The following is a 230686-nucleotide window of genomic DNA, read 5'->3' as shown; positions in this document are numbered from 1 at the left end:
CACCTGGTCTATTCCTGCGTTCATTGCTCCCTGGATATCAGCTTCCAGGTTGTCGCCGATCATCAGGCTCTCTTCGATAGTGGCACCGGCTTTTTTTAATGCATATTCAAAAATCTCTTTGTTAGGCTTTATGCTGTTACTGCCTTCGGAAGTGATGACGTTTTCAAAAAAATCCGTAAGGCCAGAATATTTCAATTTGCTGTGCTGCACTGTTTCAAAACCGTTGGTGATAAGGTGCATCCGGTAGCCTTTATTTTTCAGGTATTGCAAAATTTCAATCGCATAAGGGAAAAGCGCTGTTCTGTTGGGCAGCATATCCAGGAAATGCGCACTCATTTCTTTGGCAAGTTTTTCATCTCCTATTTTAAAATCGAGCAATGTATGCCAAACCCTTTTCCAGCGCAATTCATCAGATTTAATAAATCCCTTATGATAGCGTTGCCATAATCTTTGGTTGTGGATGCTATATTGTTTGTAAAACTCATCAAAATCAGTGATGCCAATATCTTTTAATGAAAAATGTCCATACAAATGTTGCATGGTATTTTTAGCGTTCGTTTCAAAATCCCATAGAGTATGATCGAGGTCGAAAAATAAATGCTTATAGTTCATTCTTTCTTTAAAAATTTTAAAGTTGCGCTATTGCGAATTAATAATTAATAATTAAAAATTAATGGGCTTTCTGTGCGGCAGCGCTGACTGTTAACAGTGTTTGTGTTTATCCGAAAAATCCGTGTAAATCCGTCTAATCCGTGTCATCTGTGTGCTAACTCTCCAAAAAAATCAGAGTAAATCAGTCTAATCAGTGTCATCTGTGTGCCAACTCCCCGTAAATTGCAGCACAAAGATACCGCAAGTAAATGAACATCATTATCACAGGCGCATCCAAGGGTTTTGGAAAATCGCTCGCAAGGAAATTTGCCTCGAACGGACATAATGTTTACATCTGCTCACGTAGCGCAGCACAGTTGTACAAAACACTGGAAGAGTTGGTAACAGAATTTTCCGAAGTAACAATAAAAGCAATGCCTTGTGATATCAGCGATAAAGAAAGTGTGAAAGAATTTGCTGATTGGATCGCGGCGCAAAAAATAGACGTGGATGTACTCATCAATAATGCCGGCTATTTTATTCCCGGCAGCGTGTACAATGAACCGGAAGGTGTTCTGGAAGAAATGTTAGCTGTGAACTTATTAGGCGCTTATAATCTTACAAGAAAACTTTTGCCGGCAATGATGGCGCGAAAAAGCGGCCACATTTTCAATATGTGCTCCATCGCTTCTTTGCAGGCATATGCAAATGGCGGAGCTTACAGCATCAGCAAGTTTGCGATGCTGGGCTTCTCAAAAAATCTACGCGAAGAAATGAAGCCACATAATATAAAAGTAACAGCTGTAATGCCCGGCGCTGCATATACCGATTCCTGGAGCGGCAGCGATGTAGATCCTAAACGCATCATGGAGTCCGAGGATGTTGCAAACATGATATTTGCCGCCTCGCAGCTTTCACCTACTGCAGTGGTGGAGGATATTATTCTGAGGCCGCAACTAGGCGACCTGTAGGGCAGCCTTTATTTTTTACCACGGAGGAAAGGAGTTTTTTTCACAGAGAAACCGGAGGGATTGCTGCAAAAAATATTAAAGCTCCAGAGAGCTGAGAAAAGAAGGAACGATTCACAAACCCCCTTTTCTCTGCGAAAAAAACCTCTGTTAGCTCTGTGGTTAAAAAACTCTTAGTGGATGTTAGGTCTCATCAAGAGCTTTTGGTAGTGTTAAAATTTAAAATATCCTTTTTCAACAGCACATTTATATTAATTTTCATTTTCAAGAAGGCTTAGCTAAAAATGAAGACGACTTTTCACCGAATCACCGGCAGCAAATGGTTTTTATTGTCACTCGCAATGTTGTTTACTTGTGCAAATGTTGTAGCGCAGGGAAAATTCTATTGCCGTGTAAGCGACAAGAACATTGCAAAAAATGAAACCCTGCAAATCGATTATGTTATTGAAAACGCGGGTTCCATCAACGATGTGCAATTGCCGGAATTCAGAGACTTCAGTGTTATCAGCGGCCCGAATCAATCGAGTGAAACAAGTACCATAAACGGTACAACTACATCTTCTTACACGCTGTCATTTCTTGTGCAGCCAAAAGGCCCGGGAAAGTTTGTGATACCTGCAGCCGTGGCAAGGATCAACAACAAAACGATGCAGACAAACACGGTGAACGTGACCGTTGGAAACAGAGTGGGTAAGAACAATCAGCAACCTTCCATGCCTTCTATGAATATGGGTTTCCCTCCGATGGACATGCAGGACCTTCCTGATGAAGATGTGATGCTGCGTGCGAATGAGGACTACAACGAAAAGGTGAAGAAAAATCTATTGGTGGTTTTGCAAGTCAATAAAACAAACTGCTTCGTAGGCGAGCCAATTGTTGCAACTTATAAATTATGTTCAAGATTAAAATCAGAATCAAGAGTTACAAAAAGACCATCGCTTGATGGTTTTAGCGTGTATGATATGGTGGACATGCAAACCGCTTCGCCATCTGTAGAAAATATCGGAGGCAAGCCCTTCACCGTACATCTTATCCGCAAAGTGCAGCTGTACCCGTTACAGGCCGGCACATTTACACTTGATCCTGTAGAGCTGGATAATAAAGTACGCTTTATAAGAACCACCACATCCGCGAAGCAATCCCGCGATCCTATCCAACAAATGATGGATGGTTTTGGTAACCAGAACTGGGAAGAACATAGTGTTACGCTCGCCAGCAAACCTGTAACCATCACTGTAAAGCCATTGCCTGACGCTAAGCCATCTTCGTTCAATGGCGCCGTTGGAAATTTCACATTGGATGCCACGCTTTCGACTCAGGAAGTTCACGCAGAAGATGATGCTACCTTAAGTGTAACCATTAACGGTGCGGGAAATATACCTCTGGTGAATGCACCTTCTGTTAGCTTTCCGCAAGGCTTTGAATCATTTGATGCTACTATAAAAGAAGATATAGATAAATCCGTTTCTCCAATTGCAGGCAGCAAGAAATTCGATTTTTTGTTTGTGCCTTCTGACACGGGCAACTTTACCATCAACCCTGTCACGCTTAGTTATTTTGATCCTGCTGCAAACACTTACAAAACACTTAGTTCACAACCTCTGTCGATTCATGTTTTGAAAGCTTTGCACAAACGCAAGAAAAGTGACAAAGCGAAGGCAGCCATTCAACCATTAGACACTAATACGGGCTTAGCTGCGTGGTGGTACTGGATTGCAGGAGGCATTGCGGCGATTTTATTGTTGCTGTTATTTTTCCGTAGAAAAAGAACACCTTCTACTGTTGCGAAAAAAGAAGCAGAAAAACCTGCGCCACGAAAACCAGCTGCCATTGTTCCTGAGAAACCGAAAGAACCGGTTGTTGAAACATTCGTATTCGAAGCCGATCCTTTGGAAAAATCCAGAAAAGCTTTGGGCGATAACGATAGCCGTCAATTTTTCTCCTCCATACAAAACACTCTTTGGGAAGCGGTAAGCAAAAAAACAGGTTTGCCGCCGAGCAAGATGGACAAAAGAACTGCGCTACAATTATTGCAGGAAAACAATGTTAGCCTGACCGTAAGAACAGAATTGGAAAGTCTTTTGAATACTTGCGAAATGGCGCTGTATATGCCACAATCAGCATCGGATATGCAGAATGTTTTATATAAGACAACCTTTGTGGTGAATGCTTTGAAAGGATAATGAGGATCGCACAACGCATAATGCCGGCAGCCTCAGTTGATGTCCCCACGAACCGAAATATTACGACATCGTGATTTAATGGTTCATGAGGACACGAACAATGACAACAGGGTTTTAATATTTTAATATGTTAAGATGATATTTATGGTTTAATCAATCCTATTTTACTACTGTCTGTAATCGTTACCTGCGGAAAAAGATCATCTTTAGTATTGGGAATACCATCAACTCCTGAAGAAAACAAAACATATTTGTCTCCTCTTTTCTCATAGTTGTAAAGCCGGTTTGCACTTGGAAATTTTCCAGGTATTGCATCGTAGATGAAAACGAACTTATTGTTTTTTTGAATCTGTTAAAGTTTATCTGGATAGCTCCCATGTTGCGTTTTGTAAAACTCAATTTCACTTACGAGACCATTCAGGTTTTGCTGAGAAAGTCCCGCAAAACCCTGCTTACCAATCGAGGAAAAAAATGCAACATAAAAAAGAATGACGTAAAGCGCAATTGTCCAAAGGATCCCAAATACGCCCATTAATGAGAACCATTTGTCTTTATAATAGACAATGCCGAGGATGAAAAAAACAATGCCGGCAATAAAGCCAAGTATTGGAACTAAACAAAGAATGCCTAACACATATAGGGCTCCTGGCTTTGGGCGGGTAGTTTCATTTAACATAGTTGATTGCAGTACGAAAAGGGTTAAGAACATTCGTCGAAATTAAGAGAAAGACAAAGCAAAAACGGGTGAACTGAATTGTTTGTACAAAGCAGGATATCTCCGCTCCCGATACTTAACATATATAACGACGCTGCGGCCGGCAGCTGCCTTGCCCCTCTTAGCTCAATCCTCAAACCTTTTACCTACATTTGAACATATTTTTTAAAAGCACGCAACAAAAATGGTTCTTGTAACAGGAGGCACCGGGTTTCTCGGAGCCTATATTATAAAACATCTGGTTGAAAATGGCTACCCTGTAAGGGCCATTAAACGTGCTTCTTCAAAAATTCCCTTCTTTTTACCTTCATACATTACAAATAAAGTTGAGTGGGTTGAAGCAGACATTCTGGATGTCATTGACCTTGATGCTGCCATGAAAGGCATTGATACCGTTGTTCACTCTGCGGCTATGGTTTCGTTTGATAAAAACGAAAGAACTGCTCTTTATCAAACCAATGTTGAAGGCACGGCCAATGTGGTAAATGTGGCACTTGAAAATAACATCCGCCGCGTTATACACATCAGTTCAGTTGCAGCGCTTGGCAGAACAAAAAATGGCGAGCAGGTTAATGAAGAGAAAGAATGGAAAGACTCTTCCACCAACACGCACTATGCCATCAGCAAGTATAAAGGTGAGATGGAAGTTTGGCGTGCCATCGCAGAAGGAATGAACGGCGTGATCCTTAACCCAAGCACCATTTTAGGTGTCGGCGATTGGAACAGTTCGAGCATTGCTATTTTTAAAAGTATCTACAACGAGTTTCCATACTATACCGACGGGGTAAATGGCTTTGTGGATGTGGAAGATGTTGCGAGAGCGGTAGTGCAATTAATGCAATCTGAAATTTCCGGGCAGCGATTTATAATCAGTAGTGAAAATTACAGTTTCAAAAAACTGTTTGATTTGATTGCAGAAGGCTTTCAAAAGAAAAAACCGTCGCGATTGGCATCCCGGTTTATGGGACAAATTGCATGGCGTGTTGAAGCGCTAAAATCTTTTTTCAGCCACAAAAAACCTTTGCTTACAAAAGAAACCGCCAAGATCGCTCAGTCTAAAACCTATTTCGACAATAGCAAGATCCTCAAAGCATTGCCCGGTTTCCAGTTTGCCACAATAGAAGAAACCGTTAAAAAAAGCTGCGCAAAATACCTTGAGCAGGTCCGCAAATAATATTTGGCACCATTTTCAATCATCTTTTCAATACAATGAAATTCTTTCGAATTCGTTTTTAAACAAATCTCCAATATGCATATGCAAAAAATCTTGCTTTCCGTACTGACGATTTTTTTTGTACAATTTGCGCTTGCGCAAAACGATTTCTACGTAAAGGGCCGCGTAACAGATACTACCGGAGCGCCGTTGGCAAAAGCTTCTGTTTTCTGTCAAAACACAACCCTGGGAACCGTTACAGACAACGACGGTAATTTCCAGTTGAAGCTTCCTCATGGTGGTTATGACCTGATCATAACTTTTACCGGTTATGAAACCTACCAAACACAAGTAAACAATAACAACGCTTTAAACGCACTGACCATAACATTGCAGCCAAAAGGCAAACAACTGGAAGATGTAGTTTTCACGAGCAGTTCTGAACTGGCGGATGGCCTGGAGAAATACGGCAGCTTCTTCAACGCAAACTTTATCGGCAGCACAGAAGATGCAGGCAAATGCCAGATTGAAAATCCACAGGCACTGAAATTCTTTTTCAGCAAAAAAAAGAATCGCCTGAAAGTAACGGAACGTGAAGACCTCGTGATCATAAACAAAGCGCTTGGCTATAAAATTCATTACAAGCTAGACTCGCTGACCTATGAATATGGGAACAATACTTGCACGTACACAGGCTTTCCATTCTTTGAACCTTTGGAAGGAACTCCGGAAGAACAAAAAGTCTGGAAAGCAAATCGCGTGAAAGCATATAATGGTTCGCGCATGCATTTTATGCGTGCATGGTACAACCACAACCTGGAGAAAGAAGGATTTGAAATAGAAAAAGTAACCAGCCTTAGTCCTTTTGCGGTTGAAACCATTTCCAATCCTTACGACTCTTCCATTTACAGTATTGACAGCAGTGAAGTGGCTATTAATTACGATGGAAGATTGAGAATAAAGTATCACAATGAAATGCCAGAGAAGGCTTATATCGATTTTTACAAATTGCCTCCGCAATTACGTGCACAACTTACGGTGATTGAGATTAACGAAGGTTTCAATATTATGTCAAACGGATATTTTTATGATCAGAATGATGTAACCAACAATGGCTACTGGAGTTGGGAGAAGCTGGCCGAGCTGTTGCCGTATGATTATGTTCCGGAGGAATAAAGTTGTCGGTTGATAGTTGTTAGTTGTTGGTCTTTATGTTCGGCTTATCGCTTATCCGAGGGCTACAAAACTGGCTAAAAATGGCACAGAATGTCCAACAGCTAACAACTAACAACCATCAACCAACAACTTCCTAAAACGCACTGATCAAACTATTCATCATTACTTCGAACTCCTTTGCCGTCTTCTCGTCGGTTATAACTCCCTCGCTGTCAAATTTCTTCAAAACGATCGGCACAGTAACAGAACCACTCTCTACTACCTTAGCTCCCATTACTTTAATCGTGACGAGCAACGAAGCGTGTGCTTTATCTCCTCCTGTAGCAAGTGGCGAAGCGCTTATGGTAGCTGTAGGTTTATCTGTAAACTCTCCAGAAGACACGATCCAGTCCAGCCCATTCTTCAAAACGCCCGGCACGCCGAAAGCATATTCCGGTGTGCAAATGATTACGCCATTTGCTTCTTTAAGTTTCGATCTGAATCTTGTGACCACTTCGGGAGATTTTTCGTTGTCGATGTCTGGATTGAAGTGAGGCAACGCCCCGAGCTCATCGTAGATTTCGATCTCAACATCTGATGGTGCTATTTTCTGTAAATATTTTAAGATGGTTGTATTGGAAGATGTATTGCGTAAACTTCCTGAGATGGCTAGTATTTTGTTCATGGCGTTGTTTTTTACAATTCACCACTAAGGCACTAACGGCACTAAGTCTCACTAAGCAGAGCTTGATAGACTATAAGAAATTTGAAAAGCAAGGCCGTAATATATTTTGATGTATTGGCATACGGGTTTTCTTAGTGAGGCTTAGTATCCTTAGTGGTGAATGAGCGATTTAATAATTGAATAACTGTCTTCATCAAAGCAAACAAAAATTACTTTGCCTGGCTTCTTATGTTCATTTAAAAATTCAGTAACGGTTTTCACAGCAATCTCCGCCGCCTGATCTTTAGGATAACCGTAAATACCTGTGCTGATATTCGGAAAGGCTACAGTATCGCATTTGTTTTCAACTGCAAGCTCTAAAGAGTGCTTATAACAGTTCGCCAGCTTTTCTGCTTCGTTTTTAGTACCACCGTTCCAAACCGGGCCAACGGTATGAATGACAAATTTTGCGGGCAGATTACCTGCCGTAGTAATAACTGCATCGCCGGTTTTGCATTCACCCTGCCTTGCTCTTATTTTTCTGCAATCTTCTAAAATAGCAGGGCCACCCGCACGATGAATGGCTCCATCCACGCCGCCACCGCCTAACAAAGAAGAGTTCGCTGCGTTTACAATAGCATCTGCATGCACTTTGGTTATATCGCCTTTAATTACTTCTATCATGGGAGAAGTTTAGAGTAGTGAGTAATGAGTTTTGATTTTGCTATTCGAGGCTTATAGCCTCGAAGTTTTATTCTGTTGCCTCCGGCAACAATATTATCGCCGGAGGCGATAGAATAATCCTTCGAAGCTACAAGCTTCGGAAAGCTCAACATCCTAGGCAATTTCGAACACCACGCATCGTACTTCGTATTTCCATCCATTTTCAAATTGCTATTTCCCCATCACTTTCGCCCACAACTCAGGAATACGTTTTACCCAAACCAATTCGCGGATCTTTAGTGAAGCATCTTCTACCGGTGATCCAAAATAAGTTTTGCCGCCTTCCAGTGATGCCGGCACTCCACTCTGTGCATATACCACTGCATTTTTCCCTATGGTCAATGTTTTACTTACGCCAACCTGCCCCCAAAGTATTACACCATCTTCAATAGTGGTTGCACCGGCGATACCAACTTGCGCGGCAAACAAACAGTTTTTACCAACCACAGTATCGTGACCAATGTGTATGAGGTTATCCATTTTTGTTCCTTTCCCAATAATTGTGTCATGGGTAACACCTCTGTCGATCGTACAGTTCGCACCTATCTCTACATCATCTTCAATTAGTACTCTTCCACAACTGGTCATTCGTTTGTACCAACCCTCCCTGTCTTTTTTTGTATTGTAGTAAAAAGCATCCGAGCCGATAACGGTTCCTGATTGTATCACTACATTATCACCGATCACACAATGATCGAGTATCTGTGCCCCGGAATGGAGGATGCAGTTCTTACCGATGGTAACATGATGCCCAACAAACACATTCGGATAGATAACCGTACTCGCATCGATCACTGCTGAGTCACTGATCATTTTTGTAGCCGGTTCAAACGGGCGGAAATGTTTTACAATGATTGTGTATGCTTCAAAAGGATTGTCAACCACCAACAAAGCCTTTCCTTCAGGTACTGTTACGTTCTTTGTATTTATTATGATAAACGATGCTGCAGACAGAATGCATTTATCATAATATTTAGGATGATCAACAAACGCAAGATCGCCTTGTTCCACTTTATGTAATTCGTTAATGCCTGTAGCTTGTCCGTTTACATTGCCTATAAGTTCTGCTTTTATTAGATCTGCTATCCATTGAATAGAAACAGGAGAAGGAAATTGCATGTTTTGATTTTTTGCAAAGTTATAGCTGTCTTCAAAATGGCGAAAAATGATTTCAAAGGATAAAAACGGAGCTTAAGCCACCCGCTGAGCAAACTTTTTTTTAAAAGCCCGGACTCATTAACAAACAATTTATTTGAGGCATTTTTTATGCTTCAACAATGAACGATGATGTTGTTACTTTTATAAAAACGCAATTGCATTAAAAAACAAAATCGCCGAAATGCCTTGCTGCAAATAGTTTCAGAGGATGATAAAAAATGTAGTCGTAAAATAATGAGAATAAAAAAAGTTTGAAAGCAATCATGAGATGCTGTTTTTGATGCTTCAAACGAACGGCCTTATCCACAGGACTAAAAAAAATGTGAATAAAATTTATGTCAAAAATTTTCTAGTTCGCGAAAATTATTTTTAATATTGTGTAGGGAATTTGTTTTCCCATTACTTACTAACCCATTCATATATAAAAGTCCCACACAAAATGTGGGACTTTTTATTTGTACATGCATCACTACTTTATCATTTACAAACCATACGAAGTACTTTGCCAGTTCAGCAAAGAAGGCGATAAGAAAACATTGAAAGACTTCTTCGATGTGCCTTCCGATGTTTATCCTGTTGGCCGACTCGACTATGACAGCGAAGGTTTATTGTTACTGACCAACGATAAGAAACTCAATCATCGCTTACTTAATCCATCCTTTGAACATGAAAGAACTTATTGGGTACAGGTTGATGGCAACATTACGGATGAAGCGGTCGATGTATTGAAGAAAGGAGTTACAATAACGGTGGATGGCAAAGCCCATCGAACAAGACCTGCAAAGGCAAAGAGAATTGATGTTGACCAAAAAGTACCACCACGCAACCCGCCTATAAGGTTCAGAAAAAATATTCCCACTTCATGGATCGAGTTGACACTTACCGAAGGAAAGAACAGACAGGTAAGAAAAATGACAGCGGCTGTCGGCTTCCCTACATTGCGATTAATCAGATACAGTATGGAGGGTATAACAATTGATGGACTACTTCCTGGCGATATGATGGAGATGAAGGAAAGAGAGTTGTATAAGAAGTTGAAAATGGAAAGTTGAAAGTTGAAAATGGCAGGGTGGATTGCATCTGCCCTATTGCATAGTCAATCTTCCAGGAAATAGTTTAGGTTCCTGCAACTCGCAATACATCTGCTAACATCAAGAAATGAACACCAATCAGGATGCTCAAATGCTGTTGTTAATATAGAAGTGTTGGTGGACTAATCTGCAGAAGCAGCTCTTCTCACCAACATGGCCGACCTAATTTTCAACTTTCAACTTTCAACTTTCAATTCCCAACTCTCCACTCTTTTCATTACTTTGCTTAAAATTTAGACTACGATGCTCAAATCAATGACTGGCTTCGGAAGGGCCGAAAAAAATGTGGGTGATAAAACTTTCCTGATTGATATAAAATCCCTTAATGGAAAACAGTTTGAAGTAAACCTGAAAATGCCTGCATTTTTAAAACCGTTTGAGTTCGACATTCGTGGCATCCTTTCCAAGAAGCTTGGTCGTGGCAGCATCGATTGTACGATCAGTTTAAAACAAACCGGCTCCGCAAAACCGGTAACGATAAATGTAGATCTTGCCAAAGCATATTACGAACCGGTGGCTGCATTGTCCAAAGAATTGAATCTCGATCCCGCGCATATTCTCAGTTCATTATTGAAACTCCCTGAAGTGATCACGCCAACCGGCGATACCTTAACGGAAAACGAGTGGAATGAATTTGAAAAGGCTATTCTCGCAGCTATCGACGACCTGAACCTTCACCGTGCCGAGGAAGGCAGAATCCTGGAAGAAGATCTTCTGCTCCGCATATCCAATATTGAGAGTCAACAAAACAAAGTGATCGAGTTGGAACCTTTGCGCAAAACAAAAATTAGAGAAAACCTGGTGAAACTGCTGGAAGAAAATGTAGGTGCAGACAACTACGACACCAATAAATTGGAGCAAGAGCTCGTTTATTATATTGAGAAAATCGACATCAGCGAAGAACAAGTGCGTTTGAAAAACCATTGCGATTATTTCAGGTCGCTGATAAAAGAGAACGGCGAAGAAAAAGGTAAAAAACTTTCCTTCATATTGCAGGAAGTTGGTCGTGAGATAAACACTACCGGCGCCAAAGCATACGATTCATCTATCCAGAAATGTGTTGTGGTGATGAAAGATGAACTGGAAAAAGCAAAAGAACAAGTATTGAACGTGCTATAAAGAAAGTTGATAGTTGTTAGTAGTTGCACACTATCGGCGGCTCGCTAACAACTATCAACCAACAACTAACAACTATTATAATCCCTTCATGAAAAAATATTTGCCGATAGCCTTTGTTGCTTTTTGTTTGATTGGTACTCTAACGGGCTGTGCGACGAACGATGTTTTTGAAAAGAACGTTTCCATTAAAAATCAACAGTGGGATGCCTCTGACCGACAAAGTGTTCAGTTTGACATTCAAGATACCACGGCGCTCTACAATGTATTCATCACATTAAGACATACGGATGCATATAAATACAATAACATCTGGATGAATGTATACACAAAGGCGCCAGGCGATTCAAAAGCAACAAGGCAACAACTTGACCTTACTCTTGGCAACAATGATAAGGGCTGGCTCGGCAGCGGGATGGACGATATTTTTTACCACCGCATACGTATTACCCGTGATCCGGTACGTTTCAATAAAAAAGGAACATACGATTTTGCACTCGAGCAAATTATGCGTGATGATCCTTTGGAACATGTTGTGAATGTAGGTTTGCGGGTTGAGAAAGCGAATTAAGGGGTGAATCAGGCTTAAAGCTGAATGCCCAACGCTTAGCGCTGCATTAGGCGTTGGGCATTTAGCTTTAAGCGTATTCCCTCTCAAACCTTCAAAACGATGTTAAGAAAACTGATTCCGGCGAGGAAACTTGGCTTTGCCTCCGCGTTATTTTATCTTCTTTTGCTTTATATAATAGCCGCTTTGGTCTGGTGGTTCGTTTCGCTCATGCGCCAAAGCCACCAGATGACCAACTACAAACTGGAAGAACTAAAGGCCGACGATCCTGCCTATCTTACAAAAGTTCAGCAAATTACCGACGAGCAGCATCGTGCCACGGCAAAATATGTAGGGGAAGGCACAGTATTTTTTTCTCTCATTATTGTGGGTGCGTTTTTTGTATATCGCGCCGTAAGAAGAGAGTTTAAACTGTCAGAACAGCAACATAATTTTATGATGGCGATCACTCATGAACTGAAAACGCCAATCGCCGTCGCGAAGCTGAACCTGGAAACATTGCAAAAGCATAGACTGGATGAAGAGAAACAGCAAAAGATCATCGCGATGACCTTGCAGGAAACGAACAGGTTGAATACTTTGGCAAATAATATACTGGTGTCGGCACAGATGGATGAAAAAGCTTTTCATTCTACAAAAGAAGATTTGAACTTGTCAGACCTTGCCCGAAGAAGCGTAGAAGAGTACAGAACCCGATTCCCAAATAAGAATTGGAGCATCTCTGTAGAAGAAGATCTGTCGTTGGAGGGCGATCCTTTGTTATTGCAAATACTGATCAACAATCTTATCGACAACGCGGTAAAATATGGCAGCAAAGAAGGTGAGATTGGATTTACCATGCATCGCAAAAAGAATATGATCCTGGTAAGTGTGACTGACAATGGCGTGGGCATTCCAGACAATGAGAAGCAAAAAATATTTGACAGGTTTTACCGGATCGGCGATGAAAAGGTGCGCAAAACAAAAGGAACCGGCCTTGGATTATATCTTTGTAAAAGGATTGCATTTGAACACAACGCACGTATTGTAGTAACCGATAATTTGCCAACCGGCGCTAACTTTACCATTCAGTTTCACGTATGAGTACAAAGAAATCAATTTTACTGGTAGAAGATGAAGAGAACCTTCACGATTCGCTGAAATTAAATCTTGAGCTGGAAGGATATGAAGTGACGTCTGCATTTGAAGGGAACGCAGCTTTAAAAGCTCTTCAGGGCGAGTATTTCGATTTGGTGATACTTGACATTATGTTACCCGAACTCGATGGTATTACCGTGCTGGAGACCATGCGGGTGAAAAGCAATGAAACACCAGTGCTGATATTAAGTGCAAAGAACAGCAGCACTGACAGAGTACTGGGCTTGAAAAAAGGCGCAGACGATTATCTTACCAAACCATTTAACCTGGAAGAACTCCTGCTGCGTGTTCATAAACTGATTGAGAAGAATGCCAAACTGCAGGATAAAGACACCATTGGTGATTCCTATAGCTTTGGCAATAACACTATCGACTTCAAAGCTCAGGAAGCAACTACCAAAAGCGGCGAAACTGTGCAACTGAGCAAAAAAGAAACAATGCTCCTAAAGCTCCTTATCGAAAATAAGAACGAGGTGGTGCCAAGGGAAAAGATCCTTCAAACCGTTTGGGGCTACAACGTATATCCAACGACCCGCACGATCGACAATTTCATTTTAAACTTCCGCAAATACTTTGAAGAGGACAGCCGTAATCCGAAATACTTTCATTCGGTAAGAGGCGTGGGGTATAAGTACAGCGAATAATTGAATAACCGGAAGGGTCGAAAGTTCCGCTCTGCAAGGCTTGTAGCCTTGCAGTTTTATTTTGTTGCCTTTGGCAACATTATATTTTAAGGTAAAATCGCCAGAGGCGACAGAATGATCCTGCAAGGCTACAAGCCTTGCAGAGCGGAAAATAAAACTCCGAAGCCAAAAGCTTCGGAGAGTATAAGTTTCAATTTCGCACCACAACATTCAACCCTTCAGTTATTCAGTTACTCAGTTATTCAACCATTCCTACCAGTCCTTATCAGGCTGCGTAGGGCTCGCATCTTTTTGCTGCATTTTCTTCTGCACCTCTTTTTCTTTTTGCTGAAGCGCCTGAAGCAGCTGCTCCACCTGCTGTTTGTTTAATTTGCTTTGTTGTTCTTTTGGCTGCTGTTGCTGATCTTGTTTTTGATCCTGTTTTTTATCCTGATCTTTCTTGTTATCTTTTTTATTATCCTGCTTGTTTTGCTGTTGCTGCTGCTGTTGTTGTTTTTGTTCCATCAGCGCTTTTTGCAAATTCTCTCTCGCTTCTTTGTCGCTCCCGTTCAGCTTTAACGCGTCCTTATAGGCTTCAATGCTTTCCGGCAGTTTCTTCTGCTTGCTAAATGAAACGCCTTTGTTGTAGTAAGCGTTTTGCTTGAGTGTGTTATCACTCGTATTGGAAACGGTATTGTCGTAATCGCTTACCGCATTCTCAAATTTATTATTGCGAAAGTTCGCGTTGCCGGTATTGTAATTAATGGTAGAGTTATTCGGCGCAGCTTGCAATGCCTTGTTGTAAGCTTTCAGCGATTGATCAAACTTTTTCTCCTTGTACAACTTGTTTGCTTCGCGCAAATCCTTACCACCCGATTGTGCGTGTAGCATCGCCGGCGCAACTATCGATGAGCCCAGGAAAAAATGTATCAAATGTTTTGTCCTCATAGTCTTCTAATCAAATGATGTTATACTGCTACCGCTCCTTTTTTCTGAAACAAACATTTCCAATAAAAGCAAAACGATCGCAAGCGCTATGAACCAATAAAAATAACTGATGTAGTTGATATAACTATTATCGCTCACTGCCTTTTGCTCTATCGTGCCCAGTTGCTTTGTAATCTCATCGGCGGTTTCTGTCGGATCTTCCAGTCTTTCATATATGCCGTTTCCCGCTTGTGCCAATTGCTGTAGCTCTGCTTCGTTGAGTTTGGTGATAACGTTATTCCCTTGTGCGTCTTTTTTAAAATCATTGGTATTGGGATCAATGATTGGTGCACCTTCAGGAGAACCGATACCCACTGTGTTTATCATTACGCCGTTCTGCTGTAAGGTCTTCGCCACAGGCAACGCTTCCGGGTCGTGATCCTCACCATCAGAGATCAGTACAATAGACTTGTATTTTCTTTCCTTACTGTTGAATGCGCTGTTGGCCATTTTTAACGCCTCGGCTATCACTGTACCTTGTGTTGGAACTACATCCGGACCAGCATTTTGCACATACATTTTAGAAGCAGAATGGTCCGTGGTCAATGGCATTTGCATATATGCCCTTCCGGCAAACAGTACCAGGCCAATGCGATCATTTTCCATTCTTTCAATGATCTTGTTCACCAATTGCTTGGCACGCTCAAGCCTGTTGGGTTTAATGTCTTGTGCCAGCATACTTTTGCTCACGTCCATTACGATCATCACATCAACACCCTTGCGGTTCACGTTCTCCATCTTTCCTTTGCGCTGCAAATTCGCCATAGCAATGATTACTGCCGTCAAGGCAATAACAGACAACAAAAATTTCAGGTTAAATTTCTTGGGAGAGTAGTTTTTGAGCAACTCCTTTACCAGCGAAGGATCACCGATAACAGCCATGGTTTTCTTTTTCCAGTTCAGCAGTCGCCAAAACAGGAAAATCACTAATGGAACAACCGCCAAGCCGGCAAGAAAAATGATATGTTCGAATCGGAAATTCAAAATAAACTAATTAATGCTCAAGTATAAGTAAAAAATCAAAAGTAAAAAGTAAAAACCATGCCTGTTAGTTGTATAAACAAAAAAATTTAGCACCTTGATGAAATTCCTTAGAAAAAACGTGCACCACGAAAATAAAAATTTACTTTCCTTGAAAATTCGTTCCATTTTTTACCCAGAAACTTAATCACGGTCAACAATAAACGCGTTTATTTTATATTATCTGCCAACCTTTTAGCAAAAAGACTACATTGTCTTATAAAAAGCGGAGTATCAGCCCTATAAACATATATTATTGCAGGCTGTACGGCTATTCTTACTGGATATTCTCTTTTTTGTAATAATGGAATTGTGATATCTGCAACATAGCATGGTCGCCTAGTTATGGCATAAATTGTCAATAAAAATTAAAAAACTAAACCGCTTATATGATAGATAAATATTGGAAACCTGTCCTCGGTGTATGCATCAGTATTTTTTTTCCTGTTGTGCCTTTTATATTGCACAAAAGCTTGTCTAACAAACTTGAATGCTTGGTAGCTCCACTTATATTCGTTTCAATTTTTTATGGTGAAAAAATGGGCAAGTGGAAATATCTGTTATCATCTATAGGATTGGTGTTGATTTTTATGTCAGCATATTATGCTAAATAGGCATTAAACATTGCCACTAGTGCTTAAAAAAGAGCTGTCCAAAAGGCAGCTCTTTTTTTACAAACAAAAATGAAAAAAAGCAATATTGCCTGCTGCAATAATCTTTAATCAAACAAATCAATCTGCGCAGACACTATATTAAAACTTTTCCTATGATGCTCACAAAGGCCGTGTTGCCCGATCGCGGTTCTGTGTTCTTCGGTGCCGTAGCCCTTATTGTTCTTCCAGTTGTAGTGCGGAAAAGAGTTGTGAAGCTTTTTCATATAAGCGTCACGATAAGTTTTTGCCAGAATACTAGCTGCAGCAATGGATGCGTATATTCCGTCACCTTTGATAATACAGTGATGCGGAATTTTTTTGTAGGCTTTAAAACGATTGCCGTCAATGAGCAATTGCTCAGGAACTATCTGCAACTTTTTAATGGCAAGGTGCATTGCCTTGAAAGACGCGTTGAGAATATTTATTTCATCAATTTCATCTACATTCACCTGTGCCACGGCGTAGCAAATGGCTTTTTCTTCGATATAGGCTCTCAGTTCGTCTCTTACGGCTTCCTTTATTTGCTTGGAATCGTTTAACTCGGGATGAAAAAAATCCTTTGGTAAAATAACTGCGGCGGCAAATACAGGTCCTGCGAAGCAACCGCGACCGGCTTCATCGCATCCGGCTTCCACTAAAATTTCATGATGATACGCCTGCAGCAAAGGGTAAAATTTTCCCAAAAATAACTGAAGTGTTAATATTTGGTCAAGGTTTCCCAATAAAATTATTCACTTCTTTTGAGCGTAACGCTAAATGCCTAGCGCCTAAGGCAAAGGGCGTCCTTGCGTTGGACGCTTCGCGTTAAGCCTTAATCGGTTTTAGCTTTCCCATTCATCTTTTTATGCGATATTTGGCCGGCAAAACAGCGATATGAGTAAACCCGGTCACATTTTTAGCACATTCTCAAAATTGGCAATTGGAAGTTTTCTTTTGGTAGCCTGCGAAAACGATATCAACGAAGTTCGTGCACTTACCAAAACAGTAACGGCCATGGAACAGGGACGGGAAATTGTTACCTACTACAGCCAGTCGGGAAAAATGAGGGCAAAACTCACTTCGCCTATTATGAACCGCTATGATAAGGACAGCACTGCCGATGCTCCTTTTATAGAATTTCCAAAAACACTACACGTCGACTTCTTCAACGATTCCCTGAAGGTTGAAACCAAACTTGATGCGAAGTATGGCAAGTACAGGGAAAACGAAAACAAAGTTTTTTTGAAAGACAGCGTGATCATTATCAACATGAGTGGCGACACCGTTTTCTGCAAGGAGCTTTGGTGGGACCAACGCAAAGAAAAATTCTACACGGATAAATATGTGGAGCTTCGAACGAAACGCGATACGCTAAGAGGTTTCAATGGAATGGAAGCAACGCAGGACCTTAGCTCCAGAACCTTCTTTAACTTTAAAGGAACAACTGTGGTTGCAAGTGATACGATGCCGTAATGAAAGTTTGGCATCAAACTGGCTCAATTGTCTTGCCGGCTTTTTACGTTTCCCACTACTTAAAATCCGTAATCAACAAATCGTAAGCTATTTTTATATACGGATCTTTTTGCAGCGATTTTCTCCACTCACTGTTCAGCCTTTTAAGATCTTCGTCGACTGCAAGGCGTTCTTCATCAAAGGAATGATTGCTGATGATGTAGTAGGAATTGCTGGCAATTTCTTTAGGTACCGCGTCGTCCTTTTCTTTCACTTTTTTCCTCGCGGCCAATGCATCATTCAGGTAAAGTGAAATGTCCTGGTTGGCCATCACTTTTTTATATTCGACAGTATACTTTTTCAGTTCATTAAAATATTCCGATTGATCAATTTCAGGATTGGCCTTTGCCTGTAAAGCCGCAACGGGCAAGGGAGATAAAGGCTTGTAATATTTATTGGCCGCAATTACAGACGGCTTTAGCGCAAAAGGTTCATCGGCTTCCCTGTGCGAATCTATTTCCAGGATGTCTGGCAATTTCACATCAGGAATCACGCCGTTAAACTGTGCCGTTTGTCCCGTTACACGAAAGAGTCTGTTTACGGTAAGTTTTAAATAACTATCGGCTTTTGCGTTGTTGCCGGTGTTGTTTGCCAGTGCGGTTGTATCCATTGGCATAATCAGCTGTGCAGTTGCCTTACCATAAGTTGGGGAGCCCACGATGAGCGCCCTGTTGTAATCCTGCATGGCGGCCGCAAGAATCTCCGACGCAGATGCGCTATACCCGTTTACAAGAAGCACCAGCGGGCCATCGTACATCGTGCCCCGGTTCACATCCATCATTGTGTACACTTTCGCATCGCGGGATTTTATTTGTCCCACCGGACCGGCATCTATAAATATTCCCGCAAGATCAATTGCTTCCTGCATAGAGCCGCCGCCGTTAAATCGAAGGTCAATGATCAGTCCGGTTATCTTTTCCTTTTTTAATTTCAGTATTTCCTTCGCTACGTCGTTTGCACAGCCGTGATCTTCTGTATTACTTGTTTCCCAATCAGTATAGAAAGCGGGTAATGAAATAAACCCAATATTCTTCGATCCTTTCAATACAAAGCTTTTCACTTTGTTATCGCCCTCTTCACTTTCATTCGTTGCCTTTTGCAGTATTACTTGTCGTATCGTGCCATCAACTTTCTTAATAGTAAAAGTCACCTCCTCATGATTGCTGGCATCCAATACTTCCGAAATTTCTTCGCGATTCGCATCGGATACATCAATCTCCTCTTTGCCTGCCCATTGCAGCGCTATTATTTTATCACCCTTATTCAACTGGCCGCTTTTAAATGCGGGACTGCCAGGCAAAAGCTTGCCAATGGTCACATTTCCATTGTCGTCTTCAAGCAGTTGAAAACCGAAACGAAGTGGCCTGGCGCCGAGCTGACTTTCGAAGTTTTCTTTTTCTGTTAAAGGGAAATAAGCAGTGTGCGGATCAAAATATGAAGCGAGTGTGTTGCAGTACACATCACCAACCGCCTGGGGAATACCACCGGGACTTTGCAACATTTTCTTTATTTCCAACTTAAGCTTTGCCTGTACATGTCTCCTCGTTACAAGCTCAACACTGTCGATAATTTTCTTTTGTTTATCTGCCGGAAGTGAAATGCTGTTTTCCGCAGCAAGGGAAATTTTATTGAGCATCATTTTTTTAATACTCTTTGTAATCTTGACTCTCTGAAGACTTGTATTGGGGGCAAATGAAGTGTCCTCGGTTTCAGTGAACGTTTCTTTAACGGAGAAATTGAAAGGCTTTTTACAAATATTGTCGATCATGGTATCAACCTGGGCAACCCTCGCCTGGTATGTGGCGGAAAGCAGTTCGAGAAATGCTGTTTTCCGGCCCATCAGGTCTTCATCCAAATGCATACGGAAAGGCTGAAGTTTGTCGATATCTTCTTTTATAAAAAATATCCTCGCATCATCCAATGCATCAATAGTGTGATCAAACAAATTATAGGAAAGCGTTTTGTCAACGGGTTTGGGCTCCACATGGTACTTGTCCACCATCCGCGTAATAATAAAGGCATTGGCGGCCACTTTATTCAGAACTGGGGTCTGTGCATTTAACTGAATAGTAAGAATGGCTGCAACAAAAACACAGGAAAACTGTTTCATGTTGGCGGATAGATTTAACGTGCTCCAATGAAGCGGAGTATTTCAAATTTAGTATTTAAATCTATAACCGGAAATCATATTAATTCAACCGTCTATTGCCGCAACGGCATTGCTTTTTTGGGTGTAAATTAGCATTGCCTTTCATCCGTTAATCTTTATTTTATTTTGCCAGATGGAACTCGTTTCTTACAACCTCATTCACAGATTGCTAAATATAAATTTTACGATATGGAATACCGTTATTTAGGTAAAACCGGCTTGCAACTAAGCGTTTTGAGCTTTGGAAGCTGGGTTACTTTTCACAAGCAGATAGACGATAATCACGCGGACGAACTGATGAGTTTTGCTTACGACAATGGCGTCAATTTTTTTGACAATGCAGAAGTGTATGCTTTAGGTGAAAGTGAGAAAATGATGGGCCGCATATTGAAAAGAAAATCGTGGGACCGTACCTCTGTTGTGCTTTCTTCGAAAGTATACTTTGGATCAAGGGGAAAAGAAAACAAACCCAACCAAACAGGTCTCAGCCGCAAGCACATTATGGAAGCTTGCAGGGAATCTTTACAAAGATTGCAGGTGGATTACCTCGACCTGTTTTTTTGCCATCGCCCCGATCCTAATACGCCTATTGGCGAAATCGTGTGGACAATGCACAATCTCATACAGCATGGAAAAATTTTATACTGGGGCACCAGCATGTGGAGCGCAGAGGAAATTATGAGTGCCCACAAATTTGCTAAAGAACACAATCTCATAGGGCCAGTGGTCGAGCAGCCCGAATACAATGTATTTGAGAGAACAAAAGTAGAACAGGAATATGCGCCTTTGTACAACGATCCGGGCCTTGGAACAACCGTTTGGAGCCCGCTGGCAGCAGGTCTGTTGACCGGTAAATATCTGAATGGCATTCCTGAAGGTTCCAGACTTGCTATGCCTGGTTTTGAATGGCTAAAAGAACGCTGGGTGCAGGAAGAAAAAGTAAGAAAAGTAGGTGCGTTAAATGATTTGGCAAAACAATTAAACGTGTCTTTACCGACAATGGCGCTTGCGTGGTGCATTAAAAACCCCAACGTAACAACGGCTATTCTCGGCGCAACCAAACGCGAACAACTGGAGGAAAACTTCAAAGCACTGGAAGTGGTGAAAGTGCTGAATGATGAGGAGATGGGAAAGATTGAGGAGATTTTGAAATAACTGAATAACTGAATGTTCATATTCGAAAAGTCTTTTCGATCTTAAACAACTCAGTTATTCAGTCATTCAGTTATTCAGCTATTGCTCCAATGTTGCTTCGGAAGTAATGTTCGTATTTAACACCTTCGAAATCGGGCAATTTTTTTCTGCGTTTTCTACACTTGCATCGAATTGCTCTTTGGTGATGCCCGGAACTTTTCCTTTTACGATCAAATGAGATTGAGTGATCGCTCCGTTTTCAAAAGTGATCTCACATTTTGTTTCCAGAGAATCTGCTGTAAAGCCTGCTTCGTTTAATACGAAACTCAATTTCATTGTAAAGCAACCCGCATGAGCAGCTGCTACAAGTTCTTCAGGATTTGTTCCAACTCCTTCTGCAAAACGGGAATTGAAGCTGTATTGCGTTTTGTTAAGTACTGTACTTTGTGTGGTAAGATTGCCATTGCCTTCTTTACCGGAACCGTTCCATACGGCTGTTGCTTTACGAATCATGGTATTTAATTTTAAGATTATAAAAACTTGTTGTTAGAAAAAACAGAAGTTCATAAAGGTAAAAGATAAATCAAGACGCGACAATATTTTACAATAAAATAACCGTGCCAATTGCCGAGGCAGGGCGAATGTTTTGGGGCGAATGCAATTCGCCCCTACCGCATTGCCTTATACAACGCTTCCTGTATTCTTCCACGTATACTCATAGACGATAGCTTATTGTAGTTTTGCACTGTTGCATTTACTCTATTTGAAAGAAAAATATAAGTAAGGTTGTATTTAGGGTCCACCCACCAACCAATACCTGTAAAACCTGTGTGGCCAAAGGTTTGCGGGGAAGCAGACAAACAAGGGTACGGCTCTTTCAAGGTAGCATTATCTTTTTCAGGTTTATCAAAACCCAAACCTCTTCTGCTGATATTGCTTTGATAAGATGTAAAATAATCAATGGTCTCTTTTTTGAAAATCTGCTTGCCATAGATCGTTCCGCCGTTTAACAATAATTGTGCGATAACAGCCATATCATGCACATCGCTAAACAGGCCCGCATGCCCCGCTACGCCACCCATGATTGCGGAGCCTGGATCATGCACATCACCACGCAATAATTGTTTGCGAAAAGTTGATTCGTTTTCTGTTTGTGCAATGCTATCAAGCGGTAAAAATGTTCTCGGCAAAAATCCTGTGTGACTCAATCCTAATGGTTCGTAGAATGTTTTTTTCACATAATTATTTAAGCTTTCTCCTGTGATGGCTTCAACAATTTTTCCAAGGAAAATAAAATCGTTGTCACTATACAAGTAACGACCCGTTGGACCAACCTCACTTTGCAACATGCGTTTGTAAACCGTGTCCTGAAAATCTTTTCTTACGTAAAGGCTTTCCGCCACGCGTGTTGGAAATTCATCTGTTCGTACCTGAGAATAATATGTGGTAGTTGGCAATTCTTTTTTATCTAATGTTTCTTTGTAAAAAGGAATAAACGCTTTTAATCCCGCCTGATGCAACAACAAATTTCTTATGAGAATATTTTCTTTATTCGTTCCTCTTGCAGAAGGTAAATAATCGACCAAACGTTTGTCGATATTGAGCTTGCCTTCTTCATACAATTTCATTACTGATAAAGTAGTGGCGCAAATTTTAGTAACAGAAGCCAGGTCATATACGGTATTAACATCTACAGGAGTAGAATCCTGGAAAGCATATTTTCCAAACGCTTTCTCGTAGATGATCTTATCATTTTTTGCAACCAGCACTACCGCGCCGGGAAATGCCTGCGCATTCAATCCTTCCTGAACGATAGAGTCAATTTGTGTTCTTATGGAATCACTCATGCCTACTTGCGAAGGCGCAACGGACATGAGGTTCAGGTTCTGCGTAATGCCTGCGCCATATTTAAACTCTTCGCTTACGGTTACCGGCAATTTTCCTTTAGGATCAATTTTTCCTTCCAATAGATCCAGAGCTGCCGTTTGTATGTAGTCATTATCATCATAACAGGCAACGATCACTTTTCCATCGCTGAAATTTTTGATAGCGTATGGATTACCAAAAGCAAAAGTTATACTCCTGTTTTCCTGTTGCAATTGTTTGATCAGTTTTAGCGAAGCATCGCTGATACCGAAATTATTTCTTGGAAAACGGCTGTAGCTATGTACCCCGATGATCACTACATCGTATCTGTTTTTAACCAGTTGAGCAAGCGCATCTGCCTTTTCAACTGATTGTGGGTTTTCAAAAAAGTACACATGCGCCTTGAAATCATTGCGAATCCTGTTTGCCATGTAATTGTCTTCTGTGGCGCCGATTGCTATGTACGCTACTTTTCTTTTCACAACTGCCAAAGGAAAAATTGCAGAATCTTCGTTGCGCAATAATGTCAACGCATTTTCTGCTACAAGTTTCCAGGTCGCACTTGCATCTTTGTTTAAGTCATTTGCAATATTTTCAATAACAACAAGCCTTAATTTTGCAAGCCCATAGTTGTATTTCGCGTACAGCACTTTTTTCACGTGCATGTCAATGTCTGCCCACTTTAATCTTTTCTTTTTGATTGCCTGCTTTACTTTATCTAAAGTGTTTTTCACATCACCGGGTAGACAAAGCATATCATTACCGGCAATCAATGACTCTACCGATGCCAAACCATCAGGATAATATTTTGCAACGCCTTTCATTTCAAGCGCATCGGTAAATGTCAACCCCTGAAAGTTCATTTCGTTGCGCAGCAAACTGGTGACCGCATTCGCAGAAATTGAAGTTGGTTTGTTTGGAGTGCTGTCAATCGCCGGTACAGATAAGTGTGCGACCATCACACTTCCCACTCCTGCATTGAATATTTGTCGGAAAGGATATAACTCCAGCGAATCGAGCTGTTCACGGCTCTTCATGATAATGGGAAGATCCAGATGCGAATCCACTGCAACATCGCCGTGGCCGGGAAAATGTTTGGCGCAGGCCATAATGCCATTGTCCTGCAGCGCCTTCATGTATTGAATGCCATAGTTCGCAACTCTGTATTTGTCTTCGCCAAATGATCTGTCGTTGATCACCGGATTCTCGGGATTATTATTCACGTCCACCACGGGTGCATAGTTTACCTGTATGCCGGCCCTCTTACACTGGTCAGCCACAACGGTTCCAAATTTATAAACGATAGAGGGATCCTGCACAGCGCCGAGCATCATTTGCCTTGGCAGGTTAACAACGCTGTCAAGCATGCGCATGCCAAGTCCTGTTTCGCCGTCAATACAAATCATCACAGGTGTTTTTGCTATTGATTGAAAGTGATTGATGAGCATCGCCTGTTTTGCAGGACCGCCCTGAAACAAACAGATACCACCGACATTGTATTTGTTGATAGCTTCCTCAACTTCTTTATCGTAAAAAACGACACTGCCATTGGTAAGTCCGGAAAGGCGAACCACCATCAGCTGTGCTATTTTCTGATCGTTATTTAATGTGTGGAAAACGCTGTCAACCCATTTGTCCGCATCAGTTTTTTGTGCTATTGCCCGTGTTGTATAAAATAAAATAAAAATCCAGATCGATAGTTTCCTCATGATGTGCGGTTTACTTACTTGCAAATTATGAAAAATGGTGGATCGTGAATGGTCAATCGTGAATCGTGAATTGTTTTAGAGTGCAATATTCAAAACTCACCGTTCACCATTCACGCCCTCTCATACGTCCTTTAAAAATTCAAATTCGTCACTTACAGCCCTTCAATAGTGTAATTGATCCGTGCTGGCGCTGCATTGCTGGTATCTTAACGCGCAAACCGTAGAAAGGACAGGGTTGAAAATGCACGACAATTCATTGTCGACCCCGCCCTGAATGAAATTAATTACTGATTATTTGGAGAAGCCCGTGTTTAATGATGATTTGACGTTTAGTGAAAAGGAGCTTTATGCACGAATTGCAGAAGGTGATGAGCAAGCCTTTTTGCTGCTTTTCAATACGTTTTCCCCAATGATCCGCCCTTTTGCCCGCAACATTACCCAATCTGAAGCCGATGCCGAAGACATTATACAGGAGGTGTTTGTTCGCATCTGGCTCTATCGCGACCGGTTCCCGGAAATAGAAAATTTAAAAAGCTGGATATTCACCGTATCGGCGAACGAGTGCATGCGGTATATGCGCCAAAAACTTACCTACGAACGAAAAACAGGTGAATTGGCCAATCGTCAACCATCTCCAGAAAATACCTCTCCGCTTGAGTATGCACAACTGAACCAAATCAATCGAATCGTTAAAGAAGCGGTTGAAGGAATGCCTTCCCAGCGCAAAAAAATCTACAGCCTCAGCCGCGATCACGGCATGAAACCCGCTGCCATATCAGTAGCGCTTTCCTTGTCCGTCGGTACTGTGAAAAATGTTTTGTCCCGCGCTTTAAATGACATCCGCGACCATCTCGCTGCCAGTGGAATATCCCTGAGCATCATGCTTTTCCTGCTGCGTTAATTTTTTTTCAAATTTTTTTTGGTTTTGAATGTTACGTTCTGTTTTGACGTGGTTCTTATTTAGGATCATGTGCTTTACTGACCCTTGTCATGACAAGCAATGACCCTTGTTCACAAAGACTAACTGTTTCAACTACACTCCTATCCTACGAATACCGCCGGCAATTGACCGGCTCACCAACAATGTGCAACTACCATTAACAACGAACCTTATAAAACATGGAACCGGAAAGAATAAACTATCTGATAGACAAATATATCGCGGGCAAATTAGCAGGAAATGAGCATAGCGAACTGTACGATCTTTTGAAGCAACCGGAAAACAAAATGATGGTACATATGCTGACAGAGCGATTGAGTAAAACAGCTGAAAAGCCTGTAGTTATTGACAAAGAAGCCACTGCGGCTGCTTTTGAAAAGATTGTTGGCATAGATAAACCGGGATATACAAGTGGTATTGTAAAACCAATGAACAGGTCCAGGTCAATCGTTCGATGGGCCGTGGCGGCCTCTGTAATTTTTGCTTTAGCTACAGGAAGCTATTTGTTTTTTCAGCGCACTCAGCCTTCGGTTAAGAAACAGGCGAAGACGCAGCAGGATATTCCGGCTGGCAAAACGGGTGCAATACTTACACTCGCTGATGGCAGCAAGGTAGTGCTGGACAGTTTGGGTAACGGAGTGGTTGCCCAACAAAACGGATCACAGGTGATGTTGAAAAGCGGACAACTGGCATACAATGCTTCCAAGTCATCAACAAGTGAACTGAGCTACAACGTGCTCAACACGCCAAGAGGAAGACAGTTTCAGCTTGTGTTGCCGGACGGTACAAAAGTGTGGTTGAATTCATCGAGCTCGTTGAAATATCCAACCACATTCTCAAGCAAGGATAGAAGAGTGCAATTGAGTGGGGAAGCCTATTTCGAAGTATCAAAAGCTGTTGACAAACCCTTTATCCTGATCCTGGCCAATAACGCAGAGGTAAAGGTTCTTGGTACAAGCTTTAACGTGAACGCTTATGATAACGAAAATAAAATCAAAGCAACCTTGCTCGAGGGAAGCGTGAAAATTACAGGTTCTACCTCTTCTGGAGCAGCAAATGGGGAGGCGGTTATTTTAAAGCCAAGCCAGCAGGCTCAGATAACGCAGGCAGGCAACGACATCGCTGTGGTAAGCAATGTTGATGTAGATAAGGTGGTAGCATGGAAGAACGGTGTGTTCAATTTTGAAGGAGCTAGTCTTACTGAGGTGATGAGGCAACTGGAGCGCTGGTATGATATAGAAGTGGTGTATGAAGGCGAAGTGCCAAACATTGAGTTCTATGGAGAGTTAAGCCGAAACAACAGCCTGGGAGATGTGATCGAAGCTTTGAAAGATTCAGATGTTCATTTCCGCAGAGAGGGAAGAAAACTGATCGTTTTTAAATAAAGATTTTTTTGACATAACAGAAACAGCAATGAGAAAAAGCCGGCAGGAAAGAACCGGTAGAAAGATTTGGCTGCTCTGAGGATTCTATTTTTTTAACAAGTAAACCAAGACACATTATGCAAAAAACCGGAAGACGGCACAAGGCTGCCGCCTGGAGGCGCAGAAATTTGCCCAAAACTTTTCTCTACACAAAACTGACGCTTCTGTTCTTCGCCGTGACTTTTTTAACCGCTTATGCAACTGCACAATCGGTAACGCTTTCTGCGAAAAATATGCCACTTAAGGAAGTATTCTCTTCCATTAAAAAGCAAACGGGCTACACTGTCTTCGGACGAAATGAGTTGTTCAAAAATGCAAAGCCGGTAACTGTATCGGTGCGTGAAATGCCTTTACAGCAGGCGCTAAATACGGTTCTTGCTGATCAGCCAATTCAATACCGCATTAACGGAACAGACATCATCCTGTCGCACAAAGAGTCAGCAACAGCACAGGAACCTGCTCAACTAAGAGGAGATACTTCCGTGCATCCGGCTCCTGTTTCCGGTATGATCTACAATACGGAAGGTCTTCCTCTGCAAGGTGCAACGGTAACGGTAAAAGGAACTAAAGTTTCCACCAGTTCCAATACAAAAGGTCAGTTTAAGATCAATGCTTCTGCAAGTGACGTTTTGGTGATCAGCTATGTAGGTTATTCGCCTGCAGAAATTGCTGTTTCTCAAAACAGCCCCATGAGCATTAAGATGAGCCTGGACGACCGCCGCATGAATGATGTGGTTATCACGGGTATGTTTAACCGTAAAGCGGAAAGTTTTACGGGTTCTTCTACCAAGATCACACGCCAGGAATTGTTAAACGCAGGTACTACCAACGTTTTCCAAAGCCTTAGAGCTATTGAGCCAACATTAAAAATAGCGGACGATTATGTAAACGGTTCGGATCCCAATAAAATGCCCAATATGCAAATCAGGGGTACTTCTACCTTCCCTGATGTAACAAAGCAATATACTACTGATCCAAACATGCCGCTCTTTATCGTTGACGGCTTTGAAAGCACAGTTCAAAAAGTGTACGACCTTGATATTAACCGTATAGAAACCGTTACCATTTTGAAAGATGCTGCTGCGAAAGCTATTTATGGTTCTAAAGCTGCAAATGGTGTAGTGGTTATCGAAACTATAAAAGTAAAACCAGGCGAGCTTCGTATTGATTACACGGGAACAATAAACGTTGAAATGCCGGACCTGAGCAGTTATAACCTGACAAATTCAAAGGAAAAACTTGACCTTGAAAAAATAGTTGGTGCTTATGATGCTACATCTGGCGTTCCGATTTTTGGATTGAGCAAAGACAGCTTGTATTATAACAACTGGAACCAGGTTCAAAACGGTGTAAATACTGACTGGCTGGCACAACCGGTGAAAACCGCGATTGGCTACAAGCACACGCTTAACATGGAAGTAGGTAATGATGCGCTGCGTGCCGGCTTAACGTTGTTCACAGGTAACAATCCGGGTGTAATGAAAGGCTCGGGTCGTGAAAACTTCGGTGGCGCAATGACGCTGATCTATCGCTACAAAAAAATATCATTCAGAAATGTTCTTCAATATTCTTATGTAAAGGCGACCAACTCTCCTTATGGCGACTTTTCTGAGTACGCAAAATTAAATCCATACTGGAAACCTTACAATGCAGATGGAAGCGTAAGCATGTTGCTCGGCCAGGGGCCCAATGTTTCTACACCTGTTTACAATCCATTGTACAATGTGCCTTACATGAGAAGCACTAATAACTACACCGACCTTACCAACAACACTTATCTTGATTACACTTTCAATAACAACCTGAAGCTTACTGCCAGACTTGGTTTCACTAACACAGTAAACGGTTCGGACCTATTCTACTCCAGTAAGCACACTAGCTTTATCAACTACGTAGACTCTGCCTTCTTCACAAAGGGAAGTTATACAAAAGGTAACGGTAAATTTTCTGCACTTAGCGGTGACCTGAACCTTAACTATAACAAGTCTTTTGGCAGACACAGCCTTTTTGCGAACGCAGGGATGATCATCCGCCAGGACAAATCAGAAAATTTTCAATATACCGCGGTGGGTTTTCCTAATGACAAAATGGATAACATCATCTTCGCCAATCAATATCTTGTCGGCACCAAGCCTACAGGTAGCGAATCTGTCAACAGAGAAATAGGTTTCCTTGCCGCAGGTAACTATTCTTTCTCAGATAAATATTTTGCCGACTTCTCTATCAGAAGAAGTGCATCATCTCAATTTGGAGCAAACAACCCATGGGGCACTTTCTGGTCTGCAGGTATTGGTTGGAACGTTCACAAAGAGAGATTCTTCCAGGGAATGACGAACGTTATCAAACAATTGAAACTACGTTCTTCTATAGGTTATACCGGGTCGCAAAACTTCAACTCTTACCAGGCGATGTTGTTGTATAACTATTTTACCGACAAATCTTACCTGGGACAGGTTGGTACTTATCTGAATGGCCTTGCAAACGAGAATTTGAAATGGCAGCAACGCTACGATTTCAACGTAGGCTTCGACATGAACATCCTTGATAAAGTGACTGTTCGTTTTGATCATTACCGCTCTACAACCAACAATCTGTTGACGGATATCACAACGCCTCCTTCTAATGGATTCAATTCATACAAAGAAAACCTTGGCCAATTGTTGAATGTTGGGTACGAGTTTAAGGTTAATTACAGGGTGTTTTCTAATCCTGCAAACCGTAGCTCATTGAACCTGTACGTGTCTGGTGCTTCTAACAAAAACACCATCCAGAAGATTTCAAACTCACTCCAGAGCCTGAATAAAGTAATGGATGACAGTTCTGCTAAAAGAAATTCAAACAAACCGTTGGTTCGTTTCCAGGAAGGACAATCGCTGGATGCTATTTGGGCAGTTAAATCCAATGGCATAGATCCTGCAACCGGCAAAGAAATTTTTGTAAAAGCTGATGGCACCGTTACAGACACATGGAACGTAAATGACAAAGTTGTTGTAGGAAACGGACAGCCAACACTATTTGGTGTATTTGGAGCAAACTATGAATACAAAGGCTTTAGTATTGGTTTCTCATGCAGGTACACTACGGGTGGACAGATGTACAACCAGACACTTGTAGATAAAGTTGAGAATGCTGATATAAACTCCAACGTTGACAAACGTGCATACTATGACAGCTGGAAAAAACCGGGTGACATAGCACTGTACAAAGGACTTGGAGCAACCAGAACTTTCACACAGGCAACTTCGAGGTTTGTACAGGAGCAGAATGAGATAGACATCGCTTCCGTTTATGCAGGTTACGATTTCTACAAATTCAGATTCGTTCAAAAAATGAAAATGCAAAGACTGAGAGTATTGTTCAATATGAACGATCCTTATCAATTCTCTTCTATAAGAATTGAAAGAGGAACTTCTTATCCATTTGCACGCAGCTGTTCATTTACACTGTATGCCAATTTTTAATTAACAAACCAGCTTTTTTTAAAAATGAAACGATTCAAATTCATCATCATATTTTCTGCCGTTGTTTTAGTTACGGCAACATCCTGCAAAAAATGGTTGGATGTACAGCCCAAAACCAAAGTAAAATCCGATGTTCTGTTAAAAACTGAGCAGGGATATAAAGATGCATTGATAGGCGCATACACAATGATGACGCCAGAGGCATTGTACGGCCGTGAACTGTCATTTGGTTTCTTCGATGCGTTGGCGAAAATGTATGAACCAACATCAACCCAATATGCGGATCTGGGTAATGCAGGATACAATGCAACCATTTATAATCAAACAAATATCAAACCGAGAGTTGATCAGTTCTGGGGCGGTTTATATAACATCGAAGCCAACGTAAACAATATCCTGGATAACATCGATAAGGATAAAACAATTTTTACGGGCGACAACTATTCTATCATTAAAGGAGAGGCGCTTGCCTTGAGAGCATTTCTTCACTTTGAAGTGTTTAAAATGTTTGCATTAAATGACTCATTGAGCCTTACGCAACCTTCTATACCTTATGTAAAAACACTTTCCACGCAAGTGACGAAAGCTTCTACAGGTAACGAAGTATTAGGTTTTGTGATCAGCGATTTGAAAGATGCCGCGACTTATTTGCAAGCTGACCCTATTGTTAAAGGGCAGAAGAAGTCTGCTGATGTTTTCCTGAACAACCGCAACATGCGTCTTAACTACTATGCAGTAAAAGGTTTGATGGCACGTGTTTACATGTGGCAAAGAGATTACACAAACGCACTGGCTACAGCAAAAGAAGTAATGTCTGTAGGTGATCAGATTTTTCCATGGGTAGATCCATCTAGTCTTCTGACCAACGATAACAAAAACAAAGACTTCACATTCTCTACTGAACACCTGTTTGCATTGAACGTATTCAATTTGCAAACCATTGCAAATAACTGGTTCATTTCAGCAGCCACCAATAATCAGTTGGTGAAGAAAGGGAAAACAACTTCGGGTAGCTCTACAACATATTATTTCGAAGGACTGTATGAAAACACAAACACTGTTAGCACTGGCGTAACAGACTACAGGTTTTTACAGGTTGCTGATCCAAACATTGTACCGGCAGACATAAACTCTAACTACTACGTATCAAAGAAGTATTATCAGCCCGCAGGTTATAACCCCGAGTTCGCGGCTCGCATCCCGTTAATCCGTCGTTCAGAAATGAACTACATCGCTGCAGAAGCGCTATTAATGTCAAACGGTGATTTGCCAACGGCTGTTGGTTATTTGAATGAAGTGCGCTCACACAGAGGCATTACTAACAACCTTGTCAGCAATTTATCCGCGTCCAATATTCGCCTTGAATTGACAAAAGAATATTGGAAAGAGTTTCAGTGCGAGGGCCAGTTCTGGTTCTATGCAAAAAGAAACAGAAGCGTTCCGGTTACTTTCCCTACGTCGGCTAACGGTTCGGGTGTATGGGCCAACTACAGCTCCTACGGTGTTGCTGCAACATGGCAGTTACCAAAACCAAACAATGAAATCGAATACAACCCTAACTAGTAACAACATCATTTCACTTTAATAAAATTTTAAAATGAAAGCATTAATATACATCGCAGGAGCATTTATAGCAGGCATGTCTCTATTAACTGCCTGCAAAAAAAGCAGCATCGACAGCTACCAGCAGGATGCCCGCGTATACTTTCGTATTCCTGGTGAATTCGACTCAAAGCAATCACGCGATTCCTTAATATACTCTTTTCCTTTTCACCCTAATGTAACCACGCAGGATACTCTATGGTTCGAAGCAAACATTATGGGCAATGCTACATCAACAGACAGGGAAATTGGCATCAATGTAATCACTGACAGTTCAAACGCGGTAGAGAATGTAGACTTTAAGATTGGAAGTAAAATAATGCCTGCAGGAGCATTTAAAATAAATATCCCTATTGTTATTTACAAAAAAGCAGTTGTGAAAGACTCTGTTTTGCGATTGCAACTTGCGGTAACAGAGAACAGCGACTTCAAACTTGGCTATACCGGTAAAACAAAAGCCATCTTCCTTTGGGGATATAAATTCCTGAGACCCGACAACTGGGAGCCATCTACCACTGACGCTTCCAAGCCAAATTATGCTGCAGCGTTTGGCAGCCCGTTTTCACAAGTGCGTACCAAGTTTATTCTTGATTCATGCCACATTACCAATTTACCGGATCCATCCAATCGCATTATAATGGAAAACTATAATTCAACAATCAGAAGTGCCTTAAACAACTACAACAGAGGAAAGACATTCACACTACAATTAAAGGACGAAAATGGTGTGAACATATTCTTCCCAACATTTGGAGGCCCGGGACTTGGCTAGTTTAAACGGAAACTGAATTGCTGTATTAATTACAAATGAAAAAGTCACTAATGAAAAAATTTAAATCAATTATAGTATTGGGTGCAGCAGCGCTTGCGTTTGCAGGCTGCTACAAGGATAACGGGAACTATACCTATAAAAACCTGAGCAACGCTTTTGTAGACACGTCAAAATTTAGTGGTCAAATGGTTATCAGGCAAAATGACCCATACACCGTTACCCCGGTTTTCGTGAACGGAGTTGATCCTTCTAAACTGACATACGAGTGGCGTCTCACGAAAGTGGAATCAACGCCTGATCCATTTACAGGAAAATTCACTGATACCGTTTTGAGCACCAAACAAAACCTGTCAGGCAACATGTATTTCAGTCCGGGAAATTATATGCTGAGGCTGCACGTGTTTGACCCTGCAAACGGAAATGTAGCGCAAGTGATCAACAGACCACTTGCAGTAAGCTCATTCGCTATGCAAGGTCTAATGCTGCTGCACGGAGATGCCACATCTTGTGATGTAAGCATCATTGTAAACACCAAGGTGAATACGCTTGTACCAACCGGCACAGATTCAATTCAAAGAAATGTTTTCTCAATAACCAACGGTAAAAAAATTGAAGGCGAGGCCCGCTCTGTAAACTTTAACAATCATGGGTCAAGCGGAGCAGATAGCAAAGTTTACGTGTTCACTTATCCAAATGGAGGCTATCGCACAGATTTTGGCACGTTAAAAACACTATCTGACTATAATGGCTTATTCAGTCCGGCCCCTTCTTCTAATAACTTCACGGCATATGGAGTAAGCGGGGCAAACGAGGTGCTGATTAATAACGGCGGCTTGTATTACCAGGGACAGATCCAGCCTGCAGGCTTTATTCCTTTTGGCGTGCAAAGCTTTTTGGCCAACTCTGTGAGCCCGGGCAACTATGTAGCAACGCCGTATTATGCGATGGATATTGACAACGTAACTGCAAGCAACGCTCCGAACGCTGCCATATTCTATGATCAAAATGCAAGACGTTTTTTAGCTGCAAAAAATGATAAGACTGTAGGCACATTCACTGGCACGGCTCCTACAGGCGGCTTTAGCTTAAGCGCTCCGGGTAAGTGGATGGTGTATGCAGAGCAAGGGTTCAGCCCAGGCAGACTTAGTCCATATTTTTCAAAATACTGGTATTGTGTAATGCAAGATGTAAACTTTACAAACCCTGTTTCTCCAAAAGCAGGAACACGTAGAGTACACATTGTTGATCTGGGAAGGCTTCCTGATCCTGCTTATCCTGGCGACAACACAAAAAACCTCATACTTACCAGCAACCAGCGTGGTATTATCATCGACACTATCAGTAATGCTACAGACATTGATGCTGCCAAATATTTTTCATTCGGCAACAGAGGCCCTATAATGTTCTATGCTACCGATACAAAAATCTATGTGAGCAATAACTACATAACATCTAATCTGTATTATGATATCAGCACAACCTACGCCGGCAATGTTATCACCTGCATGCAGATATTTAAATCAAATGGTCATCCAAGTGATGGGCAGATTTTATATGTAGCGCTTTACGATGGCACTAAGAGCACCTTGTTGCAGATACCTATTAATGGTATTACCGGCGCAATGACGGGCGAACCAATGAAAGCATACACAAACATTTCAGGAAAAATTTCAGCAATGAACTATAAACCATTCTAGGAAAAAGTCAAAAGGAAAAAGTCAAAATCCAAAACCTGGATTTGCAGCTTTTGGATTTTTTGACTTTTTCCTTCTCTTCTTACTTACTCCAATGTCCGTGAAAAATATTTCTGACAAACAAAAAGGTTTTTTATGAAACTCAAACAAACATTATCAATACTGACTTTTGCAATGGTGCTGGTTATATCAGCATGTTCAAAATCGGGCAATTCCACTCCTGACAATAACCAGCAGAATCCGCCCCCAACCAACAACTTCCCAAAGCCGAAGAGCCAACAGGAAATAACCGACCTTTTAACGACGGCAATAAAAGCATTGACACCAACTATCTACATGGATATGTCGGTCATGAATCTGTCGGAATCGCAGATAAGCATCACAACGGCTAATGCTTTTTCAAGCGCAACATCTAATGACAATTCTTTGAAGTATGCATATACGATTGTTCAGACTTACAATTCGACTGCAAAGATTCTTGCGGTTGACATAAAATATATGCCCTTCAAGTTGGGCATCGATCCAAACAATGTACCAGCCGGCACTAAAAAGGTCAACAGCTACAATGATCTGATCACTGCCGTAGCAAGCTCTCCTTTGGGGCAAGAAATTCAAATTGCCATTACCAATAAAAATCTTGACGTTAATACAATGCAGACGATTTTGGGAGCTCAAACCGGATATGGCTTTATTGTTTACCTTTTTAACGCAGATGCCACTTCTATTACAGCCTCTGCTGGTCCTAAGGGATTGCCAAGCGCTCCAACGGATATGAACGACTGCATAACAAGGATCAACAGGTGCAAAGATTCTGTTACTCAAATTTTGGCCCGTATTATAACACCCGGTATGACGAGTGATCAAAAGTTTACTGCCATTTATAATTTTGTAACGCCTACCGCCTACGATTACAATTATAGCACGCCTAATTTGGATTATAACTCTCAGTCTGCCTTTGGTGTTTTTGTAAACAAGAAGGCGGTTTGTAGTGGCTATTCATGGGCTATAAATATGTTGGCAAACGCCGCAGGCATCCAATGCTACAATGTTTCAGGATATGGCGGCGGTGTGGCGCATGCCTGGAACAGGGTAAGCTATAATGGAGGGTACTATTATTTTGATGCAACATGGGACAACCCCTTCACTGCTCCACGTACCTATCAATATTTTTCTTTGACTGAAGCTGCTTTGCTTCAAAAAAATCATACATGGAACAACACCATGATCAACGCATTAGTTGCCGAAAAATAATCCGTAAAAAGGAGCGAATTGTATTCGCCCCTTTTACCCTAACTCCTATTGCTGATTTTTTAAAAAACAAACAATTAAACGTGAAAAAGAGTCGATTAAAGTGTGTATTAGCGCTTGCCTTACCACTTGCCATTCCCTTTAAAAATTTTGCAAACGACAATAAATGCACTGTTAGCGGAAATATTGCCGGCCTGCAACAAGAGGCTAAAGTTTTTGTGATAAGAAGATCAGGAGAACATGGGTTAGATACAGTTGCCCGCTCAATGAGCAAGCCGAATGGAGATTTTTCATTCGACCTTCCATCCACTTTGTTCAGTGATGTGTATGAACTAAGATTTGCTGGCCTTCACTACAGCATCGATTTCATTGCAGAAAAAGGTACTGTAGCGATAAAAGGCAACAAAGATAAATTGTACACTGCCACTGTAACCGGCACCCCGGAAAATGACCGTTTGAATCAATACCATCAATTCTATTTGCAGCAAACTTTTAAGCGCAACGACATGATGATGAGCAAGACGGCTTCGAGAGAAGAAAAAATGGCTCTTTTCAAACAACAGGATGACGATAAAAAACATTATACTGATTCTATTATTAGAAACTATCCAAGCTCGCTGGTCGCATTGTACATGGCAAAGGAGCCTTTGCCTATGATGAAGTTCAACGAGATTGATTCTATGTTAACCATTTTCAAACCTTACTTCCCAAAGCATAAATATTACCTGGAAATGAAAGAGCGTGCCGATGTTCTTCGAAAAGTAGGAAGCGGTGTTGCTGCTCCGGATTTTACCGCAATTCAACCGGACGGTTCAAAAATTTCTCTTTCTTCTTTCAAAGGGAAATATGTGTTACTGGATTTCTGGGCGTCATGGTGCGTGCCTTGCCGTGCGGAAAACAAACACACTAAATCCATTTATGAAAAATTCCATCCCTATGGCTTAGAGCTCATTTCCTTTTCATTGGACTCCGACTTAGGTGCATGGAAAAAAGCTATTGAAAAAGACGGTCTCGTGTGGCACAATGCATCTGATCTTAAAGCTGGTAAACTATCTCCTGTTGCACAAAAATATGGCATCGACGGACTCCCTGCTGTATGGATCATCGATCCAAACGGAAAGATAATAGCAGAAGGATTGAAAGGTGAAGCAATAGACAAAATGCTGGAAACCATTTTCAGTACAAAATAGCAGACCGCTCCGCGGTGTTTTAACCGCAAAGAAACCAAAGGTACGCAAAGGAAGCAAAAGATGCTGCTCCCTTTAATACTCAGTGTAGGAAAAGAGTAGTAAAATGAGTTTAAACAACCCTTCGTTTTCTCTGCGCAACCTTTGAGTCCTTTGCGGTTAAACAAGTGGTAAAAAACCACCACAAAGCACTCTTTTCTTTAACGATTGAACTAAATCATAATGATCAATACGAAGCCTCTTTTAAAATGGCTGATGCTCGTTGTTTATATATTTTCCATTTCGCTTCAACTACGGGCAGATGATGGCATGTGGCTGCTGGCACTACTGAAGCGCTACAATGCACAGGAACTAAAGAGCATGGGACTAAAAATCCCCATAGAACAATTAACCGGAGAAAATGAAGGTGCGCTAAGCGAAGCCGTTATAGCGTTCGACAAAGGATGCACCGGGTCTATAATTTCCAACAACGGCTTAATACTTACCAACTATCACTGTTCCTACAGCGCCATTCAGCAATATGTGGGACCTACCAATGATATTTTTCAAAATGGTTTTTGGGCAAAATCCACACAAGAAGAACTACCTGCCAGTGGCCTTACAATTACCATCAATAAAAAAATTCTGGACATCACCGATGAAGTAAAAGCTCGGTTGCACAATACGACTTCAACCAACAAAGATCAGGATGCGATGGCTGCAGTTTCAGAAAAATATAAAAAACAATATCCGCAATATAAAAACCTGATCAAATCTTACAAGAACAACAGCATTTTTATTCTATATCTGCAATTACAATACAGTGATGTTCGATTGGTAGGCGTAGCGCCAAAAAACGTAGCAAAGTTTGGCGGAGAAACAGATAACTGGATGTGGCCAAGACAAAGCTGCGACTTTGCTTTCTTCAGGGTGTATGCAAACAAGAATGGAGCTCCTGCTTCTTATTCGCCAACAAATATTCCTTTGACAGTAAAAACATATTTGCATGTTTCTACTGACGGATATAAGAAAGGAGATTTCGCAATGTCTATGGGCTATCCTTCACAGTCAGATCGCAATGCTACTTCGTTTCAGATCGATGATAAAATAAAAACACTGAATGATCCGCTCATTGCGGTGCGCAAAATCCGCCAATCCGTACTGGAAGATGAAATGAATAAAAGCCCACAGATCAAACAACTCTATGCAGAAAAGTATGCAACTTCTGCTAACTATTACAAAAATGCTGTGGGTATGAACTATTGGATTGACAAACTTAACATCATTTCAAAAAAACAGGCTCTTCAAAATCAATGGACGAACTGGGTGATGCAAAGCGATAGTCAAAGGACCACCTACACTGCCACATTGCAAAACCTGAAAGCGGCATTAGATGCAAACACCAGTTACCAAAGGGCACTGACCTACTATTCAGAAAGTTTTTCCACAGCATGTGAAGTCATACAGTTTTTGGGCGCATTTGGCGAGTCATTTAAAACCTATAACACCCAGGTTCAAAAAAAATCGCCTTCAGCAAGCAACGTTTCAAACAATGCCGCGCATTATTATAAGAGTTTTGATCTGAACGTTGACAGGCGTATAACGAAGGCAACCCTAAAGCTGCTGAAAGATAGTTTGCCTGCGAATTTTCTACCAGATATATATGTCCAAAATAATCTTCAATCTCATGAGGCCATTGATCAATATGTAGACAACGTGTTCAACAACTCAATGTTCTGCGATTGGAGCAAATTGCAAAACTGGCTAAAAAATCCATCAGGCGCATTGGAAAATGATCTGGCCATGCAATTATCGAAATCAATTCGTAAGAAGCAAAACGAAATATTCAGGGTTTCGCAATCCAATGCAGATAAAGCTCGTCGGATTACTTATTCCTACTACAGTAGTCTTTCTGATTTTAAAGGCAGCGACTACTACCCGGATGCGGACAGAACAGAAAGACTGTCGTTTGGCACTATCTCTGACCTGCAGGTAGACGGAAAAACAATTCCATACCAAACCACACTTAACAGCCTGGTTGCAAAATCTGATAGCGCAAATATTAAAGACTACCAGCTAAACAGCAAACTCAAAGAGATCTGGCAAAGCAAGGACTACGGCGCATTTGGCAGCAACAACGACATGCCCGTTTGCTTTATCACAAATGGCGATGTAACAGGTGGCAACTCCGGAAGCCCAATGATGAATGGCGAAGGAAAACTCATCGGCCTTGTCTTCGACTGCAACTGGGAGTCGATGACCAGAGAGTTTAACTACGAAAAAGACCTTCACAAGGTCATTTGCGTAGATGTTCGCTACTTGCTACTGATCACACAAAAGTTTTCCGGATCAGACAGAATTATTAAAGAAATCGAAAAAGCAAACCAAGCAAGTTGATAGTTGATGGTTGTTAGTTGTTAGGCTGGGGATCAGGCATCTCCTTCTAACAACTAACAACTTTAAACTAACAACTTTTCGTCACCATCAAAATATTTAAAATGAAAAAACTAGCTCTCCTATTAGTAATGCTACCCGGCATCTGTGCATGGGGTTTTGGGCAGGAATTCAAACTGAATGGCAAGTTGAACGCCTTTAAGCCGATTGATAAAATTTTATTTTCTTACAACGACGGTCAAACTAGGGTTTCTGACAGTGCCAGCGTAACAAATGGCGGCTTTGAAATTAAGGGAAACATTGCCGAGCCTGTTGTAGCATTTATGTCCATCGTATACACGCGTAAACCGGGACAGCAGGTTATCGACGATGTGTTACAGTTTTGGCTGGAACCTGCAAATATCAACATGACCGCAACTTCCTCTTTGAAAAGCGCAAAATTTACCGGATCTAAAGGTCAACCCGACTATGCAAAAATTACAGCGCTTGAAAAACAATTCTCTCCACGTTTGGAAAAATTGCTGAATAGCTACGCTGCCGCACGCAGAGCAAACAACAAAAGCCAAATAGAAAAGCTGGGAAATCAGTTGGACTCAATTAAAGAAGCTCATGCGGAAGATCTTTATGCGAATTTTCTTGATAAAAATCCAAATACTCCTATTGGATTGTATGTGGTAAATATGTACAAGAGTTTTCAGCCGGATGCAGATAAAGCGCTGGCCCTGTTCAATAAACTGCCTGAAAGTCTTCAACAACTCCCTTCGGGCATTGAAATGAAGAAGAAAATTGAGACTTCACAAAAAACTGCAGTAGGTAAATATGCCCTTGATTTTACGCAAAACGATACGCTGGGCAAACCCGTTTCGCTTTCTTCTTTCAAAGGGAAATATGTATTGCTTGATTTTTGGGCAAGCTGGTGCCACCCTTGTCGTGCAGAAAACCCAAATGTGGTGAAAGCATTTAATAAATACAAGGATAAAAACTTTACTGTTGTTAGCGTTTCTTTGGACAACAGTAAAGACAAATGGTTGAAAGCCATTCACGACGATGGCATGCCATGGACACACGTGAGTGACCTAAAGTATTGGAAGAACGACGTAGCTAAACTATACGGTATAAGCTCCGTACCTCAAAACCTGTTGATTGACCCGCAGGGAAAAATTGTAGCTAAAAATTTAAGAGGCGAGGCGTTGGAGGAGAAATTAGCAGAACTGATCAAGCTTTAATAGTAAGTAAAAAACCAAAATTCAAAAGCCTGTTTCTCCGGAAACGGGCTTTTTTACGCTCTTTATGCTCTCCAAAGCTTGTAGCTTTGGAGGTACATTATATCGCCTTTGGTGATCCATTTATTTCCAAAGGCTACAAGCCTTGCCGGGCGTGAACAAGCTCATTTTCAAATTTTCAAATCCTCAAATTTTCAAATTAACCTAATTTCGCAAAAAAGCGGACGACGACTTTGACAGATATAATTCAACTACTACCAGATAATATAGCCAACCAGATAGCTGCAGGAGAAGTGATCCAAAGGCCAGCAAGCGCCGTGAAGGAATTGCTGGAGAATGCAGTAGATGCGGGGGCAACCGAAATAAAACTGATCATTAACGATGCCGGCAAGGCATTGATTCAAGTAATAGACAATGGAAAAGGGATGAGCGAAACCGACGCACGCATGTGCTTCGAGCGCCATGCCACTTCCAAAATCCAGCAAATCGACGATCTTTTCCACATTCGCACCATGGGCTTTCGCGGCGAAGCGCTGGCTTCTGTAGCTGCAGTATCGCAAGTGGAGCTTCGCACTAAAAGAGCAGGAGACGAAACCGGAACCTGCATTGAAGTGGAAAACAGTTTAGTTATTAAACAAGAACCAATTGCTATCAACACGGGAACCAGTATAGCAATGAAAAATCTCTTCTTCAACATTCCAGCAAGAAGAAATTTTTTAAAAAGCAATGCTGCGGAAATGCGCCACATCGTGGATGAATTCATTCGCGTGGCAATGTCATTTCCCCATATTTTCTTTTCACTTACTTCTAATGGTGCTCAGCTTTTTCATTTGGAAAAAGGAACGCTGAAACAACGAATTATTCAAATCTTAGGCAACCAGTACAACGCAAAGCTGGTGAGCGTTCAGGAAAATACAGACTACCTTAACGTTCAGGGTTTTGTAGGCAAACCAGAAACGGCAAAGAAAACCCGCGGTGACCAATATTTTTTTGTAAACAACCGCTTTATTAAAAGTGCGTATCTCAATCACGCAGTAATGAATGCCTACCAGGAAGTGATCGCAACCGACAGCTTCCCTATGTATGTGTTGTTTATTGAACTGGACCCTGCCCAAATCGATGTGAACGTGCATCCCACAAAGCAGGAGATAAAATTTGAGGATGAAAAAATCGTCTACGCTTTTGTACAGGCCGCAGTAAAACATGCGCTGGCACAGTTCAGCATTACGCCTACACTGGAGTTTGATATTGATGTAAATATTCAGCAGTCAGACGCCGTAAGTAAACCGTTTACGCAAGACAAACAATCGGCTGCGGCTTCATCCAACTTATACCAATCCTTTACACAAAAGAACCAGGCGCATTTTATTGATACGGGTAAAAGCGAACTGAAACATTGGAAAAGTTTTTACGAACCATCTTCCAAACCTGTCGAGGAAAAGTTTGAGTACGAAAAACAATTGCCTGTTCAAAGTGATGACAGTGGCATGGATTACGCCACAGCTGATCTTTTGGGCTTTGTAAAAAAGAAAAAACATCAGTTCACCGATGACACTGTTTTTACACAACTTCACAGCACTTATATCATAGCGCCAGTTGAAGATGGTTTTTTATTGGTGAATCAGCAAACGGCTCACGAACGTATTTTGTATGAACGTTATGCCGCAGCATTGGTTGGCAGATCAATCTCCATTCAAAGAAGTTTATTTCCCGCAACCATAGAATTATCTCCGCAAGACTCGGCTATGCTGAACGAACTTATTCCGGATCTTCTTCAGTTGGGGTACCAGGTGGAACCTTTTGGATTAAACACTTTTGTGATACAAGGCTCGCCCGCCGATCTAGAAGAAGGAAATGAAAAAGCAGCAATCGAGCATTTGATGGAGCAATACAAACATTTCAGCAGCGATGTAAAATTTTCTAAAAGAGAAAAACTGATCCGTTCGCTGGCGTGGCAGCATTCTGTGAAAGCTGGTCGCTACCTGAACATAAAAGAAATGCGCAAACTGGTGGAAGATCTGTTGGTGTGTGCACAGCCAAATACCACACCGGGTGGTACACCAACATACGTTGAATTTAAAGGCAGTTATTTGCAAAAATTGTTCAACGCATAATGCGTATGGGCGAACGGTATTCACCCTGATGCATGCCGCAGAGACGACGCATTGAATGCGTATCTGTTACACCGCGATTTATTTCAAGATATTCGGAAACGTTGATTTTCAAGAGACGTATTCAATGCGTCTCTACGGTAGCACCCAAATGTGATGTAATATTCCGGGTGATCAATATTTTTCATACACCTCCAGCAAAAATTTCTCTATTGCCTTTCTCACATCCACATTCGCCGCATGGTGATTATTAACCAGGATGGAAAAAACCAGTTGCTTATTATGGCGTGTTGTAAAATATCCGCTCAAGGCAATTTGTCCTGTTAAGGTTCCTGTTTTTGCGTACAAATTATTCGTCAATGTTTTATAGTAGCCTTTCAGCGTGCCTGTATTTCCGGTAGGGAAAATGGTTGAAATGCGCTGCCACGGAAATTCATTTTTCATTTTACTCAGGAGCCACACAAAATCCTGCGGTGTAAACAAATTGTAACGGCTAAGTCCTGAACCATCTACCCATGTTGGGTTTTGAGGCAAATCTTTATAAGCAGATTTCAACAACGTATCAATAATACGACCATCATTCATTACGCCGAGTTGTTTATTCGCAACCATCAGCAGCGTTTGTTCCGCCATAAAATTATCGCTGCTATGGATCATTTCACGGAACATAGAATCTGTTGGCTGCGATTTTTTCACCTGCCAATTTCCAGACGGCAATTTCTCCGCAACTGTGATCTCTTTTTGCAGCGTATCTTTTAATAGTTCCAACGCAGAAGCGACACCATTGGTAAAAAAAGGAACATCCACCACTTTCATGATTTCCTTTCCCTGCGATATTTCAAAAACATTTTCGTCTCTTCTTCTTATAACATTAAAAGCCGAAGTTCTTTCCGGATTGAATTTTACTTTCCAGTCAACCTCAGGCTCAGAATACACGATATTGTCTTCTGCACTTGAAGCATCTTGTTGGCGCATTTGCGTCCACTTGATTACATTTCCGTAAACCGGGAACGGACTGCGTTCCGTCATATAGTAAGAACTGTAATCATCCCATGCCCAGCCATAACCAAGCGGTTTTTCCTGCCAGTTACTATCAGTTATATAAACTTTCTTAGAGGTTTGTTGAAGCCATTTTACAATCGGCTGATTCAAAAAATCCGGATGTAAAAATGTAGGATCGCCTGTAGGTTGTAAGTAAATAGCATCCTTTGTCTCCTGGTAACGAATGCCGTCAATTGAGTCGCTGAGAAATTTCATGCCGGCATACAATGTGAAAAGCTTTGTATTAGAAGCAGGAACAAAATATTTATCTGCCTGGTAGTTGTACCAATATTTGTTTGCCGAAGGCTCGTAAATGCAAATGCCCACATGCGCAGCCGCGAGACTTGAATCTTTAATAAGATCCCTGGTAGCGACTTTGGCAATCTTTTTCTGTAAAGAACAGGAGCCCAGGCACAGAGAGAGAACGCAGATCTTTATGATTTTCATGATTGGTCATGATTAGTAATTGATTGAAATTAAGGTTTCCTCAGATAGTAACATTTATCATCTCACACAATCTCAAATTTAAAACCCATAACAAATCATGATAATCCTGAAAACCTGCGTTCTTTCTCCACTACCGCCTAGCTTCTCTCCTGCGCTCTTAACCATCTCTCCGGCAGTTCGTTGCTACTCGCCTGAAGGTAATCTTTATGTGAGCAGGCAATGAAAGTTTCGTCCGGCATGCGCATCCACCAGCGGCCGGTTTTTTTGCTTTGCAAAAAAGTAGTTTCAATTTCAGAGAAGGTAAGATGATATTCGTAGAAGCTATCACGATCTTCAAGCGTTGCTTCCATCTTGCCACGGCTGGCGCCATCCATCAAATACCACAGCATGTGGCTAATCTGTTTTGCCGTTAGTCCATCCTTGTCCAGCTTTTCATCAAAACCGTAAATACCAATGGTGCTGATGTTTGGACTCATGCCTGCATAACGCATTAGAATGCACGCTTCTTCGCCAATAAAGCCATTTGGGGAAACAGCTCCCGCAGGTGCATATGCATGCGCAAATACGGCCATATCAAAGCTCAGCATATTGCTATTGCGAATCACCGGCTCCATTTCTTCCATAAACTCCTTTGCATGGCCCACACGGAAGCAATCGAAGCGAAGCTTATCAATTGTTTCCAGCATATGCGGATGTACATAGTAGCTTTGAAAGCCGATGTGATTATAATGTTTTATGAAGTTTGGCTCGCCGGTAAGCATTTCCATCAGGAAGTTGTCCTTGCGCAAAGGTGAGTCTATATCGAGATTAATAAGCGCATCGATGCAGGTTGCCTCAATAATTTGTGTGCGTTGAGAATATACATAGTATTGAGCAAGCGTCATATCGTGGGAGCCGCCGAGAATGACAACCGTTTTTCCCATGTCAATCAATTCTTTTGCGACCATTTTCACCACCGCATAAGAATCATTGAGGGACGCACCTGTTTTCACATTACCCAGATCGGCAATTTGCAAATTGGTGTGCCAATAATAAAGTGAGTAAAATTCCTGACGTATTGCGTCTGCAGCGAGTGACGGAGCATTTGCAAAACCCGCTCCTCGTGTTTCCTTACAGCCGATGAAAACAATATCTGCCTGTTCAATATCCGGCAGCTCGTCTTCATACACGTGAATTATTTTTCCTATTTGGCCATCTTTGTAACCTTCATCGTTATTAAGAGCAGCAAGGTTAACAGGTTCTAAAAAGTCAGCAAGGCTTTGTAAATCACTCATGGGGCAAAAATAATTGAATAACTGAATAACTGAGGGGTTGATTTTCAGTTTTGCACTACAACCTTTAGCCATTCAGTTTATTCAGTAATTCAATTATTCAGTTATTATTTTATGACACTTTCTCTCTAAACCTTTCCAGCGCCATCTGCGCCTCTGCCCCCAGGATCAACTTAGCACTAATTCCGGCGCGGTAGTATAGAAGTTCGTCCCAATTTTCGCAGCCCTTCCAGAAAATGTTTTTCATTTCCCTCATCGCGTCGGGACTAAAGTGAGAAAGTGAATCTGCAAGGCGTTTAATGGATTCGTCCATATTCTCTATAGAAGTATGCACCTCGGCATACAGACCTTTACGCTTAGCCCAATCGGCATTGCGCCATTTGGTGGCATCTATTGCAAGGTTGCTAAATGCTGCAGCGCCAATCTTTCTTTCAACTGCGGGCCCTATTACAAACGGACCTATACCTATGGAAAGCTCACTGAGTTTAATTTCAGCAGCGTCTGTGGCTATTGCATAATCAACGGCGGATGCAATACCAACGCCGCCGCCAACACATCTGCCTTGTATGCGTCCAATGATAAACTTTGGACACTTACGCATAGTATTGATCAAATTGGCAAAGCCCATAAAAAAACGCTTGCTTTCGTCCAGATTTTTCAGACTCCTGAGTTCGTCAAAAAATGCACCGCTGCAAAAGGTGCGATCGCCTTCCGAGCGAAGCACGATTACCCTGGTTTCTCCATCATTTGCTGCTGCGTGAATAGTGTGGGCAAGTTCTTCAAGTAGTTTTCCGGGAAGAGCGTTGCTTTGGGGGTGATAGAATTCAATGGTGGTGATCCCCTTGGAAAACTCGGTTCTTACGTGCCCATTGTTAATTTCCTTGATCATGGTTTTCTGTTTATTCGTTAATCATCCTCTTTTGGTATATATGGCAGCTTTCTATAAAGTTACTCAATAAGAATATTCGTTTTTCGCGAAATAACATTTGAGTAACCATAAGAAACCGAGGTTTTGACAAACCCGGCCCAATAATATGATAAGAATCATATTTGCTCGCCAAAGCCTCATATACATAACGTTATACTTTTTGAAAAATTACTTTTGGGCGAAACATTCGGAATTTCCTTAATAAAATTTTAAATCTCACGCTGTGGATACTAGTTTTACATCAAATTGCCAAAGCAAACGTCTTGATGAAGTTCACCGCCATATTTTTCCTGATCATTATAGCTGCTACATCTTTCAATAAAGTAGTGGTACTGGCGGATTATATGCTAAACAAAAAATACATCGCAACCGTGCTCTGCGAAAACAAAGCCAGGCCGATGATGCATTGTAACGGTAAATGTCATTTAAGAAAACAACTTCAAAAAGAAGAAGATCAGCAAAAGAAAGAAGGGCAAAGTGCGCAGGAAAAATTTGAAGTACAGTTTTGCAATATCCCTTCCTTCATCTCTTTCGAACCAACTTATTCAGAGAATTCTATTAACCATAATTCCTCATACAGCAACAGTTACGCATTTACTGTTGTTAACACATTTTTTCACCCGCCATCTTTCGCATAGATAATCTTCCATTAAGCTAAAATGTACGTTGTACGAAGTACGATGTACGAATTACTGTAGTGTGTACCATTCAAATGATTGTCGTACACCGTACATCGTACTTCGTACACATTTCAACAGATACATAACGCTCCATCTTTCCAGCCTCGATTTCAAATTCAAAACCTACAAAATGTTTTTTAAAAACATACTGGTTTGTGCTATGCTCCTGTTTGCGATGCAGGCATTCAGCCAAACTATGCAAGGAAAAGTAATAGATAAGAACTCCAAAGAAGCACTTGCCGGTTGCTGTATTTATTGTAATGACAAGATTATTGCCACAACAAACGATAAAGGCGAATTCAAACTCTCGCAACAGTTTCAACACAAAACAATTACTGTTACCTACACCGGCTTTCAGTCTACGGAATTAAAATGCGAGCAACTGACAGTCATAAGCCTTGAGCCGACAAATAATACCTTGCAGGAAATATCCGTGTCTGCCAACCGCGAAGGCGTAAAACGATCGCTGGCGCCTGTTGCCATTGCAAACATCAATTCCAAAACAATCAAGGAAACCAAGGCCACAACTGTTGACCAACTACTGAATAAAGTAAGCGGGGTATACATGGTAAACCTGGGAAATGAGCAGCACATGATGAGTATCCGCCAGCCTATGACCACCAAAAGTATGTTCCTGTACCTGGAAGACGGCATTCCTATTCGTACAACAGGCCTCTTCAACCACAACGCTTTGCTGGAAATGAACATGGCCGCTGTAAAAAATATCGAAGTGATCAAAGGGCCGTCTTCTTCGCTCTATGGAAGCGAAGCCATTGGCGGCGCGGCAAACTTCATCACTGCATCGCCAACAGCCGTGCCTGTGCTTAAGTTATCTGTGCAGGGAAATGACATCGGCTACAAACGCGCAGACCTTCAAACGGGTTTTACCGCAGGTAAATGGGGCGTTTCGGTAAATGGTTATTACGCGGACAAGCGCAACAGTTTTATTGAATACAGCGATTTTCACAAAGGAACATTTACTGCAAAAGTTGACTATCGTTTCAATAGCAAAACATATCTGACCAACGGCGTTACATGGTTAAATTATTACAGCGATATGCCCGGCGGCATTGACAGCGCTATGTATGCAGCAAAGTCGTTCAGCAACCCGCAAACATTCACCTACAGACAGGTAAACGCATTGCGCTACCACTCCACGCTTGTACATGAATGGAACGACCGCAGCAAAACCACAGCATCCGTTGTTTACCGCGACAATACGATCATTCAAAATCCATCTTACAGCATAAAGGATGACTACCACTACACATCATCCGGATGGAAAGGCAACAAAATGCTGGCCCACGGAGAGATCAACAATTCTTCCTTCAATAGTTATGCGTTCATTGCGCAGCACAGACAAAATCTTAACTGGAAAAAAGCCGTAATTATTGGCGGCGTAAACGTCGACATTAGTCCTTCGACATATACCGCCAACTACATAAAAATTAACAAGGATACAATCAGCAAAAAATACACGAGCTATCAAAACACGGACAGCATGCTTGCGCTGTTCAGTACAAACATCAACAACTATGCGGCTTTTGTGAATTTTGAATTTTCACCTATAGAAAAATTGCGTGTTGTGGCGTCGCTCCGCTATGATTTGTTCAGGTATAAATTCGACAATTCATTGCCAACTTCGTCTTACTCAGGAGCTACAGATACGATCAAAAACTTCACCGCAGTTAGCCCGAAAATTGGTTTCACCTATAATTTCAGCGATGACGTTGGCATCTACGCAAATTACAGCCAGGGCTTCGTTCCGCCACAAATCACCGATCTGTTTAAAGGCGTTAAAGTTCCCAATCTTGACCCTTCCGTTTTTTATAACTACGAAGTAGGTGGATGGGTTTCTATTATTAAAAACAAATTCAACGCAGACGTAAGTGCTTACTCTTTGCAAGGCACCGACGAAATCATTTCCGTTCGCCTTAATGACGGTTCCTATGAAACCAGGAATGCGGGAAGAACATCTCACAAAGGCATTGAGCTTGGCTTGAATGCTAACCCGATCAAAAGCCTGTCTGTAAGATTCAGCGGTGCTTACAGCAAACACACATTTGTTGATTACGTGGAAAAAGGGATCAATTATAATAAGAACGAAATGGCGGCTGCGCCAAACTGGTTGTACAATACAGAAGTTTGGTACAGACCTGCTTTTGTAAACGGTTTGCGTATAGGCGCAGAATGGCAGCATGTTGGAAGCGATTGGCTCGATCCGCAAAACACAGCTAAGATCGGCCGTTACAATGTATTCAATGTGCGTGTTGCTTACCAATACAAAAACGCCGAAATATGGGTGAATGCGCTGAATGTGGCTAACACCTACTATGCTTACACAGCCAGCAAAAGTGCCTACGGTTATAGTTACAATCCGGGGGAGCCAAGAAATTTCAATATTGGCGTAGCGTACGATTTTGGCAGTTTGTTCAACAATAAAAAGTAAAGAATGTCCCTTAGAAAATATTTCCGCCAGCGAATGATGAAATGGCACCGAACGGTTAGCCTTATAACCGGTATTCCCGTGCTGCTCTGGGCCGCAAGTGGTTTCCTGCATCCGCTCATGACGAATGTTCGCCCGAAAGTAGCGCAGCAAACAATCAATGCTTCACCTGTAGATACCAATCAAATTGTGGTGCCATTGTCACAGGCTTTGCTTTCAAATAAAATTGATTCGGTAAAAAATATAAGATTTGTTCACATCAACAAGCATCTGTTTTATCAAATAGAATTGCCTGAGCAAAAAGGTGTGCAATACATCAGCGCCGAATCTGGAAAATCACTCGCTAACGGTGATGAGATTTATGCAAAGCAACTGGCATCTATTTTTCTATCGGGAAATTCAAAGAGCGATGCGAGTGTAATGGAATGTTGCAGCAACCCGGTGAACAGAAATACTCTGCTGGCTTCTACAACCGTGGACCGCACGAAAAGCACCGATGCAAAAGATTGCTGTGAAAATATGAACATGAAGGGCGGAGCGAGTGCTACCGTTTCAGGCATTGAAAAACTTACCAGCTTCAACGAAGAGTATAAATACATTAATCGCTTACTGCCTGTTTATAAAGTAAATTTTAAAAGAGACGACAACATCAGAATTTACGTGGAGACCACGCAAGACAGGTTTGCATTTGCGATGGATAAAAAACGGCTTGTGTTTGATAAGATTTTTTCCCTGCTCCACAATTGGTCATGGTTAGATGGATTGGGCAAGGGCAGATTGTTGGTCATCAGTTTGATCACCGCTTTTACATTCTTCAATACAATTCTGGGTCTCTATATTTTCTTTACCACCAAACCGAAGAAGAATGGCAATGGCACGAGCGGCGCAAGAAGCAATCACCGTTTTGTTTCCATTGTAGCGGCACTGTTTACACTGTTGTTTACGTTTAGTGGTTGGTACCATGCATTCAACAAAATGACAACGACCGCTGTTGCGCAAACAACAAACGACGCTTCATTCGCGGCAAGCGAACTAAAGCTGGATCTTAATGCGGCTCTGCAAAAATTATCTTCCGGCGAAACGTTTACCAATATTGGCCTTTCTGATATCGACGGAACTGTTTACTGGCAATTGTATGCAGAATCAGGCAAACAAAACAACTTGCAAGGCGACCTAATGAAGGACCAGAAAGTTTCCGCACCAGTTGTGAAATTTGTCGACAACAACAATTACGAACTTGTAAAAGACGGAGAGAAATTGTATGCGCAGCATCTCGCAAATACGTACAGCGAAAGCTCCAACAAAATTGTGGCAACAGAACTCGTTACAAAGTTTACTGACGAATACGGATTCATCAACAAGCGCCTGCCGGTTTGGAAAGTGCAGTATGAAACAGACAATCATGAAAAATACTATGTGGAAACAAGCACAGGTGCTCTGGCATTAAAGATTAGTGATAAAGACTTAGCCGAAGGCTACAGCTTTGCATTGTTCCATAAACATCACTTCATGGATTTTGGCGGCAAAATGGTTCGTGATATCAGTACAATGTTTTGGGCGTTCATACAAATTGCAATGGTGGCGGTAGGGTTTGTATTGTATTTCAAGCTGAGAGGGAAAGAACGCAGGTTGTCATAAGAAAGCACACGGATGACACTGATTAGACTGATTTTACACGGATAATAATTGAGTAACTGAATAACTGAATGTTTATGTTTAAGAAGCTTGGTTGATTTCAAACCTTCAATTATTCAATCATTCTGTTATTCATTATTGAGAAAGATCAGCGTAGATCTGCTAAATCAGCGTCATCTGCGTGCCATTCTCTCTCTTCCCCTACCTTTGCACCATGAATATTCAAGACGATTTACAAAGCCGCTGGTGGCAACTGGAAGCGAAATTGGTGGAGCGCTTTGGCAAAAAGCCCGATATGGAAACCATTCTTTTCATGATAGGCATCCAGGAGCTGGGCGATATACGAGAAAAATTTTCCAAGGAACAGAAGCAGGACCTCATGCATATAGCTGTTTGTACCGTGCTCACGCCAAGCGGCTACTATGAAATGGAAGGAGTAGACGCAGATGGATGGCCACATTTCCGCCAGCTAAAAGAGCTGCCCAAATACAATTTAAAGGATCAGGAAGATTTTTTAAAGGACCACGTGTTGATGTATTTTCAACAACGGGGATTTTAACTAGTGGAAAATTGAGAATTGAAAGTGGAAAATGATTGCTCTGATAACTGCAACCAGCACTAACATCCAACAGCTAACAACTATCACCCAACAACTATTTTCTTTTTTATCAAAAAAAAAGCATCTTTGCTGCACTAAAAACTAAAAAAAAGTATCATGAACTTTCCAGATAATCTGCGTTATACAAAGGACCACGAATGGGTTAGCCTGAGCGGCAATGTTGCAACAGTTGGTATTACAGATTTCGCACAAAGCGAATTAGGAGATATCGTATTTGTAGAAGTAGAAACTGTTGGTAAAGCTTTGGGTACCGGTGAAATTTTTGGCACTGTAGAAGCTGTAAAAACGGTGAGCGACCTGTTCTTGCCTGTTGCGGGAACCATCACTGAATTGAACCCTGCTTTGGCTGGAAGCCCTGAGTTGGTTAACACAGATCCATATGGTGAAGGCTGGATGATCAAAATGACTGTAAGCAACCCTGCGGAAGTAGATGCATTGATGGATGCTGCAGGCTATAAAGCAATCGTGGGTTAATCCAAACAAGCTATTTTTACGTATATAAAGAGTGCTTCGGCGCTCTTTTTTTGTTATATTGTATCACTTTCAACGTTATTGTCACTTAAACAAACATACACCGAAGCGGAGCTTGTAGTGCTTTTAAAGAAACGGAATAATAGCTCATACGATTATCTGTATGATCATTATTCCGGTGCTTTGTACAGCATTATATTACAGATTGTACAGGACGAGAATATTGCCGCAGATGTGTTGCAGGAGGTTTTTGTAAACATCTGGAAGAAGATAGATAGCTATGATGAAACGAAGGGGCGCCTGTTTACATGGATGCTCAACATAGCACGTAATGCAGCGATAGACATGATCCGGTCAAAAACCTACCGCAACAGTAACAGAAGCGTATCACTTGATGGCAACGCGGATAATTTACAAAGCACTCAATTGCAAGTTGACGGCATCGGATTGAGGAGGGCAGTTGACAAATTAAAACCGGAACAACGGTCGTTAATAGAGCTCGCTTATTTTTTAGGATATACACACGAGGAGATTGCAGAGATAGAAGCAATTCCCTTAGGTACGGTAAAAACAAGGATCAGAGCGGCTCTGCAACAATTGAGAACATTCTTGAAATAGAAATGAACATACAGGAATACATACAAAGTGGTATTATTGAGAGCTATGTGCTCGGGCTTGCTTCGGAGGAAGAGAGACTTGAGTTTGAAAGCGTATGTGCCACGTATCCTGAAGTGGTAGAGGCCAGGGAAGCACTTGAGCTTTCTCTGGAACATCAGGCCGTATCTAATGCGGTTACACCGCCGGCCTACCTAAAGGACAAAATACGCAGCGCCATTGGCGGCCAGCAAGCTTCTAATGAAGTCACTACAAGCTATACGACTACAGAAAACGATTATGCAGACGAGGATCAACCGCTTATTATAAGAAAATTATTCTCACTCCGCTCTGCCGCAGCCGCTGCTATTATTTTACTGGGTGCAAGCACTTTGTTGAATTTTTACTTCTACAGGGAAAACGGGAAATTGGTTAAAGCATTTAACGATCTGTCCGTTCAGCATTCTCAATTGGTAAATAACAACCAATCGATGCAGGCAAAATTGCAGGATTATGCTGCTAATTTTGAGCACATCAGAAACCCAAGAATGAAGGCTGTTAAGCTTCCTGGCGTTTCTGCAAACTCTTCCAGCATGTGTACCGTTTACTGGGACATGCAAACAAAAGATGTGTATTTAATGGTGAATAATTTACCGAAGCCAGCGACTGGGATGCAATACCAACTGTGGGCAATGGTAGATGGCAAACCTGTAGATGCAGGAATGCTCGATATGGATAAAGACAATATGGTTGTAAAAATGAAAAATATCCCTTCGGCTACGGCATTCGCAGTTACTTTGGAGAAAAAAGGAGGAAGCCCAACTCCCGACATGAACGCCATGTATGTTATGGGAACCATTTAATGCTCACACTATTTATTTTTTTCCTGTGCTAAAATTTCTTTTTAAAACACCTGTCGTACCCGTATTCTGGACTTTGATGATCCAGGTTTTATTGTGCCTGCCCGGCTCTGCCATTCCACAAAGCAGCTGGCTGGACGCTATACACATTGACAAGATTGTACATGTAATATTATTTGGAGGACTTGTAGTTACGTGGGCCTTGTTCCTCAACCGGAACCGTTTCTTCTCTAATCAGCTCACAAAATTTCTGCTGATATTATTTTTGTTTTCTACGGCAAATGGCATTTTGTTGGAATTCGTCCAGAAATATTACATACCTAATAGAAGCTTTGATTTATATGATATTATGGCAGATGCCTGTGGAGCTGCAGCGGGTTTTTTATTTTCTTTCATTTATTTTTCAAAATCACGCAGCATTTAATAAAGACATATTGTCTTGAAATAAAAAGGCCCTTGTAGAAACAAGGGCCGTAACCAAAACTAACTGCTTATGAGAAAATTGACTGCTTTTGTGTAAGTCAATAGAAAGACTGTTTTATAAATCGAACTCCATATGTAAGATGCAAAACTGATGCCTTCGGTTCGATTTCTTTTGTTAAAGTATCCTTAAAGAGCTTTTAGACTTCTCGTCTCACTTTTCAACATCATTTTCACATCACAAAGCAACGCAATAACATTGTAACTTGCAAGTGCTTTTCGTCAGCTTTTCAAAATTTTAACACTACAAATACTGATTTTAAGCAGGTTACGGTAAAAATGCGGCCTTTAACGGTCGTTTTTCACGTATTTATACTTAACCCGGCACATTCGGATTTTGTAGAAGTTGTTACCCGTTTACTGTTGTTGAGATGTCATCTTTTCGGCATTCTCCGCAAATTGCAGCGCATCAATGAATTCGTCTACATCTCCGTTCATTACAGCATCAAGATTATATACGGTTAATCCAATCCTGTGATCGGTTACGCGACCCTGAGGATAATTGTAAGTTCTGATCTTGGCACTTCTATCGCCTGTACTCACCAAGCTTTTACGGTGACGGGAAATCTCTTCTTCCTGTTTACGCACTTGTTCTTCATACAAACGAGTACGCAACATATTCATCGCCTTTTCCCTGTTACCCAACTGGGAACGCTCTGTTTGGCAAATCACCACGGTTCCGGTTGGTAAGTGGGTCAACATTACTTTGGTTTCCACCTTGTTAACGTTCTGTCCACCCGCACCACCGCTTCGCGCAGTTTCCATTTTCACATCACTTTCTCTCAATTCGAAATCCACTTCTTCTGCTTCCGGCATTACCGCTACTGTTGCAGCACTGGTGTGTACACGTCCGCTAGCTTCCGTAGCAGGTACACGCTGTACGCGGTGCACCCCACTTTCAAATTTCAGCGTTCCGTAAACATCATCACCCACAACTTCCACGTTCACCTCTTTATAGCCTCCTACAGTACCTTCACTTTCGCTCAAAATGGCTGTTTTCCAGCCTTTTTTGGCACAATAACGCAGGTACATGTCCAACAGGTTACCTGCAAATAAACTAGCCTCATCGCCGCCGGTTCCCGCACGAATTTCAAGAATGGCATTCTTCTCATCCTGCGGATCTTTAGGTATAAGCAATTGACGTATCTCTGCCTCCATTTTCTCTTTTCGCCCTTCAAGATCAGCGGTTTCAAGTTTCGCAAGATCCCTTAGTTCATCATCATCGCCCATCAAAGCTTCGCGATTAAAATCGATATCGTCGAGTAATCTTTTGTACGCATCATAAGCCATTACAATTTTCTCCAGGCTACGGTATTCTTTACTCATAGCGCTGAACTTCTTGTTGTCACTCACAATCTGAGGGTTTGTAAGCGCAACACCCAGGTCCGTAAATTTTGCTTTAATGGCTTCTAATCTGTCTAACATATTGTAATATTATTTTGAAACCGCAGAAGTAATGCTGTCCGCATCATAGCTTTGCCCAGCCAACTTCAACCGTTCAGCCTTTTTTAAAGGTTTGCAAAATTAATTCAATTAAAGCATGCGTTATCAAAAATTCAAAGGTGATTTTTTATTTACAGGAAAAGAAATGCTAGCAGGCGATCATGCATTGATAATCAGTGAAAAAGGCGAGGTGCAGGACATTGTTCCCGTCGGCGAAGCGGGCGACGATATCCAGGTTTTTGAGGGCACTTTGGCGCCGGGATTTGTGAACTGTCACTGTCACTTGGAGCTCAGCCATTTGAAAGATGTGATTCCTCCACACACAGGGCTTGTTGATTTTTTAATTTCGGTTATACAAAAACGTGGTTTTGAAAAAGAAATGATTGCAGACGCGATTACAAGAGCAGAACAGGAAATGTATAACAATGGGACTGTTGCCGTTGGCGATATTGGCAATACCACAGATGCGATCGCAACGAAACAACGAAGCAATATTTACTGGCAAAATTTTATAGAGGTGCTCAGCTTTTCGGATGCACGTGCAGAAGAAAACATGGCCAACTACAAAAATATTTTGCAAACATTTCAGCAAGAGCTAATCGGCAAAAGTTCACTGGCGCCACATTCACCATACAGCATTAGCCCTAAAACGTTTGACATGATCAATGCTGCTACGAAAGATCAGATCATTTCCATACACAACCAGGAAAGCATTGCAGAGGATGTTTTATACAAAACCGGTGAGGGAGATTTTCTCAAATTGTATAAAAACTTTGGCGTTGAGAAATCGCCGTTTCCTGTAACCGGCAAATCCACTATTCAATCTTATTTGCCACACTTCAATAACGGACAAACTATTTTTCTTGTACACAACACTTACATGCAGGAAGAAGACATTGTATTCGCCAACAATCATGCTGCACAAAATGGTTTGCAACTGGTGTATTGTTTTTGCCCGAATGCAAACAAATACATTGAAAACAGGTTGCCACAATTGGATATGTTCATCAAGCATAATTGCCGCATGGTTTTGGGAACCGACAGCTACAGCAGCAACTGGCAACTCAATATTGCTAAAGAAATAAAAACCCTGCATGAGGCTTTCCCCAATATTCCATTGACCACTCTTTTGCAAATGGGGAATTTGAATGGTGCAGAAGCACTACAATTGGCGGGTAAAATGGGCAGTCTTGAAAAAGGAAAAACGCCGGGAGTGGTAGTGATTTCGAGAGACTTTGAGAGTAGAAGAATTGTTTAGAAAAGTCGTTAGGCGATGAGCCGCATTGCTCTGTTCTCCGAAGCTTTTAGCTTCGGAGTTTTATTCTGCTGCCTCTGGCAACTTTACTATCGCCAAAGGCGATAAAATAATGCTGCAAGGCTACAAGCCTTGCAGAGCCTGAAGCTTCGGAGAGCGTAAATAAAAAAGTTGTTAGCTGTTAGACAATATGTTCGAACTTAAAGTCTAGCAACTAACAACTATAAACAAATGAACTATTTACTCACTTTTCTCCTGCCTCATCTGAGGGAAGAACAATACATCCTGAATTGAGGGCTGGTTGGTCATCAACATTACAAGTCTGTCAATACCAATACCGATACCACTTGTAGGCGGCATACCGTATTCAAGTGCTCTCAAGAAATCGTAGTCGATATACATTGCTTCATCATCGCCGCGCTCCATCAATTTCACCTGATCTTCAAAACGTTCACGCTGATCGATAGGGTCATTTAACTCACTGTACGCGTTTGCCAGTTCTTTTCCATTGATCATTAACTCAAAACGCTCTACCAGTCCGGCTTTGCTGCGATGTTTTTTGGTAAGCGGACTCATCTCAACCGGGTAGTCGATAATAAATGTTGGCTGTATATAATTGTCCTCACATTTTTCACCGAAGATCTCATCAATCAGTTTGCCTTTACCAAATTTTGGATCGGCGTGCAAACCAAGTTGCTTGCAAGCACCACGCAAACCTTCTTCGTCCATTGCGCTTACGTCAATACTAGTATGTTCTTTTATAGCATCATAGATAGAAATGCGTTTGAACGGCGCCTTGAAACTGATTATTTTATCACCTACTTGTACTTCTGTTGTACCATGTAATGCGAGGGCAATTTTTTCAAAAAGCTGTTCTGTTATTTCCATCATCCAGAAATAATCTTTGTATGCGGTGTACCATTCAAGTACTGTAAACTCAGGGTTGTGCGTTCTGTCCATACCCTCGTTGCGGAAGTTGCGGCTGAACTCATATACCCAGTCAAAGCCCCCAACGATCAGCCTTTTCAGGTAAAGCTCATTTGCAATACGCAGGTACAAAGGCATGTCCAGCGCATTGTGGTGAGTGATGAACGGCTTTGCCGCAGCACCACCCGGAATGCTTTGCAGCACAGGCGTGTCCACTTCAAGTGCCCCTTGTCCGTTAAGGAATTCGCGGATCGTGTTCATCAATACCGTTCTTTTAACGAACGTATCTTTCACCAAAGGATTAACAATCAAATCTGCATAACGCTGACGATAGCGGAATTCAGGATCCGTTACTTCGTCAAACACATTACCTTCTTCATCACGTTTTACCACCGGAAGCGGTTTAAGTGATTTTGTAAGTAAGGTGATTGTTTGGGCGTGGATGGATGTTTCGCCGGTTTTGGTAATGAATACATAACCGGTGGAACCAATAATATCACCAAGGTCCAGGCCATGTTTTACCACGTTATCAAAGAAAGATTTATCCTCACCCGGGCAGATCTCATCACGCTTTACATATAATTGAATGATTCCTTTGCTGTCTTGTATCTTAATAAAGAAAACCTTGCCTTTGTCGTTAATACTCATGATCCTCCCGGCAACGCACACTGAGCTGTACTTTTCCTTATTCTGTTCAGTAAAATCGTTTTTTATATCCGTTGAAAAATGACTAACCGGATATAACGGCGCCGGATACGGGTCGATGCCCGCGGCTTGCAGTTTTGCCAATTTCTCCCTGCGAATGATTTCCTGTTCTGACAAATGTGTATTCATAAAAAAAGCCCGCTTTCAAACGAGTGTGCAAAAATAGTCGTTTATTTTTTGCGCACTACCCTTTAAAAGCGGACTTTACTAAAAAAGTTAAAATCTTATGTAGAAAATCAAACCACCATTTTCTTGCTCACCTCTCTAACCCGTGCTATTTCCGGTTTTGGCGAGATTGTAAGCTTATTTTCAGTCTCTTCGATTTCATTCCTCCGTTTCAATAGCGCATTTAACGTTTGCTGAAAGGTCAGATTGATCAGTTTCAAATCAAGAAAAAAACTAATGTTGCGCACGTAAAAAATGTCCCACTGATACCTTAAAACAACGCTTTCCATATCGTTTGTAGGTCCGCGAAACCCTTTTGTCTGGGCCATTCCTGTAATGCCTGGTCTAACCGAGTGTCTCAAGTCGTAGCTGGCAACAACGCTCGAAAAATCCTGGCAGTCTTTTGTCATATGCGGCCTGGGGCCTACGATGCTCATATCTCCAAACAAAACGTTAAAAAACTGTGGTAACTCATCTATGTTGGTATTTCTGAAGATGCGACCGATTCTGGTTATCCTTGCATCGCCATCTGTCGCCTGTTTAATATCTGCAAAATTATTTACTACCATTGTGCGCAATTTCAGGCAGCTGAATAACCTTCCTTTATAACCAACTCTTTTTTGTCGAAAGAAGACCGGCCCGCTGGAGTCTAGTTTTATCAAAATAAAACAGAGGGGCAACAGCCATGATAACAAACACGTAATCACTACTAAAGAAAATGCTATGTCGAAAATTCTCTTAGCAATAAGGTGTTTCTTTTTGATACGGGCATAGGGCGTTTGCCTTCTAATATTATTAACAGTTGTCAACTCCGTTCTTAAAACTTTTCCAGTTTTTTGTTGTGCAATGTTCATGTTATCAGACAAGGTTTTGTTGGTCAATCAGGATAATGGCAAGCGCCGCAAATATATCCCATAATATATCAATAACAATACCACAAAGTGGGTAGTGTCAACGATATATATCTAACACCTAGCTGACAACAGTAAATACTAAACCGTTGCATCAAAAGGAGTTTCTTTGTTATTTTTTTGCAAATAGTAATAGTTCCAAAAAAGAATGGAGAAAAATACGAAGTAAACAATGCCGGCCTGTGTTTGCAAAACGGATTCCTGCATCATGAATAAAATACCGGTACACTGAAAAATGTAAAAGATCCCTTTATTTTTAACGTACCTAATAGAAAAAAATGGTAGGGCCAAGATCAGAATAAGACATATAAGTCCGGGAATACCGATCATTTCAAGCGTTTGCAAGTACATATTATGGATCGCAATATTGTACAAAGGAGACTGAAAACCATCTTCTTTTTTAAATCCTGGAATACCAAGTTGCAGGTACTTTTCATTTTGAATATCATTGATATCGCCGTTGCCGCAGCCTTTCCACCAAAGATTTTTCTCTACAATGTTTTCAATGGCAACCCTCCAGATTAATGGCCGGGCATTTAAGTTATCTAATACAAACTCTTTGTGTGAAAAGTCTTTTTGAAATACCAGATCCATGTTACCCCTTGCAACTAACAGGTATCTTTCCTTAATTGGATTTTTTGTAAACAGAATAATACTGCAAAATGTGCCCACTACAACAGCAAGAATGCTTATTTTAAGCAAGTATTTCTTTGGGTTTCTAAACAAAAATTTAACAGCAGTTAATCCAAGGTACAGAACGAATAAGAATATGAGAAGCCTGCAGGATAGCAGGATAAAAAAGACAAGCAATAAGCTGAATACCGACCATTTAAATGCTTTTCTCTTTTTTGTGAAAACCGATGTAAATCTGAAGCTGACAAACAAATACAAAGCAAAAATTGTGTAGAACGACATGTACACCGCGTTCGCATCAAGCATGCTCACTAGGGTGTGATAAAAAAATTGACTGGCGTCGCCATTTTTGTTAAACAGGTAAAACGCATGAATGATACAGAAAAGGGCAATCAAACTAACGCCGGTAATAAAGCTGATAAATATTTTTTCGAGTGCCTTTCTATCGATTTCTCCTGTTCCTATAAGAATGGGAAAGATTACAAAAGTTAATTTGGACACAATATCGACGGTTGATTCTTTCTTGTTATCGCTATAAAAATAGCTCAACCCAAACAACGCAAAGTAAACTATCCAAACCAGGTATCCGGGCTTTAAAAGGCGTTGAATTTTTGCAGCGAAGTTTCCCTGAATCAACCAAGCCAGCGCCAATATCCAAGCCGATATGGCTCCAAGGTAGAATGGAAAAGGGATTATGAAAGCAATTAAACACAATGCGTTTACAAATAGCTTGTCACGCCAGGAGTTCAGACTCATTTTATAAAGATATAAATATATTAAATGCTTTTAAGCTGCGTCCGGCCGTAAGACCTGACGCTTTTCATACGTAATGGCAGAGGCATTGGCGGGCAGCACGAAGGAAATCAATCCGAATATTTTTTCCTGATCGGAGAAAATCTTGATCGATAAAATTTCACGACCGAATTTAGTCCCAACTTCTGAAACAGTTTTGCTGCTGCAATTGCGATTGTCTGTTTTACGAAGAACAGCTGGTGTCGTAATTTTTCGTCCGACAAATAAATGTCTTTGATCTTTCTCAATTCTTTAACAGCATCATACCAATACTTGTCGCTCGCGCCGGCCCAGCGCATATTTGCCAGGACTGATGGTATATATTTGTAGGTGCAGCCTTTAAGCATAAATCGGAGCAACAGCTCATAGTCCATTGCATACTTGTAAGAAAGATTAAACACGCCGAACTTTTCATAGCAGTGTTTCCTGATAAATACAGTGGGGTGATTCACTGACATTTCCCTTTTAAGGAGGTTGTGATTGCCGCAAAAAATAGAGTCAAAGGCATTGTTTTTCCAAAGCCTCAGGTCTCCATAAGCTATGTCTGCTTTTCCTATTTCGTTTACAACTTTTTCAACAGTGTCTTTTTCATACCAGTCATCTGCATTCAAAATACCTATTATCTCACCCGTCGCGTGCCTTATTCCTTTATTAAAGGCATCGCTGATTCCCTGGTCCTTTTCCGAAATAATTTTTTGAATGCGGTCCTTGTACCTGTTCACAATAGGCATTGTATTGTCTGCAGACAAGCCGTCAACAACGATATATTCAATATTGGGATATGATTGCTGAAGTACACTGGTTATCGCCTGTTCAATGTAATCCTCGCCATTGTAAACAACTGTTATGATCGTAACTAACGGATTTTGCATTCAGTATAGTAAAAGTGAATTATTGATTAATGTGCCAGAACTTTATTAGCAAGTTTCTGAATAAACAATTTGAACTTTGTTCTTTTGTAAGGCAGTCCCGTACTTCCGGAAACACCTTCAAAATCTGGAATTGTCTTAAAATTCCGGAACAATCTCCTGTGCAAAGTTAGGGCATTATAATAGAGATGTTCCAGGTAAACGCCACTGTTGTCATCAACCTTTGGATATTCATTAATAAGATAATCGACAAAAGTTTTTGTCTTACAATGATAAAATCTTGTATCTATTTTGTCTCTTTTTTTAAATGGATTGAGCCCAATGATCTGGAAATAATTCTGATCCTTCTTTATTGCTTTTAGTACCTGATCAATATTATTTACGACCAATCTTCCAGTTACTTTGCAGAATGACGCTTGTTGATTGAGTAGTTTACTTTCTGAGAAAAGGTATTTTAGCATTTCGCCTTCACCGTAACCTTTTCCTTTTTTGAAGATATTATCCTTGTCGCCGTGAAAGCTATAACATTCCAGCCTTTTGTCATTTTCCCGCGCCAACGTTGCAAGATCCTGACGAGAGGAATAGTCGAATCCGCTATTGTCGCAAATGATGATGTTCTTTATTTGCGTTGATGACAAATAAAATTTTATGCTTTCAACATATTGCTCCAACCTCTTTTTAGCATCTGTCAAAACTGTAAAATTGCTATTCACATATACTGCAGATGTAATGACCAGCGTGTGATTCATCCTTTTTATGAATTTCGAATTCTTAAAAATTTGTTCAGGCTTCCTGATACCAATTCGTCTTTTGCCACAAATAACTGAAGCAATAAATAAACTATAACTGAAGCGGATATTCCCGCTGCCAAAATGATAAAATCTTTGCTAAGAACCCTTCTTAATGCATATGCGATTAAAACGAAAGAGCCTGAAAACAGCAGACTTACAAAGATTGTTTGAGCATTTATTTTGATAGCAAAATCCTTTTTTACAAAATGATAAGCGATAATTATTATCAGCAATTCAGTAGTAACGATACATATCGCCGAGCCCAGGCCGCCCAAAAAAGGAATTACAACGATGTTGGAAACCACTGAAAAAACAGCTCCCGATAAGATGGAAATAAGCATTTCCCTGTTCTTGTTGGAAGTCATCAAAACCTGCATTGCGTATAGAGATAGAAAGGGCGATAGAACAATTACAAATGCGACCATTCGCATCATTGGAATTGCATCGATAAAATTATTTCCTGAAATCACCCGTATAATTTCAGGTGCATAAATATAGGTACCTACCGCCGCTGGAATACTAAACACAGAAATGGCATGACTAAATTTATTCGCCATTTCTTCAAACTTACTTTTTTCGTTCTGAGCGATTGCTATAGACATTGATGGAATCAAAACGGTTCCCAGAGAGGTTATAACGGGAACAATTGTCCTTACAATACGCACTGTTGCTGAATACAGTCCCACTTCCCTGTTATTGGAAAAAAAACCAAGCAATACAATATCAAGCATTCCGTAAATATTGATGGCAAGTACTGTGGCAAAAATTAAAAACAACGGTTTCATGTGTTTTCTAAAATTCAGTTGCCGGAACACAAACGTCACCTTACCTTTAATCAGTAGCGTATTCCAAATCTGGTTACCCACGATCGAAAAAATTAGAACAATCAGATAGCGAAGAACATCATCCGGCGTTTTTACAAAAACAAATAATGCAGCCAAACTGATTAGCTTTATGATCATCGAGCGTACAGCAATGGTTTTAAATTCATCCAGTCCGGAATACAGCCAATCTATATTTAAAAACCCAAGTAAAATATTCGCACTGCAAAAAAAATAGAGAGATGTATTAATCGCAAAAAATGTAACCGAGAAAATCAACACCAGGTAAACAGCAAACAAACCGATGCTGGCTATCGCATTAATGAAAAATAATTCGGAAAAGAGTTTTGACAACTCGATTTTGCTTGACCTGTATTTCGCAACTTCTCTTATTCCATATACCGGTATTCCCAGTGCTGCAACGATTACAAAATATTGAGTGAATGTCAAGGCAAACTGGGATATCCCTACGCCGTCAGGACCCAAAATCCTCGATGCATACGGAAAACTAACCAGGGGAAAGAGAACGTTAAAAACAGCGAGCAAAGCATTATAAAAAAGATTTTTCCTGACATTCATTCTCAAAGCTATGACGTTGTTTATTAATGAGATTTCGTTTTCAAGGAATTGGTTAAAAATAATTCAAGCTTATTTATTATTTGTGTCCACGAATAATGAAGAAGAATCTTTTCCTGGTTTTCCGACAGCATTTGAAGATTATCTTCTTTCTTTAATTCACTGTCCAACACAGAAGCGACGTCATTTTCATTTTCAAAATAAAAGGCGTCATCTCCCAATACCGACCTGTTAAAGATATTTTCATTTGCAACAATCAACGCGTTCGACGACATTGCCTCAAGCAATGACGGATTGGTACCCCCCACGGAATGTCCATGAAAATACAAATTTGAGTAAAAACGCAGGTTATCCAAAGTATCCAGATCATAAATGGCACCCGTGAAAATAATGAAAGCTGACTCGTATTTTTCTTTTAGTTGCTTGCCATATTGATTGTTAAGCCCCCCTACTACCACGAGAGGAACTTTGTGTGCCGCTTTAACGTGGCCTCTGATAATTGCTTCTATATTGTTTTCGGGCTCCATTCTCGCGATCAGCATGTTGTATTTATATTTCTCAAGATTGTATGGTTTCAACACTGCCTCGCTCGAAGTCGCTATTGGTGTAGCGCCGTACGCAATAAATTCAGATTGCTTTTTGTATTTGTCCCACAAATAGCTTTGAATGCCCTTTGAATCAGCAATTAGATAGTCGCTGTACAATGCCGCCCATCTTTCCGCAGATTTCAAAAAAAGCTTAACCGCTTTGGAATATTTACTTCTTTTCCACTCCAGGCCATCCATGTTAGTGATCAGAACAGACTTCCCGGAATATAAAAAGCTCCAGACGCTGCTGCTGGTATAGCCAAGTTGCAAAATAATATCATAGTTCCGCTTTCTGGAATCAAGAATACAATTCAAGTCGTAAATAAATTGGCCTGCTGACCCCAATTTATCTTCGGGGTCGCTCTGGTGAATAATCTTGACACCTTTCCATTCATTTCCCTGGTAAGGATGCAATGAAGAGTTGTATACAAAAACCTCGTGTCCCCTCTCCACCAAAACGGGAGCCACGCATTCTACAAATTGTTCAAACCCGCCATGTCTATTGGGTATTCCCCTTGTTCCAATTATTCCGATTCGCATAATCAATACTTTTTTGTAAAACGATATTATAGGCCTCTTCAGTTTTCAATGCGGCAATTTCCCATGTGTAGTTGGAAATAATTTTTTCGCGTAATGCTTGCTTAACCGGTTCTTTTGCCGCTTCGTCTACCGCTTTAAAAATTGACGACGACGATGCCGGATCACAATAAAATGCCAGGTCACCGAAATATTCACTAGCGTCGCCTTTGTCTGTAATAACCACGTTGCAGCCCATTGCGCCTGCCTCCAGAGAACTCAATCCAGTTGTCTCAAACCAACTGGGAAGGACATGAACTTTTGCCTCCTCATAATAGCGAACCAGCTGCTGCTGAGGTATATTGTCAATAAACGAAATGTTCGCAGATGCAGCTGCCTTGCATTGCTCAAAATAATCAAGCTGATTTGTTGCAGCAGCTCCTATAATGATTAATTGGTACTCAGTATCATTTAGGGCTTTAATTAAATTGAGCTGGTTCTTTAATCCTTCAATTCGTCCTACACACAATACGAGTTTTTCATTTTTTGCAGGTGATGAATTTTTCAAAAATAATGCTGTACTAATCGCGTTTGGAACAACCAAATAATTTTGAGTTGTTTTATAATTTCTTGCCAATCGATTGTATTCACTATTAGAATTGGGAAGCAATAGTGAAGCTTCTTCAATTACGAACTTCAGTGATTTTCGGTGTCCCCAAAACAGATACACAGGGCTCACAATTTTTTCCCCTTTGATAATGGCTCTTGCAATTACTTTCAGGTACTCAATAAAATCAGCCGAAAAGAACTTGAATAACATTCCCATTAATCCTGTCCGAGCTTTCTTTTCAAACTCAGCATATTCAACATAGATGGTGGATACTACAAAAGGTTTTCCGGAATTTCTAATATGCGACAGGATATCCGCAGGCCGTATTATATTAAAAAAATGAAGAAGGTCGTAAGATGAATAGTCGATTTTATCAGTACACGACCTAATATCAACATGCACGCCTCTTGCAGAAAGATGCTTTGCTGTTTCGGTAATTTGAACAGTGTCTCCGCCTTTGTTGGTATAAATAGTGGCCCTTGTAATAAATAAAATCTTCATCTGCTTTAAATCGTAAATTCATCACAAATACATTAATAATAGCTTCGCAAACGTTGCATAGGAGAAACTGGATTATCTACGCATTCCGTATCAATTCATTATTGTAGTAATCGGGAAAAACATTTCTTTTATTAAATTCAGGAAAAATAGGCGCAGTAAATGCTAAAATCCAAATCACGTACTCGGCAATGTTAGTAATAAAACTTCCTGTAAACTGGTAAATGAAAATGAAAATGAAAAGTCCCAGTCTGTAATAGTTGTCAAATACACGGGTTTTGAAGAATAAATAAAACTCGACGCCCAATTTAAGCAAAACGCCCAGTAGTCCATATGCAGCCAATATATCAGCAACATTGTTGGGAAGAACCACTTCGCTTTCTGCAAAATATCTGTGGTAGAATTCCTTGAAAAAATCTGCACCAATTAACTTCGTTTGGCCTGGCCCACACCCGAATAACAGGTTCTTGTCCCTTGCAATTTTGTATGCAAGAATTATTGAATCGCTTGTTCTGCCGTTAAAAGAAGTGTCATTACCACCAATGATGTTGCCAATTCGAAGAAACAACACGTTGTTGGGAAAAATATAGTAGAGAATAAAAAATACAGCGGGGAGCACAACAAGACCCGTTATCAAAATATATTTTATCTTCTTTATGTAAAACAATTTGACGTCTGACACCAATAGAAGAACAAAGCCTAAAGCAATTCCTCCAAGTACACCAAAAGAAAACGAAAGTAAGATGGGTAGTGTGGCAAGGCAAAAGATCAACATGTTACTTCCCGTGCGAAAAAATAATATTTTCAAATAATAATAATATACCAGCGGAACCAACAACAACGAATAATAGGAAGCTTCATAAGTGAATAGCTTCAGTCTGTACACATTGCCGGATCCCGCGGTGAGGCTATTTTTATACCACAATATTGGCTTCAAAAAAGGAACGAAATAAAACGCCAGTGCAAGAAGCACCAGAAAAAAATTAATTATGATCAGCTTATTGAATATTCCCTGCAGACTATTGCAATTCAGCAGGAACTGATAAAATGCCATGCACCAAAAGAATACCGAAAGAATTAAAACATATGATTTGGTGTAACCGGCAAAACTTACTCCATTAAAAAAATGAACAACAGCAAATACCACCGACAGTGCCACAAAAAAATAGAAATATTTGAAAACGGGATATTTGTAAAGCCACAAGATAAATACCGGCGTTAAAAGCGTCGTGTATAATAATCCAAGCGGCAATAAAAGACTATTAAAAAAAAAGTAAAGCACAGCGAAGGGCAAATACTTATTTATTTTACCATCTGAATCAACCATTGCAATTTTTTTTTAGAAATTATTATCCAAGGTTTGCTATTGGTTCATACTAGTGTTTAAATAGTTTTTCCCCGCTTTTACAAGCGCAATAATCAGGCAGCACAAGATGCCTGCCAGCAATCCAGATAAAACACTTTTGATTAATAATGGCAATAAATATGGTTCTTGTGTGAGGGGCGCCCCACCTTTAAAACCATCAATCAACATGAGGGGCTGGTATTTGGTCTTAATATATTCCGAATAGCTATCCTTTTTGTCCAACAACAGATCTGCCTTAACAAACAGATCAACGATGCCAATACTATCTCCCATTCTACCGGGCTGGGTCGCACGTTTTAAAAACGTCTTTTTCAAAGAATCCAGTGTTGCAATGTCTTTGTCAAACGATGATATCCTCTGTGATGCAATTTCCATTTTCGTTTGTTGTACGCGAGCCAAATAAACGCTTGAATTCATGTAATTCAATAATGCGCTTTGCAGCGTATCTTTTATCCGGGTATTCTTTACCTGAGCGATAATTTTGAATACCTCATCGGTTTTGGGAGACGGATCTTTCCACAATGGTTCTCCCTGCATGCTCAATGCCTTCACGCTTACAATGTTTTCAGCCACGCTGCTATCAACCTTCAACTCTTTTGAAATTTGATCTGGGCGGTGTGCGGCCATAATTGTGTTCAGATTGTCAATGATTTGCCCATAAACATATTTGGGCATTATGTTATTAACCACCAGCATTTGAACACCTTTTACAGAATTCTTTTCACGATATACCCAAAAGAAATACGAAATGCCCGTGCCAATTAGAACAGAGATCAAAATGATGTGCCAGATTTTCTTGAATTCCTTTAAAAAAAGGAAAAACAAATCAAAACACTTTTCTAATAAATATCGTCCTGTTTGCAGCATTGAGCTCAACGATATTTCATCATTTTCAGGTAGGCGGGTCTGGTTACTATTCATCTTAAAAAAAATTCGAAATTATAAAGAAATATGAAGTTTCTATTCGCAAGCGCTCTACAATGCTAAAAATCCCGGTGCGAAGAGAAACTTCTTCTGACTTCACTTCTCTCAAACACAAAACTTTTGCAATAGTACTACCAAAATGCGATCCAACATTTTCGTTTACAGTTTAGTGTTATCGAAAGTCATAAAAAGCGTTCTTAAAGTTCTCATGATACGTTGCGGCATTTGCACAAAACCGTAGGATTATCCCGGGAAAAATTTTTTAAAAAATATTTCAAAAAATTAACAGTTGAAAATCAATTGCTTATGCTATATACACTTCCTTCCATTAAAAATTACTGAAAAAAACATGGTACTATGTGTTGCATAGTACTAAAACTTTACCTATGTTTGTGTTGTCAAAAGATCACAAAGCAGATATAAATGGCGATCGAACATTGACCTTATCAACAAAACCTTATCCTGATTCGCCATTTTTATCTGTACAAAACAGGAAGATCATGAATATAGAAAACACACAGAGCCAGATGAGAAAGGGCATATTGGAATTCTGCATCCTTTCCATCATTCGCAGGGGTGAAGCATATCCCAGCGATATTGTGGATGAAATGAGGGCAGCAGGTCTTCAAATTCTGGAAGGAACCCTTTACCCTTTACTCACCAGATTGAAAAACGCAGAAATGCTAACATACAGATGGGTTGAGAGCAACTCGGGGCCACCGAGAAAGTATTTCAGCCTCACAGAAAAAGGGATGACCTTTTATAAAGAACTGGAAACTACATGGAACGAATTGGCCAACGGGGTCAACAAACTTACCAACAAGAATGAATCGCTTCCTACAGTTCCAGATAATACCAACACCAACTAATAACAACCTACAAAATACCTAAAAGATGAAAAAGATTATCAATATAAACTTCCAGGGAAGGGTAATACCTATCGAGGAATCTGCTTATGATATTCTTAAGCAGTATATAGATAGCCTGCGCAAATACTTCGCTAACGAAGACGGACGTGATGAAATCATCAACGACATTGAGGGCCGCGTTGCAGAATTGTTTAGCGATCGCCTGAAACGTGGTGCAAACTGCATAACCGATGACGATATTAATTCTATCATGGCAAGTATAGGTCGCCCTGAAGATTTTGATGCAATTGACGCAGAGCCTGCAACAACTACAGGTAACGCAAATACAAATCAACAGCAGCAAAACACTTATCAGCAGCAACCACAGGCGCCAACAATGCCTTATAGCAGAGGAAGATTTTTCCGCAATGCAGATGACAAGATCATTGGTGGTGTATGTAGCGGAATAGCAAACTACCTTCACCTCGATCCTGTAATTGTTCGTATCATTTTCGCTTTATTGTTCGGTGTATTATTCTGGGTGTATATTTTATTGTGGGTGATCGTGCCATCACAATCAGTTCAATCGAGTATCACCAAAAGACTTTTTCGTAACGCCGATGATAAAGTAATTGGTGGAGTATGCGGTGGCCTTGCGTCTTACTTCCATATCGATTCATGGATCCCAAGATTGATCTTCGCATTGCCATTCATCATCGGCATTATTTCCAGCAGTTTCCACGCATTTTTCTGGGATTGGAACTGGGGCTGGCATTTTGGCCCACGTATTATAACCAATTCCCTTGGCAGCACACTGTTTATTACGTACATCATTTTGTGGATCGCTGTTCCCTATGCAACTTCAGCATCTGAGAAATTGGAAATGCGCGGCGAAAAAGTTGACCTGAACACCATCCGCAACACTGTGAATGATGACCTTGCGAGTATGAAAACACGTGCTGAAAAATTTGGGAGCGAAGTGAAAGAAGCAGCTCAGAATTTAGGCGAAAGAGCGAAAGAATTTGGTTCTACAGCGGGCAGCCGTGCCAGAGACTTTGGCGCAGAAGCAGCCCCCACTTTAAAAAAAAGGGGAAGTGACTTAGGATCAGTAATAGGAACGCTGTTCAAAGTAGTCTTCTTCTTTATCGCGGGAGTTATAGCGCTGTCATTGTTTGGAGTATTGATAGGATTGTTTTTCGGTGGAATATCAGTGTATCCGATGAAGCATTTCATCTTCGAAGGTTTCTGGGAAAATTTCCTTCTGTGGCTTGTTCTGGCATTTTTTCTCGCTTTGCCTCTGGTTGCGATTATCACATGGTTGATCAGACGCATCATGGGTGTTCGTTCACGCCGCCACTATCTTGGTTTTGTTTTCGGAACATTGTGGACGATCGGTTTAATTGCCGGAATAATTTTGATCGCCAACTTAGCACACGACTTTAAATCAAGATCGGGTGTTGATGAAACGCTAGATATTACGCAGCCTACAAGCGGCAAAATGTTTATCCAGGCAAATGTGAAACCGGGCACTTACTATGATGACAACTGGTTTGGAGCAGACATGAATCACGCACCTTTCTTCGGATTGTCAAATGATTCTATCATGTTCAGAACTGTTCGTATCAATGTAATAAAAAGTAAAGATTCATCTTATCACATTTACAAAGTGCGCTTTAGCCGCAGCCCGAATATAGACAGAGCTAAACAGCTGGCGAGCAACATCAGATTCGATGTAAACCAGCAGGACTCTATCATTTCATTGCCAAAAGGTTTCGCAGTAACAAGAGATGATAAGTTTCGCAACCAGCAAGTGCTTTTGATTGTGGAAGTGCCTGTAGGAAAACGAATCGAAATGGATGAAAGCATTGATGATTACGAATGGTTCAATATAGACATCGACAAACGCAGCGGTAGAAAAGGCATTAATGTAGAATTTGATGATCAAGACCTGAGCAACTCCTGCAAATGGAAAAGCAATGTGGAATATATAATGACAGAAAATTGCCTCGAAAGAGTTTCGGAAAGAAGCAAAAAAAACAATCGCAAAAGCGGTCGTTTCAACATGAAGATCGACAAAGACAAAGTTGAAATTGATGCAAGTGATGATGATGATAATAATGACAATAATAAAAACAGTCATCCAGACAAAAAACCATCAACAGATACAGGAAGCTATCGTTATCACAACAACAAAAAGAAAGTAGATATTAAAATAGACAGTACCATTAACATTAAAACAAGCACCACACAAGCCGACCCTAACTCATCTTTACAAAATGCAACCACTAACAGTGTAGCAAAATGTGAAGAAGTGAGTAAACAACATTCACACTCGCCTTTCCTGGTTTTGGAGCAATTGTTTTAAATATTTTTTACTTGCCAGCCGCCGAGCTATGTAGGTTGGCCGGCGAGGTTGAAGTTGGAATAAACCCTGTTTTGTTTAAAACAGGGTTTTTGCGCTTAAAGAGATAGCACACAGATGACACGGATTAGACAGATTTACACTGATCTTTTGTTAATAGTTGAACCAAAGACCAGCTGAAAACACTGAACATCCATCTTATCGAAAGAATAATTTGCGAGTTTGTATCCAGGAAAAAATCCTTGTAAATCTGTCTAATCCGTGTCATCTGTGTGCCAACTTCCGCGTTCTTGCCCTCGGTCAGCTATCGGCGAAATTTCGGTAAAGAATTTGACATACCCTATAAGCGAAATTATTTTTGTATTCAAATAACGCCACCGTGAACAAAACATTTATCACATTAACCTTTCTTTTGCTTTCTGCATTTTCATTTGCACAAACCACCTTATCCGGTGTTATCAAGGATTACAAAGGCAAACCTATACCCGGCGCCAGCATTACTTTACGAGACACTTATGATGGTGCAACATCTGATTCTTCCGGACATTATAATTTTTCCACTCCTGAAAAAGGCGAAAAAATATTAGCAGTAACCTGTGTTGGTTATAAAGCATGGGAACAAACCATTAACCTCCATGCCGGCCAAATGCCTGTCAACATAATGCTTAAGGAAAACCTCGATGAACTAAAAGCAGTTGTGGTAACTGCCGGCTCTTTTGAAGCAAGCGATTCAAAACGTACCACTGTTTTAAACTCCATTGACATTGTTACAACAGCAAGCGCAAACGCAGACGTAACAGCAGCGATACGTACATTACCTGGCACACAACAGGTCGGTGAAAAGGAAGGTCTGTTCGTTCGCGGTGGTAGCGGTGAAGAAGCAAAAATTTTCATTGACGGTACATTGGTAAATAATTTCTTTTTCAGCAGCGTGCCTGATATTGCACAGCGTGGCCGTTTCAATCCATTCCTGTTTAAGGGAACAGTATTTACATCTGGCGGTTACTCTGCTTTATACGGGCAGGCATTATCTGCAGCATTAATACTTGAAACGGTGGATTTACCGGAAAGAACTTCTGCGAATTTCGGACTGTCAACTGTGGGCCTGAATGCCGGCTATCAAAAGCTTGCGAAAAATAACAAGGCAAGTTGGGGCATTAACTATAACTATACCAACCTGCTTCCATATTTTGCCGTTGTTCCCCAAAAGCCCGACTACTTTAGAGTTCCATTGTACCATAATGCTGAGGGAAACTTTAGAATCAAGACATCAAGAACAGGAATGCTTAAATTTTACGGATATTTCAACTACAACCAATTGGGTTTGAGAAATCAGGATATCGATTCCTCAACACTTAAAAATGCTTTCGGACTGTTTAACAATAATGAATATGCGAATTTGTCCTATAAAGAAGTGTTGGGTAGAGGCTGGAAATTTAATATCGGCACATCCTACAGCCATAACCTTGACAATGTAAATACCGACCTGCAAAACCAGGATAATGAAAACCAACACATTCCTTATTATCCTTACCTGCAGAAAGCTTTCAAAGTAGATTCACGCAGCCAATTGGCAACGGTGAAAACAGTTTTGGAGAAACATCTTAGCGGCATCAGTGCGGTAAGATTTGGCGGTGAATATTTGTGGAACAAAGAGAATACGGACTATTCAAACGATACCATTAAGCATGCGTTAAGTAGTTATATTGATAATTTCACGGCACTATTTGCCGAAACTGATATCTACATTACCAACGATCTTGCGGCGAAATTGGGAACACGTTACGAGCATTCATCTTACCTAAACAAATCAAACATCGTTCCCCGTGCCTCTATGGCTTATAAAATAGGAAACAAAGGGCAAGTTTCTTTTGCCTATGGCATGTTTTATCAAAAGCCTGAGCGCAACTATCTACTGTTCAACAACAACTTTCTATATCAAAAAGCAACGCACTACATTCTCAATTATCAGAAACTCACAAGCGAACACACTTTTCGTGTAGAAGCTTACTATAAAAAGTACAACGACCTTTTAAAGACAGTTCCCGATACAAACAACCTCGGTTATGGCTATGCACAAGGAATTGAAGTTTTTTGGCGCGACAAAAAATCACTGAAAAATTTTGACTACTGGCTATCTTATTCCTATCTCGATACAAAACGCGATTATCTGAACTATCCGAAGTCAATGACACCAAACTTTGCAGCGACGCACACTGCATCTGCCGTTGTTAAGAAATTTGTTTTGAATTGGAAAACACAATTTAACGCCTCTTACACTTTCGCCACCGGAAGGCCTTACTATAACTTAATGGCAGATGGCGCAGGAAAATATTACATTGCTGATCAGGGAAAAACAGTGACGTACAACAACCTGAGCTTTAGTGTGAACTATTTACCGAGGCTGGGAAAGAAAGATTCGAAAACATTTATTGTATGGGTGCTTTCAGCAACAAATGTTTTGGGAAACAAGCTGGTATATAATTACAATTATTCAGCCAACGGAATGAACAAAGTTGCCGTAACGCCGCCGGCAGGAAGGTTTTACTTTTTAGGCTGTTTCATTAGCTTTGGAATTGACAGGACGGAGGATGTAATCAATAATAATCTTTAAAAAAACAAACACCATAAAAATGAAAAAAACGATCCTCACCATTTTTGCAATTGTTGCCACAGTAGCAGCATTCAGTCAGAGTGAAAGATATACGTCGGCAATGAAACAAAACATTTCAATGCTCGATTCTGCATTATCAAATGGAAAGATCATTGATCTCTCTAACAATTTTGAACGCATAGCGAACGCAGAAAAAACACAATGGCTTCCTTATTACTACGCATCTTATTGCACCATCATGGATGCTTTGATGCGTGAAGACAAAAAACAAGTGGATGTTATTGCTGATAAAGCAGACAGCCTGCTTACCAAAGCACAAGAGTTGGCAGGAAATGAAAACTCCGAAATATGCGTGATCAAAAGCATGATCGCTACAGCGCACATGACAGTAAATCCCCCCGGCCGATACATGAAGTACGGCAAGGTTTCCGATAACTATATTGAAAAAGCAAAGCAGCTCGATTCAACAAATCCAAGACCTGTTTATTTGCAAGGACAAAATACATTCTACACTCCAAAAGTATTTGGTGGTGGTAAGGAAAAAGCAAAGCCTTACCTCGAAAAGGCGCTGGCAATGTATGCGAGGTTTGTTCCCGCAACAGAACTCTCACCAAGTTGGGGTAAGTCAGGTACGCAATGGTTTTTGTCACAATGCGATTAGCAAGGCGTACGATGTTAGATGTACGGTGTACGACATTCACTCAATTGTAACACTCCGGTGAATTTCGTACACCGTACTTCGTACATCCCGCATGTAGCTTGCAAAAGCCGTAAGCATTCTGTATTTTACAGTGCATAACTAACCATTATGCCATCCACTCCCCGCAAAGCCATTGCAATCCTTTCCAATTTATTAAAATCAATCTGGCTCTTTTTCCCTTCGATATTGTTCATTCTTTTTGTGATGTTCATTTTTATCGGTTTGGGACAAGGAAAAGATGTCATCATCACGTTCATAGAAAATGTGAAAAACGACGGCAACGTCCATTCTTTTGGGGATAACCTTCTGGTAAAAACATACTTCTTCATCGCTATTGCCTTTTGGGTGTATGTCTCGTGGTATTCTTCGCGAATCATCGCCTATATGAAAAAAGCACAGCAGCTTGGCTATGTGCAGCAATTTGATGAATCATTAACGGAGGAGCAATGCTGCGAAAAATATGAAGTGAAGCTTTCTTTTCTGGATCATTTTCCACGCATCATTGGTTATGCCTGTTTTCTTGTTTTGATCCTCGCTTTCCAACATCTTTTACATCCTTTGTTCTTCAGCAAAGTAAGCCCTTTCGTTATACTTTTTGTATGCCTTTTACTTCTCTGGTTATTTGACAGCCGGTTTATAAAACTCAGCAAAGAAAAGCCAGCACTGATTCGCGGCCTATTTAATATCACAGGAATTCTGTTCATAGTTTTGCTCGTTGTGTTTCAGTTTCCTTTTTTTCATAACAGCATCAGAACCGTGTTTGCCTTACTTTTGCTTGGCCTGCTTGTTTATTTTTTTTACATCAATCTTCGAAGAAATGATCTGGAAAGAACAGATGCGCAACAAAAACAAATGTTGCAGAAAGACGGTTTTTTGAACCGCGTAATGAAAAAGATAATGCGCTATGTGAACGTTCCGGTCGTGGAGATTGGTTATTTTAAATGGTTCAATATTTTTTCGTTAGCCGGGCTGATCATTTATCTTGCCGCCATACTCTCCTATAAATTTGCGGTGACCATTGGGCCATTTCCTTTGGTGCTATTGGCTTTTGCGATGTTACTGGGATTCGGAAATATAATCACAATGTTTTCTGTAAAAACAAAAGTCAATCTTCATTTCATCATATTCACATTAGCAGCTTTGTTGCCCACTCCGGAAAATCATTTCGTAAGGCAAGTGTCTCTTACCAAAGACGCATCGTTTGTTTCTTATGCAAACAGAGAATCGATCGATCAGCATTTCATGTCGTGGCTGCAACATCATAACGATATTGACAGCGCAAGCGTCTATCCAGTTTATTTCGTATTGGCAAATGGTGGCGCTTCAAGATCCGGTTATTGGGTAGCTTCTGTACTTGGCAGATTGGAGGATTCATCTATCGCGCAAACACCTAACAATCGTTTTTCTTCACACATCTTTTGTTTGTCGGGCACTTCGGGAGGCGGCGTTGGTGTAGCTTCTTTTTTCACATTAATAAAACATTCGAAAGACGTTCCGTTGCAACCTCAGTTTGAAAAGTCTGCAAGGAACTATCTCAAACAGGATTTTCTTACGCATACATTGGCACATATGCTCGGGCCGGATTATTTCAACTACTTACCGGTAATAAACTATGTGGTTCGGTTAACAAAAGTTGGAGACAGAGCGAAGGCGCTTGAAAACGGTTTTGAAGAATGCGCAGACACTTCCTATTATCGCCTTCGTTTCAATTCCACCAACATGTCGCAGTGCGTAACGCAGCAAAATACTTATTCCGGCCTTCCCGTGTTATGCATCAATACTACGCGTGTGCAGGACGGAACACCAGGCGTAGTTTGTACCATAAAATTGAACGATCCTGTTTTTAACAAACGCCTGGATGTGTTGTCGCTCTTAGAGAATGATAAGTCTATACGCTTGAGTTCAGCGGCTATTCTTGGTGCAAGATTTCCTTATGTAAGTCCCGCCGGCAGAATAGATGAATTGATTCCAAAACAACAAGGCGAGATCGACAAAAAAGATAGCAGGATTAACAGCAATAAGGACAAAGTAAAGGACAGCAGCAGGGCACATTACTTTGTTGATGGCGGTTATTTTGACAACTCCGGTGCAGGTGTGGTGCAGGAAATGATAAGCGGCATATTACGCACGGCCGATACCGTTAGTGATCCCGTGTTGAAAGCGCGGATAAAAAAATTGAAACTCGTTGTGTTGCATATTACGAATAGCCCACAAGGAGATGCAGTTCTAAAGGAAGTAACGCCGTTTAAGAATGATCTATCGGCACCGCTGCTTACTATTTTAGGTGCGTATGACATGCAAACAACGGTAAACGATCGCAGGCTGGCCAGTTTTATCGGTAATATTAAACCACGAAGAGACAGTATTTCAAACGCTGTTTATTACCCGATACACTTGTATAATGACCCGACAATTGATAGTGATACACTTTCAAGAGGACCATACGCGATGAACTGGTTTATTTCGGACAGTGTTTTAAACCAAATGGATAAGCGCCTGAAGACACAGCCAAGGCTGCAACAATTGATAGATCAACAAAAAATAAACGATGTACATTTTGTAAGATAGGCGAGTTTTATAAGTATAAAATCTAATGCGATAAGTGTAAACTTGAGGATTTTACAGAAACTTCGGGCTTAAACTGTTAAAAAGTGAACTTTGTGGCACGGTATTTATTTTGTTGCTATACTTTTGTTGCCGACCGATTTACCGTTAGGTTCAAAAACGTAGTTATTCTAAAAAACACGATTATGCAAACTAAGTTTATTTTATTGACCGCATTAAGCTCTGTAACCTTGTTTTCCTGCGTAAGCAAAAAGAAATTGCAAGCAGAACACGACAACTACATTCGTGTTAGCGCACAGAATGATTCTTTAACTAACCAATTAAGAATGTGCCTGACCGATAAAAGCGCTGGGCTAAATCAAGTCAACAGTCTTAAAATGGAGAATGACAATTTAAACAAACAAATTGCATTCCTGAAAGAAAACAATACACAAGCGATAAAGCAATTGCAGGATCTTTCTGTAATCTCTTCTTCACAGGCAGAAAGCATCAAAAAGTCTATGGATAACATCGGCGCGAAAGACGCTTACATCCAGGATTTGCAAGCGTCTCTTGCTCGTAAAGACTCTTTGAACATGGCATTGGTAATGAACCTGAAAGGTGCCATTGGTAATCTTGATGATAAAGACATCAACATCAAAGTTGATAAAGGTGTTGTTTACATAGATATTTCTGATAAACTTCTTTTCAAAAGCGGCAGCTACGATATCACTGACCAGGCAAAAACTGTTCTTGGTAAAGTTGCTACTGTGTTGAAAGCTCAGCCAGATATCGAGTTCATGGTAGAAGGACATACTGATAACGTTCCTTACCGTGGAAACGGTTTGATTAAAGACAACTGGGATCTTTCTGTATTGCGTGCTACAACTGTTGTGCGCACATTGCAAAAACAATACGGTCTTGACCCGGCTAAAATGGCTGCTGCAGGACGTAGCGAATACAAACCAGTTATGAGTAACGATAACGCAGATGGTAAAGCTGCAAACCGTCGCACAAGAATCGTTATCCTTCCACAACTTGACCAATTCTTCAAATTGTTGGAAAGACCAAAATCATAGTATTTACAACACAAATAATTTGATAAAAGGACCGTCTCCAAATGGAGGCGGTTTTTTATTTCAACGGGACAATAATCCTCTTAATTCTTTACAACCTTGCTTCCTTTGTGTCCTTTGCGGTTTATGAAAGAGCTAAGTGGATGCAGTCTGTACGAAATACGAAATTCATTAGAAAATAACAGTGTGGCGACTTTCGTATACCTTACACCGTACCTGTACATACCCAACACTCTTTTTCGTAAAGTAAGCTTCAATTGTTACTTTTGCCTTTTAATCGTAATCATGCATATACACAAAGAAGGATACAAATCCATAGCCATTGGAGCCATTGTTTTTGCCGTACTTAACCTTTTATCGTTCTATTTCATTAGTTCCAGTCTTCCCATTGTTAGCCTTTTGATCTTCATTATTACATTGGGCACATTTCTGTTTCTTATTTCATTTTTCCGTGTTCCTAATCGCGTACTCACAACCGGTGAAAATTTGGTTGTTTGCCCTGCTGACGGAAAAGTAGTTGTGATCGAAGAGGTTTTTGACGAAGAATATTTTCATGATAAACGTTTGCAGATCTCCGTTTTCATGAGTCCGGCTAACGTGCACCAGAACCGTAACCCAATAAGCGGTGAAGTAATTTATAATCAATATCACAAAGGGAAATATTTAGTAGCGTGGCACCCAAAATCATCTACTGAAAATGAAAGACATAGCGTGGTGATTAAAAAAGGGAATACTGAAATTCTTGTAAAACAAATTGCCGGTGCGCTTGCAAAACGCATTGTTAACTACCTGAAAGTTGGCCAACCAGTGGCACAAGCTGCAGAATATGGCTTCATTAAATTTGGTAGCCGTGTAGACTTGCTGCTTCCTTTGGGAACAAAAGTAAATGTTCAATTAAATGAAGTGGTGAAAGGCGGTGTAACAGTTTTGGCAACTTTGCAGTAATAACTTGCAAAACGCTTAACGCAAAACGCCCAACGCGGAGACTCTGCGTTGGGCGTTTTGCGTTAAGCGTTTTGCCTTATGAGTGCAGTCATAATTTGAATAATCAGCATCCATTAGATTGCGCAAAACTCATAAGTTATATGAAAAAGTTTTTCGCCCCCCTTTTTGCCGCTGCTTTACTCTTCGTATGGGGTTGCAACAATGCACCCGCAGATAAGACAACAGAGCAAGCGACAACTACATCGCCAGAACCAACAACCGCCGGCCAGTCTGGCGTTAAGGATGATCAGTCAGAAAAAAATGTTGTGCAAGTTGCTGCCGGCAGTAAAGACCACACCACATTGGTAAAAGCTGTACAGGCAGCAGGTCTTGTAGATGCCTTGAGCAATGCTGGTCCTTTTACAGTATTTGCACCCACAAACGACGCCTTTGGAAAGTTGCCCGCAGGCACGCTGGATGATCTGTTGAAACCTGAGAAAAAAGATGCACTGATCGACATTCTTCAGTACCATGTATCGCTTGGTGTATACAAACCCGAAGCACTAAACGATGGCCAGGTTTTAGGGCAGGTAAATGGTGGTAACGTTACCATTTCCAAGAAAGGAGATAAAATAATGGTTAACGGTACTGCAAATGTACTTGCAACCATTCCGGCATCTAACGGTATTATTTATGTGATTGATGGTGTGTTGACACCGAAGAAATAGACTATCAATTGAAAGTTGAAAATTGAAAATGATAGTTCTAGCTGAAAGCCAGCCAATCATTCTCTAATAATTTTCAACTTTCAACTTTCAATTTTCAATTCTATAATATTTTCATCTGCATTATCGTCGCTATACTTTCCGCACGCTGCTTTGCCAGGTTTGCATTCGGACCTTCAAACAATTCATCTACTGTTTCAAAAAACAATTCCTCCCAGCGATTAAAAAGGCGTTTGTTTAAAGGCTGTTTTTCATGAAGCTTTTTATGTTTTGTAAGTGGATCGCCTGTATAACCACCAGAGTAAAAAATTGCATTGCTCCAGAAACCATACATTTTCGGAAGATGTTTTTCCCAGTTTGTTTTTGCAAAAAAACTACTGAGCAGATCGTCCTTTGTCACTTTCTGATAAAAAAGATCGACCATTTTTTCAATATCAATACGGGTTGTTATGTCGGGTTTCATATTATTGACGATAGATAAAACTAAAGATCTTTCCGATCAAATTTTCTAAGAGAAATTAATAGGGGGCAAATCATCCACATGGCCAGTACGAGGAAGGATGTGATCATGCCCGCGGTTGTACCAAAGAAGTCTTTGAAAACAGCTCCGGTGTACCCCATAAGCGCCGATACGTCCATTTTAAGAAGTATGAGTATACGGCCAATGTCGATTGGGTTTAGCATGCTTACTCCAATCATTGGTTTTTCAATGGGATAATCTGAAAATTGAAACAACAGGAACAAAACGATCCCGTCGAAGAGTAAAGAAAAATACAACCAAAGGAGAATAGTCACGCCAATGCCTTTGGCTTTGTCCCGAATCTTTACAGCTGCAAGCATCGCTATTGCTACAAATATGATGGACAACAAAATACCAACTGCCAATATCATAAACCCTACTGCCGTTGCTTCAAACAGAATAATGGGAATGCCTGCGCCAATCAGAAATGCAATGGTAAATGAACCGGCCAGCCCTGTAAAAAGTCCCAGCCATATTTTTTTCCGTTGCAGTGGCTGGCTTACCAACAGCTCTATAAACTCAGCACTGTTGTAAATGTAGATTGTTGAGAAAATAATGCTGATAAGCGGCACAATGATCAATACAATATTCAGCAAACTCAGCAATCCCTTTGTGCTATTATCTTCCAGGCTGAAGATGGTGAACGATATAGCCAATAGAAAAGCGGTATAAGAAAGAATGATCTTATTGCGCAGTATGTCTGTTATGATGTATTTGATGATTTTTTTCATGGTCGTAAAACGTGAATGGTAAATCGTGAATTTCTTTTCTTCAAGCAGCAACTTCTATGAGATTGCTTCGTCCGTTACTTTATGTTCATCATACATTAAATTTTCGTAGCCGCCTTGTCCACATGGGCTCGCAATGACGAGTTCATCTTCGTTTCATTTTACATACACAGTAAAGCAACAGTTCGGCCGTGTCACCGTCATTGCGAGCCCTGCCGTGAAATAATGATGGCTGATAAAAACAAAGATCAAATTTCGAGAGGCGGGCGAAGCAATCTCAAGCTCGCATTCTTACTCTGGCTATAATATATCGCTAAACTGGTTCTGCTGCATGATCGTCGCAATAGCCTTTGATAATTTATTTTCGCCCGTTTCAAATTGCAACAGATCAAACGGCTTGTAAAAAATCATTTTGCCATCCTGCATATACATCACCTGTGTTACAATGTCATCAAGCTCGCTCAATACGTGCGACGTTATGAGGATCAATTTGCCCTTCTCTTTTTCCTTGACTATCTTTTGCTTTAAAATCTCCGATGCCACAGGATCAAGGCCAGCCGTTGGTTCGTCAAGTATCAACACTTCCGGATTGAACATAAAAGCTAATGCTGCGCTTACCTTCTGTCTTGTACCGCCAGACAGTGTGCGCATTCTTTTATTGAGCAAACTTTTGAAGTTGAAGTCATTAACGAGATCGTCGTCCAGGCTACCTCTATGGTTCCTGATATCTTTCATCATTTCCAATACCTGTCCAATGGTCATATTTTCCGGATAGCGGCCTATCTGAGGCATATAGCCGATGTCTGAGCGGTAATGACAATCGTGGGCAATATCTTTCCCTTTAAAAAGTATTTTGCCACTATCAGGAACTACCATTCCCAAAATGGATTTGATGAATGTTGTTTTGCCGCTTCCGTTAGGGCCAATCAATGCAATGCATTCGCCAGCAGGATAGGTAACGGAAATATTGTCAAGCGCTTTTAATTTTCCAAATTGCTTCGATATATTGGTTGCACTGATCATAGATGGAAAGGTAGTTTCATGAGCGGTTTTGTATCGGCCAGGTTTTCAGGAGTAAGTGTCGGCAATACCTTTTCTGTTTTGTCAAGCAACGAGGTCATAAAGCTGTGAAACAAAATCATCGCCGGCGGATTTCTTTCAACAATCATAGAATACATGCTTACCGGGCGGTAAGGCAAATCGCCAATACCGTTTTTGTTAAGATCATATCCTTCATACTTGTCCCAATAGTTGCCATCAAAATTGTTTAATACAAGCGAGCCGTTTGTTCCCACATCAAATGTATTTCCCAGAAAAACGTTGTTGTGCAGTTCAGTTTCCATACAACTGGCCTGTATTTTAAGAGCCCATCCATTATTTCTGAACACGTTCTTAACCATAATCGTTCTGCTCACACCTTCCATATAAATGGCACTTGTATTTTTAATAAAATGATTGCCGTCTATATAGCTGTCTGCAATTTCTTTTAGTAAAATTCCATAAGCTCCATCGCCCCAGTTTTCTTCAAAATAATTGTTGAACATTTTCACATGGTGTGAAAACATTACAGACACACCTGCACCATTGTAGCGAAAAATATTAGAGATGTAGCTGTCGCTGTTGGAGAACATAAAATGCAACCCGTATCGCAGATTACTGGTAGATACATTGCGCCAGATAACGGAGTTCGTTACAAATTCGAAATAAATTCCATCGCGATGTCCTTTGATAGTGTTGTTGATAATGCGCATACTGTCACTTTTCCAACAGTGAATGCCGTTGCCGCTTGCCTGTTCCTGCTTTCTTGCAGAGGTCAGTACATTATTCTGAATTAGACAGTTGATGCCGCGCTGTGTGTAAATGCCAAAGAATGTATCATCCAGCACATTATTCTGCACCACGGCATCGCGGACGTCATATAGCTTAATGCCAGCGATATCTTCCAGGCTGGATGTGCCGGAGTGAACAATTTTAAACCCATCTATTACCACGCCATTTGCCTTCACTGAAATGATCTGGTATTTATTCTCTCCATCAAGTGTTGGGAGATCAATGCCTTTCAACACTATTTTTTTTGAGATAAAAATGTTTCCTTCTTTATAATAACCGCCATGAACCAGCACTGTGTCGCGTTCATTCGCGTGAGATATCGCTTCCTTTATTGTTTTTATTTTTTCACTTTTTCCCACATGTATAATGCCGCACATTCCCGGAAGAGAGTACAAAAAAAACAATATTAGAAAGTATGGTCTCATGAATGGAAATTCCTCCGTTTAGTGATGTGAAGCATTCGCAATCTCTGCCCATTGCAATTTCGTGCCCTTAAAGCTTTCCTGTATTTTTTGTACAGCGCTTTCACTGGCAAACACCGCTATTTTACCACCCATCGGCGTTTTGAAATCTTCGCTTTTGTAAAAGATGGCTTTTTCAAGAGGCAGTAATTCGCTCGTGTTATCAAAGTTCGTAAAATAGTAGGCTTTCACATCTGCTTCGTCTATTTGCTTATCGTGGAGAAAAGCGAGTAAGCAATGGGTATCATCAAATTTGAAGATCTTCCCTTTTTTAGAAATGATCTCCGAAGAAAATTTCGGATCACTAATGGTCATTTTGCAACTGCTGCACTGATCGCTTCCGGCCGCTATAGGGGTTGGGTTAGTAGAGCATGAAGTCATAAATACACTACATGCTAAAAGGATAAGGCTTAATGGTTTCGCGAATCTTTTTGCGTTGATGCGGGTCTGTCTCATTTCAATGTAGCAGGTAAAAACGGAAATAAGTGCCACGATGAAAACAATCAACCCACCTGTAGATGGCAGAGAATAAGCAGCGAAATTCAGCAGCTGTTTATACCCTAACAGTGGCGGCTGATATGCCATTCCCGGAACTTTAATTGCTGCATCCGGATTAAGATCGTGTCCGTAATTGTACTCCCATCTCCAGAAATCGATCATTGCGATTAAGCAAAAAGCAAGGAACATTCCGGAAACTATGTAAAGCAATTTTCTTTTACCTGCGATTGCGGCAATAAGGTACAAGGCCGCAAAGGTGCCAAGTATGTAAGGCAATATGGTAAATTCAAAAAAATCATTTGCATGCAGTGTTTTCATGCCAATGTAATGGTTAAGACCATTAATGATATCAACTTGACCAGCCAGTTTTCCGGGATAAATTAATAGTGTCAATCCTTCAGGGTACTGGGGTGCATTCAGATCAATGCTCCACATAGGAACAAATATGGAAATAACAAGCCCTACAGTACAGAGAATAAGTAATAACCTTATCCGGCCTTTTATATTATTCATAAAACAGGAATTAGGAATTAAGAATTAAGAATTAGGAATTAGGGCATTCTTAATTGCTAATTCCTAATTCTTAATTTCTGCAAAGCTATTTCGCGCTGTCAGCAGGCGGTAAATTTTTACCTGTGCTGTAAGTAAGCGGAACATTGCTACCAACCGGAGAAACTCTCAGGTAGCCTTGCATTTCCTGGTGCAGCGCACTGCAGAAGTCTGTGCAATAGAAAGGCCAGATGCCTGATTTTTCAGCAACCCATTTTAAGGTTTGTGTTTCACCCGGCATAATGAGTAACTCTGCGTTATTCGCCCCTTTTATCGCAAAACCATGCGGTATATCCCAGTCTTGTTCAAGGTTGGTAACGTGGAAGTATACTTCATCGCCTACTTTAATACCTTCAATGTTATCCGGTGTAAAGTGAGAGCGGATACAAGTCATGTACACGTGCACTTTGTTTCCTTCTCTAACAACTTTTGTATTGCCTTCGCCTTTTGTAGCATAAGGATTTGCATTCTCTTCGATCTTGAAGAACTTAACGGAACTTCCTTTTATAAGATCAGCAGAAACGGCTTGTGCATAGTGTGGCTCGCCAATAGTTGGATAGTCAAGTATCAACTGCATTTTATCGCCGGTGATATCATATAGTTGCGCACTTTGAGCCAATTCAGGGCCTGTAGGCAAATAGCGGTCCTTTGTAATTTTGTTATACGCAATTACATATTTCGCGTTTGGCTTTTTAGTATCGCCACCGGGTATGCAAAGGTGACCAACAGAATAGTAAGTAGGCACGCGGTCGAGTACTTTCAGATCTTTGATGTTCCATTTAACAAGTTCAGACGATACGAACATTGAAGTGATCGCATTTCCTTTACCGTCAAATTCTGTGTGCAAAGGTCCAAGACCTGGCTTTTGAACTTCACCATATAAAGCAGCATCGTATTTGATAACAGGAATACCATCGTATTCGCCGTCAAATTGTTTGCCTGCAATAGCACTTTGAATTTTGCTGAAGCTAAATACAGGAATCAATGCAGCAAGTTTACCACTACCAACAATGTATTCACCGGTAGGATCAACGTCGCAACCATGTGGAGATTTTGGACACGGAATGAAGTAGCAAATATCTTTAAGGTCTTTTGCGCTTAAAACAGTTACCTCATTTTTCATTTCAGAAACTGAAGAGTGCGTCTTATCGTCATACGTATTGTGAACATATTTCGCTGGTATCTTTTTTCCTTTACCCGCTTTTAAATATTCTTCTGCTTTTTTCCAGTTCACCGCCATGATAAAGTCTTTATCGCGCTGGGAAGCATTTACTTCAAGCAGCGTATTCGCTTGTTCTGTGTTATAGCAGGAGAAGAAGAACCAACCGCTGGAAGGACCTTTACCGGTGTGGCTCAGGTCAAAGTTGATAGCCGGACATTCGATCTGAAATGCGATATCCATTTTGCCGGATGTTTTGTCAACACCGATGAAACTGATATAACCTTTGAAATTCTTTTTGTAAGTATTGATAGGCACGTCACCGTTTACATCATCCGGAGGAACGCTGAAACGTGTACCGGCAATAACATACTCGGTATTTTCAGTAATAAAAGGAGATGAGTGGTTACCTGCGCTGTTTGGCAATTCAATAATTTCAGCAGTGCGGAAGGTTTTAAGATCAACCCTGGCAACGCGTGGAGTGTTGTTGGCGTTTACAAAAACCCAACGGCCATCGATCTCTCCATTGGTTTGAGACAATTCTACGTGGTGAAGATCGTCCCAAGGTACATTTCCGTGAGTAGTGTTGAGCATTGGTTTGGTTTCTTCGCTGTAGCCCCATCCTTTTTCCGGATCAACTGAAAAAACGGGGATCACACGAAGTAAGCGTCCGCTTGGTAAGCCGTAAACGCTCAACTGGCCAGAGAAGCCCCCGGAAACAAAGTTGTAAAACTCATCGTATTTTCCAGGTGCCACATATGCTTTCGACGCAGCGTCGGAACTTACGGCTGTAGCGGCATTTTTGGGCTTACAGCCGCCTGCAGAAAGCAATAATGCAGCAGAAGAGATAACCAGCAATTGCTTTGTGGTGGTGATCATAATCTATTAATTGAGGGATTAAATAATTCTTTTAGTAAGGGAAAACGCAATGATTATTTTACGCCATCGTTTTTGCGCATGAATTCATAAATGTGCCTCGCATCATCATCGGAAAGATTTTGATTTGGCATACGCACAAGACATATTTCAAGTTGCGCCTGGGCTGCCGCGTCCTTGTTAAGCATTTCATCAGTATTCGTAACAAAGTTCATGATCCACTCTGCAGTGTGGCGGCTTGTAACACCTTTCCAACCGGGACCAACAAGTTTTTCATCAGTAGTTTTATGACAGCTTGAGCATTTTAGTTGATAAACTTTTTCACCTGCATCCGCCATTTTAGGATCAAGAGTGGCAGCAACATCCACATGTGTAAATTTACCCTCACCTCTTTTCGGGTCGTAAGAAGGATTTTCACTAGGCTTTTTTTCATCGCTGGCCGCGGTAGAACTCCCGGCATTGTCTTTGGAAGCAGACTGGTTATTGCCTCCGCAAGCAGCTGCTAGCAGCGCAACGGAGAATGCAACGTAGACAAATGTTTTTTTCATAATCAAATATTATTTATGCAAGAATAAACAGCTTGCTATTGCATTTTTATGCGTAGAATCATATTTTTGATCATACTTAACCCTCGCATAACAACTGACACGGGAAAAATGATTTTTGTCATCTATCCTGTTGCCGAAGATCATACGCTAATAATTTGATTTTGTGTTCTTTCAAACAAATTTTACCATGATCAACACTAACCTTTTATTGTCCCTTGGAGCGTGTTATAGAAAAGTCGAAGCGGGTGACTACATTTTTAGAGAAGGAAATCATTGCAACTTTTACCACCAGGTAGAAGAAGGCAAGATCAAGCTCGTAAATATAGATGACAGTGGAAAGGAATTCCTGCAAGACATTGCCGAATCCGGAGATTGCATTGGCGAAATACCATTATTTAACAGCGGCAGATACGTAGTTTCCGCCGTTGCTATAACAGAATCCATCGTGTTGCGATTATCAAAAGACAGATTCGAACAACTTTTAAAAGAAGATCATGAATTAAACGTTATGTTCTTTAAAGCAATGGCAGATCGTCTGCAATTCAAAATGCAGATCCTCAAAGAAATCAGCAGCCATGATCCGGAGCATTGTGTAAGCAGCCTTCTTCAATATCTTGTCGCCTCAAAAAAATGTTATTGCGATAAATGTTTGCTGGTAAAGCTTACAAGACAACAGATAGCTGACATGACCGGCCTTCGCGTAGAAACCGTGATCAGAACCATTCGTGCCATGCAGGAAAAAGGTTATGTGGCAATAGAAAAGGGGAAAGTTTATTTCAATAATATGCGTCCAATCATAAATGACCGGTGCATGTCTTCTTAATATTGAAAAAAAATAATGTTCCTGTTTTCTAAGTGGATTAGGATTTCCTTTTTAAATCTTCTTATAGTCGCCCTTTGCGGCGTCATTCTGCGATACAAAATTGTGTTCTCTCTCCCTATTATCGAGCAAAAACATTTATTGCACGCACATTCGCATTTTGCATTTACAGGATGGATTACACAGACAATCTTTTGCTTCCTTATTTTCTTTCTGCAAAAGAAAAATAACATTGACGTCTATTCGAGATACAGATGGTTGTTAATTGCAAACCTTATCTCAGCCTATGGCATGTTGATTTCGTTTATCATACAGGGTTATGCTTTGTACTCCATCACGTTTTCTACCATCTCTATTGCTGTACTTGCAATCTTTGCAGTTTATTATTGGCGCGACCTTAATAAATATGAAGGAAACACATTAGCTGCGTTCTGTTGCAAAGCAGCGCTCATTTTTGCACAAATATCTTCTCTTGCAACCTTCATGCTGGCCTGGCTCATGGCAAATAAATTTGAAGGTCAATACTGGTACGTAGCCGCGATATATTTTTTCCTGCACTTCCAATACAATGGTTGGTTCTTCTTTGGCTGCCTCAGCATATTGTTCATGATGATTCCAAAAGAAAATTACAACAGTGCTCTTGCCAAAAAATTATGTGTTACGTTGGTAGCTTGTTGCGTTCCGGCTTATTTGCTTTCCGTCATAAACTTCGCCATTCCTGCTTATGCGTACGCAATAGCTGCAATTACGGGTGTTGTACAAGGGATTGCTTTGGTTTGGCTCCTAATTGTTATGCGTCCCGCACTGAGCGTATTTAAGAGTGGTAATAAATGGATATTTAAACTCTTCGCTGTGGCAGTGGCTATAAAATTCCTTCTGCAAATGTTTTCCACAATACCAGTGCTTTCTATTCTGGCCTTTGGTTCCAGGCCAATTATTGTAGGGTACTTGCACCTCGTGTTGTTGTGTATAATTTCACTGTTCCTTTTGGCAGCATCGAGAAATTTTTTGAATTATAATTCGTTGTTTAAAGTGGCGACAGTAATCTTCATTGTAGGAATAATTGGAAATGAGGTCGTGTTGATGGGCCAGGGTTTGATGGGCTTTTACGGCATTCCAATGTCCCACGTAATTGAAATATTGCTTGCCGCGACAATAGTGATTTTCGCAGGTATATTGTTGCTAAACGTTGCGATGAGAAAGATCACGAGTGTTTAGTCGTTTCTGTCTATTTTACAGGTTGTCTGTCATGAAAAAGACAATATTCCCTTTTTTCACCAACATTAAACAAGCAAGTGTCATTTTTAAAAATCAAAGTATCGCCTTGCCATGAGTGGTAGTCATTTGTTTGAAATTTTGCTGGCAAAGGAGTTAGAATTAAACTGTCGTGTTGAAGAGTGTATCTGTAAAATAACCTAGAATCTCCAAAGTGCCCCATAGTTTTGTACATACAAAAATTATCAGGGTAAAACAGATACCCAAAATACGAATCATCGATCGACATATAGTAACCTGTACGCGAATCTTTACGAGTAATAATCTGCGAGTAGCAATCTGCAGCAAAAAAACAGAACGCTAATGCTAAAAGAGGATTCGCTTTTCCCTTAGGTTTAGAAAACATAGAAGTTACAATTAGGGTAAATATTTGCAAGTCAAATTATTCAATCAAAATAAAAAAGCGCTGGATTATTTCCAACGCTTTTGACTATGCGAAAAGTTAATCTTCTTTTTCTTCCTTCTTCTTTTGTGAAGAATCTTTTTTTCGTCCCGCATCTTTCAATGCCTTATCTATAAGCCATTCCAGCTGCCCGTTCACACTCCTGAAATCATCTGCTGCCCACTTTTCCAATGCGGCAAATGTTTGTGCATCTATCCTTAATACAAATGATTTTTTGTCTGAACTCATTCCTGCAATATTAAAGCTCAAAATATATTTTATCCTCTACGAGTCGAGTTTATTGATAAAGCGTTCCTGTATTTAAAATCGGTTGGGCAGCCTTTTCACCGCAAAGCACCACCATTAAATTGCTTACCATTGCAGCTTTCTTTTCTTCGTCAAGCGTAACAATTCCTTTCTTAGATAATTGCTCAAGTGCCAGCTCCACCATACCCACAGCACCTTCTACGATCTTGGTTCTTGCTGCAACAATTGCCGTTGCCTGTTGACGTTGTAGCATAGCCCCAGCAATTTCCGGAGCGTAGGCAAGGTGACTGATCCGCGCTTCCTTAATGATAATTCCGGCAGGAGCCAGTCTTTCATTTAATTCAGCCTCTAACATAGCAACAACACGCTCTCCGCCATCACGCAGCGTTATGTTAGCAGTTTCATCTTCCATATTATCGTAAGGGCAAGTGCTGGCAAGGTGCCTTACCGCCGCCTCACTTTGTATTTGAACATACTGCTGATAATCGGCTACTTCAAAAGTGGCTTTGTATGTATCACTTACCTGCCACACAATCACTGATGCAATCTCGATGGGATTTCCCATTTTATCATTCACCTTCAATTGCTGACCATTCAGGTTCTGAGATCTCAAGGAAACTTTTGTAGCGGTGTAAAATGGGTTTACCCAAAGCAAGCCGTTTGCCTTTATCGTGCCTACATATTTTCCAAAAAATGTACAAACGCAGGATTGGTTTGGGTTGATAACTTTTAATCCTTTGAGAAAGAAAACGCAGAGGGTAAAAATAATGACACCTATCGCTCCGGCCCCAACGCTGTGCAACGAGCCAGCCACTCCAAAAAGATAAATTGAGAAAAGAATGCCTGCAATTCCTAATATGAGTACCAGAAATCCCGAAACTGGTTTGAATACTTTTTCCATAAAAATTAGTTTGATATTAATTTGATATCAAAATTATATTACAGATTTAATATTTCTAAATTTTTTCATATTTATTTCCGTCTCCGGTGCTTCACCCAAAAAATGCAAAGACGCATTTTCATGCGTCTCTACGGGCATCAACAAAAAAGGCCATCTCTTGCGAGACAGCCTTTTTAAATATGTACAAATGTCTTTTACATTTTTCTTGCAATAGGCGCAGATTCATTTGCTGCTACCTTTTCTGTACCGCCACTCAGCATCAACTGAACAGATTCATTCAGGATCTGATACTTGTTCGCGTTGAAAAGATCCATTTTCTCCTCCGGCAACTTCAGGTCATAGTTATTGCATGAACTAGCCATTACTTTGTCGAAAGCTGGGTTGTAACGGTTAAACTCGTTCACATCCATATTTACATACTTGGCAACGATGGTTGAATTGTATTTTCCTGCAACTGTCAACGTTTTGCATGTTTGCAATTCATCCGAAGATATTTTGCGGTTAGCTGCGTAAATGCCCTGTGCTCCGTAGTGTTCTTCTACTTCAGCTTTTGTAAGCGTGGTTAAACCGCCTTGCCCTTCAAAAATGTAATGCGTACCAATGAATTTTTTAACGTGATTTCTTGATTCTGCAGGTAAATAATACTGCAACACCCAGAAATTGTTGCTGTGGCTTTTACGCATAGCTTTTTGTACGTTTCCTGCTCCGCCGTTATAAGCTGCGATCACCAGTAACCAGTCGCCAAAAACGGTGTAAAGGTCTTTTAAATACCTTGCTGCAGCCTTGGTGCTCTTTACATAATTGGTGCGCTCGTCATATTTGCGGGATACGCGAAGACCAAGCGTTCTTGCTGTGGTCGGCATAAACTGCCACGGACCAACAGCCCCAGCCCATGAAACAGCTGTTGACTTCAGGCGTGATTCAATAACTGCCAGATATTTCAACTCTGTAGGCAGACCCGCATCTGCCAGAACCTGATCCATCATATTGAAGTATGGGAGTGCCCAATCCTTCATTTTGGAAAGATCCTTTCCATAATCTTCAATGTAGTCTTTTACAAATGTAATTGCCTGTGGATTCAACCGAGGCCCCTGAGTATTTAACTCAAGATCTGTAGTGCTTTCGTAAAGGTTCGTAAACCCTTTGCCATCTGCTTTCTTTGTAACCGGGCTGTTGTTTGGTATAACAGCGCTGTCAATAATAGCGGGCTTTAGTTCTTTTTTTGTTTGGTTCTGCGCAGCAGCCGATTGGGTACAAATGGTGGCAAGCACATAAGCGCTCAACAATAAAAGTTTTTTCATTACTTCCTTTTTTAGTTTTCACAATACCGTATAGCTTCAAATTTGAAGTGGGTAACCTAGGCCAGTAAATGGGTCATTCATCAACTTATTGTTGCATCACTTGATGCGAGAATTGCAACAAAGATAACTCACAAAATTGGTTCGTCATAGCCTGAACACCAAAAGGCATGCCATTCGAATGTGTAAAAACTGGGAGTGAGATGGCTGGAATTCCAACTAAATTGGCATAGACAGTATAAATATCTGCCAAATACATAGCAGTTGGATCTCCGGATTTTTCACCAAACTTAAATGCAGGAGAAGGAACGGTGGGAAGTATAATTACGTCAAAATCCCTGAAAATCAGCTGGGTTTGGTCGTATAATTGCTTGCGTACTTTTTGGGCCTGGGTGAAATAGGCGTCGAAATATCCGGCACTTAAAACAAATGTGCCAAGCATGATCCGACGTTTCACTTCTTTGCCAAAACCTTGAGATCGGGACTGTGAATAAAAACTTGTTAAATCTATATTTTCATCATTTACCCTGTATCCGTATCGCACTCCATCGAACCTCGACAGGTTGGAGGAAGCCTCTGCGGTTGTAAGCACATAATACGCGGGTACGATATACTCAAGGAAATCAAAATCAATGCCCGTAACCAGGTGGCCTTTTTCAGAAAGTCCATTCAGATAGCTTTTCATGGCATTTTCCATCTCTTCATCCAGAGAAGGGTGGTCGATAGCATCCTTGAAATAAGCGATTCTCAATGGTTTAGAATCTTGTACCAATGAAGAATAAGATTCTACTTTTTCCAGGGAAACAGTGCTGTCGAAGTCATCTGCGCCGGCCATTATTTCTAAAGTAAGGGCAATGTCGGGAATATTTTTCGCGAAAATACCTATCTGGTCAAATGACGAAGCATAGGCTATTAACCCGTAGCGGGAAATGCGGCCGTAAGTAGGTTTTAAACCTACGATTCCACAAAAATCTGCGGGTTGCCTTACAGATCCACCTGTATCGCTACCCAGGCTCACCATGCAAAGGTCTGCCTGTACAGCCACTGCCGAACCGCCGGAAGAGCCGCCGGGAACGCGGCTTTCGTCAATAGCGTTTAGCGTTGCCCCGTAAAATGAATTTTCGTTGGAAGAACCCATTGCAAATTCATCACAATTGAGGCTGCCAATGATAATAGCATCTTCCGCCAGCAATCTTTCGACTGCGGTGGCATTGTATGTTGCAGTAAACCCTTCGAGGATGTGTGAGGCTGCAGTTACTTCATGTCCTTTATAGCAGATAACATCTTTAATACCAATAACAACGCCGTGAAGCTTTTTTAGTGGCTCGCCGCTTCTGCGCTTTTCATCAAGCTCTTTGGCTTTTTGCAAAGCTTCTTCCGCGTATACATCCACATAAGCATTGAGGTTCCTTTTTGCTTCAATTTGTTGCAAATAAAATTCCACTGCCTGTAAACAGGTAGTGGAATTATTCAATAATGATATATGATATTGCTGTATTGAACTGTAAGTAAACAAAGCCCGTCTGAAGGTAATAGAGTTGTAAAATTGGTTCTGGTCGTATCAATAGTTTTCAGTGAGAAATACGGATTATTTCGCAGAGTCAGTATTGATAGAAAGCTGAGCTAGAGTTACTCGCTTTTGCTTGTTGTAGAAGTTGAAGAAGCAGGTTTGCTATCTTTTTCTTTCATGCCTTCTTCGATTTCTCTTGTTACGCTATTTTTAGCATCATTAAATTCACGAAGACCACGACCTACACCGCGCATTAATTCAGGGATCTTTTTACCACCGAACAACAGCACAACTACAACCAGGATAACGATCCATTCTGTAAATCCCGGAGCCTGAATGAACAACAAAGATTGACTCATGACTTTTAATTTAAATTGAAAAACAAAGGTACTTGTTTCTTATTACTAATGTGATTCCGGCCGCAATTTAGTTTACAAACAGTTCAAAAAAAATAGTTAACGCGGCAATAACAAAAACAAAAAACGGATGCATGAATGCATCCGTTCTATAACGATGTAGAGAGTTATTTCTATTTTGCGGTAGCAACAACAGCTGCTCTCTTCTTTTCTTTAATTCTTGCGCTTTTACCGCTTCTTTCACGCAGGAAGTACAATTTAGAACGACGTACTTTACCTTTTTTGTTCAAAACGATAGAGTCAATATTTGGTGAGAAGTAAGGGAATGTTCTTTCTACACCTACACCGTCTGAAATTTTACGTACTGTAAAAGACTGTGTAGAACCTTCTCCCTGACGTTTGATAACGTCACCTTTGAAAGACTGGATTCTTTCTTTGTTTCCTTCAACGATTTTATAGTTAACAGTGACGTTGTCACCTGCTTTAAATTTTGGGAAATCCCTCTTCGGCGTTAACTGCTCGTGAACAAATGCTACTGCGTTCATGATTTCTTTATTTTATCGGACGGCAAAGGTAACTGAAAAATTGAATAAACAAATAAAAAATCTAAAAAAAAGCAGAAAGCTTAACGCAAAACGCTTAACGCGTTGAAAGTCTTGCGTTAAGCGTTAGGCATTTAGCGTTGAGCTTTATTATCTTGCGACGTTCACTGCTCTCTTTTCTCTGATTACAGTTACTTTGATTTGTCCCGGATAGGTCATTTCAGTCTGGATCTTCTGTGCGATCTCGAAGCTTAGTTTGTCGCTGTCGCCATCTGTTACTTTATCAGCTTCTACAATAACTCTCAATTCACGGCCGGCCTGAATCGCGTATGCTTTTTCAACGCCCTGGTATGTAAGCGCCAGGTTTTCAAGATCTTTAATACGTTGTAAGTATTGTTGCATAATCTCTCTGCGAGCGCCTGGACGAGCACCTGAAATGGCGTCACAAGCCTGAACGATTGGTGAGATCACATATTGCATTTCAACCTCATCGTGGTGAGCTCCGATCGCGTTTACTACCGCAGGGTTTTCACCATATTTTTCAGCCAGCTTCATACCAAGCAACGCGTGGCTCAATTCTGTTTCCTCATCAGGCACTTTACCTATATCATGTAAAAGACCTGCGCGTTTTGCCAATTTCGGATTCATTCCCAGTTCCGCAGCCATGATTCCACAAAGGTTAGCTACTTCACGACTATGCATCAACAGGTTTTGACCGTAAGAAGAACGGAAACGCATTTTACCTACAATTCTCACCAATTCTTTATGTAAACCGTGAATGCCCAGTTCAATTACTGTTCTTTCGCCGATTTCCATTACCTGCTCTTCTATCTGGCGGCGGGTTTTTTCAACTACTTCCTCAATTCTTGCAGGGTGGATACGTCCGTCGCTCACAAGGCGCTGAAGGCTCAGGCGGGCAATTTCACGACGTAATGGATCGAAAGAAGATAAGATGATTGCCTCAGGAGTGTCATCTACAATCAAATCAACACCAGTTGCGGCCTCGATCGCACGGATGTTACGACCTTCACGACCAATGATCTGACCTTTGATTTCATCACTTTCAAGATTGAAAACCGTGATGGAGTTTTCAATAGCCTGTTCAGCGGCTGTACGCTGAATAGTCTGGATAATTATTTTGCGGGCCTCTTTATTTGCTTTTTGCTTAGCCTCATCTATTATTTCCTGCTGTAAACCAAGAGCTTGTGTGTGTGCCTCTTGTTTCAAACTTTCAACGAGCTGTGCTTTTGCTTCTTCTGCAGTAAGAGCTGCCACTTTTTCTAATCTGCGAATATGCTCCTCCTGATGCTTTTCGAGTTCTGTTCTTTTAAGATTAACAACTTCTATCTGCCTGTTCAGGTTTTCCTTGATCGCCTCGTTTTCTTTTAGTTGTTTTTCAAGATTACCTTCTTTTTGGTTGATGCTTTGCTCTTTCTGTTTGATTCTGTTTTCCGCGTCGTTGATCTTTCTGTTTTTGTCCAGTACCTCTCTATCGTGCTCTGCCTTCAGTTGAACGAATTTTTCTTTGGCCTCCAGTAACTTTTCTTTCTTTAATGTTTCTGAATTGCTTTGAGCGTCTGCAACTATCTTTTGTGCTTGTCTCTCAGCGTCATCAAGCTTTTGCTGATGATTTTTGGCAAAAATGAATTTACCCGCTATGATGCCAACTGCCGCGGCAGCTCCACCTATGATTATATATATAACTGATGCGTCCATTACTCTTGGGATTTAAAAAATTTAATATATTATGATAAGCTCTCTCCAAACGCATAACTGTCTGATTGAGATTGTTAATTCGCGAAAATACAAAACGGGCTGCACTGGATAAAAACTGTTTTTACTTCTGGGCCGAATTTTACCAGCGGCAACCAAAAAAAGATCGAATCCGGTAATTTCACCGCACAAAATCGAAAAAAAGACCATGAGAAAAATTTTGTTGACCGCCCTGGCGGCGGCTCCGGCCCTGTTTTCCCAGGCTCAAAAAGCTGTAACCCTTAATGGCGAACTGAAAAATATAGACAATGCCATTGAAAAAGTGTTCATTTCTTACCGTTCTGGTTCTGAAAATGTAACTGACAGCTCCTCTGTGGTTGACGGAAAATACCAATTTGCTCTAAGATTGCAGGAACCAACTATCGCACGATTGACCGCGTCCGGTAAATACGGTCCCTCCGTTTCTGCAGGAAAAACAAGAGCACTAGTTTTTCTAGATCAGGCCAATATGACGGTGACCCAAACAGACTCTTTTTCTAACGTTCAGATGACCGGCTCAAAAGCAAATGCGGAGTTTAAAAAATTAAACGATTCTCGCAAAGCGCTTAATGATGAACGTAATAAAGCAATACAGCAGTATGCAACTTTTGCAAAAGAGCAAAATAAGGTGGGGATGAAATCAGTAGAGACAAAGGTTGATAGCATTGACGAGACAATTAGAAAACAATATGGTACTTACGTACGCAAAAACTCATCTTCGCCCATCGCTGTTTTTGCGCTGCAGCAATATGCTGGCTATAGCATCGTCGCATCTGAAGTAGAGCCTTTGTTTAAAAAATTGCCCAAAGCTTCACAGGCAACTCCATCAGGAAAAGAGTTGGGAAAAGCTATTGATATCGCAAAGAAAACAGGCATCGGACAAGTGGCCATTGACTTTACGCAAAACGACACTTTGGGCAACCCGGTTTCGCTTTCATCTTTCCGTGGTAAATATGTGTTGCTTGATTTCTGGGCGAGCTGGTGCGGACCTTGCCGTGCTGAAAATCCCAATGTGGTAAAAGCTTACAACACTTATAAAAGCAAAGGCTTTGACATCTTGAGCGTTTCACTGGACAGAGATTCAGCAAAAGAAAGATGGTTGAAAGCTATTCATGATGACAACCTCACCTGGACGCATGTTTCAGATCTTCAATACTGGAACAATGCTGTCGCAAAAATGTACGGCATACAATCAATACCTCAGAACTTTTTGATCGATCCGCAGGGAAAAATCATTGGTAAGAATCTTCGTGGTGAAGAGTTGGAGAAGAAGCTGGGAGAGATCTTTAATTAGAGTTCAAGAACTGAATAACTGAGTAACTGAATCCTCTGTGTAACGCTCTACACATCTTCGTATCTCTCGGTTATTCAGTTATTCGGTTATTGGTTTATACAACATCTTTATCCGTTAGTCAATTATTTGGTCGTTTATTGTGTAAAGACATTTACTTTGATGTCCATAATTGCACAACCTCACATGAAAAGTTTTTTTACCTTCTTTCTGATTCTAAGTTCTGCCGCGTTGTTCTCACAAACGCACGCATTTTATACTACGAACAAAGACAGTTCACGGTTTAATCTTACACTTGAGGGCGCTTCACATTTTGCATCATTGCCATTGAAATGTTTGCAGCAGGAGTACCCAAATAAAACAAGCCATTTGAGCGTGAGCGACAGTGACCATTTGCGCACGCCAAAACAAATGCATCCTGCATTTTACGGATGCTTTGACTGGCACAGCTGTGTGCATGGGCACTGGATGCTGGTGAGCCTTTTGAAAAAATTTCCTCAAATGCCCGAGGCCGCTGCAATACGATCTGCCATTTCAACCAACATTACTCCGGAAAATATCAAAGGAGAGATCGACTATTTTATATCGCCTTTGTCAAGAAATTACGAAAGAACTTATGGCTGGGCCTGGTTGCTGAAATTACAGCAAGAACTGATTGGTTTTAACGATCCCGACGCCATCAGGTGGCGCAATACCTTACAACCGCTTTGCGACACAGTTATCAAATTATGGATGGATTATCTGCCAAAGCAAACTTACCCCAATAGAACAGGCGTTCATCCGAATACTGCTTTCGGGTTAGTGTTTGCGCTGGATTATGCAAGGGCAACCAAGAATACAGCTTTTGAGGCGGCAATTATTAAAAGCGCAAAACAATTGTATTTGAAAGATAAAAATGCTCCTTCAAGATGGGAGCCGGATGGTACGGATTTTCTTTCCCCTTCTTTGGAGGAGGCCGACCTGATGCGCAGGGTTTTGGCCAAGCCCGCTTTCGTACAATGGTTCAATGCTTTTATTCCGTTGGCGTCTTTGCAGCACTTGACCAACCTTCCGGTGATTTCTGATAGAAGCGATTACCAGATTGTGCACCTTGACGGGTTGTGTTTCAGTCGCACCTGGTGCATGAAGGGGTTAGCGAATTGTTTGCCTGCAGGCGACAAACGAATTGCCCTTTTGAGAAAATCGGCCATTCACCATTTAAATGCGAGCCTGCCAAACGTTGCCAGCGCCAATTATGGCGGTGAGCACTGGCTGGCAAGCTTTGCGGTTTATGCTTTGGTGAGCGAGTAAAATGTTAGATGTACGGATTATGGTGTACGAAAGTCTTTAGCGGTTTACATATCAACTAATTTCGTACATCGTACCTGGTACATTTGCCTCCATCCCAAGATTTTCCCAAATATTTTCCCGTATCTTGTGGGATATAAAATATTTTATACTTTTGTCAGTATAGAAATTACTTACACGGGATAAACAGCCATCTTTTCCCTAAAAGAAATTATGAATTGCAAACTGCTCCCTTACAACAGGAACAATTGTTGATTACAGTAAAAGATCCCGTTCAAAAAAAATTACATGGAATATAATACAAGCAGAAATCATTTGATGATGCGCGAATACGGCCGTCATATTCAAAAAATGATTGAATATCTGATGGCGATTGAAGATAAAGACGTTCGTCAGAAGAATGCAATGGCTGCTATTGAACTAATGGGATTTCTGAACCCGCATTTGAAAAATGTGGAGGACTTCCGTCATAAACTTTGGGATCACCTGTTCCTGATTGCAGATTTTCATCTTGACGTAGAATCTCCTTATCCCATTCCTACAAAGGAGCAATTAAAAGCAAAACCGGATCCATTAAAATATCCAAAGCGCTATCCAAGACACTCTCATTTGGGTAAAAACCTGGAGTTGGTTATTGACAAGGCGTTGAAAGAAGAGAATCCGGAAAAACGCAATGGTTTTGCCAATGCCGTTGCTTACTACATGAAGCTGGCATACAACAACTGGCACAAAGAAACCGTGCATGACGATGCGGTTCAGAGCGAGTTGAGCGCAATTACACACAATCAACTGGAATTTACCAATACACCATATGTAAAAAGTTACCGTGCGAATGAGAACAACAACCGTGGCGGCGGTGGTGGATATGGCGATTTTAGAAAAAACAATAACAATAACAGGAACCAAAAATTCCAAGGTGGCGGTGGTGGTGGAAGAAACAACCGTAACAACAACGGTGGAGACAACCGCAACAATGGCGGTGGCGGTGGCCGCAACCAGAAATTTGGAAACAACAAGAAGCGTTTTCAATAGGTAAAAGCCGATAAAACCTTTCTATAGAGCTGTCAAAAAGTAAAATTTACGAAAAGACTTCGTTTTTATATCTTGTCTTTCGTTTCACTTTTTGACAGCTTTTTTATTTCACGCAGCGAACGCAGCGAAGCAACAACACAGTGATTTTTTCTTTGCATCGCTGCTCCCTTGCCATCGCTGCGAGAAAAAGAAGTGCTTAGCTTTTATGCTGCGAGCCATATGCAGACTAGACAAAAAAATCTTTTTAATAAACTTTTTCCCGCCCTCGCGGGGCATATTATTTTTACAAACAAAGAAAACGACAAACGGGAATGAACATTTTTGAAGTAAGAGGAGGAAAAAAATTACACGGGGAAATTACTCCGCAAGGCGCGAAGAATGAGGCTTTGCAAATAATAAGTGCGGTGCTGTTAACCCCGGAAAAGGTTACCATTAACAACATTCCCGATATTCTTGATGTAAACCTGCTGATCGAATTGCTGGGTGAAATGAACGTGAAGATTGAGCGACCCAACAGACAAACCTGCATTTTCCAGGCGGATGATGTGAACATAGATTATTTGCACAGCGAAGCATACAAAAAAAAGAGCGGCAAACTAAGAGGGTCGGTGATGTTCGCGGGGCCAATGCTGTCCCGTTACAGAAAAGCATTTATCCCAAAACCGGGTGGCGATAAAATTGGCAGACGCAGATTGGATACACATATCATCGGTTTTGAAAGACTTGGTGCGGAGTTCACTTACAATAACGAAGACGGCTTCTTTCACTTGGAAGCAAAAAAACTGAAAGGCACATATATGTTGCTGGATGAGCCATCCGTTACGGGAACTGCAAACATCGTTATGGCTGCAGTGATGGCATCTGGCACTACCACTATATACAATGCAGCATGTGAACCATACATACAGCAGCTTTGCAAAATGCTTAACCGCATGGGCGCAAAGATCAGCGGCGTAGGAAGTAATTTATTGACCATTGAAGGTGTTGAATATTTAGGCGGCACAGAACACACGATGTTGCCGGACATGATTGAAGTTGGCTCCTTTATTGGCCTTGCTGCGATGACACAAAGCAATATCACAATTAAGAATGCCGGACTGGAGCATCTGGGTGTTATTCCGGATAAGTTTAAGCAGCTTGGTATTGCTATGGAATTCAAAGGAGATGACATTGTTATTCCTGAGCAATCGCTTTATGAAATTCAAACCTTCCTGGATGGCTCTGTGCTTACGATGTACGATCATCCGTGGCCGGGCTTTACGCCGGATCTTTTGAGCATTGTGCTGGTGGTTGCCACGCAAGCGAAAGGTTCCGTATTGATCCATCAGAAAATGTTTGAGAGCCGTTTGTTCTTTGTAGACAAACTAATTGACATGGGAGCGCAGATCATTTTGTGTGATCCGCACCGTGCGGCCGTTATTGGATTGGGCCGCCAGCAAAACTTAAGAGGCATTACCATGAGCAGTCCTGATATTCGTGCCGGTGTTGCTTTGTTGATCGCAGCGTTGAGCGCTGAAGGAAAAAGCACGATTCAGAATATTGAACAAATTGATCGCGGTTATCAATACATCGACGACCGATTGAAAGCGCTGGGCGCAGACATAACGAGATTATAATTACAAATAAAAACGCTGGCTCATCACCAGCGTTTTTATATATATCATGTGAAAAAATTGCTACTCAAACTTTTCATTCATTTGTTGGAAAGCAGATAAAAACATTTTGAAAGGATTGTCAGAATGTGGCCATGCTATATCTGTTTTTCTAAGGAAGTTCTGCATTTGCACCGTCGCCTTTACACAATCTGTTGAGTCGTAAAAACAATTCTTCCACGCTTCGGACTGATCTTCGTAATGCTTTAATGAAAGTCCGTTGCCATAAATCTTTATAACAGACGGCGTGCTGCGTACATCTATCGAATGTTTCTTGGTATCTAGTGCCCACTCGAAATATTTTTCCCAAAAATGGAGGTGATTTTTTAACCGTGCAGATATCTGCTTATCGCTTTCTGCATGTGTTGGTTTAATGCGCCACAAATTGTTAACCACAGAAAAAGGATTGTCGTTATCTGTTTTAAAAGTATCATCGCAACCTTCAAAATTGTAATTGGTATTTGAGCCGATATAATTGATGACGAGTTCATCGGTCATTAGTGCGCCTATCGCAAGCTTGTTTGTTGTATGGTGGTTGCTTTTTAAAATGATCTCGTTACTGGTTGCCGTCCATTGGCCGTCATCGAAACTTGTAAGGCAACTCGTGTAGGTACCATTTGGTTGCAAGTTTAAAAAGCTGGTAGGTTCAAGCTTCATGGTCGTTTCATCGCCGCCGGTGTGGTGGGTGAAGAACCAGATCTTTGCAAGGCGGTCAGCAGTTGTGGCACATCCTGTGAAACAAATAATAGCGGCACAGACTGCAATAGGGACAAGAAATTTCTTCATAAAGGGGGTTTAGGAATTTAATACAATGCCAAAAATATTGATTAATGGTATGAAGTCAAGCGATTCAAATTTTAGCGTTAATTTTTAAGACAAAAAAACTTGCAGGTAACGGGAATATTAGCTAGGTTTGAATAGTTGCTTAACTAACTATATGCCAAACAACCAATTTAAAAGAGGTGAGCTTTACAGTTTTATAACCGGTAAAGCTTCCACAGCGATAGCAAGACGATTGCAAAAAAAGTTCAACACCGCGGCGCTCAATTTAACCATTGAGCAATGGAGCGTTTTATATCATTTGTGGAAACAAGACGGCATTAGCCAGCAGGAGCTTTGCAATGCCACTTTCCGTGATAAGCCCAGTATCACAAGGCTGGTTGACAATCTTGAAAAACTTGATCTGGTAAAAAGGATCGCTTCTAAAGAAGACCGAAGGATCAATATGATCTTTCTTACCCCACGTGCGCAGCAGTTGCAGGATCAAAGCATGGGACTTGCAACAGAAACCCTGAACGAAGCTTTGAAAACGGTACCGGAAGAGCAAATTGAAATTTGTAAATCGGTATTGCAAATCGTTTACGACAACTTGAAATAGGCAGGTGTTTTTTAACAGGATTCACCCACTACATATTCACTCACTTTTAAAAAAAGTCATATGAGCACCGAATTAAAAAAGGCCGCAGCGCTTAAAGGAGGCGAATGGCTCATTAAAGAAAGCACCGCTTTCGACACGTTTGTTCCCGAGGATTTTAACGAGGAGCAGCAAATGGTTAAGGACATGTGTAATTCCTTCCTGGACTCGGAGGTGTTGCCTGTTATTGACCGTATTGATAAAATGGAGCCGGGCCTTATGCCTTCGCTCATGCAAAAAGCCGGTGAGCAAGGACTACTCTCCACTTCTTTGCCTGAGCAATATGGCGGTCTTGGTAAAGATTTCATCACATCTACATTGGTAAATGAAGGACTGGGCGGCGGTTTTTCGTTTTCCGTTGCTATTGCGGCTCATACGGGCATTGGCACGTTGCCGATTCTGTATTTTGGTAATGATGCTCAAAAGGAAAAATACATTCCCAAACTTGCTACAGGTGAATGGAAAGGCGCTTATGGTTTAACGGAGCCAAACAGCGGCAGTGATGCGCTGGGCGCAAAGACCTCGGCGAAGCTTAGCGATGACGGAAAATATTATTTGCTAAACGGACAAAAATGTTGGATCACCAACGGTGGTTTTGCAGACGTGTATACTGTTTTCGCAAAAATAGATGGTGATAAATTCACTGGATTTATTGTGGAAAGAGGCTTTGATGGATTTACCCAAGGCCCTGAAGAACACAAAATGGGCATTAAAGGTTCTTCTACTGTTCAGCTGTATTTCCAGGATTGTAAAGTGCCTGTAGAAAATGTGCTTGGAGAAATAGGACGTGGTCACATCATTGCTTTCAACATTTTGAATATAGGACGTTTGAAATTGTGTGCTGCTGCTTTGGGCGGTGCGAAACGTGCATTCAACACTTCTATTGAATACGCAAATACAAGAGAACAGTTCAAGCAACCGATCAGCAATTTCGGCGCTATCAAAAATAAGCTGGCGGAAATGGCTATCAAGATCTGGGTGGCAGAAAGTGGTTTGTATCGCTCTGCAAAATGGATCGATGATAAAGAAATGGAATTGGCAGGTGAAGGCAAGCCCTTCGCCGAAGCATTGTTGGGTGCTGCAGAAGAATACGCGATCGAGTGTGCAATGCTGAAAGTTTTTGGCAGTGAAATGCTTGATTTTATTGTAGACGAAGGCGTTCAGATTCACGGTGGCAATGGCTTTAGCGATGAATATGCTATTTCAAGAGGATATCGCGATAGCCGCATCAACCGTATTTACGAAGGAACTAATGAGATCAATCGCTTGCTGACTGTTGATATGGTTTTGAAACGTGCCATGAAAGGAAAGCTTGACCTGATGGGACCTGCGATGGCTGTGCAAAAAGAACTGATGAGCATTCCTGATTTTGGCAGCGGTGATGACGAAGCGTTTGCAAAAGAAAAGAAACTCGTTGCCAACTTTAAAAAAGCGATTTTAATGGTGGCCGGTGCCGCTGTTCAGAAATTGATGATGAAGATTGAAAACGAGCAGGAAATTCTGATGAACATTGCTGACATGGCCATTGAAACATATCACGCTGAAAGCGCATTATTGCGTGCGATGAAGTTGGTAGATCAACGCGGAGAAAGCGCTGTACAATTTGAACTGGATATGATGCACACTTATTTGTACGATGCAGCTGATCACATCAACAAGTTTGGTAAAGACGCCATCAACGCATTTGCCGAAGGCGATGAACAAAGAATGATGTTGCTCGGCCTGAAACGCTTTACCAAAGCGGAACCGTTCAACAGCAAAGAAGCGAAGAGAAGAATTGCAGCAAAAGTGATCGCTGATAATAAATACGCGTTGTAAAGTTTGGTACCATAAAAAATAAAAATGGCCTCAGCGATAGAGGCCATTTTTTATTTCAACACTTTACTTTCTTTTCTTTATTGTAAAAGGAATTTTTAGCGAATCTGGTAAGTCTGAGTCTTTAAATATCATATACTCATATCCGGGTGGCAACTCTTGAGATTCTAAATCAGGATTGTTACCGGGAATTGCGTCGAACGGTGTTTGCCGTGCCCTCTCCTTAAGACTTTTAAGATACTCATCGTATTCCTTGGGTGACCTACGCAGCATTTCTAGCGTATCAAAACAATTTGCAGGTCTTCGTCTCTTCATTTCTCTAAAATAGTTTCCAGCTCTCCCCACTGCATTAAATTTCGATGCGCTGTCAGGGTTTATTCTTTCTGGCGTATCAATGGCGGCTCTATCGGAATCGAGTCCTAAGGATTTAAAAAACTCTTTCTGCTTTTTAAGATCATTCTCTTTGCTAGTGCCTGGCAAATTTTTATCGCCGCAGCTTATGAACGCCAAAGAAATAATCAGTATGAACAGGCTATTTTTCATGTTTTGACACATACGATAAATATAGATGAACATCCCTTCTAAGGCTGTTCAATTCGGTCTTTTATTTGTGTATCAAAAGTTAAAATGCAACTGTCGCTACAATGCTAAAATATGTCACTTGTACGGAGGAACTCTTTCAAAAAGAAAAAATGAAAAATGGCTTCCATGGCGGAAGCCATTTTCGTTTGATCTACAATTAATATCTGTGCTGGTAAGACTGGTCGAATAAACTAAAGACTCTCGCTTGTCATCCCGAGGAACGAGGGATTTGTGACTTTCCCAAACAGACTTCAGGTGTAACACTCAGATCCCTCGTTCCTCGGGATGACAAGCAGTCTTCACAACTCAACTCGAACTGTCCAAATTACAAATTCAAAATCATTTCAAATCATCACAATCATAAGAATCTGCGTTGTATATGTCCTACTTCAGCTTACTCAACGCGGCCTCTAGTTTCCCGAACATTTCACTAATATCTTCAAGCTTGCAAGTTCCAATGCTCAATCTGTACCAGGGAGAAGTTTTTTCTGCACCAAAAGCGTAGAAAGGAACCACGGCTAGTTTTGCTTCGCCTAAGATATATTCGGTAACATCAGATTGTGTTGCCAATGTTTTTCCATCAACGCTTTTACCTGCCAGATCCATTTTTATGGTAAGATAAATAGCGGCTTGCGGAGCGATGGCATCTACAGCGTAACCTTTATTTTTCAACGCAACAAAGCCGTCGTGAATCAGGTTCAATCTGTTGATCATTTCGTTTTTGAAATGCGTAAGATATCTCTCAATTGCATCATCTTGTTTTAAGTAAGCCGCAGTTGCTTTTTGCTCTGCCATTGGCGCCCAGGCTCCCATGTGCGTTAACAAGGCTTTCATTTTTGCAATAACATGCGCCGGCCCCATTGACCAGCCTACGCGTACACCTGTAGCGGCAAAGACTTTTGAAATACCATCTACAAAAATGGTATAGTCCTTCATTTTCGGTTGTAGTGTAATCGGGTTGTAGTGTTTGGTTTCGCCGTAAGTAAGCGTCCAGTACATTTGGTCGAACAGCAGGTACAATTTCTTCTCGTGCTCGCCCCGGCTTGCGTTCTCTTCAATGATCAGCTGGCATATTTTATCAAGCTCTTCTTTTGGAAGCGTGGTACCTGTTGGATTTTGAGGTGTACACAGGCAAATAAGCGCAGCGCCTTTTACGTGCGGTGCTATATCTGCTGCCGTAGGCATGAAATTATTTTCAGGCGTTGCTTCAATCACGCAGTGCTCTGCATGATTGAGATTTGTATAGTGATTGTTGTTCCAGGAGGGAACGGCGTAAATTACTTTATCACCTTTATCTACCAATATTTTGAAAGTCGTATAAATCAACGGACGTCCACCGCTCGCAATCATTATTTCATTATTGGAATATTGCAGGCCCTCGTGTTTTTGCAAAAAAGCCAATACAGCTTCACGCAGTTCCAAAACACCATCTGCCGGTGGATAATTAGTATAATGCTTTTGATAAGCCTCGATGATCAGGGTTTCAAGTTCCTTTGGAATCGGAAAAATGGAAGGGTCAAAATCGCCAATAGTATAATTGTAGATCTTTTCTCCTTTGCGAATGCGATCATTGATTTCATTGCCCAATCTCACAATTTCAGAACCTATCAGTCCTTCTGCGAGAACGCTTAATTTGCTCATGTCAGGGAGTTTAATTTGCGTGCAAAGTTAATTGATCGCTACAACATTACTTTTTTTCCTGTTTTGGCAGATTCCGTTGCGGCTTCGAGTATGCGCACAACAATAATGTTGTTTTCAAGAGAAGAAAGGTCACTTCCGGGATTTATTTTGCCGGAAAGCACATCGCCCAGGTATGGAATATTGTCTGTGTAACTGGCTTGTTTTACTATAACGTCTTCGTACTTGTCTTTCATGCGCTGTTGCAAATTGTTGCCATTGAGCGCATGCAAATAACCGTTCACGCCAAACACTTCAAAGTCTTTAATGCTGTACGGCCAGTTCCATGAGGCTTCTATAATGCCTGTTGCGTCTTTGTATTCCAGCAGGATTGTCGCATCGTCGTCCACCTTAGGATAAACATTTGGTTTGATGTGATGAAGAATCGCCGATACGGAAACAGGCTTTTGTCCTTTCATAAGCCATGTCATTAAGTTTGCTCCATAACAACCAAAGTCTCTGCTGGCGCCGCCGCCGTTTTTAACAGGATCGGTTAGCCATGATAGAAATGCAGCACTACAGCCAATCTCTTTTGGCCCCTGGTGGCCATCATGTACAATCATTTTTCGCACATCACCGATAGCATTTGCATCTACCATTTCTTTTATCTGCTGATTGGTGTTGTACCAGGTGGTTTCGTAGTTTGTGAGCACCTGTATTTTGTACTTCTTTGCCAGTTCTTCAATGCGAAGTGCGTCTTTTACCGTTGTCGCCAGTGGCTTTTCTACCATCACCGGAATGCCTTTAGGAGCACAGTTTTCTACTACAGATAAATGTTCCGAAATAGCGTTGTAGGCAAGCACCGCATCGGGCTTTACATGATTTAAAAGTTCTGGCAATGATTTATAGAAGATAGAATCAGGAAGAGCATATTGTTTTTTGTATTTATCTACTAATTGTCCATCGCTTTCTGCAATACCTACGATAATCACCTGGTTCTTTTTATACTGATTCATCAGGTTGTGAATGTGATCATGCGAAAGGCCAGCTACACCGACACGTAGAACATGTTGCGCCTGCGAATGGTTTGCATAAAAGAGACTAATCAAAAGAATATTTAAGACAAAGATTTTTTGCATGAAATGCGCTGAAAAAGCTTTCATCGTTAAAATTATTTTGGGTAAAATTATTTTTCAAAAGATATGAACTTTCAACGTAACTGATTACAAGTATACTGATGAAGAATTGTTCGAACTCTACTCAACAATTAATAATTCTACGTCGTTTAGTTGAGCAATTGCTCGCCTGTCAGATTAATGTCCTACGGACAATGGTGTACTTTCGTTTAGATTTTCTATTGATATCGATGCCCTACGGGCAATAGGACCTAAGGCTTAGTATATTCCAAGTGTTGAAAAAAGTCTTACTTACTTTTTTTGCATCCACAACGGCTTGGTCTTTTGAATTTTCTTAAAGATCGCGCAACTTTCACTGTGTGCCCCGGGCAAATAACCAATGCTCTGCAAAAATTCATTTACAATTTCGCCGCCTGTAAAACGGAAAGTCTTTTTAAACAGCTTCACCCATTCTTCTTTGGTTTTAGGATGATGACTCTCCAGCCATTTTTCAAACGAGCCGAATTCTTTTTGCAACGCCACAATTGTCTTCGCATTTTCTATTGCTGCATTTACTTTCAAGCGATTGCGTATAATGCCGGAATCGTTCAGCAAACGATCTCTGTCGTTCTCTGTATAAGTAGCTACTTTTTTTATGTTGAAGTTGTGATATGCTTTTCTGAATGCTTCTTCTTTTTTAAGAATCGTTTCCCAGCTAAGCCCTGCCTGGTTTATCTCCATGATCAGCCTGCCGAAAAGCTCATTATCGTCATGAATGGGAAAGCCGTAGTGATTATCGTGATAAGCTTTGTGCAAAGCCTTTCTATCGCCGGTCATCATTTCAATTGCGCTGCAATATGACATCGTGGTTTTTTTTGAAAGTGAAAATAGAAATTGAAGACCTGACAGATTTTTGCCGCATTGCGCTATTGGTTGCGCAACATGAAAAACCTGTCAGGTCTGGTGTTATTATTTCCCGTTCACCACATCACTTGCTATCACTGTCCAATCACTATTGCCAAATCCTTTCTCGATCCATTTGTCCATTTCTGCAGCAACGGATGGAATGACATTTAATGGTGCTCCGGCTTTCGAAGCAGCATTCATCATTAAGCCCGCGTCTTTTCTTGCCATATTCAGTTCCCATGAAGGATTGGTATAATCGCCGCTGGTGATGCGTTGTAGTCTTGCCTGCACCATTGCCCCGGGATTCCAGTTGTTGAACAATTCTTTCACGTCGTCAAAGGAAACATCATGAACCTTTGCCAAAGAAAGCATATCGGTAAGACCTCCGGTCAATGAAATCAGGAAAAGATTGCCGATTAATTTCATGCCTGCAGCTTTCCCTTCCTGTGGACCAAGATTGATGAATTTGCCCGTCATTTTTGCTAACGCCGGTTCGACTTTTGCAATCACATTTTGATCACCGGAAGCGAGCATTACGCCTGTGCTTTCCAGTGCATTTTGCGGACCCATGAAAACGGGTGCATGCAGGTAAGTAAAGCCTTTCGCCTTCCACGCTTTCGTTCTTTCCACCGCGCCTTCGGCTGAAGTGGTGGTGTGGTCTATGATGGTGGCACCGGGTTTCATTCCTTGCTCAGCCGCAGCCAACACTTCACTTACAGCGGCGTCATCTTTTACTACAATATGAATTACATCCACGTCTTTTACTGCATCTGTAATATTGTCAAACGCTTTGGCTCCAACTGACTCCAATGCTTTCGCCCTTGATGCCGTTCGGTTCCATACGTTAACTTTTTCTCCTTTTTTTATCAATGCCTTTGTAAAGTTTGAACCTAAAAGGCCCATTCCTAAAAATGCGATCATGGTGTTTTATTTTAGATTAAAGGTAGTGAGTTTCTGTAACCACTCGTTTGCTCCAACAACATTGATTACCTATATTTAAGCCAGTAACTTTTTACCACCTGCTAAACACCAGCCCAATGCGTTCGAACAGTAAAATAACTCTCCCCCTGTTTGTCTTTTTTTCACTGATCGTTGCGTTAGTGGTTTACTGGTGGGGTTATGACAAGCCCTCTTACGGCATCGACGATGCCAACATCTATTTTGTGTACATGAAACATTTTGCCGAAGGCCACGGCTTTGTATGGAATATTGGCGGAGAAAAGGTGGAAGGCTTTACATCCCTGCTGTGGACGCTCATCGGTTCCTTTTTCTACAAAATATCGGGCGAACGTTTTACCTGGCTGCTGCTGGCGCTCAACCTTGTACTTACCTACATCGGTGTATACAGATTGCTGCTGTTTGTAAGGCGCTGCAACGGTACCGTTGGTCAAAAGCTCGCCTATACAGATATTCTTATTATGACGCTTCTGCTGTTTCCACTAGGCTTCATGGAATGGAGTGTACTGGGGCTGATGGAAACTGGTTTCTGGCTTTTTCTTATTGTCAACACAACGCTCGAACTTTGTAACTATTACCTGCTGAACAGAAAAGTAAACCTGTATACATTCAGCCTGCTGCTGGCCGCCATGGTGGTCACCCGCCCGGAAAGTATTTTGTTTGCGCTCCTGTTTATTTTCATATTCTTTATTCAGAATGTGGCCGCAGACGGTGTTAAAAAGGCAATTGCAAGATCTATTCTGCCTCTGCTTGTGTATGCGGCCACGGTGGTTGGCCTAATAAGTTGGCGATTGTCTTATTTTGGCTATGCGTTTCCCAACACTTACTACGCAAAGGTGTCGGGTAGCTTAAAGGATAATATTGGTGAGGGATTGCGTTATTTTTCAAGACTTTTTTATGGATACCCACAGCTTGGGTTTGTAATGGCCATGCTTGTATTTTTTTCGGTGATACTTTTGAATAAGTGGCGAAAAGAAAAGAAAAACCTCCAACTGACGGCCAACGACAAGGTACAAATCATACTCATAGCCGTAATATTCGTTGGCTTGTGTTTACCCATATTAACCGGAGGCGACCATTTTAAGTTTGCACGGTTTTACCAATGTATCATTCCGCTGTCTTATGCAGCGGTACTGAATGTTCCCTTTATGGAGAAATGGATAGGCAAACTATATCCCAATAACCGTGGTACCGGCATCGTTCTAACAGTTAGCGCAATAACAGCTATTTTCTTCATTGCCAAGTCTACCTGGTTTGAGTTTACTGCACCAGACAAAATTATTGGTAATCGCATTTTGGGCGATTTTAACCACGCCTACAACGGCAGAACCATTGCGGAAAAAGCAAACAAAACATTTGAAAGTTGCAAAACATATCCCAGCATTGGATTGCTGGCGGCGGGCGGTTTCTGCTATTCTTACAAAGGAAACACCGTTGACCTGATGGGGCTCAACAGTACCATTATGGCACACGCCTCACGCATCAAACACGGCTTCCGGAACCACGCCTCTTTTGATATCAATGGTTTCTGGAAACTAAAGCCTGATGTAGTTGGTACTTTTTACGGCGGAGAGGTTGTAACCGATACTGCTGATTTTATTTTGCCGGAAAACACAGCAGACTTTAGGAACGGCGCATTTATTTACGCTTCTTACAAAAGAATATTTGACTACCCGCAGTTTATTGCTACCTATCTGCCAGCGCTGGTGAGGAGCAGGGATACTAACTACTTCATATTTGCTTATTATAGCAAAGATTTTCTGGAATCGCTGGATAAAGAAAAGATGGAAGTGATTTTGCTCGAAAGAAAGATACATGCGCCGGTACCGATGTAATCTGAATTGTTGACAGAAAACCGATGGATGCGAGCGGCTTTTGTAACCCATCCACAACGGGCCGAGGAATCGCAATACTGCAAACAAACTATCACAACGACTTTGCGGCCAAGCTTTGCCCGGCGGCGGTTACTCAACAAATCTTTTCATGAAAGAAAAATCTGGACTATGCATCTCTTGTTCATTCACACTTGATGCATGCTGTGCTTCTCCTGCATACACAAACATTTTTTGTTCGTAGTCGTCTATTGCGGCTTCGATAGTTTTGAATTTTTCATCGGTTAGGTTATCGGATAAAATCAATGCGTCCATCAATCCTGTATTCACACCCTGGCCTGCGAAAGGAGGCATTACATGGGCCGCATCTCCAATAAGTGTGATGGGCAAAGGCCTATCATTTTTCCATACCTTATCTAAAGGAATTTTTCTTGTTGGCAATCCAACAAGGAAAGACGTTGAGCGAAATAGTTGATGATAACTTTCATGCCAGCCGAAAAATTTATTTGTAAGGAATGAAACAATACTTTCCGCGTTTTCAAAGTTTAATCCATTGCCGTCGATCCATTCTTCTGGTCGTTTAAAAATTACGCCATAGGTCAACTGGCCATTGTTGTAAGGGTTTACAACGATTAAATTACCTTGATATGCGGCCATCAGTCTGTTGCCGTTACACAGCTCGTAAAATTCCGGGCAATTTATTTCGGGCTCAACTACATCGCCCTGTATAATAAAAGTTCCGGTGTCCTTTATCGTTGCGTCTGTAACATATTTTCTAACGCCAGACATGCCGCCATTCGCTCCGATAACAAGATCAGCGCTGGCGTCTGTTCCATTTTCAAAACGCAAAAGCCATTTACCATCACGTTCTTTAAGCGTGGTAAGTTTTCTGTTCCAAACAACGGTGTCGCTGTTTAAGTCATCAAGAAAGAGTTGTCTTAAATCGTTTCTGTTTATTTCAGGGTTGTCAGATTGCGGCTCTACAATTGATAACACGTTGCCTTGTTCGTCTGCCATGGTTACGCCCATCGGTGTTGCCATTGCATAATATTTTTCCAGCAATCCTGTCTTCTTCATCGCCTCTTGCCCTGAGCCTTTATGCAGATCAAGTGTGCCGCCCCAAATTCTTGTTTGCGCGTCTATATCTCTTTCATATACGGCAACGCCTATTCCTTTTTGCTGTAGCAGTGTTGCCATCATAAGACCAACGGGCCCAGCACCAATGATAGCCACCTTTTTATTTTCCAGTAACATGATTTATTAATTGAACCACAAAATTCCGGAAGGCCGCGCTATCAGTCTTGTATAAATGCGACAAAATCTTTACTCACAGACAGTTTTGATTGCTTTGCTTTTCGTGCAAAAGCCGCAGGCGTAGCACCGCTATAACGTTTGAATTCCTTGCTCAGATGCGCTTGGTCAGCATAGCCAAATTCGGCAGCTAATCCGGCAATGTTAGAGTAGGGATCGCGCCATAGTTGATTTCGCACCTGCTCGAAGCGCATTAAGCCAGACACATCTTTAACTGTATGACCCGAAGATTGCTTGAAGTTTCTTTCCAGCGTTCGCACCGTTGCATGGGCAGCCGCGGCCACTTCGCTTACAGGCATCGTGCCATTGGCTTTGCGCATAGCCACGCCTGCTTTAGCAAGCATGCTTTTGCCATCAACATGCGAATGCGCATCTAGAAAGTATTGTTGCAGGTGAGAAATTGCTTCTTCTATTTTGCCGTTCCGCACAAACTCATTCAATGTTGATTGAAGCTGTGCAACAGGATGTTCAAAAAAATGCACCGCTTTTTTACTTGAAGGCAGTCCCAGCAAATCAAAGACGGTCCAGGGAAAACACCTGACGCCAATAATCTCCAAACAGTTGATCGTAGAAAAAGGAACAGGTTGATTGAGCAATCCCATCATAAAAGGAGAAGCCAGTGGTTGCAAACTTTCATCAGGAGAAATGTTGTAAAGGCTTCCGAAATAAAAAATGATTTCGGCATAGCCATCAGGCATTGCATTGTAACTCGATAGCGTTTCTCCAACATCTCTTCTGTCGTACCAAAAACATTTTATGGTATCGCTGAGTGCAGAAGGGGATTCATATTCCTGGTGATGGTGCATGAGGGGAAATTAGTTGAAATGTGGAGATCGGTTACATGTTGTTATGCTGAAAGTAATGAAAGCAAAGGAAAGGCTTCTAAAACTGCATGAAGAAAAAAACAAAATAACTGTTAACAATAAGAATAGCATCCACATTGCAAGCTCTGTGAGTTTTGACACTGATAAATTAACTCCTAAAGAAAAAGCCCGATTGGAAGAGCTTCTGGCAAAGGCACAAAGTAAATAGTTGTTCGATTGAGTGTTGGGTTATTTTTAAATGAATACCCTGATTTAAGTTTTTTATAAAATTTATTTCGGGGGCATTTTTATTTAATACCTCAGCTCCTTTTTTTGGAGTCTGCCTTTAAATTACGGCTAACGAAGCGAAGCTTTGTGAAGTAGCGGTATTTGGTAAACGTCTACGTCATTTACTTCCAGCTGTTGAAAAATGTATTCCAGTTTAAATGTAGTTCGTCAGCCGCTATTTTACAAAGGTTATGTTGTGTGCTGGCCATCTGTTTATGATAGTCATTGCATTGTTATTTATACTTCAGGTATTTAATTCCGTTGTACGTTCGTAAGGTTGGTATTTCCGTAACGACCACCACTTTTACGGTGTCGTCTTTTTGTAACGCAAACGTTACTTTGGGATAGCCTATGCCACCTTCAAATGTATTATTGCCGATGTATTTCAAACTTGCCCAGAGCTGTCCATTTTGTTTCATAAACAGCAGGTCATCGCTTTTACTGAATTCAATAAAATTGTTATCGCCGACGTCGTAAAGACCTGTGATCTTGTCGTAAACCTTTTTGTCAAGCGGAATCTCTTTACTCATCACGACGTTAAAAATGATTTCACTTTCGCCCGAATTATTTTTACGCATGGTAAGGATCCTGTTGACAGCCTGTGGCGCAGACGCCCATTTGTCCGAGTCAACATACTTTCCTCCTTTAAAATAGATCTGCGTAATTAAGTCTTGTTGATCAGCAACCGACACTCTCATATGTATATGAGCCGGTCGCCAGGACGATTCGATAGTGGGGACAGCTTTATAGGGAACCGGTAAGATAGATTTGAATTCATACGCGCCATCTGCTTTTGTTCTCTGTCCGCCACGATAGTTGTAGTCGTCAGATGTGTTGTCATACGCTTCGGCCTCATCGCAATGCCAGATTTCTACAAACGCACCATTTATAGGAGTTTTTCCATCGTCCTTGAAAATCTTTCCTTTTAAAACAATCGGTGTTCCCTTTGAACCTGCAAGCCGGAGATTGGTTCGCATCGGTGCACCAGGTCTGTAAAAGGGACCGAGGATATCAGTTGTAGTTGGTGTGTCCCCTTCAAAGCTTTTCCCGTTCCAGTTTAAGGCTCCGAAAGCGCTAACGCTGATAACTGTCAGCGTTGAATTTTTGATAAAGGTTCTGCGTTGCATAGATGTAGGTTTTGGTTCTTTAGAAAGAAAGGGGCGGTCTAAGCTTGCACACATCTCTTAAATATACGCATGTTTCTCATCCCTTAATACTTGCGGAAATTTTTTTTAAACGTTGATAACCAACCAAAACATTTCAAGTTACGCAAGTGAGAATTATATAATGCGAGTTTCGCAAATACAATTTTGATTAATTCAGAACAGAAGCTAAAGGATAATATACAGCAGATGTCAAAACACTAAACCATGCGTGAAAACATGCGTTGAATAAAACAAATCAACTACAAGTGGTTGGATTATTAATGCAGTATGATATATAAAAGTAGTCCCGACAAGAATCGAACTTGTATCTAGAGTTTAGGAAACTCCTATTCTATCCATTGAACTACGGGACCAGATTGAAAATTCAATTGCTGAAATTCAAAATCTTTGCAAATATCAGAGATTCAAAGTGAAAAGTAAAAATTAAAAAGTCAAAAACAAGACTGCGCAGTGGCACTCCCATTTTTTGACTTTTCACTTTTGAATTTTTACTTCTTCCTTGGCTTCGCTCTTTCGTATTGCGATGGCCAGGGAATATCAACTCCCAGCGTTTGCGCTGCATGCAATGGAAAATAAGGATCGCGAAGAAGTTCTCTCGCCATTACGATCATATCTGCCTGGCCATTTTGCAAAATGCTTTCCGCTTGTTCTGCCGATGTTATCAAACCAACGGCTGCAGTTAAAATACCTGTTTCCAGTTTTATTTTTTCTGCAAACGGAACCTGGTAGCCCGGCGACAACGGAATTTTTTGCTCGTGCGACAATCCGCCGGAAGAGGCATCAATCAAATCAACACCTTCTGCTTTAAGCATAGCAGCGAGCTTTATACTTTCATCAATGTTCCAGCCACCGTCCACCCAATCAGTTCCGGATATGCGGACAAACAACGGGTTGGCTTTAGGCCATACGCTATGAATGGCCTCTACAATTTCCAGCAAAAATCTTATCCTGTTTTCAAACCTGCCGCCATATTCATCTTTGCGAAGGTTGGACAACGGCGACAAAAATTCGTGAACTAAATAACCGTGTGCCGCATGAATTTCAATTACTTTAAAACCTGCTTTCACAGCTCTTTTTGCCGCTTCTTTAAAGTCAATCACAAGTTGTTTTATCTCTTCAACCGTTAATGCTTTAGGTTTTTCATAATGCTCCTGAAACGCAATTTCCGAAGGTGCTACTGTTTGCCAGCCGCCGTCCCTCATGCGTATTTGTGTGCCGCCTTTCCATGGCGAAAGGGAACTTGCCTTTCTTCCTGCATGTGCGAGCTGAATGCCCGCCACTGCCCTATGCTCGTGAATGAATTCTACAATTTGCTCCAGCTTTTCTATATGTTCATCTTTCCAGATGCCGAGATCGTCAGGTGAAATGCGACCGTCCGGATTAACGGCCGTAGCTTCTGTAATGATCAATCCGGCGCCACCAACGGCGCGGCTACCAAGATGCACAAGGTGCCAGTCATTTGCGAAGCCGTCGATCGAAGAATATTCACACATAGGCGAAACAACAATCCTATTTCTAAACGTTACCTCTTTTATCGTGAGTGGTTCAAATAACTTAGCCATTTCCTCGATGTTTATAGTACAAGTTAGGCAAAAGCCAATTGAAAATTGAAAGTCGAAAATTGAAAATGAACGAGACGTAGAGAATGGCACACGGATGACACGGATTGGACGGATTTACACTGATTTTTTCAACTTCTAAACTATTCTTCCAGCTGCCCGGATGTAACGTTGTTAGTTATTCCTCTTAGTCATTTATTAAATTCTTAGCAAGAGATCTGTGTAAATCCGTCCAATCCGTGTCATCTGTGTGCCAACAAAAAACCCCAGAAGTTCCGGGGCTCATTAAACAATTTAAGGCAAGTTTAAGCTGATATGCTTTCAATCTTGAATTGAATGACACCTGCAGGCGCCTGCACTTCCGCAACTTCACCTTTCTTTTTTCCAAGCAATCCCTGTCCGATAGGAGAGCCCACGGAAATTTTGCCGGATTTAAGATCAGCTTCTTTTTCAGATACTATTTGATAAGTAACTGATTTTTTAGTTTTTATATTGGTAACAGTTACCTTGGTCAATATGGAAACTTTACTTGTGTCGATCGCGTCTGCATCCAGGATTCTGGCATTCGCAAGATCACTTTCAAATTTTTTGATCTTTGCTTCCAGCATCCCTTGCGCCTCTTTGGCCGCATCGTATTCCGCATTCTCACGCAAATCTCCTTTTTCACGGGCTTCAGCAATAGCCTTTGAAGCGGCAGGTCTTTCTACCGTTTTCATGTGGTGCAAATCGTGCTTCATTTGCTCCAGCGTTTCTTTACTTACATAAATTACATCAGACATAAAACCCTCCTTGTTTTAGACAGGAATGAAAAAAAGGGCAACGCTTTCAACTATAGTGAAAGCGTTGCCTTTTAAGTACTACGAAGATAATTAATTTTTCTTCAAAAAGTAAGTTTTATTTCCCCCTGAAAATATTTACATTTTTTTTATAAAAACCTGTTATACAGCTCTTCATACTGCGGAACTATGTTGTGGATATCGAAAGTTGCGGCGTGTTTTGCGGCCCTTTTCTTAAACTCCTGGAGCACAGAGTCTTCTTTCAAAATGTGTATCGCATGTTCGCTCATTTCTTTTACATCACCTAAGTTACTCATGTAGCCTGTTTTGCCCTGCAACTGAATTTCCGGTATACCACCGGCGTTGGTGCTGATAACGGGAACGCCTGCTGCCATTGCTTCCAATGCGGCTAATCCAAAGCTCTCGTATTCGGAGGTGAGAAGAAACAGATCCGATACTGCTAAAATCTCTTCCATTTGTTCTTGCTTGCCGACAAAACGAATATCGCCGTACAGATCTAGCTGACGGCACATTTCTTCAGCCATTGGTCTTTCCGGACCATCGCCTACAAAAAGGAGTTTGGCAGGCAGCTCCTTGCGTATTTCAGCAAATACTTTCACAACATCCGGTATACGTTTTACTTTTCTAAAGTTCGAGGCATGCAAAACGATCCTTTCATTATTGGGGGCGATTACTTTTCTGAAAGCGTCGATCGGCTTTTTCCTGAAACGGCTCACGTCTACAAAGTTGTGAATAACCTCTATGTCCTTTTCAATTTTGAAAAACTTAAAGGTTTCATCTTTCAGGTTTTGAGAAACTGCTGTAATTGCATCGCTCTCGTTCATGGAAAAGGTAACCACCGGGGCATAGGTTTTATCGCGGCCCACCAACGTAATGTCGGTACCGTGAAGTGTGGTGATAACCGGTATTTTAATGCCTTCTTTTTCCAGGATCTTTTTTGCCATATACGCCGCAGATGCGTGGGGAATTGCGTAATGCACGTGTAAAAGATCAAGCTTGTGATTCATCGCAACGTCTACCATTGCGCTGCTCAAAGCTGTTTCATAAGGCGGATAATCAAATAACGGATATGTGGGCACGTGTACCTCGTGATAGAAAATATTTGCATTGAATTCATTAAGACGAACGGGCTGCTGATAAGTTATAAAATGGACCTGGTGATTCTTATTTGCCAATGCTTTTCCTAATTCCGTCGCGAGTACTCCACTACCGCCAAAGGTGGGGTAGCATACTATTCCAATTCGCATAACAATTTGTATTTATTAAGATAAAAGATTGCGAAGTTATTCAATTTTAGATTGAGCCATTTTAAACAATTATTAATCAACAATCGAATAAGTAAAAAGTAAAACTTATGTAGTAAAAAGAATATTTCTCATTTTTTGAACCATACATTTTGTGGGTAGTTTAGCAATTGGGCATTTTGATTTTTGCATTTTGCCTTTTGCCTTAACTCAACTATCTTTCACACTGATTAATAGAATTTTATGCGAAAATTTGTTACTATTCTTGTCACTGTGCTCGTATTGGGACTGGGAATCTTTTTCTTCTGGCGATATTATTTCGTTTTTGGGGAAGGTACCAAGGCGGGCGAGTTGAATTTCTTTGTGAAAAAAGGCTTCGTTTTTAAAACATATGAAGGACGGCTCATTCAAACGGGTTTTCGTTCCGCGGCGCCCGGAAATCTTCAATCCAATGAGTTTGATTTCTCCGTTGCCAATGAAAGAGTGGCGGCGCAAATCATGAACAATAGCGGGAAATTTTTCGAACTACATTATAAGGAATACCTCGGTTCATTGCCATGGCGAGGCAACAGCGAATTTATCGTTGATAGCATTATGAAGATTGAAGAGGTGCAGCCGGGAAGAACGGGGGGAATACAGTAACTGAATAATTAAGCGTTTGATTTTCTACGCTCTTCAAGGCTTGCAGCCTTGAAGTACTATTGTGTTGCCTTTGGCAACATTTTTATTTTATTATTATCGCCGTAGGCGATAGAATACAGCTTCAAGGCTACAAGCCTTGAAGAGCAATACTCAATTATTAATTAAAAATATCGCCGGACGTTTATTGATGTCCGGTTTATTTTTTTGCCACGCGGCAATGGTTTTTGTTTGAATGTTTTCGTTTTTGCCTGTAATATCAACAGCAATGCAGAGTTTGGTAGAAGACTTGCAGGTTTTTAAAATGGTTTCTATGAGTTGATTATTGCGGTAAGGTGTCTCAATAAATATTTGTGTGCACTGCCTTTTGATGGAATCTGCCTCCAGATCTTTCAATGCTTTTATTCTCGCGCCATTGTCTATTGGCAAATAGCCATTGAATTGAAATAGCTGGCCATTCATGCCACTCGCCATTAGCGCCAATAAAATAGAACTTGGTCCCACAAGTGGTTTTACTTCGGCAAACATTTCATGCGCCACACTTACCAGTATTTGTCCCGGATCTGCAACACCCGGACAGCCTGCTTCGCTTATAACACCAATGGCAGCGCCGCTTTGTATTGCTTTTCTAAATTTATCCTTTACCTCGTCCTCGGCTTTATGTATCGTATGCCATTCGTAATTATCAATAATCATTTCCTTCCACAACATCTTCAAATAACGACGTGCAGTTCTTTCGTTTTCTACAAAAAACACACGGCATTCTTTCACTGCCTCTAAAATGTAAGCGGGAATAACCGCTACATTTTCTTCATCAAGATATGTGGGAATGAGATAAACCTTTCCTATCGCGAGACTTGCCATTTTATAAATTTTAAATCCTTATAATGCCGATGGATCAAACAAATAGAACAATGAGACGAAGTCGAAATTGGTCTATATTGTTTGACCAATCGGTATTACACTTCTTTATTTTGATAATACAAACTCAGGGTAGCTGCAATTACTGCATATGCCGGAGCGAGCACCCAACCTAAAAACGGTACGGCATGCATTACATAGAACACCAAACCGTTTCCAATCGCAAGGCCTTTGTGCTTGCCAATAAATTCAATACTTGCAGAGGGCGACATTTTATGTCGTTCGCAACTGTAATCAAGCATTGAGAAACCATAATAATAACATTCGATGAAAACAGATATAACCGGTACGATCCATCCCACAACGGGCACAAACGAAAGGATAAGCAATGAAACAACATAAACTGTTTGCCAAAGCGCATTTCGTAAAGCGAGTCGTATGCCGCGGATGATGTCTTTTAAAAGTTGTTTGAAACTAAACGGAAAATCACGACCCTCCAGGATAGCTTCTGTTTTTTCGCTTAAATAAGCAAATACCGGCGAACCGATAATGAGGAACAAATATTTGAACAAGGAGAAATAGAAAAACAGCAACACCAGTCTGATCATTATTTGCCCCATCACAAACAGAAAACTTAAGAGTGCGTTCGATTGTTTTTGCAACCAACGCTCAACGCCAATTACGCGGCTGAGGTAGTTTACAGCTGTATTGGAGGAATCAAGAAATAGAATCATCCCTGCAACAAACAGTATCATATACAGCAACCCCGGAATAAATATCCATTTCCACAATTTATGCCGCTTAATAAACTGATGCGCCCTGAAGTACGATTCTACAGCTGTGACTATTTCCTTTAACAATGGCCTGAAGTTTTAAAGTGCATAAATTTATTACATTGAACCCATACTGTACAAAAAATTACATATGCAAAAACTTGACAAAGCGTTTTACGAACGGGAAGATGTGGTGAAAATTGCGAAACAGTTGATCGGAAAAGTTTTGGTTACAACTTTCGACGGAGTAGTCACTTGTGGGCGCATTGTAGAAACCGAAGCCTACAACGGAGCTGTGGACAAGGCTTCGCATGCATACAACAATCGCCGCACAAAGCGCACGGAGATAATGTTTGGCGAAGGAGGCAATGCATATGTGTATTTGTGTTACGGTATCCACCACCTTTTTAATGTGGTAACCAATGTGAAAGATGTGCCTCATGCCGTTTTGATCCGCGCCATCGAACCGCTGGAAGGCATTGATACAATGCTGGAGCGTATGAAAAAAACAAAGCTAGATTTTTCAATAGGCCGCGGCCCGGGAAATGTTTCCAAAGCGCTGGGCATAGCCACGCACCACAGCGGTAACACATTATTTGGCAAAGACATCTACATAGCCGATGATGGATTTAAAGTTTCCAGCAAAAACATCATAGCCTCCAAACGCATAGGCGTCGACTATGCCGCGGAAGACGCGTTGCTGCCCTACAGGTTTTACCTGAAAGAAAATGGGTATGTGAGCGGGAAGAAATAATGTGAAAATGTGGGAATGTGAAAATTTGAAAATAGAAAGAAGGTGGATTTTTAGGATTGCCGCGATTTGTTATGATTTCGCTTTAAAAAATCAATGCGATAATGGAAGTGAAGCAGATCATTAAGCTTCCAATCTCAAAAAAATCATGTTGCATCTCGACAATCATGAAAATCCGTATTCCTTCCTCTCATTTTCAAATTCCCACATTTTCACATTTTCAAATTACCTTGCGTTCATGCAATTCAACGATGTTATCGGACAGACGGAAACAAAGCAGCAACTGATTGATATGGTGACTAATAATCGCCTAAGTCATGCGCTGCTGTTTTTGGGAAAAGAAGGAAGTGGCGCATTGCCTTTGGCGCTGGCGTTTGCCAATTACATAAGTATTAAAAATGGCATTGCGGCGAAGAAAAAACAGGAGGCTCCCGTTTCTTTGTTTGGCGACGCAGAGCCTGCTGAAACAGAGCCGGAACATTTTACTTCCGCCACCATCGATGCGTGGATGCAAAAGCAGGAAGGCTTTTCAAAAGCAAATACCTATACACACCCCGACATACATTTTTCTTATCCCGTTATTCCGCGTAAAAGCGGAGACAAGCCGGTAAGTACCGACTACATTACAGAGTGGCGTGAGTTTATACAAAAATTCCCTTACGGCAACGCGTACGACTGGTTACAGTTTATTGGCGCAGAAAACAAACAAGGTAACATTACCGCTTATGAGTGTAACGAGATCATTCGCAAACTGAACCTGAAAAGCTTCGAGAGTGAATATAAAGTGCTTGTGTTATGGATGCCGGAATATTTGGGAAATGAAGGAAACAAACTGCTTAAACTGATCGAAGAGCCACCTGCCAATACACTCTTTATTTTGGTGGCAGAAAACGAATCATTGATTTTACAAACCATATTATCCCGCACCCAACTGGTGAAAATTCCAATGCTGGAACCTGGGGACATTGAAAAATCGCTCACCGTAAAGTCTAAAGTTGCTCCTGCACAGGCGCAACAAATTGCCGGCATCAGCGAAGGCAATTATCGCGAGGCGTTGCAAATGCTTCAGCATTCTGATGAAGACTGGAACGACCTCTTGCGAGAATGGCTAAACGCTTTGTTGAAAAACGGTCCTGCGGCGCAGGTAAAATGGATCGAAGAAGTAAGCAAACAGGGTCGCGAAAAACAAAAACAGTTTCTCCGTTACTTCACGCATTTGCTGGAGCAAAGTATCCGGTTGAAATTCATGGGCGCGGCCATCAGCAATTTTTCTTTGGCACAAAGTGAAAAAGATTTCGCGGAGCGCTTCAACAAACTTACTGATGTGGCACAGCAGCAAGCCATTGTAGAAGAGTTAGATAAAGCAGCTTACTATATCGAGAGAAACGCGAACGCCAAAATGCTTTTCCATGCATTGTCGATAAAGCTTTATCATATTATCAAGGATAAGGTGGCAATACAAGTAAATTAACATTGATCGCTCGATTGAAGGATATCTGGACGAAGACCTTCATGAAATACTGCTTGAATGCGGTCTTGAACAGAAAACTTTGCAATCATGGATCGATAATGGTTGGTTCGAAATAAACAACCCCTTTAACCTACCCATATGAATTTTAATTTTTACGAAGAATTCAAAAGTCATTCTAACGAAGAACTCATTGCTATTGCAAGGCAGACTGATGCATACCAAACCGAAGCTGTCGCAGCCGCATATCAGCATTTAAATGAACGGGAGGTTAGTGAAAATGAAATTCTGGGAATAACTGAAGCGCCTCAAAATTATTCCGGCGAATCAAGTCAGGGTGAGCAGGAAGATTTATTGGTGCCATACCTCACTGATCCTGCACCGCAAGTATCTTACAAATGGATCAATGTTTTGCTTTGCATAATAGCTTTTCAATTTTTTTATAACCTCTCTACCAGGCTTTGGTATTTTTTTAAATACAAACTTAGCTTTACACTTTTTTTTAACCTCGAATCGCTGATAATCTTTATCGTGTTTCCAGTTTTGTTTTTAATGGTTCTTAAACGTAAAAAGTTAGCCTGGTTTATTCTATTCTCAATTCATTTGTATACTGGCCTTACAATTTGTGTAACACAAGGCATTGCGGTTGCATACGGTTACGTTAACAACTACAGCAATTTATTAGTTTGGGCTTTTGCTGTTGTAATCAATACTTCGTACGTCATCATTCTTTGGAAAGAAATAGTAGCAAACACTTTTTCTGTTAGTACGCCAGCAAAACAAAAAACGGCTATAATTGTTGCAGTGGCGACGGTGCTAATATTACTGGCTAAGCAATAATTCCTGAAACATAAGAACTTCGTAACAATCAGCTTGTAAAAGTTCCGCCAACTATTCGTAAATTTTCATTTAAAAAATTTACCATGAGTGCTACAGATTACGCGAAACTCGCCATTGAACAGGTTATTGCAGAATGGCAAAAACAAAATAAAAGAGTGGATGATATGCTGAGCAAATTTTCCGCCGAACAATTCCACAGTGAAATTGCTCCGGGAAAAAACACGGGCATCTACTTACTGGGACATTTGATTGCGGTGAATGACAATATACATACGTTTCTTGGCTTCGAAAGATCGTATGGGCACTACGAAGAGATGTTTGTAAAAAATGCCGACAAATCAGGCTTTACATTTCCTCCGCTGGAAGAATTAAAAATAGCCTGGCACAAGATGAATGAGGCTTTGGCAAAAAATTTCAGCTCGCTATCAACAGAAGATTGGTTCACTAAACACACTGCGGTTTCGCAAGCAGATTTTGAAGCGAATCCACAACGAAACAAACTGAACATCGTGATCAACAGAACGAACCACCAATCTTATCATGTTGGGCAAATGGTGTTGTTGGGTTGAAAGTCATATCTGCACCTAAGAATTAATAATTCAATGTCGTTTAGTTGAGGTGTTTGAAAAAACAAAAGCATCTCGCTTGTCATCCCGAGGAACGAGGGATCTGGGCCTAACACTAACGAACACTATGCGTAAATAACAACGCAGATCCCTCCTTCGTCGGGATGACAAGCAGTCTTTCCTTCCTGGACATAGCAACCAAGTAATTGAAAAATTGCTTAACTAAACAACATTGAATTATTAATTACTCTTCCCATCCCTCGCATCTTCCAGTTCTTTAATATTCAGTTTACCCATTTTCATCATTGCTTCCATTCCTCTCCTTGCTTTAACTGGATCGGGATCACCCAATATATCGTTCAACACTCTTGGTACGATCTGCCATGACAAACCGAATTTATCTTTCAGCCAGCCACATTGTGATGGCTTGCCACCATTAGCAATTAGCTTATCCCATTTTTCATCTATTTCATCCTGTGTATCACAAAGTACAAACAGAGAAAATGCTTCTGTGAATTTGAACATAGGGCCACCGTTCAGCACCATAAAGTCGTGGCCTTCGATCGTAAAAATAGCCGTCATCAATTGTCCCTCCGGACCCGGACCGCCTTTTCCATAATAGCGTTTATTTCGTATGCTTGAATTTTTAAAAATGCTCGTATAAAGATCCATCGCTTCTTCCGCATTATTATCGTACCACAGGAATGGTGTTATTTTTTGCATAATTGACAAGTTTTAATGTTTATGTTTTGTTGTTGTTATTGTAACACAAACTTAGTGAGGATGGGGGTTTGGCGTGATGGGTGGTTGCGACAAAGAGAGAGGCTTTTGAGACAAAAGCAATTAATAATTAATAAGTGTAGCATCAAAATACCAGTGCAAGCAACTCCATATTGAACATACAACAAGGGCAATATTCCTTAATGAATACTGCCCTATTAATTTTTAATTATTAATTCTTAATTCCCCCTACGCAACCGCTTGCTTATTATACTTATTCCTATACTCCAGCGGCGACAGTCCTGTTGTTTTTTTGAATACAGTGCGGAAGGCTTTAATGTCGGAGTAGCCTACGTCGTACATAACTTCCTGAATATTTTTTCTGCTTGTTTCGAAGCTTTTTTTAGCGGCTTCTACCTTCACACGTTGTATGTATTCAGTAACAGTATTGCAGGTGGCTTTCTTAAATCTGCGTTCAAGGCTTCTTCGGCCCAGCGCAAGATTGGAAGCAAGCTGATCAACCGTAATGCGTTCCTGGAAATTATTTTCAATAAACTCCTGTGCTTTTTTCACCGGTTCATCTTCATGATTTTTTTGTCCCTTGAACATGATGAAAGGAGACTGGCTGTCACGATCAATATCGATCATAAACGCCTTTGCAACCACTATCGCTATCTCACGGCCCGCATATCTTTCTACCAGATAAGCAAGAAGGTTTACGTAAGAGTAAGCACCACCGCTCGTATAGATACCATCAGCCTCGGTTATTATTTTATCGTCAACCAGGTTCACATCAGGAAACATTTCACGAAACTCATTGCTAAATCTCCAATGTGTTGCGCATTGTTTTCCTTTTAGCAAACCTGTAGAAGCAAGAAAAAAACTGCCAACACAAAAGCTTGCTAATTCGGCGCCGTTTGCACGTTGGTCCATTATCCACGGAATAAACTCTTTATTCATTTCAATGGAAGCGGCAATGTCGTTTCCCAGCATCGCCGGTATTACAATGAGATCGGTCTTCTTTACATCGCTTATCAATTTGTGGGGATCGATTGTAAAAAGGCCATTGCGTTGACTGATATCATGCGCAAGCCCAACAAGTTCCACTTTAAAAATAGGATCCTTTCCCATGCTGGCAAGTATACCATTTACTTCACAGAACACCTGGTGACTACCTTCAATATTTGTTACACTTGTGTGGCCACGAGGTACTAATATAGATATGTGTTTCATTCGATAAAAGTAGAAAATCTTATTGTCGTAATCAACCCCTTAGAATGTTGCATTTGCACCTCACTACCCTTTTACATGCGTGGTAAGTTTGTATTGTAATTATCAAACGCTGAGTCATGCGAAAACTTATTTCTCAAACACTTATAAGCCTCGACGGCTATTTCGAGGACAATAATAAGGGCCTTGGCTGGCACAATGTTTTTGACACGCTGCTTTTTGGAAGAGTCACATATGAAGTCATGGAAAGTTTCTGGCCAACAGAAGAAGCAATAAAAGCAGATCCCGTTGTGGCAAAGTATATGAATGAACTACCTAAAGTTGTTTTCTCTAAAAAACTAAAAACCGCCACCTGGAACAATACCAAAGTGGTGAATGCAAACATTGCAGAAGAAGTAAAAAAATTAAAGACGCAACCCGGCAGAACCATCGCGTTATTTGCCAGTTCCAATCTCGCCAAAACATTCGTTGAGCACGACCTTATTGATGAGTTTCATTTCCTTATAAACCCTGTCGTATTGGGCACAGGACACAGCTTTTTAAATGGCTTGGCCGGCAAGCGAAAATTAAAATTAATAAGATCAAGAATTTTCGATTCCGGCAATGTGCTGCTGTGCTACGAACCCGTGAGAGCTGATTAATCAACCTTCTATTTACTAATTAAAAATTGCTTTATTATGGAAAGAGGAACAATCAAACAAACAGTGGACATAAATGCGCCTGCGGCAAAAGTCTGGAACGTACTCACACAAGATGAGTATACACGCATTTGGTACGCAACCTTCATGGAAGGAACCCACGCCATTACAGATTGGAAGCAGGGCAGCAAAGTAACTTTTCTTGGTGGCGACAATAATGGCGTATTCGGAAAAATTGTTGAACTGAAACCAAACGAAAAAATTTCGGTACTGTATGAAGGAGCTGTAGAAAATGGACAAGAAACAACCACCAGCGAGGATGCAAAAGACTGGATCGGAAGCAGAGAAATCTATTCATTGTCCGGAGCTGACGACAACACGACGATGGATGTCGAGTTTGACGGACCAGCAAAATATATTGACATGTTCATTCCGTTGTGGGAAAAGGCGCTACAAAAAATAAAGGCATTATCTGAAGAGTAAATAATAGATGAAAAAATTAATCCTGTCAACAAATGTTACACTGGATGGCTTTATGGCCGGCCCTAACAAAGAATTGGATTGGCACTTTGATAACTGGAACGAAGAGATGGCAGAATATGCATGGCAACTGCTAAACAATGTTGATACCATTCTTGTGGGAAGAGGAACCTATGAAGGCATGTCAACATTTTGGCCCGAAGCAGCAGTCAATCCAATCATCAGAAAAAGAGATGTGGAGTTTGCAAAACGGATGAATGATCTGCCGAAAATTGTTTTCTCTAAAACGCTGACATCAGTGAACTGGTGCAATTCACGACTGGCCGGCAAAAGCGATGTAGAAGAAGTGGCTGCACTTAAAAAAAATCGCGGAAAAGACATCATACTATGGGGCGGCATTGGCATGGCGCATTCGTTCATAGAACACGGCCTTATAGACGAATACAGGATTTGGGTGGCTCCCATTGCTATTGGAAACGGTATTCCTCTTTTTTCGGTTCATCGCAAGCTCAACCTTAAACTGCTATGGTCAAAAATGTTCAGTAACGGAGTGATACTGCTGGTGTATTCTCCTTATAAGTAGTGCAGAAGTTCTTTGAAAATCAATGGCATTGAAGTTGTTCAAAAATATTTTTTCAAAAACACTTGCGCAACCGAAAGGTTGCATATAATTTTGTAACCAAAAGGTTGCATATTTTATGAGAAGAGATGTTTTCCAGGCAATAGCCGACCCCACCAGGCGAGCGATCATCAACATGATTGCACATCAGCCGCTAAACATAAACACTGTAACGGAGAATTTTGATGTGAGTCGGACCGCCGTTTATAAACACATTAAAATTCTTACAGAATGCGGGCTGATAGAGATCAAACAGCAGGGCCGCGAACGCTTTTGCGAAGCGAAACTGCAAAAATTGAACGAAGTGTCTGACTGGGTGGAACAATACAGGCAGTTCTGGAACGCACGCCTCGATTCTCTTGGCAATTATTTGAACGAGCTGCAAGCTAAAAAGGATGCGAAACCAAAGAAGGGCAAGGGAGGAGCACACAGATGACACTGATTGGACGGATTTACACGGATTTTTTTTCGATAGTTTATAAATACTAATTGAACCACACTTAAGATGAACCTTGTAAAAGAGATAATTAAGACGACGGCAGATACTGAAATCACAACGGTCAGAGTCGTTAATGCGGGCAATGCCCTTGCTTATAAAGCGTGGGCCGATCCTAAGCATTTGAAAAACTGGTGGGGACCAAATGGTTTTACAAATACTTTTCTTGAACATGATTTGCAGCCTGGCGGTAAATGGAAATTCACGATGCATGGACCTGAAGGCGGCAATTACGAAAATGAATGTGTATTCATAAAAGTGGAAGAAGGGAAACAGTTAGCGTGGTATAGAATATCAAAACCATTGTTTCAATGCCTCGTAACATTTGAGCCGGTATCGGAAATTAAAACAAAGATCGTTTTCAAAATGCTATTCGATACCAAAGAAGAGTGCGACAAGATAAGATCATTTGCCCTGGAAAAGAATGAAGAGAATTTTGACAGGCTGGAGCGGGAAATAGAACAGATGAAGGTTCTAGCATGAAACTCAATTAATGTTCCTGGGCCAAAGTATTTTGAAAAACCAAAACAATGTTATTTGTCACCCCCAGGAACGAGGGATCTGTGTCTATCACTAGCAGACTGTTTGTGCAACACTCAGATCCCTCCTTCGTCGGGATGACAAACGACCGCCCCTATTGATTGCAGAGATCGTAAGTCAGAGAGATTGAATTTCGAACCATTCACGATTCATAATTGACCATTCACCACTCACAACATTTTTAAACAACACCATAAAAACTTACAATCATGGCAGTTCTCAATCCTTATTTAAATTTTAACGGTAATACCGAAGACGCTTTCAATTTTTACAAATCAGTTTTTGGCGGAGAGTTCTTTATGCTAATGCGCATTGGCGATGTAAAAGATGTGCCTGGTTTCGACAAACTATCTGAAGCCGACAAGAGCAAGATCATGCACATTTCCCTGCCAATCGGCAAAAGTGACGTGCTTATGGGCACAGACATTGTGGAATCTATGGGCCAGCAAAAAGTAAGCGGCAATAATTTCTCCATCGCCATAGGCACTGAAAGCAAAGACGAAGCGGACAAATTATTCAACGGTCTTTCAGCAGGAGGCAACGTTGCTATGCCGATGGGCGATACTTTTTGGGGCGCTTACTACGGAATGTTTACCGACAAGTTTGGCATTCAATGGATGATTAGTTACGACACTCAAAATGTTCCGGCTAACAATCGATAGTTTTCTTTTAATCTTTCAATTAAACACCTCAACATCACAAAAATTTACGGATATGAAAAAGACGAAAATTATATACTGGATATTTACCGTGCTGGTGCTCTTACTAATGGGCGTTGGCGCTGTTCCAAGTATCATTAAATCTGAAGATTCTGTTAAGTTGATACATGACCACCTCAATTATCCCGTTTACTTTGTTCCTTTTACAGGAGTGGCAAAATTATTGGGATGTATTGCATTGCTTGTTCCCGGCTATCCGAGAGTTAAAGAATGGGCATATGCGGGTCTTGCGTTTGATCTTATGGGCGCCATCTATTCATTCATTTGCGTGGGCGATCCCGCTTCAGGATGGTTCCCTCTGGTAATAGGTCTGGCATGCATTGCAGGCTCTTATATATATTATCACAAGTTGAGAAAACTAAAAGCAGCATCAAATGGAACAAGCTATTCTGGAAATACGGCATTTGCTTAGCGGGCTGTATCACTTCGAGCTCTCCGCGTGGTTTTGAGTTTTTTTAACCGCAAAGGACGCGAAGGAGTTAGCTGCGATATAAATAGCAAGTCTTAAAAGACGCAAAGTAATGAAGTAATGAAGAAGGCCATGGGCCAGGCTGAAAGAATAACAGAATCAATGCTTCAAAGTTCATCATCTTCTTTCCTTTGCGTTATCCTCAGTGCCCTTTGCGGTAAAAAAGCTGGCTAAAAAAGAAATTTCAAAATGATAGAAGTATTCAAAACTGATGTAACTGAGCGGCATATAGCCAATATGCTGATCGAGCGCATACATGCGATCTTCCGTCATTACAGAGCAAATTTTGATCTGGATGATTGCGATAAAATTCTGCGTGTAAAAAGCAGTGAGGATGAAGTGCAGCACGCATCGCTGATAAGCCTGCTGCAAGAGTTCGGCTATAGCGCCGAGGTGCTGCCGGATTAAGTGAGCACACGGATGACACTGATTAGACTGATTTACACTGATAGTTGTTTGATAGATATCTATTAACTAGCATTGGAAAAAAATCAGCGCAACCTGCCCGATCTGTTTCATCTGTGCCATTCAAAAAAATCCGTGAAAATCAGTCTAATCAGTGTCATCTGTGTGCCAATACTTATCTTGTCAAGCTAAACTCCTTCACGCTTTTATTTCCCGCCTCGTCTTCTACTGATATCTTCAACGTATGCGTGCCAGGCAAAAGCTTCTCGTCTATTTTATAGATAAAGCTCAAACTCTTGTCATTCGTAAATCGTAGCCATTTGCCGTCGAGCTCGGCGCGGAAGTTTTTATATTTTCCAAAATTGTCCTTCACGTTGATCACCAGTCTTGACAGGTGACTAATGTTGCTACCATTTGCGAAGCCCACAGGCGTAATTACGGGAGCTTCATTGTCTACTAACAATTGATAGCTGCCGAAGTCTTTAAATTTTGCAGCGGCCCAGCCGTTTTTCCACTCCACGGCCATCACTTCTTTTTTAGTACCTGCAAATCGCTGCATTACCGCCTTGCCTTGTTCGTCCGGAGACAACGTTTTGTTTGGCTTGATGCGCACCACCATTGCATCCTGTAAAGGAATATAGGGCGCCCCAATAGTATGAATAGCAGAAACCGCAGCCGGTGCAGTGGCCGCGCTTGTCTTGTAAGCAATATGTACAGAATCGTACAAACATTTTTCGCCCATATAAAACTCGCATTCAGGATTTTCAGAAACATCGAGCATCATCGGGTAAAACATTTTGCCGGCGGCAGTGGATGCAGGTGTAGCGCTTCCGTTCCATTGCACTTTGGTTTGCACAAAAGAGGAGTTGCCATAAGCATCCTTTATAATGATCCTGATATTATGAACAGCTTTATCACCCAAGTTAATCACACCATCACCACTTACCTTTTTATATATAGAGTGAATGTAGCCGGGCAGTTCACTTAGGTGTTCCACGTATGGGCCACCATTTGTTTTCATCTTGTAATCCACATGGGCATTGATGTAGCGGGTATCGTCATAGCTTATATTGTCCATTTCAAAGCCTATAACGGCTTTGTCATTATCGTAAAGCTCGCCCTGGAAAACGCCGTTCTGATTGCTGGAGCCGGATTGTGTGTCGTAAGTGCCGACAGCAAAACTGACTTTTGCATTGCTTACAGTAATAATTTCCTGACTTGTCTCATATCCTCCTGCAACTTTCTTGATAGGCAGCATGCGCGGTGATTGCTCATAAACGCTCGTTAGTCTATTGTAAACAGCCAGCCTTGTTATCACTGGCGACGTGTTATCAGCAATAGGCAAACCAAACAACATCGGGTTTACATTAACATCGTCAGCTGTTCTGCGAATTTCAAAATGTACGTGCGGCGCCTGCGATCCTCCGGTGCTACCACTATATGCAATGAAATCCCCCTTCTTTACAACGAACAGATTTGCAGGCACATCGAGGAAAACTTTCCACGATTCCAAATTGTATTGCTGTTGTTTCACCCATGCCTCAATCTGCGGATTGAAATCATTTAAGTGGCAATACACCGTTGTATATCCATTGGGATGGTTGATGTAAATAGCTCGTCCGAAACCTGCGGGCTCTATCTTGATGCGGGATACGTAACCATCTGCAGCAGCATGCACCGGAAGGTTTTCACGTTGCTGTGTTTTAATGTCGAGCCCCATGTGGTAATGGTTTGGGCGAAGCTCCCCGAGATTTCCGGCAAGGTTTATGGGTATATTCATCGGGTTACTAAAATAATCCTTCGGATATGTTTTCGTTGTAAAGATTTGTGCGACTAATGCCTGCCCTGCGATGCCAAAAAATATAGTGGTGAGTAAAAACCTTTTGCTGTAATTCATTGTTATTAAAATGATAATCCGTAAAAATAAATTAAAACTTCGCACCTGTAATCATTCCCCTTGTTAATTGCCCTGTAAGTACCGTGAACACTGAGTCCGCAGACGACGGCAAATTTTTTAAAACCCAAAAATTTGTGATAAAAATAAGGGTGACATTTTATTTAATGTCGTATTAATTATTAAGTGATTTTCCGCCTGGTCACTAAAAATGTTTTAAAAAGGTTAAAGAATTGGTTCTCTCTGATCACTAGCCCCTGTTTTTCAAATATACCCAGATTCGGGTATGCATTTTGTATAATTCGGATACAGCGTTTTCAACGTAAAAGTTGTCTAATATATATTCTTGAACTATTTAAAAAGATGAATTATGAAAAGTATGAAACAAAACCTGGTAATCCTCGTGGCATTTGCGATTGGATCAGTAATTGGTGTATTTAAGGGACATGAAGCGAAACAGAAATTCATCTTTAAATTGGTCAGTAGCGCTGACGAAAAACAGCATTTATCAGAATTGAAGAAAGAGAAACGTGCAGGCAAGTTGCTGCTGGACGATATTGAAATGGCTGCATTCCACAAAGCATAGTAGAATTCAGTCTCATAAATAGTTTAGTACATTGATCGTTTCCTAATGCCCTCCGATATATTCGGGGGGCTTTTTATTTTATTAAAATAGTGTTAAAGGAAAGCAACGGTGGTAATTTTTTATTTGTCAGAGCATGAAAACCCTCTGTTATGAAAAAAGCAACGCTGCTTGTAACTGCCTGTATGATGGGCATAGGAACCTTATTGACCTTTCTTTTATCCGGTTGTTTTAAAGATAATTGCTCAAGAACCTACACTTATTACATTCCTGTTTATAAGACCATCGAACAGGTAAGGGCCGAAATGAAAAGCAATCCAGCCAAAGATGTAGAAATTCCAGGCAAGATATATATGTATGGCAACTACATTTTCCTTAATGATCTAAATAAGGGCATTCATATTTACGACAACTCAAATCCGTCATCGCCGCGAAATGTAGCATTCATCAGCATTCCGGGCAATGTGGACATGGTTGTGAAAGGCAACATACTCTATGCAGATTCTTACTCGGACCTCGTTGCGATGGACATAACAAATCCGTTGGAAGCAAAAGCGCTAAACTTTACTGATAATGTATTTCCTGCTTATCGAAATAACATCATGTACGACTCGTTTGTCATTTCTGGTGTAAAAAATGTTGTTGTCGACTGGACAAAAAGAGATACGACTATTGACGTTGACTGCGGCAAAAATGAGAATTTATACTTCTATTACAACGGGGTTACGCTCAACTCCTATGCAGCCGATGCTCAGAGTAGCGCCACATCCCCTGCAGGCATTGGTGGATCCATGGCGAGGTTTGCGCTGGCCAAAGATTATTTGTATACGGTTTACGAATCTTCTTTGAAAGCATTTAATCTTTCATCTCCCAAAGAGCCATCATTTGAGAAAACCATTAACACTCAAAGAAATATTGAAACCATTTTTCCTTTCCAAAACAAACTCTTCGTTGGCTCTACCAACGGAATGTTGATTTATAATATTGACAATACCGCCAACCCTGTTCAGGAAGGTTTGTTTGAGCATGTGCGCAGCTGCGACCCCGTAATAGCCGACAGCAAATATGCGTATGTAACACTTCGTTCAGGAACCAGGTGCCAGGGATACTCCAATCAGTTGGAAGTATTGAATATTGAAAACATCGGCAACCCTGTTTTATTGAAAACACAGTTAATGACTAACCCTCATGGCCTCTCAAAAGACGGCGATCTTCTTTTCATTTGTGATGGCAAAGACGGGCTGCGGGTTTATAAAACAACGGACGGTGTAAATATTGAAGCATTGCAAACTATTTCCGGCATTGAAACCTATGATGTTATTGCCAATAATAAAGTGGCGCTGGTTGTTGCGAAAGATGGGCTTTATCAATACGACTACAGCAATCCTTCTAATTTAAAATTGCTAAGCAAAATATCCGTGAAATAATGAAGAAAATAATCATCTTATTGTTTTGCGGGCTGGCCTGTGTAACATTTGCCAATGCACAAAACAAAGTCAAGTTCAGTTCTATAAACCAGGTGGGCGTTTTGGGAAACCAAAGTGCTACGACGATGACCTTTCAAACGGTCAATGGTGCCTGCTATAAAGGTTGGTTTGCCGGTGCGGGCGTGGGCGTAGATTTTCATGAGTATTTTATAGTACCGGTATTTCTTGATATAAGAAAGGAGTTTGGTCAAAAGAACCAAAAACCGTTCGTCTACCTCGATGGCGGTGTAAGCATTTACTCCGATGACAAAGACAAATTTTATGACTACAAAAATGGCGGCTACTTTGACGGTGGCATTGGCTATGCCATTTATTTCCACAAAAGACAAGCGGTGTTGTTTAGCGCAGGCTATTGTTACAAGGGCTATACGAAGGAGCATTCCTACGCCGATTCGTGGCCCGGCACTGCGGATACTTATAGATATAATTATAACAGATTGGTGGTTAAAGTGGGGTTGCGGTTTTAAACGCTGCCATTTAACCGCAAAGAACTCGAAGGTTACGCAAAGGAAACAAAGGACTATTTAGGATCAAGGTCGCGTGATTTAATCAGACGTTGAAGCAAGTCAATAGTTTGCATTTTTTCGTTTCCTTTGCGGTTAACCCCAAGCACCTGCGCCGAAAAAAGCTTAAAGAAATAATCACAAATGCATGAAATCTTGAGAATGACGCTTTTATGACCGTTTCCGCGAAAAAAAAATTTATTTATCGCCAATTATAACTTTCGTCATCGTACTTTTGCGCAATTTATTTTTTCCTACCATGCCAAAAGACACATCTATCAAGTCAGTTCTTATTATCGGTTCAGGTCCTATTATTATTGGTCAAGCGTGTGAGTTTGATTATTCTGGTACTCAGGCTGCCCGCAGTTTGAGGGAAGAAGGGATAAAAGTTATCCTGATCAACAGTAACCCCGCTACCATTATGACGGACCCGATGATGGCCGACAAAGTTTACCTGTTGCCTCTTACCGCAGAAAGCATTGAACAAATTCTCGAGGAGAACCAGATAGATGCAGTACTGCCTACCATGGGCGGACAAACTGCGCTTAACCTTTGTAAAGAGGTTGAAGATCTTGGTTTGTGGGAGAAATTCAACGTGCGCCTGATCGGTGTAGACATTAAAGCAATTGATAAAGCAGAGGACCGCGAGTTGTTCCGCCAGTGGATGATCAGGCTGGGGGTGAACGTGGCAACTGCTAAAACGGCGAACTCTTTCCTTGAAGGAAAAGAATTTGCACAGGAAATCGGCTTTCCGCTTGTAATCCGTCCTTCTTTCACTTTGGGTGGAACAGGTGGCGGTTTCGTTCACGATAAAGACGATCTTGACGAAGCGCTTAACCGCGGTTTGCAAGCTTCCCCAATACATGAAGTGCTTGTTGAGCAGGCGGTTTTAGGCTGGAAAGAATTCGAGCTGGAACTGCTTCGCGATGCAAAAGACAACGTTGTAATTATATGTACCGTTGAAAACTTCGACCCAATGGGCGTTCACACGGGAGATTCCATCACCGTAGCCCCTGCAATGACGCTTAGCGATACAGCCTTCCAGTTGATGCGTAACACCGCCATCATGATGATGCGCGACCTGGGTAACTTCGCAGGCGGTTGTAACGTTCAGTTCGCAATGAATCCTGAAACAGAAGAAATCATCGCCATCGAGATCAACCCTCGCGTGAGCCGTTCTTCTGCGCTGGCTTCTAAAGCTACCGGTTATCCTATCGCTAAGATTGCTGCGAAACTGGCAATCGGCTACACTTTGGATGAACTGGAAAATCAAATCACAAAAACCACTTCCGCATATTTCGAGCCTGCTTTGGACTACGTTATCGTTAAGATCCCTCGCTGGAACTTCGATAAATTCAAAGGCGCGAAAGATACACTTGGCCTGCAAATGAAAAGCGTGGGCGAGGTAATGGCTATCGGCAGAAGCTTTACAGAAGCGGTTCAAAAGGCTTGTCAGAGCCTTGAGAACAATGCAGTGGGCCTTGGCTACTACGGCAAGAGCCAAATGCACGCGGAAGAATTGATCGAATATCTAAAAAAGCCGAAATGGGACCGCATCTTCCGTATTAAAGACGCGTTGATGTTGGGCGTGAGCGTAAATACCATTTCAAAAGCAACACACGGTATCGACCGCTGGTTCATTTATGAAATTGAAAAGATCTGTAACATCGAAAAACAGATCGCGAAATACAAACTGGCCACACTTCCAATCGAACTTTTGCGAGAAGCGAAATTCAATGGCTTCAGTGATGAGCAGATCTGCCGCATCATGAACGACGGCAAGGAAGATGAGGTGTATGAAATAAGAAAGAAAAACGGCATTACCCGCGTGTTCAAAATGGTGGACACTTGTAGCGCTGAATTTGAAGCTAAAACTCCTTATTTCTACTCTACATTTGAAAACGGCGGAGCAACCGAAAGCAAAGTTAGCGACAAGAAAAAGATCGTTGTACTGGGTTCAGGTCCAAACAGAATCGGCCAGGGTATTGAGTTTGACTACTGCTGCGTACACGGTTTGCTGGCAATTAAAGAATGCGGTTATGAAGCCATCATGGTAAACTGTAACCCTGAAACTGTTTCTACAGACTTCGACATTGCAGATAAATTATACTTCGAGCCTGTTTATTGGGAGAACCTTTGGGAGATCATCGAGCATGAAAAACCAGAGGGTGTTATCGTTCAGCTTGGTGGACAAACGGCTTTGAAATTGTCTGAAAAATTGACTGAAAAAGGCATCAAGATCATCGGCACTTCTTTCGACAACATGGATATCGCCGAGGACCGCGGTCGTTTTAGCGATATGCTGAAGGATCTTGAAATTCCTTATCCACAATATGGCACCGCCTACACTGTTGACGAAGCGGTGGCAGTGGCAAATAAAGTTGGTTATCCTGTGTTGGTTCGTCCGAGCTACGTATTGGGTGGCCAAAGAATGAGAATCGTTATCAACGATGAAGAAGTTGAAAAAGCTGTGATTAGTTTGTTGAAACACATTCCAGGTAACAAAATTTTGATTGACCATTTCCTTGATCGTTGCCAGGAAGCAGAGGTAGATGCGATTTTCGACGGCGAAAACTTCCACGTAATGGGCGTTATGGAACACATCGAGCCTGCTGGTATTCACAGTGGAGACAGTAACGCGGTATTGCCGGCGTTCAATCTTTCTCCAATGATCGTTACCACAATGGAACATTATTCCGAAAAAATTGCAAGAGCGCTTAACATCAAAGGTCTGATCAACATTCAGTTTGCAATTAAAGACAACAAAGTATTTGTGATCGAGGCGAACCCTCGTGCATCACGTACCACTCCTTTCATTGCAAAAGCATACCAGATCCCTTATTTGAATGTAGCTACTAAAATAATGTTGGGTGCCAACAAGCTGACAGATTTCAAATTTGAAAAGAAACTGAAAGGCTTTGCGATCAAAGAACCAGTGTTCAGCTTCAACAAGTTCCCGGGTGTAAACAAAGAGTTAGGCCCTGAAATGAAGAGCACCGGTGAAGCGATCCGCTTTATCAAAGACTTGAAAGACCCTTACTTCAGACAGCTTTACAAAGACAGAAGCATGTACTTGAGTAAGTAAGAAGTAAAAAATAAAAAGGTAAAAATAGAAGCCGCTCTTTTAACGAGCGGCTTTTTTCTGCCCAAAGCTCCGCGACCAGCGTTTAGCGTTAAGCATTTGGCGTTCTGCATTTAGCCTGCTATTTCCTTATATTTGGTTTAATTAAAACATGAGAGCAAGCAAAAAGCAAAAGCGGTTTACTTCGCTTTGAATTTTTGTATTGCTATAATTCAATCAAAAATTTAAACCGGTGAACCAAACAACCGAACAATTCCAGGCGACTGCTGCCTTTGCGGCCATGATGGATAATGCAGACTCTTTAAAAGCTTTCAAGCAATCTTTCTTTTTTCCTCAACACAATGGCAACGATGTAATTTATTTCTGTGGCAACTCATTGGGACTGCAACCGAAGTCCGTGCCTGCAGCAATAGAAACAGAACTGAAAAGCTGGCGCGAGCTCGCTGTTGGCGGCTACTTCGGTGGCGAAAATCCGTGGCTGTATTACCAGGATTATGTTTCACTGTCCATGGCAAAATTAATCGGTGCGAAAAACAATGAAGTAACAGCGATGAACACGCTCACTGTAAACCTTCATTTGTTAATGCAAAGTTTTTACAAGCCAACAAAGCAACGTTTCAAAATCATCATGGAAGCGGGCGCATTTCCATCTGATCAATATGCCGTTGAAACACTTGTAAAAATAAATGGCTTTTCTCCGGACGAGGCTATTATTGAAATATCTCCAAGAGAGGGAGAAAAGTTAATTCATGAAGAAGATATTTTATCCGCAATAAAAACTAATGCGAATGAACTGGCAATGGTGATGTTTGGTGGCATGAACTATTACACCGGGCAGTTGTTCAATATGAAACGCATTACAGAAGCAGCTCACGAGGTCGGCGCCGTTGCAGGCTTTGACCTTGCACACGTCGCGGGCAACGTGCCGTTATCACTGCATGATTGGGACGTAGATTTTGCGGCATGGTGCACTTACAAATACTTGAACGCGGGCCCGGGCGCAACTGGCGGTTTGTTTGTTCATGAAAAACACGCGAATGATATCGAAACGCCCCGCTTAGGCGGCTGGTGGGGCAATGATGAAAAGACGCGTTTTAAAATGGAAAAAGGGTTTATTCCCAAACCATTGGCTTCTGGCTGGAACATCAGCACCGCGCAGGTTTTCAACATGGTTTCACTGAAAGCATCTCTGGCATTATTTGATGACGCGGGCATCGACAATCTTCGCAAAAAAAGTATTACGCTTACCAACTACCTTGAATTCTTGCTGAAACAGTTGTCGAACATTTCATTTGAAATAATCACTCCGGAAAACTCGGATGAACGTGGCGCACAACTTTCATTATTCTTTAAACACGACGGCCGTCGCATACATGATGAAATGCACAACAACGGAATTATTGTTGATTATCGTGAGCCGGGCGTAATACGTGTTGCGCCCGCGCCAATGTACTGCTCGTTTGCTGACGTGTACAGATTTTATGAAATCCTGAAAAACTTTAAATAAAAAATGACACAACATCATTTCTCTTATCTGGCTCTTGGCGATTCTTACACAATCGGCGAAGGCATTCCCATTTATGAAAGCTTTCCTTATCAGCTGGTGCAACTGCTTCGCAAAAAAGGCATCTCTGTTCATGCACCGGAGATAGTTGCGAAAACGGGCTGGACAACTTTCGAACTTGCAGAACATATCTTGCACACAACTTTTTCAGACAAATATGATTTCGTAACGCTGTTGATCGGTGTGAATAATCAATATCGCAATTTACCACTGGCAGAATTTGAATCCGACTTTGAGTTTCTCCTAAAAAAAGCAACCCATTTTGCCGGCAATAAAACAGAAAAAGTAATTGTAGTATCCATTCCAGACTGGGGCGCAACGCCATTTGCCGAAGGCCGCGACATTCCTACTATAAAAAAAGAAATCGACCATTTCAACGCCGCAAAAAAAGCAATAGCCGACAAATACAACATCACATTTATCGACATAACAGAAGGCACGAGAAAAATGTGCGACGATCTGTCTCTTGTTGCTGCCGACGGTCTGCATCCTTCCGGTAAGGAGTATGCGAGATGGGCAGAGAAAATTGCCGCGCAATTTTCAATTAACAATTAATACTTCAATGTCTGTTAGTTAAGCAATTTTTCAATTACTTGGTTGCTATGTCCAGGAAAGAAAGACTGCTTGTCATCCCGACGAAGGAGGGATCTGCGTGATTGTTTACGCAAAGTGTTCATTAGTTTTAGGCCCAGATCCCTCGTTCCTCGGGATGACAAGCAAGATGCTTTTGTTTTTTCAAACACCTTAACTAAACGACATTGAATTGATAATTAATTATTAATTCCCCAACACTCCTAAGTAAAAACACTTATCCCTCCACGTTATATTTATAAATTCATTCGCACATCTTTCCGTATTTGTTATTCCTGTCTTTTATTTGCAAAAAATTTCTAAAACCTATGAACCGTACCAAAAAGCTCTTAGCGGGAATGACTGTGTTATCTGTTATGTCAAATGTTGGTTTCGCACAGGATTTTCCGGGCTTTCGTTCCAGTAACTATGCAGGCGTGAATGGCGTTTTCACAAACCCTGCAAACGCAGCAGACAGCCGTTACCATTGGGATTTTAACCTTCTTTCCTTTAATGCAAATGTGGGTAACAATAATGCATCTTACAAACTAAGCACAGTAAATGAATTCTTTAAAGATGATAGTCTTGTCAACAAATTGTTTCCTTTGAACAATCGGCCTGCGAATGCGTTGGTGGCTTTGGCTGTACATGCTCCGTCTGTGTTGTTTAATATAAATCAGAAAACATCTGTTGCCGTTACAACGAGAGTCAGGGGTTTTGGCAATGTGAGTGATGTGGACAGCAAAATAGTAAACACCATTCGCAATCAGGATGGTATCACCTATCCTTACACCAATGGAAGCGCAAACAATATGCGCCTCGCGATGAATGGCTGGGCAGAGGCAGGCCTTACAGTAGGCCGCGTGTTGCAGGATAAGGGAAAACATTTCTTCAAAGCCGGTATTACCCTTCGCTATCTTGGCGGCATTGGTAACTCTTATGCACAAATCAATAACCTTCATGGAACAGTTGTAGAAGATGCAGGTGGCAAAGGAAAATATTTGACCGATGCATCGGGATTGGTAGGAGTGGGCGCAGGTGGCGTAAATATTAATGCAAACAATCTCAATGCAAGTGATTTCACCAAACTCGATGCCGGTGGCATTGGTGGAGATGTCGGTTTTGTATACGAGTTCAGACCTGATTTTGAAAAGTATCAAAACACTGATGGTTCATTGAAACAGGGTAAAACAAAATATAAACTGAAAATTGGTGTGTCATTGCTGGATTTAGGTAAAATAAAATACCATACAGACGCGATTAACACCGGGCTGTATGACGTTCACATTCCCAACGGCGAAGCTTTCTATTTAAATACGCTAAAGGGAAAAGACATCAATGAATACAATGATGTTTTGAAAAGTTATCCTCAGTACTTCACACCAAAAGCTACAGCAAGTTCTTATAGAGTTTCTTTGCCAACTACTTTAAACATCAATGTTGATTACCGCATTACGAAGAAGTTTTTCATCAACGCCGCTGGCTTTATTTCCACTGTAAAAAACACCGGCAAACCTTTTAATGCTTTATACAGCAGCAGTATTTCAGTAACGCCAAGATACGAATTCCCAATATTTGATTTTTATATTCCGGTTGCTTATAATTCCCTTACAAAGCTCAATGCCGGCGCTGGTTTGCGTGTGGGACCATTGTTCCTTGGTTCCGGAAGTGTGCTGAGTGCTTTGGTAGATAAATCCAAACAGGCAGATGCTTACATTGGTATACACGTTGGCATTTTGCAGAAATCCAAAAAGACAAAACCCGCTCCTGCAACCAAGTCGCAGAAAGAAATCAAACCTGTTGCACCATAAGATGCGTAGAAAAAGAGGAGTTGAATTAGTTGAGGAATTATTAAGATAGATAAAGTCCACACTAGCAAAATGCCCGCACTAGCGGGTATTTTTGTTTTATTACGTTTGAAAAATCATACTCCCATATCAACATTTAGTTTAAGAATAGTCATTAATAAAGCATCGTCTTTAGATGGGTTAATGGCAGCTTTGGAAAACCAATCCTTGTCTTTGATCCTATCATAGAACCAGCGGGAATCCCCGAGAGATTCAGAGCTGACTTTTTCAATGCTGGTCAATGAAGGATCATCCTGGATACCGATTAGTATCCACATCATCTTTCGAAGATTTTCAGTGTTATTCAAACCGCCTTTCTTCAAAAAATAGTAGTGGTATTTTACCATATTCTTAAAGCGCAAGATCTTTCTCGGATTTCTCAATTGCGCTATTTGTGGTTTGAATTGATTGAATAATTCCTGCAAGTCTTCAGGGTCTATATCTGTTACCGTTGCATTTTCCAGGCTTTCTTCCCTTGAAAAAAATGTCAGCAACATAAGAAACAAGCCGGCAATAATGCCAAAGCCAACGTATATGGATGTCAATCTTTTTGACGCGTATGTAATGTTAAGATTGTCGGTCGCACCATCTGAGATCGACTTAATATCAATCGAATTGGGATTGTTTGGCAGGAGCCATCGTCCTGTTTGTCGCGGAAGCTTTAATTTGCCACTTGTTGAATATGTGGGGGTTTCAATTTTAACCGGCGGGATTGTCAAACTCGTGGTAGCATTCTTTCTGCGAACTGTATCAGCCAACGCTGTCTCCGCAAAGCCGGGGTTAAGCAATTTTACATACGTCGTGTCCTTTGAATTCTTCGATGCAGCGGCCTCTTCCACGGGTTTCGAAGGCCGTAGGTTGTGAACCAGGTATATGGCCGCTACAATACCTCCAAGAAACATTGTTAATGAAATGATATACGGCCAAATAATATATTTATTTCTGTTTGCCATTTTTATTTACACATCGTCTTTAGTTAACGGAACCGGCACATTCAACTGCACCATTTTCTCTATATATCTTTTCCCAAGTGTTTTTGCTTCTTCCCGGCTAAATGGTTCCTCATTTTTGTAGGCATTTTCTTTTTGTAAAAAAATACCCAAATGCTCTGCGACCTGGTCAATATAAAGCCCTAACACAAAAACAGTTTTTAAGCTGTTGCTTTCCTGATCATCCGGACGGGATGTTATATCTCCAATGAAGTTGATGGCCTCCAGCATTTCAAATATCTTGTCACCGTTCACTCTATCCATGTCATCAATAAACACAACCAGCACACGGTCGCCTACGGCCTCCATAATTTCCCAATATTGAGCTCTGAATTTTTCCCGCAGGTCGGGTGTGTTTTTTTCAACCTCTACCAAAAAGGTTTTCTTGTACATCACATTAAGAAATGCGCCTATTGTTGGGTTGGATTCAGACTTCAGAAAGAAAAAACTGAGTATGGGAATAACTATAGCGATAATGGAAGTGAAATGATTGTCTTTAAAAAAGTAGGTCAAATTAATGTTGAGAGGCCCGGCGTTTTCAAGAACAGGAGAGTCGACCCAGCCGTAGAGATTAATGATGATTATAAGAACTGATACAATAAGAAACCCAAGCGCAAACCCTGACAATGCCTGCGTATAAAACGGCCATTTGATAAACCGCGATACAGCAAGCTGCGCCCTGAATCTAACAAATGCAAGCCGTGCTTTTAATCCGTTTTTTTTGTAGAAAGGCTTTTCATAACGGTTTATCACTTTTAACAAGAACGCATCCAGTAAGCTGCTTTCCGTTTGCTGGTGCCAGGCATTGAACCATGTTGTAATAAATCGTTCCTGATCGTCGCCATCCAGCTTTTCTCTTATACAATTCATGATGGTAGACTTACCACTTCCCCAGGCCCCATTAATTGCAATGGTCATCGGCAAAGGAGTATTCCTGTTTTTTATTACATCTACCATGGCATCAATAGCCGCCTTTGTGTCCTTGTTTTTTATTTGATCATACTCCAAAGGTTTATCAGCTGCCAGTTTAAGGTCGTTCGCATCCGGCCGCGCTTTCTTGAGAAAACCTTTTATTTCCTGTGCTTTTTTCCAGCGGACAAAAAATAATATCCCGCCAAATAATGAAAGCACTACTATAACCGCGAAAACAATTCTTGCGACATTATCTAGTGCGCTTTTATTCGGAACTACTACAGGAAGTGTTTCCCACCCTCCGCGTGATCCTTTTTTCCGCACGATATAATTGATATGATTATTTGAAACGGAGCAATAAAGTAGCGAGTCTTTACAAATGACAAGATCATTAATTGCATCTGCTTGCTTAATTGAATCGAGGTAAAGCGCATGGGCAACGTTGGGATTGAAAGTGAAAATGTAGTTGAGGTCGTTGCTAAAGGTGTAATAATGAGACATGCCGTTAAAAAACCCTACCCTAAAATGATCAAGTTGATTATAGTATTTTACAAAGCCATTATCTATGTACAAACTTGATTCTGTATTTCCCGACCATCCGGTATCGGCGTTAGGGCGAGTCTCTTTTATGGTCCGTTGAATCATTGTATAATAGGCCGTATCGAAGTCTTCACTGTAATCACCTGTAACCATCAGCTGTTGCGGAAATGAGGTTGTATCCAAATCCCAATACAAGTCGTATGCCCTAAAATATCCGGGATATAATATTGACCTTTGAGCCATTGTTGAAGCAAAGCCAATACACAAAAAACACATGAATATTTTTTTCATTCCCATGTTTTATTACTTTTTATAATAACCTTCCATTGAATCTTTATTTACAACAGGACTATCAACCTTAACTTTTACCATCGTGTCCTCAAGTATAGCTGCAGTGGCATCGAAATATTTGATGCTATCTTTGATTGGTGTCCGTCCCTTAAAGTCAGCGGATGCGTGGCGATCAACCCTATCGAAGTAGTTGTCAACTATCAATTTTTGTTCATAGTCTGATACATCTGTAGTAATTCCTGATAAAGCAATCTGCTTTTGAGTGTTGATACTCATGGAGCTAATAGTTCCAATATTGTGAAGATGCCCAACAATAAAGGAGTCACACTTCTTATAGTCGAGTCCGACGAGATTGCCGTTGATGCAATAAAAATAAACAGAGTCTGTTTGTGGAACAAAGGAATAACCATAAATGACGGGATAAGGCAAGCCCGCGGCTATGTGAATTGAAACAAAACTGTCAACTCCTTTTCCTGCTGGCTTTATGTAAATATCGCGGCCATCGCCATAGGCAACTATGGATTGGTCATCTGGAGCAACAGATATTTTGTTTATGCTATAATTCTTCCACGGCCCCCCAATTTGTTCAAAGTGTTTTCCACTGTCTGAACTGACCAGAATAGAGCTTACAGAATCTTTTTGATCATAGGTCGAAAATGCAATTAAGGTACCTGAGGAATTTGCGGCGATAGCATAGCCAATTACCATCTTGTTATCCAGTGATTTATAGTGTGCACCCTTATCAAGAAAAGGAAGAATGGCATAAAGGATCGCGAGCAGCAGTATGCATCTTGCCAGCCATTTCAAGAGAACGCTTAAGTTTTTATAACTTTCTACTTTCTGTTGAAGGGTCGATTCAGTATTGACATGCGAGGGAGCTTCCATCAAGAGTATGTTTTAACTATTGGTTAGTCAATTATTAACAGCCCGGAAATTTTCAGGTTGTTAATCATGATATACTCTTTATAGTTGCGAGGTAAGTGTGTAAAAGGTCCTGAAGTAAATATTGCAAATAAAGTTTTTATTTACAAGCTTCAGCTTCAATTATTATGAAATAAGAGCTCACATTTACTAAAACAAAAAAGCTGCAAATTGTTCGCTGCTTTATAAAATTATTCTTTCTGTTTAGGATGTCGCTTTCTCCAAACTTTTCAAAGCGTCTTTCGCTGCAGCAAACCATTGCCTGCTGTCCCTTCTTTCCCGTGAACTTAAATGACTCGCTTCGCCCAGCATTTCACTAACTATACTTTCTGCTTCTTCCTCGCGGCCTTGCTTAATTAAAAACAACCCGTAATTATACCGTTGCTCAAAACACGAAAAACGGCTGCTCATTGTTTTAAACTCTTTCTCCGCAAGCGCTGACTTTCCCGTATTAGCAAGAGCAATTGCATATAACAGGTGTGCTTGAGATCTTGGGAACTGTGGCGACTTATAAAGTTTTTGTGCAAGCGGAATAATGTCTTCATCGCGGTGTGCCTTATAATAGGCAACTATCATTTGTGAAAGCAAATGTTCATTTTCCGTAAAAACACCTGTGTGGCTCCTTTCATACAGCTCGATTGCTTTTTCAGTTTGCCCCGTTGCTAAATATGCATCTGCGAGCGCTACTCGGTTATCAAATGTGTCGGTAAATTTCAATTGCTCTTCCAGCCTTCTTATACTGCCGGTTGGCTGTATCACAGCGTCCATGCCGGATTGCACGTTTCTTAACTGGCCCTTTGTAAATATTTCACCGAAGAAATAAATAAGGCTTCCGATGATCGGCAGGAAAATAATTATGTACAACCATTTATTCTGATTGCCCTTGCGAATGCAATGCAATGCGCATATCGCTTGCAACCCTACCGTTATGTAGTAGATGTAGTTTAAGTTAGGACCGAAATTCATGTTGTTTAGAGGTTAGGTTCCTTACACTAAAATAGAATCTTTATGAACGAAAGAAAACATTTTGTTGGTTAATCTTTATTAAGGAATTGGGCGTTGATTACAAACAGGTAGATACTCTTTCGAAGCTACTTTAATGCTGTCAGGCAATTGTTAATGTAAAGATGCTGTAGTTGCTCCTGTTCTAAACGGCCGTTTCTTCCAGCCAGTATTTTGTAGGCGGCAAGCTCGTGAGTTTGCAGCCCGGCCATGTCCATGTTTTTGTATTTAGCGGGCTGGATTGTTATTTCCTTTTCGTGCAGCTCGATCGTCGCCTCGTCCATCATTATACTTTGAGCATGTGGATAATACTGCCGCAAATGATTCAAAATAAAAAAACCATCCTCATCAAGATCACCCCAATAAAATAGGTTGTTGTTCGCGAACAAAGAAATGTCCTTAAACAAAGAAACCGTCTTTCCATTGCTACACAATGCAAGCGTGTTGCTTAACTCAGGCAATTGAAAGAGTGATGTTTCATTTTCGGTGAGAATAATTCTATCAACTCGCCAATTTGCAACGCGAAGATCATTTGTTATAATCCCAAACACCATCATGTTGCTGGTAAATTCTTTTGCGCATTCTCTATCCAACCAACGAGCAGTGAACAAAAACGGCTTTTTGCGCAACTGCAAAAGACTGTCTATATCGGACGTTGAAGGAGAAAATTTTTCAGGTGACAAATTCTGAAGCAAACTCACGATTAACCACTCATTTTTTTCGATAAACTTTGTATGCACCGGTACCGGAATACTTCGCAAATAGTATTCTCTTACATCGTTTGCCAGCAAATAATCCACCACTTTCGTTATCGAAGGCCAAACTTCTTTTAGTGGTAAAATATCTTTTACATTTTGGGAAATCCATTGTCGCAGATCGGATTTCCATTCGACCAACATTTTAACGATCAATTTGAATGACTCAATTTCTCTTTCCTTTTTCAGCAAAAACAGCAAGTCGGTTTCCTGTAGCAAAGAAATATTTTTGGGCCATTGTTGTCTCCCAAACTTCTTGCTATTCCATTCTTCCCATTCTATCGTCCAACCAGGCTTTGTGTCTGTTTTCTCAAATTGCTGAAATTGTTTAGTGTTATCGTGCAACTCGACAGTTGTGGAAGGCTTGTTTTTCCCGCCCCATAAAATAATCGGTTCAAATGGTTTGTTCAATACAACGTCAGCAAGATAGTTGGTGTATGCCTTTTCAAGTTGCGAGATATATTGCTGCGTTGTCATTTATATTATTGTTCTAAACTTATTTAGTTATTACTACGCCGCGCTCTGCTCCTCATCGAACTTTTCCTTCAGTTCCTTAATCGTCATATTATACATCACACTGTGCCCGTTCGATTTTCGTTGTACCAAATGCACATGGGCAATGAAGTCCTGCACAATTTGAATTTTGTCACTTGGCGTTACCACGAGCAGTTGCAGATGCAGTTGTTTGCAAAGCTCCATCAGGTAAGTTGCTTTCTCCTCATCCTGGTTGCTGAAGCTTTCATCCACGGCAATGAAACGCAAGCTCTTGGTGTTCTTTCCTTCACGCGTGATGCCAAATTGATAAGCAATGGCGCTACACAAAATTGTGTAAGTAAGTTGAGCCTTTTCTCCGCCGGAAAGCTGGCCCATTTGCCTGTATGTCTTTTTCAATTCTCCTGTGTTGGAAAACTTCTCATCTGCCCAAAACTCAAACCAGTTGCGCACATCCAAAACACGATTGCGATAGGTTTCGCTCTCATCCAGGCTGCTGATCAAAGGTTGAATTTTCTCCCTGAAATGCGCTGCCTTATCTTCAAAACTATTTTGCTGCCAGTTCGATGCTTGCGGCAACGCTTCCAGCAATTGATTGCGGAAAGCCTTTACAGTCGCGTCATTTATCGAGCGAATGCCCAGTTGAATAAATGTATCCGGCAGTCTGTTGAAGTTGATTCCCGCCAGCGACTGGTTAAGTCTTACGATGCTGTTTTTAATTTCCCTTTCCCATTTCTCCATTTCTTCATTAAGACCACCGATCTTATAGGTCATGGTAGTGGTAATAAAGTTTTCGAAATCCTTCTTGTATTTGGGCAAATTGTCCTGCTCCAGTTTTTGCAGCCATTCCACATATTCCAACGCATAAGCTGCATCATCGGAAAGCTGCTGCACGTCTCCATTCCAATCAGGAAAACGTTGCTGTATGTCAACCGATGGATTCTTAATGCGATTGATACTTTTGTTCAGCGCCGTTTCTTCTTTGTGCAAAGTGTTTTGCAGGTCAGCTATACGGTTGTTGATCTTTTCTTTGAGATCATTGTATTTAGCATCTATGTTTTGCAGGCTGATATTTGCCAATGCCTCTGCGTGCTGCTGTTGAAACTGAAGCAAATGATCTTTGTCTGTCTCTTCAATATTCTTAAGCAGATCCATTAATTTTTGCTGCGCAAATTCCATCTCCTGCATTTCCATTTCCTTTCTTGCAACCTGGCGATCTATTTGCGCACGTTCATCATCTTTGGCGGATAACTGCGAAAGAATTTCTTCCAGTTGTTTTGTCAGCGTTTTCAGCTGGTTGCTGCTTTCTTTCAGCGAAGCCATTTGTTCCTCTACATTCCGGATGTTGCGTTGAATGCCTTGCAAATTGATGCTGCCAAAGCCGTCATGCTCCTCTATGCGCTTTATCGCGAAAGATTGCGCTTGCAATCTGTCTGATTTTCGTTTGCAACGCTGCAGTGTTTCTTCGGCATCACTAATTCGCTTTACCAAAACCTCTCTCCGCTTTATGTACGCTTCTTTCTTCTTTTCGTTGTTCCAGCCCATTACGTAACGGCTGGGATCATTGCGATCGGGACGATCATCTTTTTCATGCCGGTCGCGATTCTTCACGAGACCGTTTATTGTGATCGCCTTGTCGTATCTGTCAAGTGTTTTTTCATCTTGCAGGCAAACGTAGTCAAACTGGCGAATGACCTGTTGCTCAATCCAGGGCGTGAGTTTATGTTCTGGATGAAAATCGAGTTTATGAAAAACAGTATTGTCGTCTGCATTCAATTCCAGCGCCGATTCGCCAACATGATAATACACGAGTCGCGAACGCAGGTTGGTATTGTTTACATACTTGTTTACTTTTTTATAATGCTTTTCCGGTACCAGCAAACGCAATGCGAAGCCAGACAATAATTTTTCCAGCGCTGGCTCCCAGTTATGCTCTTCATGCTTCACTTGCATCAACTCTCCTGCAAAGGGGAGATCATTGGTATCTATTTTTAGGTTTGCACAAATATCTTTTCTCAGGGAAATTAAATGACCCGGGATATTGTTTTTTGATTGCAATAAAACATTCAGCTCCTGTTCAATATTGTCTTTCTCTCCTTTTGATTTGTTCAGAATATTCTTCGCGTCAAAATCGTCATCATCGTTCAGGCGCTGTTCGCGTTCCAGTCGAAGTTTTGCTCGTTTGCTTTCTGCTACAATGCGTTTGTAGCTCGCTTCGTCCGTAGCGTTGGTTTCTTCAACGTGCAATGTTGTTGCCCATTCAGCAAATAAGGTGTGATTCTTTTCCGCAAGGCGCAGTTTCTCATTCAGGTCTTTCAACTCAAGTTCCAGGTTGTGCAATCTTTGCCCTGCCTTGTTTTGCTCAAGTTCGTTGCGGGTGTCGCGTTCCTTCTCTTTTAAGTCATCAATGGAGCGTTTGCAATCTGTCAATTGTTCTTGCAGGTCTTTCAGCAAGTCTTTGCTTTCGCTGATCGCCTGCGTAAGCAAACTATTTTTCGTGAAACTGTTCCAGATAATCGCTGTTTCTGCTTCCTGTTTGCTTGTTTGTAATTGCTCTCTGGATTTATCGAACTCGTTATAATGTTGTGAAAGCGCTTTCAGTAAACCAATTTGCGTTTCCGCTTTTTCAATGTTGCGTTGCGCATCCAGCAAAGTGCCAAGGTGTTCTTTTAATTCAATGAAAACATCTTCCATGTTTCTTGGCTCCAGCATGTGCATGCGGATGAACTCGTCCAGGTTGCCCAGCACCTTAATACCAACAGTTTGGTTGAAAAGCGCCAGCGCCTGTATGCTTTGCATGCCCAACACTTCCACCAGTCTTTGCGCATAGCGGCTTGCGGCATTGAACCATTCTACCTGTTTACGACTTCCTTTGTTGTATTGTGTATCTATTCTACGTCTCCAATTACCACCAAGATCAAAGGGCTTGAAGTCATCCTCAATGTGCAGTGGTTTATGCGCGACCGCAAATACCTTTTGCATTTCGCCGCCGGAGAAATAGCGAACCTGGAAAAGCGTTACATATTGATCAGCTTCATTGGCAAAATTGGCCAGCAAAATACTGTAGGCTTCTTCCTTGTTTTCCCTTAAATATAGCGTCTTGGTTGTATTCGTGCTTTCACTGTTGATCGTTCCGTATCCCCCCATTACATAACTATCTTCAGTACGATCTCCTTTCTTTTCACTACCCGATGACTGGTTGTAAAACCTGTATTTTTTTTCAGGCACAATCAACGTTAGCAAGGCATCCACAAAGGTTGTTTTACCGCTACCATTTGCACCGGTCAGCAAAGACGTTTCACCAACGGGACGAATGGAATGTATCACTTCGTCAAACGTTCCCCAGTTGAAAACTTCCATGTATTGCAAGCGAAACCCCGACTTATTACTATCCGTGTTGAATACGTTTAACTGCATGTTCTTCCAGTTGCTGTTTAAATTGATCTAATATTTCTCCATCTACACGCGCCTTTATGATCTTTTTTATTCTGAATTTTTGTTCATCCGGAATATCATTGTTTTCCATTTTGTCAATGAACCCATTTTCTTCTGCACGATCAATCAGGCGATCCAGTTCACGAATGAATTTTACACGGCTGGCGTTTTCTTTAAAAAACAATTCAGCATATTCTTTTATCTCTCTTCTCTTTTTAATCAACTCGCGGCTGGTTGCTTCGCCCACTTCAAACTCCGCCATCATATCGCGCAGCAAAACGAGCAACACGCTTTCATCATAAGTAAAAGAACGGCGCTGCATCCAGCTGACCGCTGCATCATCGTCTTCTTCGCTAATGGTGTGCTTCACATATGCATAGCCATCTTCTTCGTCCAGCACGAGCGTAAGCCCAAGTTGCTGCACAAAAACTGCCAGTTCAGATTTGTACTGTAACAGTTTCTCCCACGTATTTTTATCAATATATTCTACCGGCCCTTTCAGCAGCTTAATGAAAGCTTGCGTATATGGGAGGATTTTTGTTTGTGTTTTTAATTCCATAGATGATAATTTTTGCCAAATGCCAAACACACGACTACAGCGGTCTGCATTAGGACGGCCGTAGGGTCAAAAGTAAACTTACTTAAACATTTGAAATTGAAAAAAGCTGCGCTCCTAAGAAAATGTTTTGCGAGATAATAATTGAGGGTATTTTTGAGGTGAGGTTCATCAAACCGAAGTTCTTCACAAATAAACTTTGCAGAACATGGCAAAAGACTTGACTAATTCCAGTTTAGACAGAAAAAATATATTAAATAACAATTTTGCTATACGGGAAGTTTACGAGCAGGTGGGATTTTATGGGTTTAAGCACGAGGGAAAGTTTCGTTTTACCAAACAACAAGTCGCTGATTACTTTGAAGTAGATATAAGAACAATTGAAAGAATCATAGAGAGCAATAAAGAAGAATTGGTGCAAAGTGGCTATGAGGTCTATTTTGGTTCAAAGCTTAAAGATTTCAAAGAGAAAGTCATTGATTTTGTGAGAGTTACAAAGAAAAACGGGGATGTTACCGACATCCATGTCGGTAACATAGTCCAACTGTTTGAAAATGAATTAGATAGTTTGGCTAAAACACCCCAACTATCGGTTTTTACCTATAAAGCATTTTTGAACCTTGGAATGTTGTTAACAGGCTCGAAAAAAGCACAAAAACTACGTTCTGCAATTTTAGATATTGTAATTGATGTATTAAACAAAAAGCTTGGAGGGAATACAAAATTCATTAATCAAAGAGAAGAGGAGTTTGTGCCCAGTGCAATTCGGGAATACAATTACAGACAGGAATTTACAAATGCTTTGGACTATTACATTGCTGAAAATAAATTCAAATACAGTCAGCTCACAGACAAAATCTATAAAAGCATTTTCAAAGAAAACGCGAAGGAATACCGGCAAATACTGAAATTAGATGCAAAAGAAAGCGTAAGAAGCACAATGTATTCTGAGGTTTTAGATCTAATCGCAGGTTATGAAAATGGTTTCGCAAGTTTTTTAAAAAATGAATTTGATAAGCTGAAAAGAAAATTGAGTTTATCAGAGGCCCACATTTTATTTTCCACATATGAAATTATTACTGAACCAACATTAGTGCCATTGCGTGAAAAAGCAAGAAGTTTAATGGCAAGTAGGGACTTAGCGTTCAGAGATGCTTTACATGAAAAATTAAAGAATTATGTCAATGAAGTCAGTTCCAAAGATTATGAAAAATTTTTAGGAGAACGAAGCATGGATTTAGAAAAGCGATTGGAAGATAATAAAGAAGTTTTTATACGACTAAAAGACAGATAGAATGGATTTTAACTATTTCCCATCAGATTGTGCTATTAAAATCCACGATAAGATAATATTACTTTCCGGGGGAAAAGCTGGCATAAAAGACATTGGTAACATCGACAGCATTCTTGTACATATTCAAAATGATGTCTACTATCCAACGTTTGAAGAAAAGTTAACGCATCTAATATTTTCATTTAATAAATCTCACGCTTTTAGCGACGGCAATAAAAGAACGTCGATTGCATTGGGAGCATTCTTCCTCGAGCTTAATGGACTTGATTTTCTTGTAGATAAATTTATTATTGAAATGGAGAATCTTGCTGTTACTGTCGCAGACAATATTATTGATAAAGAATTGCTCCAAGAAATCGTAACTTCTCTCATAAGTGAAGAAGACTATAGCGAAGTACTAAAGCTAAAAATTGTAAATGCTCTGGAACGAGTAAGTCCTGATTGCGAACAACTAAGTATGGGAACCGATTTTTATAAAGATTCATATTCGGAACTATAGAAAACATATTGTTAGTCAGTTTCGAACGTTCAGCCACTTTTCCTGCTAAACAACAAATACGGCACTTCAATAAACTTCGTTTGCGCCTCATTTATGCTGATGTGCTCCGTCATGTTTTCCAAAATTTGCACCCGGGAGCTTTTGTCCTTTACAAAACTGTAATAGGAAACAACTTCCGGTATGCCGTTATCAAGGCCGCTTATTTCAAGTACTTCTTTTAAAGTGGCTGTTTGTTTTTGTTTCAACACATCTTCCACTTTTTGCCAAAGCCTTTTTTTATCAATAAAACTTGTGTTGATCATTCGGCTGAAGCGCTCAATGTCTGCAATGTGTTCATCCGCATTGTTGGGTTGTGTAATAACCACTGATGGCGCTTTCTGTTGCAAATTCAGTTTGCGATCCATGATCAGCTTGATGTTGACTGGTTCGCTCACCGCAATGCCGCAGGGAATATCGTCTTCCTGCTGATTCGCAAGTACCAGTTCCTTAATGTTGCTGATCTGCGTGCGTAATCTTTTATGTCGTGCAATTTCTTTTTCGGTGATAATGCGGCTGAGCTTCTCCGCCATTTTATCATTCGCTTCGTACACGCTTTTCCCTTGTTGCAGCAAGAGCGTTTTTATGTTTTGCAGAAACTCGTTGTTCGCTTCTATATTTCTATCGTACAGCAGGTCGAGCAATTGTTCTGTAAGCAGGCGCCACTCTTCCTGGCCGGCACGGGAAATAAGAAAATCCCAGAAGGCGTAAAAGCTTTTACCCTGATCGCTATTGCGTAGCGCATCGTACGCTTCAAATGCATAACCCACAATTGCGCCTTTATTCAATTCCGCTCTCGTGTGATGCTCAACGATCGAGCGGTGTATTTGCTTAAAATTATCCTCCACTTCACGGAAATCGCTCAGCAGTTCATAACACAATCTTGTAAAGAGTTCCAGCCTTTCCTGTACCTGCGCATTGTTGTACACTTCAACAGTGGCGCCATGTTCGAGCCGTTGGATTTCTTTATCGAGAGCAGCACGTTTGTTTTTCAGATCTTCTAAACGAGCGGTGCGGTCGTCTTCCGTTTTTTCAACGATGTCACGCAAAGATGAAAAGAGCATTTTGAAACGGCTTTCTGTCCCCACAAAATCCCTTCGTCCCAGCGTTTGAAACCATTGAAATATTTTTTCGGTATGGGCGCTTAACTGATACTGGGTGTTGCCTTCGCTGTCAGGATAGTCCTGTAGCAATCTTTTTTGCACCCAGTTCAACAGGTATTTCCTGGCACGGCTTTCCTCATCTTCACCAAATTCAATTTTTGCTTCCTCCAGATCTTCGGTTCCATCCACATGCAAAGCAAGAGTCTCCGCTAAATGAGTAGCCAGTTTTGTCTCTGAAATAAAGAACACATTGTTTTCTTTAAAAACATCGTACAAAAATGGCAATACCCACGCAGCGTTGCGCATACGAATGATCTGTATCGCAGAAGATGAGTTAAATAATAATGAAATATCGATCCCGGCCATTTAGGCAAGATAGGGAAAAACAGGAACGCAGATTTTCAAGATTTTTATGATGATAATGATTTTTTTAACTTTTTTTCCAGAGAGTCATCAAATGGTTTAGTGACCAATCCGGCGAATATTGCATAGAATTGAAAACCAAATGTTTAGATGTAAACCCAGAAAAAATCATGACCAATCTTGAAAATCTTGAAAATCTGCGTTCCTTCTCTTTTCCTTCTCTATCTTTGCACTCTTTCAAAAAAAGTCATTCAAAATGAAATTTTACAATTGGGTCATTAAATACAGGCTTCCGCTGGGAATCGTGTTTCTTGTTTTAGCCATTGCATGTACGGTAGCCTTCGGTTTTTGGCCGTCTTTCGTTCTTTATTTTATAGCAGTTATTTTAATTTTCAGTCATTTCTTCTTCGGGCCGCTTCGCCTGATCCAGGAGTATATGGAAGCCGGCGATATGGACGGCGCGGAAAGAGTGTTGAATACCATCAAATTTCCTGGTCTTTTATACAAACCAATACGTTCTGTTTATTATACCCTGAAAGGTAACATCGCTATGATGAAGCAGGATTTCACTGGTGCGGAAAAACATATGAAGAAAGGTTTGGACCTTGGCATGCCGATGAAAGAAGCAGAAGGTGCGAGTTTGCTGCAATTGGGAATGGTATCTATGCAAAAGAACGACCTTAGACAAGCGGAAAACTATATCCGTTCTGCAATCCGCAAAGGTCTTCCTGATAAAGAGAACGAAGCAGCAGCTTATCTTCAAATGTGCAGCATCATGATGACAAAAAGAGAGTTCCGCGCTGCAAAAGATTTCTTCAAAAAAGCAAAAGCGTTAAAACCAACTACGCCTCAGATAGTAGATCAGATCAAACAGATCGAAAAATATATTACAAGAATGCCGGGATAATTCGGGTTCAAGAGTTTCAGAAAAGGTCTCCAAATTGGGGGCCTTTTTTGTTGGAGGTAGCACACAGATGACGCTGATTGGACTGATTTGCACGGATTGTTTAACAACTGGGTCAATGAATGATAGAATAATTGAAAGTTTGAATGAACGCTGGGACGTTAAACATAAACATTCAGATATTCAGTTACTCAACTTTTGAATAGATCCGTGTAAATCCGTCCAATCCGTGTCATCCGTGTGCCCAATGCTTTTTTCTTTTTTCCTTACCTTGCAAAAAAGTGTACAATCTACATGCAGTTATATAGTGAATCGCTGACCTCTTATAAAAGACTGGCTACAAGAGAAGTGAAGATCGGAGATCTTTTGCTGGGCAATTTCCATCCAATTCGCGTACAAACCATGACCACTACCGACACCATGGACACCATGGCGACGGTAGAGCAAAGCATCCGCTGTATAGAGGCTGGCGCAGAAATGGTTCGCATTACCGCTCCAAGCAAAAAAGAGGCCGAGAACCTGCTGAACATTAAAAACGAATTGCGCAAGCGCGGCTACAATACTCCCCTCATTGCCGATATCCATTTTACTCCAAATGCCGCAGAAATTGCAGCAAGAATTGTAGAAAAAGTTAGAGTGAACCCGGGCAATTATGTTGACAAAAAGAAATTCGAGCAACTTGAATATACCGATGCAGAATATGCCGAAGAAATCGAACGCATCCGTACAAGGTTTACACCGTTAGTGAAAATCTGTAAAGAACACGGAACGGCGATGCGTATTGGGACCAACCACGGTTCTCTGAGCGATCGCATCATGAGCCGCTATGGAGATACGCCGATCGGCATGGTGGAAAGCGCCATGGAGTTTTTGCGCATAGCCCGCGATGAGGACTATCATAATATTATATTAAGCATGAAGTCCAGCAATCCGCAGGTGATGGTGCATGCCTACAGGCTTTTGATCAAGCAAATGATGGATGAATTCAATGAATGTTATCCGCTTCATTTGGGCGTAACAGAAGCTGGCGACGGAGAGGACGGAAGAATTAAATCTGCTATAGGCATCGGCACCTTGCTCGAAGATGGCATTGGGGATACGATCCGTGTTTCGTTAACCGAAGATCCCGAATTCGAGATACCGGTTTGCAAGGACTTGGTGAAAAGATATGATCATCAAACTGAACGCAGCGAAGCTCCGGAAGAAAAAATCAAACTTCCTTATTCTCCTTTCGAATATAAAAAACGTGACACCTTCGAGGTTTCCAATATTGGAGGCAAACAAGTTCCTGTAGTGGTAGCAAATTTCAGCAAACACAGTGCAATTTCTCCTGCCGATCTTGAAAACATCGGTTATAAATATGATGAGCCAAGCGACAAATGGACCATTGGCGATGCGGCGGCAGATTATATTTTCACCGGAAATAACCTCATTCATTTTGCATTGCCCGGAACATTGAAGGTCATCATGCATGCACATGCATGGCAACAAGAGAACCTAGACGCAAACGTGAATGGTCGCGATAAATTCTTGCCCATCTTTTCGGATGAGCAATTCATCAACGCGACGGTAAAACACAATGCGATAAACTTTGTGAAAGTTGATTGTACTGACGAAAATGAGCGTACAAAATATATTGACGAACTGGCAAAAGACAGCACCGTTGTTCTTTGCCTGAGTTCTACTAATGAAAACGCCATGCAATCGGTTCGCAAAATGTTTGCGGAGCTAATGAACAGAAGCATCAAAAATCCGGCGATACTAATTTGCGATAGCCCACATCATGGCATCGACGAGCATTTGATTCACCTTGCTACAGAAACCGGCGCCCTGTTTTTGGAAGGCATGGGAGATGGTATAAGCCTTGGCCTGACAGATTCCACTATTGCAAACATCAAAGTAACAGGCAGAACTTATCTTGAAACAAAAAGTATTGAGCAATTCTTAAATAATACAGCCTTTTCTATTCTACAGGCCACGAGAACTCGTATTTCCAAAACAGAATACATCAGTTGCCCAAGTTGCGGCCGTACATTGTTCGACTTGCAAGAAACGACAGCAAAAATCCGTTCACGTACCAACCATTTGAAGGGAATAAAAATTGCCATTATGGGTTGTATAGTAAATGGTCCGGGCGAAATGGCAGATGCCGATTTTGGCTACGTGGGCAGCGGCCCCGGCAAAATCACTTTGTACAAGAGCAAAGAGGTTGTGAAAAGAAACGTCGACAGTGAAGTAGCCGTAGAAGAACTCATTAATCTTTTAAAAGAAAACGGAGCTTGGATAGATAATAACTGAATGACTGAATAAACTGAGTGGTTGAAAGTCGACGAGACTAATCGAATGTAAACATTCAGTTTATTCAGTCATTCAGTTACCGCGGAGCTCGAAGTACATTCCAATTTTAAATTTCAAATACCAAATATCATCACCATGTCCTTTTCCACTTACCAAAAAGAAGAAACCGGTTTATCATTAATCGTACTGGAAGACAAACAGACGGGAACAAAAGCAAGCATTTTACCGGCCTTTGGAGCGATGTTGCATAGCTTCGATATTCCTTTGAAAGAAGGTACGCTAAACGTCATCGCCAATTATGCAGATCAAAAGGATATTGATACAGATCTTGCTACTAGCTTCAAAAGCAGCAAGCTCTCCCCTTTCGCCTGCCGCATTGCTAATGGAAAGTATACTTTCAACGGACAGTTGTTTGAATTCTCCAATAAATTTAAAGATGGTACTGCCATTCACGGTTTGTTGTTCAATAAACCATTTGAGATTACCGCACAACATGCAGATGACAAGGGCGCTTCGGTGACACTTCAATACAAATATGATAACGAAAATGAAGGCTATCCTTATCAATACACCTGCGCTGTAACATATTCATTAATGCCATCCAACACGCTTGAACTGAAAACGGTTGTTACCAATAACAGCAGTACAATCATTCCAATGCAAGACGGCTGGCACCCATATTTTACTTTGGGAAATGATGTAAACGATTGCTTGTTGCAGTTTCACGGCGAAAACATTATTGAGTTTAACGAACAACTTGTCCCAACCGGCAAACAGATTGAATATCAGGAATTCAATGCCCCAAAATTGCTGAACGACACACAGCTGGACAATTGTTTCTCTCTTCGTTTTGTGAAAAACGAACCTGCTGCTATTTTCTCTAACCCCCGCAATGGGGTAAGCGTTAGCCTGTGGCCCGACGAAAGTTATCCGTTCCTGCAGATATACACGCCGCCACACAGAAAAAGTATAGCAATTGAAAACCTGAGCGCAACGCCTGATGCATTTAACAATAAAATGGGGCTGATTTTATTGCCGGCGGGAGAAAGCAAAACTTTTGTAGTAAAATATCAGGCGATTCAGAAGTAAAAATTAAAAAATCAAAAGTCAAAAAGTGGTAACGCGAACAATCAACGGCTTTTTTGCTTTTGAATTTTAACTTTTGATTTGGCCACACAGCGATTTTTCTGAATTTTGATTTTTGAATTTTGACTTTAATTCTAGCTTTGCATTCAAATATTATAGCAAACAACCTTAAACATTTTCACAGCGGTATGAAACACCTCAAATATTTAATCATCATTGCGTTTTCTTTTTGCCTGGCAAGCTGTTTCGATACAGTAGAAACCGTTGAGATAAAGCAGAATGGCACCGGCACTTATAACCTTAACATGGACATGAGTAAGGCCTTCGAAATGATGAAGGGCTTTATGAGTGATAGCGATCTGCAAAAAGAAGGCATGAACAAAACGATGGACACCACCATCAGCTTTAAGTCTATTCTTGACAGTGCTCAGGACATGGACGAACATAAAAGAGAATTATTGAAAGGTGGTGTAATGCACGTTAATATGGACATAAAGAAAAGCTTGATGAAACTGGATATGAAATATCCGTTCAGCAGTCTTGGAAACCTTAATGAATTGTATGCAATGATTCAAAAAGGAAATGGCGGCTTGAACGAAGCTTTCAAAACCGTGCAGGCGCAGGAGGGTATGAATAGTGGCTCCGATTCCAGTGGTTTGAACCAGATCAATTCTATTTTCGATGTGAACTTCAAAGATGGCTCTTACTCAAAAACAGTGAATAAGGATCGTTACGATGCATTCATACACGATGAAAAAGTGGAGCAAATAAAAGGAATGATGAGCATGATGGGTGAAATGAACTATACGCTAATCCTTAAATTGCCTAAACCAGCGAAAACCGTAAGTAACAAACTGGCTACATTGTCTGCAGATAAAAAAACCATCACTTTAAAGTCAGATCTTTTCAGTGCATTTGACAATCCGCAATTGATGGAATTGAAGGCAACTTATTAAGGTGTGAGGTGTACGGTTTCCACTCCCTACACCTATATCTCAAACCTCACTAATATGTGCAAACTTGGCTGATCTTATTTGGTATTGATAGTTTGGTTAATCTGTTTTCAATTACTACCAACTGGCATTTACTCGCCCTGGTATCAAAGTCATTGCTCATGCCGTTTTTAATCGCATGGTTCGTTTCAAATATTCCAGATAATTCAAGGCCGCGATTATACGTAATCGCGGCCTTGTTTTTTTCATGGCTGGGTGATGTGTTTTTATTGGTGGATGCACCAAAGTTTTTCATGGCTGGTTTAGTGTCTTTCCTTTTCGCCCACTTGCTTTACATTTTCTTTTTTGCCAACGTTATATATGCGCAAACAGAAAAACAGAAATGGAACCCGTGGATTTTCGGCGTTATTTATCTGTACGCTGTTGTTTTATTTTTCTTCTTGAGACCTCATCTTGGGGCATTGCAAATGCCAGTTTTCGTATATGCCGCAACCATTGCAACCATGCTGGTTTGCAGCATCCAGGCATTTAAAAATAACGGTAACAGGCAAACTTATTTTTGCGTTGCCGGCGCGGCGCTTTTTGTTTTGTCAGACTCTTTACTGGCCACCAATAAGTTTTATCATCCCTTCGAAGGCGCATCCTTTTGTGTAATGCTGAGTTATATCATGGCACAATATTGCATTGTACGCGGCGCTATCACATATCTCTCCGGCAATTAATCTTACATTTGACAACTTATTTATTGCAATGGAAACAGATTTTTTAGTCATAGGATCAGGTATCGCAGGCTTGACGTATGCTTTAAAGGTAGCGAATCGATTTCCTGACAGACAGGTTACGATTATTACAAAAGCCAACGCTGATGAAACAAATACAAAGTATGCCCAAGGCGGCGTTGCCGGCGTAACGGATTTTGAAAAAGACAGTTTCGAAAAACATATACAGGATACGCTGATTTCCGGTGATGGTTTGTGCAACGAAGAAATCGTTGAAATAGTAGTGAAGGAAGGCGTTGAACGCATTCAGGAAATAATCGACTGGGGTGCCCGCTTCGATAAAGATCCCGATGGTGATTTTTCTTTGGGCAGAGAAGGTGGCCACAGCGAGTTTCGCATTCTGCACCATAAAGATATTACCGGTTGGGAAATAGAAAGAGCGCTGCTGACAGCCATTGCAAAGCAAAAAAATATCGAGCTTGTTAAGCATTGCTTCGTAATAGATATCATCACCCAGCACCATCTTGGTTATCTGGTAACAAAATCTACTCCCGATATTGATTGCTATGGCGTGTACGTGTTAAACCTTCAAACGAACCGCATAGAAAAAATTCTTTCCAAAATTACATTACTGGCAACTGGAGGAAACGGGCAAATTTACCGCACCACCACAAACCCCTACATCGCAACAGGCGACGGTGTGGCAATGGTGTACCGCGCAAAGGGAAGAATTGAAAATATGGAGTTCATTCAGTTTCACCCTACCGCGTTGTATTTGCCAGGCATCCGTGGCCAGGCATTTTTGATTACAGAAGCGGTTCGTGGAGATGGCGGTATTCTTCGCAATAAGAACGGCGAAGCTTTCATGGAAAAATATGATGAAAGAAAGGATCTTGCTCCGCGTGATATTGTGGCCCGCGCCATTGATAGTGAAATGAAAAAGAATGGTACGGAGCATGAATATCTTGATTGCCGTCACATGGACAAAGACAAATTCATTCATCACTTCCCCAATATTTACGAGAAGTGCTTGTCTATCGGCATCGACGTTACAAAAGACATGATTCCTATTGCGCCTGCGGCGCACTATAGTTGCGGTGGCATCAAAACAAATGAGTGGGGTAGAACATCTATCCGCCACCTATATGCTTCGGGAGAATGTGCCTCCACAGGTTTGCACGGCGCTAATCGTCTAGCCAGTAACTCTTTGCTCGAAGCAATGGTTTTCAGTCACCGTAGCTTTCTCGATTCAGTAAAGGAAATCGAAGGCATTGAGTTCCAAACCACCATTCCTGATTGGAACGCATCAAGCACAGGTGATCCAAAGGAAATGATCCTAATCACGCAAAGCTTAAAGGAATTACAGTTGCTAATGAGCGACTATGTGGGCATCGTGCGTACAAACGTCCGTCTCGAAAGAGCTATGAATCGCCTTGATCTGCTGCACGAAGAAACAGAAGTGTTGTATCGCAATACAAAAATTTCTCCGCAGCTGTGCGAATTGCGTAATATGATCACTGCAGCATACCTCGTAGTGAAATCTGCGAGCTTCAGAAAAGAAAGCCGTGGGTTGCACTACAATACAGACTATCCTTATAAGAGTGCATTGGTGCAGAATGTCGCGTTGTAGAGAGAGCACACTGATGACACTGATTTAACTGATTTGCGCTGATAATAATTGAATAAGTGAGTAACTGAATAACTGAATGTTTATGTTCAAGAAGCCTCCTTGATTTCAAACTGTCAATTATTCAATCATTTCGGTTTTTGCTATTATTAACAACGATCCGTGTAAATCTGTCCAATCAGCGTCATCTGTGTGCTCCCTTTAAAAAAATTTCAACAAAACCACTGTATTTGTAGACTTTTATCACTCCATCTCTTCTTTAAATAGAATTAATAAAGGTAATTCCCTGCTTTTTGAATATTTTTGCGCCTCCTTACTTCATCGAATAAAACTAACATGGTAATGCACAATTTTAACGCGGGCCCATCTATTTTACCTAAAGAAGTCTTTCAGGAAGCTTCAAAAGCAATTTTAGATTTCAACAATACCGGTCTTTCCATCCTGGAAATCGGTCACCGTACTCCATTATTTGAAGGTGTTCTTAATGAAGCCGTTTCGTTGTTAAAAGAATTGATGAGCCTTGATTCGAATAAGGAAGTACTTTTCCTTCACGGTGGCGCGTCCACACAATTCTTCCAGATCCCGATGAATTTGCTGGCCGAAGGCAAAACTGCCGCATACCTTGATTGTGGGGTGTGGGGATCAAAGGCTATTAAAGAAGCAAAGCTCTTTGGCAACGTCAATGTGGTTGCCAGCTCAAAAGATAAAAACTACTCTTACATTCCTACAGGATATGAAATTCCAAGTGATGTAAGCTATTTCCATTACACAACTAACAATACTATTGAAGGAACAGAAATGCACAGCATTCCTCAAACCAATGTGCCTTTGATCGCAGACATGAGCAGTGATATCTTAAGCACTGTAATGGACTTCAACAAATTCTCGTTGATTTACGCCGGAGCACAAAAAAATATCGGCGCGGCAGGTGTAAATATCCTGGTGATCGATAAAAACATTGTGGGTCTTGCGGGTCGCAAACTGCCGACAATGATGGATTACAAGAGTCATATTGACAATGGATCCATGCTTAACACACCTCCTGTTTTTGCAGTATATGTTTGTATGTTGACTTTGCGCTGGTTGAAAAAAATCGGTGGCGTTGCTGCAATCGAAAAAATAAACGATCAAAAAGCAAGTTTGCTTTACAATACTTTGGATGCGTTGCCAATGTTCAATTTGCCGGTGGCAAAAGAAGACAGAAGCAAAATGAACGTTGTTTTCACCATATCTGATCCTGAAGTAGAGAAAGCATTTTTGCAAACCTGCAAAGACAATGGCATGTACGGTGTAAAGGGCCACAGAAGTGTTGGAGGTTTCCGTGCATCACTGTACAACGCTTTGCCTCTCGAAAGCGTACAAGCGCTATGCGGTCTTATAAAAGATTTTGCAACGAAAAAGGGATAATAAACGGGAATGGTGAATCGTGAAACGTGAATGGTCGCTCCGTTTGGAACCCTATTCACGATTGACGATTCACGTTTCACGAACATTAATAAACACTCAAAACAGCATACCACCAATGGCATATATAACACCTTTCAAAGCATTAAGACCAACTGTTGATCTGGCAAAAAAAGTTGCATCTCCTCCGTACGATGTATTGAACTCTGCGGAGGCAAGAGTTGCTGCACAAAATAATCCGCAGTCGTTTTTACACGTAACAAAATCTGAAATAGATCTTGGCGAAGAGGTGGATGTACACTCACAAAAAGTGTATGAAAAGGCTAAAGAAAATATCGACATACTTTTTGACAATGGTGTTTTATTGCGTGAGGAAAAACCTTGCTATTATATTTATGAACTTGTAATGGGCGGCCGCAGTCAAACAGGTTTGGTAGCGGGTTCTTCTGTGGATGATTACGAAAATGACATCATTAAAAAACACGAGTTTACACGCCCTGAAAAAGAGCAGGACCGTATCAACCACATCAAAACAACGGGCGCACAAACAGGCAATGTTTTCCTTGCTTACCGTGATGTGGATGCTATCAATGAGCTGATCGAAAACTGGAAGAAAAATCATGCTGCCGTGTATGATTTTGCAGCGGAAGATTCTATTCATCATAAAATATGGATCGTAAATGAAGATGCTGCGATTGCATCTATCTCGAATCTTTTCACTGAAAAAGTTCCTCACACGTATATCGCCGACGGCCACCACAGAGCGGCTTCAGCAGCTAAAGTCCGCAAGGCTTTGGACAAAGGTCACCACGACAATGCAAACTATTTCCTGACCACACTTTTCCCTGCCAGCCAGTTGAAGATCATGGATTATAACCGCGTTGTAAAAGATTTGAATGGCTTAAGTGTTCAGGAGTTTTTGACTAAACTTGAAAGCAATTTCACCGTATCCCCGGCTCCTGCAGCAGTTTTGCCAACAGACCTGCATGAATTTGGTTTGTTTGTTGATGGCAAATGGTACAAGCTTGTTGCTAAAGAAAGCGCTTACACGAAGGACCCTATTGGTGTTTTGGATGTAACGATTCTGCAAAACAAAGTCCTGGATGCTATTTTGGATATTAAAGACCCCCGCACCGACAAACGCGTTGACTTTGTTGGAGGTATCCGTGGATTAGGTGAGTTGGAAAAAAGAGTAAACAGCGGAGACGTGGCGGCGGCTTTCAGCTTGTATCCTGTTAGCATTAAGCAATTATTTGATATTGCAGATAGCGGAAACGTAATGCCTCCGAAATCTACGTGGTTTGAGCCTAAACTGAGAGACGGTTTGCTCACACACCTTATTTATCAATAATATTTATGATTGTGATCACCTCGCTAGTTCTGCAAAACTGATATTTTGCAGAACTTTTTTTATCCATGTAAGAACTGTTGGGACAGAATTAGAGTTATTCAATAATCTCAAACTTGTCAGTAAATGCTCAGATTGTTTGTTTGGTGGTTTAAACTTAAAGGGTGGAAAATTAAAACAATGTTTACCGGCAATGCTGATAAGGGTGTTATTATTGCTGCTCCACACACGTCTAACTGGGACTTCGTCTACTCCCTTGCTGCGTTGCGAATCGTTGGAATAGATGCGCATTACCTCATTAAAAAAGAATGGTTCAAATGGCCCATCGCCGGTCTTTTGCACAAGTCCGGAGGCATTCCCGTAGAAAGGAAAAAGACTTATAACAAACTTGTTGAGTCGATTACTGAAATGTTCAGGCAAAAAGAGGAACTAATTTTAATGATCGCAACCGAGGGAACTCGTAAGCGTGTCGATAAATGGAAAAAGGGCTTTTATTACATCGCCCTCGGTGCAAATGTGCCTGTTTACCCTGCTTATTTGGATTACAAAAAGAAAGAAGCAGGTATCGGTGCGCCGATCTGGCTTAGCGGCGATAAAGAAAAAGACGCCAAAGTTTTAAGGGATTTTTATGCAGATAAAACAGCAAAGTTTCCGGAAGATTTTAACCTGGACGCGATAAGGTTTGACTAGGCGTAGCAAGTTTCAAGTTCCAGGATACAATTCGTTCCATGCTCATTCTGCAAAATTCGAGCGAGACTGGGCTTTATTAAGAAAATCTGCATATCAGCCTTTCTGCCGTTTAACTAAGACTTGCCACGAGCTCTGGACAAAGCCGCTACTATGTGGAAATCGGGTTAAAATTTTGGTCAACCAAAAAGGGCAATTCATACAGATATTTCGGTTTTTTATATGCTTTTATTTCTTGTTATGAGAAATTTACCTCTTCTTTGCATATTGAATTTTAGTGGTTTACCATGAAACCCGTTATTCCTAGCGGGATTTGAAGTAATTTTGCCGGTTTGATAAATCGTTTAAACAGGCACTTTTCCAAGGTAAATCATTAAATATCAATTAACTTTCTTTTAAATGGCGTTGATTCTTAATATATATACGGCGACGGAAACGGCTAGTGTGGGGTTAATGAATGGAGATAAAGAACTGAGTGTTGAGATAAATAAAGAACAACGCGATCATTCTTCCTGGCTTCAGAATGCAATTCAGAGGATATTGACTGCTTCTGGGCATTCTGTTAGTGACCTTAATGCAATAGCTGTTGCAGAAGGACCCGGGTCTTATACCGGATTGAGGGTGGGAATGGCAACGGCAAAAGGTTTGTGTTTTGCATTAAACATCCCTTTAATAACTGAAAGTACTTTAAAAATAATGGCGTTTGCCAGCGTGGAAAACTGGCATAAAAATAATAGTATAAACAAACAACAAATTATATTATTTTGCCCTATGATTGACGCGAGAAGACTTGAAGTGTTTTCCGCAGTATATGATGAAGAATTAGGCATAGTAGAAAAAGCAGCTGCCAAAGTATTAGACGAGTCTTCTTACAATGATTTGCTTTTAGAACATAAAGTTGTCTTTTCGGGATCAGGAAGCAACAAGTTTGAAAGGCTGATATCAAATAAAAACGCTGATTTTCAAACGGTTACTGTAACCGCTGCGCAATTAGGAACCTTATCTTACCAGAAATACTTACGATCGGAATTTGCAGACCTCGCGTATGCCGAGCCTGCCTACCTGAAGGAAGTTTACCTCGCAGGGAGTTGAAATTCTAAAAGTTTGTCCCATTAGGATTGTAAAATGTCGCTTTTAAATATATGTTTTAGTCAATTTGTTGAATTTTTGCATGTGTTTAAGTCCAATTATCAATTATGAATACATCAATTAATACCGTAATGATAAAATTAGAAGACGTGTCTACCATGAAAATTGATTTTCTCCAGGTAAAAAAAGCAGCACTTATTTTGAGGGCGCTGAATCATAAACTACGCCAGCAAATTTTAAAGTTGCTAGAGGAAAGCGGTAAAATGACCGTAACAGAAATATATGTTCGCCTTCGTCTTGAGCAATCCGTAGCCTCACAGCATTTGGCTATTTTAAGAAGAGCAGGAATCGTTAAAACCGAGCGTGACGGGAAGTTTATTTATTATACTGTAAATCACAATCGCATTGAGGATATCAACAAATTCGTCCTTGAGCTTACCGCATAGGAACCCCGAATTTTTTAAATAGATTTAAACACATAAGTGGAGGTTATTTCAGAAATGGGATAACCTCTTTTTATTTTTGCGAGCATCCAGGACCGGTTGGTCCATTACCTTGAACTGACTACTTTTTAATACCTACCTTTGTAATACTAAACATGAGACATTATGTATGTAGAGCAATTATATACCAATTGTTTAAGCGAAGCTGCTTATTACATTGAAAGCAACGGTGAAGCTGCCATTATCGACCCCTTAAGAGACATTGACGATTATCTTCAAAAGGCAGCCGAACGAAACACTACCATCAAATATATTTTTGAAACACATTTTCACGCCGACTTCGTAAGTGGTCACATCGACCTGAGTAAAGCAACTGGTGCGCCGATCATTTATGGCCCGGGAACTAAAGCTGCTTTCGATTTCCATCTTGCAAAAGACGGTGAAGTTTTTAAGCTGGGAAACATCAGCCTGGAGGTTCTGCATACCCCTGGTCATACAATCGAGTCAACTTGTTATCTTTTAAAGGATGAGCAAGGAACTGATCACGCAATTTTCACCGGCGATACATTGTTCGTTGGCGATGTTGGCCGTCCTGACCTTAGCAGCGGAAATAAATCTTCTGAAGAGCTAGCCGGCTTATTGTACGATTCTTTGCAAAACAGAATTGCCCCATTGGCAGATAACGTAATCGTTTATCCTGCGCACGGCCCGGGAAGCAGCTGTGGTAAAAACCTTGGCCCGCATACGCAAAGCACTATAGGTAGTGAAAAACAATCCAACTATGCATTGCAACCGCAAAGCAAGCAAGAGTTTATTGATGCAGTAACAAAAGATCTGCCTGCTGCTCCACAATATTTTCCAATCAACGCAAAGATCAATCAACAAGGCTACACAAGCCTCGACGAAGTGCTGAAAACAGCGTTGGCGCCCTTGTCTGTTGAAAACTTCAAAGCAGAAGCAGAGAAAGGTTCCGTTATTTTGGACACAAGAAATGCCAACACATTTATCCATGGATTTGTACCAAACTCAATAAGCATCGGCCTTGAAGGGCGCTTTGCAGAATGGGCCGGAAGTGTCTTAAGTTTCGATGAACCCATGATTCTTGTTACTGAATCCGGAAAAGAAAAAGAAACAGCCATTCGCCTTGCACGCGTGGGTTTTGATAAAATAAACGGTTATCTTGAAGGTGGTTTTGAAGCATGGAAAAATTCGGGTGAAAAAGTTGATCTCATCATTGATGTTGAAGCAGATGAGTTAGCGATGGATCTTCCATTCGATGAGCATCTTGTTGTACTTGATGTTCGCCGTGAAGCAGAATTTGGAGCCGGCCACGTAAAAAATGCAGTGAACATTCCGCTTTCTGATATGAAGAATCCTGCAAACATGTCTATCCTTGAAGAGAACCAAAACATCTACGTTCATTGTGCCGGCGGCTACAGAAGCGTGATTGCTTCTTCACTGCTGAAGCGCCAGGGTATTCACAATATCCGCAACGTAAATGGTGGTTGGGGTAAGATTAAAGATCAGTCTGGTATTGAGATAGAGAAAGATCAGAGCGTGCTGAACTAGAGAATAATTAATAATTAGTAATTAATAGGGCGGCATTCAGTTTTTGAATGCCGCCCTTCGAATTTTTAAACAGAAATAATATCGCTTTTTGCAAAGTATGTTACCCTATTAATTCTTAATTATTAATTCGTTACTAATACGCTTTCGGCCTCACCACCGGCACATCTTCCCCTATCCACAACTCCTTGTATTCGCTTTTCCAGTCAGCTTTCCAGCGCTTGTGCGTCCACATCCAAAGCTCAGGATTCTCTGTGATTAATCGCTCCAATATTTTTACATATCGGCGCGTTAGTTCTCCTTCTTCTACACTTCTTGGATTTTCTTCTATCATTTCGAAATGAAGAGTGTATTGACCACGTTTTTCTTTTGTTGGATATCCAAACACAGCAGGCATATTAGCAGAGCGTGCACTTTTTTCGGGACCGGTTACAAATGGCGTAGCTCTGTTAAAAAAATTCAACCAGTAAGCTTTTTCAACACCTCCCGGACTTTGATCACCTAACAATGCAAGCATGTAGGGACGTTTTCTTTCTGCAATATATCCTCTCGTGAAGGCACTCATTGGCGTTGCTGGAATAAGTCCTGCGCCGGAAAGTTGTCTTAACCTGATAAACAATCTTTCCATTGCCTGGCTTTTTATTGGCATATACACAATTAGCATATGCAGCGGTGAATAATGCTCCAGAGCAGCGCCGCCAACCTCCCAATTAAAAAAATGTCCGAGAAAAAGATGGGCACTTTTGCCTTGGGATTGAATCTCATCAAAAATTTCGAAGTTGCCGGAGAATCTTTTTTGTGCAAAAGATTTTCCCGCACTCAGCATCTTTATGGCTTCAATAAAATTGTCAATGAAGTTCTTGTAGAACTTTTTTGCAATCGCCACTTTTTCCGCTTCTGATTTTTCAGGAAAAGCAATGGAAAGGTTCTTCATTACCACTTGTTTGCGATAACCTGTTATGTAATAGAGTATAACATAAATGAGGTCGCAAAAAATATACAGAACCCGCATGGGCAATAAGGAAAACAAATATAAAGTGCCGTATAACAAGTAATACATAAATAATAATTACAGACCAGCTGTATTTATGTTGTGCCGGAAGTTGTTAATAAGATTGGCAAAGATATGATGATGAATGACTTTGGCATTGCTAAGTCAAAAGTAAAAATTCAAAAGTCAAAATCGCTGAAGACAGTTTGAGACTCTTTTGACTTTTTACTTCTGATTTTCTACTTCAAGACAAGTTGAAAGCAACGGTTTTGTTTCGAACATTGTCACCTTGAAGAGACCAGCAAAGTCAATTGTCATCAAACTCTCATAAATGAATTATTTTAGATATTATTTAGATTCTACCCGCAAGTTTTGTCTTAGTTTAGCGTCAAAGTCTCGACAACGTTTATCAATTTTAGGTCTGGCTTTCCCCCCATCTTGTTCCGTAAAAATTATAAAGAGAACATTAACCTGCTTGTTTTACAATTCTTTACCCGTCACTGTTATTTTATAAGCGGTAAATATTGATAAGGAGTGGGAGACGAAAAATTGACTTAAATCAATCAAATAAACGAATTTTGCAATTCTATCTTTTGTGAACATGGCTGAAAAAATACCTTATTACAACAATCTTAGTGAGTCGTTTCAAAGCGCTGATATTCCGGTTTTGAATCCAGATTTTGAGCTGATCAAGTTTGAAGATATCCCGAATGAAAGTAAGCTTTTCAAACAGCCCTTCCGGCTGAATGCATTTATTGCAGCTCTTGTAACGGACGGCAGTTTCACGCTCAACATAAACTCACAGGTTTATCATCTTGAGCGTGGCAACATGTATTTCACGGCTCCATGGCATATCCGCCATTACCATGAAATTAAAAACTGGAAAGGCTACATCATCTTCTTTACGCCGCAATACGTTTTCCAGCAAAAGCCCGCAAGGACGATCACTACAGAATTCCCTTTTTACCAGGCAGAAAGCGGTTTAACTACAAAGCTTAATGAACAACAGATATCTTCATTTGAGCAATTGTTTACCGATATGCAAGGAGTTCTTCGCTCTGATAATCCTGATCGTTACAAGATGTTGTTTCACTATACCAACATTTTGTTGTTCAATGCGAAGGCCGCTACTTCCGGAAGTTATACAGTTACTAAAGGCAACGAAACAGTTGTTTCCCAATTCATGAATTTGCTGAATGGCTATTTCATTGAGTTGAACAAAGGCAACATAAAAGAGGAGTTGACTTTGAAAGCTGTTGCTGAAGGAATGCATTTACATCCGAACTATCTGAGCAATCTGCTTAAAGATCAAACTGGTAAATCAGCTTCACAAATTATCCGTGAAAGAGTTGGCCTGGAAGCACAGGCGCTTTTGAAGAACACGAATATGACTGTAGCAGAAGTTGCATACTATTTACAATTTACAGATACTTCCAACTTTGCTAAATTCTTTAAAAACGTTACAGGCTTTAGTCCAAGCGGATTTAGAGAAAGCTTAAGGGAAAAAGTATAGAGATAAAGTCAAATTAAAAAGTCAAAAGTCAAAAACGCGAGTGCGAAATAACGCTGCCTTTTTTGACTTTTGACTTTTTAATTTATGCTTACTAAAGTTCTTCCTGTATCGCTCCGCAACTATAACATCTATAAATCGTTGTCTGTTCCACCGGCTGGCCATTTTTCAAAACACTCCATAACTGTAGCCAGATCGTGTCAAAGGTTTTTACGTTTACTATTTTTTGAACACTTTTTTGTCCGCAGTTTTCACAGGAAACATTTTCAAGAAAAGTTCGCTCGGTTGTTTCGAGAATGCGGTTGGCTTCATCGATGTCCTCTTCTTTCACCATTAGTTTCATCCCGCCGAGAGCAGGGCTTAATAACGGATCTATTGTTATTGTGTATTCATCTTTTATATAGCAATCCAGCCCGGCATCTTTCAGTAGAGAAAGTTGCATGTTTGCTTGTATATAATTATCGTAGGATCGAATTGCTTTCACGCCGTTTCTTTAATTAAATGTACGAAAGCAGTTTGTAAGGGCATTAAAAAAGGTTGTTCCATTTCTGAAACAACCCTTGTATCTAACAAGATTACTTTAAATTATTGATTTAACATCAAAGGCATTACAAGCATCAACAGCTCTTCATTTTCGTCGCCTTCTGTTTGTTTGATAATACCGGCTTTTGTTGGTGTAGAAAGCTCCACTTTTACTTCGTCGCTTTCTGCAGCGTTCAACATTTCGATTAAGAATTTTGCATTGAAAGCAATTGCCAGATCTTCACCATCGTATTGACATTTCATTCTCTCATTTCCTTCAAAGCTAAAGTCAACGTCTTGCGCAGCCAGTTGCAATTCGCTTCCGTGAATGTTCAATACAACCTGGTTAGTGCTTTTGTTACTGAACACACTTACGCGACGCAATGCTCCTTGAAAATCTGATTTTGTAACAACCAGTTTGTAAGGATTATCTGTAGGGATAACAACTTTGTAATCAGGGAAACGAGCGTCGATCAATCGACAGCTCATTTGTGTGTTGCCATGTTTTACAAACAGGTGATTGCTGTTGTAGTTGACTGTGATTTCATCTGCATTATCAGGCAATGCTGTTTTCAACAAGTTCAGCGGTTTGCGTGGCACAATGAAAGAATCATTTTGTGGGCAATTAACATTTGTCAATTTATAACGAACCAGTCTGTGTGCATCGGTTGCAACAAATTGCAAGTAATTTTTATCCAGCTCAAAGTAAACACCTGTCATCGCGGGGCGAAGATCATCGTTACTTACAGCAAATAAAGTTTTGTTGATAGCCGTTACCAACTGACCGGATTCCAACGTAAATGATGTTGTATCATCTGCAGATGGCTCCTTGGGGAAGTTGTCAGGGTTTTCGCCCATAACTTTATACTTACCGTTGTCGCTGGTAATTTCAACAGCGAAGTTTTTATCGATGTTAAAAGTCAGTGGCTGATCCGCAATATTCTTTAAAGAGTCGATCAAAATTTTTGCAGGAATACAAACCTTGCCGCTTTCTTTCGCCTCAATTTCGATTTGCACGCGCATAACGGTTTCAAGGTCAGTAGCTACTACGGAAAGCTTATTCGTTTCTACCTCAAACAGAAAATCTTCTAATATTGGCAAAACCGTATTGGAGTTAATAACCCCGCTGATCTGTTGTAACTGTTTCAGCAAGGCCGAAGATGAAACAATGAACTTCATATTAATTGAATTCAAATTTTATGTAGTGGCGAAACTAATGATTTTTAACTAATAGGCAAATGTTGGGGGATAGTTTGTGTGAAGAAATGGAAGAATGGCAAAGCAGAGCGCTTAATGCCTAACGCAGAACGCCCTTTCCGTGCAACAGGCTGCCTTTTGGAGTTCCGCGTTAGGCGTTTAGCATTAGGCATTCAGCCTTACATTTGCCGCATGGCCTTTGAACGAACGTTAACGCCCGAGCAGGCATTGCAAAAAGCAAAACAATATTGCGCCTACCAAGAACGCAGTCACCAGGAAGTGAAGGATAAACTCTATAGCTATGGTTTACATAAACCCTCGGTGGAAACTATGCTTTCACAACTGATCGAGGAAAACTACCTGAACGAGGAGCGCTTTGCCATTGCTTTTGCGGGCGGAAAGTTTCGTATGAAGCATTGGGGAAAAGTGAAAATTAAATACGAGCTGAAGCTCAAAAAAGTAAGCGACTACTGCATAAAAAAGGCGCTCCAATCGATAGAGGACGAACCTTATTTTGAAACACTTCACAAGCTTGCAGAAGAAAAGTGGAAAACACTGAAAGGCGAGAAAAACATTTTCGTAAAAATGCGAAAAATGCATGATTACCTTTTGCAAAAAGGATATGAGAATGAATGGGTGAGGGATGCTGTGGAGAAGCAGAGAGGAAAGTAGCAGACTACCCACAACTTCAAAATTCCCTAGCTTTGCCCAAAACTTTTTCTCACATGCAAGACAATCGCATTGTTGCAATGATACCCGCCCGCTACGCTGCTACACGCTTTCCGGGAAAACTTATGCAAATGCTAGGCGATAAAACTATTATCCGCCATACCTATGATAATACTTTAGCAACCGGACTTTTTGACCAGGTTGTAGTGGTAACAGATAGCGATATTATTTTCGAAGAAATTACCTCACACGGTGGCAATGCGATCATGAGCAAAAAACTTCATGAAAGCGGCAGCGACCGCATTGCAGAAGCAGCGGCCCATTTGGATGTGGATATTGTTTTGAATGTGCAGGGAGATACGCCATTTGTAAAAAGAGAACCTTTGCAAAAATTGTTGCAGGTTTTTGAAGGCGAAGAGGGTGCAAAAGTACAAGTGGCTTCAATGATGCAGCCTCTCACAGAGCAAGTGTACATCGATGATCCAAACTATGTGAAAGTAGCCGTGGATATTAACATGAACGCGATTTTCTTTAGTAGAAGCGTGATCCCATATCCGCGCAACAAAGATCTTGTGATTCCTTACTACGAACATATTGGCGTTTATGCTTTCCGCAAACAAGCGCTTTTGAATTTTACCAACTGGCCCATGACTCCCTTGGAATCTGCCGAAAAAGTTGAGTGCCTTCGTTACCTCGAATACGGCGTTCCAATGAAAATGGTGATTGTTGACTATATGGGCGTAGAAATAGACACACCAGGCGATCTTGACAAAGCCGCGTCTTTTATGAACGAGGAATAATTAAAAAGTAAAAACAGCGACCGCAAAATTGACGCAGCCGTCTTAATTTTTAATTATTAATTATTAATTGTCACATCCTACTTTTGTAACCCAATAGCGATTGTTCGCTTCATCTTCAAATCCTATTTATGCAGTTTAGAAATTTTAAAATGGTTGATTACGTGGTGTTTGGCCGCGGCAGTTTCAACCAGTTAGACGAAATATTGGCGCCTAAGCGCAAATCAGATGCTCCGATGATTTTCCTGGTTGACCATTTCTTTGAAGGAAAGGCTTTACCTAGCCGCATTCCTTTGAGAGGAAAGGATAAAATAATTTTCGCAGACGTTACGCTGGAGCCTAAAACCAAGCAAGTAGATGCGCTCGCGCAACAATTGAAAGATGAATTTGGAACAGTTAGCGGTATCATTGGTATCGGTGGTGGTTCTACAATGGATCTTGCAAAAGCAGTGAGTTTGATGATGACAAACCCTGGCTCTTCCGCAGATTACCAAGGTTGGGATCTTGTAAAGCAGCCTGGTGTTTATAAAGCCGGTATTCCTACATTGAGCGGAACAGGAGCGGAAGTTTCCCGTACTACGGTTTTGACCGGACCAACCCGTAAACTGGGTATGAACTCCGACTTTACGCCATTTGATCAAATCGTTTTGGACCCTGAGTTAGCAGCCGACGCGCCTGTTAACCAGCGTTTTTATACCGGTATGGATTGCTATATCCATTGTATTGAAAGCCTTGAAGGAACTTTCCTGAATGAGTTCAGCAAAAGCTATGGTGAAAAAGCGCTTGAACTTTGCCAGGAAGTTTTCCTCACAAGAGATCATTGGGATGCAACTTCTGACGATAAACTAATGATGGCTTCTTACGCGGGTGGTATGAGCATCGCTTATTCACAAGTGGGTGTTACACACGCGGTTAGCTATGGCTTGAGTTATTTACTGGGAACCAAGCATGGCATTGGTAACTGCATAGTAATGAACCATTTGGAAGAATATTATCCTGCTGGGGTAGATGAGTTCAAGAGAATGGTGGAGAAAAATCACATTGACATCCCAACAGGAGTGTGCAAAGGCTTAACTGACGAGCAGTTTGATATTATGATCAACGTTTCCCTTGGCATGAAACCACTTTGGGAGAACGCTTTGGGTAAAGACTGGGAAAAAATAATGACCCGCGAAAAATTAAGAGCGCTTTTCGAGCGTCTGTAATTTTTTAATAAATACTTGATTTTCATATAAATAACACCGAAATCCTATCGGTGTTATTTTTTTTAACATCATGTTGATGTTTAAACGTCGAGATATTTGTATCTTTGTTTAAACATTGATTCTTAAAAATAAAACTATTTATATGGAATATCTTGATTCACTAAACTGGCGTTATGCGGCTAAAAAAATGAATGGTCAAAAAGTAGCTGCAGAAAAACTGCATAACATTTTAGAGGCTATCAACCTTGCTCCTACATCTATGGGTTTGCAGCCTTTTCACGTTATTGTGGTAGAAGATGAGGACTTGAGAAAAAAACTGGCTCCTGCTATGTACAACCAACCGCAAATCACGGGAGGTTCCGCTGTGGTGATCTTTGCTGCATGGGATAACGTTACAGAAGAGCATATTGACGAATATCTTAGAAATACGGCTAAAGTACGTGGCATTAAAGTGGAAGATCTAGGTGGTTTTCGTGATATGTTGATGAATGCAATTAAGGGCCGTTCATCTGAAAACCTGCAACAGTGGTCAGCTCGCCAGGCATATATTGCTTTGGGTGTGGGTGTTACTGCTGCTGCAATAGAAAAAGTGGATACGACGCCGATGGAAGGTTTTAATCCTGCTGCGGTTGATGAGGTGCTTGGCCTGAAAGAAAAAGGATTGACTTCTGTAGTAGCACTTGCGTTGGGTTATAGAGATGATTCGGACCATTTGGCAAAAGCCAAAAAAGTTCGCCGTGCAAAAGAAGAATTTTTCACACACTATGTTGCAGAATACGCTTAAGGTTTAATGGTGTTGTTTATATCGAAAGCCTTTGTCTTGAAAGAGATGAAGGCTTTTTTGAGTGAGCACACAGATGACACTAATTTGACTGATTTTTTCAAAAGTTGAATAACTGAGTAACTGAATAATTGAGGGTTTAAAATCACAAGGGATTCTTAGACACATAGGTTCGGTTATTCAGTTACTCAGTTATTCAATTATTAACATCTATCCGTGTAAACCAGTCAAATCAGTGTCATCTGTGTGCCCTCTATATTAACCCGCCGAATTTTTCATTGAACGCTTCGTAGTCGACGATGGATTGGCAATATTCTTTGTGTAATGAATTGATTTGCGTTTCTAATTGTGACTGCCTGTTAAAAATACGTGCCTTTAAGTAATTGAGCGAATTGTAATCCTTCTTTATTTCGTTTTCCAAATATCTTTTCTGTTGCTCTATTTGCGTAGCGATCAAATTATAGCGTGTTTGCAGCAGATCATTATCTGGCCTATAGGTATATCGCGAAGCCACCAATCTCTGCCATGACAATAGGTTTTGAATAAACTTCGGACCAATGCCTGCAACTTTTATAGATGCCAACTTTGTAATATCTCCTGCCGTTCTGATGCCCGCTGCGGCCAGTGTTGCTTTTCGCGAAGCGCCAAAACCTGCTATGGTAAAATCTTCCAGCAAAAACTGATGCAGAAAAACATGCAGTTGATTATTGTACACCTCCTCTTCCATTTCACGTTTTCTTTTCTGCAATTCTGTTGGAAGCTTTTTAAACTGGTCTATGGATCTTTCCAGTTTCGAAGCGTTATTATTGTAATTGTTGAGTTCCTTCGGAGCGTTATATTCTTTTAACGCTGCATCTAGCATTTGTCCTTGCGTTTTGTATGCGAGTTCGCGTCTCTTTTTTTCTTTTACAATATCTCCGTGCCAGGGCAATAGTTTGTAGGAGAATCCAATAAGAAAAAGCGACACAAAAGAAAACTGTGTTAGATAGATTGCAATTAAAATAGCAATTACAACTACGATCGCCATTCCTACTCGATGGTATAACTGATAGCTTTTGTAAATGTCTAAGATTGGCGTTGGCGGAATGGCTTGTTTGTTCTGCTTTGGAAATGAAATTTTCTTCAGGTTAAGTTGCTCAACTTTAAATCCGTTGATGAACTTATCCATATCGTATGCCGGTATTTGCTGAGTATAGCTGTCATCCAGGAAATAATAAATATTACGACGGTCCTTAAAGTCACACCACGGGCAGCTTATAAGGGTTGACGGATATACGTGGATCTTATGTTTTTCACACGTGATCATTTCTGTTGAAAATTCATCAAGCGCTTTCATCCATTGCTCCGGTTCAGGTCTCGCAATTTCATTTTCAAAAGAAGAATGGAAGAGTGTGACTAATTGTTGGGGCAAATTATTGATCGAAAAACTGTCGTTTGGCGGCAATAGTTTTTTATCCGCTTTATTAACAGAGTAAGCAAACAAATATTTTTTTATAGCTGTTTCTTCGTCGATCTCTTCATTGGAAATGTTTCGTCCCGCAAATGGATGTCTGCCAAGAAACAACAATTGAAAAATTAAGACCGCCATCGAAAAGCTGTCTGTGTTAACGCTTCTAATCACACTGTTGAAAGAAGATTTACTCAATAATTCCGGCGGCGTGTACCTTGGCACACCCACTTCGCAAAAGAAATAGCTGTTGTTATTTTTAATTTGAAAAGAATCGCAATCGATAAATGCTACCATGCCCTGGCTATTTACCAGGATGTTTCCTTCGTTTACATCCCCAATTACAAGGCCTTGTGAATGCAGTGCATAAAAAGCGGTTGCGAGATTTCTCGCCACATGCACGAGAAAATTGTATCCCTTATCAGGAAAATTTTTCTTGCGGTCCATCGGGCTGAACAGCATATGCAGCGGCATGTAGTTGTCCAGCTTTTTCATTACAAACCCAACAACGGCACTGTTGTCTTTTACTATATCGACCGGCCACGCAGCATAGCTTAATGTTTGAGTATTGCCCATCGCTACCATTGTGCGCAGCTTTTCAATCTTCTCTGTGCTTAACGCCTCATTGTAAATTTTCAATACCTGCGAGTAGTTGTTGGCAAGTTCATATACCTGTCCCTCGCCGCCTTTCCCCAACTCTCGGGAAGCAGTGTACGAATTTTTATCGCCGGTATATGTTTTGTTGATCATTTATTGAGCGTTGTTGCGAGGAACAAGGTTTTGTCGTCGTCGGTTCTGCTATTGATCATTTGCCCAGAGAGAAATTCTTTCAGCTTGTCGTTAAGTATTTCAATTTCTTCAGGCTTTGTTGCCATGCGTAGCCATCTAAACAGGTCGCTAAAAAACGGACCATGCACACTCGATGTTTCATTGTTCAATGTTAAGTGTTGCAATCCGTCTGTTAAGATGGCAACTTCATTGATGGGTTCGTTGACGGTTGTTATTTTGAGATTGGGAAAATTGATATCATCAACCAGGAATACTGTTGTGTTGGAATACTCGCCGTTTTGCGGCCACCAAATGGCTGCGTAGCCATTGTTGCCATCATCACGGATGATGGCGCCATCGCCTATTTGAAAGAAAACGGATTTCCCCGGCAGCAAGATGCATCCGAGAAAAGTACAGGAAAATTCATTTATTTCAACGCCCCTTTCTTCAGCAAGGTTTGAAAGCAGATCGTAAATGTTTTCTGCAACAGACATGACAGTTGAGTTATCAACATCTTTTTCTGCAACAATATATTCTTCAAACAACTCAACTGCTTTTTGCGTGGCAATTGCTGATGCTTCTTGTGCATATGCAGCACTGCCCGCACCATCGCTTACACAGCAGATCAATGCAGTTTCATTATTCGCGGTGCTTACTGTTTTGTATGCAATCGCATCTTCGCACGATTTGTTTGTCGCAAGATGAGACGTTCCAATAACGCTTTGTCCTATTGCTTTCCACATCATAGTTCTGACCAGCCGGTTGGTGGCAACATGGTGATATTGCTTCCGGGATTTTTGCTTGAAACCATTTTCATGGAAGCCGATAGCCACATGAAGAATTCTCTGAACATTAAGCCTTTTAACCGCAAAGGCTGGCGAACGGATATTTGCTGCAGCACATCCATATTTGCGCCCTCCACTCCGATAGCGAAAAAGGCAAACGATTTGCGGTCCTCTCCGTCTTTGATTTGAGAAGCGGCGTGGTGCCAGCCATCGGTTGGAGCGCCGTCTGTTATTAAAATGATCCACGGCTTGTAGTAAGAAACCCCGTGATTTTTATATTCCTGTTTTCTTTTGGTAACCATTTCTACCGCGAGTGAAATAGCGCTTCCCATCGGTGTGTCGCCGTTGGCGTGTAAAGTTTTTGGATAGAAGTTTGGCACTGTTTGGAAATCAGATTCTATGGAAACGGGACCAAATGTGATCATTGCGACTTCCACTCTTTTCATTGCCAAAGGATCTCCGAGGAGTTCCTGCTTAAAGGTTTCTATGCCTTCATTCAATTCACGGATGGGTATGCCGGACATGGAGCCGGATGTATCTAACACCAGCACACATGGGCATCGTGGTTCTGGATTATCCGCAAAGCTGTCGCTTCCAAATGGTATTTGTTCAAATGAAATGTAGTCGCTCATGGGCGTAATTTAATTTAAAACGGCACACAGATGACACAGATTAGATGGATTTACACAGGTTTTTTTAATAGTTGACTGCACACGGATGACACGGATTGGACGGATTTTCACGGAGATATTTTCCATTGTTGCGACTGTACTCGATTTTACTTCCGGGTGCTTTAAGAAAAATATCAATATATCGGTTGTTTGCAGCTATAAAAAATCCGTGAAAATCCGTCTAATCTGTGTCATCCGTGTGCAATCCAATCTGCGCTCATCAGTCAAATCAGCGTCATCTGCGTGCTCACTTCTCTAAATAAATAAACCCCGCAAATTGCGGGGTTTATCCTAAAACAAAACAACAAAAATTATGACTTATTAGCTACTATCTTCAACTGAAGGTTTACCTCAGGACGAACGAATTTGTCGCCCAAAGATTTATCATTTCCGTAATGCATGCCCCATTGTGTTCTGTCAATATTGAAGTTTGCAGAAGCATTGATGGTGTTTTCTGCAACTGTGATCTTCGCAGGGAAGGTTACGTTTTTAGTGCTGTCTTTCAAAGTAAGGTTTCCGCTTATTTTGTGTGTCGCAGTTGTATCATTTGCTAAAGCTTCCACTTTAGTGATCTCGAAAGTTGCGTTTGGATATTTTGCAACGTCAAAAAAGTCTGCGCTTTTCAGGTGACCTTCAATTTTTTCTTTTCCGTCACCCGGTTTCATATCAACATCTGTAAGAGAGTTTATGTCGATGATGAATTTACCGGCAGCAATTTGGCCATTTGCCAACGTGAATTCACCATTGTTTATTTTCAGGGTTCCGTTGTGCTGACCAACAGGTTTTGTTCCCAACCAACCTACAACACTTGTAGCGGTGTCAATTTTAAATTCTGTACCTGCGGCTGTAGCAGCTGCTTGTTTTTCTGCCGTTTCAGCTTTATCGGCTTTTGGTGCGTCCTGGCAACTGATGATGAAGAGAGCTGCCGCGATAGGAAGTAATATCCTTTTCATAGTTAATTTCTAATTTTAGAACCCAAAGTTACAACATTTATTAATTCGAAGTTGAAACACCGATATGTTTAGTATCATTTGATTGTAAAAAAAGCCGCAAGGGTTTCTTGCGGCTTTTTTACAATTTTTATGTGGGAAGTTAGTCCTTTTTAGTTTGATAGTATTGATTATCAGCTAATTTAAATACTCTTCCTTTTTGAAAAGTAGTAAATTTCTCATATTCTGCGGCGTGTGTTGTTGTCCAGTTTTGGAAAGTCGTAAGGTTTTGGGCCGCGCCGAATAGCCATTGGTTGTACGCATCAAACATTCCGCCTTTTAGTAATTGCTGTTGATAGTCGAACAATTTATATGGAAAGCTGAGTGCCTTTTTATCCATCCACTCAAGCATGAATTTCGTTCTGATCATGGTGAGCGTTTCAGCAGTAATGCCATTTGCAGCGATATCTGACTGGTGCGACATTACTTCAAGGTATGCTTTTACAAATTCGTTTTTCATGTCCTGGTCCTTGGTGAGGCTTTGTTCTACAAACAATTTTTTGTACCCTTCCAGTACCAGTTTTTTTATTTCCTCAGTTCTGCGACTGTAGCTTTCAAGATCAAGGAAAATTTCTCCATACACTAATCCCCAAACTTTGTCTTTTGTGAAGTAGTAATATTTAGCGGCATTGTAATAATTGCCGGAGTAATTTTTATCTACCTCAATTCCTTTTTCCCAGAATTTGATGGCGCTGTAGTCTTGTTTTGCCCATAACATTTCGCCATATTCACTATATAATACGCCGCTATTTGGAAATGCTTTGATGCCTTTTTTGTATAGTTTCTCACAATCCTTTCTTTCTTCGATTGCTTTGTACACCATTCCCAGGAGCTGGTATGACTGCACATCGGCATCGGGTCTTTCCGGTAATGGTTTTCCTATTTCCAAAGCTTTCGAATAGTCATGGCTGAGGTAATAATTAAAAACAATGTCTTTCAGTATTTCGAGATCATTTGGTTTTTGCTGAAGTGCTTTATTGAAAGAAAGCAGCGCATTGGTATAGTCGCCCTGGCGCATAAAAGTCTTGCCTGTTTCCTGCAAAGTCTTTGCATCCGGTGTTTGCTGGGCAAACAATATCATACTACATTGAAAAGCCAATACGAACGATAAGATTCTTTTCATCTGGTAATTTTAATAGGCTCAAAGATATGTAGTTTGTATAGTTAACATTCTGCCATAACAATCCGGTTGCGAGATTTTTCAGTTTTTAAAGAAATGTTGGCTCTTTATTAAAGGAGCCGGCGTTTTAATGACGCTTTGTTCCGAACGCCGATCTTACTTAATCCTCATATTCTGTTTCCTGCAATTGATCTGTGTTTTTCCCTACAGCTATATTCGGATTCTCTGAAGTGCCGGTAACTTTTATCGGAATACCGATGATGCCGAGTGGTGGCAAACCGACGCGCATTTTTAGATTTAGTCTTTGGTCGAAGCTCGTTTGACCTTCAATGCGGATCCTGAAGCCGGAGACTTTCATCTTGGTGCGTTCAAGCGTGATGAGATTGTTTTTAATGGTTGTTTTAAAATCTACTTTGGAAAGATCAGGATCTTTAATGTCATCTTTACCGGTTTTGCTGCCAACTGCGTTGAATAGTTTCAGGCCTTTAAGTTTCACTTTCTTTATACTAAGCGTTCCTCCGCCTACAAGCGACGGATAGATCGGCATCATGTTCTCATTCAACTTGCCGCTTAATTTGTAATCTATCGATACAATACCTTCTGCTTTACTTGCAGCGGTTGCCAGATCGTGGAATATTTTTATTTCGTTGTATGCTCGCTTTACATCAAAATCAGTTGCAGTTATGTGATAATCGAAATTCGCCTTTACAGGATTGACACTCGCATAAACGGCATCCATCGACACATTGCAGCCAATCATGTTAAATGCAGCCTGTTTCAATGTCAGTTGGCTGTTGTTAAGTGTTGCGTCGCCTGTAAAGTTTTCTAAAATGATATCGTTGTATTTTATTTTGGCGGCGTTAGCGGCCAGGTGCAGATTAAGGTTTTCCGGAATGATGACTACGCCTGTTGCTGTGGACGTTTCCGAAGGAAATGGCTTGGCCTCGTCGGGTAATGTCCTTTCTGGTGCCGGCGCAAAGGCCATAAACTCATTTACATCAATAAACTTCGAATCGAGTTTAAAATCTCCTTGCAGTACGGCTTTATCGTTCAGTATATAATTTAGCACATTACTGCAATAACCGTCCAGTTTAAAATCAGAATTTCCATACTGGCCAATGAACTTATTGAACCACATTTTATCCTGGTTAAATCTAAACAGACCTTCTGTTATTTTAAATGGTTGTGGAAAAGCTTCATGTGTAACAGCAAGTTCTTTTACTTCGAGTGTTCCGCTGTTGTTCAACTTCGCATACCGGCCGTTCATAGCATCGCTTTGCCTTCCCTTTAAAGCAAAGTCTGCTTTGACAAGCCCTGTTACGTTGAAGTCTTTTTGTGAAAATACCTCGTAAATTTTGTCAATGTCCAGCTCTCCCTTTGCAGTGATGTCATACAAAATGTCGTCAAAGTTCTGAAGTGAGCCTTTTACAGAGAACGGTTTTCCCTCGAATACAAAAGATGCGGGTTCAATTTTAACGTTAAGGTCCTTAAGCGTTCCGTCATTATCGTTTGCTTTTGCGTTAATGTTTATTGACTCAATTGGGTTCGGATAATATTTTGTTTTAAGAACGCCATCTGCCAAACGAATATCTGCCGAGGTTACAGGAAATTTCTTTTTGTCTGCGTCGTATGTTCCTTTGCTGTTTACATTCAGCTGGAGTGCTCCTTTCAATTGCACACTTTCCAGCGGATACACTTTTTCAATGTCCTGCATATTCAGAGTGGACTGTATGTTGGCGTTTACAAATATGTCCGGCAGACCCACCAGGTTTATGTTTCCTTTTATGAAACTGTTTAGCGCTGATGCATTCAGGTTTGCAAGGTCGACCTTCATATGGCGGTAATTGCTATCGCAGGAAGCGTCGAGTTTGCAGTTGATATTTTTGATGGCTTCCGGTAAAGAGGCATATTTGAGGTAGCCGTTGCTTACACTGGATTTAATTGTGAATGCAGGAATGCTTGTTACAAAAGTGTCAATTATTATTTTCCGTACTCCTCTTTTGACAACGGTGTCTGTGGTGTAATTACCATCTGCATGTAACTGCAGGTCGAGCTTTCCTTTTGTATCATAATTGGTAAATCCAAATGCCCGCTGCAGCATTTCGAGATTCATATTGGCGTTTACATCTGCGAAAATATATGGTTGCGAAAAGCCCTTTGTTCTAATCCTGGCTTTTAAATAATCTTTTTCCAGATTTAGGGATAATGAGTCGGCAACTATTTGCATGCTGTCCACATTCAGTGACGGCATTTTCACATCCAGTCTGAGAGCAATGTTTTTGGCAGGAACGGGAGCGTTGTTATATCTCACAAAACCTCTGTCCACATCCATGTGAAAATTGAGGTCGGGCGAAAGATTTTTTGAAGCAATATATTTTCCTTTCAACGTGAGAAGAAGGTTTGCAAAACCGTCTACATCTGTTTTCTTGAGCCACTCTACATATTGCGGAGGCATTGCGGTGAAAAGATCATAGAGACCCGCCTTTTTGGAACTAACAGAAAGATCCATGTCGTAACCGTTGTCAAGGAAATTCAAAGTTCCATTAAACGTGATGGGAAGGCCGTTTATCTTGAGCCTGTTTTTTGTAAAAATAAATGCAAGGGACTTTGTGTTGATCTTGGTGACAAGGTTTGCTTTTACATTTTTTCTTTGCAGGTAGTAAATATCACTGAATGAAAAATCAATGGAATCAATTTTAGCCTTTGTCGTCAAGTCAAAAATTGATTTGTCGAAGTCTCCCGTGCCTTTGTAAGTAAACCCGTATGCATCTATGTACAATGGCACAGACTTATCGTTGTACAGAACATGCGAATTGTTGATAACGATTTTGCTTAGCTCAAGATGGGCCGAGGAAGTATCAGACTCGTCTTTCTTTTTGGCCGAATCCGATTTTGAAACATACACATTGTAATTCGCATGTCCCCTTTCGTCTGACAGAATTTTAATGTTGCCGTCATCTACATAAATTTCATCGATCACCACTTTTTTGCTGTACAGCAAAGTGGTAAGATTAATGCCAAGCGCTACTTCATCTGCGGCGATCAATGTATCGTTTTTGTATGGTGCGGAACCCTTCAGACAAAAATCATGTAGTGTAAGCGTAAGTGCGGGAAAATGGTTGAAAAAAGAAAGCCTGGCTTTCGAAAAATTCAGTTCACCGTCGATGCTTTTGTTTGTCCAGGTTTTTATGTGGGTAGCCACTGTATTGGGCAAAAGATAGGGCGCAATAAACAGCAGCAACAATATGGAAGCTATTGAAATACCGGAAACCTTTAGTAGTTTTTTCAAAAAGGGAAGTACAGAAAATTTCATTACCTATAATTTTTGGAGTTTTCCAATAGGTACGCAACCGACGGAGGTTTGATATCAGGGGATATTAAATTAAAACTGCTGTTGTATAAAGGCTTGTTCGGGTCAAATAAGAACTCCAAAATTAGAAAAAACGGAACACATGGAAATTATTTCATGGTAAACCACTATTGGTATACAAATAAGTGAGAGGCTCTGTTCAATTTATTAGCTATTTGTTGACAAATAACCGAATAACTGATTAACCGAATAACTGATTAACCGAATAACTGAAAGTTTACGCTCAGTCTTGCACTTCGACATTCAACCACTCGGTTATTCAGTTAATCAGTTATTCAGCTATTTTTGAGCATCAAAAATGTCCTCATGTCAATTCACATCCAAAGCAAGCTTCCAAACGTTGGTACTACCATTTTTACAACCATGAGCGCATTGGCGGCGCAGCATAATGCTGTGAATCTTGGGCAGGGCCTGCCAGATTATGCAATGAACCAGGATCTGATTGCTTTGGTGAGCAAGGCGATGAACGATAATTACAACCAGTACGCTCCAATGGCGGGATGGATGCCGTTGCGCGAATCGATTGCGGAAAAAGTTATGTTTCTCTATAACACTGCCGTTAATCCAGATACAGACATCACCATTACTCCGGGTGGTACTTATGCGATCTATTCATCGCTAACGACCATTTTACAACCGGGTGATGAAGTGATTGTTTTTGAGCCGGCATACGATAGCTATGTTCCGAACATCGAGGTGAATGGCGCAAAGGCTGTTTTGTTGCCCTTGACTATTCCTGATTTTAGAATTGACTGGCAACTGGTGAAGCAAAATATTTCGCCCAAAACAAAAGCCATCATTATTAATACGCCGCACAACCCCACGGGCGCCGTTTTGCAGAAAAATGATATCGAAGAGCTGAGAAATATTGTAAAGGGAACCAACGTTTTTATCATCAGCGATGAAGTGTATGAGCATTTGATCTTTGATGGCATAGAACACCAAAGCATTCTTCGCTATCCGGATCTAATGGAGAGAAGTTTTGTTTGTTTTTCTTTTGGTAAAGTATATCACTGCACAGGATGGAAACTCGGTTATACGATTGCTCCTGCCACATTGACAAAAGAATTCAGAAAGGTACACCAGTTTAACTGCTTCAGTTGCTTTACACCTGCACAAGTTGCGCTGGCGACATTTTTAAAAGATAAAAACTCTTACCTGCAGCTTTCTCCGTTTTTGCAGGAAAAAAGAGATTATTTTATTGAGTTGATGAAGGATACGCGTTTCAATTTGAAATCATCTTCAGGAAGTTATTTTATAACGGCTTCTTATGAGCGCATTTCGAACAAAGCAGATGCCGATTTTGCGATTCGCTTAACAAAAGAATTTGGTGTTGCAACTATTCCGCTGTCTGCTTTTTACCAGAATAGCAAGGATGATAAGTTGCTGAGATTTTGTTTTGCCAAGAAAAACGAAACGCTGGAAGCTGCTGTGGAGAGGCTGATAAGATTATAGCATTTAAGATGCGCCAATTCAAAAGTTGATCAACCCCGTAGCGACAATGCAATGCCTTGTCTCTACTGCATTTCGCGCCGCTCAAATAATTTCCTCATCATCCCTAAAGTTCATAGACAAAAAATATTATATTTAAACAGACAACACCTGCTTCACCTTTAACGATAAAAAAGATTGCGACGAAATAACTTTTCGCTTACGATTGTATTGCTGGCAACGCTGTTATCTGTTTCCCTTGCTAAAGGACAGGAAATTTTGCAGGCGCCGGCAAGACTGCTTACCAGCTTCCCGATTAAACAATATAACGGTGGTGTTATTATTGTCTCAGCTCATCTTGATAATATTCCGGATAGTCTTCATTTTATTCTTGATACCGGAAGCAGCGGCATCTCTCTTGATTCTGCCACTGTTGAAAAATATAAAATAAGTTCGGTCGAATCCAACAAAACGGTGAGAGGTATTGCAGGAATAAAACCAGTTCGCTTTGCCAATAATCATACACTTAAACTTCCCGGTCTGGCGATCGATAGTTTGAACTTTCATATTAATGACTACGACATTTTAACAAGCGTTTACGGGGAAACGATTGACGGTATTATCGGTTTCAGTTTTTTCAACAGATATATTGTAAAGATCGATTACGACAGCCTGATCATGCAAGTATACAGCAAGGGCTTTTTAAAATATCCAAGAGGCGGTCACTTGCTTAAACCCGGTATATTGAACATTCCCATTCAGGAAGGTGAAGTAGAGGAACAACGCAACCTGAACGCAAGATTTTATTTTGATTCTGGTGCAGGCTTGTGCCTGCTATTTTCTGAAGATTTTGCAGACGACAGTTTGAAGTTTGGTGGCAAGAAAAAAATTGTAGAAACCGAAGCCGAGGGTCTCGGTGGCAAAACGAGAATGCGACTGACGACGTTAAAGTCTTTCAAACTTGGGCCATACAAATTTAGAAAAGTGCCTGCCTATATTTTCGAAGATGAGTACAACGTTACTTCTTATCCATATTTAGGCGGGCTTATTGGCAATGACTTGCTGAGGCGTTTCAATGTGATTCTCAATTACGAAAAAAGAGAAATTTACCTGATACCGAATTCGCATTTCCGTGAAGCGTTTGATTACGCCTATTCGGGTTTGAGCCTTTACTACATTGATGGACAAGTGGTGATCACTGACATCATGAAAGGCTCTCCTGCAGCGGGGGCGGGTTTCCGCGAGGGCGATGTGATTGTGGCTGTCAATGAAAACACCAGCAGAAATGTGCAGATTTATAAAGGGTTGCTGCAGGCGCCTAATCAAAGGGTACGTTTAATTATTGCCAGGGCAAATGAGGGTTTGAAGGAAATTACTTTTAAAGTTGGCAGCATCCGGTAATGGGCACACAGATGACGACACGGATTTTTTGTAGAGACGCATTGAATGCGACTCTGTCACACCAAAACAAGGTTCGAAAAACGTTCGGTGCAAGAGAGACGCACTCAATGCGTCTGTACGTTCTTTATTAATTCCAGCACCTTTGCCAGTTTCAAATCTTCGCCTTTTCCGATGGATACTGTTGTCGGCACCACTTCCACATCCGGCATTACACCCCGACCATCTTTCACTTTGTTATTATCAATTATCAGTCTGAATTTCGGTAGTCGAAAACGAACCTTTGTGTTTGGCAAAGTAACGTCCGGAATAAACCATGCGCAGTTGCCATATTGACCGCCGCCGGTTTCTTCGCCTACTATCAAAACATTTTTTTGAGATTTTATGGCACCGGCAAATAGAGTAGTGGCCGAGAATGAATTTCCACCTGTTAATATATATACATCGCCATAAAAATGATTGTGTTTGTGTGGCTTGAAATAATGGCGCTCATAAAAACCAAAATGATACAAGCCGTCTTTTCTTTTTCTCGTGGTAAAGGTCATGAACGGCCATACTATGAAGCTGTTGCTAATGTACCGGCCGTAAGTGCTCGTCTTTTTTACTGCATATAACGAGTCGGCGAGTTTAAATTTTCTATCAATGATAAACTTGGTGAGGAGGGTTGAATTGGATACATCACCGCCGCCATTGTTTCTAACATCAATAACCAGGTGTTTTACACCCTGGTGCTTCATTTCTCTAAAACTTTTCTTTATGAAATGTTTTAACCTGTTGCCGGCCGAAAAAGTATTGATCTCCAAAAATGCTGTATGAAGTGCGCTATCTATTGTTAACACTCTTTCGTTGCTCAGATCGAGTCTTCGTCTTTCCTTTCTCGATGGCTTCGGTATAAAAGCCATTTGCTTTTTAAAAGTTGAGTCTCTTCCTGACCTGTACAATTTTACAGTTGAAACTCTGGGATTGTTTGCATTGTCAGTAAACCCAACGGAAAAGTTAGACGTTTGTCCGAATGCTGTTTTATAGTAGGCTCCAAATGCAAAACCATTGCTTATCGACTGGCGCTTGTGCGTACTGTTGTATCCATCTGCAGAAACATATTGCATCAAACTATCGCGAACAGTGTTGATGGGAACATTGTTGATACTATTGATGACCATTCCCGGTTTTAAGATGGAATCTCTTCCGTTGATGTTGGCGGTTATAACAGCAGTGTCTTTCAAAAATTTGACACCTAACGGAAACAAGGGCTGTCTTATCGTATCAAGATATCTATTGAATGCTTTTGAATTTTTGGTGGTGGTATGTCCACAATTGATCTTTGCAATTACATAGCTTAGTAATGCTCTGAACTGCGGCTCCGTCATAGAATCCGTGATGCGGGCATAGCCACTGTCGAAATAACGGTTCATCGAATCTTTGGAAGTGTACCAATAAAGACCGGGATGAGAATCTTCCAAAATTTTTCTGAACAAAGAGTAATCGCTTCTTAATTGCTGGGGAGAATATTTTTTATCCGGATTGAATTTCTTTTTGGAGGATGCACAACCAATAATCATCAATATCGCTGCCACAAAAACACTGAATGTGTAAATATTTTTTTTCTGCTTCGCCATTTTCATATTGGTGTACAGCTAGGTTTTAGGAGTTATTTGGTTGTGTAAAATACGGAAAAGTGGCTTCGTTATTGCTTAAGTTTTGCCACAGAAGCACAGAGGAACAGAGAATGTTATTTTCTCTGTTCGGTTTGCTTCCGCCGGACGGCGAATGCGCGGTCTTTTTTGCTGATTAAAATATTATTTTGATGCGGCAGTTACTCTGTGCGTCTGTGGCAAACGATGGCTAATGGGATTCGGCCCTACGAGAATGCGTTCCAGCCTTGCGCTGTAATATCAAATGTATTACCGCCTTTGGTGATGATCTTTTTACCTTTTTCAGGTTCGGTCATGTAGCCGATCACGCTGATCTGTTCGTTAAGCACCAGCTTTTCATAATCTGCCTGCGAAACAGTAAATACAAGTTCGTAATCTTCGCCACCGCTTAGCGCACATGCAGTTGGATCGAGCTTGAATTTGAAAGCCGCGTTCCTGGTGTCTTCGTGAACGGGAATTTTGTCTTCATACACTACACATCCTAAGTTGCTTTGCCTGCAGATGTGCAGTACCTCGGAACTCAAACCGTCGCTCACATCCATCATTGCAGTGGGTTGCAAGGCAGATTTTTCAAAAAACTCCACAATGTCTTTTCTTGCTTCTGGCTTTAATATTCTTCCTATTACATATTTTTCTCCCTCCAGATCAGGTTGCACTTGCGGGTTTTCAAGGAAGATATTCTTTTCTCTTTCCAAAAAGGTTAATCCTAAAAAGGCTGCTCCCAAGTCACCACTTACGCAAAGTAGATCACCTTTTTGGGCAGTACTTCTTTTTACATATTTGCCTGGTGAAATTTCGCCGAGTGCAGTTACAGATATTACAAATCCTTTTTGTGAGCTTGTTGTGTCGCCACCAATCAAATCAACGCCGTATTTCGTGCAGGCCGCATACACGCCTTCGTAAAATTCATCCAATGCTTCCACGCTAAATTTATTGCTGAGCGCAATGCTGATGGTTACTTGTGTTGGTGTGGCATTCATTGCATAGATGTCGCTTAAGTTAACCACAATGCTTTTATAACCTAAATGGCGCAGCGGCGTGTACATCAAATCGAAGTGTACACCTTCAACCAGCATGTCGGTAGTGATTACCGTTTGTTTTCCAAAATGATCGATCACTGCGGCGTCGTCACCAACACCCACAATGCTGGAAACATTCTGCAATTCTATATTTTTTGTAAGATGGTCGATGAGACCAAATTCTCCAAGTGTTGATATTTCTGTACGTTCTGACATCTGTTTTGTTTTATTGTTTTACCATCAGGCAACCTCGCAAAGTTCTTTCAGTATTTTGGAAGTTCGGCAAATTCTTTTGTTACCAACGGTACTAGTTGTTTTGTAATATTATCACAATGAAAATTAATAAGTAATCCTTTAGGTTTATTGGCTAATCGCAAATAAGATAAGAGCTGTGCCTTGTATACCGGAATTATTGCTTCGGTGGCTTTTAATTCAACGATCACTATATCATTTATAAGCAAATCCAGTTTTAAAGAAGACTCCAACACTTTTTCCTTATATCTTATCGGAACCCAGACTTCTGTTTTTACATTAAAATCAACCCGCCTCAACTCTTCGATCATGCACGTTTTGTACACGGATTCTAACAAGCCCGGCCCTAAATGATTATGAACTTCTATGGCACAGCTAACTATTGCATAGCTGACATCGTTTATGTATTTCTGTGTGATCATACCTCTTTGGTTTTAAGAGGTAAATAGTTGGTCAGCTTTTTTACCACTAAGGCACTAAGGACACTAAGTTTCACTAAGGAATTCCCGACAGTCAGAGTCTCTTAGTGAGGCTTAGTGTCCTTAGTGCCTTAGTGGTAAATAAAGGTCTTCGACCTTAGCTCTTCTCTCCATTCACCCAAGCCTTCAGCTCTTCATGGATTACTCCATTCGTTGCAAGTATGTGCGGTTGATATGGAGAATAATAATCACCTTTGAAATCAGTTACCTTTCCACCAGCTTCTTCTACTATTAAAAATCCTGCGGCGCTATCCCATGCATTTAGTTTGTGTTCATAAAAACCATCGAAGCGACCAGCCGCTACCCAGCAAAGATCAATCGCAGCGGAGCCCAAACGGCGAACAGCTATGCCTTTCCTGATAAAGCGTTCAAAACATTGCAACGGACCATTCGGCGAATCGAGGTACGTGTAGGGAAACCCGGTAACCAGACATGCTTTCTCTACTTCGGTTTGCTCACTTACATGAATTTGAGTATCGTTTAAGAAAGCGCCTTTGTCTTTCTCGGCAAAGAAAAATTCATTCATAATCGGGTTGTACACCGCGCCCATTATCATTTTGCCACCTTTTTCAACACCAATACTCACACAGCAAAGCGGCAAGCCGTTTGCGAAATTGATCGTGCCATCTATCGGATCAATGATCCATTTATATTCTGAATCCTGGATAATTTCACCCGATTCCTCACTTAATATAAAATGTCCGGGAAAGTTTTTTCTGATAACTTCTATGATCGCTTTTTCGGCTGCATGATCCGCCTCTGTAACCAAATTGTTAACTCCTTCTTTATTGGAAACAACCAGGTTTTTTCTGTTGAAAAAGCGCTTTAACTCCGCAGCGCCTGCATTTGTCGCGTCGAGTAGTGTCTGTTTTATCATGCCGCAAAGATAGCGATACAAATAACTGAATTATTGAATAATTGAACAACAGAGTGGCTGACAACCTTCAATCATTCAATCATTCAATTATTCTATATTTGGTCTATGCACTTGTCCGTTATCATCGTCAATTACAACGTAAAATTCTTCCTCGAGCAATGCCTGTATTCATTGCTGAAGGCGATTGATAACCTGCCCTCTCCGACAGATGGGGAGGTGATCGTATTTGATAACGCAAGCAGCGATGGAAGCAGAGAATTTTTTCTCAATAAATTTCAGGGCGTTCAATTCATCTGGCACAACGAAAATCTTGGATTTGCGAAAGCCAATAACAGAGCGTTGTCTTTTGCCAAAGGCAAATACATTTTGTTTTTAAATCCCGATACAATTTTAAGTGAAGATACTTTGTACAAAAGCATCGATTTTCTGGATGGTCGGGCTGGCGGCGGAGCTTTGGGCATTCGCATGATCGATGGATCGGGCAATTTTTTACCGGAATCAAAACGTGGATTTCCTTCACCATCGGCATCTTTTTATAAATTAAGCGGGTTGATCAATTTATTTCCCACATCCAAAAAAATTGCTGCTTACTATGCCGGTCATTTGAGCGAACTCGAGAATAATGAAATTGATGTTTTATCGGGCGCCTACATGCTGGTAAAAAAAGAGGTCCTGGATAAAACGGGAGGATTCGATGAGGCTTTCTTTATGTATGGCGAAGACATTGACCTTAGTTATCGCATTCAAAAAGCGGGATATAAAAATTTCTATTTCGCAGATAGCACCATTACTCATTTTAAGGGCGAAAGCACGAATCAAAACAGTGCCCGCTATGTTAGCATATTTTACCAGGCGATGAACATTTTTGTGCATAAGCATTTTCATAGGGCTTCGTCATGGTGGTACGTCGCTTTTATTAAAGTGGCTATTTTATTGAGCGGCGTTTTTTCGTTTGTAAAACGATCCTTTTCAATCGTAGTAAAACCGAAGCCAAAAACAAACTTGCAAACCCTGATTGTTGCAAGCAAGCATGATGAAGAACATATTACCTCTATTCTTTCAAACTATAAAACGCCCGAGCGGAAAATCGCTTTCGAAAACCTTGATTCGCTCAATAACAATTTTGAGTATTCGCTCTACGATGAAATAATTATTGCGGTGAGCTCATCCGGTGTTGCTTATAAAGACGTCATTACTTTTTTGCAGCAGGTTCCTAACGGCGTAGCTGTCAAAATATATACTTCTGGCGGTAGCAGCATTGTGGGCAGTGATTCGAAAGCGGTCAAAGGTGATGTGCTACATGCCGTGGTTTGATCTCTCCTTTTTAACCACAGAGGGAAGGAGTTTTTTTCACAGAGAGAAGGAGGGTGTTATTAGAAATAAAATCTGAAGTTTCGAAACCTGAGCAAAGGAGAATGTATAAGAATCTTGTTTACTCTTATTGTTGCGGCTGACCAGTTGTTTCGTCGCTTCCCTCCGTTTCCTCTGTGAAAAAACCTCCCTCCCTCCGTGGTTAAAAAAAGCGCCGCAAGGCGCAGACTTTGTATAACGTCGAAGCATATTTATTGTAACTAAGACAGCAATCAACACTCAACCATGTCTTTTGGAAATTATCCATCCATAGCGGGTTTTGCTTGAAAACATTCTAATATTTTTTCGAACGTCAGCCAAAAAACCAATAAATATTTATAATTTACTTTTAGTTCCAAATCGTAATTTTGAATTTCATCAAAGAATTGCTTGTTCAATGGCATTGATCGACATTTCTCTCCCTAAATCGGTATCCAAAGCGCTTAACTTGCCGCGCAAGTCTCCCAGGAGAGAGCAGCTCCGTGTGTTAAAGAAACTTTTGAAGAAGGCCCGTTTCACAGAATTTGGTCAGCAATACCGTTTTGATGAAATCCTGCTGAGTCGTCATCTGGGTAAAAAATTCCAGGAAATAGTTCCTACATACAATTACAATAAAATATATAACGAATACTGGCACAAGACACTGGAAGGCAAATCTGACATTTGCTGGCCGGGAAAAATAAAGTATTACGCTTTGTCTTCCGGTACTTCAGAAGCAGCCAGCAAGTATATACCTATCACACCTGATCTTTTGCGTGGCAACTTAAATACCATGATCAAGCTGGTGATTTCTTTGCGTAATTATGAAGAAATACCAGTGAAGGCTATTGGTAAAGCTGGTCTCTTGCTTGGCGGAACTACAGACCTGCAAAGAGGCACCGGTTATTTTGCCGGCGACCTTAGCGGTATTACGGCGAAACGTATGCCTTTCTGGTTCACGCCGTTTTACAAACCGGGTAAAAAAATTGCCAAACAAAAAGACTGGAACAAGAAACTTGAGGAGATCGTAGAGCAGGCACCAAACTGGGATATCGGTTATTTGACCGGCGTTCCGGCATGGATCCAGATGTGTCTCGAAAAGATCATTGAGCGTTATCAGCTGAAAACTATCCACGACATTTGGCCAAACCTATCTTTCTTCCTGCATGGTGGTGTTTCGTTTGAGCCATATAAAAAAGGATTTGAAAAATTATTGGGCAGACCAATTTCTTACGTGGAAACGTATCTCGCTTCCGAAGGTTTCATTGCTTACCAGGATGGACCGGGTGCAAAGGGCATGAAATTGGTGACCAACGAGCATATCTTCCTGGAGTTCGTTCCGTTTGACGATGTGAACTTTGATGGCGAAGGAAATATGATCGAAAAGCCCGAAGTCATGATGATCCACGAAGTGGAAGAGGGCAGAGACTATGCAATATTATTAAGTACGAGCGCCGGAGCATGGCGCTATTTGATAGGTGACACTATCCGATTTGTAAACAAAGCAAATTGCGAAATCGTGATCACCGGCCGCACCAAGCACTTCCTTAGTCTTGTAGGAGAACATCTAAGTGTGGAAAATATGACCAAAGCTATCCAGGCGGCAGGTGAAGATTTAAACATTTGTATTCCTGAATTTACGGTTGCGGGTGTTCCGCATGACAACATGTTTGCACACAACTGGTACGTTGCCTGCAACGACAAGGCTGATCCGAAGGTGCTCGCTGAAAAAATTGATGCCGTTCTCAAAGATATCAACGACGACTACGCCACAGAAAGATTAAGTGCCCTGAAAGAAGTTTCGGTAAAAGTTTTACCAGAGTCTGCTTTCATGTCGTTTATGACAATGAAGGGTAAAGAAGGCGGTCAGCACAAATTCCCACGTGTGCTAAAAGGCAAGATGCTAAAAGAATGGGAGGATTTTCTTGCACAACACGCCTATTAATGAATCATTTATAAAAAATTTATCGGTAAATTTTGGAAGTAGAGACAGATAATTATCTGTCTCTGGTGTATTTTTAACACCCAAACATAATCACCCCATTTCATGACGGAAGCTCTAGTGAAAGGATTGGCTTTAGGTTTAGTGCTGGCAATGTCGGTAGGGCCCGTTATATTCACTGTTATCAAGCAAAGTTTGAATAACGGAAAGGAAGGCGGGTTCAGTTTTGTGGCCGGTGTTTGGATCAGTGATTTTGTATTGGTTTTCGGAAGCAATATCTTTTCAGAAGCTGTTGGCAGAATGCTTGAGTTTAAGAAAGCCATCGGCTATGGAGGAAGTGCTTTCCTGATAGGTCTTGGTTTGTTTTATATCTTCTTCAAAAAAGTAACGGTTAAGCAAAGTTCAACAGGAGATGAGTCTCTTTTCACCAAGAAAGATTTCTTTAAAATAGCGATTCAGGGTTTTCTTATCAACACACTTAACCCGAGCGTGATTTTATTCTGGCTGGTTAACGCCACCACTTTTTCTTTAAGTCACACACTTGAACAGCGCATCATTATTTTTTCAACCTGTCTTATTCTTAATATGGGCGCAGATGTTGCAAAGGTGCTACTCGCCGGCAAGTTACGTAAGCGACTTACGCTGCACAACATTTCCATCATCAACAAAATTTCCGGCACACTGCTTATCGGTTTTGGTATCGCGTTATTGTACAGTGTTTTGTTTTTAGCAAACAAAGTTTATCATTAAGCGTTTAGGTAGAGACAAGGCAGCGCCTTTTCTGTACAATAACATCTTTTTTACGAGAAGTAAATATTCTATTATTGTACCAAGATGTTAATTTAGCTTTTAACTATGTACAAAATAATCCTACTTATAAGTTTTGCTTTTTCCACTATGATGGCTTCTGCACAGTCAGACTTTATCGTGGTTAAAAAAAGAAACAACCGTACGGTGAAAACCTTCATGCCCGGTTCCACTATTACCATTACAACGTTTCAGGATTATGTACTTACAGGCCCGGTAGATACCATAAGGGATGATTCTATTTTTGTGAGAATGTACAACATTCGTGTAATGCCCACTCAGTTTGGTACTACAATTATCGATACAGCCGGTTCAAATGTAAGAGGTGTTAATTATAAGGATATTCAGAAGATAGATGTTGGTAAAAAAGAGTCTTTTGTTTTCATTAAAAACGGTACGCTCTTTATGATTGGCGGGTTGGGTTATATAGCGTTGCATCTCATCAACGGTGCTTATTTACATGAATCTCCCAACGGAGCCAGTATTGCTATTGCCGGTGGTGTTGCCGCAGCCGGTTTCATTATGAATCGCATTTATCACTCCAGAAAAAAACACGGCAAACTCTACAAGATTGAATACATCCACATGAATGATACAAATGTTCAGAAGGCGAGAAAGGGCTTTTAAAAGGTTGAAGAAGATTCTTGCAAGATCGATTGATATTCAAACAAGAAATAATAAGAAAGTTACGCCGTCATTGTGCGCCACTGCGTATTATACCGGCTTGATTTTTTAATGAATGGCGGGATTAAAGTAATTGCGGCAAAGCAATCTCAATGTTCCGGGGAGATTGCTTCGGCCCGCTTTCTGTATTTTCAATTTTCCTTTTCAGTTCGTTGTTAATGGTCCGCGGGCCTCGCAATGACGGTGCCAAATACCTTATTATTTTGCGATAGCAAAAAGCCTTGTACGTTTTTATACTGCTGTAAATTATTGCAATGTTTCTCCACATTATGTGTTTAGTATTATCAATTCGTTTCGTTCTATTATCTTGCGGGCAATTGTGTGTAAAAACTCCAATACTTTATTGAAATAACTTGAATACAAAAGGCCTCATACCAAAAACGTGGAGATTGCTGAAAAGAATTTTCCTTATTCTTTTTATAGGCCAGTTTGTGTACATCATTGTATTGAAATGGGTAAATCCTCCTATAACACTTACTCAACTCGGTAGTTTATTCACAGGTCATGGTTTAAAAAGAGATTATGTAAACTATGATGAAATTTCTCCCAATCTTAAACTCGCGGTAATTTCTTCAGAGGACCAACTTTTTGCAGATCACAGTGGCTTCGATTGGAAAAGCATTGAAAAAGCGATGGCTTATAACAAGCGCAAACCAAATCGTATTCGCGGCGCTAGCACCATTAGTCAGCAAACTGCCAAGAACGTGCTCCTCTGGCAGGGTCGAGGCTTTATAAGAAAGGGGCTTGAAGTTTACTTCACATTTATGATAGAGAAGATCTGGGGAAAACGCCGCATTATGGATGTTTATCTTAATGTGATAGAAATGGGCGATGGAATTTTTGGTGCGGAAAAAGCAGCGCAGATATATTTTAACAAGCCCGCTAAAAACTTAACAAGGAGAGAAGCTGCAATGATTGCCGCCTGTTTACCTAATCCCAAAGTTTTTTCTGTTAAACCGCCAACAAGATATATTGCCAATCGCTATCCGGTAATTATGCGGCAGATGAACAATCTTGATGGTGATGATGATATTCTGACAATCATCACAACCGGTTCTTCGAAATAAAACAACCAATCGTTTTACAGTTAAATTAATTTTATCAGGTCTTCAATCCGGCTGGCAGTCGCCATATTGCTCTAGTGCTGAATTTCCTCCGCGAACCAATTGCCAAATTGATTGTATTCAGTTCGTCGACTTCCTTTTCAGATTCACTAACTAATACAATGTTTTATGTCAACAAGGATCGAAAGCGATTTCCTCGGAAAAAAAGAAATCCCAAATGATGCTTACTATGGTGTTCAAACAGAAAGGGCGCTTGAAAACTTTCACATCACAGGTATTCCACTTAAGGCAGAACCTTTCTTTGTGCAGGCGCTTGGCTACGTGAAAAAAGCCGCGGCTATGGCTAACCGTGACCTTGGCGTACTTGATCCTGCAATTGCGGAAAAAATTATCGAAGCTTCCGACAAAGTAATCAAGGGAGAATTTGACAACCAATTTTTAAGCGATATGATCCAGGGTGGTGCCGGCACTTCTGTAAATATGAATGCGAATGAAGTAATTGCCAATGTTGCACTAGAGTTGATGGGAAAAGAAAAGGGTCAGTATGAATTTTGCCATCCAAATGATCATGTGAACTGTTCACAGTCTACCAACGACGCTTATCCAACTGCGTTCAGAATAGCATTGATAAATAAACTCAGCCGTTACAAAGAAACGCTCGCTGCACTCACCGAATCTTTTGCTGCTAAGGGAAAAGAATTCAAGGGCGTTTTGAAAATGGGCCGTACGCAATTACAAGATGCAGTACCGATGAGCCTGGGAGATGAGTTCAGGGCATTCGCAACGAATCTTCACGAAGAGCAGGCAAGAATTGAAGATAGTAAAAAACTCATTGCTGAAATTAACATGGGTGCCACCGCAATTGGTACAGGCGTAAATGCTCCTGAAGGTTATGCACAACTTGTAACAAAACATCTGCGGGACGTAACTGGTCTTGATCTTGTTTTGGCGAGTGACCTGATTGAAGCTACTTACGATGCGGGTGCTTATGTACAGTTGTCCGGTGTGCTCAAAAGAACTGCTGTAAAAGTTTCCAAGATCTGTAATGATTTAAGATTATTATCTTCAGGGCCACGGTGTGGGCTAAACGAAATTAATTTGCCACCAATGCAACCGGGTTCTTCCATTATGCCGGGAAAGGTGAATCCTGTAATTCCTGAAGTGGTTAACCAGACTGCATTTTATGTGATAGGTGCCGATCTTACTGTTACTCTTGCGGCAGAGGCAGGGCAATTGCAACTGAATGTAATGGAACCTGTTCTTTCCTTCGCATTATTTTCTTCCATTACTTATATGGAAAATGCATGTAAAACTTTGAAGGAAAAATGTGTGGATGGCATTAGTGCAAATGCTGAATTGACGAAAAAAATGGTGATGAACAGCATTGGCATTGTTACACAACTCAATCCAATACTGGGTTATAAACAATGTGCCGGCATTGCACGCGAAGCGCTGGAAACAGGAAAATCTGTTCATGATATTGTGGTGTTAGAAAAACAACTCCTCACGCAGGAAAAGTGGGACGAAGTATTCACGTTTGAAAATATGATCAGTCCGAAATTTATTAAATAACATGTTGATAGTTGTTAGTTGTTAGGCTTTGTGCGCTCTTCAAGGCTTATAGCCTTGAAGCATTATTCCGTCGCCTCTGGCGATAATGTTGCCATAGGCAATAGAATAGAACTGCAGGGCTATAAGCCTTGCAGAGCTAAAAATATGGCAGTTCACCGGCAACAGTTTAACAACTATCAACTAGTAACTAACAACTTCACTATGATTTGGATTGAATTTGCAATAATGCTGGCGGCTATCCTTGTTGGCTCACAAATGAAAGGCATTGGCCTCGGTGTAATGGGCACCGTCGCATTGCTGATATTTATTCTTGTTTTTAAAATGAGACCGACAGAGCCGCCGCTGGATGTAATGCTGATCATTCTGTCGATCGTTACCACAGCCGCCACGTTACAGGCCGCGGGTGGATTGGATTATCTTGTAGGCGTTGCAGAAAAGATCATCAGAAGTAAGCCGTCGCAAATTGTATTCATCGGACCATTCACCGTTTTCTTTTTGTGCTTGTTCGCCGGAACCTCACATATAGTTTACTCCTTACTACCCATCATATCAGAAGTTTCCGCAAAAAAAAGAATTCGTCCGGAAAGACCACTAAGCATGGCGGTTATAGCATCGCACCTGGCTTTAACCAGCAGCCCAATGTCGGCTGCAACCGCAGCAATGACAGCCATTCTCGCATATCCCGGGGCGCAAAAAAACATTCTCATGGTTTGTATTCCGGCTTCATTGATTGGCGTGTTTGTTGGCTGTTTATCTGTTTTAAAAATGGGTAAGGATCTGGATAAAGATCCTGAGTTTCTGAAAAAAATGCAGGATCCGGTATTTGCTGCTGATATCGATAAAGATTCCGGAAGCGTGAAAAGAACATATAAACCGGGGGCCAAAACTTCGGTAACAATTTTCGGTATAGCGATTTTGCTCATCATTATTGCAGGAGCCTTTCCACAATTGATTCCCAGCTATGGCCCGGGCGAATCCAATTTTAGCATTACTGAAAATGGTACGCTAAGGATGGGAACTATTATTGAAATTGTAACGCTAAGCGCCGCAGCGGCGATGATGTTGATTACAAAAACTTCTGCTGTTGATGTTACAAAAGCTAGTCTGTTTACCTCTATGGCATCTGCTGTGGTGTCTGTGTTTGGTGTGGTTTGGATGGCTTCAACATTTATGCATCACAATGAAGCAATTATTAAACATGCTCTGGGAGATATTACCACTCAGCATCCGTGGACATTTGCCATTGCTGTGTTCGTAATGGGTATGTTGACTTTTAGCCAGGCCGCTACCACCAAAACAATGATGCCCCTGGGCGTTGTGTTAGGCATTCCGGCTCCGCAACTTATTGCGATGTTTCCGGCAGTAAACAGCGATTTCGTTTTACCCGGTTATCCTACTTTATTGGCCGCAATAAATTTTGACAAAACGGGCTCTACCCATATCGGAAAATTTGTGGTGAATCACAGTTTCATGCGGGGAGGTTTAATTACCATCGCAGTTTCTATTGCGCTGGGATTTCTATTTGCGAGCTTGTTGTTGTAGGCGCTCAGTAACTTTTACTAGCCTTTTGCTGATCCTGTAGTTTATCAGAAGTTTCCGCCGGAAGATTCTCATTTGCCGAAGGCTTTTCTTGTTTACCAAAAAGGAAGAACAGTGAAATGCCAATCCAGCCGATCCAGAACAGGTAGCCGCCAAGATGGAATTTTTCTTTCAGCCAGCGGTGCATGTAATAATATTGAAAGTCGCGATAAGTAAAATACATGCCAACTGCTGCCGCGGTTAATGCCAACAAATGATACGAGTTGGCCCGCTTTTTCACCAATTTCCGGTCAATAGCATCCTGCAACAACATCAGCAGAAATAACACCATGAAAATAACCAGTGTTCCTTTCCACCATGTCTTCATAAATGTGTATTCCTTATAAAAAAGAGAGATTCCAATACGGCCAACAAATGACATTCTCGAAAGCAGAAAACCTGCCATCAACGACAATGCGGCCAGGAAAACAGATAAGGGGAGTAGGCGTTTCATGGCATAAATATAGTTGTTAGTTATTAGTTGTGGGGTAATGTTGATGGTTGCCAGTAGCCGGTACCGGCCGCTTCTTCAACAACCAAATTGTTTTATCTTGCTGTAAATTATTCCTATGGATAGCAAGCGCTATTTGCAATACTTTGGGTTGGATCTTTTTCAACGTGCGCCTTCCCGCACGAAGGAGATTTTTAATGTAAATCCCACCATCATTCCAGTCCGCGAGGAAGCTGAAAAAGTTAGGATTTTTGCCTACGATTATTCATCGGACTCCTGCTCCAGCAAGGAGCTTTCAGATATTGAGGAAGCCTACGCTTACAAAGAAAATGGACATGTTACCTGGCTAAATATTGATGGCATTCGCAAAAGTGATATAGATGCGATTGGTGAAGTGTACGGGATTCACCCTTTGTTAAGGGAAGATATTTTGAGTGTGGGCCAGCGGCCAAAAGTCGACGATGTGGAAGGTGTGATTTTCTGCCTGCTTAATATGCTTTACTACAATGAAAATACTTTCAATGTTGAGTCCGAGCAGATAAGTATTGTACTGGGAAAGGATTTTGTAATATCCTTTCAGGAAGATGCTTCGCGGGATGTTTTTAATCCCATCCGCGAAAAACTAAAATATCACCAGAGTAAAGTAAGAATGCGCGGCGCAGATTACCTGTGTTACACCATGCTCGATCTTATTGTAGATAACTATTTTGTAGTGATGGAAAGACTGGGCGACAGGATAGAGTTGCTGGAAGAAGAAGTTATCAGAAGTACGAGTAGAAGAACGCTGGCAAAAATCCTTGTGCTAAAAAAAGAATTACTGGCATTGAAAAAAAATATTGCGCCTGTACGTGAATTAATCAGCGGATTGCTCAAAAGCGAAAGCGATTTACTGGATGACAACACCACAAAATATTTTAAAGACGTTTACGATCACATCATCCAGGCATATGAGCTCACCGAAAACTATCGTGATATGATGATGAGTATGCAGGACCTGTATATCAATAACATCAACTTAAGAATGAATGAAGTGATGAAAGTGATGGCGGTAGTTACGTGTTTGATGGCGCCAGCCACGGTAATCGGCGGTATTTTCGGAATGAACTTCGACCACATTCCAGAGCTCCATAATAAGTATGGATTCTATGTCGCAGTCGGTTTAATGGTTGTGATACCAATCTGGATGTTGGGAATATTTAAGAAAAGGGGATGGTTCAAAATTTAGAGTCTTAGCGATGAATTGTTTATAAACTCTCACCAATGTAAACGAGCAAAATTTACCACTAAGACACTAAGGGCACTAAGCCTCACTAAGGATTGTTTTAATTTTAGACCTCTCTTAGTGAAACTTAGTGCCCTTAGTGTCTTAGTGGGTAAGAACTCTCACAAATCAAAGTGATAGAAAAAACTACTCGACTTCTGCCAGCCGTTTCCTTCATACACGGATTGTGCAGTAAAATTATCTTCAGACGTTTCGAGGATGAGCCATTTGGCGTTTGTTTCCGCACCAAAATCTTTTGCCGCATTTAATAACTTATTTCCCACGCCGGTTTTTCTTGCAGAAGGTTTTACAAACAAATCATTTAACAACCATGCACGACGCATAGATACCGAGGAAAAAATAGGGTATAGCTGTGTAAATCCAACGGCTTCATCATTTACAAATGCAATAATTATTGCAGATTCATTTTTCTCAATTCTTTCCTTCAAGAATTCTTTTGCTTTTGTAACATCGGAAGTCTGTTTATAAAATATCCTGTATTGATCAAATAGATCAGCGACAACTTCAAGGTCGTTAATTGTGGCCGGGCGAATAGTTACCATGGTGTGTTTGAAAAATTGTTGTTGAATAAAAGCATGTGAGCAACTCTATGTTTTGGCTTTTTTATACACAGGCACCGTGCTGCATGGTTCGCCATACATAATGGTCTTTGCAACCGGCCTCAACAACTTTGTTATTTCCAAATATGCAAAATCTCCGATCGGTAAGTCGCCGCATCCTTTAACTACAATACGTTTATCGGCAAACCCGTTGATATCTATTCCCTCGATATTTTTCAGGAACACCGTTTTATGTGCGCTTTCTTCAGAGCCAATAAAAAAATCTTTAGCTACCGGTTGCAGATTAGAAGCTATCAACATATACGCCCACATTGGAATGATCGCATCTGCAGAACATGTTACTGCAACATATTTATCCTGGTAAACACTCCAGTCGAGATTCTTTAGAGCTTCGCGAAAATCTTTTTCTTTTAAGATCAATCCCATGAACAAATAATCCTTTAGGTCGAAAACTATAATCTGTTCCTTGGGATAGTATTTTTCAAGATCAATTTCAACAATTCCGCTTTCGGCCACTTTATTTACAATTACCTCACTCATGGTTTGTATTGTTTATAATAAAAAATCTGTTCTATCTCAAAGTTAAAATAAAAAATGCCGTTGGATGAACGGCACTTTTTCATAATTGGGTCATATCTTTTAAATAGTTCTTTCAGCTACCTCAAAACTGATCGCGGTTGTCTTGTGACTTCTCAAATTTCCTGTTTGATCAACAACAACTGCCTGCGGAACTTCTGTTTTCAGCATTGATAACACATCGTTGGATTGCGGCAAACTATTGTAGCGTTCACTGCTTGCCAGTCTTTGACCATTTATAGACTTAATGATAAAGTAAACGGTATTGTCTTTTTCTTCCACCCACTGATATCTTCCTATACCCTGGACAGCATTTTTAAGTGCGACGATACCTTTTTTACAGGCCGTTTTAGAGGTATAAAACTCGCTTGTTAATAAAGTTGTGAGTTCCTGTGATTCTACTGTAAAATAGAATTTTTTGTGCCTTGTGCGGGAAATAATAAATCTGACCATTGCAATTAATATTAATTGTAGCTGGTCATGGTTTACTGGTAATAAAGTTATTGGTTTAATGTTATAAAAATAAAAACCCCCGAAAATTTCGGGGGTTTTATATAATCAGGTTCTTTCTGTTTTAGAAGAATTTAGCGCGGTTGTCTTTAATTGTTGCCGCTTTTCTCAATACCTGGATAGATCTGTAAGCAGATTCGCTTTTCGCTCTTTGCATTAAAGCTTGTCTTTGTTGATCAATGTTAATACCAGTTGATTCAGCGCTTACGTTGTTTACTTTTATTACAAACACTCCACCGTTTCCTGCAATTGGCTCAGATACTTTTCCTTTCAAACTTTGGTTGAAAGAAGCACCGATTACTTTTTGCTCTTGTCCTACGTTTGGAATAAACGGAGAAGCAAATTTAATGCTGTCTGCATTATACACTTGCTGTCCAACTGCTGCGGCAGCAGTTTCAAGAGAAGAAGTTTTGCCTGCAAACTTAGCTTTAATTTGCTCAGCTTTCTTTTGATTGCGAACGATAAATTCTACCTGCGGTCTTGCTTTCGCAGCAGACATTGTACCTTCCGCGTTTTCTTCAGTAACCATCGCAACAACCCATTTATCATCTATGTCAAATGCTTCAGATACATCACCAACTTTTGCTTCGTTTATCCATTGAACCATTTTACGGTTGCTTCCCAAACCTTGGATAGCTCCGTCGTTAGGTTTAATGTCTGTAGCATTAAATTTATTGTAGTTTCTTTTTGTTGCGTTTGCTTCAAATGATTTTGCATTGTTGCTTTCGCCGGCAAATTGGTTAGCCAGGCCAGATGCAGCATTTTCAGTTTCCTGGCTAGCTGAAATTGGTTTGCTCAGGTAAGCCACTCTGTATGCAGTTTCGAAATCTTTTTGGTTCAATACTTCTATATAGTGGTAACCTAAAGAAGTCTTTACAATTTTTTTGTCGCCGGTATTTCCGTAGAAAATTGTTTCAGCAAATTCTTTTGCAAGTTCACTGAATCTGATAGAAGAGAAGGTATATTCACCGCCTTTATCTTTACTTCCACCGTCATCGCTGTATTTAGCGCAAACATCTGCAAAGTTTGCTCCGCCTTTAATTTGTGCAACTGCGCTGTCGATGCGTGCTTTTGCAACACTGTCCGGAAGTATTTGATTTCCCTGTCTGTCGTGAGTAGCAATCAAAATGTGACGGCATTTCACGCTATCAGGTAAATTTCTTTTAGAGATCATTTTTGCAAGTGCATAACTGCCACCGTCAAGGTAAGGTCCAAATACTGAACCATCTGCTAAAGAACGGATCGTATCTGCGTTTGGCATTTGCATTTTTGATTTCACTACATACATATCGCTATAGTTAGTTGCAGAACCATTGCGCATTAAAAATCCGCTTACATCATTTGTAGATGCAAATTCATTTTTCAAAGATGCTACCTGGTTTAACTGTGAAGAACTGTCGCCACTTGTAGGAGCAGCACTAAAAGTTACGTACGCAATACTTTTGCTTGCTTCCTGCTTGAATTCCTCGCTATGTTTACCAACATAAGATTTAATATCATCATCGCTTACTTTCACAGCACTGTCGCTGATAGAAGAATAAGGACTAGCAACGTAACTAATAGATGCCAACTGACTGTTATCAGTATTCGTTTTTTCCAGCAACCATTTTGGATAATAAGTGCTGTTGCCAATTAATGAAGCATATTTTTCACGAACTCTGTTTTGAAGTAATGCAGGTAAATACTCTTCTTCAAAACTTTGAGCTCTCGGATCGTTTTTACGTTTGCGTAAATCAGCAATCGCTTGTTTTGCGGCGTTCACATCGAATTCACCTTTTTCGTTCGTAAAGTTTCTTGCGAAATCCTGCGGCGGATTTGCACCGAACAAAATATCATCAAGCTCTTTCGGAGTAACTGTTACACCGGCTTTTTCGATTTCATCATCAAGCAGGGTTTCATCGATAGACTGGCTCCAAACTTGTTCCTGAATGTTTTGACGCATTTGCTCGTTCATAGGGTAACCCTGCGCCTGGTACTGATCTTCCATTGCTTTTACTTTCTTCTGGAAGTCCACATACTCAACATCGTTTCCATTAATAGAACCAATCGTTGTTTTATTACCGCTAAACATTCCGCGACCACCTCTACCTACGAAGGCGTCCATTAATAAAAATCCCAACAAGCTCAGGGCAATAACACCAAATACCAGCCATGCTGCTTTATCCCTGATTGACTGAATGATTGACATACTTTAAGTTATTATGTACGGTTTTAGAAAATTAGTTGGCAAAAATAGGGGAATTTAACTTATGAACAAATTGTGGAAAAAATGCCGAAAGTCGCTGTAAATCTGCTTCTTAGCGTTAAAACAATTTGTCATACGAATTTTGAAAGTGATATTTTTTTAGGGAGAACGCAGATTATCATGATTGTGATGATTTCATACGATTATTACCGCAGTAAATATGGCGTATTTGAAAATAGTCATCGCGAAGCAATCCGTTTCTTTTTCACTTTGGCTAATATCGTAAATAATCGAAAACGTCGGAATTTTTTTTCATGGTCATTTCAATCTTATCACGCAATTCCTTTTTATCAATCTTAAAAAATCATGACAATCTGCATTCCTTCTCTTATGTCACACACATATATGATATTCTGTATAAAACAGCATTCATCAATATTTCATGAAATATTAACATTGTACAACAGCATTGTGGAACGCTGATTAACACGGGTTGTTAATATTGGCTTAACATAGTGGATAAACCATGTTTTTAGAATTTTTTTTTTGGGGATAGTATGCCAACAAGTTCTACAAAATCAAATTTCGGATCAGGGGCTTGGGAAAAGTCACTAGTTATTCGACCTTCATTCACATTAGTGTGATATAAAATCTTTTAAACCGGTTTTTGATATCCACCAAAGTGGATAAGCGAGTAAAAATAGCGACTGTACTTTGTTTTTTATTGTTAGATATTTGTGGAAATATGTGGATAAACCCATGGAAATGATTTTTCAAATAGTTTTTAAAATCAGTTTTCCACGAATTCACATCCCTAATAGTAGTAGCTTTTTTTTATAAATAATTAATATATAGTTATTATGTCAGTTATAAACATTGATTCAGCAAAACAAAATGTCGAAAAAATTGGATTTCTGGATGTTGAAGTTGATGCAACGCTGGATCTGTTTCATGAGATCGAAAGATTGAAAAAAGAAAAAAATGCAATTATCCTGGCGCACTATTACCAGGAGCCGGATATACAGGATGTGGCAGATTATATAGGCGACAGTTTAGGACTTGCGCAGGCAGCTGAAAAAACAGACGCTGATATTATTGTTTTTGCAGGCGTTCACTTTATGGCGGAGACCGCGAAAATCTTGAATCCTAAAAAGAAAGTTTTATTGCCGGATTTGAAGGCTGGTTGTTCACTCGCTGACAGTGCACCTGCAGACGCATTCAGAGAATTTAGAAATCAACACCCGGATCATGTGGTGATTAGTTATATAAATTGTACAGCAGAAATAAAAGCACAGAGCGATATTATTGTTACCAGCAGTAATGCTGCGTTGGTTGTGAATAGCGTACCAAAGGATCAGCCGATCATTTTTGCACCAGATAAGAATCTTGGCGCATACCTGATTAAGAAAACAGGACGCGATATGTTGCTTTGGAACGGTGCATGTATGGTGCATGAAATATTTAGCCTTGAAAAGATCACAAAACTCAAAATAAGACATCCTAAGGCGAAGATCCTGGCACACCCTGAGTGTGAGGAACCTATATTGCACATAGCGGACTATATAGGCTCCACTACGGGCATTTTGAAGTACAGCCGGGAAGATAGTGCCACCGAGTACATAGTGGCCACAGAAACGGGTATTTTGCACCAAATGCAAAAGGATAGTCCGCACAAAACTTTTATTCCGGCTCCGCCAACGAATAATTGCGCCTGTAATGATTGTCCACACATGAAATTGAATACGCTGGAAAAATTGTATTTGTGTATGGAGTACGAAACGCCAGAGATTTTGATGGAGGAAGAATTAAGAAAGGCAGCGAAGAAACCGATTGACAGAATGCTGGAGATTAGTAGAGCGGGAGGACTCTAGTTAAAAAAAATATTTATTTTAGATATTCATTAGTTAACCTAACCAAATTTTAATGTTATGAATCCGGAAAAATTAAAATTTGAAAATATGGGTTTAGTTTATGCGGATGTTCAGTTGATAAATGCTGAAGATCTTGGTTTAGTTAGGAGAGGATTTATGGATAAAGATGAAGTAAGAAGTATGCATGTGAATATGCTTGTTGATACTGGTTCTTATATGCTCTGTATTAACGAGAATATTCAAGAGTTGCTACAATTTCCTGTGATCGAGCGGAGAACCGCTCAGACGGCGGATGGAAGAGTTGTCGAGTGCGATGTTGTTGCGCAAGTTGAATTGAGGTTTCATAACCGAAGGACATTTTGCAATGCGATGATTTTGCCTGGTGATGCAGAACCGTTACTTGGGGCAATTCCGTTAGAGGACATGGATGTTTTAATTCATCCATTAAGACAAGAGTTGATAGTGAATCCCGAACATCCACACATGGCACAAATGAAAATGAAGTAATATAATACGAATTAATTCGTAGTTTATATCGTATATTTTTTCGAAACGTGTTGAACCCAATGTGGTTTAACACGTTTTTATTTTTACATAAAGGAGTTATTATGAAGAAGAATATTTTGATTGGATGTTGCTTTTTGCTGAGCTGTTTTATTTCGTTTGGCCAACACAGTTTGAAGGCCGGATTTGACGGAAAAGAGTACAGAGATATTTTGCGAATTGCATTTGGTATTACTGATACTTCTGCAGAAAAAATGAAGATAGAAAACCAGCGAACCTATAAAATGGTTTACAGAAGTAATGTTGGAGCACTTGATAATCGTTGGGATCTGTGGACAGATGAAAATAGAAAGGTTGCAGTGATAAATATTCGTGGAACAATTAACACGAAGGATAGTTGGCTCGCCAATTTTTATGCAGCAATGGTTCCTGCAACGGGATCCATCCAGGTAAATGATAGCACAACTTTTAATTACAAAATGGCAAGGGATTCTAATGCGGCTGTGCATGTGGGTTGGATGATCGGCGTATCTTATTTGGGGCCGGATATTATTGCGCACACCAAAGAGTATTATGCAAAAGGGTTCAAAGATTTTATCATTTGTGGCCACAGCCAGGGCGGTGTACTTGCATTGCTGATGAGAAGCTATGTTGAGTATAATGGGGACTTACCAAAAGATATTCAATTTAAGACCTACGCCAGCGCCTCACCGAAACCAGGTAATTTGTATTACGCTTACGATCTGGAATATTTGAGCGGATTGGATTGGACATTTCGTGTGGTGAATATTTTGGATTGGGTTCCGGAGACACCGTTCTCTATTCAAACTTTAGATGACTTCAACCAACCAAATGGCTTAGCTGCTTTAAAGCCTGCGATAAAAAAACAGAAATTAGTTGCTCGTTGGTACTTGAATAGCGCCTATAAAAAGTTGGATAAGTCACCAAGAAAAGCAGTGAAGTATCAGCAGAAATATCTCGGTCACCGTTTGTATACAATAGTAAAAAAGACTTTGCCTCAACTTAAAGAACCGGCTTATACAAAGAGGAATAATTACATGGTAGCCGGTACACCAGTTATTTTAAGACCGGATGAAAAATACAAGGAGCTTTTCCCGTTCGATGGAAAGAACACTTTTATCAATCACATGATGAAACCGTATTTGTATTTGGCGCAACTGTGTTACCCTTAGTTAATTGAAAGTTGAAAATTTAAGGTGGGTGGATTAACTCCGGAGTCTGTAATTAAAAAAGGAAGTCGCATTCATTTAATGCGACTTCCTTTTTTATTGATAGTTTTAAAATATTTTCAATTATTTAGCGCCCCATGTATATCATCAATATCTGAACATCACTTGGATTTACACCGCTTATTCTGCTGGCTTGTCCCAGTGTTCTTGGTTTTATTTTCTTGAACTTTTGCAGCGCTTCGTTTGAAAGAGCAGCTACTTTATCGTAATCGAAAGTATCCGGAATAATAAGATTTTCAAGTTGACTCATTTTTTGAACCAGTTCTTTTTCTTTCTCTATGTACGTTTCGTACTTGATTTGAATTTCGGCTTGTTCCAATGTGTCCCTGTTAAAAGAAGATAATGCCGCACCTAACCGGGGAATGTATTTACACATTGCCACAAGATCAATGTTAGGGCGCAATAATACCTGGAGTGCTCTTTGTTTTTGTAAAAGCGGTGAAGAATTTTTGCTTTGCAAATAAGCTTCAGCTTCTGACGGCTCAACTGAAAACTCTTTAAGGATTGCAGTTATTTGCTCCACCCCCTCTTTCTTGTTTCTCACCTTTTCCATTCTTTCCTCAGAAGCTAATCCGATGTTATGGCTTAGTTCAGTTAGTCTAAGATCAGCGTTGTCTTGTCTTAGTAAGGTTCTGAATTCGGCACGGCTGGTAAACATTCTGTAAGGTTCTTCAGTTCCCTTACTGATTAAGTCATCTACCAATACGCCAATATATGCTTCACTTCTTTTCAAGATAAATGGATCAAGGTTCTTTGCTTTTTGGTGAGCATTGATACCAGCCATTATTCCCTGGCAAGCTGCTTCCTCATATCCGGTCGTTCCATTAATTTGTCCGGCAAAGAATAGATTACTGATCAATTTAGTTTCCAAAGCGTGCGTAAGCTGTGTAGGTGGAAAGTAGTCATACTCAATTGCGTAACCTGGTCTAAACATTCTTGCATTTTCAAAACCAGGTATTGAAGTCAAAGCTTTGTATTGTACATCATCAGGTAAAGACGTTGAAAAACCATTTACATAGATTTCAACTGTATTCCAACCTTCCGGTTCTACAAAGATCTGGTGCCTGTCTCTGTCAGCGAACCTGTTTATTTTATCTTCAATACTTGGGCAATAGCGAGGGCCTACTCCTTCTATCCTTCCCGCAAACATTGGGCTTCTGTCAAAACCTGTTTTCAAAAGCTCATGTGTTTCCGTTGAAGTGTAAGTGATCCAGCAGCTTATTTGATCCTGTGCTTTTGGTTTAGGAACATCAAGGTAAGAGAAACCGGTAATCTCTTCATCTCCTTTTTGTTCTTCCATTTTAGAATAATCCAGACTTCTTCCATCTATACGTGGAGGTGTTCCAGTTTTTAATCTATCTGCTTCAAAGCCTAATTCCACCAATTGCTCAGTAATACCGGTGGCACCTTTTTCCCCTATTCTACCGCCGCCGAAGTTCTTTTCTCCGATATGGATAATACCGTTCAGGAATGTTCCGCTTGTAACAATCACTGATTTTGAAGGGATATGGTGACCAAGTCCTGTTACTACACCACAGGCTTTATTGTCTTTTACGATGATGGAGCGAACCATATCCTGGTAAAAGTCAACATTAGGAGTCTGTTCCAGTTGTTCCCTCCACTTAGCAGCAAAGAGCATACGGTCGTTTTGTGTTCTTGGGCTCCACATTGCCGGACCTTTTGATCTGTTAAGCATACGGAACTGGATCATACTTTGGTCGGTCACAATTCCAGAATACCCCCCGAGTGCATCTATTTCTCTAACAATTTGTCCTTTAGCAATTCCTCCCATTGCTGGGTTACAGCTCATTTGTCCTATCGTTTGCATATTCATAGTAACAAGGAGAACCTTAGAGCCAAGATTTGCTGCAGCTGCAGCTGCCTCGCTACCTGCGTGTCCGGCCCCTACCACTATGACATCGTATTCTGGAAACATTTATCTTAAAAATTTAGAATGCAAAATTACAATTACCGTTGTAATTGAAGGAGTTTAATTATGTTCCACGTGGAACATTGGGTCAAGGGATTGTAAAATATGGCTGAAGTATTTAATTGAAAAATGCACATACTAATGTTCCACGTGGAACACTGCGCTTATTCGCAAAGCGAAGCGTTTGATTTATTGGATTACAATCTTTACTCCTGCACATGTTATTTCTGATGGTAGGCGTAATATATTCTCTTTATGTCAGGGCTAAGCTTATTGAAGATTTTTACCACCTCAGTAATAGGGAATTACTGAAAATGGATATTTAAGACAGACAACTCCTCTTGATTTTATTTGGGAGTATATAGTAGTTATAACTTTCTGTCAATGTTCCACGTGGAACATTAGTTAGTCTTATAAGATTGATTATTTGTTGGTTGAACTGGTGAGTTGTTCTTTGATGGGTTTGTGGTTCTTAGGGTTTTATTGTACCCGACAACTTATTGTACTTTTTATTACTGTAATCAGTACTAGTTGTAAGAATGTGATGATTGGATGTTTCACGCGGAATATTTATATGTTGAAGGTTAGTGATGAAAGAAAAAAAGGATGTTCCACGTGGAACATCCTTTTTGATGAATCCTATTTTAAGTAGAGCTTGAGATATTTATTTTCCATTTCTCTCATCTTCTCCTGCTCTTTTGACGTTTTATCCCTGTATCCACAGAGATGTAAAGCTCCATGAAAGATTACCCTATGTAATTCTCTTTTAAAAGATTGTTCCAGATTATCCGCATTATCCTTTACCCTGTCTATACTTATGTATATATCTCCCACTGTTTTATCTGTTGCGGATAACTCGAATGTTACTATGTCAGTGTAATAATTGTGTTGCAGGTAGTTGTTGTTTATTTCTAAAAGATAGTCATCTGAACAAAAGACATAATTCAGGCTCTCCAGAGGTTTTTTCTCTTTTTTAAACATTCCGACAATAAACTGCTTAAGCGCTGTTCTTTGCGTGAAAGTAAATTGAACTTCCAAAAAATGGAAACTAACTACGGGTGTTTGTTGTTTATTCATCAATTCCAAAATTCGTAAAACATTCTTATTTATAGAAGATAGTTTTGCATAACCTTAATGCGGATTGTATTAAATAAAAGATAGCTTTGCTAAAGGGTACGAATATGCGGATGATATGAGTATGGATGGATTTAGCAAGACAAAGGCGAGGTTGTCTCCATGTAAATTCCCTGCCCGACCAAGGTCAGTCAGGAGGGCATGGCTAAAATAAAATATAAAAGAATCAGATGAAAAGATTATCAGATATAAAGGTGGGTCAGCTTGTAGTAATCAAATCCTTTGAAAATAACGAGATATTTTTAAAGCTAATGGAAATGGGATGTGTTCCCGGAGAATATATACGAATTGAGCAGGTAGCTCCTCTTGGCGATCCCATCGCAATAACTGTTTCAGGATATAACCTCAGTCTCCGACTCGACGAGGCTCAAAATATTTTCGTAGAAGAAGCTTAATTAAATTTAAAATTCAAAAGTAAAAAGTAAAAAATGTACGCGTTTTTTACTTTTTACTTTTTACTTTTTAGTTATGAACATCGGTTTATACTTCGGTTCTTTTAACCCCATTCACATAGGCCATTGTATTATAGCTAATCATGTACTTAATAATACTTCGCTTGATAATGTATGGATGGTGGTTTCTCCTCAAAATCCATTTAAACCCTCCTCCTCCCTACTGAATGAATACCACCGGCTTCACCTGGTAAAACTTGCTGTGGAAGGCGAAGAAAAATTAAAGGCAAGCGATATTGAATTTCACCTGCCCAAACCTTCCTATACAGTGCACACACTTGCTTACCTTAAAGAGAAATACCCCCAGCACACTTTCTCTATTATCATGGGAAGCGACAGTTTTCAGAATATTCTGAACTGGAAGAATGGCGACGTTATTGTGAAAAATCATCACATCTATGTCTATACCCGCCCGGGTTATGAAGCGAGCAATAATATAGGAGCAAATCTTACGGTACTCAACGCTCCTCTTTTGGAAATATCCAGTACACAAATAAGAAAGGATATTAAGGAAGGGAAAAATGTTCGCTTTATTTTACCAGAAAATGTTCGCCAGGAAATACTTCATAACGGCTACTATAAATGAGTTCAAATTATTCCGCTAAGCCAAATAAAAATTAATAAAGAATAATTAATAAGGTTGCTTTGTTAAGAAATGCTCCTGCTGATCTTAAAGCAAATAGAGAAACTATCTTTTATCAGCTTGGTCCATCTTTTAATTATTCTTTATTAATTATTAATTCGCTCACACAAATAGTCATAGAAAAAGTTCTCATTATCTTTTAGATTTGCGCTACACGCTAATGATGGTTAATTGATTATGGGGCGATGCATTTGCGGCCATTGTTATCTGTGGAAATAGGGCATCCTATTTAAACAATTACCAGAGAATTCTATGTTTCGCCATATCCCATTTTTAAAAGCAGTTTTTCTTCATAGCATAACGGCCTTCGGCGGGCCGCAGGGACATTATGCAATGATGCTGAAAACTTTCGTAAACGGCAGAAGAGACGTCACGGAAGATGAACTGATGGACTACAACGCTTTCTGTCAACTTTTACCAGGGGCCTCTTCTACTCAAACGTTGACATTAATTGGATATAAACGCGGAGGCGTTCCGTTGGCAGTTCTCACATTGATTATTTGGATGTTACCGGCCTGTTGCCTGATGGGGGCATTTTCCTTTTTTCTACAGTATATAGATCAACGCGCAGTTAAAACAATTTTCAAATTTATTGCACCAATGTCCGTAGGCTTTCTCGCATTTGCAGCGATCAAGGCCTTCAAACATTCTGTGCATAATACAATTACCTGGGTAATTGCTATTTTCTCAACAGTTATTTTGCTATTACTTTTCACGAAACCATGGATTATTCCTGTGCTGATATTGGTTGGGGGATTTGTAACCAATCTTAGCGACAAGCGGATCCCTGAGAAAGATGTAGCAAGGCAAAAAATCAAATGGTGGAATATCTGGTTATTTGGTATAATTTTTATCCTGGCAGGTCTCCTTTCTGAAACGGCCAGAAAACATGATTGGCCAAATAGACGGCCAATCAACTTATTTGAAAATACTTACCGTTTTGGAAGCTTTGTATTTGGCGGAGGAAATGTTTTGATTCCAATGATGTATGAACAGTTTGTGATGCGACCTGAATCCAGGACAGTAGTGCAAAAAAATCCTAATGTAGTAAAAATTAATCGAGACGACTTTTATATGGGCGCTGGAATGATCCGGGCCATACCAGGGCCGGTATTCTCAGTTTCTTCTTTTATGGGTGGAACAGCAATGAAGGATGGAAATGCCTCCTGGCAAATACTTGGATGCGTAATCGGATCCATCGCTATTTTCCTTCCAAGCGCTTTACTTGTCCTATTCTTTTTTCCCATCTGGCACAACCTAAAACGATATGTTGTCGTCTATAGAGCCACCGAAGGAATTAATGCTGTAGTGGTTGGAATATTGCTGGCAGCTACGTTCTATATGATGAAAGATATCACGATCATTGGTCTAAAAATGGTGAGTTTCATGAACATTTCAGTCATTGTTGGAACAACGGTTTTACTGCTTTATTCAAAGCCTCCTTCTCCCATTATTGTTATGCTGTGTCTGTTACTTGGGTGGATAGTTTAACTAAAATGTTAAAATGACGTTATTCACAGGTAGTTCACAATTTATGTGTTTTTTTTGCGTTGCATACTAAATTCGAAGAGCAGAATAACGGCCAGACGATTCTAATATTAAAAAAATAAAAATATATATTATATTAAATTTTTATCTGATTCTTAATGTAAATTCGTTTATTCTGATATCCTTCTGAATCATTAAACCAAGAATTCAAAATGAAAAACAAATCAATGTACTACGAAGTACACAAAGCAAAAATTTACAAAGACGCATACCGTCCATCTTCTAACATCGGCAGATTCATTAAAAACATCTTTGCCATTATTATTTCCGGTAACTCCCCTATCAGCGGAGAACATCAATACCATCGCAGCAGATTAAAATAATTTCCCTAAACATTAAAGTTTTTAGCGCTTACTTCTGAAACCACAAAAACCAGTGTTTGTGCTATTGGCCGCATTGTAATGATGCGGCTTTTTTGTGCGAGAAAGAACGCAGATTGTTATGATGGGTTATGATTTTGAAAAAGTTCATTTGTGAGGGGTTTCAAAAACTAAATCTTAATAAATCATGACAATCTGCGTTCTTTCTCTATCTCGATCAAAACATTATCTATCGTGCCTTTCAGCGTTTCGTATTCAGTGAAGCCTCGTGTGAGTAAATAGAATTTACCTTCATTCACCTGCATGAAAACAGTAGGAAATCCGGTGACTTTTAATTGTTTGCACAAAGCGAATTCATAATAAGCTCGCTCCTTGTATTCTTCGCTTGCCAGTTTTGTATAAAACTCATCGGCCGGAATGCTATATTTTTCCAGTAAATGCCTGTACGCTTCATTATCGGTAAGGTCGCGGCCCTCGTAATGAATTGAATATTGAAGATCTGCCGCAAATAAGACAGTATCATCAGGATAATAGTCTTTGAAAACGCACATTGCAATGGCAGCTTTTTCTGAATTCGGGTACCAGTCGCTATCATCGGGATTTTTAATGTGCCAGAGATAATCCTCGCCAAACTTAATGCCGGTGCGCTCTTCCACTACTTTATAAGCATCCTTTATATAAGATGCCATTCTGCCGACATGATAGGTGTTTTCCACAGGAATCATGTTTCCACTCAAGGTTTCGAAAAATAACCGGTCTTTATACTCTTCAAAAATTTTTTTAATTATCGGACTGAAACCATAGCACCAGCCGCAATACGCATCATAACAGTAAATAATTGTTGGAGTCATGGTACAAAAATAGGGATTGAATAACTGAATAACTGAATAACCGAATTGTGGAAAACAAAACCAACTTTAATACCTTCGGTTATTCAATTATTCAGTTATTCAATTATTACTTTTGCCTGAATGAGTGAAGAAGAAAAGCAATATCCGCAACGAACAGTAATAATTACAAATACACCCAAGTCAAAGGCAAAAACAACGCCTGCCTTGCTCATCAATACAGTGGCGAGGAATGAAATGGGTTTTGCGATAGAAGGTCTACTGATCAATGAATTCAACAACCAGCGGTCGTTACAAAAGTTTCCCCTGAACAGTGATGTGGCGCTTTCTCACTTCAAAGCATTGCCAACAGAATTCATTCGGATCATCAAGCAATTATTTGCTTCGGCACTACAATACCAAAAAGAAAAGTTGGCGCTGCAGTATGTGCATGAAGACGGATCTGTTAGCAAAGAAGATTTCATCCAGAAAGGAATTGTTAATTACCACTTCAATATTTTTCAACAACTTAAACCGTTTGCTTCGCTCGTAAAATGGTATTACCAGGGAATTGACGATGATTTGTTAACAACTACGGTTACCAAACCTGCAGCAGTTAGTAATTATTCCAGCCAGCTTAATTTTGAATTGGCCAGAACAAGTACCGGCATCTTACGACTTTTTGCATTTGTAAATATTAACGGCAATACCTATTCGCTTACTGAATTTGCACGCACTTCATTTTTATTAAGAAGTAAATCAGAATTTTTTCTGCTGAAACCAAAAGACGCAGATGTTCTCGAGAAGTTCTCCGACGGCTATCGTGATGCATTGCTACACGGCGAACAGAATTTTGTGAAACAAATTGTGGATAAACTTGCCGAAAACTATCCGGTAAACAAAAACATTTTGCTCAAAAGAGAAGTTATCGAAATTGAGCCGCAGTGTAATGTTTATTTGAGCGAGTTGAACAATGCATTTCTCATGCTAAAGCCGCATTGGCGATACGCTGACTTTGAAATAGAAGATGACGAGAAATTAATCACTGAAATTTATACCACTGACGCCGTTTATGAAATAAGGCGGAAAGCAGATGCAGAGAATAATTTCAAAGAATTACTACGCTCACAGAATAAAAAATTCTCACAACAAAACAACGGATTTTTTTACCTCTCCTTCGCAGAAGCGGAGAAGAGCCAGTGGCTGGTAAAATGTTATAGAAAGCTCACAGATCAGAATATTGGCATTTTGGGAATGGAAGCGCTTAAGCATTTCCGTTATAACATGAGCACGCCGGAGATAAAGTTTGAATTCAACGGTAAAGGCATTGATTGGTTTGACCTGGAAGTGGAAATTAATTTCGGCGATCAACGCGTAACACTCGGCGATCTGCAGAAAGCGATTTTACATAAACAACAACACATCATTTTGGGCGACGGCAGTATTGGCGCCATTCCTGAGGAATGGATCACTAAATACAGCATGCTCTTTAAGCTGGGCGAAACGACTAAAAATAAATTACGCCTATCCAATCTTCACTGGACGCTGAGCGATGAAATTGAAGGTGGCGACGAAATAAGAAAAAAAATTATCAGCACCGAGCATATACAAAAATGGGAAAGGCTACAAACCGAAAATCAGGATGTGTATGCCATTCCGGAAAAAATAAATGCGCAGCTTCGAGATTATCAAAAAGCCGGTTTCAACTGGATGTGTTTGCTCGATGAAATGCAATGGGGCGGCTGCCTCGCAGATGACATGGGTTTAGGAAAAACGCTGCAAACCATTTCCTTCATTCAGCATTTGAGTGACAACTACAAAAATGAAACGCATCTCGTTGTGTGCCCCACTTCTCTTATGTACAACTGGGAGCAGGAGTTGAAAAAATTCGCACCGGAGCTGGACTATATCATTTATCATGGCACCGGCAGGTCGATGGATGAGAAAGAGTGGAAGAGGAAGAATCTCATTATCACCAGTTACGGAACCGTGCGCAGTGATGCGGAACAACTATCCAAGTTCAAGTTCGGCTACACCATACTGGATGAGAGCCATGTGATAAAAAACAGCGCATCGCTTGCTACAAAAGCAATGCAGCAATTGAACACACGCAACAAACTTATCCTGAGCGGAACGCCCATTCAAAACAATACGTTTGATTTGTATGCGCAAATGAATTTTGTAAACCCGGGATTGCTCGGTAACAAAGAGTTTTTTAAAACTACGTTTGCTACGCCTATTGATAAATTTGGCAACAGAGAAGCATCCCAGAAATTGAAAAAATTGATCTTTCCATTTTTGCTGAGAAGAACGAAAGAGCAAGTGGCAAAAGATCTTCCGCCAAAAACGGAAATGATCCTCTGGTGCGAAATGGGCGATGAACAACGTAAAGAATATGACGCGGTGAAAGATTATTACCGCGAAAGTATTTTGCAAAAAATTGAAGCGGATGGAATGGGCTCGCACTCAATAGAAATATTATCAGGCCTTACAAAGCTGCGCCAGATCTGCAATTCCACGGCTTTAGGGAAGGACAGCAACAAAGAAATCAATGAATCTGTAAAGCTGGAAGAATTGATGCGGGAAATTGAAGAAAACATAGGCGACAGAAAAGCATTGGTGTTTTCGCAATTCACCGGTATGCTTGAATTGATAAGAAAAGAGATGGACGCGAAAGGAATTTCGTACGTATATCTTGATGGCGGTACAAAAGCAGAAACCCGCCAGGAGCTGGTGAAACAATTCCAAAGCGATGCCTCTATAAAAATATTCCTCATCAGCCTGAAAGCCGGTGGTGTTGGTTTAACCCTGACTGCAGCGGATTACGTATATCTCGTAGATCCATGGTGGAACCCTGCAGCCGAGCAACAAGCGATCGACAGAACGCATCGCATTGGTCAACAAAACAGCGTGTTTGCGTACAGAATGATTTGCCGCGACACGGTGGAAGAAAAAATTCTGGAGTTGCAGCAACGCAAAAAAATGATTGCGGATGAATTGATCGCAGAAGACAGCGGCTTTGTTAAAAAACTCACGACAGAGGATGTGGCGTTCTTGTTTAGCTAAGAAAGGCGACACGCAGATGACGCTGATTGGACTGATTTACACTGATTTTTTTACAATATTCAGCACTCAACAATTTCGAATTTAATCGGAGACCAAGACCTGACAGGTTTTTAAAAACCTGTCAGGTCTTGCGCCCTAAAGTAATTCAGCCAAACGCCCCGGTTCGTGTCCTCACGAACCCGGACATTTTGGATGCCGGCAATTATTTTGCGTTTTTTCGGTTCGTGGAGACACGAACCGAGGCTCTGGGCTCTTGGTAATTCATCACACTTCAGAAAAACATCCGTGCAAATCAGTTCAATCAGCGTCATCTGCGTGCTCACTCCCAAAAAAAATTAACATAAAGGTAATTTTGCAATAAAAAAGTGTCAATTTTGCGCCTGATTTGAACAACCCCTTGGCTGCATTTTTCATTTTTTAAAAAAATTGTTTTGCAAAAGTCTCTATTACACGTAGTTATAGTTGTAGCACTGTCTGTTATGATGTTGCCGTTTACTGCAATGGCGCAACCCGATAAACTTGGTGGCTGGAACATCATTACCGGCATGGTCAATCCAAACAAGAAGTTTTCCTATTGGTTTGAGGCACAGACAAGGTCGCAATCCCTCACCAAAGATTTTTATTATCACGAATTAAAAGGAGGCGTTGCTTACAATTTATCCGACAAAACCCAATTTTTCGTTGGTGTGGGCGACTATAAAACCTATACTTATCCGGGAAATTATGAAAAACCGGTTACAGCGGCCGAGTTTCGCATGTGGGAGCAATTCATTTTAAAAAGCCAGATCGACCGCGTTAAAATAGAGCACCGCTATCGAATCGAGCAGCGCTGGATCTACGGCAATTATAGAAACCGTTTCCGCTACAGAATAAATCCCATTGTTCCCCTTAACCACACCAAGGTTATTGCCAACACAGTATACCTGTCTGCATTTGATGAAATCTTTTTTACCGACAAAGGCCCCTACTTTGAACGCAACCGCTTTTTCGTGGGAGCCGGTTACCAGTTTACCGGACTATTTGCTTTGCAATCCGGTTTTATAAGGCAGTTTGATTATAACACAACAAACGGTGGCGTAGGCAAAAACTTTATACAAACCACTCTAATTTTCTACATCGACAAACATACACTCAACAGAGATGTTGAGAGAAAGCCGAACATGATTGATTAATGTGAAAATGTGGAAATTTGAAAATGTGAAAATGAGCGGGCACAGTCTGCTCATTTTGGTTTTCAGCTGGCTGTGTAGTAAAGGGTTAGCTGGAATTAAGAAAAAATCTCTAACCCACTAAGGTCTGCAGGTGGGCGTGTAAATCGGCGTGCAGCCCGCTCATTTTCACATTTTCATATTTTCACATTTTCACATTCCATGTCATCTGCGTGCCAAATCTTTATCTTATTGCTATCTTTTCATTCAATCGTGTTAACTTTGCGCCTTCAATTCGTAACATGAGCGATCCGATTAAGCACGAATGCGGTTTGGCATTCATTCGTTTAAGGAAACCATTTTCTTACTATCAGCAGAAGTATGGCACTGTGATGTACGGCCTCAACAAGTTGTACCTGCTCATGGAAAAACAACATAACAGAGGGCAGGACGGTGCGGGAATAGCCTCTGTGAAGTTGAATGTGGAACCCGGCTACCCTTTTCTGCACCGTTTGCGAAGTGCAGCACCGCAGGCAATCGCAGATATTTTCCGACAGGTAGGTGAAGAAGTAAATGAACTGGAAAAATATCAGCCCGATGTAAAAAGCCACCCGGGATTGTTAAAGGGTCATCTCAACTTCATGGGCGAATTACTTCTCGGGCATCTCCGGTACGGAACCCAGGGAAAAAACAACGTAGAATTTTGCCATCCTTTCATAAAAAGAAATACGATTCCTGCACGAAACCTCGCACTAGCAGGAAACTTCAACCTTGTAAATACAGAAGAGCTTTTTGACCTGGTAAATATTAATCCAGGGCCCTTCCAAAAACAAAGCGACCTCGCTGCAATGATGGAAGTGCTGCATCATTTCCTTGTAAAAGAAGATGAGCAGAGCCAAACGCAGTTGGACGTTGTAAGCGTTTTGAAAAAAGCGGCAAGATTGTTTGACGGTGGCTACCACATTGGAGGTTTGATTGGAAACGGCGACAGCTTTGTAATGCGTGATGAACACGGCATTCGTCCTTCTTACTATTATATAGATAAAGATGTGATCGTTGCAGCATCTGAAAGAGCGGCGATTCGTACTACATTCAATGTGGGCGAAAACGAAGTAAAAGAACTGATGCCGGGCCAGGCTTTGATAGTAAAAGCAAACGGCGATTACAGCATCGAACAAATTCTGGAACCCAAAGAAAGAAAGGCTTGTAGCTTCGAACGCATCTATTTCTCACGCGGAAATGATGAAAAGATCTACAAGGAAAGAAGCCAGCTGGGCTACAACCTTAGCGACGCGGTTTTAAAAGCAATTGACTACGACTTAAAGAATACTATATTCTCATTCATCCCTAACACAGCAGAAGTAGCCTTCTACGGTTTGCTGAAAGGAATGGAAGATTATCTGAATAAAATAAAGGTAGAACGCATCCTTAGCTGGGGCAAAGACTACGACGAAGAGAAACTATCGGAGATGGTTAATCGCAAAATCCGCGTGGAGAAAATTGCTATCAAGGATGTGAAAATGCGTACGTTCATTACAGAAGATGCGAGCCGCAACGAAATGGTGCAGCACGTATATGATATTACATACGGAACCGTTCGCAAAGGCGTCGATACTTTGGTGGTGATCGATGATTCTATCGTTCGCGGTACCACGCTGAAAGAAAGCATTGTTACCATGCTTTCAAGACTGGAGCCTAAAAAGATCATTATTATTTCTTCGGCTCCCCAAATACGTTACCCAGACTGCTATGGCATCGACATGAGCAAAATGGGCGACTTCATTGCCTTCAGAGCAGCAATTGAATTGTGGAAAGACAAAGGCCAGGAAAATTGTGTGGATGAGATTTACCACCAATGTAAAGAGCTGGCAAGAACCGGTCAGTTGAATTCTGAAAACATTACAAAGAAATTGTATAAGCCATTCACGGCTCAGCAGATCTCAGATAAAATTGCTCAACTAATAACTCCGGAAGGATTAAAAGTTCCTGTGCATGTAATTTATCAAACGATCGAATCTCTGCATAGTGCTTGTCCTACCAACACTGGCGACTGGTACTTTACAGGTGACTATCCGACAAATGGTGGAAACAAAGTGGTGAATAAAGCTTTTCTTAATTATATGGAAGGCAAAAACGTTAGAGGATATTGATATTAGCCACAGAGGCACAGAAAAACACAGATAGGACATCAACACATTTATCTCTGTTCTTCTGTGTTTCAGTGGCAATCCCAGGCAACCCTTGATTTCGATCAAGTAAATCATAAAAAAAAGCGGGTATTTGTTAATTTGACACTAAAACGGCCAGACTGGCAAAGTATTTGTGAATTTTGTGCAAACTAAGCCGTTTTAAAGATATTTTTCCTATGGGCGACCTTTAATCGACTAGACAGGCCTGTTTATTAAAAATCCATATCTCTTAAAGAATTCATCAGCCCTACTTAATTTCATTTCTCATGAAATCATTACTGGTTATTCGGCATGCTAAAAGTAGTTGGAGTACGGCTGATTTACTTGATTTTGACCGCCCTCTTAATGAGAGAGGCAAACGCGACGCGCCGGCAGTGGCCGATGCGCTTATAAAAAAGAACGTCAGTATTGATACGTTCATTTCCAGTCCCGCCAAAAGAGCGAAAAAAACAGCACAATATTTTTGCGAAGCCTACCAAAAAGATAAAGATGATATCATCTTTAAGCCCGCGTTATACCACGCTTCTCCGGAAGTTTTTTATGAAGTGATAAAAAGCATTGGCAAAAATTCGGACACGGTTGCCATCTTCTCCCATAATCCCGGCATAACGGAATTTGTAAATACACTCACCGATACACGCATTGACGACATGCCTACCTGCGGCGTTTATGCAATACAAATGCAGGAAGACGATTGGGCGAAATTTGAAAAAGCAGAAAAAACATTCTGGTTTTTTGAAGCACCGAAATTGTTGTGATCATATAATTGGCGATCCCTCCGTAGAGACAAGGCATTGCCTTGTCTGTAGCAAGATTGACAAAGGCATGTACGGTAAAGTTTGGAAAGACGCACTCGTCATTGCGAGACCTGTGCATAAAACGATACCATTTACAGTTAAGAAAATCGATAAACGGAGACTGGTCGAAGCAATCTCATCTGGTCGGTACAGACAAGGCAATGCCTTGTCTCTACAGCGTGTTTTGCATTTTTCCAATAATTTCCTTTAAACAATTTTCCGGAAAATCGGGAAAAATAAAATCCTTCTCCTCCAATTTTTTCAACACACTAATCAATTCAAAATCACTTTGCCTAACGCTAACGCACATATTATTTTCCGACAAATAATCCGCCAGGTATTCCTGCTCCGTTTGCCCCGGCGTAGGAACAAAGATGCATCTTTTATGAAGCGGTATAAGATCCATTACTGTGCTGTACCCGGAGCGACTAATGATTGCTGAAGATTCATTAATGGCAATATTTAGATCAGCCGCCGATAAATGATTGTGAATTTTTATATTGTCCGATGTGTGCAGCGAGGATGTTGCATTTGGCAAACCCCTTACGACAATCGACGATAGATCTGTTTGAGATAGTTGATCAACGACTATTTTTTCAAACAGGCTTCTTTGCGGTTCCGGCCCGGAGATAATTACCAGTAAGTCGTTTGTGATTTGCCGCTCTTCTTTTTTCATTCTTGATAAACGGCCAAGATAACGGACAGGCACAGACGGCATGTGATGAGGATGAGATAACTCGCCGCCGAGATTGATTTTTCCTTCATGATCCGGGACCCAGCAGGCAGTGAATTTTCTTATAAAACGAAAATTTATTTTTTGCAAAACCCTTTCGGTCCATTTTCCAAAAGGCGTTTTAATAAGCAATTGATGACTGATAAAAAACGACGGAGCGCCGGTTAAATAAAAGCCATATCTGTTATCGCTGATCACGAAATCAACCTTGTTTTCAGTGGCAAATCTTTTCAGCCATTTGTTTTCCCGGCGGATGGCAGCAAGGATTTTGGGTACCTGGAAAAAAATTTTGAAGATCGTTCCCCATTTTGTGCGTCCGTAACGCAGCCGGTAACCGGGTAGATCGACCAGCTTAACAAGTGGAAATTCCTTTGCCAGCAAGGCTTTTTGGGCCCCTTCTCCCGCAATAATCACCTCGAAATCAGCGTTAACTAAGGAGTTTACAATGGGAACGCATCTTGTAGCATGACCAAGTCCCCAATCGAGTGGAGCAACTAACACAACGGGTTTGGAATTCGGTGGCATGTTAATTTTTACAAGATTTAATAACCATTGAGTTTTATTGTTGAATTTTGTTAACTTAGAATCAAATCTATGAAGATAAAAACATTAATATACTTTTTGCTGATCACAGGTTCAATGGTTGCTTTTGTGGGTTGCAGCGGATCAAAAAAAGGTTGTGGTTGCGGCATTCACAAAGGTTACGTTGGTTATTAGGTAGAGACTGATAATTATCCGTCTGTACAAATTTTTTAAATTATATAGAAATGAAATCGCCGTCATCCCGTGATTTGCTTGTGTTGTTTAAAGATGATCTTTATAGTGAGCAGGAAATGCAGGCGGCTATAGATCAACTGAACGAACTGCTGTATGAAGTTGAAACTGTAGAAACATTTTGTACGGTAAATGAAGTGGCAGATTTAAACAAATATAAACTAATCACTAAGCCAGTTAAACTCTCTCAAATTCTTTTCCAAAAAGAGTTGAAGCCCTTTCAATTCATCATTAATAAGAATTAAGAATTCTTTCAGTGTAACATACTTCAGTTGAAATAACCTTCAGGAGTGCTGAAACTAATTTCAGCATTTCAAAAGAAACAAAAGCAAGTCGCTTGTCATCCCGAGGAACGAGGGATCTGGGTGATTGTTTATGCATAATGTTCGCCAGTGTTAGACTCAGATCCCTCCTTCGTCGGGATGACAAGCGGTCTTTTCTTACAGGTCACAGCCACCATTCCGTTCGGAAAAAAAGTAGCAAAACAAACAATCGCAATCCCCCGCACGCACAGAAAGCATTTTCAACTTTCTAAAGCGTTCAACATTTCAAAAGAAACAAACGCAATTCGCTTGTCATCCCGAGGAACGAGGGATCTGGGCCTAAAACTAGTGAGCACAATGCGTAAACAATCACTCAGATCCCTCCTTCGTCGGGATGACAAGCGGTCTTTTCTTACAGGTCACAGCCACCATTCCGTTCGGAAAAAAAATAGCAAAGCAAACAATCACAATCCCCGCACGCACACACAGCATTTTCAACTTTCAATTATCTAAAGCGTTCATCATTTCAAAAGAACCCAAACGCAAGTCGCTTGTCATCCCGAGGAACGAGGGATCTGGGTCTAACACTAGCGAACACTATGCGTAAACAATCACGCAGATCCCTCCTTCGTCGGGATGACAAGCAGTCCTTTCTTGCGAGTAACAACCACCATTCCGTTCGGAAAAAAAAGTAGCAAAACAAGCAATCCCCCGCACACACAGCATTTTCAACTTTCAACTTTCTAAAGCGCTCATCATTTCAAAAGAACCAAACGCAAGTCGCTTGTCATCCCGAGGAACGAGGGATCTGTGATTTGCACAAACACTATGCGTAAACAATCACGCAGATCCCTCCTTCGTCGGGATGACAAGCAGTCTTTTTTGCGGGTAACAACCACCATTCCGTTCGGAAAAAAAATAGCAAAGCAAACAATCGCAATCACACACACCCACAGAAAGCATTTTCAACTTTCAATTATCTAAAGCGTTCATCATTTCAAAAGAACCAAACGCAAGTCGCTTGTCATCCCGAGGAACGAGGGATCTGGGTCTTGCCCAAAAGCGTGTTAGCCTTAAGATGCCTGGAGATCGAACCTCAGTTCTGTGTAATCGGAAAATATAACCTGGCTGGATATGCGAAAATTTTCACCAATGCGCAACGGTCGATGTGCATAACACATCTTGCTTGTTATCTCCGCAATACGTTGACGAAGATGATCAGAAGAATCACTATTAAATCTTGCTAAAAAAATAAAGGGAAATGATATTGAGAATGCAAGTGTACCATGTATACATTGTTACAAATTACACCAGAACGGTTTTGTATACAGGAGTGACAAATAACCTGGAGCAAAGAATTGCCGAGCACTATCTAAACAGAAACGACCAAAGCAGTTTTACAGGAAAATATAAAACGTACTATCTTCTTTTTTACGAAGCACATCAGTACATACTAAATGCCATAGCCAGAGAAAAGGAAATCAAGGGGTGGAGCAGGCCTAAAAAATTGGCACTTATCAAATCATTCAATCCAGAAATGATTTTTCTAAACAATGAAATCTCCAGCAAATGGCCTCCCGATGAAATCTTTCATCGTAAAGACTTACTTTAAAATACTGCAATCACTCAGATCCCTCCTTCGTCGGGATGACAAGCAGCCTTTTTTGCGGGTAACAACCACCATTCCGTTCGGAAAAAAAGTAGCAAAGCAACCAAAAGCAAGTCGCTTGTCATCCCGAGGAACGAGGGATCTGCGTGATTGTTTATGCATAATGTTCGCCAGTGTTAGACCCAGATCCCTCCTTCGTCGGGATGACAAGCGGTCTTTTCTTACAGGTAACAACCACCATTCCGTTCGGAAAAAAAGTAGCAAAACAAACAATCCCCTGCACACACAGCATTTTCAACTATCTAAAGCGTTCAACATTTCAAAAGAACCAAAAGCAATTCGCTTGTCATCCCGAGGAACGAGGGATCTGCGTGATTGTTTATGCATAATGTTCGCCAGTGTTAGACCCAGATCCCTCCTTCGTCGGGATGACAAGCAGTCTTTTCTTACGGGTCACAGCCACCATTCCGTTCGGGAAAAAAAGTAGCAAAACAAACAATCGCAATCCCCCGCACGCACAAACAGCATTTTCACCTTTCTAAAGCGTTCAACATTTCAAAAGAAACAAACGCAATTCGCTTGTCATCCCGAGGAACGAGGGATCTGCGTGATTGTTTAC

198 protein-coding genes and 1 tRNA gene (1 of these 199 only partly in view) are annotated in these 230686 nt (G+C 40.8%); 111 read left to right on the top strand and 88 right to left on the bottom strand.

The window, feature by feature from the left end; translation table 11 throughout:
- Positions 1-612, bottom strand: partial view of a YjjG family noncanonical pyrimidine nucleotidase gene (locus QJ048_RS11050; protein ID WP_282334409.1) — the 5' portion only. It extends 84 nt beyond the left edge of the window; 612 of the gene's 696 nt are visible here — the first part of the coding sequence; the start codon lies at positions 610-612; its stop codon lies beyond the left edge, outside the window.
- Positions 613-860: 248 nt separating this feature from the next.
- Between QJ048_RS11050 and QJ048_RS11045 the strand changes: the two genes are divergently transcribed.
- Both QJ048_RS11045 and QJ048_RS11040 read left to right on the top strand, forming a co-directional pair.
- The gene (locus tag QJ048_RS11045; RefSeq protein WP_282334408.1) at positions 861-1562 is read left to right on the top strand and encodes an SDR family oxidoreductase; all 702 of its coding nucleotides are present in this window, start codon (positions 861-863) and stop codon (positions 1560-1562) included.
- 281 nt (positions 1563-1843) lie between these two features.
- The gene (locus QJ048_RS11040) at positions 1844-3742 is read left to right on the top strand and encodes a BatD family protein (protein WP_282334407.1); all 1899 of its coding nucleotides are present in this window, start codon (positions 1844-1846) and stop codon (positions 3740-3742) included.
- Between the two features lie 352 nt (positions 3743-4094).
- On the opposite strand, the gene QJ048_RS11035 is transcribed toward QJ048_RS11040, so the two are convergent.
- Positions 4095-4451, bottom strand: coding sequence for a hypothetical protein (locus QJ048_RS11035; protein ID WP_282334406.1), 357 nt, complete (start codon positions 4449-4451; stop codon positions 4095-4097).
- Positions 4452-4641: 190 nt separating this feature from the next.
- Here QJ048_RS11035 and QJ048_RS11030 point away from each other — a divergent pair, with 190 nt between their 5' ends.
- Both QJ048_RS11030 and QJ048_RS11025 read left to right on the top strand, forming a co-directional pair.
- Positions 4642-5631 (top strand): NAD-dependent epimerase/dehydratase family protein, encoded by a 990-nt coding sequence (locus tag QJ048_RS11030; RefSeq protein WP_282334405.1) that lies wholly within the window; start codon positions 4642-4644, stop codon positions 5629-5631.
- A gap of 81 nt (positions 5632-5712) precedes the next feature.
- Positions 5713-6786: a carboxypeptidase-like regulatory domain-containing protein gene (locus QJ048_RS11025; RefSeq protein WP_282334404.1), complete on the top strand. Its 1074-nt coding sequence runs from the start codon at positions 5713-5715 to the stop codon at positions 6784-6786.
- Positions 6787-6919: 133 nt separating this feature from the next.
- Here QJ048_RS11025 and QJ048_RS11020 read toward each other — a convergent pair whose 3' ends face one another.
- The 3 genes from QJ048_RS11020 to QJ048_RS11010 all read right to left on the bottom strand — a co-directional run bounded on the left by QJ048_RS11020 (position 6920) and on the right by QJ048_RS11010 (position 9271).
- On the bottom strand, positions 6920-7450 hold the full coding sequence (locus QJ048_RS11020) for an NADPH-dependent FMN reductase (RefSeq protein ID WP_282334403.1): 531 nt from the start codon (positions 7448-7450) through the stop codon (positions 6920-6922).
- Between the two features lie 150 nt (positions 7451-7600).
- A complete protein-coding gene (locus tag QJ048_RS11015; RefSeq protein ID WP_282334402.1) occupies positions 7601-8113 on the bottom strand; it encodes an O-acetyl-ADP-ribose deacetylase in 513 nt (170 codons plus the stop codon).
- A gap of 210 nt (positions 8114-8323) precedes the next feature.
- Complete coding sequence (locus QJ048_RS11010; RefSeq protein ID WP_282334401.1) at positions 8324-9271, bottom strand: UDP-3-O-(3-hydroxymyristoyl)glucosamine N-acyltransferase; 948 nt, start codon at positions 9269-9271, stop codon at positions 8324-8326.
- A 500-nt stretch (positions 9272-9771) separates the two neighbouring features.
- On the opposite strand from QJ048_RS11010, the gene QJ048_RS11005 reads away from it, so the two are divergent.
- The 5 genes from QJ048_RS11005 (at position 9772) to QJ048_RS10985 (ending at position 13866) form a co-directional block, all read left to right on the top strand.
- Entirely contained in the window at positions 9772-10362 is a 591-nt protein-coding gene (locus tag QJ048_RS11005; protein WP_282334400.1) for a pseudouridine synthase, read from the top strand.
- A 282-nt stretch (positions 10363-10644) separates the two neighbouring features.
- Complete coding sequence (locus tag QJ048_RS11000; protein WP_282334399.1) at positions 10645-11520, top strand: YicC/YloC family endoribonuclease; 876 nt, start codon at positions 10645-10647, stop codon at positions 11518-11520.
- A gap of 88 nt (positions 11521-11608) precedes the next feature.
- Positions 11609-12088 carry a gliding motility lipoprotein GldH gene (locus QJ048_RS10995; protein WP_282334398.1) on the top strand — a complete coding sequence of 160 codons (480 nt, stop codon included), beginning with the start codon at positions 11609-11611 and terminating at the stop codon, positions 12086-12088.
- 99 nt (positions 12089-12187) lie between these two features.
- Positions 12188-13168 (top strand): sensor histidine kinase, encoded by a 981-nt coding sequence (locus tag QJ048_RS10990; protein ID WP_282334397.1) that lies wholly within the window; start codon positions 12188-12190, stop codon positions 13166-13168.
- Entirely contained in the window at positions 13165-13866 is a 702-nt protein-coding gene (locus tag QJ048_RS10985) for a response regulator transcription factor (protein ID WP_282334396.1), read from the top strand. Before QJ048_RS10990 ends, QJ048_RS10985 begins: the two co-directional genes overlap by 4 nt.
- 252 nt (positions 13867-14118) lie before the next feature.
- On the opposite strand, the gene QJ048_RS10980 is transcribed toward QJ048_RS10985, so the two are convergent.
- The 3 genes from QJ048_RS10980 to QJ048_RS10970 all read right to left on the bottom strand — a co-directional run bounded on the left by QJ048_RS10980 (position 14119) and on the right by QJ048_RS10970 (position 17188).
- A complete protein-coding gene (locus QJ048_RS10980) occupies positions 14119-14793 on the bottom strand; it encodes a tetratricopeptide repeat protein (protein ID WP_282334395.1) in 675 nt (224 codons plus the stop codon).
- 6 nt (positions 14794-14799) lie between these two features.
- Positions 14800-15816 (bottom strand): vWA domain-containing protein, encoded by a 1017-nt coding sequence (locus tag QJ048_RS10975; RefSeq protein WP_282334394.1) that lies wholly within the window; start codon positions 15814-15816, stop codon positions 14800-14802.
- Positions 15817-16570: 754 nt separating this feature from the next.
- Positions 16571-17188, bottom strand: coding sequence for a ribonuclease HII (locus tag QJ048_RS10970; RefSeq protein WP_282334393.1), 618 nt, complete (start codon positions 17186-17188; stop codon positions 16571-16573).
- A 190-nt stretch (positions 17189-17378) separates the two neighbouring features.
- Between QJ048_RS10970 and lptC the strand changes: the two genes are divergently transcribed.
- Positions 17379-17957 carry an LPS export ABC transporter periplasmic protein LptC gene (gene lptC, locus QJ048_RS10965; protein ID WP_282334392.1) on the top strand — a complete coding sequence of 193 codons (579 nt, stop codon included), beginning with the start codon at positions 17379-17381 and terminating at the stop codon, positions 17955-17957.
- 55 nt (positions 17958-18012) lie between these two features.
- Here lptC and QJ048_RS10960 read toward each other — a convergent pair whose 3' ends face one another.
- The gene (locus QJ048_RS10960) at positions 18013-20106 is read right to left on the bottom strand and encodes a S41 family peptidase (protein ID WP_282334391.1); all 2094 of its coding nucleotides are present in this window, start codon (positions 20104-20106) and stop codon (positions 18013-18015) included.
- Between the two features lie 228 nt (positions 20107-20334).
- On the opposite strand from QJ048_RS10960, the gene QJ048_RS10955 reads away from it, so the two are divergent.
- Positions 20335-21300, top strand: a complete 966-nt coding sequence (locus tag QJ048_RS10955; RefSeq protein WP_282334390.1) for a potassium channel beta subunit family protein — start codon at positions 20335-20337, stop codon at positions 21298-21300.
- A 78-nt stretch (positions 21301-21378) separates the two neighbouring features.
- Here the strand turns inward: QJ048_RS10955 and QJ048_RS10950 are convergent, their stop codons facing one another.
- Both QJ048_RS10950 and QJ048_RS10945 read right to left on the bottom strand, forming a co-directional pair.
- Positions 21379-21792: an OsmC family protein gene (locus tag QJ048_RS10950; protein WP_282334389.1), complete on the bottom strand. Its 414-nt coding sequence runs from the start codon at positions 21790-21792 to the stop codon at positions 21379-21381.
- 155 nt (positions 21793-21947) lie between these two features.
- Complete coding sequence (locus QJ048_RS10945; protein ID WP_282334388.1) at positions 21948-24854, bottom strand: serine hydrolase domain-containing protein; 2907 nt, start codon at positions 24852-24854, stop codon at positions 21948-21950.
- Positions 24855-25128: 274 nt separating this feature from the next.
- On the opposite strand from QJ048_RS10945, the gene QJ048_RS10940 reads away from it, so the two are divergent.
- From QJ048_RS10940 to mutL, 11 genes are all read left to right on the top strand, one after another.
- Positions 25129-25755, top strand: a complete 627-nt coding sequence (locus tag QJ048_RS10940) for an RNA polymerase sigma factor (RefSeq protein WP_282334387.1) — start codon at positions 25129-25131, stop codon at positions 25753-25755.
- 218 nt (positions 25756-25973) lie between these two features.
- Positions 25974-27179: a FecR family protein gene (locus tag QJ048_RS10935; protein WP_282334386.1), complete on the top strand. Its 1206-nt coding sequence runs from the start codon at positions 25974-25976 to the stop codon at positions 27177-27179.
- Positions 27180-27295: 116 nt separating this feature from the next.
- The gene (locus tag QJ048_RS10930) at positions 27296-30679 is read left to right on the top strand and encodes a SusC/RagA family TonB-linked outer membrane protein (RefSeq protein ID WP_282334385.1); all 3384 of its coding nucleotides are present in this window, start codon (positions 27296-27298) and stop codon (positions 30677-30679) included.
- A 24-nt stretch (positions 30680-30703) separates the two neighbouring features.
- Positions 30704-32242, top strand: a complete 1539-nt coding sequence (locus QJ048_RS10925) for a RagB/SusD family nutrient uptake outer membrane protein (protein ID WP_282334384.1) — start codon at positions 30704-30706, stop codon at positions 32240-32242.
- A gap of 34 nt (positions 32243-32276) precedes the next feature.
- Positions 32277-33053 carry a DUF4843 domain-containing protein gene (locus QJ048_RS10920; RefSeq protein WP_282334383.1) on the top strand — a complete coding sequence of 259 codons (777 nt, stop codon included), beginning with the start codon at positions 32277-32279 and terminating at the stop codon, positions 33051-33053.
- Between the two features lie 50 nt (positions 33054-33103).
- Entirely contained in the window at positions 33104-34750 is a 1647-nt protein-coding gene (locus tag QJ048_RS10915; protein WP_282334382.1) for a PKD-like family lipoprotein, read from the top strand.
- A gap of 132 nt (positions 34751-34882) precedes the next feature.
- Positions 34883-35998 (top strand): transglutaminase domain-containing protein, encoded by a 1116-nt coding sequence (locus QJ048_RS10910; RefSeq protein WP_282334381.1) that lies wholly within the window; start codon positions 34883-34885, stop codon positions 35996-35998.
- 80 nt (positions 35999-36078) lie between these two features.
- On the top strand, positions 36079-37185 hold the full coding sequence (locus QJ048_RS10905) for a TlpA disulfide reductase family protein (RefSeq protein WP_282334380.1): 1107 nt from the start codon (positions 36079-36081) through the stop codon (positions 37183-37185).
- A 219-nt stretch (positions 37186-37404) separates the two neighbouring features.
- A complete protein-coding gene (locus tag QJ048_RS10900) occupies positions 37405-39558 on the top strand; it encodes a S46 family peptidase (RefSeq protein ID WP_282334379.1) in 2154 nt (717 codons plus the stop codon).
- Positions 39559-39659: 101 nt separating this feature from the next.
- Positions 39660-40781, top strand: coding sequence for a TlpA disulfide reductase family protein (locus tag QJ048_RS10895; protein WP_282334378.1), 1122 nt, complete (start codon positions 39660-39662; stop codon positions 40779-40781).
- Between the two features lie 230 nt (positions 40782-41011).
- Entirely contained in the window at positions 41012-42892 is a 1881-nt protein-coding gene (gene mutL, locus QJ048_RS10890) for a DNA mismatch repair endonuclease MutL (protein ID WP_282334377.1), read from the top strand.
- A 171-nt stretch (positions 42893-43063) separates the two neighbouring features.
- Here mutL and QJ048_RS10885 read toward each other — a convergent pair whose 3' ends face one another.
- From QJ048_RS10885 to QJ048_RS10875, 3 genes are all read right to left on the bottom strand, one after another.
- Complete coding sequence (locus QJ048_RS10885; protein ID WP_282334376.1) at positions 43064-44377, bottom strand: D-alanyl-D-alanine carboxypeptidase/D-alanyl-D-alanine-endopeptidase; 1314 nt, start codon at positions 44375-44377, stop codon at positions 43064-43066.
- A gap of 137 nt (positions 44378-44514) precedes the next feature.
- Positions 44515-45651 carry a formimidoylglutamase gene (locus QJ048_RS10880; protein WP_282334375.1) on the bottom strand — a complete coding sequence of 379 codons (1137 nt, stop codon included), beginning with the start codon at positions 45649-45651 and terminating at the stop codon, positions 44515-44517.
- 109 nt (positions 45652-45760) lie between these two features.
- Entirely contained in the window at positions 45761-46537 is a 777-nt protein-coding gene (locus tag QJ048_RS10875; protein WP_282334374.1) for an enoyl-CoA hydratase/isomerase family protein, read from the bottom strand.
- A gap of 302 nt (positions 46538-46839) precedes the next feature.
- On the opposite strand from QJ048_RS10875, the gene QJ048_RS10870 reads away from it, so the two are divergent.
- The 8 genes from QJ048_RS10870 to QJ048_RS10835 all read left to right on the top strand — a co-directional run bounded on the left by QJ048_RS10870 (position 46840) and on the right by QJ048_RS10835 (position 54305).
- Positions 46840-47214 (top strand): hypothetical protein, encoded by a 375-nt coding sequence (locus QJ048_RS10870; RefSeq protein WP_282334373.1) that lies wholly within the window; start codon positions 46840-46842, stop codon positions 47212-47214.
- A gap of 172 nt (positions 47215-47386) precedes the next feature.
- On the top strand, positions 47387-49705 hold the full coding sequence (locus QJ048_RS10865) for a TonB-dependent receptor (protein ID WP_282334372.1): 2319 nt from the start codon (positions 47387-47389) through the stop codon (positions 49703-49705).
- A gap of 3 nt (positions 49706-49708) precedes the next feature.
- Entirely contained in the window at positions 49709-51340 is a 1632-nt protein-coding gene (locus QJ048_RS10860) for a PepSY domain-containing protein (protein ID WP_282334371.1), read from the top strand.
- Positions 51341-51551: 211 nt separating this feature from the next.
- Positions 51552-51896: a hypothetical protein gene (locus QJ048_RS10855; protein WP_282334370.1), complete on the top strand. Its 345-nt coding sequence runs from the start codon at positions 51552-51554 to the stop codon at positions 51894-51896.
- A gap of 156 nt (positions 51897-52052) precedes the next feature.
- On the top strand, positions 52053-52430 hold the full coding sequence (gene gcvH, locus QJ048_RS10850; protein WP_282334369.1) for a glycine cleavage system protein GcvH: 378 nt from the start codon (positions 52053-52055) through the stop codon (positions 52428-52430).
- Between the two features lie 78 nt (positions 52431-52508).
- Complete coding sequence (locus tag QJ048_RS10845) at positions 52509-53045, top strand: RNA polymerase sigma factor (RefSeq protein WP_282334368.1); 537 nt, start codon at positions 52509-52511, stop codon at positions 53043-53045.
- A gap of 2 nt (positions 53046-53047) precedes the next feature.
- Positions 53048-53884: an anti-sigma factor gene (locus QJ048_RS10840; protein WP_282334367.1), complete on the top strand. Its 837-nt coding sequence runs from the start codon at positions 53048-53050 to the stop codon at positions 53882-53884.
- Positions 53885-53909: 25 nt separating this feature from the next.
- The gene (locus QJ048_RS10835; RefSeq protein WP_282334366.1) at positions 53910-54305 is read left to right on the top strand and encodes a VanZ family protein; all 396 of its coding nucleotides are present in this window, start codon (positions 53910-53912) and stop codon (positions 54303-54305) included.
- A 413-nt stretch (positions 54306-54718) separates the two neighbouring features.
- On the opposite strand, the gene prfA is transcribed toward QJ048_RS10835, so the two are convergent.
- A complete protein-coding gene (gene prfA, locus QJ048_RS10830) occupies positions 54719-55786 on the bottom strand; it encodes a peptide chain release factor 1 (protein WP_282334365.1) in 1068 nt (355 codons plus the stop codon).
- Between the two features lie 115 nt (positions 55787-55901).
- Here prfA and QJ048_RS10825 point away from each other — a divergent pair, with 115 nt between their 5' ends.
- Positions 55902-57062, top strand: coding sequence for an amidohydrolase family protein (locus QJ048_RS10825; RefSeq protein ID WP_282334364.1), 1161 nt, complete (start codon positions 55902-55904; stop codon positions 57060-57062).
- A gap of 237 nt (positions 57063-57299) precedes the next feature.
- Here QJ048_RS10825 and lysS read toward each other — a convergent pair whose 3' ends face one another.
- The 10 genes from lysS to QJ048_RS10775 all read right to left on the bottom strand — a co-directional run bounded on the left by lysS (position 57300) and on the right by QJ048_RS10775 (position 68603).
- On the bottom strand, positions 57300-58820 hold the full coding sequence (gene lysS, locus QJ048_RS10820; protein ID WP_282334363.1) for a lysine--tRNA ligase: 1521 nt from the start codon (positions 58818-58820) through the stop codon (positions 57300-57302).
- A gap of 107 nt (positions 58821-58927) precedes the next feature.
- On the bottom strand, positions 58928-59710 hold the full coding sequence (locus QJ048_RS10815) for a sugar transferase (RefSeq protein ID WP_282334362.1): 783 nt from the start codon (positions 59708-59710) through the stop codon (positions 58928-58930).
- Between the two features lie 138 nt (positions 59711-59848).
- Positions 59849-61156 carry an O-antigen ligase family protein gene (locus QJ048_RS10810; protein ID WP_282334361.1) on the bottom strand — a complete coding sequence of 436 codons (1308 nt, stop codon included), beginning with the start codon at positions 61154-61156 and terminating at the stop codon, positions 59849-59851.
- A 107-nt stretch (positions 61157-61263) separates the two neighbouring features.
- Entirely contained in the window at positions 61264-62064 is an 801-nt protein-coding gene (locus QJ048_RS10805; RefSeq protein ID WP_282334360.1) for a glycosyltransferase family 2 protein, read from the bottom strand.
- A gap of 26 nt (positions 62065-62090) precedes the next feature.
- On the bottom strand, positions 62091-62810 hold the full coding sequence (locus QJ048_RS10800; RefSeq protein ID WP_282334359.1) for a hypothetical protein: 720 nt from the start codon (positions 62808-62810) through the stop codon (positions 62091-62093).
- Between the two features lie 5 nt (positions 62811-62815).
- Positions 62816-64252, bottom strand: coding sequence for a flippase (locus QJ048_RS10795; protein WP_282334358.1), 1437 nt, complete (start codon positions 64250-64252; stop codon positions 62816-62818).
- Positions 64253-64275: 23 nt separating this feature from the next.
- Positions 64276-65376, bottom strand: a complete 1101-nt coding sequence (locus QJ048_RS10790; RefSeq protein ID WP_282334357.1) for a DUF1972 domain-containing protein — start codon at positions 65374-65376, stop codon at positions 64276-64278.
- Positions 65336-66364, bottom strand: a complete 1029-nt coding sequence (locus tag QJ048_RS10785; RefSeq protein WP_282334356.1) for a glycosyltransferase family 4 protein — start codon at positions 66362-66364, stop codon at positions 65336-65338. The genes QJ048_RS10790 and QJ048_RS10785 overlap by 41 nt, the downstream gene beginning before the upstream one ends.
- A 175-nt stretch (positions 66365-66539) precedes the next feature.
- Complete coding sequence (locus tag QJ048_RS10780) at positions 66540-67787, bottom strand: hypothetical protein (protein WP_282334355.1); 1248 nt, start codon at positions 67785-67787, stop codon at positions 66540-66542.
- Between the two features lie 36 nt (positions 67788-67823).
- Positions 67824-68603 (bottom strand): hypothetical protein, encoded by a 780-nt coding sequence (locus tag QJ048_RS10775; protein ID WP_282334354.1) that lies wholly within the window; start codon positions 68601-68603, stop codon positions 67824-67826.
- Positions 68604-69136: 533 nt separating this feature from the next.
- On the opposite strand from QJ048_RS10775, the gene QJ048_RS10770 reads away from it, so the two are divergent.
- From QJ048_RS10770 to QJ048_RS10755, 4 genes are all read left to right on the top strand, one after another.
- On the top strand, positions 69137-69619 hold the full coding sequence (locus QJ048_RS10770; protein ID WP_282334353.1) for a PadR family transcriptional regulator: 483 nt from the start codon (positions 69137-69139) through the stop codon (positions 69617-69619).
- A 25-nt stretch (positions 69620-69644) separates the two neighbouring features.
- Positions 69645-71963 (top strand): PspC domain-containing protein, encoded by a 2319-nt coding sequence (locus QJ048_RS10765; RefSeq protein WP_282334352.1) that lies wholly within the window; start codon positions 69645-69647, stop codon positions 71961-71963.
- A 376-nt stretch (positions 71964-72339) separates the two neighbouring features.
- Positions 72340-74574, top strand: coding sequence for a TonB-dependent receptor (locus QJ048_RS10760; RefSeq protein WP_282334351.1), 2235 nt, complete (start codon positions 72340-72342; stop codon positions 74572-74574).
- A gap of 19 nt (positions 74575-74593) precedes the next feature.
- Positions 74594-75235, top strand: coding sequence for a hypothetical protein (locus QJ048_RS10755; RefSeq protein WP_282334350.1), 642 nt, complete (start codon positions 74594-74596; stop codon positions 75233-75235).
- 125 nt (positions 75236-75360) lie between these two features.
- Here QJ048_RS10755 and QJ048_RS10750 read toward each other — a convergent pair whose 3' ends face one another.
- Complete coding sequence (locus QJ048_RS10750; RefSeq protein ID WP_282334349.1) at positions 75361-75486, bottom strand: hypothetical protein; 126 nt, start codon at positions 75484-75486, stop codon at positions 75361-75363.
- Between QJ048_RS10750 and QJ048_RS10745 the strand changes: the two genes are divergently transcribed.
- From QJ048_RS10745 to QJ048_RS10730, 4 genes are all read left to right on the top strand, one after another.
- Entirely contained in the window at positions 75479-77842 is a 2364-nt protein-coding gene (locus tag QJ048_RS10745; protein ID WP_282334348.1) for a hypothetical protein, read from the top strand. The two genes, QJ048_RS10750 and QJ048_RS10745, sit on opposite strands and share 8 nt — an antisense overlap.
- Before the next feature lie 182 nt (positions 77843-78024).
- Positions 78025-78897: an OmpA/MotB family protein gene (locus QJ048_RS10740; protein WP_282334347.1), complete on the top strand. Its 873-nt coding sequence runs from the start codon at positions 78025-78027 to the stop codon at positions 78895-78897.
- A 282-nt stretch (positions 78898-79179) separates the two neighbouring features.
- Positions 79180-79839: a phosphatidylserine decarboxylase family protein gene (locus QJ048_RS10735; RefSeq protein WP_282334346.1), complete on the top strand. Its 660-nt coding sequence runs from the start codon at positions 79180-79182 to the stop codon at positions 79837-79839.
- A 140-nt stretch (positions 79840-79979) separates the two neighbouring features.
- A complete protein-coding gene (locus QJ048_RS10730) occupies positions 79980-80546 on the top strand; it encodes a fasciclin domain-containing protein (protein WP_282334345.1) in 567 nt (188 codons plus the stop codon).
- Positions 80547-80646: 100 nt separating this feature from the next.
- Here QJ048_RS10730 and QJ048_RS10725 read toward each other — a convergent pair whose 3' ends face one another.
- The 7 genes from QJ048_RS10725 to QJ048_RS10695 form a co-directional block, all read right to left on the bottom strand.
- Positions 80647-81006 carry a group III truncated hemoglobin gene (locus QJ048_RS10725; RefSeq protein ID WP_282334344.1) on the bottom strand — a complete coding sequence of 120 codons (360 nt, stop codon included), beginning with the start codon at positions 81004-81006 and terminating at the stop codon, positions 80647-80649.
- 20 nt (positions 81007-81026) lie between these two features.
- Positions 81027-81794 (bottom strand): ABC transporter permease subunit, encoded by a 768-nt coding sequence (locus QJ048_RS10720; RefSeq protein ID WP_282334343.1) that lies wholly within the window; start codon positions 81792-81794, stop codon positions 81027-81029.
- Positions 81795-82091: 297 nt separating this feature from the next.
- Complete coding sequence (locus QJ048_RS10715) at positions 82092-82814, bottom strand: ABC transporter ATP-binding protein (protein WP_282334342.1); 723 nt, start codon at positions 82812-82814, stop codon at positions 82092-82094.
- Positions 82811-84046 carry a nitrous oxide reductase family maturation protein NosD gene (locus QJ048_RS10710; protein WP_282334341.1) on the bottom strand — a complete coding sequence of 412 codons (1236 nt, stop codon included), beginning with the start codon at positions 84044-84046 and terminating at the stop codon, positions 82811-82813. Before QJ048_RS10710 ends, QJ048_RS10715 begins: the two co-directional genes overlap by 4 nt.
- A gap of 18 nt (positions 84047-84064) precedes the next feature.
- Entirely contained in the window at positions 84065-85093 is a 1029-nt protein-coding gene (locus tag QJ048_RS10705; protein ID WP_282334340.1) for a nitrous oxide reductase accessory protein NosL, read from the bottom strand.
- Positions 85094-85178: 85 nt separating this feature from the next.
- A complete protein-coding gene (gene nosZ, locus QJ048_RS10700; protein ID WP_282334339.1) occupies positions 85179-87167 on the bottom strand; it encodes a Sec-dependent nitrous-oxide reductase in 1989 nt (662 codons plus the stop codon).
- A gap of 53 nt (positions 87168-87220) precedes the next feature.
- Entirely contained in the window at positions 87221-87712 is a 492-nt protein-coding gene (locus QJ048_RS10695; RefSeq protein ID WP_282334338.1) for a c-type cytochrome, read from the bottom strand.
- 187 nt (positions 87713-87899) lie between these two features.
- On the opposite strand from QJ048_RS10695, the gene QJ048_RS10690 reads away from it, so the two are divergent.
- Positions 87900-88535: a Crp/Fnr family transcriptional regulator gene (locus tag QJ048_RS10690; RefSeq protein WP_282334337.1), complete on the top strand. Its 636-nt coding sequence runs from the start codon at positions 87900-87902 to the stop codon at positions 88533-88535.
- 102 nt (positions 88536-88637) lie between these two features.
- Complete coding sequence (locus QJ048_RS10685) at positions 88638-89750, top strand: hypothetical protein (RefSeq protein ID WP_282334336.1); 1113 nt, start codon at positions 88638-88640, stop codon at positions 89748-89750.
- Between the two features lie 499 nt (positions 89751-90249).
- On the opposite strand, the gene QJ048_RS10680 is transcribed toward QJ048_RS10685, so the two are convergent.
- The 7 genes from QJ048_RS10680 to rny form a co-directional block, all read right to left on the bottom strand.
- Positions 90250-90438, bottom strand: a complete 189-nt coding sequence (locus tag QJ048_RS10680) for a type II toxin-antitoxin system antitoxin (protein ID WP_282334335.1) — start codon at positions 90436-90438, stop codon at positions 90250-90252.
- A gap of 49 nt (positions 90439-90487) precedes the next feature.
- Positions 90488-91357, bottom strand: coding sequence for an SPFH domain-containing protein (locus QJ048_RS10675; protein WP_282334334.1), 870 nt, complete (start codon positions 91355-91357; stop codon positions 90488-90490).
- A gap of 194 nt (positions 91358-91551) precedes the next feature.
- Complete coding sequence (locus QJ048_RS10670) at positions 91552-92658, bottom strand: lytic transglycosylase domain-containing protein (protein WP_282334333.1); 1107 nt, start codon at positions 92656-92658, stop codon at positions 91552-91554.
- Between the two features lie 85 nt (positions 92659-92743).
- Complete coding sequence (gatA, locus tag QJ048_RS10665; RefSeq protein WP_282334332.1) at positions 92744-94129, bottom strand: Asp-tRNA(Asn)/Glu-tRNA(Gln) amidotransferase subunit GatA; 1386 nt, start codon at positions 94127-94129, stop codon at positions 92744-92746.
- A gap of 155 nt (positions 94130-94284) precedes the next feature.
- Positions 94285-94524, bottom strand: coding sequence for a Sec-independent protein translocase subunit TatA/TatB (locus QJ048_RS10660; protein ID WP_282334331.1), 240 nt, complete (start codon positions 94522-94524; stop codon positions 94285-94287).
- A 170-nt stretch (positions 94525-94694) separates the two neighbouring features.
- A complete protein-coding gene (gene rplS / locus QJ048_RS10655; protein WP_217789890.1) occupies positions 94695-95066 on the bottom strand; it encodes a 50S ribosomal protein L19 in 372 nt (123 codons plus the stop codon).
- A gap of 147 nt (positions 95067-95213) precedes the next feature.
- The gene (gene rny, locus QJ048_RS10650) at positions 95214-96779 is read right to left on the bottom strand and encodes a ribonuclease Y (RefSeq protein WP_282334330.1); all 1566 of its coding nucleotides are present in this window, start codon (positions 96777-96779) and stop codon (positions 95214-95216) included.
- Between the two features lie 205 nt (positions 96780-96984).
- On the opposite strand from rny, the gene QJ048_RS10645 reads away from it, so the two are divergent.
- From QJ048_RS10645 to murA, 4 genes are all read left to right on the top strand, one after another.
- Positions 96985-98109, top strand: coding sequence for a TlpA disulfide reductase family protein (locus QJ048_RS10645; RefSeq protein WP_282334329.1), 1125 nt, complete (start codon positions 96985-96987; stop codon positions 98107-98109).
- A 183-nt stretch (positions 98110-98292) separates the two neighbouring features.
- A complete protein-coding gene (locus QJ048_RS10640) occupies positions 98293-99396 on the top strand; it encodes a DUF2891 domain-containing protein (protein ID WP_282334328.1) in 1104 nt (367 codons plus the stop codon).
- A gap of 285 nt (positions 99397-99681) precedes the next feature.
- Positions 99682-100425: a DUF4290 domain-containing protein gene (locus QJ048_RS10635; protein WP_282334327.1), complete on the top strand. Its 744-nt coding sequence runs from the start codon at positions 99682-99684 to the stop codon at positions 100423-100425.
- 311 nt (positions 100426-100736) lie between these two features.
- A complete protein-coding gene (murA, locus tag QJ048_RS10630; RefSeq protein ID WP_217789886.1) occupies positions 100737-102041 on the top strand; it encodes a UDP-N-acetylglucosamine 1-carboxyvinyltransferase in 1305 nt (434 codons plus the stop codon).
- A 60-nt stretch (positions 102042-102101) separates the two neighbouring features.
- On the opposite strand, the gene QJ048_RS10625 is transcribed toward murA, so the two are convergent.
- Positions 102102-102863, bottom strand: a complete 762-nt coding sequence (locus tag QJ048_RS10625) for a hypothetical protein (protein ID WP_282334325.1) — start codon at positions 102861-102863, stop codon at positions 102102-102104.
- Between the two features lie 151 nt (positions 102864-103014).
- Between QJ048_RS10625 and QJ048_RS10620 the strand changes: the two genes are divergently transcribed.
- Together QJ048_RS10620 and QJ048_RS10615 are read left to right on the top strand one after the other, a co-directional pair.
- Positions 103015-103455: a MarR family winged helix-turn-helix transcriptional regulator gene (locus QJ048_RS10620; protein ID WP_282334324.1), complete on the top strand. Its 441-nt coding sequence runs from the start codon at positions 103015-103017 to the stop codon at positions 103453-103455.
- 60 nt (positions 103456-103515) lie between these two features.
- Positions 103516-105309, top strand: a complete 1794-nt coding sequence (locus QJ048_RS10615; RefSeq protein ID WP_282334323.1) for an acyl-CoA dehydrogenase family protein — start codon at positions 103516-103518, stop codon at positions 105307-105309.
- A gap of 63 nt (positions 105310-105372) precedes the next feature.
- Here QJ048_RS10615 and QJ048_RS10610 read toward each other — a convergent pair whose 3' ends face one another.
- From QJ048_RS10610 to QJ048_RS10590, 5 genes are all read right to left on the bottom strand, one after another.
- Positions 105373-105849 carry a hypothetical protein gene (locus tag QJ048_RS10610; RefSeq protein ID WP_282334322.1) on the bottom strand — a complete coding sequence of 159 codons (477 nt, stop codon included), beginning with the start codon at positions 105847-105849 and terminating at the stop codon, positions 105373-105375.
- A gap of 423 nt (positions 105850-106272) precedes the next feature.
- The gene (locus tag QJ048_RS10605) at positions 106273-107529 is read right to left on the bottom strand and encodes a pyridoxal phosphate-dependent aminotransferase (RefSeq protein WP_282334321.1); all 1257 of its coding nucleotides are present in this window, start codon (positions 107527-107529) and stop codon (positions 106273-106275) included.
- A gap of 38 nt (positions 107530-107567) precedes the next feature.
- Positions 107568-108668 carry a Gfo/Idh/MocA family protein gene (locus QJ048_RS10600; protein ID WP_282334320.1) on the bottom strand — a complete coding sequence of 367 codons (1101 nt, stop codon included), beginning with the start codon at positions 108666-108668 and terminating at the stop codon, positions 107568-107570.
- Positions 108669-108932: 264 nt separating this feature from the next.
- Entirely contained in the window at positions 108933-109484 is a 552-nt protein-coding gene (locus tag QJ048_RS10595) for a DNA-3-methyladenine glycosylase I (protein ID WP_282334319.1), read from the bottom strand.
- A gap of 105 nt (positions 109485-109589) precedes the next feature.
- Positions 109590-110447 carry an NAD(P)-dependent oxidoreductase gene (locus tag QJ048_RS10590; protein ID WP_282334318.1) on the bottom strand — a complete coding sequence of 286 codons (858 nt, stop codon included), beginning with the start codon at positions 110445-110447 and terminating at the stop codon, positions 109590-109592.
- 116 nt (positions 110448-110563) lie between these two features.
- Here QJ048_RS10590 and QJ048_RS10585 point away from each other — a divergent pair, with 116 nt between their 5' ends.
- Positions 110564-112318 (top strand): hypothetical protein, encoded by a 1755-nt coding sequence (locus tag QJ048_RS10585; RefSeq protein WP_282334317.1) that lies wholly within the window; start codon positions 110564-110566, stop codon positions 112316-112318.
- Positions 112319-112447: 129 nt separating this feature from the next.
- Here QJ048_RS10585 and QJ048_RS10580 read toward each other — a convergent pair whose 3' ends face one another.
- A complete protein-coding gene (locus QJ048_RS10580; protein ID WP_282334316.1) occupies positions 112448-113569 on the bottom strand; it encodes an FAD-dependent oxidoreductase in 1122 nt (373 codons plus the stop codon).
- Between the two features lie 41 nt (positions 113570-113610).
- Entirely contained in the window at positions 113611-114432 is an 822-nt protein-coding gene (locus QJ048_RS10575; RefSeq protein WP_282334315.1) for an AraC family transcriptional regulator, read from the bottom strand.
- Between the two features lie 55 nt (positions 114433-114487).
- Between QJ048_RS10575 and QJ048_RS10570 the strand changes: the two genes are divergently transcribed.
- Positions 114488-114658, top strand: a complete 171-nt coding sequence (locus QJ048_RS10570) for a hypothetical protein (protein WP_282334314.1) — start codon at positions 114488-114490, stop codon at positions 114656-114658.
- A gap of 292 nt (positions 114659-114950) precedes the next feature.
- Here QJ048_RS10570 and QJ048_RS10565 read toward each other — a convergent pair whose 3' ends face one another.
- From QJ048_RS10565 to bshA, 5 genes are all read right to left on the bottom strand, one after another.
- On the bottom strand, positions 114951-115844 hold the full coding sequence (locus tag QJ048_RS10565; protein WP_282334313.1) for a dioxygenase family protein: 894 nt from the start codon (positions 115842-115844) through the stop codon (positions 114951-114953).
- A gap of 320 nt (positions 115845-116164) precedes the next feature.
- Positions 116165-116236 (bottom strand) — tRNA-Arg (locus QJ048_RS10560).
- 135 nt (positions 116237-116371) lie between these two features.
- A complete protein-coding gene (gene namA / locus QJ048_RS10555; RefSeq protein ID WP_282334312.1) occupies positions 116372-117445 on the bottom strand; it encodes an NADPH dehydrogenase NamA in 1074 nt (357 codons plus the stop codon).
- A gap of 302 nt (positions 117446-117747) precedes the next feature.
- Positions 117748-118221, bottom strand: a complete 474-nt coding sequence (gene greA / locus QJ048_RS10550) for a transcription elongation factor GreA (protein WP_282334311.1) — start codon at positions 118219-118221, stop codon at positions 117748-117750.
- A gap of 146 nt (positions 118222-118367) precedes the next feature.
- A complete protein-coding gene (gene bshA / locus QJ048_RS10545) occupies positions 118368-119486 on the bottom strand; it encodes an N-acetyl-alpha-D-glucosaminyl L-malate synthase BshA (RefSeq protein WP_282334310.1) in 1119 nt (372 codons plus the stop codon).
- A 240-nt stretch (positions 119487-119726) separates the two neighbouring features.
- Between bshA and QJ048_RS10540 the strand changes: the two genes are divergently transcribed.
- Entirely contained in the window at positions 119727-120125 is a 399-nt protein-coding gene (locus tag QJ048_RS10540; protein WP_282334309.1) for a hypothetical protein, read from the top strand.
- Between the two features lie 150 nt (positions 120126-120275).
- Here QJ048_RS10540 and QJ048_RS10535 read toward each other — a convergent pair whose 3' ends face one another.
- Both QJ048_RS10535 and QJ048_RS10530 read right to left on the bottom strand, forming a co-directional pair.
- A complete protein-coding gene (locus QJ048_RS10535; protein ID WP_282334308.1) occupies positions 120276-120986 on the bottom strand; it encodes an SAM-dependent methyltransferase in 711 nt (236 codons plus the stop codon).
- A gap of 95 nt (positions 120987-121081) precedes the next feature.
- On the bottom strand, positions 121082-121843 hold the full coding sequence (locus QJ048_RS10530) for an EI24 domain-containing protein (RefSeq protein WP_282334307.1): 762 nt from the start codon (positions 121841-121843) through the stop codon (positions 121082-121084).
- Between the two features lie 64 nt (positions 121844-121907).
- Between QJ048_RS10530 and QJ048_RS10525 the strand changes: the two genes are divergently transcribed.
- From QJ048_RS10525 to QJ048_RS10510, 4 genes are all read left to right on the top strand, one after another.
- Entirely contained in the window at positions 121908-122510 is a 603-nt protein-coding gene (locus tag QJ048_RS10525; RefSeq protein WP_282334306.1) for a DNA-3-methyladenine glycosylase, read from the top strand.
- Positions 122511-122745: 235 nt separating this feature from the next.
- Complete coding sequence (locus tag QJ048_RS10520) at positions 122746-123978, top strand: DNA polymerase III subunit (RefSeq protein WP_282334305.1); 1233 nt, start codon at positions 122746-122748, stop codon at positions 123976-123978.
- 138 nt (positions 123979-124116) lie between these two features.
- Positions 124117-124815, top strand: a complete 699-nt coding sequence (locus tag QJ048_RS10515) for a hypothetical protein (protein ID WP_282334304.1) — start codon at positions 124117-124119, stop codon at positions 124813-124815.
- Positions 124816-124898: 83 nt separating this feature from the next.
- Complete coding sequence (locus QJ048_RS10510) at positions 124899-125384, top strand: DinB family protein (RefSeq protein WP_282334303.1); 486 nt, start codon at positions 124899-124901, stop codon at positions 125382-125384.
- Between the two features lie 237 nt (positions 125385-125621).
- Here QJ048_RS10510 and QJ048_RS10505 read toward each other — a convergent pair whose 3' ends face one another.
- Complete coding sequence (locus tag QJ048_RS10505) at positions 125622-126104, bottom strand: VOC family protein (protein WP_282334302.1); 483 nt, start codon at positions 126102-126104, stop codon at positions 125622-125624.
- A gap of 246 nt (positions 126105-126350) precedes the next feature.
- The gene (locus QJ048_RS10500; RefSeq protein WP_282334301.1) at positions 126351-127334 is read right to left on the bottom strand and encodes a GlxA family transcriptional regulator; all 984 of its coding nucleotides are present in this window, start codon (positions 127332-127334) and stop codon (positions 126351-126353) included.
- A gap of 116 nt (positions 127335-127450) precedes the next feature.
- Here QJ048_RS10500 and QJ048_RS10495 point away from each other — a divergent pair, with 116 nt between their 5' ends.
- The 8 genes from QJ048_RS10495 (at position 127451) to QJ048_RS10460 (ending at position 131700) form a co-directional block, all read left to right on the top strand.
- Complete coding sequence (locus QJ048_RS10495) at positions 127451-127972, top strand: dihydrofolate reductase family protein (RefSeq protein WP_282334300.1); 522 nt, start codon at positions 127451-127453, stop codon at positions 127970-127972.
- 36 nt (positions 127973-128008) lie between these two features.
- The gene (locus QJ048_RS10490) at positions 128009-128452 is read left to right on the top strand and encodes an SRPBCC family protein (protein ID WP_282334299.1); all 444 of its coding nucleotides are present in this window, start codon (positions 128009-128011) and stop codon (positions 128450-128452) included.
- 7 nt (positions 128453-128459) lie between these two features.
- Positions 128460-129032: a dihydrofolate reductase family protein gene (locus QJ048_RS10485; protein ID WP_282334298.1), complete on the top strand. Its 573-nt coding sequence runs from the start codon at positions 128460-128462 to the stop codon at positions 129030-129032.
- A gap of 115 nt (positions 129033-129147) precedes the next feature.
- A complete protein-coding gene (locus QJ048_RS10480) occupies positions 129148-129504 on the top strand; it encodes an ArsR/SmtB family transcription factor (protein WP_282334297.1) in 357 nt (118 codons plus the stop codon).
- Between the two features lie 69 nt (positions 129505-129573).
- Positions 129574-130047, top strand: coding sequence for an SRPBCC family protein (locus QJ048_RS10475; RefSeq protein ID WP_282334296.1), 474 nt, complete (start codon positions 129574-129576; stop codon positions 130045-130047).
- A 266-nt stretch (positions 130048-130313) separates the two neighbouring features.
- The gene (locus QJ048_RS10470) at positions 130314-130766 is read left to right on the top strand and encodes a VOC family protein (RefSeq protein WP_282334295.1); all 453 of its coding nucleotides are present in this window, start codon (positions 130314-130316) and stop codon (positions 130764-130766) included.
- Positions 130767-130818: 52 nt separating this feature from the next.
- A complete protein-coding gene (locus QJ048_RS10465; RefSeq protein WP_282334294.1) occupies positions 130819-131235 on the top strand; it encodes a DoxX family protein in 417 nt (138 codons plus the stop codon).
- A gap of 246 nt (positions 131236-131481) precedes the next feature.
- Complete coding sequence (locus QJ048_RS10460; protein WP_282334293.1) at positions 131482-131700, top strand: hypothetical protein; 219 nt, start codon at positions 131482-131484, stop codon at positions 131698-131700.
- Positions 131701-131872: 172 nt separating this feature from the next.
- Here QJ048_RS10460 and QJ048_RS10455 read toward each other — a convergent pair whose 3' ends face one another.
- Positions 131873-133594, bottom strand: a complete 1722-nt coding sequence (locus QJ048_RS10455; protein ID WP_282334292.1) for a peptidoglycan DD-metalloendopeptidase family protein — start codon at positions 133592-133594, stop codon at positions 131873-131875.
- A 367-nt stretch (positions 133595-133961) separates the two neighbouring features.
- On the opposite strand from QJ048_RS10455, the gene QJ048_RS10450 reads away from it, so the two are divergent.
- The 7 genes from QJ048_RS10450 to QJ048_RS10420 all read left to right on the top strand — a co-directional run bounded on the left by QJ048_RS10450 (position 133962) and on the right by QJ048_RS10420 (position 143191).
- A complete protein-coding gene (locus tag QJ048_RS10450) occupies positions 133962-134177 on the top strand; it encodes a hypothetical protein (protein WP_282334291.1) in 216 nt (71 codons plus the stop codon).
- A 149-nt stretch (positions 134178-134326) separates the two neighbouring features.
- Positions 134327-135601 carry an LVIVD repeat-containing protein gene (locus QJ048_RS10445; protein ID WP_282334290.1) on the top strand — a complete coding sequence of 425 codons (1275 nt, stop codon included), beginning with the start codon at positions 134327-134329 and terminating at the stop codon, positions 135599-135601.
- Positions 135601-136128 (top strand): hypothetical protein, encoded by a 528-nt coding sequence (locus QJ048_RS10440; RefSeq protein WP_282334289.1) that lies wholly within the window; start codon positions 135601-135603, stop codon positions 136126-136128. Before QJ048_RS10445 ends, QJ048_RS10440 begins: the two co-directional genes overlap by 1 nt.
- Positions 136129-136423: 295 nt before the next feature.
- Complete coding sequence (gene carB / locus QJ048_RS10435) at positions 136424-139249, top strand: carbamoyl-phosphate synthase large subunit (protein ID WP_282334288.1); 2826 nt, start codon at positions 136424-136426, stop codon at positions 139247-139249.
- 229 nt (positions 139250-139478) lie between these two features.
- Positions 139479-140753 (top strand): kynureninase, encoded by a 1275-nt coding sequence (gene kynU, locus QJ048_RS10430; RefSeq protein ID WP_282334287.1) that lies wholly within the window; start codon positions 139479-139481, stop codon positions 140751-140753.
- 3 nt (positions 140754-140756) lie between these two features.
- Complete coding sequence (locus QJ048_RS10425) at positions 140757-141365, top strand: SGNH/GDSL hydrolase family protein (protein ID WP_282334286.1); 609 nt, start codon at positions 140757-140759, stop codon at positions 141363-141365.
- A 344-nt stretch (positions 141366-141709) separates the two neighbouring features.
- A complete protein-coding gene (locus QJ048_RS10420) occupies positions 141710-143191 on the top strand; it encodes a DUF5723 family protein (protein WP_282334285.1) in 1482 nt (493 codons plus the stop codon).
- Between the two features lie 113 nt (positions 143192-143304).
- Here the strand turns inward: QJ048_RS10420 and QJ048_RS10415 are convergent, their stop codons facing one another.
- The 7 genes from QJ048_RS10415 to QJ048_RS10385 all read right to left on the bottom strand — a co-directional run bounded on the left by QJ048_RS10415 (position 143305) and on the right by QJ048_RS10385 (position 153123).
- Complete coding sequence (locus tag QJ048_RS10415) at positions 143305-144180, bottom strand: hypothetical protein (RefSeq protein WP_282334284.1); 876 nt, start codon at positions 144178-144180, stop codon at positions 143305-143307.
- 6 nt (positions 144181-144186) lie between these two features.
- Positions 144187-145959, bottom strand: coding sequence for a KAP family P-loop NTPase fold protein (locus tag QJ048_RS10410; RefSeq protein ID WP_282334283.1), 1773 nt, complete (start codon positions 145957-145959; stop codon positions 144187-144189).
- A gap of 12 nt (positions 145960-145971) precedes the next feature.
- Positions 145972-146844 carry a hypothetical protein gene (locus tag QJ048_RS10405; RefSeq protein WP_282334282.1) on the bottom strand — a complete coding sequence of 291 codons (873 nt, stop codon included), beginning with the start codon at positions 146842-146844 and terminating at the stop codon, positions 145972-145974.
- Between the two features lie 240 nt (positions 146845-147084).
- The gene (locus tag QJ048_RS10400) at positions 147085-147846 is read right to left on the bottom strand and encodes a hypothetical protein (protein ID WP_282334281.1); all 762 of its coding nucleotides are present in this window, start codon (positions 147844-147846) and stop codon (positions 147085-147087) included.
- A 125-nt stretch (positions 147847-147971) separates the two neighbouring features.
- On the bottom strand, positions 147972-149114 hold the full coding sequence (locus QJ048_RS10395) for a Wadjet anti-phage system protein JetD domain-containing protein (RefSeq protein ID WP_282334279.1): 1143 nt from the start codon (positions 149112-149114) through the stop codon (positions 147972-147974).
- Between the two features lie 33 nt (positions 149115-149147).
- Complete coding sequence (locus QJ048_RS10390; protein WP_282334278.1) at positions 149148-152546, bottom strand: ATP-binding protein; 3399 nt, start codon at positions 152544-152546, stop codon at positions 149148-149150.
- The gene (locus QJ048_RS10385) at positions 152518-153123 is read right to left on the bottom strand and encodes a DUF4194 domain-containing protein (protein ID WP_282334277.1); all 606 of its coding nucleotides are present in this window, start codon (positions 153121-153123) and stop codon (positions 152518-152520) included. The genes QJ048_RS10390 and QJ048_RS10385 overlap by 29 nt, the downstream gene beginning before the upstream one ends.
- Positions 153124-153328: 205 nt before the next feature.
- Between QJ048_RS10385 and QJ048_RS10380 the strand changes: the two genes are divergently transcribed.
- Positions 153329-154414 carry a DNA-binding protein gene (locus QJ048_RS10380; RefSeq protein ID WP_282334276.1) on the top strand — a complete coding sequence of 362 codons (1086 nt, stop codon included), beginning with the start codon at positions 153329-153331 and terminating at the stop codon, positions 154412-154414.
- A 1-nt stretch (position 154415) separates the two neighbouring features.
- Complete coding sequence (locus QJ048_RS10375; RefSeq protein WP_282334275.1) at positions 154416-154913, top strand: type II toxin-antitoxin system death-on-curing family toxin; 498 nt, start codon at positions 154416-154418, stop codon at positions 154911-154913.
- A gap of 29 nt (positions 154914-154942) precedes the next feature.
- On the opposite strand, the gene QJ048_RS10370 is transcribed toward QJ048_RS10375, so the two are convergent.
- Complete coding sequence (locus QJ048_RS10370) at positions 154943-156418, bottom strand: DUF3375 domain-containing protein (RefSeq protein ID WP_282334274.1); 1476 nt, start codon at positions 156416-156418, stop codon at positions 154943-154945.
- Positions 156419-156671: 253 nt separating this feature from the next.
- On the opposite strand from QJ048_RS10370, the gene QJ048_RS10365 reads away from it, so the two are divergent.
- The 12 genes from QJ048_RS10365 (at position 156672) to QJ048_RS10310 (ending at position 170542) form a co-directional block, all read left to right on the top strand.
- Entirely contained in the window at positions 156672-157322 is a 651-nt protein-coding gene (locus QJ048_RS10365; protein ID WP_282334273.1) for a tetratricopeptide repeat protein, read from the top strand.
- Between the two features lie 291 nt (positions 157323-157613).
- Positions 157614-159617 (top strand): (E)-4-hydroxy-3-methylbut-2-enyl-diphosphate synthase, encoded by a 2004-nt coding sequence (gene ispG, locus QJ048_RS10360; protein WP_282334272.1) that lies wholly within the window; start codon positions 157614-157616, stop codon positions 159615-159617.
- Positions 159618-159752: 135 nt separating this feature from the next.
- Positions 159753-160706, top strand: a complete 954-nt coding sequence (locus QJ048_RS10355) for an aldose 1-epimerase (protein WP_282334271.1) — start codon at positions 159753-159755, stop codon at positions 160704-160706.
- Positions 160707-160891: 185 nt separating this feature from the next.
- On the top strand, positions 160892-161659 hold the full coding sequence (locus tag QJ048_RS10350) for a hypothetical protein (protein ID WP_282334270.1): 768 nt from the start codon (positions 160892-160894) through the stop codon (positions 161657-161659).
- 56 nt (positions 161660-161715) lie between these two features.
- Positions 161716-162378, top strand: coding sequence for a lysoplasmalogenase (locus tag QJ048_RS10345; RefSeq protein WP_282334269.1), 663 nt, complete (start codon positions 161716-161718; stop codon positions 162376-162378).
- A 28-nt stretch (positions 162379-162406) separates the two neighbouring features.
- Positions 162407-164005, top strand: a complete 1599-nt coding sequence (gene nadB / locus QJ048_RS10340; protein WP_282334268.1) for an L-aspartate oxidase — start codon at positions 162407-162409, stop codon at positions 164003-164005.
- 339 nt (positions 164006-164344) lie between these two features.
- Positions 164345-165409: a 3-phosphoserine/phosphohydroxythreonine transaminase gene (gene serC / locus QJ048_RS10335; RefSeq protein ID WP_282334267.1), complete on the top strand. Its 1065-nt coding sequence runs from the start codon at positions 164345-164347 to the stop codon at positions 165407-165409.
- Positions 165410-165524: 115 nt separating this feature from the next.
- The gene (locus tag QJ048_RS10330) at positions 165525-166757 is read left to right on the top strand and encodes a DUF1015 domain-containing protein (protein WP_282334266.1); all 1233 of its coding nucleotides are present in this window, start codon (positions 165525-165527) and stop codon (positions 166755-166757) included.
- 123 nt (positions 166758-166880) lie between these two features.
- The gene (locus QJ048_RS10325) at positions 166881-167444 is read left to right on the top strand and encodes a 1-acyl-sn-glycerol-3-phosphate acyltransferase (protein WP_282334265.1); all 564 of its coding nucleotides are present in this window, start codon (positions 166881-166883) and stop codon (positions 167442-167444) included.
- Between the two features lie 396 nt (positions 167445-167840).
- Complete coding sequence (gene tsaB, locus QJ048_RS10320) at positions 167841-168533, top strand: tRNA (adenosine(37)-N6)-threonylcarbamoyltransferase complex dimerization subunit type 1 TsaB (RefSeq protein WP_282334264.1); 693 nt, start codon at positions 167841-167843, stop codon at positions 168531-168533.
- 104 nt (positions 168534-168637) lie between these two features.
- Positions 168638-168976, top strand: a complete 339-nt coding sequence (locus QJ048_RS10315) for an ArsR/SmtB family transcription factor (protein ID WP_217789801.1) — start codon at positions 168638-168640, stop codon at positions 168974-168976.
- Between the two features lie 162 nt (positions 168977-169138).
- Positions 169139-170542: an MBL fold metallo-hydrolase gene (locus QJ048_RS10310; protein ID WP_282334263.1), complete on the top strand. Its 1404-nt coding sequence runs from the start codon at positions 169139-169141 to the stop codon at positions 170540-170542.
- 133 nt (positions 170543-170675) lie between these two features.
- Here the strand turns inward: QJ048_RS10310 and QJ048_RS10305 are convergent, their stop codons facing one another.
- Complete coding sequence (locus tag QJ048_RS10305; protein ID WP_282334262.1) at positions 170676-171599, bottom strand: lysophospholipid acyltransferase family protein; 924 nt, start codon at positions 171597-171599, stop codon at positions 170676-170678.
- A 532-nt stretch (positions 171600-172131) separates the two neighbouring features.
- On the opposite strand from QJ048_RS10305, the gene QJ048_RS10300 reads away from it, so the two are divergent.
- A complete protein-coding gene (locus QJ048_RS10300) occupies positions 172132-173043 on the top strand; it encodes a helix-turn-helix domain-containing protein (protein ID WP_282334261.1) in 912 nt (303 codons plus the stop codon).
- A gap of 91 nt (positions 173044-173134) precedes the next feature.
- On the opposite strand, the gene QJ048_RS10295 is transcribed toward QJ048_RS10300, so the two are convergent.
- Entirely contained in the window at positions 173135-173524 is a 390-nt protein-coding gene (locus QJ048_RS10295) for a putative signal transducing protein (RefSeq protein WP_282334260.1), read from the bottom strand.
- A gap of 101 nt (positions 173525-173625) precedes the next feature.
- Positions 173626-174741: a DNA polymerase III subunit beta gene (dnaN, locus tag QJ048_RS10290; RefSeq protein WP_282334259.1), complete on the bottom strand. Its 1116-nt coding sequence runs from the start codon at positions 174739-174741 to the stop codon at positions 173626-173628.
- A gap of 210 nt (positions 174742-174951) precedes the next feature.
- On the opposite strand from dnaN, the gene QJ048_RS10285 reads away from it, so the two are divergent.
- From QJ048_RS10285 to QJ048_RS10270, 4 genes are all read left to right on the top strand, one after another.
- Positions 174952-175431, top strand: coding sequence for a regulatory protein RecX (locus QJ048_RS10285; protein WP_282334258.1), 480 nt, complete (start codon positions 174952-174954; stop codon positions 175429-175431).
- 53 nt (positions 175432-175484) lie between these two features.
- Positions 175485-176228, top strand: coding sequence for a 3-deoxy-manno-octulosonate cytidylyltransferase (gene kdsB, locus QJ048_RS10280; protein WP_282334257.1), 744 nt, complete (start codon positions 175485-175487; stop codon positions 176226-176228).
- 128 nt (positions 176229-176356) lie between these two features.
- Positions 176357-177430: an iron-containing alcohol dehydrogenase family protein gene (locus QJ048_RS10275; RefSeq protein WP_282334256.1), complete on the top strand. Its 1074-nt coding sequence runs from the start codon at positions 176357-176359 to the stop codon at positions 177428-177430.
- Positions 177431-177572: 142 nt separating this feature from the next.
- Complete coding sequence (locus QJ048_RS10270) at positions 177573-178214, top strand: NAD(P)H-dependent oxidoreductase (RefSeq protein ID WP_282334255.1); 642 nt, start codon at positions 177573-177575, stop codon at positions 178212-178214.
- 250 nt (positions 178215-178464) lie between these two features.
- On the opposite strand, the gene QJ048_RS10265 is transcribed toward QJ048_RS10270, so the two are convergent.
- The 6 genes from QJ048_RS10265 to QJ048_RS10240 all read right to left on the bottom strand — a co-directional run bounded on the left by QJ048_RS10265 (position 178465) and on the right by QJ048_RS10240 (position 187304).
- Entirely contained in the window at positions 178465-180408 is a 1944-nt protein-coding gene (locus QJ048_RS10265) for a protein kinase domain-containing protein (RefSeq protein WP_282334254.1), read from the bottom strand.
- Positions 180405-181172: a PP2C family serine/threonine-protein phosphatase gene (locus QJ048_RS10260; RefSeq protein WP_282334253.1), complete on the bottom strand. Its 768-nt coding sequence runs from the start codon at positions 181170-181172 to the stop codon at positions 180405-180407. The genes QJ048_RS10265 and QJ048_RS10260 overlap by 4 nt, the downstream gene beginning before the upstream one ends.
- Positions 181169-181843, bottom strand: coding sequence for a vWA domain-containing protein (locus QJ048_RS10255; protein ID WP_282334252.1), 675 nt, complete (start codon positions 181841-181843; stop codon positions 181169-181171). The genes QJ048_RS10260 and QJ048_RS10255 overlap by 4 nt, the downstream gene beginning before the upstream one ends.
- Before the next feature lie 350 nt (positions 181844-182193).
- Entirely contained in the window at positions 182194-182835 is a 642-nt protein-coding gene (locus QJ048_RS10250) for a YceI family protein (RefSeq protein ID WP_282334251.1), read from the bottom strand.
- A 139-nt stretch (positions 182836-182974) separates the two neighbouring features.
- On the bottom strand, positions 182975-183994 hold the full coding sequence (locus QJ048_RS10245) for a tetratricopeptide repeat protein (protein WP_282334250.1): 1020 nt from the start codon (positions 183992-183994) through the stop codon (positions 182975-182977).
- 157 nt (positions 183995-184151) lie between these two features.
- Positions 184152-187304 carry an AsmA family protein gene (locus QJ048_RS10240; RefSeq protein ID WP_282334249.1) on the bottom strand — a complete coding sequence of 1051 codons (3153 nt, stop codon included), beginning with the start codon at positions 187302-187304 and terminating at the stop codon, positions 184152-184154.
- Between the two features lie 363 nt (positions 187305-187667).
- On the opposite strand from QJ048_RS10240, the gene QJ048_RS10235 reads away from it, so the two are divergent.
- Together QJ048_RS10235 and QJ048_RS10230 are read left to right on the top strand one after the other, a co-directional pair.
- Positions 187668-188816, top strand: a complete 1149-nt coding sequence (locus QJ048_RS10235; RefSeq protein WP_282334248.1) for a methionine aminotransferase — start codon at positions 187668-187670, stop codon at positions 188814-188816.
- A gap of 174 nt (positions 188817-188990) precedes the next feature.
- Positions 188991-190193 carry an aspartyl protease family protein gene (locus QJ048_RS10230; protein WP_282334247.1) on the top strand — a complete coding sequence of 401 codons (1203 nt, stop codon included), beginning with the start codon at positions 188991-188993 and terminating at the stop codon, positions 190191-190193.
- Positions 190194-190297: 104 nt separating this feature from the next.
- Here QJ048_RS10230 and QJ048_RS10225 read toward each other — a convergent pair whose 3' ends face one another.
- From QJ048_RS10225 to QJ048_RS10210, 4 genes are all read right to left on the bottom strand, one after another.
- Positions 190298-191806, bottom strand: coding sequence for a S41 family peptidase (locus QJ048_RS10225; protein ID WP_282334246.1), 1509 nt, complete (start codon positions 191804-191806; stop codon positions 190298-190300).
- A 242-nt stretch (positions 191807-192048) separates the two neighbouring features.
- A complete protein-coding gene (gene thiL / locus QJ048_RS10220; protein WP_282334245.1) occupies positions 192049-193077 on the bottom strand; it encodes a thiamine-phosphate kinase in 1029 nt (342 codons plus the stop codon).
- Between the two features lie 47 nt (positions 193078-193124).
- Positions 193125-193535, bottom strand: coding sequence for a GxxExxY protein (locus tag QJ048_RS10215; protein ID WP_282334244.1), 411 nt, complete (start codon positions 193533-193535; stop codon positions 193125-193127).
- Positions 193536-193689: 154 nt separating this feature from the next.
- Positions 193690-194469, bottom strand: coding sequence for an inositol monophosphatase family protein (locus tag QJ048_RS10210; protein ID WP_282334243.1), 780 nt, complete (start codon positions 194467-194469; stop codon positions 193690-193692).
- Positions 194470-194574: 105 nt separating this feature from the next.
- Here QJ048_RS10210 and QJ048_RS10205 point away from each other — a divergent pair, with 105 nt between their 5' ends.
- The 7 genes from QJ048_RS10205 to QJ048_RS10175 all read left to right on the top strand — a co-directional run bounded on the left by QJ048_RS10205 (position 194575) and on the right by QJ048_RS10175 (position 203409).
- Complete coding sequence (locus QJ048_RS10205; protein WP_282334242.1) at positions 194575-195783, top strand: glycosyltransferase family 2 protein; 1209 nt, start codon at positions 194575-194577, stop codon at positions 195781-195783.
- Between the two features lie 433 nt (positions 195784-196216).
- Entirely contained in the window at positions 196217-197743 is a 1527-nt protein-coding gene (locus QJ048_RS10200; RefSeq protein WP_282334241.1) for a GH3 family acyl-acid amido synthetase, read from the top strand.
- Between the two features lie 102 nt (positions 197744-197845).
- Positions 197846-198490: a LysE family translocator gene (locus tag QJ048_RS10195; protein WP_282334240.1), complete on the top strand. Its 645-nt coding sequence runs from the start codon at positions 197846-197848 to the stop codon at positions 198488-198490.
- Between the two features lie 105 nt (positions 198491-198595).
- Positions 198596-199174 carry a hypothetical protein gene (locus tag QJ048_RS10190; RefSeq protein ID WP_282334239.1) on the top strand — a complete coding sequence of 193 codons (579 nt, stop codon included), beginning with the start codon at positions 198596-198598 and terminating at the stop codon, positions 199172-199174.
- A 446-nt stretch (positions 199175-199620) separates the two neighbouring features.
- On the top strand, positions 199621-200298 hold the full coding sequence (gene mtgA, locus QJ048_RS10185; protein ID WP_282334238.1) for a monofunctional biosynthetic peptidoglycan transglycosylase: 678 nt from the start codon (positions 199621-199623) through the stop codon (positions 200296-200298).
- A 165-nt stretch (positions 200299-200463) separates the two neighbouring features.
- Positions 200464-201867 carry an aspartate ammonia-lyase gene (gene aspA, locus QJ048_RS10180; RefSeq protein ID WP_282334237.1) on the top strand — a complete coding sequence of 468 codons (1404 nt, stop codon included), beginning with the start codon at positions 200464-200466 and terminating at the stop codon, positions 201865-201867.
- Positions 201868-202068: 201 nt separating this feature from the next.
- The gene (locus QJ048_RS10175) at positions 202069-203409 is read left to right on the top strand and encodes an anaerobic C4-dicarboxylate transporter family protein (RefSeq protein WP_282334236.1); all 1341 of its coding nucleotides are present in this window, start codon (positions 202069-202071) and stop codon (positions 203407-203409) included.
- A gap of 4 nt (positions 203410-203413) precedes the next feature.
- On the opposite strand, the gene QJ048_RS10170 is transcribed toward QJ048_RS10175, so the two are convergent.
- The gene (locus tag QJ048_RS10170) at positions 203414-203899 is read right to left on the bottom strand and encodes a cytochrome d ubiquinol oxidase subunit II (protein ID WP_282334235.1); all 486 of its coding nucleotides are present in this window, start codon (positions 203897-203899) and stop codon (positions 203414-203416) included.
- A gap of 115 nt (positions 203900-204014) precedes the next feature.
- Between QJ048_RS10170 and corA the strand changes: the two genes are divergently transcribed.
- Positions 204015-205121, top strand: a complete 1107-nt coding sequence (gene corA, locus QJ048_RS10165) for a magnesium/cobalt transporter CorA (RefSeq protein WP_282334234.1) — start codon at positions 204015-204017, stop codon at positions 205119-205121.
- 158 nt (positions 205122-205279) lie between these two features.
- Here the strand turns inward: corA and QJ048_RS10160 are convergent, their stop codons facing one another.
- From QJ048_RS10160 to QJ048_RS10145, 4 genes are all read right to left on the bottom strand, one after another.
- Positions 205280-205720, bottom strand: coding sequence for a GNAT family N-acetyltransferase (locus QJ048_RS10160; RefSeq protein ID WP_282334233.1), 441 nt, complete (start codon positions 205718-205720; stop codon positions 205280-205282).
- Positions 205721-205765: 45 nt separating this feature from the next.
- On the bottom strand, positions 205766-206278 hold the full coding sequence (locus QJ048_RS10155; RefSeq protein WP_282334232.1) for a DUF2480 family protein: 513 nt from the start codon (positions 206276-206278) through the stop codon (positions 205766-205768).
- Between the two features lie 99 nt (positions 206279-206377).
- Positions 206378-206767: a DUF1508 domain-containing protein gene (locus QJ048_RS10150; protein WP_282334231.1), complete on the bottom strand. Its 390-nt coding sequence runs from the start codon at positions 206765-206767 to the stop codon at positions 206378-206380.
- Between the two features lie 121 nt (positions 206768-206888).
- Complete coding sequence (locus QJ048_RS10145; protein ID WP_282334230.1) at positions 206889-209012, bottom strand: peptidylprolyl isomerase; 2124 nt, start codon at positions 209010-209012, stop codon at positions 206889-206891.
- Positions 209013-209869: 857 nt separating this feature from the next.
- Here QJ048_RS10145 and nadA point away from each other — a divergent pair.
- From nadA to QJ048_RS10130, 3 genes are all read left to right on the top strand, one after another.
- On the top strand, positions 209870-210880 hold the full coding sequence (nadA, locus tag QJ048_RS10140) for a quinolinate synthase NadA (protein ID WP_282334229.1): 1011 nt from the start codon (positions 209870-209872) through the stop codon (positions 210878-210880).
- Positions 210881-210937: 57 nt separating this feature from the next.
- Positions 210938-211387, top strand: coding sequence for a clan AA aspartic protease (locus tag QJ048_RS10135; protein ID WP_282334228.1), 450 nt, complete (start codon positions 210938-210940; stop codon positions 211385-211387).
- Positions 211388-211488: 101 nt separating this feature from the next.
- Positions 211489-212577: a lipase family protein gene (locus QJ048_RS10130; protein WP_282334227.1), complete on the top strand. Its 1089-nt coding sequence runs from the start codon at positions 211489-211491 to the stop codon at positions 212575-212577.
- 124 nt (positions 212578-212701) lie between these two features.
- Here the strand turns inward: QJ048_RS10130 and mnmG are convergent, their stop codons facing one another.
- Together mnmG and ybeY are read right to left on the bottom strand one after the other, a co-directional pair.
- A complete protein-coding gene (gene mnmG / locus QJ048_RS10125; protein WP_282334226.1) occupies positions 212702-214570 on the bottom strand; it encodes a tRNA uridine-5-carboxymethylaminomethyl(34) synthesis enzyme MnmG in 1869 nt (622 codons plus the stop codon).
- 633 nt (positions 214571-215203) lie between these two features.
- Positions 215204-215641, bottom strand: a complete 438-nt coding sequence (gene ybeY / locus QJ048_RS10120) for an rRNA maturation RNase YbeY (protein WP_282334225.1) — start codon at positions 215639-215641, stop codon at positions 215204-215206.
- A gap of 227 nt (positions 215642-215868) precedes the next feature.
- Between ybeY and QJ048_RS10115 the strand changes: the two genes are divergently transcribed.
- From QJ048_RS10115 to QJ048_RS10100, 4 genes are all read left to right on the top strand, one after another.
- Positions 215869-216093, top strand: a complete 225-nt coding sequence (locus QJ048_RS10115) for a FeoA family protein (protein ID WP_217790290.1) — start codon at positions 215869-215871, stop codon at positions 216091-216093.
- A gap of 73 nt (positions 216094-216166) precedes the next feature.
- On the top strand, positions 216167-216736 hold the full coding sequence (nadD, locus tag QJ048_RS10110) for a nicotinate (nicotinamide) nucleotide adenylyltransferase (protein WP_282334224.1): 570 nt from the start codon (positions 216167-216169) through the stop codon (positions 216734-216736).
- Positions 216737-217045: 309 nt separating this feature from the next.
- Positions 217046-218284, top strand: a complete 1239-nt coding sequence (locus QJ048_RS10105; protein ID WP_282334223.1) for a chromate transporter — start codon at positions 217046-217048, stop codon at positions 218282-218284.
- 209 nt (positions 218285-218493) lie between these two features.
- The gene (locus QJ048_RS10100) at positions 218494-218664 is read left to right on the top strand and encodes a hypothetical protein (RefSeq protein ID WP_282334222.1); all 171 of its coding nucleotides are present in this window, start codon (positions 218494-218496) and stop codon (positions 218662-218664) included.
- Between the two features lie 182 nt (positions 218665-218846).
- Here QJ048_RS10100 and QJ048_RS10095 read toward each other — a convergent pair whose 3' ends face one another.
- The gene (locus QJ048_RS10095) at positions 218847-219512 is read right to left on the bottom strand and encodes a DsbA family protein (protein WP_282334221.1); all 666 of its coding nucleotides are present in this window, start codon (positions 219510-219512) and stop codon (positions 218847-218849) included.
- A gap of 120 nt (positions 219513-219632) precedes the next feature.
- On the opposite strand from QJ048_RS10095, the gene QJ048_RS10090 reads away from it, so the two are divergent.
- The 4 genes from QJ048_RS10090 to QJ048_RS10075 all read left to right on the top strand — a co-directional run bounded on the left by QJ048_RS10090 (position 219633) and on the right by QJ048_RS10075 (position 226649).
- Positions 219633-222554 (top strand): DEAD/DEAH box helicase, encoded by a 2922-nt coding sequence (locus QJ048_RS10090; protein WP_282334220.1) that lies wholly within the window; start codon positions 219633-219635, stop codon positions 222552-222554.
- A gap of 431 nt (positions 222555-222985) precedes the next feature.
- Complete coding sequence (locus QJ048_RS10085; protein WP_282334219.1) at positions 222986-223726, top strand: DUF2490 domain-containing protein; 741 nt, start codon at positions 222986-222988, stop codon at positions 223724-223726.
- A gap of 278 nt (positions 223727-224004) precedes the next feature.
- Entirely contained in the window at positions 224005-225852 is a 1848-nt protein-coding gene (locus QJ048_RS10080) for an amidophosphoribosyltransferase (protein ID WP_282334218.1), read from the top strand.
- A gap of 305 nt (positions 225853-226157) precedes the next feature.
- Entirely contained in the window at positions 226158-226649 is a 492-nt protein-coding gene (locus QJ048_RS10075; protein WP_282334217.1) for a SixA phosphatase family protein, read from the top strand.
- A 211-nt stretch (positions 226650-226860) separates the two neighbouring features.
- On the opposite strand, the gene QJ048_RS10070 is transcribed toward QJ048_RS10075, so the two are convergent.
- Positions 226861-227946, bottom strand: coding sequence for a glycosyltransferase (locus QJ048_RS10070; RefSeq protein WP_282334216.1), 1086 nt, complete (start codon positions 227944-227946; stop codon positions 226861-226863).
- 242 nt (positions 227947-228188) lie between these two features.
- On the opposite strand from QJ048_RS10070, the gene QJ048_RS10065 reads away from it, so the two are divergent.
- Positions 228189-228440 (top strand): hypothetical protein, encoded by a 252-nt coding sequence (locus tag QJ048_RS10065; protein WP_282334215.1) that lies wholly within the window; start codon positions 228189-228191, stop codon positions 228438-228440.
- A 1279-nt stretch (positions 228441-229719) separates the two neighbouring features.
- Positions 229720-230070, top strand: coding sequence for a GIY-YIG nuclease family protein (locus QJ048_RS10060; protein ID WP_282334214.1), 351 nt, complete (start codon positions 229720-229722; stop codon positions 230068-230070).
- The last annotated feature ends 616 nt before the right edge of the window (positions 230071-230686 follow it).

This window comes from Pinibacter soli, assembly GCF_029961145.1.
Taxonomy (GTDB): domain Bacteria; phylum Bacteroidota; class Bacteroidia; order Chitinophagales; family Chitinophagaceae; genus Pinibacter; species Pinibacter soli.
This window is presented reverse-complemented; position numbering and strand designations above follow the sequence as displayed.

Bases quoted from the DNA above. Each gene is read 5' to 3' on its own strand.
- QJ048_RS10330 (WP_282334266.1), top strand. From the start codon at position 165,525: ATGGCATATATAACACCTTTCAAAGCATTAAGACCAACTGTTGATCTG.
- QJ048_RS10840 (WP_282334367.1), top strand. From the start codon at position 53,048: ATGAACATACAGGAATACATACAAAGTGGTATTATTGAGAGCTATGTG.
- aspA (WP_282334237.1), top strand. From the start codon at position 200,464: ATGTCAACAAGGATCGAAAGCGATTTCCTCGGAAAAAAAGAAATCCCA.
- QJ048_RS11025 (WP_282334404.1), top strand. From the start codon at position 5,713: ATGCAAAAAATCTTGCTTTCCGTACTGACGATTTTTTTTGTACAATTT.
- QJ048_RS10255 (WP_282334252.1), bottom strand. From the start codon at position 181,843: ATGAGCGACTACATTTCATTTGAACAAATACCATTTGGAAGCGACAGC.
- rplS (WP_217789890.1), bottom strand. From the start codon at position 95,066: ATGAACGCAGTAGCATTTGTTCACGAGCAGTTAACGCCGAAGAGGGAT.
- lptC (WP_282334392.1), top strand. From the start codon at position 17,379: ATGAGTAAACCCGGTCACATTTTTAGCACATTCTCAAAATTGGCAATT.
- QJ048_RS10415 (WP_282334284.1), bottom strand. From the start codon at position 144,180: ATGGCAAACAGAAATAAATATATTATTTGGCCGTATATCATTTCATTA.
- QJ048_RS10595 (WP_282334319.1), bottom strand. From the start codon at position 109,484: ATGTCATATTGCAGCGCAATTGAAATGATGACCGGCGATAGAAAGGCT.
- QJ048_RS10095 (WP_282334221.1), bottom strand. From the start codon at position 219,512: ATGACTCCAACAATTATTTACTGTTATGATGCGTATTGCGGCTGGTGC.
- QJ048_RS10240 (WP_282334249.1), bottom strand. From the start codon at position 187,304: ATGAAATTTTCTGTACTTCCCTTTTTGAAAAAACTACTAAAGGTTTCC.
- QJ048_RS10175 (WP_282334236.1), top strand. From the start codon at position 202,069: ATGATTTGGATTGAATTTGCAATAATGCTGGCGGCTATCCTTGTTGGC.
- QJ048_RS10755 (WP_282334350.1), top strand. From the start codon at position 74,594: ATGAAAAAAACGATCCTCACCATTTTTGCAATTGTTGCCACAGTAGCA.
- QJ048_RS10170 (WP_282334235.1), bottom strand. From the start codon at position 203,899: ATGAAACGCCTACTCCCCTTATCTGTTTTCCTGGCCGCATTGTCGTTG.
- QJ048_RS10815 (WP_282334362.1), bottom strand. From the start codon at position 59,710: ATGAACATTGCACAACAAAAAACTGGAAAAGTTTTAAGAACGGAGTTG.
- QJ048_RS10355 (WP_282334271.1), top strand. From the start codon at position 159,753: ATGTCCTTTTCCACTTACCAAAAAGAAGAAACCGGTTTATCATTAATC.
- QJ048_RS10420 (WP_282334285.1), top strand. From the start codon at position 141,710: ATGAACCGTACCAAAAAGCTCTTAGCGGGAATGACTGTGTTATCTGTT.
- QJ048_RS11035 (WP_282334406.1), bottom strand. From the start codon at position 4,451: ATGTTCTTAACCCTTTTCGTACTGCAATCAACTATGTTAAATGAAACT.
- QJ048_RS10405 (WP_282334282.1), bottom strand. From the start codon at position 146,844: ATGGAAGCTCCCTCGCATGTCAATACTGAATCGACCCTTCAACAGAAA.
- QJ048_RS10505 (WP_282334302.1), bottom strand. From the start codon at position 126,104: ATGCAAAAAATAACACCATTCCTGTGGTACGATAATAATGCGGAAGAA.
- QJ048_RS10520 (WP_282334305.1), top strand. From the start codon at position 122,746: ATGCAATTCAACGATGTTATCGGACAGACGGAAACAAAGCAGCAACTG.
- QJ048_RS10790 (WP_282334357.1), bottom strand. From the start codon at position 65,376: ATGCGAATCGGAATAATTGGAACAAGGGGAATACCCAATAGACATGGC.
- QJ048_RS10580 (WP_282334316.1), bottom strand. From the start codon at position 113,569: ATGTTACTGGAAAATAAAAAGGTGGCTATCATTGGTGCTGGGCCCGTT.
- QJ048_RS11015 (WP_282334402.1), bottom strand. From the start codon at position 8,113: ATGATAGAAGTAATTAAAGGCGATATAACCAAAGTGCATGCAGATGCT.
- QJ048_RS10525 (WP_282334306.1), top strand. From the start codon at position 121,908: ATGCAAAAACTTGACAAAGCGTTTTACGAACGGGAAGATGTGGTGAAA.
- QJ048_RS10770 (WP_282334353.1), top strand. From the start codon at position 69,137: ATGTTTGTGTTGTCAAAAGATCACAAAGCAGATATAAATGGCGATCGA.
- QJ048_RS10765 (WP_282334352.1), top strand. From the start codon at position 69,645: ATGAAAAAGATTATCAATATAAACTTCCAGGGAAGGGTAATACCTATC.
- QJ048_RS10380 (WP_282334276.1), top strand. From the start codon at position 153,329: ATGGCAAAAGACTTGACTAATTCCAGTTTAGACAGAAAAAATATATTA.
- QJ048_RS10400 (WP_282334281.1), bottom strand. From the start codon at position 147,846: ATGAATTTCGGTCCTAACTTAAACTACATCTACTACATAACGGTAGGG.
- QJ048_RS10725 (WP_282334344.1), bottom strand. From the start codon at position 81,006: ATGAAACCCGACATAACAACCCGTATTGATATTGAAAAAATGGTCGAT.
- QJ048_RS11000 (WP_282334399.1), top strand. From the start codon at position 10,645: ATGCTCAAATCAATGACTGGCTTCGGAAGGGCCGAAAAAAATGTGGGT.
- QJ048_RS10540 (WP_282334309.1), top strand. From the start codon at position 119,727: ATGCGAAAATTTGTTACTATTCTTGTCACTGTGCTCGTATTGGGACTG.
- QJ048_RS10250 (WP_282334251.1), bottom strand. From the start codon at position 182,835: ATGAAAAGGATATTACTTCCTATCGCGGCAGCTCTCTTCATCATCAGT.
- QJ048_RS10990 (WP_282334397.1), top strand. From the start codon at position 12,188: ATGTTAAGAAAACTGATTCCGGCGAGGAAACTTGGCTTTGCCTCCGCG.
- QJ048_RS10805 (WP_282334360.1), bottom strand. From the start codon at position 62,064: ATGCAAAATCCGTTAGTTACGATCATAACAGTTGTTTACAATGGCGAG.
- dnaN (WP_282334259.1), bottom strand. From the start codon at position 174,741: ATGAAGTTCATTGTTTCATCTTCGGCCTTGCTGAAACAGTTACAACAG.
- QJ048_RS10370 (WP_282334274.1), bottom strand. From the start codon at position 156,418: ATGGCCGGGATCGATATTTCATTATTATTTAACTCATCTTCTGCGATA.
- QJ048_RS10195 (WP_282334240.1), top strand. From the start codon at position 197,846: ATGACGGAAGCTCTAGTGAAAGGATTGGCTTTAGGTTTAGTGCTGGCA.
- QJ048_RS10450 (WP_282334291.1), top strand. From the start codon at position 133,962: ATGAAAAGTATGAAACAAAACCTGGTAATCCTCGTGGCATTTGCGATT.
- QJ048_RS11040 (WP_282334407.1), top strand. From the start codon at position 1,844: ATGAAGACGACTTTTCACCGAATCACCGGCAGCAAATGGTTTTTATTG.
- QJ048_RS10660 (WP_282334331.1), bottom strand. From the start codon at position 94,524: ATGAGTCAATCTTTGTTGTTCATTCAGGCTCCGGGATTTACAGAATGG.
- QJ048_RS10925 (WP_282334384.1), top strand. From the start codon at position 30,704: ATGAAACGATTCAAATTCATCATCATATTTTCTGCCGTTGTTTTAGTT.
- QJ048_RS10350 (WP_282334270.1), top strand. From the start codon at position 160,892: ATGAAACACCTCAAATATTTAATCATCATTGCGTTTTCTTTTTGCCTG.
- QJ048_RS10625 (WP_282334325.1), bottom strand. From the start codon at position 102,863: ATGAAGAAATTTCTTGTCCCTATTGCAGTCTGTGCCGCTATTATTTGT.
- QJ048_RS10265 (WP_282334254.1), bottom strand. From the start codon at position 180,408: ATGATCAACAAAACATATACCGGCGATAAAAATTCGTACACTGCTTCC.
- QJ048_RS10710 (WP_282334341.1), bottom strand. From the start codon at position 84,046: ATGAGACCATACTTTCTAATATTGTTTTTTTTGTACTCTCTTCCGGGA.
- QJ048_RS10875 (WP_282334374.1), bottom strand. From the start codon at position 46,537: ATGATCAAGGAAATTAACAATGGGCACGTAAGAACCGAGTTTTCCAAG.
- QJ048_RS10920 (WP_282334383.1), top strand. From the start codon at position 32,277: ATGAAAGCATTAATATACATCGCAGGAGCATTTATAGCAGGCATGTCT.
- nadB (WP_282334268.1), top strand. From the start codon at position 162,407: ATGGAAACAGATTTTTTAGTCATAGGATCAGGTATCGCAGGCTTGACG.
- carB (WP_282334288.1), top strand. From the start codon at position 136,424: ATGCCAAAAGACACATCTATCAAGTCAGTTCTTATTATCGGTTCAGGT.
- QJ048_RS10470 (WP_282334295.1), top strand. From the start codon at position 130,314: ATGGCAGTTCTCAATCCTTATTTAAATTTTAACGGTAATACCGAAGAC.
- QJ048_RS10910 (WP_282334381.1), top strand. From the start codon at position 34,883: ATGAAACTCAAACAAACATTATCAATACTGACTTTTGCAATGGTGCTG.
- QJ048_RS10130 (WP_282334227.1), top strand. From the start codon at position 211,489: ATGAAGAAGAATATTTTGATTGGATGTTGCTTTTTGCTGAGCTGTTTT.
- QJ048_RS10445 (WP_282334290.1), top strand. From the start codon at position 134,327: ATGAAAAAAGCAACGCTGCTTGTAACTGCCTGTATGATGGGCATAGGA.
- QJ048_RS10210 (WP_282334243.1), bottom strand. From the start codon at position 194,469: ATGATAAAACAGACACTACTCGACGCGACAAATGCAGGCGCTGCGGAG.
- ispG (WP_282334272.1), top strand. From the start codon at position 157,614: ATGCAGTTATATAGTGAATCGCTGACCTCTTATAAAAGACTGGCTACA.
- QJ048_RS10860 (WP_282334371.1), top strand. From the start codon at position 49,709: ATGTCCCTTAGAAAATATTTCCGCCAGCGAATGATGAAATGGCACCGA.
- QJ048_RS10160 (WP_282334233.1), bottom strand. From the start codon at position 205,720: ATGGTAACTATTCGCCCGGCCACAATTAACGACCTTGAAGTTGTCGCT.
- QJ048_RS10575 (WP_282334315.1), bottom strand. From the start codon at position 114,432: ATGCACCATCACCAGGAATATGAATCCCCTTCTGCACTCAGCGATACC.
- QJ048_RS10690 (WP_282334337.1), top strand. From the start codon at position 87,900: ATGATCAACACTAACCTTTTATTGTCCCTTGGAGCGTGTTATAGAAAA.
- QJ048_RS10060 (WP_282334214.1), top strand. From the start codon at position 229,720: ATGATATTGAGAATGCAAGTGTACCATGTATACATTGTTACAAATTAC.
- nadA (WP_282334229.1), top strand. From the start codon at position 209,870: ATGTCAGTTATAAACATTGATTCAGCAAAACAAAATGTCGAAAAAATT.
- QJ048_RS10865 (WP_282334372.1), top strand. From the start codon at position 47,387: ATGTTTTTTAAAAACATACTGGTTTGTGCTATGCTCCTGTTTGCGATG.
- QJ048_RS11005 (WP_282334400.1), top strand. From the start codon at position 9,772: ATGCATCACTACTTTATCATTTACAAACCATACGAAGTACTTTGCCAG.
- serC (WP_282334267.1), top strand. From the start codon at position 164,345: ATGCACAATTTTAACGCGGGCCCATCTATTTTACCTAAAGAAGTCTTT.
- QJ048_RS10510 (WP_282334303.1), top strand. From the start codon at position 124,899: ATGAGTGCTACAGATTACGCGAAACTCGCCATTGAACAGGTTATTGCA.
- tsaB (WP_282334264.1), top strand. From the start codon at position 167,841: ATGGCGTTGATTCTTAATATATATACGGCGACGGAAACGGCTAGTGTG.
- thiL (WP_282334245.1), bottom strand. From the start codon at position 193,077: ATGTCAGAACGTACAGAAATATCAACACTTGGAGAATTTGGTCTCATC.
- QJ048_RS10410 (WP_282334283.1), bottom strand. From the start codon at position 145,959: ATGAAAAAAATATTCATGTGTTTTTTGTGTATTGGCTTTGCTTCAACA.
- QJ048_RS10995 (WP_282334398.1), top strand. From the start codon at position 11,609: ATGAAAAAATATTTGCCGATAGCCTTTGTTGCTTTTTGTTTGATTGGT.
- QJ048_RS10985 (WP_282334396.1), top strand. From the start codon at position 13,165: ATGAGTACAAAGAAATCAATTTTACTGGTAGAAGATGAAGAGAACCTT.
- QJ048_RS10795 (WP_282334358.1), bottom strand. From the start codon at position 64,252: ATGAATGTCAGGAAAAATCTTTTTTATAATGCTTTGCTCGCTGTTTTT.
- QJ048_RS10225 (WP_282334246.1), bottom strand. From the start codon at position 191,806: ATGGCGAAGCAGAAAAAAAATATTTACACATTCAGTGTTTTTGTGGCA.
- QJ048_RS10480 (WP_282334297.1), top strand. From the start codon at position 129,148: ATGAGAAGAGATGTTTTCCAGGCAATAGCCGACCCCACCAGGCGAGCG.
- QJ048_RS10880 (WP_282334375.1), bottom strand. From the start codon at position 45,651: ATGAGTGATTTACAAAGCCTTGCTGACTTTTTAGAACCTGTTAACCTT.
- QJ048_RS10780 (WP_282334355.1), bottom strand. From the start codon at position 67,787: ATGGTTGATTCAGATGGTAAAATAAATAAGTATTTGCCCTTCGCTGTG.
- QJ048_RS10915 (WP_282334382.1), top strand. From the start codon at position 33,104: ATGAAAAAATTTAAATCAATTATAGTATTGGGTGCAGCAGCGCTTGCG.
- QJ048_RS10500 (WP_282334301.1), bottom strand. From the start codon at position 127,334: ATGAAACACATATCTATATTAGTACCTCGTGGCCACACAAGTGTAACA.
- QJ048_RS10460 (WP_282334293.1), top strand. From the start codon at position 131,482: ATGATAGAAGTATTCAAAACTGATGTAACTGAGCGGCATATAGCCAAT.
- QJ048_RS10455 (WP_282334292.1), bottom strand. From the start codon at position 133,594: ATGAATTACAGCAAAAGGTTTTTACTCACCACTATATTTTTTGGCATC.
- QJ048_RS10585 (WP_282334317.1), top strand. From the start codon at position 110,564: ATGCGTTCGAACAGTAAAATAACTCTCCCCCTGTTTGTCTTTTTTTCA.
- QJ048_RS10715 (WP_282334342.1), bottom strand. From the start codon at position 82,814: ATGATCAGTGCAACCAATATATCGAAGCAATTTGGAAAATTAAAAGCG.
- QJ048_RS10535 (WP_282334308.1), bottom strand. From the start codon at position 120,986: ATGGCAAGTCTCGCGATAGGAAAGGTTTATCTCATTCCCACATATCTT.
- QJ048_RS10310 (WP_282334263.1), top strand. From the start codon at position 169,139: ATGTATGTAGAGCAATTATATACCAATTGTTTAAGCGAAGCTGCTTAT.
- QJ048_RS10735 (WP_282334346.1), top strand. From the start codon at position 79,180: ATGCATATACACAAAGAAGGATACAAATCCATAGCCATTGGAGCCATT.
- QJ048_RS10640 (WP_282334328.1), top strand. From the start codon at position 98,293: ATGAAAAGTTTTTTTACCTTCTTTCTGATTCTAAGTTCTGCCGCGTTG.
- QJ048_RS10375 (WP_282334275.1), top strand. From the start codon at position 154,416: ATGGATTTTAACTATTTCCCATCAGATTGTGCTATTAAAATCCACGAT.
- QJ048_RS11020 (WP_282334403.1), bottom strand. From the start codon at position 7,450: ATGAACAAAATACTAGCCATCTCAGGAAGTTTACGCAATACATCTTCC.
- QJ048_RS10215 (WP_282334244.1), bottom strand. From the start codon at position 193,535: ATGATCACACAGAAATACATAAACGATGTCAGCTATGCAATAGTTAGC.
- nosZ (WP_282334339.1), bottom strand. From the start codon at position 87,167: ATGATCACCACCACAAAGCAATTGCTGGTTATCTCTTCTGCTGCATTA.
- QJ048_RS10895 (WP_282334378.1), top strand. From the start codon at position 39,660: ATGAAAAAACTAGCTCTCCTATTAGTAATGCTACCCGGCATCTGTGCA.
- greA (WP_282334311.1), bottom strand. From the start codon at position 118,221: ATGTCTGATGTAATTTATGTAAGTAAAGAAACGCTGGAGCAAATGAAG.
- QJ048_RS10745 (WP_282334348.1), top strand. From the start codon at position 75,479: ATGTTCATTTTTATCGGTTTGGGACAAGGAAAAGATGTCATCATCACG.
- QJ048_RS10385 (WP_282334277.1), bottom strand. From the start codon at position 153,123: ATGGAATTAAAAACACAAACAAAAATCCTCCCATATACGCAAGCTTTC.
- QJ048_RS10315 (WP_217789801.1), top strand. From the start codon at position 168,638: ATGAATACATCAATTAATACCGTAATGATAAAATTAGAAGACGTGTCT.
- QJ048_RS10620 (WP_282334324.1), top strand. From the start codon at position 103,015: ATGCCAAACAACCAATTTAAAAGAGGTGAGCTTTACAGTTTTATAACC.
- QJ048_RS10200 (WP_282334241.1), top strand. From the start codon at position 196,217: ATGGCATTGATCGACATTTCTCTCCCTAAATCGGTATCCAAAGCGCTT.
- QJ048_RS10065 (WP_282334215.1), top strand. From the start codon at position 228,189: ATGAAATCGCCGTCATCCCGTGATTTGCTTGTGTTGTTTAAAGATGAT.
- QJ048_RS10235 (WP_282334248.1), top strand. From the start codon at position 187,668: ATGTCAATTCACATCCAAAGCAAGCTTCCAAACGTTGGTACTACCATT.
- QJ048_RS10605 (WP_282334321.1), bottom strand. From the start codon at position 107,529: ATGAGCAAATTAAGCGTTCTCGCAGAAGGACTGATAGGTTCTGAAATT.
- QJ048_RS10275 (WP_282334256.1), top strand. From the start codon at position 176,357: ATGCAGTTTAGAAATTTTAAAATGGTTGATTACGTGGTGTTTGGCCGC.
- QJ048_RS10245 (WP_282334250.1), bottom strand. From the start codon at position 183,994: ATGAAAAGAATCTTATCGTTCGTATTGGCTTTTCAATGTAGTATGATA.
- lysS (WP_282334363.1), bottom strand. From the start codon at position 58,820: ATGAATACACATTTGTCAGAACAGGAAATCATTCGCAGGGAGAAATTG.
- QJ048_RS10800 (WP_282334359.1), bottom strand. From the start codon at position 62,810: ATGAATCACACGCTGGTCATTACATCTGCAGTATATGTGAATAGCAAT.
- QJ048_RS11010 (WP_282334401.1), bottom strand. From the start codon at position 9,271: ATGCAATTTCCTTCTCCTGTTTCTATTCAATGGATAGCAGATCTAATA.
- QJ048_RS10150 (WP_282334231.1), bottom strand. From the start codon at position 206,767: ATGGTCAGATTTATTATTTCCCGCACAAGGCACAAAAAATTCTATTTT.
- QJ048_RS10145 (WP_282334230.1), bottom strand. From the start codon at position 209,012: ATGTCAATCATTCAGTCAATCAGGGATAAAGCAGCATGGCTGGTATTT.
- QJ048_RS10300 (WP_282334261.1), top strand. From the start codon at position 172,132: ATGGCTGAAAAAATACCTTATTACAACAATCTTAGTGAGTCGTTTCAA.
- QJ048_RS10395 (WP_282334279.1), bottom strand. From the start codon at position 149,114: ATGACAACGCAGCAATATATCTCGCAACTTGAAAAGGCATACACCAAC.
- QJ048_RS10155 (WP_282334232.1), bottom strand. From the start codon at position 206,278: ATGAGTGAGGTAATTGTAAATAAAGTGGCCGAAAGCGGAATTGTTGAA.
- corA (WP_282334234.1), top strand. From the start codon at position 204,015: ATGGATAGCAAGCGCTATTTGCAATACTTTGGGTTGGATCTTTTTCAA.
- rny (WP_282334330.1), bottom strand. From the start codon at position 96,779: ATGGACGCATCAGTTATATATATAATCATAGGTGGAGCTGCCGCGGCA.
- QJ048_RS10720 (WP_282334343.1), bottom strand. From the start codon at position 81,794: ATGAAAAAAATCATCAAATACATCATAACAGACATACTGCGCAATAAG.
- QJ048_RS10635 (WP_282334327.1), top strand. From the start codon at position 99,682: ATGGAATATAATACAAGCAGAAATCATTTGATGATGCGCGAATACGGC.
- QJ048_RS10695 (WP_282334338.1), bottom strand. From the start codon at position 87,712: ATGAAAAAAACATTTGTCTACGTTGCATTCTCCGTTGCGCTGCTAGCA.
- QJ048_RS10100 (WP_282334222.1), top strand. From the start codon at position 218,494: ATGAAAAACAAATCAATGTACTACGAAGTACACAAAGCAAAAATTTAC.
- QJ048_RS11030 (WP_282334405.1), top strand. From the start codon at position 4,642: ATGGTTCTTGTAACAGGAGGCACCGGGTTTCTCGGAGCCTATATTATA.
- bshA (WP_282334310.1), bottom strand. From the start codon at position 119,486: ATGCGAATTGGAATAGTATGCTACCCCACCTTTGGCGGTAGTGGAGTA.
- QJ048_RS10390 (WP_282334278.1), bottom strand. From the start codon at position 152,546: ATGCAGTTAAACGTATTCAACACGGATAGTAATAAGTCGGGGTTTCGC.
- QJ048_RS10930 (WP_282334385.1), top strand. From the start codon at position 27,296: ATGCAAAAAACCGGAAGACGGCACAAGGCTGCCGCCTGGAGGCGCAGA.
- QJ048_RS10305 (WP_282334262.1), bottom strand. From the start codon at position 171,599: ATGTATTACTTGTTATACGGCACTTTATATTTGTTTTCCTTATTGCCC.
- QJ048_RS10590 (WP_282334318.1), bottom strand. From the start codon at position 110,447: ATGATCGCATTTTTAGGAATGGGCCTTTTAGGTTCAAACTTTACAAAG.
- nadD (WP_282334224.1), top strand. From the start codon at position 216,167: ATGAACATCGGTTTATACTTCGGTTCTTTTAACCCCATTCACATAGGC.
- QJ048_RS10740 (WP_282334347.1), top strand. From the start codon at position 78,025: ATGCAAACTAAGTTTATTTTATTGACCGCATTAAGCTCTGTAACCTTG.
- gcvH (WP_282334369.1), top strand. From the start codon at position 52,053: ATGAACTTTCCAGATAATCTGCGTTATACAAAGGACCACGAATGGGTT.
- QJ048_RS10825 (WP_282334364.1), top strand. From the start codon at position 55,902: ATGCGTTATCAAAAATTCAAAGGTGATTTTTTATTTACAGGAAAAGAA.
- QJ048_RS10465 (WP_282334294.1), top strand. From the start codon at position 130,819: ATGAAAAAGACGAAAATTATATACTGGATATTTACCGTGCTGGTGCTC.
- QJ048_RS10730 (WP_282334345.1), top strand. From the start codon at position 79,980: ATGAAAAAGTTTTTCGCCCCCCTTTTTGCCGCTGCTTTACTCTTCGTA.
- QJ048_RS10440 (WP_282334289.1), top strand. From the start codon at position 135,601: ATGAAGAAAATAATCATCTTATTGTTTTGCGGGCTGGCCTGTGTAACA.
- QJ048_RS10365 (WP_282334273.1), top strand. From the start codon at position 156,672: ATGAAATTTTACAATTGGGTCATTAAATACAGGCTTCCGCTGGGAATC.
- QJ048_RS10705 (WP_282334340.1), bottom strand. From the start codon at position 85,093: ATGAATAATATAAAAGGCCGGATAAGGTTATTACTTATTCTCTGTACT.
- QJ048_RS10425 (WP_282334286.1), top strand. From the start codon at position 140,757: ATGACACAACATCATTTCTCTTATCTGGCTCTTGGCGATTCTTACACA.
- QJ048_RS10495 (WP_282334300.1), top strand. From the start codon at position 127,451: ATGCGAAAACTTATTTCTCAAACACTTATAAGCCTCGACGGCTATTTC.
- QJ048_RS10750 (WP_282334349.1), bottom strand. From the start codon at position 75,486: ATGAACATCACAAAAAGAATGAACAATATCGAAGGGAAAAAGAGCCAG.
- QJ048_RS10570 (WP_282334314.1), top strand. From the start codon at position 114,488: ATGAAAGCAAAGGAAAGGCTTCTAAAACTGCATGAAGAAAAAAACAAA.
- QJ048_RS10680 (WP_282334335.1), bottom strand. From the start codon at position 90,438: ATGAGTTCAGACAAAAAATCATTTGTATTAAGGATAGATGCACAAACA.
- QJ048_RS10940 (WP_282334387.1), top strand. From the start codon at position 25,129: ATGAAATTAATTACTGATTATTTGGAGAAGCCCGTGTTTAATGATGAT.
- QJ048_RS10105 (WP_282334223.1), top strand. From the start codon at position 217,046: ATGTTTCGCCATATCCCATTTTTAAAAGCAGTTTTTCTTCATAGCATA.
- QJ048_RS10675 (WP_282334334.1), bottom strand. From the start codon at position 91,357: ATGGAAAAAGTATTCAAACCAGTTTCGGGATTTCTGGTACTCATATTA.
- QJ048_RS11045 (WP_282334408.1), top strand. From the start codon at position 861: ATGAACATCATTATCACAGGCGCATCCAAGGGTTTTGGAAAATCGCTC.
- QJ048_RS10490 (WP_282334299.1), top strand. From the start codon at position 128,009: ATGGAAAGAGGAACAATCAAACAAACAGTGGACATAAATGCGCCTGCG.
- QJ048_RS10980 (WP_282334395.1), bottom strand. From the start codon at position 14,793: ATGAGGACAAAACATTTGATACATTTTTTCCTGGGCTCATCGATAGTT.
- QJ048_RS10270 (WP_282334255.1), top strand. From the start codon at position 177,573: ATGGAATATCTTGATTCACTAAACTGGCGTTATGCGGCTAAAAAAATG.
- kdsB (WP_282334257.1), top strand. From the start codon at position 175,485: ATGCAAGACAATCGCATTGTTGCAATGATACCCGCCCGCTACGCTGCT.
- mnmG (WP_282334226.1), bottom strand. From the start codon at position 214,570: ATGTTTCCAGAATACGATGTCATAGTGGTAGGGGCCGGACACGCAGGT.
- QJ048_RS10565 (WP_282334313.1), bottom strand. From the start codon at position 115,844: ATGCAACGCAGAACCTTTATCAAAAATTCAACGCTGACAGTTATCAGC.
- QJ048_RS10670 (WP_282334333.1), bottom strand. From the start codon at position 92,658: ATGAAAAAACTTTTATTGTTGAGCGCTTATGTGCTTGCCACCATTTGT.
- QJ048_RS10285 (WP_282334258.1), top strand. From the start codon at position 174,952: ATGGCCTTTGAACGAACGTTAACGCCCGAGCAGGCATTGCAAAAAGCA.
- QJ048_RS10615 (WP_282334323.1), top strand. From the start codon at position 103,516: ATGAGCACCGAATTAAAAAAGGCCGCAGCGCTTAAAGGAGGCGAATGG.
- QJ048_RS10600 (WP_282334320.1), bottom strand. From the start codon at position 108,668: ATGAAAGCTTTTTCAGCGCATTTCATGCAAAAAATCTTTGTCTTAAAT.
- murA (WP_217789886.1), top strand. From the start codon at position 100,737: ATGAACATTTTTGAAGTAAGAGGAGGAAAAAAATTACACGGGGAAATT.
- prfA (WP_282334365.1), bottom strand. From the start codon at position 55,786: ATGTTAGACAGATTAGAAGCCATTAAAGCAAAATTTACGGACCTGGGT.
- QJ048_RS10900 (WP_282334379.1), top strand. From the start codon at position 37,405: ATGATCAATACGAAGCCTCTTTTAAAATGGCTGATGCTCGTTGTTTAT.
- QJ048_RS10810 (WP_282334361.1), bottom strand. From the start codon at position 61,156: ATGAGTCTGAACTCCTGGCGTGACAAGCTATTTGTAAACGCATTGTGT.
- QJ048_RS10945 (WP_282334388.1), bottom strand. From the start codon at position 24,854: ATGAGGAAACTATCGATCTGGATTTTTATTTTATTTTATACAACACGG.
- QJ048_RS10205 (WP_282334242.1), top strand. From the start codon at position 194,575: ATGCACTTGTCCGTTATCATCGTCAATTACAACGTAAAATTCTTCCTC.
- QJ048_RS10325 (WP_282334265.1), top strand. From the start codon at position 166,881: ATGCTCAGATTGTTTGTTTGGTGGTTTAAACTTAAAGGGTGGAAAATT.
- QJ048_RS10075 (WP_282334217.1), top strand. From the start codon at position 226,158: ATGAAATCATTACTGGTTATTCGGCATGCTAAAAGTAGTTGGAGTACG.
- QJ048_RS10070 (WP_282334216.1), bottom strand. From the start codon at position 227,946: ATGCCACCGAATTCCAAACCCGTTGTGTTAGTTGCTCCACTCGATTGG.
- QJ048_RS10135 (WP_282334228.1), top strand. From the start codon at position 210,938: ATGAATCCGGAAAAATTAAAATTTGAAAATATGGGTTTAGTTTATGCG.
- ybeY (WP_282334225.1), bottom strand. From the start codon at position 215,641: ATGAATAAACAACAAACACCCGTAGTTAGTTTCCATTTTTTGGAAGTT.
- QJ048_RS10475 (WP_282334296.1), top strand. From the start codon at position 129,574: ATGAACCTTGTAAAAGAGATAATTAAGACGACGGCAGATACTGAAATC.
- QJ048_RS10885 (WP_282334376.1), bottom strand. From the start codon at position 44,377: ATGAAAATCATAAAGATCTGCGTTCTCTCTCTGTGCCTGGGCTCCTGT.
- QJ048_RS10515 (WP_282334304.1), top strand. From the start codon at position 124,117: ATGAATTTTAATTTTTACGAAGAATTCAAAAGTCATTCTAACGAAGAA.
- QJ048_RS10610 (WP_282334322.1), bottom strand. From the start codon at position 105,849: ATGAAAAATAGCCTGTTCATACTGATTATTTCTTTGGCGTTCATAAGC.
- QJ048_RS10935 (WP_282334386.1), top strand. From the start codon at position 25,974: ATGGAACCGGAAAGAATAAACTATCTGATAGACAAATATATCGCGGGC.
- QJ048_RS10080 (WP_282334218.1), top strand. From the start codon at position 224,005: ATGAGCGATCCGATTAAGCACGAATGCGGTTTGGCATTCATTCGTTTA.
- QJ048_RS10485 (WP_282334298.1), top strand. From the start codon at position 128,460: ATGAAAAAATTAATCCTGTCAACAAATGTTACACTGGATGGCTTTATG.
- QJ048_RS10960 (WP_282334391.1), bottom strand. From the start codon at position 20,106: ATGAAACAGTTTTCCTGTGTTTTTGTTGCAGCCATTCTTACTATTCAG.
- QJ048_RS10855 (WP_282334370.1), top strand. From the start codon at position 51,552: ATGAATATTCAAGACGATTTACAAAGCCGCTGGTGGCAACTGGAAGCG.
- QJ048_RS10090 (WP_282334220.1), top strand. From the start codon at position 219,633: ATGAGTGAAGAAGAAAAGCAATATCCGCAACGAACAGTAATAATTACA.
- QJ048_RS10955 (WP_282334390.1), top strand. From the start codon at position 20,335: ATGGAATACCGTTATTTAGGTAAAACCGGCTTGCAACTAAGCGTTTTG.
- QJ048_RS10645 (WP_282334329.1), top strand. From the start codon at position 96,985: ATGAGAAAAATTTTGTTGACCGCCCTGGCGGCGGCTCCGGCCCTGTTT.
- QJ048_RS10950 (WP_282334389.1), bottom strand. From the start codon at position 21,792: ATGATTCGTAAAGCAACAGCCGTATGGAACGGTTCCGGTAAAGAAGGC.
- QJ048_RS10260 (WP_282334253.1), bottom strand. From the start codon at position 181,172: ATGATGTGGAAAGCAATAGGACAAAGCGTTATTGGAACGTCTCATCTT.
- QJ048_RS10115 (WP_217790290.1), top strand. From the start codon at position 215,869: ATGAAAAGATTATCAGATATAAAGGTGGGTCAGCTTGTAGTAATCAAA.
- namA (WP_282334312.1), bottom strand. From the start codon at position 117,445: ATGGCTAAGTTATTTGAACCACTCACGATAAAAGAGGTAACGTTTAGA.
- QJ048_RS10190 (WP_282334239.1), top strand. From the start codon at position 198,596: ATGTACAAAATAATCCTACTTATAAGTTTTGCTTTTTCCACTATGATG.